The organism is Microbacterium ginsengiterrae, from assembly GCF_014205075.1.
In the GTDB taxonomy this organism is placed as follows: Bacteria; Actinomycetota; Actinomycetes; order Actinomycetales; family Microbacteriaceae; genus Microbacterium; species Microbacterium ginsengiterrae.
Genome location: NZ_JACHMU010000001.1, coordinates 1801559 through 2032244, shown reverse-complemented (window position 1 = coordinate 2032244; position 230686 = coordinate 1801559). Strand labels below are relative to the sequence as shown.

Genomic DNA, 230686 nt, shown 5'->3' with positions numbered 1-230686 from the left:
GAAGCATGCGGGCAGGGGTCCTCGTCCGCGCCCACGCCCCGGCGAACAGGCCACCGGCGATCACGATCTGGATGCCGAGCCCGACGAACCAGCTCGGCACGGTGCTCTCGATGACCTCGCGACCGGTCTGGGAATCGTCCTGCCCCGCGTAGGGGGCGCACTCATCCCACGAATAGTCCTCCGGCGGCATCTGCGCGCTGCGCAGGCCGTACTTGATCTGACCGAACAGATCCACCGGCCAGCCGTCGGCGTCGTACACGGTCGGAGTGGCGTCGGCCAGCACGACGAACGGGTTGGCCGCGAGGATCCACCACACCCGATCGAACCGCGGCGTCAGCTCGGTGTAGGTCTCCCACCGCTCGCAGATCACCTCGCCCTGGCTGTCATACGGGCGATAGCTGTGCGTCGTCTCGGTGCGCAGCGCCGCTCCCCCGAGGCCGAACCCGATCAGCGTGCCGATCGTCAGCGCTGCGACGACGAGGTAGGTCGCCGCGACGGAGAACAGCGGCCTGGCGACCAGCCCGCTCAGCCCGACTCCGATGGCGGCGACCACGATGATCTCGGCGGCGAGGACCACCAGCGACACCGCGAACGTGCCCGGTCGCACCCCTCCGCCCAGAAGAGAGAGGGCGAGGAACGGGACGGCCACGAGCAGGAAGGCGCCGCCGGTGGCGACGGCGGCGACGAGCTTGCCGACCATGATGTCGCCGGTGGATGCCGCCGTCACCTGCACCGCCGCGAGAGTGGCCGCGTCCCTGTCGCCGTTGATCGCGTTGCCGCTGAGGGTCGGTGAGACGAGGACGACGAGCAGCAGCACGACGTTGACCACCAGCGAGTAGACACCGGCTCCGGCCTGGTCCGCGAACGAATAGACGCTGAACGACAGTCCTGTGATCCCGAGCAGGAGCACGGCGAACACTCCCAGGAGGACGAACCAGCCGACACTCCGAAGGCGCTGCGTCAGTTCGAGACGGGCGATCGTGCCGATGTGGGCGATGCTCATGCGTCGGGCTCCGTCCGCGGGAGGTGGAGGAAGGCATGCTCCAGTGCGCTCTGCGCCGGCGCGAACTCGCCGACATCCAGCCCCGCCTCGATCATCCGTCGAAGGCCGGCCGCGGCATCCCACTCGGAATCGAAGCGGGCGATCGCCGCGGCGCGGTCGACCCCGACCGTGCCAGGGGCGACGCCGAGTGCGACGGCGATCCGGTCCGCGACCGCCGACGGCTGCTCGCCGTCCGCGCCGACCAGCCGGATCCGCCACGCACGCGCCGCGTCCTGCGCCGGAGCCGCGTCAACGACGGCCCCGGCCACGAGGAACACCGTGTCGTCGACGACCTCTTCGAGCTCGGAGAGCACGTGGCTGGAGATCAGTACCGTCCGTCCATCGGCGGCGAGGCGCCGGAGCAGGCCGCGCAACTGCACTCGGGCCTCAGGGTCCAGCCCCGACGCCGGCTCGTCGAGCAGCAGCACCCTCGGGTCGTGTACGAGCGCTCGGGCGAGGCCGAGCTTCTGCTTCTGCCCGCGCGAGAGGACCTTGGCCTGGGTGTCGGTGAACTCGCTGAGCCCGACGAGGGCCAAAAGCTCATCGGCTCTCGCCTTCGCAGCGGCCTTGTCGATGTCGTACAGCCTGGCCGTGGTGGCGATCGTCTCGCGCGCGGTGAGGGAGGGCCAGGCGCCGAGGGCATCCGGCATCCACCCGAGCAGTCGGCGAGCACCGCGCGGGTCGTCCATCGGATCGATGCCGTCGAGACGGATCGTCCCGGTGTCGGGGGCGAGGAGCGAGGCGAGCATGAGCAGCAGCGTCGTCTTCCCCGCGCCGTTGGGGCCGACCAGACCCGTCACGCTCCCCTGCTCCGCCCGGAAGGTGACGTCTGCGACGGCGCGGACCGCGCCGAACGATCTGCTGACGCCGTCCACGACGATTCCGTTCATGCGGACAGTCTGTCAGTGCATCACCCGCGGAAGAACGACACGCCCAGATCGGGGTGATCCACGAAGACGCCGTCGACGCCGCTGCGGGCGATCACGGTCCACTCCGATTCGTAGTCGCCGAACTCCTGCCGGCCGCCCCTGCCACGGAACTCCGCGGCGAGGAACGCGTTCTCGGGTCGCGCCGTCCACGTGAACACGCGCAGTCCTCGCGCATGCGCGTCCTCGACGATCGTGTTCCCCGGCACCAGCAGCATCCGCTTGTCGACGCTGATCCCGTCGACCTCGCCGGCCAGGGCGTCCAGCCCTCGTGGCAGGACGGTGGCCTTGTACGTGGCGGCGTGCCGTCCGAGGGCTGTGACCTGATCGAACGGCCGGCCGGACGCCTCGATCAGGTAGATGTACGAGGCGGCGATCCCCTGTGCTCGCAGCTGCCCGAGCACGGTCTTCTCGAACGACTCGATGATCAGGGGCGATTCGCCGTCCGCCCATCCCGTCGCTCGGAGATCGCGCACGATGAGACGGGCGAGATCGAGGCCGACGCTCGCGAAGTACGTGGCGTGCTTCACCTCGAGCACGACGCCGATCTCGCGGCCGTGCTCGATGGAGCCGGCGCGGACGAGATCGAGGAGATCGATCAGCCGCAGGATGGGCTGCGCGCCGTCGAACGAGGCGCTGGATGCGCGCACCTGCGGGAGGCGCTCCCTCGTGCGCAGCGTGGCGAGCTCGTCCCAGGTGAAGTCCTCGGTGAACCACCCTGTGAGGGGATGCCCGTCGATCCGCTTGGTCGTCCTGCGGTCCGCGAACTCCGGATGCTCCGCCACATCGGTCGTGCCGGAGATCTCGTTCTCGTGTCGGATGACGAGGACGCCGTCCCTGGTGGCGACGACGTCCGGCTCCACAGCATCCACGCCCATCGCGAAGGCGAGTTCGTAGGAGGACCTGCTGTGCTCGGGGCGATAGCCCGGCGCGCCCCGATGCCCGATGACGAGCGGCGGCTTCCTGGGCATGGTTTCAGGGTAGAACACCCCATGCATAGAGTTCCGCCGGTATCGTGGAGGAAAGCGACCTTCAAACCTCTCGGAGTGAGGCCCACCATGAGCAATTTCGCCTTCAACAACCCGGCGTTCCAGAAGCAGGATCCGCGCAATGTCGCGACCTACCCCGGCGCCCCCGGACCGCAGCCCGGTGTTCAGGGCGCGCAGGCGGCGTCCTTCCAGCACGGCGCCGTGGATGCCGCGACCAATGCCCGGCTCGAGGGCATGTACGCCGCGCCTCCCGCCGGCGCCATCGAGACCGACCGGATGAGTGTCGAGGACACCGTCTGGAAGACCGCGGGACTGTTCGCCATCCTCGTCGTCACCGCGGCCGTCGGCTGGGTGTGGACCCTCGGCGGCACGAACTTCGACCCGCGCGGCGGCGTCTCGCTGCTGCCGATGATCGTCGGCGCGCTGGGTGGTTTCGTCCTCGCGATGGTCATCACCTTCACGTCGCGCAAGAAGGTGCGCCCCGCGCTCATCTTCGGGTACGCCGCGCTCGAGGGTCTGTTCGTCGGTGGAATCTCGGCGTTCTTCGAGGTCCTCTACCCCGGGATCGTCCTGCAGGCGACGCTCGCGACCCTCGCCGTGGTCGGTGTGACCCTCGCCCTCTTCGCCAGCGGCAAGATCCGCGCCTCGAAGAAGATGACCAAGGTCTTCATGATCGCCATGATCGGCTACCTGGTCTTCTCGCTGCTGAACCTCGTCCTGATGTGGACCGGAATCAACCAGAACGCGTTCGGCCTTCGCAGCGTCGAGGTCATGGGCATTCCGCTCGGCATCATCATCGGTGTCCTCGTCGTCTTCATGGCCGCGTACTCGCTGGTGCTCGACTTCGACCAGATCCAGCAGGGCGTCCGCAACGGCGCACCGCGCGTGTACGGCTGGGTCGGCGGTTTCGGCATCATGGTGACGGTCGTCTGGCTGTACGTCGAGATCCTGCGCATCATCGCGATCGCGCGCAGCAACTGACATCACTCGCGCGAAAGGCCCCATCTCCTCGGAGGTGGGGCCTTTTGCCGTATCCCCGACTCACCGTCAACGGGTTGCCGGTTTTCTCCGCACGGGTGGATCATGACTGCATCGTCACCAACGACGCAAAGGAGCACATCATGGGATTCCTCGGATTTCTTCTTCTCGGTCTCATCGCCGGCGCGATCGCGAAACTGATCCTGCCGGGCAAGCAGGGCGGCGGCTGGTTCGTCACGCTGCTGCTCGGTGTCGTCGGCGCTCTCCTGGGCGGCTGGATCGGCGGCCTGCTGTTCGGGCGAGGGCTCGAGGAGTTCTTCGACCTCGGCACCTGGGCTCTCGCGATCGGTGGTTCGCTCATCGTGCTGCTGATCTACGGGCTGATCGTCGGCCGCAAGGCGCGCGACTGACACCGCCGCCCTCGCCGAAGGGGCCCGCTCCGTCAGGGGCGGGCCCCTTCGTGTGCGCACGCTTCGCGCAGAACAGCATCCTTGACGCAGGAATTCGCGGATTTCCTGCGAGATTCGTGCAGTTCTGCGAGATGGATGCCGGGGTCAGCGCCGCGGCGACGCGGCGAGGACACGGCGGACCGCGTCGGCGAGGGCGGACAGCGCGTGCTCCTCATCCCAGGCGGATGCCTCGACGGGGGCCTCGGACGACAGCCGCGCGCGCAGGCCGTCGTCGGTGAGGATGCGTCGGATCGCGTCGGCCATCCCGCTCTCGTCCGCGTCAGGGACGAGGATGCCGCCGCCGGAGCCGAGCAGGTCGGACGGGCCGTATCGGACGTCGTATGCGACGACGGGCACACCGTGCTGGAGCGCCTCGAGGATCGACATCCCCTGCCCCTCGAACGCGGTGGCCGTGACGACGAGCGAGGCCCGTTGCAGCACCCGGTCCGGGGCGTCCGTGTGTCCGGCGAGCATGATGCGCGATCCGGCGCCGAGGGAATCGATGAGTGTCTGCAGGCGCTCGCGCTCCGCTCCTCCGCCCCAGATCTCCATCCGGGTCCCCGGCACATCCGCGCGGACGAACGCACGGACGGCGTGGTCGACGCGTTTGCCGGGCGCCAGGCGTCCGAGGACGACGACGAGGCCGGGTTCCCGTGCGAGTGTCCGCTCCCCCGGCGCGGGGACGACGTTGGGGACGACGACGTGCAGCGCCCCGTCACCGAACCGCGACACGACGTCGTCGCGCTGTGACGCGGTCGGCCAGGCGACGGCGTCGAAGCGATCCGCGACCGTGAACCATCGCGTCCAGAGCGCGTTCAGGTCGGCATCCTGCGTGTACGGCGCCTCGAGATGCATGGTGTGGATCGTGTGGATGATGCGGACCCGCTCATCGGACCAGTCGGCGATGAGCTCGCCGATCTGTCGCGACTCGCAGATGATGACGATCGGACGATCGCCCACCGCTGCCGCGACGTGGGCCAGCCAGGCGAGGTAGAGCCCGCGGAATCCGGCCACGCCCCCCACGACGCGCGCCGTCTCGTCGTACACGAGCACCGGCTCGTCGGTGAGATGCCAGTCCGGGTCGCCGGGGAGGACGGGCAGTGCGGCGAACGGCCGCTCCTCGGCGTCGCGGAGGACCCGGTACTCGCGGCCGTCATGCGGCGTGTCCATCGAGACGGATGCCGCTGCGCGCAGCCATGATGCCGCGCCACCGCCGGGGGCGACGGCCTCGTCGAAGAGGTTCCGCAGGACGGCGGGCTCGGCGATCGCCCCGCGTCGGGCGAAGGTCTCGCGGTGCCCGGCGTGCGCCGCGGGGCCTCCCGGGTCGAACGTCAGCAGCTGTGGCGCAGCGCCGGCCGCGGCCAGCGCGCGAGCGCGCGCAAGCGTCGCGATCGTGTAGCCGCCGTCGAGATCGGGGATGAGACGGCTGGAGAGGACGAGGTAGGCGGCGTCCGGAAGGACGGCATCATCATGCGCACCGGTCACGGATCGCTCCCCTCTTCCCCTCACCGGCGGAGGGCTCGCTCCGCCTTCCCGCGTCCGCGTGCGCGGTCGCGGGGCAGGCTCCGCTCTGTGCCGAGCGGAGCCCGATGGGTCACTCCCACTCGATGGTCCCCGGGGGCTTGGAGGTCACGTCGAGGACGACGCGGTTGACGTCGCGGACGCTGTTGGTGATCCGGTTGGAGATCTTCGACAGCACGTCGTAGGGCAACCGGGTCCAGTCCGCCGTCATGGCGTCCTCGCTGGAGACGGGGCGCAGCACGATGGGGTGTCCGTAGGTGCGGCCGTCACCCTGCACGCCCACCGAGCGGACGTCGGCGAGGAGGACGACGGGGCACTGCCAGATCTCACTGTCGAGGCCGGCCTTGGTCAGCTCCTCGCGGGCGATGGCGTCGGCCTCACGCAGGATCTCGAGACGGTCAGCGGTGACCTCGCCCACGATGCGGATTCCGAGGCCGGGCCCCGGAAACGGCTGGCGTCCGACGATGGCCTCCGGGAGACCCAGTTCGCGACCGATCGCCCGCACCTCGTCCTTGAACAGGGTGCGCAGCGGCTCGATGAGTTCGAAGTCGAGATCCTCGGGGAGCCCGCCGACGTTGTGGTGCGACTTGATGTTCGCGGTGCCGGTTCCGCCGCCGGACTCGACGACGTCAGGGTAGAGGGTGCCCTGCACGAGGAACTTGATCGGCTCACCTTCGGCCTTGGCCTCTTCGACGAGGTCGCGCTGGACCTTCTCGAAGGCGCGGATGAACTCGCGACCGATGATCTTGCGCTTCTGCTCCGGGTCGCTGACGCCCTTGAGGTGGCCGAGGAAGGTGTCTGCGGCATCCACGGTGATGAGTCGCACACCGGTGGAGGCGACGTAATCCTTCTCGACCTGCTCGCGCTCACCCTTGCGCAGCAGACCGTGATCGACGAACACCGCGGTGAGCTGGTCGCCGATGGCCTTGTGCACGAGAGCCGTGGAGACGGCGGAGTCGACGCCGCCGGAGAGTGCGGAGATCACACGGGCGGATCCGACCTGCTCGCGGATACGGGCCACCTGCTCCTCGATGACGTTTCCGCTGTTCCAGTCGGACGCGAGCCCGGCGGCCTTGTGCAGGAAGTTCTCCAGGACGGTCTGTCCGTGGTCGGAGTGCTTCACCTCGGGGTGCCACTGCACACCGTAGAAGCCCTTGTCGTCACTGCCGAATGCGGCCACCGGGGTGTCGGGAGTGGAGGCCAGTACCTCGAAGCCCTCGGGGGCCCGGGAGACCTGGTCGCCGTGGCTCATCCACACGTTCTGCGTGCTCGGCTGCCCGCCGAGGAGGACGCCGCCGTCGTTCGCGATCACCGCGTCGGTCGCGCCGTACTCGCGCAGCCCCGTGTTGGCGACCTCGCCGCCGAGCGCGCGCGCCATCACCTGGAATCCGTAGCAGATGCCGAGGGTGGGGACCTCGAGGTCGAAGATGCCGCCGTCCAGGGACGGGGCGCCCTCTTCGTAGACCGAGGACGGTCCGCCGGAGAGGATGAGCGCGACGGGGTTCTTCGCCGAGATCTCTTCGGCCGTCGCCGTGTGCGGGACGATTTCGCTGTAGACGCCGGCCTCACGGACGCGGCGGGCGATCAGCTGCGCGTACTGGGCGCCGAAGTCGACGACGAGAACGGGGCGCTGGGCGGTGTCTGCGCTCATCGCGCTGCCTCCTGAATCGATGTGTCTGCGGCCATCGCGGCCTCACGGGATGCGAGGTACGCCGTGACCTCGCGGGAGACCCGCACCTCCATGAAGAACGACAGCGCGGGGATGACGCCGCCGAGGGCGAGCAGGATGAACCGGCCGAAGCGCCAGCGCATCAGGCTCCACAGCCGGAAGATCGCGAACAGGTACAGGACGTAGAACCACCCGTGTCCGACGAGGATCAGCAACGAGATGTTCGTGCCGTCCCCCAGCGAGGTGAGTTCGCACCCCATGCCACCGGGGAAGAACAGCGAGTACCACTCGCATCCGTCCCCGACGAGGACGCCGGCGAACCAGAGAGGCCCGCCCGATCCTCCGGCGAACAGTTCGATGTGGCTGGGGCTGTACTTCAGGATCATCTCGGTCAGCAGCAGGAGCAACATGACGCCGGTGATGATCGAGGCGATCTGGTAGAACTTCAGCGCACCGCGGATCTTCGGAAACGAGGCGGCTTTCGGTTCGGGCATGCTCTCAAGTCTACCCGCGCGCAGGGACGGGCCCGCCGCGGCGATCACACCCCGGCCGGGGACCGTCAGCACGACGGAGGCCGCCGGGATGTCCCGACGGCCTCCGTGTCATGCGGCTCAGAACCAGCCGGTGATGAGATCCCACAGCCAGTCGATGATCACCTTGACGACCCCGCCCGCTCCGCGGTTGACGGTGACCATGTCGGTCGCTTGGTCACCGTCGGCCTGGGCGACGATGACCGTGTAGCGGCCGGCATCGGTGTTCTTCGGAACCGTGAGGGAGGCCGAGAAGGTGCCGTCCGCGTCGACCACGACCGTGCCGAGCTCGATGGTGGCGCCCTTCTTCGACTCGAGCGTGACGGTGAGGGTCTCCCCGGCGTCGAACGCGGTGCCGGAGAGGCTGAGCTTCTTGCCCGCGCTGACGGTGTTGCCCTGCACGTCGATGACGCCGGCGAACTCGCCGCCGCCCTGCTCGGCGAACGTGATCGGCACCTGGACGCTCGTGCCGGAGTCCGCGACGGCCACGGTGAGCTGCTGCTCGCCGGAGACGCCATCCGGAACCGTGAACGTCAGGCTCGCGCGCCCGGCCTCGTCGGTGGTGTCGACGATGGTCGGGTCGACGGGGCCGCTGGCCAGGACGACGTCGCCGAGCGACACGGTCACCTCGCCGGGTGCTGGGTCTGCGCCGCTGAAGGCGAGCGAGGAGAGGTCGATGGTGACCTCGTCGCCCGCGCTGTACCCGTCGCCGTCCGGGGCGCTGAGCGTCACACCGACCGCGCGCTGCGCGAGGTCAGGCGTCGCCGTCCCGTTGGCGTCGAACCAGTCGACCATGGACTGCAGGTCGATCTTGCCCGTGTCGGCCTTGTCCATGCCCTCGGCGAGAGTGAAGAAGTTGTCTCCACCCGCGGCGAGGAACGAGTTCGCGGCGATGACGTACGTCGCCTCCTGGTCGATCGGCGTGCCGTCGAGCGTGATCGAGGTGATCCGCTCGCCCACCGCACCGGACGGGTCGTAGGTGTACTGCAGGCCCTCCGACACGCCGAGCTTCAGGAAGGGGCGACTGGCACCCTCGGGCTGCCACTGCTCCTCCAGCACGTCCTTCAGCTGTGCGCCGGTGAGGTTCAGCGTCACCAGAGTGTTGGCGAACGGCTGCACCGTGGCGGCCTCGCGGAAGGTCACGTTCCCGTCGGGATCGGACGCTCCGGAGGAGGCGTACGTGAGGTTCGCACGGATCCCGCCGGGGTTCATCAGTGCGATGTCGGCACCCGTCGCCCACTTCTGGACGTCGGCGACGAAGTTGCCGATGGTCGACTCCCCGCCACGGTTCTCCGAGCCGTCGCTCTGTCGTGCCCTCGTGAAGTCGCCGGTGATGTCGCCGACGGGCTCCGCGCCGAGGATGTCGGCCTGAGCCTTCGCGGCGTCGACGATCTCCTGGACGGCTCCGACGGGCTCGTACAGGGCCACGCCGTCAGCGGTGAGGGGCTTGATCTCGTTGGTGATCGAGAGCAGTTCCTTCGTCGCGGGGTCGACCTGCAGGTTCATCAGGCCGAAGTTCTCGCCGTACTGCCCCGCCGACACGACGGGTCGACCGTCGATGACGTGGTTGTACGCGAGGTGGGTGTGCGCCGAGACGATCGCGCTCACCCGCTCGTCGACGCCGTCGACGATCTCGCCGAGCGGCGAATCAGGGGTGATGCTGGTGACATCCGTCGACGCCGCGCCCTCATGGACGAGCAGGATGAGGACGTCCGCCTCACCGTTGGCCGCGTCACCGTCGGTGAGGTCGTCGGCCACCGCGTTGACGGAGTCGACGATGCTGCGCACCTCGAGATCGGCGATCCCCTCCGGAGAGACGAGCGAGTCGAGCTCTTCGGTGACGGCACCGATGAATCCGACGCGCACGCCGTCCATCTCCTTCACCCATGCCGGGGCGAGTGCCGGCTCGCCGGTCTCGGTGAGGAAGACGTTGGAGGAGATGTACTCCCAGTCCGCGCGATCCTGTACGCGGCCCTCGAGATCCTCCCAACCCTGGTCGAACTCGTGGTTGCCCGCCGCGCTCACCTCGAGGCCGGCGGCGTTGAGTGCGTCGATCGTCGGGTTGTCGCTGTCGATGAACGACGTGAAGGTCGACGCGCCGATGAGGTCACCCGCCGCCGCGAACACGGTGTTCGGGTTCGCATCCCGCACCGACTGCACTGCGCCGGCGAGGACGGCTGCGCCTGCCGCGGCGCCGTCCGCCTCGATGCGACCGTGGAAGTCGTTGATCGTCACGATGTCGATGTCGACCGGCGGGACATCGCTGGAGATGCCGACGATGATCGGGTCGTGATCGCTCGAGCGGAACGGCGTGCCCGGCTCAGCGGCCGCGAACGCGTAGCCGCGGTCGCTCCACTCCGGCGAGTTGATCGTCCACACGCCGGTCCCGGTGACCGAGTCCGTCAGACCGGGCGAGGCGATCGCGTGGTCGAGCGAGCCCAGCTCCCCGTCGAACGAGTACGTGTACTGCCCCGGCGCGAGCGTCGGGACGAGATCGGTCCACCCCGCTTCCGCGAACACGTGGATCGGGTCCTCCTGGCCGTAGGCGTTGAAGTCGCCGAGCAGCAGGATGTCGTCGCTGCCGCTGGCCTCCTCGATCTCTCCGGTGAACTCCAGCAGCGACTGCGCCTGAGCGGTGCGGTCGGCGTTGAAGTGCCCCTGCCCGTCGGCCGGCTCCGTGCCGGTGCCGGACTTCGACTTGAAGTGGTTGGCGACGACGGAGACCGTCCGCCCGTCCATGTCGAACGCCTGCGCGATCGGCTCACGCGCGTTGCCCCACACCGACTCGTCGATCTTGGCCATGCTGTCGCCGACGGGGGTGACCGCATCGCTCCGGTAGATGATGGCGCTGGTGATGACGTCGGTGTCCGTGGAGAGCAGTTCCTCGGGCATGGGGACGAAGTCCCAGACCTCCGAGCCCGCCGCGTCGTTGAGACCGTCGACGAGGTCGGCGAGGGCGACGTCGGGGGTGCCGTCTCCGAAGTGGATCGAGTTCTCGATCTCCATCAGGGCGACGACCTCGGCATCGAGGCCGCTGATGGCGCTGACGATCTTCGACCGCTGCACCTCGAAGAACTCCTCGTTCTTCGCGCCGCGGGCGGTGGAGTCGTCATCGCTCATCGTCGTGAAGTAGTTGAAGACGTTGAAGGCCGCGACCTGCACGTCGCCGCCCACCTCGGGCGCCGACTCGGGACGCGGGTCGTCGACCGTGAAGGTCGCCTTCTCGGCCGCGGGGGTCGCGTCATCGATCGGCGTGACCGGCTGCAGGCGCCAGTCGTCGAAGCCGTACTGGAGCACGTAGCCCGCCTCGGCGAAGTCGACGATGTCGCCGTTGCGTACCACGGTGTCCGCCGTGAAGTACGGTTGCTCGCCGGGGTGCGCACTGTTGCTGGTCTGGATGTTGTATCCGTCGTCGAGCAGGATGCGCGCGGCGCGGTTCGCCGCAGCGATCTGTGCGGCGTCGTCGCCGGGGCGCGTGGTCTCGGTGCTCTTGACGTTGAGCTCCCCCGGGTTCAGCCACAGCGTCCCGTAGTTGTAGAGCTGGTGGCTGGATGCCACCCGGTACGTGCCGGACGGCGCGACGAGCATGTTCTCGTACGCCTCACGATCCGCTCCGACGACCGAGTCGGGCAGGGGCGTGACGTCGGGGACACCGACGCCCGCCGTGACGAGCGCGACGCCGTCCGCGGATGCGGGAGCGATCTGGGTCTGACCGAAGTACTCGGAGACGACTCCGGTGACGGAGACGAGATCGCCGATCTCGCCGGGGACGGTCTTGCCGTCGAGGTGGATGAAGATGCCGTCGGAGGCGCCGGGGGTCGCGTCCTCTGCACCGCCGGAGCCCTCGGTCTGGATGACGATGCCCGCGTAACCGCCGGTGCGGTGGTCCGCGGTGATCACACCCTCCACGGTGACCGTGCGGCCGTTCATCGCCGCGACGTCCTCGGTGCCCTGCACCTCGGCGATCGTGGCGATCGTCGGCTCCTCCGGGTCACCGGGGTCACCGGGGTCGCCGGGCTCTTCCGCGCCGGAGCCCTGCGGGGTGATGCTGGTCGAAAGGCTGAAGTCGACGGAGTTGTCGTCGGTGTCCACCCCGTCGGTGCGCTGGAGCGACCGGACGTCCTGGTTGTTCGCCGGCGCCGACGCCACCGCCCCTTCGAAGGTGTTCGAGCTGCCGTAGCCGAGGACGTCGACGACACCGTCGGCGCCGGCGACGGAGCCGGGGGTGAGGTTCACCGCGGAGGTGCCCTGCACGAGCGCGAGCGTTCCCGTCGTCCCACTCGGATTGAGGTTTCCGCTCGCGTCCGCCTCGGGCAGCGTCGCGCCGGCAGCTCCGTTGCTGCCGCCCTGCACGAGGAAGTATCCACCGGCGGGGATCGTGCCGCTCAGGGCGACGACTCCGGTGAAGTTGCCGGTGCCGGTGGCCGACCGGTACTGCAACGAGAGGCCGTCCAGCTCGATGTCGGCGTCTGTGGGGTTGTACAGCTCGACGAACTTGTTCTTGAAGGCCGCGCCGGCACTGCCTCCGGAGAGGTAGGCCTCGTTGATGACGACACCGGAGCCGTCAGGGGCGGCGAAGGCCGGCGACACGACGAGCGTGCCGAAGCCCATCGCGCACGCGGTGGTGAGGGCGAGGGCGCCGATGCGCACCCGCCTGCGAACGGATGACGCTCCCGCGCTCAGCGCGGCACCGTCGGAAGTGGACATCATGCGGTTGGTCTCCTCGACGTCGGGGATTCCCGCGCGCCGGGGTCGGGCACGCGAGGCGGCGCCTGCAGTCATACCTCGTCGGATGCTGCGGTCACCCGGAGCGAGCTTATGAGCGCCCTGAGACATTCCCGAGCGAGTTCGTACATCGCTAACCGGAAGTTCACCCGGGGGACGGCGGCCTACGACCTTCCTCGGAGAGACGTCGTCCGATGCTGGCGGAAAGACGAATCGCGACGACGACCTTCGTCGATCAGGGTGCGGGTGTTCCCGACCGCTCCTCGAACTCCTCGACCTCGAGCTGCCATCTGTCCTTGGCGAGGCGATACCAGATGTAGAACGCGAACCCGGCGAACACCGCCCACTCGATGGCGTAGAAGATGTTCAACCAGTTGACCGTCCCCAGCTCGTCCGGCGCCGGGGAGACGATGTCCACCAGCCCGGTCGGTGCTTCCACCGAAGCGAGGTACGGACGGTAGACGGACAGCTGCTCGGTGTCGTGCCACTGGCCCAGAAGCATCGCGGGCGACATCCGGTCCATCCCGAACGGGTCGTCCCTCCGAGGCAGGGACGTGCCCTCGTCCGAGATGATGCGCCCGGTGATCGTCGCCTCTGCACCGGCGGCGTCGCGCTCCAGGGCGTCAGCAGCGGCATCCGCACTGTCCCGATCCGGTGCCCAACCGAGCGCCACGGCGATCGACGTCTGCTCGGCGACGCGCAGCTGACCGGTCACCCAGAAGCCTTCCGCGTCGTCGTTGAAGCGGGACGAGACGATGAGGAAGTCTCCGGGGATCCACTCCCCTGCGACCTCGACTCGTTGTCCGACGAGGGGCTCCGGCAGGTACTCGCCCGGCTCGAGGACATCGGCGAGCGGGCGGACCTCCTCGGTGATGCCGGCGGGTGGTGGATCGGTGTCGATCGCGCGCTCCAACTGCCACTGGCCGAGGAAGGCGAAGACACCGGCCACGACGAGGCACGCGCACAGCACGGCGATCCAACGCCCGCGCAGCATGACCTCGCGCAGGGTCGGAGGGAACTCCTGGGGCGTCACGGGTACAGGACCGCCGTCATGACTGCTGGTAAGGCGCGAGCACGACCTCGACGCGCTGGAACTCCTTCAGGTCGGAGTATCCGGTGGTGGCCATCGACTTGCGCAGCGCCCCGATGAGGTTCGCGGTGCCGTCGGCCACGGGAGCCGGCCCGTAGAGGATCTGCTCGAGCGTCGCGATTCCCGGCGTCTCGACGCGGCGCCCGCGGGGAAGATGCGGGTGGTGCGCTTCGGGCCCCCAGTGGAAGCCGCGACCTGGGGCGTCCGTCGCCCGCGCGAGGGCGACGCCGAGCATCACGGCATCCGCACCCATGGCGATCGCCTTGACGATGTCGCCCGACGTGCCGACCCCGCCGTCGGCGATGACGTGCACGTAGCGCCCGCCGGACTCGTCGAGGTAGTCGCGGCGCGCGGCGGCGACATCGGAGACGGCGGTCGCCATCGGCGCGTGGACGCCGAGGGTGGCGCGCGTCGTCGATGCCGCTCCCCCGCCGAACCCGACGAGGACACCCGCTGCGCCGGTACGCATGAGGTGCAGGGCGGTGGTGTACGTCGCTGCGCCGCCGACGATGACGGGCACGTCGAGGTCGTAGATGAACTTCTTGAGGTTCAGCGGCTCGGCGACGCTGGAGACGTGCTCGGCGGACACCGTGGTGCCGCGGATGACGAACAGGTCGACACCGGCAGCCGCGACGGTGTCGTAGAGCTCCTGGGTGCGCTGCGGGGTGAGGGAGCCGGCGACGGTGACGCCGCCCTCGCGGATCTCCGCCAGGCGCGAGGCGATGAGCTCCGGTTTGATCGGCTCGGAGTACAGCTCCTGCATCCGCACGGTGGCCTTCTCGGCCGGCAGCGCGGCGATCTCCGCGAGCAGAGCCTCCGGATCCTCGTACCGCGTCCACAGACCTTCGAGGTCGAGGACGCCGAGGCCACCGAGCCTGCCGAGCATGATCGCCGTCTGCGGACTCACGACGGAGTCCATCGGCGCACCGATGACGGGGGTGTCGAAGGAGAACGCGTCGATCGTCCATGCGGTCGAGACGTCTTCGGGGTTGCGGGTCCGTCGCGACGGCACCACGGCGATGTCGTCGAACGTGTATGCGCGACGCGCACGCTTGGCTCGGCCGAGTTCGATGTCCATGCTCACCCCTTCAGCCTACCCGGCGCACTCCCGCCACCGCTCCCGCCAGTGCGGACCGGCGATCTCAGGACGCGGCCCGGGCGGCGCGTTTCTGCTCCTGGAACGCGCGGAGCGCCTCGTACCGGTCGGCTGAGCGGGCGCGATTCTTCGCCGCCTCCTCCTCGCGGTTCTTCGGCGGGGTCGACGCGACGAGGTCGTTCAGCAGATGCTGTGTGGCGTGTGCGATCTCCGCGACGGCGCGATCGAACGCCTCCCGGTTGGCCTTGGACGGCTTCGTCGTCCCGGCGATCTTGCGCACGTACTGGAGGGCGGCGGCATGCACCTCATCGGACGTCGCGGCCGGTTCGAAGTTGTGCAGGGTGTGGATGTTGCGGCACATCCCAGCACGCTACGCCGCGCCGACGGCAGAAGGAAGGGGGCGGATGCCGCAGCATCCGCCCCCTTCCCGAGAGAAGACTTACTTCTTGTAGTTGGGCGCCTCGACGACGATCTGCACGTCGTGCGGGTGCGATTCCTTGAGACCGGCGGAGGTGATGCGCACGAACTTGCCGCGCGTCTTGAGCTCCTCGATCGTGCGGGCGCCGACGTAGAACATCGACTGCCGCAGGCCGCCGACCAGCTGGTACGCCACGGCCGACACCGGGCCGCGGTACGGCACCTGACCCTCGATGCCCTCGGGGATGAGCTTGTCGTCGCTGGGGACGTCGGCTTGGAAGTAGCGGTCCTTCGAGTACGACGTCTGCTTGCCACGGGTCTGCATCGCACCGAGCGAGCCCATGCCGCGGTACTGCTTGAACTGCTTGCCCGACTGGAAGACGATCTCGCCCGGCGACTCGTCGGTGCCGGCGAGCAGGGAGCCGAGCATGACGGCATCCGCACCGGCGACGAGCGCCTTGGCGATGTCGCCGGAGTACTGCAGACCGCCGTCCGCGATCACGGGGACGCCGGCGGGGCGCGCGGCGAGGGAGGCCTCGTAGACCGCGGTGACCTGCGGCACGCCGACACCGGCGACGACGCGGGTGGTGCAGATGGAGCCGGGGCCGACGCCGACCTTGACCGCGTCGACGCCCGCGTCGATGAGGGCCTGTGCCCCCTCGCGCGTGGCGACGTTGCCGCCGATGACGTCGATGTGCGCGAACGACTCGTCGGCCTTCAGCCGCTTCACGAGGTCGATGACGCCCTGGGACTGGCCGTTGGCCGTGTCGACGACGAGGACGTCCACCCCGGCGTCACGCAGCGCCTCCGCGCGCTCCCACGCGTCGCCGAAGAAGCCGATGGCCGCACCGACGCGCAGACGACCCTGGTCGTCCTTGGTGGCGAGCGGGTACTTCTCGCTCTTGTCGAAGTCCTTGATGGTGATGAGGCCGGCGAGCTTGCCGTTGTCGTCGATCAGCGGCAGCTTCTCGACGCGGTGCTTGGCGAACAGCGAGATGACCTCGCCCGCGGCGACGCCGACCGGTGCGGTCACGAGGCCGGTGGAGGTCATGACGTCCTTGACGAACGTCGTCGGGCGCTCGAAGTTCGACACGAAGCGCATGTCACGGTTGGTGATGATGCCGACGAGGCGGCCCTCGCCGTCGACGACGGGGAGACCGGAGATGCGGTACTTGGCGCACAGCTTGTCGACCTCTTCGACCGTCGCGTCCGGCGACGTCGTGATCGGGTCGGTGATCATGCCGGACTCGCTGCGCTTGACGCGGTCGACGTGAGCGGCCTGGTCGGCGATGGAGAGATTGCGGTGCAGGATGCCGATGCCGCCCTCTCGGGCCATGGCGATGGCCATGCGCGACTCGGTGACGGTGTCCATGGCGCTCGACAGCAGCGGCGTGGCGACCGAGATGCGACGCGTGATCCGCGATGACGTGTCGGCCTCGCTGGGGATCACATCCGTGTGCCCCGGAAGAAGAAGGACGTCGTCGTAGGTGAGTCCGACGAAACCGAAGGGGTCGTGCTGTTCCATGAAATCTCCTCCTGCGGGCGCCTGCGGTGTACCAATTCTAAGTGCGCCGCACCTCGGAAAATTCCCGATTCGTCACGGCACCGTTTGATAACGACACGCCTGACACTGGCACGAAACAAAAGCGACACATTACGCTCATACCGTCGTTCACCAATGCCGATGCGACCCGAGCCTCGGCGCCCCTGTGACGACGAGGGAGGTTTCGTGGAACTGACGACTGGCCACAAGCGTCGGGCGGTGCCGCTGATAGTCATGCTGTTGAGTGCTCTGCTCGCAGCGGCGATGCTGTTCATCGCTGCTCCGGCCGCACATGCCGAGAGCGATGACAGCAGCACGAGCACGAGCGCAGACAGCGATGAGGGCGCCGACGAGCAGGAGGTCACCGACTTCTTCTTCGCCGGCGTCATCCGTTTCGAGGACGACCCGGTCCCCGACGTGACCGTCTCGATCGAGGGCAACGGCTTCGAGGCCGAGACCGAGACGGACGAGACCGGCCGGTGGACGCTGTACGTCCCCGAACGCGACACCTACACTCTGACGGTCGACGAGTCGACCCTCCCCGACGGCGTGATCGTCGAAGGCGACTCCGCCTCGCAGGAGGTGGAGTTCGGACTCGGCAACCGCGTCATCATCAACCTCTTCCTCGGCGAGGGGGTGCGCGAGACGACGACCTTCCTCGACCAGTTCGTCGAGCGCCTCATCAACGGCCTGAACTTCGGGCTGCTGCTCGCCCTCGCCGCGATCGGCGTCTCGCTGATCTTCGGCACGATGAACCTGACGAACTTCGCGCACGCCGAGATGGTCACCTTCGGCGCGGTGATGGCGGTCGTGTTCGGGGTGAGCCTGGCACTGCCGATGTGGCTGACGATCCCCCTCGTGGTCGTCTGCGGTGGGATCTTCGGACTCCTCATGGACGTGGGCCTGTGGAAACCGCTGCGAAAACGTGGGATGGGCATCATCCCGCTCATGATCGTCAGCATCGGCTTCTCGTTCGCGCTGCGCTACGTGTTCCTGTTCTTCTTCGGCGGCGGCACGGTGCAGCTGCCGAACGCCGGTGCACCGAAGATCCAGATCTGGGGCCCCATCCGCCTCAGCGTGATCGACATGATGTCGATGGGGCTCAGCATCGTCGTCCTCGTCGCCGTCGCCTTCTGGCTGCTGCGCACTCGGACCGGTAAGGCGACGCGAGCGATCTCCGACAATCCCACGCTCGCGGCGGCATCCGGCATCAACGTCGACCGGGTCATCCGCATCGTGTGGATCCTCGCGGCAGCGCTGGCCGCACTCGGCGGCATCCTGTGGGCGTACTTCCGCCCCGGCGTCCGCTGGGACATGGGCGTGCACATCCTGCTGCTGATCTTCGCCGCCGTCACGCTCGGCGGCCTCGGCACCGCGTTCGGTGCGCTCATCGGCGCGATCGTCGTCGGGGTGCTCGTCGAGCTCTCGACACTCTGGCTGCCCTCCGACCTGAAGTACGTCGGGGCGCTGGCCGTCCTCATTCTGGTGCTGCTGTTCCGACCACAGGGCATCCTCGGTCGAAAAGAGAGGATCGGTTGACCATGGACTGGGGAGCGATTTTCAGTAACACGGCAGCATGGATGCTGAGCCCGACGACGATCGCCTACGCGATCGCGGCGACGGGTCTCGCGGTGCACTTCGGCTACGCCGGACTGCTCAACTTCGGTATGGCGGGGTTCATGGCGATCGGCGCGTACAGCTACGCGATCTCGATCCTCTCGTTCGGACTCCCGTGGTGGGTCGGAATCCTCGTCGGCATGGTCATGTCGACGCTCTTCGCCCTCATCCTCGGCATCCCGACCCTGCGGCTGCGGGCCGACTACCTTGCCATCGCGACCATCGCGGCGGCCGAGATCGTCCGCCTGCTGTTCACGTCTACGGCGTTCGAGGAGTTCACCAACGCGGCCGACGGCCTCGGCGGCTACCACGCGGGATTCCGGGCGGCGAACCCCTTCCCCGAGGGCACGTACGGCTTCGGACCCTGGACCTACAACGCCAACCAGCTGTGGGTGCGAGTGTTCGGCCTGCTCGTGCTCGCGGTGTGCATCTATCTGGTGTGGGCACTCATGCGCAGCCCGTGGGGCCGCGTGCTCAAGGGCATCCGCGAGGATGAGGACGCCGTCCGGTCGCTCGGCAAGAACGTCTTCTCGTACAAGATGCAGGCGCTCGTCATCGGTGGTGTCATGGGCGGACTCGGAGGCGCGGTCTTCGCCCTCCCCTCCGCGGTGGTGCCGGCCAGTTACACGACGTCGCTGACGTTCTTCATCTGGACGATCCTGCTGCTCGGTGGTGCGGCGACCGTGTTCGGTCCCGCGCTGGGCGCGCTGATCTTCTGGGTCATCATGGCGTTCCTCGAGGGCGTGCTCCCGAGCCTCGCCTCGGAGGGCATCCTGCCCATGTCGTCGATCCAGGCGGCCACCCTCCGGTTCGTCATCGTCGGAATCGCCCTCATGCTGCTGGTCATCTTCCGGCCGCAGGGACTCCTCGGAAACAAGAGGGAGCTGACCTTTGTCAAATAACAACATCCCCGCGGACCCCGCGGCTCCGCGCACCGGACGGATCAAGACCGTCGGGCTGCACAAGGGCGAGGCCGTCCCCGGGTGCGAGAAGAACGATCCGATCCTCGTCGCCGACCACGTGACACGCCGCTTCGGCGGACTGACCGCGGTCGACGTCGACCATCTGGAGATCCCGCGCAACGCGATCACGGCGCTGATCGGCCCGAACGGTGCCGGAAAGACGACCCTGTTCAACCTCCTGTGCGGGTTCGACAAGCCGAACACCGGCAAGTGGAGCTTCGACGGGCATCAGCTCTCCGGAATCCCCTCGTTCAAGGTCGCCCGCATGGGCCAGGTGCGCACGTTCCAACTCACCAAGGCCCTGTCGCTGCTCACGGTCCTCGAGAACATGAAGCTCGGTGCGCCGGACCAGAAGGGCGAGAGCTTCTTCCGAAGCCTCATCCCCGCCATCTGGCGCACGCAGGACACGGAGCTCGAGGCCAAGGCGATGGACCTGCTCGCCCGGTTCAAGCTCGACAACAAGGCGCAGGACTACGCGGCGAGCCTGTCCGGCGGGCAGCGCAAGCTCCTCGAGATGGCCAGGGCGCTCATGCGCGATCCCAACCTCGTGATGCTCGACGAGCCGATGGCCGGCGTCAACCCGGCGCTGACGCAGTCGCTCCTGGACCACATCCTCGACCTCAAGGAGCTCGGGATGACGGTGCTGTTCGTCGAGCACGACATGAACATGGTCCGGCATATCGCCGACTGGGTGGTGGTGATGGCCGAGGGTCGTGTCGTGGCAGAGGGGCCGCCGGAGTCGGTCATGCAGGACCAGGCCGTGATCGACGCCTACCTCGGCAGCCACCAGGATGTCGATCTCGGAGTCGTCACCGGTCGGTACTCGGGCGAGCTCGACGAGTCCGCGTCCGAGATGCTGGCGGAGATCCGCGAGGAGCACGAAGCCGCCGTGCAGGCGGCCGAAGAGGAGAACTCATGAGCACGCCGGCCACCGCATCATCCGAGGCGCACGTCCCGAGCTCGGGCGAGATCGTCGTCGAGGTCAAGGGCCTCACCGCGGGATATCTGCCAGGGGTGAACATCCTCACCGACACCAACCTCACGGCCGCCAAGGGCGAGCTCATCGGCATCATCGGCCCCAACGGTGCCGGCAAGTCGACGCTGCTCAAGGCGATCTTCGGCCAGGTGAAGGTCCGAGGGGGCGACATCCTCGTCAACGGCGAGAGCATCGTCGGTCTGAAGGCGAACGAACTCGTCCAGCGCGGTGTCGGCTTCGTCCCGCAGACCAACAACGTGTTCCCCTCGCTGACCATCGAGGAGAACCTGCAGATGGGGATCATCCAGCGGCCGAAGGCGTACCGGGAGCGGTTGGAGTTCGTCACCGGCATCTTCTCCGAGCTGAGCGCTCGTCTGAAGCAGCGCGCCGGGTCGCTCTCCGGCGGCGAGCGGCAGATGGTCGCGATGTCACGGGCGCTGATGATGGATCCGTCCGTCCTGCTGTTGGACGAGCCGTCCGCCGGGCTCTCCCCCGTGCGCCAGGACGACGCCTTCATCCGAGTCTCCGACATCAACAAGGCCGGCGTCACGACGATCATGGTCGAGCAGAACGCGCGGCGTTGCCTGCAGATCTGCGATCGCGGGTACGTCCTCGACCAGGGCCACGACGCGTACACCGGCACGGGACGCGAGCTGCTGAACGATCCGAAGGTGATCGGACTGTATCTGGGCACGCTCGGGGAGGAATGACCCGCAGTCATGCGCACGGGCCATAGGCTCGTGCGCATGACGAGCATCCTTTATCTGGGCGGAACAGGCACGATCAGCGCGGCATGCGTCCGCCGCTCGGTCGAGCGCGGACACGACGTCACGGTCGTCAACCGGGGGAACGCGCGGCGCGACCTGCCGGACGGGGTCACCGCCGTGTCGGCGGACGTGCGCGACGCGGCAGCCCTCCAGGAGGCGCTGGGCGGGCGGGAGTTCGACGCGGTCGCCGACTTCCTCTCCTTCACCCCCGCCCACGTCTCCACCGGCCTCGACGTGTTCGGCGAGCGCACGGGACAGTACGTGTTCATCAGCTCGGCGTCCGCGTACCAGAAGCCGCCTGCCCGGGTGCCGGTCACCGAGCGGACACCGCTGGAGAACCCGTTCTGGAAGTACTCGCGCGACAAGATCGCGTGCGAGGACATGCTGACGGCCGCCGCGGACGAGCGGGGCCTGCCGCTGACGATCATCCGCCCGTCGCACACCTACGACGAGCAGCTGTTCCCCACGCTCGGCGGGTGGACCGACATCGTGCGCATGCGTACGGGCCGGCCTGTCGTCGTGCACGGCGATGGCACGAGCCTGTGGACCATCACCCATTCCGACGACTTCGCGGTGGCCTTCACCGGCCTCATCGGGCACCCCGGAGCGATCGGTGAGGACTTCACGATCACGGGCTCGCATGCCCCGACCTGGAACCAGATCTACGAGTGGCTCGCCCAGGCCGCAGGCGCGGAGGCGGATCTCGTCCACGTCGCCTCAGAGACGATCGCCCTCGTCGCCCCCGACCTGGGCCCTGGGCTGGTGGGCGACAAGGCGCACTCCATGCTGTTCGACAACGCGAAGGTCCAGGCGCTCGTGCCGGAGTTCGCCACCACGATCACCTTCGACGAGGGTGCCAGGCGGATCCTCGCCTACTACGACGCCCACGCCGAGGCGCAGGTCGTGGACCAGCAGCTCGACGCGCAGTTCGACCGCTTGGTCGCGCACGCCCGCTCGGTCGCCTAGCTCCGCGCACACGCGAAGAACGCCGGATGCCATCGGCACCCGGCGTTCTTCTCAGGCGTATCAGTTGATGCGCTCGTGGGTGTTGTCCGCGCCGTACTGGAAGACACCGATGGTGGCCTCGGTCGGGTCGCCGTTGTCGTCGAACGTGATGGCGCCGGAGTAGCCGTCGTAGTCGGCCGTGCCGCCGTCGAGGATGATCTGGGCGCACGCCTCGAACGAGTCGCACTTCTCGCCGTCGCCGGAGCCACCGGAGACCTCCTGCAGCGCGCCGGCGATGTCGGCGCCCTCCGTGGAGTTCGCCACCAGGGAGGCAAGAGCGAGCAGGACGACCGCGTCGTAGGACTCAGCGGCGTAGTTGAAGTCCTCGAGCTCTTCGCCCGACTGCTCCTGCCACTGGTCGATCAGACGCTGCTGGAAGTCGTCGGCGAGCACGGGACCCGGCTGGGTGCCCTTGCTGCCCTCGATCGAGACCGGCATGTTCTCGCCCCACTGCTGCGTGTTGCCGTCGACGAAGTAGAACTTGCTGCCGTCGAAGCCGTTGGAGATGAAGGCCGGGACGATCGTCGAGGTCTCCTCGAAGCCGATCACCGCGATGGCGTCGGGGTTCTGCGCGAGGATCGTCGAGACCTGGGCGTCGAACGAGGTGTCGTTGGCGTTGTACGCCTCGGATGCGACGACCGTGCCGCCACCCGCTTCGAAGTTCTCCGTCAGCGAGGCCTCGAGGCCGGAGCCGTACGCGTCGTTGAGGTAGATGATGCCGAGGTTGGCGTAGCCGTCGAGACCGATCTCGCTGGCGAGGACCTCACCCTGGAGCAGGTCGCTCGGAGCGGTGCGCCAGTAGAGGTTCTCATCGGGCCAGTCGGTGAAGTCCGGCGACGTGTTCGCCGGCGAGAAGGTGATGACACCGGCGCTGACCGCCTCGTCGAGGAACAGCTTCGTCACGCCGGAGGATGCCGCACCGATGAGGGCGGACACCCCGGAGTCGATCAGACGCGGGACCGTGGTCTCGAAGGCCTTGTTGTCGGGGTCGCCCGAGTCGCCGTACTCGACCTCGACGGTGATGCCCATGTCGGCGGCGTTGATCTCGGCGACGGCGAGACCGACACCGGCCTCCTCGGGCGGGCCGAGGTAGGCGAGCTGACCGGTCTGCGGCAGGACGGTTCCGATGCTGAGCGTGAGGTCCTCACGGTCAGTGGGTGCCGACGGCTCGGACCCCTCGTCGGTCGTTCCGCCGCTGCAACCCGCCAGGATCATCGCGCTCGCGCTGACCACGGCGATGCCGCCGAGGACCTTTCGCGCGCGCTTGCTTGTGAAGACGCTCATGGTGCTCCCTTGCTATTTCATGATTCCCGAACGACTCGGGCGCCGTCCGTGACACCAAGCTATACGCGAAAGGTACCCCGGAATGTTGCGATGCGTTAACGGTGTGAAACAGGAACATCTCGGATCGATAACGTCTGCTACGCGCTCGCTCCGCAAGGTGCTCAGGTGATCGGAGCGGGCCGGATGCGGCGACCGCGGCGTGCGGCGATGACGAGGTCGACGATGAACACGGCCACGGCGATCCACACGATGGCGAATCCGATCCATCGCTCGGTGGGCATCGGCTCGTGCAGGATGAGCACACCGGTGAGGAACTGCATGATCGGCGTCATGAACTGGATCATGCCGATCACGGTGAGGTCGATGCGCCGGGTGCCTGCTGCGAACATCAGCAGCGGAACCGCGGTGACCACACCGGCGAAGACCATCAGAAGGGTGTGCCACGGGCTGACCGTACCCAGCGTGATGCCGGTGGTCTGCCCGACGATGACGAGCTGGACGATGGCGACGGGGAGCAGCCACAGGGACTCGAGGGTGAGTCCGCTGAGTGCGTCGACGGAGGGGCCGATCTTCTTCTTGACGAGCCCGTAGATGCCGAACGAGGCGGTCAGCGACAGCGCGATCCAGGGGAACGCGCCGTAGGCGACGATGATGACGACCACGGCGACCATCGCGATGGCGATCGCCACCCACTGGAGCCGGCGGATGCGCTCGTGCAGCACGAAGACGCCGAGCAGGACGGTGGCGATCGGGTTGATGAAGTAGCCGAGCGACGTCTCCACGACGTGGCCGGTGAGCGTACCGATGACGAACACCTGCCAGTTGACGTAGATGAGCGCTCCGGCAAGAGCCGTCCAACCGAGCAGACGCGGCTGACGCATGATCGCGATGATGCGCCGCCATCCACGGGTCACCGTGAGGAGCGCGATGCAGAACGCGAAGGAGAACAGCACCCGGGCGGCCACGATCTCCCACGGGCCGGCCGGCACGAGGAGCAGGAAGTACAGCGGCAGAACGCCCCAGAGCAGATAGGCGCCGCCGGCGTAGGCGACTCCGGTCGCGCGGGTTCGCGGGGTGGAAACGATGCTCACCGATACACCTTAGAGCCCTTCGAACATGCTCCGGAGTGAGCGGTCCGAGCGCGGTCGCAAGATTTCTCCGTCGAATCGATTATCTCTCTGGCGTTCCCCTCGAAAGAGGCCTATAGTGAGCACACCTAAGCAGTGAAGCTCTACCCGGTCCTCCGACTGCGCCCCCAGTCCTGGATCTCATGATGACGTGAGAGACGTTCCTTTCGCTCTCGCCATCGATGTCGGCAGCAGCCGTGTCACAGCGGCCGTCGTCCACATCGCGCGCGAGGCATACGACGATCCGACACTGTTCTCGCTAGGCGCTAGTGGGCACAGCGCTCCTTCGGCTGCGTTCGTCGACGAGCAGGGCGGACTCCTCTTCGGCGTGGACGCCGAGCAGCGCGGAATCCTCGAACCTCACCGTCTGACTCGCGAGTTCGCGCATGACGTCGGAACCGACACCCCCGTCGTCGTCGGGGCTCGTGCCGTCTCCCCTGACGACCTCGTCGCTCGGATGTGCGCCTGGATCGCGGACGAGGTCACCACGGCGATGGGTGATCGACCCGACCGCGTCGCCGTCACACACCCGGCGTCGTGGGGCGGCCACCGCATCGAACGGCTGGGCGCCGCGCTGAGCCGAGCGGGCATCGGTGAGGCGATCCTCGTGAGCGAACCCGCGGCGGCGGCCGCGCAGCTCGAAGCATCGCACCCGGTCGACGCGGGGCGGCTGGTCGCCATGTACGACCTCGGGGGCACGCGATTCGACGCGCGCGTGCTGCGACGCCGCCGTTCCAGCGGCCGGTACCAGCCCGTCGGCGAACTCGTGCGCATCGACCAGCTCGGCGGCGCGAACTTCGATGATGCGCTGCTGCGGCATGTGCTCGGCACCGGGCCGATGGTCGTCGACGACGCCACACGCAAAGCACTCGCGCGCGCCCGTCACGACGTCGTCGCCGCGAAGGAGCTGCTCTCCTCGGCCGGCGATGCCACCGTCCACCTCACGATGCCGACGGGCGAGGCGAGTGTGCGCATCACGCGCTCGGAGTTCGAGGCCATGATCGACGCCGACCTGGAGCGCACCGTCGAGGCACTCGACCTCGCGATCGAATCGGCGACCGGCGGCGTCGACCACGTCGAGGCGATCATGCTCACCGGCGGATCGTCTCGCATCCCGCTCGTGGCGCAGCGTCTGTCGCAGCGCTTCGATCTGCCGATCGTCGCCGAGGCGGACCCGCAGTCCACCGTGGCGCTCGGTGCGGCGCGGATCGTCGGGGAGCAGATGCGCGAGGACGCCTCCGCTGCCCCCAGCACTGCCCTGGCGACGATCGCAGCCACCGAGAAGGCCCCCGCTCCTCGGCCGCAGGCCGAGCCGGAGCGAGGCCGTGTCCTCGCGTTCCTGCGCCCGGTCCTCGCCGGCAAGTCGCGGTCGACCTCCCCTGTGCTGCTGGCAGGGGCCGCCGCGTTCATCGCGATCACCATCGTCTTCAGCAGCACCACCGCCGCCGGCACCCGCTGGCCCGATTATGTGCAGGAGGCCGCGGCCGCTCTGCTCCACCTGCCGATGGCGAGCAGCACCAGCGGCCCGTCGGCGCAGTCGGGGCCCGCCGATGGGCCCCCGCAGGCCGTCCCCGTCTCCGAGCAGCAGCCGCAGAGCCGAACCGACCGCACCACCGCGAAGTCGGAAACGCGCTCGACCGCCGCGCCGGCGCGCAAGTCCAACCGGCCGCAGGCGGACTCGTCGTCGACGTCGTCGACGTCGTCGAAGCCGTCGAAGAGCTCCGGCCTCAAGTCCTCCCCGGGCGCGCCGTCGTCCGGGTCCAAGCCCACCCCCGGCTCGCCGAACGACGGCGGATCGTCCGGGACGACGAATCCGCCCGCCTCCGGCAACCCGCCCGCCGATCCAGGGACACAGGAGGGGACGCCGGGCGGATCCACCCCGGACACGCCACCGGTGACGACCGATCCAGGGCCGTCGCAGCCGGAGACACCGGCCGACCCCGAACCGACGCCGGTCGACCCGCCGCCGGCCGATCCGACGCCGGTGGATCCGACGCCCGTCGATCCGGCGCCGGAGCAGCCGGCGGAGGACCCGGCCCCGTACGTCGAGACGCCACCGACCCCGGAAGCGACGCCCGGCCCCGCGCCGGAAGCCGTCTGACCCGCCAGGCAGATGACGCTCCTCACCGACGCTCCGCACGCGCCCGCCACGGCGACGAGGGAAGACGCACGCCCCGCGCCGCACCACAGACCGGGTGCGGCCGTGTGGGAGCGCATGATCGCCCCGGCCGTGGACGCCGTACGCGAGGCTACACCGCGGGCCGTGATCGTCGGCAATGCCGGGTCCGGGAAGACCGTCACGCTGCACCATCTGCGAGACCTCCTCGACGACCGTTCTCGGGACACCCTCCTCGTCGGCCCGCGCAGTCCTGACATCGGCGGCAACCCGCCGTCGCGATCGCTGATCGTCGACGACCTGCACCTCGCCGACGACGCGCAGCTCACGCGTCTCCTCGAGCGCGCCGCCGACCCTGATGCGGGGCTCATCGTTGCCCTGCGCCCCTCCGCGTGGAACGAACGGCTCGTCGAGGTCACGCGGCTGCTCGAACGAGGAGGGCCGACGATCGTGCTCGGGCACGTCTCCGCGGTCGATGCTGCGGACTTCGCGCGAACGCTCGGCGTCGCGATGCCCGATTCGTGCCTGCGTGACATCCTCGAGTTCACCGGCGGCGTGGCGTGGCTCGTCGCCGACGTGATCCGGCTGCACGACGATCTTGGCTGCGGCGGCGATGGTCGGCATCGCGGCGTGCGTGAACTCATCGAGGAGCGCATCGCCCACCGGCTCAGCATGCTGGCCCCGCCGCTGCGTGCACACGTCGAACAGGCCTGCCTCGGAACGCTCGGGAGTGGCGGTACGGCCGAGACTTCGGACCTCGGCATCCAGGCATACGCGGAGGGCCTGCTGCTGCGCAGCGGCCAGCCTGTGCCGCTCGTGCGGACAGCCGTGCAGGCAGACACCCCGACGGAGCGCCTCGTGGACCTGGGACGTGCGACCGGTACCGACCCCGCCGATGCGCTGGTGCGACATGCGGATACTCTGCTGGCGTCGCATCCCACGCGCGCGGCGGAACTGTACGAGAGCGCCGCGCAGCTCGGTGTCCCCATCGCCTCGCTCGCCGGGCGCCGGGCCGCGGCCGCGTGGTCGGTGGGTGACCTCGATGCGGCGAGCGCGCTCATCGACGAGGTCGGCGCTCCGGGCACTCGTCCACCGGCATCGGACGGGGATGCCGCGGACCGTGACCGCCTCGTCGACACGGCAGCCGCGATCTGGTCGGCGCGCGGCATGATGCATCAGGCCGTCACGGTGTACCGATCGGCACCGCCGGCGGATCCCATCTCGGCGGTGCGCGCGCGGATGGCCGGGTTCGCCGTCGGAAGCATCGAGACGGATGCGGCAACCGAGACCGTGGCGCCGTCCACCCTCGGCGTCGCGATGAGCATGATGCGTCGGGGACTCGACGCCTCGCTCGCCCCCGATCAGGCGGAGGCGGCACTGGCTGATCTCGTACGCGCTTCCGAGATGTTCACCGCCTCGCACTCCCCCGATGGCATTCCGGAGCTCCCGGCAGTGATCGCGGCGAACGTCGCGCTGAACCTCGGTGGTCTCGCCACGGCGCGCTCGATCATCGACGACGCGATCGCCGGCGAACAGGGCGGCCGCTGGGCGCGGTCGAGACTGCTGCTGTGGCGCGCGTGGATCGCCGTGCAGATGGCGCGACCCGCAGAGGCCAAGAGCGCTCTCGCCGACGCGGTCCCGATCCGATGCCCGAGGGACGAACTGCTCGCGCACGCCGTCCACGTCGCCATCGCGCGGCGCTACGAGGACGCCGCCGGACTTGAGAGCGCCTGGCGCCAGGCGAGGGCGGTGCTGCTGCGCGTCGACGTCGACCTCTTCCTGCTGCATCCCCTCGCCGAGCTCGTCAGTTCGGCATCGCGCGTGGGTGACACCGACCGCATCCGTCCGCAGTTCCGTCGTGCGCTGGACATCATCGCGCGGATCGACGAACCGGCCCTGTGGTCGGCGCATCTGCACTGGGCCGGCATCCAGAACGGCATCCTCCTCAACAGGCCCGAGTCGCTGCGGCCGCACGCGAAGGCACTCGTGGCGGCTTCCTCGAACAGCCGCGTCGCAGCGACGATGGCGAAGGCGGGGCGGGTGTGGACGGCGGTCCTCGGCGGGACGGTCGACGCCGATGCGGTCGAGAAGGGCGCACACGGTCTCGCCTCGATCGGTCTGGTGTGGGATGCCGCCCGGTTGGCGGGGCACGGCGCCGCTCGTTCGCAGGATCGGAAGGTCTCGTCGCGCCTGCTCGCCTGTGCACGCGAACTGCACCCGCTGGACGGCTCGCGGCGCGCGATGGCGGCGGGCGCCACCGGGGCGTCAGCGTCCGCGGAGGCTGCGCCGAATCAGATCCTCAGTGAGCGGGAACTCGAGGTCGCCCGTCTCGTCGTGGAGGGTAAGACCTACGCCGAGATCGGCGAGGCGATCTTCATCTCGCCGCGGACCGCGGAGCACCACATCGCGCACATCCGGCGCCGGCTGGGCGCGAACTCGCGGTCGGAGGTCATCGCGAAACTGCGCCAGCTGCTCGGGCCGGAGGCCTCCTCTCCGAGCGCCAACGGTCCGCACCCCGGGGACAGAGCAGGACCCCCCTGAGCACCCCCCCTATCTATCGGGGCCACCCCCGATGCCCGCCCGCACACGAGCCAATACGCTCGTCAACAGCTCCCCACGTGATTCGATACTCGGTACAGACGAAGAGGTCACCTCATGAGTTCACCTGTCGCGGTCATCGCAGACGCGCTGATCGCCTTCATCCTCAGCCTCCTGCGCGACCCGGATGCGGTCGAGGAGTTCGAAGCCGATCCGGAGGGGGCGATGTTCCGCGGCGGAGTGCAGGACGCCTGCGCCGCCGACGTGCGCGCGGTCGCGCCCGTCATCGTCGATCACCCTTCCGTCACTCCGAAGCCTCCTGGGCCTCCGAACCCGCCGAACCCGCCGGAGCCGCCGGACCCCGTCGTCAAGGAGATCATCCGCCTGGTGAGTTCGTTCACGTCCATCGACGCCCGCTCGACGATCGTCGACCAGTCGGTGAATCAGAACATCTGGACCAACGGCGGAGACGTCACGCAGATCTTCGACCAGGAGGCCGTCGTCGCCTCCGGCGATGACTCCGTCGCCGCCGGCAACAACGCGACGGTCACCCACTCCGACACCGACATCACCACCGGTGACATCTCCATCGGCAACGACGAGTTCAACGACTCCTTCAACCAGGACAACTCCGACAACTCGACCATCGACGACTCCTTCCAGGACAACTCGACCGACGACGCCTCGAACAACGCCACGGTCGACGATTCCTTCCAGGACAACTCCACGGACGTCGGCGTCGCCGCCACCGACAGCAATGTCGCCGACAGCAACGTCGTGGTCGCGCCGCAGCCGGTCGCGGTCGTCATGATGGACGAGCCCGCCGATGTGCTCGAGTCGGACATGACCGCGGCTCCCGAGGAGTCGTACGAGGCGGATGCCACCGCCGCGGTCGTCGACGACACCGTCTACGAGGACGCACCGGCAGAGCAGTGACCATCCAGTCGAACCCGGCTCCCGGCAACGGGAGCCCGCCACGACGGGAGGCCCCGGGGCGGCCTCCCGTCCGTGGCGTCAACGCCGCACCGGTGCTCGTCAAAGTCCCGCCGCCGTTCTCCGTACGGTTCAGTCAGTTCTTCTGGATCATCAGCTTCACCGTCGGCGCGTTCACCCTGGTGTACTTCTTCGTCATCCGGGAGGACCTGCTGCCGCTCATCGCCGAACGGGCGGAGAAGGTCACCGCCGGTCGCGGTGAGGCGACGTATGAATCAGCGGCCGACATCATCTTCTGGGTGGTGTTCGCCCTGATGATCGGGGTGCTTCTCGTCCAGATCACCCTCATGGTGTCGTTCATGAGCAGGCGTCCGCATGTGCGGTGGTGGCAACTGGCGACGCTGTGCCTGCAGGTGCTCCTGGTCCTGTTGTCACCGGAATGGGTGGCGCTGGGTGAGCGCGGCGAGTCGATCCCACCCCTTCTTGCGGCGCAGGCCGCGCTGGTGCTGCTCGCCCTGTTCAGCAGCATCATGCCCCGCGCCATCCGCTGGACCGCCCGCAAGCACGACGTCCGACGCGGACCCGAGAGCCCGGCCGGCGCCGACTTCTGAGGCGATCGCCTCCAGGCTGCGGAGGATCACCTGGCACACGCCGACGGTCGCTCGCTCCGCGAGCGGAGACGCTGCGAGGTGACGCCAGTGGTCGATCTCCTCGGTGACACGCGCACGCAGGGTGTCGCCGTCGGCGTCCTCCGGAAGACCCAGCCGGGTGGCCGCGCCGATGCCGTCGACACCGGCGATGCGCTCGGCCGCGTCGACCTCGCCCTCCGGCAGCGGGAGGCCGTCCGAGCGCGCCATCGCCAGCAGATCCAACTCGCGCAGGGTGTGCGCGCCGAGGGTGATGCGCTCGATCCCGGCGTGCACCTCGTCGAGCCCGTCCCGCGGGTGCTCGCCGAGCACCCGCTGCAGCTCGAGGAGCACACCGCGCGTCTTCAACGTCGCCGCCCTGGCGTGGAACTGCGCCGCGACGAAGTCCTGCAGCTCGATCAGACCGCTCTGCTGCACCATCTGCTCGGACAGCTCGGAGGAGGAGCGCACGCCGCCGCGGATGAGCGCGGTCGCCAGACGCACTCCGAAGATGCCGAACCGCGCGAGCAGGTCCTCGCGGACGGCGGTGCTCAGTGCCGTGGCAGACGTCGGCCGGGTGAACCGGTCCGCGGAGACGAGCAGCCTGTCCCTGGCACCTCGCTCGAGCCCGGCGAGCTCGCGCAGCGCGATGTATTCGCTCTCGCGCAGCGTGCGGGCTCCCTCGGCGAGGAGGCCCGCCACCGGCACGACGCGCAGCACCAGCGAGGCGAGATCGCCGTCGCGCTCATAGCGCTGGGCGACCTTGCCCGCCGACAGCAGAGAGTCGATGCGCCCCGACCCGATCTCGTCGGCGCGCGAGAGCACACCGACGGCGCAGACGCTGCGCGCGCTGCCCGCGGCCGTGTCGCGGAACGCCTCGAGGAAGTGCACGTCGGCGCCGTGCAGATGCCGCATGAGGTACACCACGGCATCCGCGGTGGACGGGGATTCGTCGGGGGTGAGGAACCGCCGGGTGCGGGCGGAGGTGTCCTCAGACAGCGAGGCGATCCCCGGGGTGTCGATGAGGATCACGTCCTTCAGCCCGTCCAGCGGCCAGCCGATGTCGATCCATTCGACCTCTTCGGCCGTGAGATCGCCGAGGCTCAGCACCAGCCGGCCGCCCTCGCGGCGGATCGGCATGCGGCGCGGCACACCACGGCGGGGATGCAGGGTGATGGAGGGTGTCGCGCTGTAGCGGTACCAGGTCACCACGCGCGTGCACTCCCCGGTGTCCGTCGGGGCGATCTGCTCGCCGAGGATCGCGTTCAGCAGCGTCGACTTGCCGGCCTTGACCATCCCGGCGATCGCGAGTCGGAGTGGCTCATGGAGCCGGTTACGCAGCGCCGTGATCTCCGCGAGCGCGGCGGAGTCCCGGTGATAGATGTCTGCGGCGGCGGCCAGCACCGAGTCCGTGTCGGCGATGACGTCGGCCGTCATCCGACGATCTCCGCGTCGACGGGAGTGTCGGCATCCTTCCGGCTGGGCGGGGCAGGCAGACTCTGCATGACCGGCGGCGGGAGGACGGGGATGAGATCACGGATGCGATCGAGGCGGGCGATCTTGTCCTGCAGCGCCTCGACACGATCGTCGCGCGTCGCCGTGTAGGTCCCCGCTGCGGCCTTCGCCGAGGTGAGCGCGTCGGACAACGACCGATGCAGCTCCTCCGCCATCGAGCCGAAGTGGTCACGGGCCGTCCGCTGCACGAGGCGCAACCGATCCTTGAGCTGCTTGCCGACCTGGAAGATCACCTCGTCGATGTAGCGGCGGACGAGTTGCTTCGCCTCCTGCTGTCGTCGGTTCAGGCGTGCGCTCATGTCCTCGCGATAGGCACGGCGCCCGACCAGGACACCGGCAAGGAGCGAGAGCGGGTTGATCAGTGCCATACCGATCAGGCCGGTTGCGAGTCCGACCATGAGCACCCCGCCGTACGATCCGCGCACGCCGATGAAGATCTTCTCGCCCGCACTCAGAGTTCCGGCATCCAACCCGGAGATCGGGTCGACCGGGTCGAGCACGCCGTCGGTGCCGCCGACGTCGATCGCCGGGATCGCGGATTCGCCCTGACTGAACAGATCGGCGACCTCCTCGGAGATCCACCGTGAGCGCTCGTCCGTCCACACGAAGGTCTCGGTGATCGCGGCTGTCGTGCGCTGGTCGAGCCACTCGGTGATCTGATCCCAGATCGGCCCGGGGTCGCCCTCGTCGATGGCCTGCTCCGCCTCCCGCTGCACGGTCCGGAGCCGGTCGCGCAGGTCGTGCTCCATGTCGGCGATGAGATCCGTGATCCCGTCGGTGAGGGTCACCTGCCAGCGCGCTGAGCGACCGCGGAACTCGTCCGCCTTGGCCTTGGCGTCCTCCAACTCCGCGATCATGCGCGGGGTGTCCTGCGGGTTCTGCAGGGCGTGGAGCTCCGCGCGCAGAGAGACCGAGAGCTGCTCGACGACCGAGTGCAGGTCGTGCACGGCGCTGCGTTCATGGATGACCTCGGCACGGCCGAGGACCTCGCGACGCAGGTGTGCGACGAGCGCGGGGAAGCCGGACTCCTCGTTGAGTTCGCGGTCCTGCGTCTGCGCCGCGAGCAGCCGCAGGTCGCTCGAGACGGAGAACATCGGCACGTCGCCGACCTGCTCGAGGTGTCCTCGATCGATCTGCTCGACCTGCCGCCACTGCGGATACAGGTCGGTCTTGGCCAGCACGGCGGCGACGTTCGGCGAGATGCGCATGGCGTGCTTGAGGAACTGCACCTCGGGTTCGGTGTACTCCTGCGAGGCGTCGGAGACGACGAGGACGGCATGCGCGGTGGAGAGCGCCGACAGGGTCGCCAGCGCATTGGACGAGTCGAGCCCGCCGACCCCTGGTGAGTCGACGAGTTTGAGGCCGCCCTTGAGGATCTCGCGCGGCAGCATCACCTCGGCGGAGAGGAGGTTGCGCTCGTTCGACGGGTTGCCGTGCTCGGAGACGAACTGCGGCAGGTCCTCGAGCGCGATCTCCTGCCGTTCGACGGCAGGGGTGACCGAGAGTGGAGCGGAGCGCGGCGCCGTCGGATCCGACTGCATGAGCACCCATGCCGACGGCACCTCCGCATAGCCGACCGTCATCGGCACGCTCGTGGCCACGTCGTCGTCGACAGGGCATGCCGGCGCGTTCACCAAGGCGTTGATGAGCTTGCTCTTGCCCTGCTTGAACTCACCGACGACGATCACCCGCACACCGGGGTCGCGCAGACGGGCCCTGGTCTGGTCGAGGCGCTCTGCGAGGTCGGCGCGCCCGCTCGACGCGGCGAGATCGCCGACATCGCGGACGACATCGACGATCGCGGCGCTGTGTTCTTCTTCTCTGTCCGGCACGTGAACCCCCATGTCCCGCTGCCTCTTCCCGTCAGCCGGGGAAGTCCGTCTCGAACGTCCCGCCATCGTCATCGATGACGGTGTCCACCCCCGTATCGCCCCACAGGGAATCGCTGTCGACGTCCCAGTCGGACGCGTCGACGTTCTCGATCTCCTGGGTGAAGGCGTTCAGCCCCGACGGGTCGGCGAACGGGTCAGCCGGCCCCTCCCACGGCTCGTCGTCGAAGCCGGATGAACCGGTCCCGCCGAGCTCGTCGCTGGACATCGCGTCACGCTTTCATCAAGGTGCTTCGGAGTGTACTGGTATGCCCGGCCCTCCGAAAGGGAGGGCCGGGCAGGTCGTGCAGAGGTCGACTCAGAAGTCGATCTCGTTCGCGTCGCCGAACGGGCTGTCGATGTTGGAGTTGTCGACATCGAGATCCATGTTCATCGAGTTGTCCTGGAACGAGTCCTCCACGTTCCAGTTGTCCGAGAAGTCGTTCATCGAGTTGTCCTGGAACGAGTCGTTGATCGACCAGTTGTCCGAGAAGTCGTCGTTGAACGAGTTGTCGTAGTACTCGTTTCCGATGTTGATGTCGCCGATCTCCACGCGGATGTCGGTGTTCGTGATGACGGCGTCGTTGCCGGCCGCCACAGAGCCGTCGCCGGAGGCGGAGACACTGCTCTGACCGAAGTACTGCGACACGTTGCCGCCGTACGCACCGCCACCGACCGCACCGGCGCCGCCGGCGTCGCCGCCGTTGGCGTTGCCTCCGTCAGCGAGCGAACCCGCTGCCCCGGAGCCCCCACCGGCAGCCCCAGCGCCGCCCGTCCCCGCGCCGCCGGCGCCGCCGGATCCCAGACCTCCCGTGCCGCCGTCGCCGCCGGTGCCAGCGCCGCCGGACCCGCCTGCGCCGCCGTCGCCGCTACCCGCTCCGGAGAGTCCGGGTCCGCCCCAGCCTCCCGAGGAGTCACCGCCGACGGCGAGAGCCGCGCCACCCGACCCGGAAGAGGTCGTGATGTTCTGGTTCACGGACTGGTCGTTGAGGTGCGTGCGTGCATCGATGCTGACGTTGCCGCCGCCCAGTGCACCTCCGCCACCGGCGCCGGCCAGGTTCAGGTTCAGTTCGTTGATCCCCGTGTCGTACTGGCGGATGCCGGCGTTGACCGAGAAGTCGTTCGCGGAGTCACGGACGGAGTTGTCCTGGAACGAGTCGTTGACCTGGAACGAGTCGTTGATGGACTCGTCGTCGTTGAACGAGTCGTTCGCGTGGTTCGAGTGATCGTCGTTGAACGAGTCGTTCGCGTGATTGGAGTGGTCGTCGTTGAACGAGTCGTCCGCGTTGTTCGAGTGATCGTCATCGATGTCGAAGTCCACGTCGGTGTCGGTGTTTCCCGAGTCCTCAACCCAGACGTTGTCCTCGACGTTCGAGTTGCCTACTGCATTCCCGCTGTCCTGGACGCCCAGATTCCACTGGAGACCCATAACATTCAGGTTGTCTTCCACAGCCATGATGATTTCCTCTGTTCGTGAGAGTGCCGGAGTGGCGTCGTGTTATGAGTCTGGGACTCGGGCTCTCTCACGGCATCGGGGGGCACCCCGAGGCTTAGGGGACTCCCCCGGGGGATCATCGGGGGTCCGATGGGGGCGGGGTGGGGTGCCGCCGCATCCGGGAACGACGAAGGCCCGGATGCCGAAGCATCCGGGCCTTCGCGACGTTGGTCGCTGAGCGGATCAGCGAACGACGACGGCGAGGACGTCGCGCGCGGAGAGCACGAGGTACTCGTCTGCGCCGAACTTCACCTCGGTGCCGCCGTACTTGCTGTAGAGAACGCGGTCGCCGACGGCGACGTCGAGCGGAACGCGGTTGCCGTTGTCGTCGATGCGGCCGGGGCCGACTGCCACGACCTCGCCCTCCTGGGGCTTCTCCTTGGCGGTGTCAGGAATGACCAGGCCACTCGCGGTGGTCTGCTCTGCCTCGACCTGCTGGATGACGATGCGGTCTTCGAGCGGCTTGATGGAAACCGACACGGTCTACCTCTTCTTTCTTGACGCTGACACGAAAGACTCGTTCGCACTCTCAACCCGAGAGTGCTAATCACAAGTGTAGGCGGTCCGCTGGCACTCATGCAATGCGAGTGCCAACTCGTGGCATCCGCGTAGTCTGAATCCGTGGAGATGACCGAGCTGACCGCGCTGCTGACCCCGGAGGGGCTTCGGCTTCTCGACCAGGTCGGCACCGTGTCGTCGACCGCAGATGTGGCGCAGACCGTGTCGCAGCTGCGCGCGGCCGGCCACTCCCCCGAACTCGTGTCCGGGGTCGTCGGCCAGGCGCACCTGCGCGCGAAGGGTGCCGCGAAGTTCGGCGGCTTCGCGGAGCGGATGCTGTTCACGAGGGCCGGCCTCGAGCAGGCGACGCGCCTCGGTGTCGCCGCACGGCACGCCGGGCGCATGCGCCGCGCAGGGATCGAGACGGTCGCGGATCTCGGGTGCGGGATCGGCGGCGATTCGCTCGCCTTCGCCGGTGCGGGCCTTCGCGTCCGCGCAGTGGATGCCGACGACGTCACCGCCGCGATCGCCGCATACAACCTTGCCCCGTTCGGTGCCCCCGGGTCGCCGAGCGAGCGGGATGACCCCCGCGGGTCCTTCAGCGATCGGGACGACTCCCGAGGGTCGTTGAGCGAGCGGAGCGAGACGAAACGCGCTGAGCGACCGCAGGGAATCGAAGCGTCCGTCACCGTGCAGCACGGCACCGCCGAGGACTTCGACGTCACCGGCGTCGACGCGGTGTGGCTCGATCCGGCACGTCGGACGGCCGGTCACAGCGAGACGCGACGGGTCACGGCATCCGACTACTCCCCTTCGCTGGACTGGGCGTTCGCCCTCGCCGAGCGCGTGCCGACCGGCATCAAGCTCGGCCCCGCGCACGACCGGGAGGCGCTCCCCGCAGATGCCGAGGCGCAGTGGGTGAGCGCCGACGGCAGCGTCGTCGAGCTCGTCGTGTGGTCGGGCGTCCTGGCCCGCGACGGCGTGCGCCGGTCGGCGCTGGTGATCCGCGGCGATCAGTCGCATGAGCTCACCGCCGGAGCGGATGCCGAGGATGCCGAGGTCCGTGAGCTCGGGGCATTCGTGCACGAACCGGATGGCGCGGTGATCCGCGCACGCCTGATCGGCGATGTCGCCCGGAGTCTGGACGCCGGGATGCTGGACGAGAAGATCGCCTATCTCACCGGGGATGCCGCGCTGACGAGTCCGTTCGTGCAGTCGTTCCGCGTGCGGGAGGTCACGGCGGCCAACCCCAAAGCGATCAACGCGGTGCTGCGCCGTGCGGACGTCGGGACGCTGGAGATCAAGAAGCGCGGCATGGACATCGACCCGGCCGCCTTCCGGAAGAAGCTGAATCTGCAGGGCGCGGCGTCGGCGACGCTGATCCTCACGCGCGTCGGGGATCGGCGGATCGCGATCCTCGCCGATCGGGTCTGATCACCCGGAGAACTCCCCGGTCGTGTCGTCGACGAAGAAGTCGTCGAACATCGGGTCGTCGTCGGCGCCAACCGAGTACTCGGTGTCGACATCCTTGAAGACCGTCAGTTGCGGACCGCGCATGGACGATGACTGCACCACGTAGCGTGTGGGCAGTCCGTCCACGATGATCTGCATCGACAGCCCCGCCTCCGGGTCCTCTCCACAGGCTTCGACGACTCCGTCGTCAGCCAGCGCGATGAGGCAGAACCCGCCGGCCGTCCACTGGCTCCACACCGCGCGCCGGCCGTCGTATCCGAGCAGTTCCAGCGACTGCGGGTCGTACCCGGCGGCCTCGATCTCGCGCAGCTGCGTGAGCTCGTCCTCGCTGTACCGCGATTGCCAGTCGGGCTCCATGGTCTGCACCCACACCTGTGTGTAGGCGTTCAGCTCGCCGTCCGGCATGCGCACCAATGCAGCCATCATCATGTCGCCGGCGTTCTCCTCGCCATCGGGGACCATGATCGTCGCGTTCACCCATCCGGTGGTGTCGAACTCCTCGTGGGTCATGCAGCCATAAGCGGTCCGCTCCGGCGCTGTGGCGATCACGCACAGCTCCGTGCCGTCTGATCGCTCCGCACGCCAGATGACGACGCCCCGCTCCTCGGCGAGCGGGACGACCGTCCCCGGGTCGTAGAGCATCTGTGCTTCGATCTCCGCGAGGGTGTCGCTGTGCGCGGCGGCGAGGGCGGATGCACGGCCGTCCCAGCCCCACATCCCCCACCCGATGCCGACGCCGATCGCAAGGGTCGCCAATGCGGACACTGCCAGGCGCGGCCAGCGGCGGCCGTTCGGGCTCGGGGCCCCGGTTTCCACTCGCTCGGCTCGCTCAACCCGTTTCGACTCGCCTTCGGCTCGCTCACCCGGTTTCGACTCGCCTTCGGCTCGCTCAACGCTCCGCGACACGAGTTCATCGGCGACGGAGGCCTCCCCTCTCGCCTCCTCCTGCGAGGGACCCCGGTCAGGGAGCTCCTCCTGTTGCGGGTCGTTGAGCGGAGGCTGCGGAGCAGCCGCCTTTTGCGGGTCGTTGAGCGGAGGCTGCGGAGCAGCCGCAGACGAAACGGGCTGAGCGACCGAAGGGAGTCGAAGCCGCCCCTCGAGCGCGCGCAGACGCTCGAGCTCCTGCGCCGACAACCCACCGCCGGGCCCATAGGCTTTGGCCCGCAGCATCCGCAGTTCGTCGGCATCCGACATCCTGCTATCCCATCTGTTCGAACTGCATCGCAGCCCAGATCAACCAGCCGAGACTGAAGACCGTGGCGGCCAGGCCGAGCACGAGTGCCCACGTCGCGATCGAGCGGCTCTCGACCGGGCGGCGCAGCGACATGATCGCCGCGACGACGGCGATGATCGCGAGCGGGATGCCCCATCCGACGAACCACGATGCGATGAGCGCCACGATCGCGGCCACCAGCGCCCACGGTGCGAGGCGACCGGAGTCGTCGACGGACTCGTCCGCCGGTGCCCACTGCACCGCCGGGGACCCCGCGGTGTCGGCGGGGCCGCTGGCGACCAGGGGCATCACGTCGAGGGGCCCGGTCGGCATCCGCGTGTATCCCGCCTGTCTGGCGCCCGGCACCTGCGCCGAGTCCGCCGGGTGTTCGACGTCAGGGCTCGGAGCCTCGACGCGCGGCTGCGATCCGTCGCGTCGACGCCGCCGCTGCGACGGATCGGTCATGCGACGCGTCCCTGGTCGGCATCCGCATCCGTGCGCTCCGCGACCTGGATCTCGGTGACGGGGAGCGTCGAGTCCGCACCGAACGCGAGCGTCGACGGGCGCCGGCCCGAGGCGATGAGGTCGGCCGCGAGGGCGGCGATCATGGCGCCGTTGTCGGTGCACAGACTCAGCGGCGGGATGCGGACGGTCACCCCGGCGGCCGCGGCGCGCTCGATCGCGACCTCGCGCAGTCGACGATTCGCGATGACGCCGCCCCCGAGCAGGAGGCGCGGGACGCCGCGGTCCTCGCAGGCCGCGAGCGCCTTCGTCACGAGTACGTCGACGACGGCCTCGCGGAAGCTCGCTGCGACATCGGCGACGGGGAGTTCGCCGCCCTCCTCCTCCTGGCGCTCGACCCACCGCGCGACGGCCGTCTTGAGCCCGGAGAACGAGAAGTCGTAGCGGTGCCGCGCCATGTCCTGCGGCTTGGAGAGCCCGCGGGGGAACCGGATCGCCTTCGGGTCACCGCCGACGGCCGCCCGGTCGATCTCCGGACCGCCGGGGTACGGCAGCGACAGGAGACGGGCGACCTTGTCGAACGCCTCACCAGCGGCGTCGTCGATCGTCTCGCCGAGCAGTTCGACATCGGTGGTGAGATCACGGACGTGCAGAAGAGAGGTGTGCCCGCCGGAGACGAGCAGCGCGATCGTCGGATACTCCAGCGGATCGGAGTCCGGCGTGACGATGTCGGCGGCGATGTGACCGACGAGGTGATTCACCGCGTACAGCGGCTTGCCGAGCGACACCGCGAGCCCCTTGGCGGCGCCGACGCCCACCATGAGCGCACCGGCGAGCCCCGGCCCGCTCGTCACGGCGATGGCGTCGAGGTCGTCGAGGTCGACCTGTGCCTCGGCGAGCGCGGCCTGGATCGCCGGCTGCAGGGCCTCGAGGTGCGCACGCGCGGCGACCTCGGGGACGACGCCGCCATAGCGTGCGTGCTCGTCCATGCTGGAGGCGATCGTGTTGGACAGCAGCGTGCGGCCGCGGACGATGCCGATCCCGGTCTCGTCGCAGCTCGTCTCGATCCCCAGGACGAGAGGTCCGGTCATCGCAGTTCCTCCTGTGCATCCGTCGCGGTGTCCGTGTGGACGCGGGCCTGCCAAGCGCGCAGATCCACCTTCATCACGATGGCATCCACTCCGTCCGGTTGGTAGTACCCGGGGCGTCTGCCGATCTCCTCGAACCCCTCGGAGACGTACAGCCCCTCGGCGGAGGGGTTGTCGGCGCGCACCTCGAGGAAGACCTCGCGTGCGCCCCGGTCGACGGCCTCGGCGAGCAGAGTGCGCAGCATCGCTCGGCCGCGCCCCTCCCCCCGGCGCGCATCGGTGAGGGCGATCGTCTGGATGTCGGCATCCGCGCTGCCGCGGATCGCGCGCAGGCCCGCGTATCCGATGACCGACCCGCCGTCCTCATCGACGATGTAGTGGCTGTAGTCGGTGGTGAGCTCGGCGGCCATCGACTCGCTGCTCCACGCGTCGGTGGGGAAGGAGGCGTTCTCGATCGCCATGATCGCGTCGAGGTCGGCCGGGATCGCACGGCGGATGGTCATCAGCTCACCCGCTTCGGCGCACCGGGGACCGTGACGTCCGGCGGACGCAGGTAGAGCGGCTCGGCATCCGCCAGCGTGCGACCGGCGGGCACGGCGCGGAGGGCGACCCGGCCGAGAGCGGCCGCGTCGAGCGTGGCGACCTCGATGGCGTTGATGCCGCGCAGCCGCTCGTCCGATTCGGCGCGGGGAACGAGGAAGGTGGGTTCGACCAGCTGCGGGATGCCGTCGGCATCCACACCGTCGAACAGGCTGATCGCGACCTCGCGGCGGCGGGCATCGGTGACGATCGCGAAGGGGGTGTCCGGAGCCTCGGCCTCGATCACGGCGAGCGCGGCGGCGAAGTGGCTCGGAACAGGGACGACGGGGATGCCGCGACCCAGCGCGAACGCACGTGCGGTGGCGATGCCGATGCGAAGGCCGGTGAAGGGACCGGGGCCCATGCCGGCGACGACGTGGGTGACTTCGTGCGGCCCGGCCTCGGCCAAGGCGCGCTCGAGCAGTGTGCCGATGACTTCGGCATGACCGAGCGGATCGGGGCTGGAGGCGTCGGCGAGGAGACGTCCGTCATCACCGATGAGGGCGACGGCTGAACCCAGCGAGGTGTCGACGGCGAGAATCACCTCTCCAGGGTAGTCGGGGTTGCCGCGAGACGGCTGTTGCCGCCTGCCCGGCGGGTGCCTGCCCGGCCCGGTGCCCGGGACGGGCGGTGCGGGCCGTGCCGGGGTGGCCATAACTCCGGAGGTTTTGCGCAGATCCGCACGGTTGCGGCCACCCACTCCCGCCGCAACGCAGTTTCTCCGGAGTTATGCCCGGGACGGGGCGGATAGGACGGGGCGCGTGCCGCGGCGGAGGCACGCCGACGACCGGCGCCGAACTGCGCGCGCTGGGCGGCCATCTGCCGCCGAAGCCTGGGCATAACTCCGGAGGTTTTGCGCAGATCCGCACCACTGCGACCACTCGCCCCCGCCGCAACACAGTTTCTCCGGAGTTATGCCCGGGACGGGGCGGATAGGGCGGCGCGGATGCCACGGCCGAGGCACGCCGACACAGGCGCCGAGCTGCGCGCACTGGGCGGCCGTCTGCCGCCGAAGCCTGGGCACAACTCCGGAGATTCTTCGCAGATCCGCACCACTGCGGCCGCGCACCCCTGCCGCAACGCAGTTTCTCCGGAGTTATGCCCGGGATGGGGCCGATGCGACGGACCAGACCCGGGCTAGGTGTTCTTCCCTGGCAGGTTGTGAACGCGGGAGGCGGGCACTGAGCCGCCGATTCCGGTGTGGGGTCGGTGGTGATTGTAGTGATGCAGCCAGGCTGGGTAGGCGGCGACTCGATCATCTTCCGAGGTATAGGTGTCGGCGTAGGCCCATTCGGTTGCGAGGGTGCGGTTGAAGCGCTCGACCTTCCCGTTCGTCTGCGGCCGGTAGGGCCTTGTCCGACGGTGTTTGACGTGGCTGCCGAGGGCGTCCGCGAAGGCGCGGGATCGGTAGCAGGAGCCGTTGTCGGTCATGACCGCGGTGACCTCGATTCCGTGCTCGATGAAGAACGATCGAGCTCGGATCCAGAAGTCGGCAGCGGTCTCTTTGCGTTCGTCGTCGAGGACCTCGGAGTAGGCCAACCGTGAGTGGTCATCGACGGCGTGATGCAGGAACGCGTAACCGAGGCCTCGCCGTCCGTTGTTGCGGCGACCGACGGTGAAGCCGAGTTTGCGCCAGCCGCCGCCGTTGGGGATGCGGCCGAGCTTCTTGATATCGACGTGGACCAGTTCGCCCGGGGAGGCGGCCTCGTAACGGTTCGCGGACGGCTTGCGCACTCGAAGGCCGGTGCTCTGATCGACGTGCGCGAGCAACGGCATCCTGTAGCGGACGATGACTCGACCGACGCTCGATCGCGGAACACCCAGGTGATAGCTGATGCGGTGAGGGCCCCAACGGCGGGTGAACCGCAGCGCGATGATGCGTCGCTCCAACCGCTGTGGCAGCCGCGACGGGGACCTCAGGGGCCGCGAGCTGCGGTCCGTCATCGGCTGCCCGGCGCGATAGCGACGAGCCCACCGCGACGCTGTCGCCGGTGAACACTGGAACCGTTCAGCAGCCCGCCGCACCGGCCAACCCTCATCAACGATCAACCTGGCGAGACGAGTTCTGCCCTCAGGGGTGAAGGGCGCATTAGCGTGAGTCACGAAGACCTCCGGTGATCGATATGAGTGTCGTTACCCACATCGTCCCGGAGGTCTTCGCTACCTCAAACGTTCACAACCTCCCGAGGAACAACAGCTAGGCGCCGATGCGCTGGATCGTGACGACGCGGGGAGCGTCGGCGTCGAGGTCCTCGTCGGCGATGCCCTCCGCGCCGCCGACGGGTCGCTCGAGCTCGATGTCCCACCACGTGTCCGCGATCGCCGGGGCCATGTCGCGACCCCATTCGATGACGACGACAGAGCGGGCGAAGTCGATGTCGAGGTCGTCGAGCTCGACCGCGGAGCCGAGCCGGTAGGCGTCGACGTGTACGAGCGGGGCCCTCCCGACGAGCGAGGGGTGGGTCCTGGCGATCACGAACGTCGGGCTCTGCACGGGTCCGCGCACGCCGAGCCCTTCCGCGAGTCCGCGCGTGAAGGTCGTCTTGCCCGCGCCGAGCGGCCCGGTGAGCACGATGAGGTCACCCGCGACCAGCTGCTCGCCGATGACGTGCCCGAGGTGCTCCATCTCGTCCGACGTGGCGATGTCGCGGCGTCCGAGGAAGGCAGGGTCGACGCTCACGCGTTACTCCGCGGAACCCGGCGGCCGATGCGCGTGACGATGTCGTAGTTGATGGTGCCCGCGGCATCCGCCCATTCCGTCGCGGCGGGCTGACCGAGCGTCGGGTCTCCGAAGAGGACCGCCTCGTCGCCGACGGCGACCGGGGCGTCTCCCACGTCGACGACGAACTGGTCCATCGCGACGCGTCCGGCGACGGTGAACCGGCGCCCGTTGATGGCGACGGGACCGCGGCCGGATGCCTGACGGGGAATGCCGTCCGCGTAGCCGAGTGGCACGAGCGCGAGCGTCGTCTCCCGGTCGGTGCGGTGCTCATAGCCGTACGAGACGCCGGCGCCGGCCGGGACGCGCCGGACCGCGGCGACGGCGGCACGCAGCGTCATGGCCGGGCGCAGCCCGAGGTCGGCGGAGGACCGGTCGTCGAAGGGAGACAGACCGTACAGGCCGATGCCGATCCGCACGGCGTCGAGGCGCGCCTCCGGCAGATCGATCGCCGCAGCGGTGGCGGCGATGTGCCGGATCTCCGGGCGGAGTCCTGCGGATGCCGCGGCCGCGACGCCCTCCTCGAAGCGGGCGAGAGCTGCGCGGTCGTCGTCCAGTGACGTGTTGGAGAGGTGGCTGAAGATCCCGACCACGCGGATGCGGCCGATGCGCTCGAGGCGGGCGGCCTCGGCGAAGACGCGACCCCAGTCGCTCGGCGCGATGCCGTTGCGCGACAGGCCCGTCTCGAGTTTCAGGTGCACGGCGAGGTTCCCGCCCGGCACGGATCCGGCGGCCTCGAGCTGCGGGAACGAGGAGATGCCGACCTCGATCCCCTCGGCGGCAGCGGATTCGAACCGCTCGTCCGGCGCGTGCAGCCAGGCGACGATCGGCGCGGTGATGCCCTGACGGCGCAGTTCGGATGCCTCGTCGAGATCGGCGACGCCGAGTCGCGTCGCCCCTCCGGACAGCGCGGCGACGGCGGCGGCCGCGGCACCGTGGCCGTAGGCACCGGCCTTCACGACGGCGATGACGTCGACGCCGGTGAGACGGCGGAGGTGCCGGGTGTTGTCGGCGATCGCGTCCATGTCGATGGTCGCCTCGCGGAACGGCACGGTCATGCGTCCTGCTCGATCCGTTCGGCGATCACGAACGCGGTGGCAAGACCGGCGTCGTGCGACATCGTCAGGTGCAGGTGCGTGATGCCGCGCTCCTCGACAGCGGCGGCTGTGGACCCGGCGAGGCGGAAGTACGGCTTGCCGGATTCCTCCGAACCGATCTCGATCTCGATCCAGTGCACGCCGTCCGAGCCGCCGAGCGCCTTGATGAGGGCTTCCTTCGCGGCGTAGCGGGCGGCGAGCGACGGCAGTCGCAGCTCCCGCTCGGTGGGAGCGAACAGCCGCTCCATCAGCCGCGGCGTCCGGGACATGGTGTTCTCGAACCGCGGGATGTCGACGAGGTCGATACCTGTCCCGATGATCACCTCACAAGACTACTCGGGCCCCCGCATCACGCGGATGCGGGGGCCCGGAGTCACAGCGACGAACTCACTCCACGGTGACGGACTTCGCGAGGTTGCGCGGCTGGTCGACGTCGAGGCCCTTGGCCGTGGCGAGCGCCATGGCGAAGATCTGCAGCGGGACGACGGCGAGGACGGGCTCGAACATGGCGCCCGCCAGCGGGATGCGGATGACCTCGTCCGCGAAGGGCAGGACCGCGGCATCCCCTTCCTCGGCGACGACGATCACGCGAGCGCCGCGGGCGCGGATCTCCTGGATGTTCGAGACGACCTTGGAGTGGATGAGCGCCGAGTGCCGGGGCGACGGGACGATCACGAAGACGGGCTGGCCCGGCTCGATGAGCGCGATGGGACCGTGCTTGAGCTCGCCGGCGGCGAAGCCCTCGGCATGGATGTAGGAGATCTCCTTGAGCTTGAGCGCACCCTCCAGCGCGATCGGGTAGCCGACATGGCGCCCGAGGAACAGCACGGAGCGGGTGTCGGCCATCCAGCCGGCGAGCTGCGAGACGTGCTCGTTCTCCTCCGCCAGCACCTGCGCGATCTTCTCGGGGAGCGTGCTGAGCTCTTCGACGGCCGTGGTGTCGGTCAGTGTGGAGCGCACGCGGCCCATGTGCAGGCCGAGCAGCAACAGCGCGGTGATCTGCGCCGAGAACGCCTTGGTGGATGCCACGGCGACCTCCGGTCCGGCGTGGGTGTAGACGACGGCATCCGATTCGCGAGGGATGGTGGCGCCCTGCGTGTTGCAGATGGACAGCGTCCGCGCTCCGCGCTCGCGGGCGTACTTGACGGCCATGAGGGTGTCCATGGTCTCGCCGGACTGGCTGATCGAGATGACGAGCGTGTCGTCGCCGATCACGGGGTCGCGATAGCGGAACTCGTGCGCGAGCTCGACGTCCGTCGCGACGCGCGCCCACTGCTCGATGGCGTACTTGCCGACGAGGGCGGCGTAGGACGCCGTGCCGCAGGCGGTGATGATCACACGGTTGATGCCGATGAAGAGCTCATCGAGGCCGTCGAGTTCGGGGATGACGACGGCACCGTCGCGCACGCGGCCGCGGATGGTGTTCGCGACGGCCTCCGGCTGCTCGGCGACCTCCTTGGCCATGAACGACGACCAGCCGCCCTTCTCGGCGGCGGCGGCGTCCCAGGAGACCTCGAACGGCTCCGCCTGGACGGGGTTGCCCTCGAAGTCGGTGACGGTGACGTCGGACGGGGTGATCGAGACGATCTGGTCCTGTCCGATCGCGAGCGCCTTGCGCGTGTGCTCCACGAAGGCGGCGACGTCGGATCCGAGGAAGTTCTCCCCCTCGCCGAGGCCGATCACCAGCGGCGAGTTGCGGCGCGCGCCGACGACGAGACCGGGGTGGTCCTGATGCATGGCGAGGAGCGTGAACGCCCCCTCCAGCCGGTTCACGACGCGCTGGAACGCGTCCTGGAGGTTGCCGCTCGTGGCGTACTCGCGGCCGAGCAGGGCCGCGGCGACCTCGGTGTCCGTCTCGCTGAGGAACTCCACACCGTCGGCGAGGAGCTCTTCGCGGAGGGCGGCGAAGTTCTCGATGATGCCGTTGTGGATGACGGCGAGCTTGCCACCGTCTGCGAGGTGCGGGTGCGCGTTGACGTCGGTCGGCCCGCCGTGCGTCGCCCAGCGGGTGTGACCGATGCCGGTCGTGCCGTCGCCGAGCGGCGCGTCCGCGAGCGAGTCGCGCAGCGCGTTGAGCTTCCCGGCCTTCTTGCGCATGCCGAGGTGTCCTTCGCCGTCGATGACAGCGATGCCCGCGGAGTCATACCCGCGGTACTCGAGGCGGGCGAGCCCAGCGATAAGGATGTCCTGGCTGGGGCGCGGGCCCACGTATCCGACGATTCCACACATGCGGTCAAGGATAAGCGCGGATTTTTGCGAGGATCCCGAACGAAATTGGATGCCGCGGATCAGAGGTTTCGACTCGCTTCGCTCGCTCAACCTTGACAAGCCGCCGCATCAACGCGCTGCGCGCATTGCTCCGGCGCTTGTCAAAGCTTGCGCAGCAGCACGCTCTCGACGTTGTGGTCGATGCCCTTGTTGAGCACGAGGGTCGCCCTGTGCCTGGTCGGCATGACGTTCTCGAGGAGGTTGGGCATGTTGATGTCGCGCCAGTATCCGCGTGCGGTCGTACGGGCCTCGTCGTCGGTGAGCTGCGCGAACACGTTGAAGTAGGACGACGGATTGGCGAACGCGCCCTGCCGCAGGGCGAGGAAGCGGTCGATGTACCACTTCTCGATGTGGTCGGGGTCGGCGTCGACGTACAGGGAGAAGTCGAACAGGTCGCTCACGGCGACGTCGTTGGGCGCCGGCGGCGGCTGCAGCACGTTGAGCCCCTCGACGATCACGACGTCGGGGCGGCGAACGACGACCGTGGCGTCGGGGACGATGTCGTACCGCATGTGCGAATAGAACGGTGCGCGCACCTCCTCCGCGCCGGACTTCACTTCGGTGAGGAACTCCAGCAGTGCCCGCCGGTCGTACGACTCGGGGAAGCCCTTGCGGTCCATGAGGCCGCGGCGCTCGAGCTCGGCGTTCGGGTAGAGGAAGCCGTCCGTTGTCACCAGTTCGACACGGGGCGTCCCCGGCCACCGGCTCATCAGCTCGCGCAGCAGACGAGCGATCGTGGACTTGCCGACCGCGACGGATCCGGCGACGCCGACGACGAACGGCGTGGTGACGTCCTCCTCTTCGAGGAAGGTGCTCGTCGCCGCGCCGAGCTGCTTGGTGGCGGTGGCGTACAGACTCAGCAGCCGGCTCAGCGGCAGGTACACCTCACGCACCTCGGTGAGGTCGAGGCGGTCGCCGATGCCGCGCAGCTCGACGACCTCCGTCTCGCTGAGGGGCTGGTCGAGCCCTGCGGCCAGTCGCGCCCATTCCGCGCGTCCGATCTCACGGTACGGCGACAGCGGCGTGGTCTGGTCGGCGGTGGTCACGGCACCATCGTATCCGCGCGTCCGCCCCACCGGTCCGCGCCTTCGCGCGGTCGCCGCGAGTAGTCTCATCCCGTGCGCTTGGGAATCCTCGACATCGGGTCGAACACCGTCCACCTGCTCGCCGCCGATGCCCGCCCCGGCGGCAGACCGCACGCCACGACCAGTGACCGCAGCGTCGTGCGCCTCATGCGGTTCCTCACCCCGGAAGGCGCGATCAGCGAAGAGGGAGTGCAGGCCCTCGTGGATGCCGTCGCCCGTGCCCGCCGCATCGCCGAGGACGAGCGGGTCGACACCCTGCTCGCGACCGCGACGAGCGCGGTGCGCGAGGCGCTCAACGGCGAAGAGGTCATGGCGCGCATAGAGCGCGCGCTCGGCTCGCCCCTGCAGGTCCTCACCGGTGAGGAGGAGGCCGAGCTCACCTTCCTCGCGGTGCGTCGGTGGTTCGGGTGGGATGCCGGTCGCATCCTGCTCCTCGACATCGGAGGCGGCTCGTTCGAGTTCGCCGCGGGTGGCGACGAGCTGCCGGAGGTGGCGGCATCCGTTCCCCTCGGCGCCGGACGCATGACGGTGCAGTTCCTGCCGGAGGACCCGCCGGGTGAGGATGCCGTCGAGCGGCTGCGGGTGCACGCCAGAGAGGTGCTCGCGCCCGTCGCCGACCGTCTGAACGCCTTGCCTGCGCCCGACCACCTGGTGGGATCGTCGAAGGCGATCCGGTCGCTGGCGAACCTCGCCGGCCGTGAGGTCTCCGGGCTCGGGTTCGACCGCACGGTCATGTCGCGGTCGTCGTTGAAGTCGTGGATTCCGCGGCTGGCCAGGATCCCGGCATCCGCTCGTCAGGAGCTACCCGGGATCACGCCCGACCGGACGTTCCAGATCGTCGCGGCGGCCGTGTGCCTGCACACCGCGATGAAGATGCTCGACATCGACGAGATCGAGGTCTCGCCGTGGGCGCTGCGCGAGGGCGTCCTGCTCCGCTACACCGAGTCGATGACCTGGGGCGGAGCCGGGATCTGACGGAAGTGGGGACCACCGACGGTCGGTCGGTGATCCCCACTGGGCACTGCAGCTGTCGAACTAGCTGCGGCGCGTCCGGCTCGCGAGGAACGTGCCTCCGATGAGAAGCGCGAGGACCGCCCCGCCGAGCAGCAGCGGCAGCTCGGTGCCCGTGGTCGCAAGGCCACCCGTGTTGTCAGCGGGGTTGGTCGGCTGCGGGTCCGGGGTCGGCTCCGGGTCCGGCGTCGGCGTGGGCTCCGGCGTCGGCGGGATCACCGGGTTGTCGACGGTCACCACGTCGGTGCGGCTCAGGTCGCCCTGGGTCGCCGTCAGCGTCAGCTCGCCGTCCGCGGTGCCCTCCGGGACCTCCCAGGTCACGATGATCGTCCCGTCCGGGGCGACCTCCGCTTCGACGGGCTCGCCCACAGGATCACCGTCTGCGTCGGTGAACACGAGCACGACCGGGCCGCCGGCGGGGTTCCATCCGGTGCCCTCGATCGTCACCGTGCCGCCGGCCTTCGTCTCGGGCTCGACGATGTCCACTGCGGGGTCCGCTACCGCGCGCACCGTGGAGATCGCCAGGCCGATGTGCGCCTGGCTCGAGCCGCTGAAGGTCGGCATCATCGTCACGCCGAGTGCCTGCACCGAGAAGGAGTCGCCGGCTGCACGCGCGGAGAGGGAGTCGCCACCGAGGTCACCCGTCGACTGCTCGTTGATCACGACGCGGGCGAGCGCGGGCATCAGACCCTTGAAGGCCTTCGTGATGCGCTGGTAGACGCCGGCGATGGCGGTGTCGAGCTGGGCGATGACGGCATCCTCCGCCTCCTCCAGTCCGGCCAGGAGGGGGCCGGCGAGCGCAGCGATGGCTTCCGGAGCGAGGGTGGGCACGCCGGCGTTGATCGCGAGGATCGCGCCGCCGACGACGGTCGCGGTCGGTGCCGGGCAGAATCCGAGCACAAGCGCACGCGCGCAGGCCGGAAGGCCCGGCGCCTGCACGAACGATGACGTGAAGACGCTGTCGCCGTTCGCGAAGTCGTCGAGGCTGCCCGAGCCGCTGAGCGTTCCGGTGGCGACGGTGAGGTCGTTGAGGTTCGGCGTGACGGAGTTCGGTGCCATGACGAAGCTGGCGTCGAGGCTCATGCCCAGGGGCGTGGCGTGGAGGGCGCTGACGACACCGCCGGCGAAGAGGGGCGTCGTCTTGCTGAGCGCGTTGGCGACAGCGTTCGAGATCGCTCCCATGTTGTCGGTGGTGAAGACGTCGGTGTTCGCGGGGAGACCGTCGACGCTGCCGCCGAACAGCGGCGCGAGGTCGATGGAGATCTCTCCCGTGTTCAGGTCGACGGTGGCGACGCCGTCATCGCTGACGACCACCACTCCGTCGGCCATGACCTCGCTCACGACGTCGTCAAAGTCCGGTGCGTTCACCGTGAGCGTCGCGCCGTCGACCACGAGTGTGCCGACTCCGACCGGCACGTCGGGGATCGTCCCCGCCGGCAGCGAGAGCTGGCCCCCGGGGAGCGCCGCGGCGAGGGCCTCGCGAATGACGAACGTCGCCGCGTTCAGGGTGCCGTCGATCAGACTCGGCAGTTCCGTCAGCAGTGGGCTCGTCAGCTGCAGGCGCAGTCCGTCGAGGCGGTAGTCGCCGCTCGCACCGCTGTAGGCATCGGCGACCGCACGGCTCGCGACCGTGCCGACCTGGAGGTCGATCTGGCTGAGGACGTGGCGGGTCAGCGGCTCGACGCGGAGTGCGTCGAAGGCGGCGTCGAGGTTGACGACCGATCCCCCGCTCGAGCTGTCGGTGAAGTCGCCGGTCGTCGGATCGACTGCGCCGTTCGCTGCGATCGAGGTGATGAGGTTCGGGCTCGTCGAGAAGCCGACGATGTCGTTCTGGTTCACGGCGAGGAGCCCGGCGGATCCGTCGTGGACGAGCGGCACGCGCCCGTGGCCGCCCTGCAGCAGCGCGACCCGGTCGCCCAGGGCGTCGAACACGGACGAGTCGAAGATCGAGGTCGCCGTCGCGGGCCCACCCGGAGCAGCGGAATACGTGTTCGCGAACTCGGGGGCGCTCAGATCGACGCCGCTCACCGTGACGAACCGGGAATCGGCCTCGGACAGTTCGTCCGCGTCGGCCGCAGCCGGGACGATCGATCCGAAGATCATGAGTGCGCTCACACCGAGTGCGGATGCTCCGACGGTGACGCCGCGGGCGCTTCGGCCCGGCGGTCTGCGCGAAAAGGGTACGGCCATGGTCATTCCTCCGAAAGGCAGGCGAGAACAGCGGTGATGGCGAAGCACGTGTCGTGTCGGGTCGATGCGTGGTCGTCAGCAGTTCCGCTCGTGGCATCATCGCCGTGAGACCGTTCGCACCGCACTGTGCGTTCCCCACGCGTGACATTACTCAGAGGTCTGCGCCTACTACAACTTCCGCCCATCACCCGCGTTCGACACCCTCGAATCACCCGCGGGTCAGTCCGAGCAGCACCCGCTCTCCCGCGCCACGACAGGGATCGCGCGAGGAGGGGGACTGCCGAGTCGCGCACCGCACGGATGCAGGGCCGAAGCACGCATGCAGGACAACACACCGACAGATGCCCCTGCAACCGTGCTTGCTCCCTGCATCTGTGCGGCTCGCGTCGGCGACAGATCACGGCGAGACAACGGTTTTGATCCTGATCGTGCGGGATGAGGAGACACCTCCTCATCCCGCACGGTTCCGAATCTATGAATTCTCTGGAAACGCGGTATACATGAGGCATCTCGTGGGGGCGAGCGGGACTTCTCGGCATCCTTCACGGATTCCGCGGCGAACACGTCGGCGGACGGAATGGAGAGGGGTTTCCAATGTCAGTACATGCAGTCTCTGCCCGCAGGCGCCGCAAGGCGCTGGCCATCATCGCCGGCGGAACCGCGGTCGGCGTCGCCGGCCTCGTCACGCTCGCCGCGTGGAACGACAACGAATGGGTCTTCGGTGGCGCCGGCCCTGATGGCGAGAGCGGCGTGGGCACCAGCCAGTTCAATGTGGTGCAGAACGCCTGGGAAGGCACCAGCGCACCTACCACCGCCGACTTCGCTGACTACGAAACGGAACCGGGGGACGCACTAACCTTCAACGTTGACCCCGCAGGACTCACGCCCGGCGACACTATCTACGCGCCGGTCGCGCTGAAGACCGATAGCGATTCAATCGGCGGCACCTTGACACTTCAGCCGGCAGTACCTTTCGAGGATGCGACCCACGTCGTGGTCGATGCGGGTGACGCCCTGTGGGACGCGCTGACATACTCGGTCCGCGTCACGACGACCGCAGCGACTGCCGAGAACTGCTCCGCGACTGGGTTTGCTTCCGCTGGCTCGCCGATCGTCGATGGAGCGGGTCTCGATGATGTTCTCGACGGCACTTCCGGCTTCGTCTCGCAGACGTTGCAGGCTGATGGACAAGACGTGCAGTACTACTGCTTCGCGATCACCCTGCCGAACGACCCCGCCAACCAGAATCTCCAGGGACGCACAGTCTTCCCGGCGTGGCGCTTCGCCGCCAGCTCGGTCACCGGAAACTGATTCCTCGTTTCAGCGGGATGCTGCCTCGCAGCACCCGCTGAAACGGTGAGCCCGTCACCATGACCGCTCAACCGCGTCACGCGCGAAAGGGACGACGCCCTGGCCTGGCCAAGGACATCGTCCTGGTCGTCGCTGCCCTCCTCGGGCTCGCGACGGTGGGATGGACCGTGTACGCCCAGGTCACCGGCGCGACCATCATCGTGCTGAAGACCGGGTCCATGAGCCCTGGCATGCCGCAGGGTTCGGGCGCACTGTCGATGCCGGCGGATGCCGCGGAGCTCGAGATCGGCGATGTCGTTTCGGCCAAGCTGGACGACTCCTCGCCGTGGGTGACGCACCGCATTGTGGGAATCGACTCAGTGCCCGGCGACCCGCAGAAGCGCGAACTCGTACTCCGCGGTGATGCCAACGCCACAGACGATCTGTTCCCGTACACGGTCGAGAAGGTGTTGCGGGTGCAGTTCCCGATTCCGTTCGCCGGACCGGTGCTGGCGGTGGTCACCGCCCCGCTGTTCCTCGGCGGACTGGTGCTGGTGATCGGGCTGCTGGTGGTGTGGGCCTTCTGGCCCGCACCCGTGGAAGAGATCGAAGAAGAACTGGCGCTTCGCCACGGCAGGACAGAGAGGAGTGCGTGATGGCACGCGACGGCTGGAACCGACGCCGCGCCCTCGGCGCGGTGATCACCGCTGCCATGCTCTCCCTCGGGTTGGCATCCGTGTCCGTCCAGTCGTTCGCGGCGATGACGGAAGCGTCGGATGCCGTCGCCGGTGACCTCGTGGTGACGGCCGAGCCGCAGCCGACGGAGTTCTTCGACATGAGCCCGGGCGACCGGCGGCACTGGTCGATCGAGGCGAACCTGCTGGGCGCGGAGCGCGGCTCTCTCGCCCTGCGGGTCTACGGCGCCGGTTCGTTGATCGCTCACCCGCACTATCCGCTGACCATCCAGGTCGACGGGTGTGAAGGGACACTCGTCGGCGATGACCCGCGGGTGCAGCCGAGTTGTGATGGCGGCGAATTCACGCCCATCATCGCGGAGCAGCCCCTTGCGGGGATCAGCTCCGAGCCGCACCTCGATACGGCAGAGGACGTGTGGGCGCTGCCGGACATCCTCCGCGACCGCACTCGTTCATTCGTCGTGACCCTCGCGGTCCCCTCGGGCGGTGCGGACGACAAGACACTTCAAGGACTGCGCGGCGAGATCGGCGTCGGCCTCTACTCTGCGGGCGGGGGCTCCCCGCAGAAGCCTGTCACCCAGGAACCCGAAAACCTGGCGAAGACGGGTGGGCTGATGCCGATCTCGCTGGCGCTGATCGCCGCCGGCACGATCGGCCTCGGAATGGTGCTGTCCCGTGTGCACTCCGCGCGACGCACCCCGACGTCGGGGAGGCAGCCGTGAGGACCAGGGCGACCTTCCGCGCGAAAGCGGCGAGTCGGCGACTCGCTCGACGCGCCTCGACGTTCTCGATCCTCAGCGTCGCTGCGGCGCTGGTCGTGACGAACCTCACCCCTGTCGTGGCGACGGAGGCGTCGTGGAACGATGAGGAGTGGGATCACGCCGCCATCGGAACGCTCTCCTGCGCCGACGACGGCATCTTCAAGACGCGCGGCTCAGGGCAGTTGCTCAGCGGAGGCCTCCTGCCCCTCGACCTCGATCAGGTCGCAGGTGTCAGCCCGATGACGGTCACCCACGATGGCGACCAAGCTCACCCCCGGCCCGCGACGGCGACGGCGAACCAAGCTGGCGACTCATACACGAATCCGATCGACGTTGGGCTCCTCAGTGCGATCAATCTGCCCCTGACGGGTGGTAGCCTCGACGACTTGCTCTCGCTCCCTCTGGCGACCGAAGTCGGCGCGGTGAACCAGTACGCGCTCGCCGACGGCTCCGGTGTCTCACAGGGCGCGAGCGGCGTGGTCAACGATTCTGGCGTCGTACAGACTGACAACGACGACAACGGGAACCTCCCCACCCTGGGCACCCTTGAATTATCGACCCTCGTCGAGAGCCTGACCGGAGAGGCTGTCTCGGGTCTCGTGGCGAGCATCGCCGACCTGGACCTCGAGATCGGTGCCGTCGCAAGCCGCGCCACCCTGGACGCTTGTGATGCCGCATGGTCGAATGACGTCGATTCCTCCCTCGACCGCGAGTACGCGATCGCAGGGCTGGCCGCCGCTGTCGATGCACCCCTGCTTGTGGGTGAATTGGCGAAGGATCTCCGCGACATCTTGATGCCAGCAGTGTCCAATCTGCAGAGTCAGCTCAACACCATTGCCGGGCAGGGAGGGGTGCTCACCGGCATCACAGGCGGACTCGGCGACCTGCTCGGCGGGGTGCTCGGCGGACTCGGGCTCGGGAATGTAGGGCTCGACGACATCTCCATAACAGTGGACCTGATTTCGGTCGTGGAACCATTGCTCCACGCAACGATCGAAGATCAAGCCGGCATTGTCGCGATCGACTTGCAAGCCGGAAGCATAAGGGTGGATCTTGGCGCCTTGCTCGGAGAGGCGTATAGCGGGGATCGCTTCGATGGCGCTCCCGGCTCGGGACTCAACGGCCTCGCCCCCAATACCGAACTCGTGGTCAACGCTCAGGTCACGTCAGCGTTGATCACGGCACTCACTAACGCGATCGATGACTGGGTTGCGACGATCTCCTCGAGCCTCACGGATGCCATCTTGGAAGCAGACGTCCACGCATCGATCTCTCTCGAACTTCGCGCGCTCATCAAGCTCGCCGGGGTTTCGGTCAAGGTCGACGGAACGCTGGATGAGCTGTTGCACGGCGATGCTGTGGTCGTTCCGAAGGTCGACATCATCGTCGGATGCCCGCTCAACCTGCTCAGTTGCCTTATCGAGGGCGTCGTCTCAAGCCTCGTCGGCGGCGTCGGGGAACTCGTCGGTGACACCTTGCGGCTGGTGATTCTGGATGAGAATACGGGCCTCGTCCCGAACCTCGTGTCGACCTTGATCGGGACCGCTCGGGCCGCGCTCATCCCGGCGATCGAGGCACTTGAGACGGTTCTCGTCGGCTTCCTCGGTGTGAACGGTCTCGTCTCGCTTCGCGCGAACGTTCAGAACGACCCCGGCGCGGGTCGCCACCCGGATCCCGACCCTGCACTGACATATCCGGACTGGGAGGACGGCTCGATCCCCGACGGTCAGTATGACGTTGCGGCATTGAGCGTCGGCGTACTCAATGTGCTTGGGACGACCGCCAACATAAACCTCGAGCTTGCGCGCTCATCGGTCGGTGTGAGCTGCGCCGTCGACGGCGTCTTGGATCGCGAAGGCCGCTGCGCGAACTACTGATTCGCGGGTGCGGTCGCAGCGACCACCTACGCACGGCCTGAAGTCCATCAGGACTGCTGCTCGTCACCGTACGAGAACGCGAGCGTCGGAAAGTCCGGTCGCACCACCCCGACACCCCGACTCCCCCAACCCAAAAAAGGCTCGACCCCGGCGCGAGGGGGATGCGCCGGGGTCGAGCTGTCTGTGTCGGCTGCGGGTCAGGCAGCCTCGCGCTCGCGTCGCCAGAAGGCGAACATGACGCCTCCGAACCCGAGCAGCAGGGCGATGAGCCCGAGCGCCCAGGGCGTCGCCTGCAGTCCGGTGATCGCGAGCGGGGTCAGTACGGGGTGCTCGGTCACGCTCTCTGCGGGCGTGATGGTGTCGCCCCCTGGCGGCATGGCCGTGGCGACCGCGACGCTCCGCAGCGTCTCCCCCGCAGCCGATGCAGAGCGTGTAGGTCACGACGCTGCCCGCGGCGATCTTCGAACCAGACGCCGGGTCGGCGGTCTTCGCGAAGGTGAAGCCGGGCATGCCGACCGGATGCTCGGTCGAGACCGGCGGCGGGGTGAGTTCGACGCCACCCGGCGGCACGGAGCTGGTCCGCCGCGGGCGCGGCGAGATAACCCCTGGCGCAGACACGACGAAGAGGGCGGTTCAGTGATCGGGCATCAGGAACCGCCGGCCGCGCGCAGCCTCTTCAAGTCTCGTCTCGTTGCGCGGAGCCGCCCGACACACGATCAGGAGGTGACGCCCGTGCGAGCCGTGATCGTCAGGAGTTTCCTCCTGGCGCGGAGCGCAGCGGCTCTTGCGCGTGGACGGGCAGTTCGGCGGTGAGCCGGACGCCGCCCCACGGCGAAGGGCTCAGCCGCTGGTTGCCACCGAGGCGCCGGAGCCGCTCATCGGACAGCGCCAGTCCGCGGTGCCTGCCGCTTTCCGCCGATATGCCCGTCCCGTCGTCGTCGACGATGAGAATCACGCGGGGGTCATCGCCCTCAGTGACGAGAAGTCGCACACCGATGCGACTCGCGGCACCGTGCAGCAGTGCGTTGCTGATCGCCTCTTCCGCCGCACGCAGCAGGGCGACCCGCCAGATGACGATGCCATCGCTCGGCGTGTTCCCGTCGAGTTCCTCGTCGAAGGCGTCATCGATGTGCATCTCGACCTCGATCTGCGGCGGGATGCGGCGTACCAGCTGGGTCAGCGCATAGGCGAGGCCGGTGTCGACGCCGGCCGGGTAGAGCAGATGGCTGGCCTGACGGACCTCGCGCTCACGCAGCGTCTCGAGTTCTCCGCGCACGTGCTCCAGCGCGTGACGGTCGGACTCGTCCACCTCACCGGCACGCCAGCGCTCGATGACACGATCGAGCTGGACCCCCACCATCACCATCCGCCCCTGCAGCCCGCCGTGCAGGTTCTCGGCGACGGATCGCCGGACCCGCAGCTCCTCCTCCGCGAGTGCGGCGAGCGCGGATGCAGCCCGGAGGCGCTGCTCCACGGCAGCGCGCTCCTGCGCACGGAGGTTCGCCTGCGACCGCATGATCATCAGCCCGAGGACGAGGGAGAGGAAAACCACGACGACTGTCGACACCAGTTCGATGGCGGACACCTGTGGCGTCGGACGCAGGTACACCCCCGTGACGATCTGCAGACCGTGCCGGAGGACGGCCACCACCACGGCGACAGTGACGATGACGAGCAGTTGCCGCGAGAGCGGCAGTCGGGGAAGACGCGCCCAGATGCACGATCCGAGCGCCGCCGCGCCCGCGGCGAGGTTCACGACTGTTCGAAGCGCCATGGACGGCAACCCGTCGAGGGCGGGATCGAAGCCGAGGGGCACGTGATAGACGAACGCGGACTGCGCGGCGGCGCCGATGCTGAAGACGCTGAGAACCACGCCGGCGGTGAACAGCAGCCGGCGCATGTCGTCGGCGGCGTCCTGCGCGGAGACGGTCCTCGAGTCCGTCACGTCATCTCCCCCGTCGGGGCCCCGTGTCGGATCATCATGAGAGCCGCGGAGACCCGGCTGTTCGCGTCCGTGTCGCCGCGCACCCCGAGGATGCCGTAGACGGTGTTGAGCAGGTTGTCCACCGAGTGCGGGGTGATGTCCATCTCGCGAGCGATGGCGCTGTTCGAACGGCCGGCCGCGAGGAGCCGAAGAGCATCGAACTGCCGTGGCGTCAGCTTCGCTAGCGGCGAGCCCGCCCTCGGCGAGAGCTCACGCAGCAGATCCGGGTCGAGCACACTGCCGCCGTTGGCGGTGATCCGCACGACACCGAGGAGCAGCTCAGCGGAGGCCGCGGAGTTCTTGGAGAGGTAGCTCCACCCCGTGCGCTCCTTCGCCGGCAGCTCCAGCAGGAGATCCATGACGTCATGCGCGGAGAGGAGCAGGACGCCGAGATCCGGCAGCTGCGTGCGCATCGAACGGGCAAGGCCGAACCCGTTGCCGTCGGGAAGACCGATGTCCATGATGACGACATCAGGCGACTCGGCGAGCAGTTGCTGTCGCGCCTCCTGCACGCTTCCGCAGGAGACCACGACCGTGCAGTCGTCGGAACCGCGGACCAGCGCCTCGACGAGGGAACGGAACAGCGGCTGATCCTCGACGATCGCCACGCGTATCCGACTTTGTGCTTCCCCCACACTCGCGATCGTACACATGGAAGGACCCCCGCACCGCCGTCGAGCGGATGCGAGGGTCCTTCGTAGTCATGTGCTGTCTGTCACGGGGTCGCGCAGCGGCTCCGCGACAGCGGCTCAACCCCCGGAGGGGTTCTCGAGCGGGCGACCCTCGTCGTCGGTCGTCTCCTCCTCGAGAAGTTCATCGGGGTTGTCCGGGGTGCCACCGGATGCCGTGTCGGCCTCCTCGTCGGCGCCGGGGGTCCCCTGCGTGTTCTGCGGATCGCTCATCGACTCTCCTCTCGTTCAGTGCTTCGACGCTATGCCCCGTGCGCGCGGCGAAAGAGGGGATTGACCTGACGCGTCCGGCGCGCCACACTGCCCCCGTACACTCGAGGGCATGCCCCGCCCGTCCGCCTTCGCGATCGCGGCGCGCACGCTCCTGGTTCCCTACGGGATCGCACTGGCACTGATCGTGTGGTTGCCCGCCGCCGCCGCATCCCGGGTGACCGGCATCGTCTTCCGCCTCGCGCGCTTCGTCTCCGAGCGCCTGGACATCTCGCTGTCGGCGACGTACACCGTGTTCGAGTTCGGCGCCAACATCGCTCTGTTCATCCCGTTCGGCCTCCTCGTGGCCGCCGGCTGGCCGCGGACGAACGCCTGGTGGGTCATCCTCCTCGGATTCTCGGCGAGCGCGGCGATCGAACTCGTGCAGACGATGATCCCCGGCCGCGTCACGACCCTGTCGGATGTGGTCGCCAACACGCTCGGAATGATCGTCGGATGCTGCGTGGTGCGGATGCTCGCCCCTCGGCGGCGCAGCCCCGTGCCGGTGGCCTGAGCCGCCGGCACGTCGACCGTCTCGAACGCTGGCGACGCGCGGATAGAATCGGATACATGCTGAAGAAGCCGCGAGCGACGTCGTCGCCCGCGCTCCGGTACTTCGGCGACAGCCGCTCCCGTTCGATCTGGCAGTGGCAGCTCATGATCGGGATCACGGTCCTTGCGATCGGCCTCGGCGTCGCCCTCCTGACCCCTGCGCGGTTCGGGGACTGGCGCTTCAGCGTCGGCGTCTTCGCCATCCTCGCGCTCACGATCATCGCCCTGGCAGTCCCGTGGCATCGGTTCGGCAACGGCGGCGTGTTCGTCCTGCCATTACTGGACACTCTCGCGATCGCACTCATCGCACTCGGCGACACGGCCGCCGCGACGTTCCTGTGGGTGTTCCCCGTCGCCTGGGTGGCCTCCTATTACTCCGTGGGCATACTGGTCGGCCTGATGTCGCTGATCGCGATCCTGCGGATCACCAACCTCTTCCTTCTCGGACTCACCGTCGAGACGACGATCAACATGGTGATCCTGCTGATCACTCTGAGCTTCGTCGGCGTCAGCACGTCGGTCGGCGCCGAGCGGAACCGCTCATCGCGTCGCCTGCTGCGCGGGCAGTCCGACCGTCTCGCGCACGCGTTGCAGCGAGTCAACGAGCAGAAGGCCAGGACGCGGCGGTTGCTGGATTCGCTCGACATCGGAATCGCCCGTGTGGGCGCCGGTGGCGTGCTCGAGGTGTCCAACAGGGCATTCCACGCGATCTTCGACATCGAGCTCGGTGCGCACTCTCATCCCACCCGAGCCGTCGAGTACCGCACGCGTCGCGGCGAGCCGGTGCCGAACAATGAGACCTCGATCGCCCGCGCGTCACGCGGGGAGCTGTTCGCCGACGAGATCGTCTGGCTGTTCGGCATCGACGGACAGTGGCGGGCGATCAAGACGTCGACGAAGCAGATCGATCACGGCACAGTGACCGACGACGGGCTCCTGCTCATCGTCGAGGACGTCACCGCGTCGATCGATCCGCAGGCCGGCCAGGAGGCCACCCGCCGCAGCATCTCGCACGAGCTGCGCAACCCCCTCACCGCGATCCTCGGCCACATCGACCTGCTCCTCGAACGCGATGACCTCCTCCCCTCCGTGCGGGACCAGTTGGACGTCGTCGAGCATGCGGGCACACGCATGCAGACACTGATCGATCAAGCCCTCGCCACACCGGGCAAGCGTGAGGAGGCAGGAGTCGAGTTCGATCTCGCGGACGTCGCACGCGCGTCGGTAGAGGCGTTCTCGCCCGCGGCCGACACCGCCGGAGTGACCGTGGACGTGCGTCTCGATGAACCGCTGTGCGTGTGCGGTGACGCGTTCCGTCTCCGTCAGGTCGTCGACAACCTCGTGGGCAACGCCATCAAGTACGCCCAGCGCGGTGGCCGCGTCTCGGTACAGGGCCTGCGCCCGACCGATCACGAGGTCGGCCTGCGCATCTCCGACACGGGGATCGGGATCGCTGCGGAGGACCTCCCCCGGATCTTCGAGCGGGAGTTCCGCACCCAGGCCGCCCGTGACAGCGGAATTCCCGGCACAGGACTGGGGCTGCACATCTCTCACAACATCGTCATCGCTCAAGGTGGTCGGATGGAGGTGGTGAGCGAGCCCGGTCAGGGCACCGAGCTCACTGTCATCCTCCCCGCGCTGCAGCGAAACCCATCAGAAGAGCACGTCCCGTTCGAAGGAGAGCGCGCATGATCACCACCACCCTGATCATGCCGGTCATCGCCGTCTCGACAGCGGCGACCATCATCTTCATCGGGCTCGGGTTCCTCCCTCGCCCCTCGCGAGCGACGCTCTACTGGTCAGCCGCCTTCAGCATCGCCATGGTCGGCGCGTACGTGTGGCTGGCGCAGGACTTCGTCGCCCCCGTTCAGATGCGCGCTCTCGGTTCGGCTCTCACCATCGCTCCCATGCCACTGCTGTGGTCGGGACTCCGCTCCTACCGCGGTCTCGCGAGGGGATACGCCTGGATCTCGATCGCGTGGGCGGTCGTCGCGCCGACGACGTTGCTCGCGACGACGTACCTCGGCGGGTACGACGTCGCATTCCGCGTCGTGTTCTGCACTGCCGGGGTGTTCGCTGTGCTGATCTCCATCGACCTCGTGCAATTGGGACCGCGTCAGCGCGACGAGGCCCTGCCCCTCCTGGCCGTATCGGCGGGGTTCATCGTGCTCGCCGTCGTCACCGTGGTCAACGGCTTCTTCGCGATGCGCGGCGTCGTTCCGGAACCGGACAGCCTGGAGTTCCTCCGATCCCTCAACCTCATCGGGATGACTGTCTATGTCATCTGCGCGCTCGTCACCACGCTTCTTCTCACCTATACCGGCGAGGATGCCCCTCGGGCGTCGCGCCGTTCCTTCGAGGAGACGGCACGTGGACGCCTCGACCGGGCGCGGGCGCAGGGCGATCAGTCCTGGTCGCTGCTCGACATCCGCCTCGACGACCCGGACGACATCCGCCTCGCCTCCAGCACCGCGGCCTACAACACCGTCACGCACAAGTTCGCCCGCGACCTCGACAGTGTGCTTCCCGCGGATGTCGACATCGAACGGATCAGGCCGGACTGCTTCCTCGTCCTCGTGCCGCGCGCACAGGGCAGCGTGCGGGAGCTGGCCACGGAACTGCTCGAGCGGATCTCCGCCCCGGGGAGCAGCGATGCGTTCCCCATCCGCGTGTCGGCGAGCATCGGCTGGGCCCCCGTGACCGCTGTCGGCTACGACTTCGACGTTCTGGCCGCGAGCGCTTCGGAGGCAGCGGAGCGAGCCCATGACCGCGGCGGCGACCGGTGGGAGCGCGTCCGTGACGAGGCGGAATAGGCGTCGACGGGTCTGGGTCGTCCTCCTCGGCGTCGCTGCCGTCGCGGTCATCGTCGGAGTCGTCTTCGCCGTCTCGGCCGCACAGCGCTGGTTCCACACCGTGACCGCTCAGCCCCCGGGGATCGGGACGACGCTGCTCGCTCCCGCGCAGTCCAAGGCGCAGCAGGCGCTGGACGGCGGACGAGTGGATGCCGCCTCGGAGGAGGCCACCCGGTTCCTCGCCGCACAGCCGACGGCGTACTGGCTCACGCCAGAGCAGAACCCGCCCGGTACGGCAGGGGGCACCGTGTCCGACCTCCTCGCGCAGGCCCGCAGTCAGGACGCGGTCCTGTCCATCGTCGTGTACGGCCTGCCGGAGCGGGACTGCGGCAATCACTCCGCCGGCGGCCTCTCCCCCGACGCGTACCGCAGCTGGCTCTCGGAGATCGGCGGAGCGCTGAAGACCGCACCCGACATGGACAAGGTCGTCATCCTCGAGCCAGACAGCCTGGCCCTCGCCGGCGAATGCGGCAACCTCGACGAACGCGTCGTCCAGCTGCGCGAGGCCGTGCACGCGCTGGAGGGGCCGGGGACGTGGATCTACCTCGACGGCGGCCACAGCGGATGGCTCTCCCCGGCGGAGATGGCATCGCTCATCTCCGCTGTGAGTGTGGACGACAGCATCCGGGGGTTCGCGACGAACGTCTCCAACTACCGGTCGACGGCCGACGAATTCGACTACGCCCATGCCGTCTCGGAGCGCCTCGGCGGGCTCCACGCGGTCATCGACACGTCCCGCAACGGCAGGGCGAACGCCGGCGAGGAGTGGTGCAACCCACCAGGTCAACGCGTCGGCGACCCCGGCGGAACCTACGGCGACGACGTCGTCGACACCAACCTGTGGATCAAGCCGCCCGGCGAGAGCGACGGGCCGTGCCACGGCGGGCCAGCGGCCGGCGTCTGGTGGCCGGAAGCCGCCGTCAACCTGACAGACGGCCTCAGGGAGTGACTATAGACTTTCGTCTAGTACGCGCCGTGCGTGCTGGCCAAAAGTCTATGTATGCGCACTCTTGTGATTGCGTCAGGCCCACCATACGATCGGCTGTGCGGGATCATGCCTCTCGCCGAACACGCAGGGAAAGAAACCGTCGCGAATGCACGATGCTCAACCGCTGAAGACTGCGGTCATCGTCGAAGACGATCCTGATGTGCGCCACCTCCTCGCCGGGGTGCTCGAATCCGCAGGGTTCTCGACGGTCTCCGTGGGCAACGGCATCGACGGCGTCCGCGCGGTCCTGCAGTATCAGCCACTGATCACGACGCTCGATGTGAACATGCCCGGAATTGACGGGTTCGAGGCCGCACGCCGCATCCGCGCGCAGAGCGATACGTACATCATCATGCTCACCGCGCTGGACGAGGAAGCCGACGTCGTGCTCGGTCTCAGCGCCGGCGCTGACGAGTACCTGAACAAGCCGTTCCGCCCCCGCGAGCTGCGCGCCCGCATCGACGCGCTGCTGCGGCGCCCGCGCACTGCTGCGGCGGCGGCCCCTGTGCGCCGGCAGGAGCAGTCCGGCCCGTCCTTCCCCGGTGCGGCGACAGTGACGCCATCCGCCCCTGCGCCGGCTGATAACCAGACCTTCGTCGTCTCGCCGTCGACTCCACCGTCCGACAGCGCGTCGCGCATGACGTCGGACGTGATCATGCCGACCCAGGTCGTCCTCCCCCCGGAGGGCGGCGTCGTCGCCCAGCGCACGGACGGCACCTGGCTCACCCACCGCGACCTGCGGCTGAACCCCGAGACGCGCATCGTCCTGCTCGGCGATCACGAGGTGGACCTCACCCGCACCGAGTTCGATCTGCTCTCCGCGCTGATGGAGTCCAAGCGCCGCGTGCGCAGCAAGGCCGATCTCACCCTGGTGCTGCGCGGCGAGTCGTACGTGACGAGCTACTTCGTCGGCGAGGCCGACAAGCGCGCGATCGAGGCGCACATGACGAACCTGCGTCGCAAGCTCGGTGATTCGGCGGCACAGCCGCGGTACATCGAGACGGTTCGCGGAGTCGGCTACCGCCTGACGTCCGAACTCACCGCCTGATCCCTCCACGCGGACGCGGATGAGACACCATGCGTTCGGTGAGACACCACGCCGTACGTGATGTCTCGCGCTGCGCGTGATGTTTCACGCATCTATAACGATCGCCCCGCTCGTCTTCCGTCGTCCCCTGGCGTCGGGCGAGCGGGGCGACTCTGGCGTCCCCAGCCGTTCTGTGAAGTTGTTGTCAGACCTTGAATCCCTGGTGCCGGCGCAGCAGCTTGAAGAGCATGAGCACGGTCTGCACCACGGTGACCACGCCGACGACCGGCCAGCCGATCCAGAGGATCGCGGACTGGGTGATCGGCGGAAGCAGCGCCCAGGCGACGCCGAGGGCGACGATGACGATGACGAGGAGGATCAGCGGCATCCAGTGCCCGCCGCCGCTGCCACTTTCGGCCTTGGCCTGCATGGCCCAGTTGTCGACCTTCTTGCGCGAGAGGAACCGGAACCAGGAGCGGAGGAAGTGGCTGAGCCTGATCCACATGAACACCTCGGCCGGGACGACGAGCGCCGCGAAGAGGATGTCGCTGCGTTGACGGTCCTGCATGGACATCGCGATGCGGAGGTTCAGCAGGACGGCAGCGGCCGACGGCACGAGCCACCACGGCGAGAAGACGAACGCGTTGATCGAGAGGGATCCGGCCAGCAGCGTGATGAAGGCGATGCGAACGAAGAGGTTGGTGAGCATGCTCAAGTTCTCGAACCAGCGCAGTCGCAGGTTCGGGTGGAACGGCTGCCCCTTCGTGTCGCCGCGTTGGCCCGGCCACATGAGCTCGATGGCGCCGTACGTCCACTTGACCTGCTGGGCGTCGTAGGCGCGCAGCGTGGTCATGCCGCCGACGTCGGCCCGCGCGTAGGGGCTGATCTTCGTCAGGTACCCGGCGCTCTTGATCTGCAGCGACAGGAGGGAGTCCTCGACCTCGCTGTCCTTCACCCAGGGGGTGCGCTGGTGGTTGGCCTTCATCACGTCGCGCAGGGCGTTGGTGGAGAAGATCGAGAACTGTCCGCCGAGGACGGCCATGTTGCGTCCGCGGAGCAGGTTCTGCAGGTTGAAGGCGGCGAATTGCGTGCGCTGACCAGCGATGAGGAACTTCGCGATCGTGCCCTTGATGGGGGCGGTGTCGATCGAGTAGATCGCGCTGATGCCGCCGATGCGGGAGTCGGAGATCGCCTCGGTCTCGAGCATCTCCACCGCGCGGGGGTCGCCGATGGTGTCGCCGTCGACGCCGAGCAGGTAGTCGTAGCCCTCGACGAGCGAGTAGCCGTAGTTGAGCGCGCCGACCTTCTTGTCGGGGTTCTTGCCGATGTCGTGGACGAACACCTCGGTGAACTGCTCGCCGAGCTCGGTGACGATCTCGTGCGGGCCGGCGAACTCGGATGCCACGCGTACGGTGCCGTCGGTGGTGTTGTTGACGACGATGTGGATGACATCGGGCACACGCGTCTGCGCCAGCAGGGAGCGGATGACGCCGGCGATCGACGCCTCCTCGTTGTACGCCGGAATGACGCAGCCGATGGTGGAGCGGTGCCCGGAGGTGCTCTCCAGCACCGCGGCGAAGTCATCGGCGAAACCGGGGACGTGTTCGATCTCCGTGCGCGAGACGCCGAAGTCGGCGTGCGGAACGGCGATCTCGTACCTGCCGGTGGATGGCGTGGTCATGCGTGTCCTTGTCCTGAGGCGGTGCGCTCGGTGTGCGCTCCGACACCTCGATCCTCGCCGACCCACTTCGAGGCGAGCGCAGGAGAACCTGCAGTGTGCCGCAAGATCGGCGAAAGGATCACTCGGTGGGTGCGTGGATCGCGATCGGCAGCGTCTGGTACACCGTCTGCTGCTCGAAGGACGCGTCGTCGTCGGCGTTGCGCTCGACGGCCACGTTGATCGCGAACTGCAGCGTGATGCCGTAGGTGTCGTCCGGAACCTGGTGGATCGTGGTCTGCGGGACGAGCAGGCCACCCTGGTAGCTGTTCAGCAGCAGACCGCGGTCGGAACGGAGCGTGTCGGTGGGGACGAGCGTGCGCGGGTCGGCGGTGTACTGGAACGGGCTCGAGGTCTGCATCGAGGTCTGCGAGGTCTGCGACGTGATGGCGATCTGCGAGATGTAGACCCGGCGTTTCTCGGTGAGCACGGCCTTCTCGTCGACGCGGTGGTCGTAGACGTTGACGGCGAAGCCGAAGGTCTTCTCGCCGGCGGGGGTCCACTCCATGGTGCGCTTGGGCTCGTACGCCCAGACGTCCAGCCGCACCTCGAGGTCGTCGGCGACGTCGGTGGAGAGCGAGACGGATCCGTCGCGGGTGAACTGCGAGTCGAACTCCGGGCCCTCCTCTGCCTCATCCGTGGTCTGCGCGGGGACGACGGGAGTGACGTCCTGGGTGCGCTGCATGCCGTTGAACGCGTCGACGACCTGGGCGCAGCCGGTGGTGGCGAGCACCGCGGCGACGGTCGCGATGGCGATGGAGGCGCGCAGAGCACCGGGGAGGCGTCGGGGAGTCATGAGGACCGGCTTCTGAAGATGCGGGATGATGAGCACCGGTCACGTTACCCGCGCATTCTCGCGGTTTTCGGCGTTATGCCGTGGGCTTGCGCTGATCTTGCGCTGATCTTGCGCTGCCGTCGATCACTCCGCGTCGGCGGGCTGCGCGATCGCGACGGTGAGAGTGTCCGTCGCCGTCTGCTTTGCGTATTCGCTGGAGGTCGGCGTCGTCTGCACGAGGAAGTCGTAGGTGAACTGGATCGTCACGTGCGTCGCCGCGGGGTCGACCGGCCCGACGTTGAAGGTCTGCGAATAGCTGTACGGCGAGAGCACGAGGTAGCCGGGGGCGACGCTGGCGGCATCGACCTGCGCCTCGAGCGGAGCGAAGGTCTCCGTCGCGTTCGCGGGGACGGCGAGCATCGACGCCTTCTGCAGGTATACCTTCTGCCCGTCGTCAGGGGTGACGGTGGTGACCAGCGAGATGCTCACCGGCTTGACGGCATCCGCCGTCCACCGATCCATCGAGAGCGTCGACCAGTAGTCGACCTGGGCGGTGACGGCTCCTGCGGTGAGCTCGCGCTCTGTCGCACCCCCGGAGAGGTCGTTGGGAGCGGGCGGCGCGACAGTGGGCGACGGCGACTTCGACGCCTCGGGTCCGTCACTCCAGGGAGCGGGGCCGCAGCCGACGATGGCGATGGATGCGGCGACCGCCGCGGTGGCCGCGATGGCACGCCGAACGAGTGTCGTACGCATGATCCCCTCTCGGAGCCGCGGGGCGACTCAGTGCCATCTTATGGGAGCGGATCCGGTGGACTGCTCGGGGCTTCCGGCCTCTTATTGTGGAGACATGAGCTCCTCCCTGCCCTCCGGTATGACCCGACGCGAACTGCGCGAGCGGGCAGAGGCATTGCGGGCGCGCGCGGGCGACGAACCGGTGAGGATCCTCACGGTGTGCACGGGGAACATCTGCCGCTCCCCCATGGCCGAGGCGCTGCTGCGGGCCGAGTTGGAGGGCACGCCGGTGCGCGTGCACAGTGCGGGTACCAGGGCGCTCATCGACAAGCCCATGACGGCCGACGCGCAGGACCTCGCCGTGCAGTACGGCGCATCGGAGGACGTCGTCGCGGCGCATCGCGCCCGCTGGCTTCTCGAGCCGATCGCCGAGGATGCCGACCTCGTGCTCACCATGGCCCGCGAGCACCGCACCGGCGCGGTCGAGCTCGCTCCTCGGCTGCTGCGGCAGACGTTCACGATCCGCGAGTTCGCACGGCTCTCCGGTGACCTGAGCGATGGTGCGATCGCGGCCGCAGCGGACGCCGCCGGCACCGCGCCGCGTGCTCGCCTGGCCGCCGTCACTGCACTCGTCACGCAGCAGCGTGGCGCGGTGCCTCCGGTACCGCCGCAGGACGACGATGTCATCGACCCGTACCGGCGCTCACGCGAGACGTACGAGGAGTCGGCGGCGCAGCTCGTGCCCGCTGTCCGCGAGGTCGCACGGGTGCTGCGCGCGACCCTGGCGTGACCACGGGCCGGCGGTTTCGCATCCGGCGCGGTGCGAGCCGGAACGGACGGCGCCGTTCTACCGTGGGGCTATGACAGCCGAGTCGCCCTCCCCCGCCGCCCGCAGGACCGGGGTGCCGCTGCTCGTCGTCATGGCGCTGCTCGTCGTCGCTCCGATGATCGCGCTGAGCGCCTCTCCTCTGCATGCCAACGGCAGCCTCTGGTACCTGGGGATGCTCCCCGCCCTCATGGGCCTGTTCACCCACCGGCGCCTCGCCCTCGCCGCATCCGTCCTCACCCCGTCGCTGATGGGCATCGCTCTCCTGTTGCGCGACATCCCCCTCCTCGGTGCGATCTTCATGGCGGCGGTCGCCGTCGGAACGGGACTCGCGGCAGCGAGGGGGTGGCACCTCATGGCCGCTTTCGCCGGTCCGCTGGTGGCGTACGCGCTGATCGGGAACCTCTTCGTCACGCTGCCGAGCGGCACCGTCGCCGCTGACGCCTCGATCGTCTCCGGTCTCACGGCGATGGCGTACGTCGCCGGCGGCGGACTGTGGACGTCACTGGTTGGGGCGTTCGTCGTCCGCACCGTGGGGGTGAAGCCGCCGCGCGCGGTTGCCGGCCACACCGCGCGGCACTTCGCCGCCGCTCTCGGCATCCTCATCGGCATCACGGCGTTCATCTGCATGCAGTGGCTTGACCCGGCATCCTGGTGGATCATCCTCACGTTCTTCGTCGTCGTCCAGCCGTACTACGCCGACTCCACACGGCGGGTGCTGGAGCGGGTGGGCGGCACACTGGCCGGCGCACTCATCGCCGTGATCATCGTCGGGCTGCTGCACGGGTTCCCCACGGTGATCACCGTGATCGCGTTCGTCCTCACCATCGGCGCCGCGTACGCCAACCTCAAGCTGCCCTACTGGGTCTTCGCGATGCTCCTCACGCCCGCCGTCGTCCTGCAGACCTCGGGGAGCACGCGCGACCTGCTGTTCTCCGTCGGCGAGCGCACCCTCTACACGCTCATCGGCGCGGCGGCGGCGGTCGCCGTGATGTGGGCGGGGCACCGGTACCTCAGCCGGCGGGCCGCGCGGAGCACGGGCGCCGTCGCGGACTCCCGCTGACGGCGGACAGCAGAGACGCCCGACCCCATTGCTGAGGGGTGCGCCGGGATCGAGCGCCCAGCACTCGCATCGTATGGCGTGCGCACCCGCGGCGGTACGGGGGCGATCCCCCTCGTTCCGCCGCGGGTGACGGGGGCGGAACCCCGGGTCAGGATGCCGCGTGCACCGTCAGCTCCGCCGAGACCGGCAACTCGTCCGCGCTCGGGCCGGCCGCGAGCACATAGGTCCCCGGCTGGACGCGCAACGCTCCCTCGTGCAGCCAGTCCTGTGGCGCCTCGTCCACCCGGAGCGCGTCGTCCCAGACCGCGAGCCGCGCCACGTCGAACGACAGGGCGACGTCTCGGCGCTCGCCGGGTTCGAGCCGCACCCGCCGGTAGGCGACGAGCAGTCGGCGCGGAGCGGGAAGGGGCAGCGTCGACGGCGCGAGGGCGTACACCTGCACGAGTTCCTCGGCCGGGCGGTCGCCGTCGTTGGCGACGGTGACGGCAACCTGCACGTCACCCGGCTCTCCGAGGGCGGCGTGCCGGTGGGTGGGTTCCGGCGCAGAGACGGCCGCGGTCGCGGTGATCGACGCGTACGCCACCGACGAGTAGGTCAGGCCGTGTCCGAACGCGAACGCGTAGGGGTCCGGCTGGTGACGGTAGGTCGCCTGCTGGCGCAGCGTGTCGTAGTCGAACAGGTCGCCGGCCTGCGCGGGGTCAGCGGGCCAGGACTGCGCGAGGCGCCCCGTGGGTTCGCGGTCTCCACTGAGGACGTCCGCGATGCCGTTGCCGAGTTCCTGTCCGCCGTGGCTCGACCAGACGACCGACGCCGCGGCATCCGCCTCGCCAAGCACATACGGGTAACTGGACACGATTGTCAGCAGAGTGTTCGTGTTCGCCTGCTGCGCCGTGCGCCAGATGCCGACGAACGCCTCGGGAAGGAAGAGGTGCGGCCGGTCGGCGGTCTCGCGCCCTGCGAGGTGCGGATCGTTGCCGACCGCGACGACGACGACGTCGGCGGATGCCGCGGCCGCCGCCACCGCGTCGCTCCCCGAGCGCACGGTCTCGACGTCGAAGCGCGCCGCGTCGTCGAGGGTGACGCCCTCGGCGAGAAGGAGGCCGACGTCGCGCGAGACGCGCACCCAGCGTCCGGAGCCGAGGTGCAGCAGCGACCAGGTGCCGTCGGCGTGCTCGTGCCTGCAGAAGCTCTCCTGCACGACCCAGCCGCCGACCCGCTCGGCGTCGGCCTTCATCGGCCACGCGCCACCGGTGAGCAGTCGGCCGCTGGCGTGCGATCGGAGGGTGAGCAGACCGTCACCCCAGTCGGTGACGTCGAACAGCGCCTCCTCCCCCGATGACGCTGCGCCGATCGCCGCGACCTCTGCGCCGTCGGCCGAGGCGACGACATCGTGCCCGTCCGCCGCCCGGAGCCTGATCGTGTCGGCGCCGGTCTCCACCGTCACCGCAGCGTCGGGGTATCGCGCCCGCAGGCCGGAGGCGATGCCGACCGCGTACGGCGGCGTGCCGGAGTACCAGTCGGTGAGCACGGCGTCCGCGAGCGGACCGACCACGGCGATGCGCTGCGGCTCGGCGAGCGGGAGGAGTCCGGCATCGTTGCGGAGCACGACGACCGATCGTCCTGCCGCTTCACGGGCGAGGGCGCGTGCGTCCGGCGCATCGATGGCGTCGGCGCCGATCCCCGCGTGAGGGTCGTCGGCGTCGAACTCGCCGGTGCGGATGCGCATCTCGAGGATGCGTGCCGCCGCCCGATCGATGTCCTCGCGGCTGAGCAGCCCCTGCTCGAGCGCGGCGGTGAGGTGGGCGATCGTGGGGCCGGCGTCGGCGTCGTTGTCGGTGAAGGAGTCCATGCCGCTGCGGACGAGGGCGGCCGCGGCGTGCACGCCGTCGGGCTGCGCGCCCTGGATCGTGACCATGAACGTCGGCGCACCGGCATCCGACACGATCGCGAGCGACCCGTCGGTCCAGCTGCGGGCCTCGGCGACGAGTTCCGGCTGGGTGTGCGCGGGGGTGCCGTTGACCCGGTTGTAGGCGAGCATCATGGACCCGGCGGTCTGCTGCTCGATCGCCGGGCGGAACGCGGGGAGCTCCTCCTCGTGGAGCGTGCGGAGCGACATCTCGCTCGAGGTCGCCGACCGGTCCGTCTCGTTGCTGTAGGCGAGGAAGTGCTTGAGCGCCGGTACCGTCTTCCACACCCGCTCGTGCCGTCCGCGGAGGCCCTGGGCGTACGCGCATCCGAGCTGACCGGTGAGGTGCGGGTCCTCGGAGTAGCCCTCCTCGTTGCGGCCCCACTGCGGGTGGCGCAGGGTGTTGACCACCGGCGCCCAGGCATTGAGGCTCACGAGCGGGTTCTCGGCGCGCTTGGCTCGCAGCTCGGTCGCCGCCACCTCGCCGATCGCCTCGACGAGCTCGGGATCCCAGGTCGCCGCCATGCCGACCGGCTGCGGGAACACCGTGGCGGTGCCGAGCCAGGCGACACCGTGCAGCGCTTCGGCGCCGGTGCGGGACTCCGCGACCCCCAACCGCTCGATCGCCGGCATCGCCTGGTGCAGCATGGCGAGCCGCTCGTCCGGCGTCAGTTGCGTGAGAAGGTCCGCGGCGCGCTCGCGCACGGACAGGTCGGTGCGTCGGAAGTTCATCGGGTGCCCTCCAGCGTGATCGAGATCTCGCCCGCTCCGTCGGCGGATGCGACGGCGTCGCCGACCTGCACAGACCAGGATGCCGTGGCATCCGTGCTCGACGCCGTCACGGTGTCACCGGCGCGCCGGACACGGAACGACGTCGAGCCGCCGGAGAGCCCTGGGACCACCGTCACCTCGTCGTACCCGTCGGGGAGCGCGAAGCAGCGGAGCGTCACGCCGTCGGCCCACTCGTAGTCGGGGCGCGCATCGTCCGCACCCCACGGGAGCACGGTGCCGGGGCGCACGCGCAGCGGGACGGAGAGGTAGTCGTGCGTCTCGTCGACCCAGCGGCTGCCCTGAGCGACCGAGCCGTCCAGCAGCGAGGTCCACTCCCCCTCGGGCAGGTAGTACGACACATCGCCCTCGGCGGTGAACACCGGCGCGACGAGGAGGGAGTCGCCGAGCATGTACTGCGTGTCGGCGTCGTGACCGGAGCGGTCCTCGGGGAACTCGAGCACCATGGCACGCATCATCGGGATACCGTCGGCATGGGCCTCTTCGGCGACCTGTGCGAGGTACGGCATGAGCCGCATCTTCAGGTTCGTGAAGGCGCGGGTGACCTCGACGGCCTCGTCGTCGAAGATCCACGGCACCCGGAAGCTGCTGGAGCCGTGCAGCCGAGAGTGCGAGGAGAGCAGGCCGAAGGCGAGCCAGCGCTTGAAGAGTCCGGCATCCGGCATCCCCTCAAATCCGCCGATGTCGTGGCTCCAGTATCCGAAGCCGCTCATCGCCAGCGACAGGCCGCCGCGCAGGGACTCGGCCATCGACGAGAACGTCGAGTCGGAGTCGCCGCCCCAGTGCACGGGGAACTGCTGTCCACCGGCGGTCGCCGAGCGGGCGAACAGCACGGCCTCTCCGGTTCCGCGCTGCTTCTCGAGGGCGCGGAAGACGACCTCGTTGTAGAGCTGCGGGTAGTAGTTGTGCATGCGGGCGGGGTCGGAGCCGTCGAACCACTCCACACCCTCGTGCGGGATCCGCTCGCCGAAGTCGGTCTTGAACGTGTCGACGCCCTGCTGCATGAGGCGCTCGAGGTGGCCGACGTACCAGGCGGCGGCGTCGGGGTTCGTGAAGTCGACGATGCCCATGCCCGCCTGCCACAGGTCCCACTGCCAGATGCTGCCGTCGGTGCGGCGGAGCAGGTAGCCGTTGGCTGCGGCTTCGGCGAACAGTGCAGAGCGCTGGGCGATGTACGGGTTGATCCAGGCCGAGACCTTGAGGCCGCGCTCGTGCAGCCGCGCGAGCTGCCCCTCGGGGTCGGGGAAGGTCCGCGGGTCCCATTCGAAGTCGGTCCACTGGTACTCGCGCATCCAGAAGCAGTCGAAGTGGAAGACGCTCAGCGGGAGGCCCCGCTCCTCGAACCCGTCGATGAACTCGTTGACGGTCGCCTCGTCGTACTCGGCGGTGAACGAGGTGGTGAGCCACAGGCCGAACGACCATGCCGGCACGCGTGCCGGGCGGCCGGTGAGTGCCGTGTACCGGCTGAGCACGGCCTTGGGCGTGCCGCCGCCGATGAGGTAGTAGTCGAGCGTCTCGCCCTCGACCGAGAACTGCACGCGGGAGTTGACCTCGCTGCCGACCTCGAAGGACACCGCCCCCGGGTCGTCGACGAGCACGCCGTAGCCGCGGGCCGAGAGGTAGAACGGCACGGACTTGTAAGCCTGTTCGCTGGATGTGCCGCCGTCGGCGTTCCAGCTCTCGATGACCTGACCGTTCTTCGCGAAGGCGCCGAAGCGCTCGCCGAATCCGTAGACCCGCTCGCCGGGGGCGAGGGCGAGCTGCTGGTGCACCCAGGTGCGCGGGGCGGCGTGGTCGCGCGACGCCGTCTCGGTGTAGTGGGCGATCGATCGGGGCTCGGAGCGGGTGAGCACCCGGCCGTCCTCTTCGAAGGTGACGTTCCAGCCGTCGCCGCGGGCCACGCGGACGGTGAGGTCACCGGTGCGCAGCACGCCCTCGGTGTCGCTGACGGAGACCGACGGGGTGAAGCCGTCCTCGGCGGTGATCGCGAAGTCCGGTCCGCGGTGCACGGCGCCGGCGTGCCGCTGCACGCGCACCTTGACGACGCCCGGTGCCGGCGACGAGTAGGTCACCGTGATCATGGGGCGGTTCAGCGTGTCGCCGCGGTGGCGGATGTGGGTCGTCGGAGCGTAGACGGTGAGGGTCCCCGCCGTCTCGTCGATGCGGATGTCGTCGACCTCGACCGCGAACAGCGGGGTGAGCCCCGGTCGGGTCAGCCAGTAGCCATCGGTGAACTTCACCTGTCGTGCCTTTCGCTCAGTGCTCGGACATCACCCGGCGCGATGCCGACGACGTCTTCGGTCTCTTCTCCGGTGAGCAGGTCGATCAGACCCGGTCTCACCGGCACATCGATGGGGTGGTGCGTGTGGTTCAGGAGGAACAGCACGTCGCCGCGCCGGACGGCTTCGAGGCCGTCGGGGAGGACCTCGACTCCGGGGATGGGGCCGGTGACGTGCGCGGCGGCCAGGGCGCCGGCGAGGACGGCATCGAGCGTGCCGTCCGATACGACGGTGCCGAGGTACCACGTGCCGGTGCTCCGGACGATGGCGGGGATGCCGTCGAGTTCGCCGCCGTCGTGGGTCGCGATGACCTCTCCGCCTTCGACGCGCAGGCGCTCGGCGAGGATGCTCGCCGTCGGTTGCGGGTCGTCGGCCGCTGCGAGGTCGCCCGCCAGGCGAAGGGAGCCGGGGAGGATGCCGGACCACTCCTCGCCGCTGGCGCCGATGAGGGTGCGCAGCTGCACGGGCGATCGTCCCTGCAGGATGCCCGCGTTGTCATCGGCGACACCGCTGAATGGGCCGACGACGACCTGTGCTCCTCGTTCGACGGCCGCGGCGAGCGCGGCGGCGGCCGCATCGCTGAGGATGTACGCGTGCGGCACGAGGATGACCCGGTAGCCGTCGAGGTCGGCGTCGGGGTGCAGGACGTCGACGGGGATGCCGCGGCGCCACAGCGACCGGTACCAGCGGTTCATCTGCTCCATGGTCGACAGCCGGTGCGTGGGGCGGGCCGGCTCCTCCCCCGCCCACCAGCTCGACCAGTCGAACAGCATCGCGACGTCGGTGCGCACGGTGCTGCCCGCGACGGCGGCGAGGCGGCGGAGGTCGGCCCCCTGGCGGCAGGCACCGCGGAACACGTCGCTGTCGGCACCGGCGTGCGGGAGCATCGACGAGTGGAAGCGCTCGGCGCCCGAGCGCGCCTGGCGCCACTGGAAGAAGCAGATCGCGTCTGCTCCTCGCGCGACGGCCTGCAGCGAGTCGCGTCGCGCGCGCCGCGGCGACTTCGGCAGGTTGTGCTCGCGCCACGAGACCGCGCTGATGGACTGCTCCATGAGCATCCAGCTGCGTCCTCGGCCGAGTGAGCGCATGAGGTCCTGCACGAGGGCGATGTCGCTGGGCGCGTGCGGATCGGCGGGGTCGGGGTACTGGTCGTCGGAGATGACGTCGACGTCGCCCGCCCACGAGTGGTAGTCGACGTGTGCGAAGAAGCCCATGAAGTTCGTCGTGATGGGCTGCTGCGCTCCCGCGGCGCGGATCGCATCGCGCAGCTCGCGGTAGCAGGCGCGCAGCTGGTCGGAGCTGTACCGGCGGAAGTCGAGCGACTGCGCGGGGTTGACGAGGTACGGCATGCGGCGCGGCGGCAGGATCTCGTCGAACGAGTCGTACCGCTGCGACCAGAACGCGGTGTTCCAGGCGGCGTTGAGCGTGTCGATGTCGCCGTGGCGCTCGCGCAGCCAGTGGCGGAACTCGCGGGCGGCCTCGTCGCCGTGGTCGATCTGCCCGTATTCGTTGCCGACGTGCCACATCCGGACGGCCGGGTGGCCGGCGTAGCGCGCGGCGAGGTCACGGGTGATGGCGAGTGCATGCTCACGGTAGACGCGGGATGCCGGGGAGAACTGGTTGCGGGATCCGGCGATCAGCCGCACGCCGTCGGCGTCGACGGGCAGCACCTCTGGATGCTGGAGGCCCAGCCATGGCGGCGGCGAGGCGACGGGCGTGGCGAGGTCGACGGCGATGCCGTTGTCGTGGAGGAGTTCGAGGATCTCGTCGAGCCAGCCCCACTCCCTGGCGCCGGGGCGGGGTTCGATCATCGCCCAGCTGAACACGCCGACGGTGACGAAGTTCACCCCGGCCTCGCGCATGAGCCGCACGTCCTCGAGCCAGGTCTCGCGCGGCCACTGCTCGGGGTTGTAGTCACCACCGAAGGCCAGCCCGCGCTCGCTGATGAGCGCGTCGAAGGCGGCTCGCGCCGTGGTCGTCGATGACATTTTCAGAGTTCTCCGTCGAATTGTCGAAGCGTTTCAACAACGAGAACATATACTAACCACATGCCGATGTCCACGCGGGGCGATGATGCCCTGCACGTCCTGCGATACCGACGTCCGTCGACCGTCTGGACGGACGCCCTTCCCGTCGGAAACGGGCACCGCGCCGCGATGTGCGAGGGGCGCCCCGCGGGTGAGCGTCTGCATCTGAACGAGGGCACGGCGTGGTCGGGGCCCGCCCCCGACGAGCCGCGATCGGACGCGACCGCAGGGGCCGAAGCCCTCGCCGCCGTGCGGTCCGCCATCACCGCCGGCGACCTCGATCTCGCCGATCGGCTGGTGCGGCAGCAGCAGACGCCGTGGGTACAGGCCTTCCTGCCGTTCGGCACGCTCGACGTCGCCCTCCTCGACCACGACGAGGCGAGCGCGTCGCTTCTGGAACGGTCGCTCGACCTGCGCACGGGCGTCGCCGCGCACGCGTACATCGTGCAGGGCGTCGGGACGGTGCGTCATGAGACGTGGGCGGATGCCGTCACCGGGGCGATCGTCCATCGGGTACTGGCCGACAAGCCGGTGCGGCTCGAGGTCCGCGTCACCGGCCCCTTCCCCGTCCTCGACAGCGCGCACGTCGCCGACGCACCGCTCGCCCTCGTCACCCACTGGCATCTGCCCGTCGACGTCCCGCCAGGGCATGCCGAGCCGCCGGCCGACATCCGGTACGACGTCGATCACGGGCGACGGGGCGCGGTCGTGGTCGCCGCGGGCTCCGCCGCCGAGGTCGCAGACGGCACGCTGCGCACCGCAGCCCGCCGCGAGCACCTGATCACGATCGGCACCGCCACCGCCGATCACGACGGGGATGCCGTCTCGTCGGCTGCCGCCGTCGCCATGCCGTCGGGTGCCGTGCACGCCGACGGCGCGGATGCCGGGGCGCTGCGTACCGCGCACATCACCGCGCACCGGGAGCTCTACGACCGTTGCGCCCTCGACCTGCCCGTCGCCGCCGAGGTCGCGGCGCTCGACACGGATGAGCGCATCCTCCGCGCGCAGCACGACGACGACCCTGGCCTGGTGGCGCTGTCGTTCCACTACGGCCGTTACCTGCTGATGTCGGCGTCGCGGCCCGGCGGGCTGCCGGCGAATCTGCAGGGCATCTGGAACGCCGAGCTGCCCGGCCCGTGGTCGAGCGGGTACACGACGAACATCAACCTCGAGATGGCGTACTGGCCGGCGGAGACGACGAATCTCGCCGAGTGTCACGAGCCACTGCTCGAGTTCGTGGATCGCGTGTCGTCGGGGCCGGGCGCCGTGGCCGCGCGGGAGCTGTACGGCACCGACGGCTGGGTGCTGCACCACAACACCGACCCCTGGGGGTTCTCGGGGGCGGTCGTCGGCGAACCGAGTTGGTCGACGTGGCCGATGGGCGGTGTCTGGCTGAGCTTGCACCTGTGGGAGCACTGGCTGTTCAGTGGCGACCGGGAATGGTTACGGGATACCGCGTGGCCGGTGCTCGTGCGCACGGCGCGCTTCGCGCTCGACTGGATCCAGAGCGACGGCGAGCGCGCGTGGACGAGTCCGTCGACCTCGCCCGAGCACCGCTGGCTCGATGCCGAGGGCACCCCGCGGGCGATCGGGCTCATGGCGACGATGGATGCCGAACTGCTGCGTGAGCTGTCGGCGGCCTACAACGAGGGCGCTCGCGTGCTCGGCCTCGACGAGCCCTGGGTGACCGCGCTCGCCGACCTCACCGCTCTCCTACCCCCGGTCGCTGTCGACGGCCGAGGACGCATCGCCGAATGGAGCGCGGACGTCGAGGACGCAGAGCCCGACCACCGGCATCTGTCGCACCTCGTCGGCCTGTTCCCGCTCGGACTCATCACCCCGGATGCCACCCCCGACCTCGCCGTCGCCGCGGGTGAGTCGATCCTCGGCCGTGGCCCGGAGTCGACCGGTTGGGCGCTGGCCTGGCGGGCGTTGATGTGGGCGCGTCTGCGGGACGGCGAGCGCGTGCACGCCCAGCTGCGGATGCTGCTGCGCAGCGCCGACCAGACCGGCGAGGGCGATGGTTCCGCGCACCGGGGCGGGGTGTACCGCAACCTGTTCAGCGCGCATCCGCCGTTCCAGATCGACGGCAACCTCGGGTTCACGGCGGCGGTCGCCGAGGCGCTCGTGCAGTCGCACGGCGAGGTGATCGAGCTGCTTCCCGCGCTTCCGGCCGCCTGGCCGGAGGGCGCGGTGCGCGGCATCCGGGCACGCGGCGGAGTGACCGTCGACGTGACGTGGTCGGCGGGGCGGGTGGCGCAGGTGACGCTGTACAGCACACGCGCGCAGTCGGTGCGGCTGCGCGGCGCGGGACTGGACGAACGAATCGTCGAGCTGGTGCCGAACAGGGCCACGACGATTGAGACAATGACGGAAGACGCACGTCCCCGTGCGATGAAGGAGCACTCATGGTGACGATCGCCGATGTGGCAGCAGCAGCCGGCGTCTCGATCTCGACGGTGTCCTATGTGATGAGCGGCAAGCGCACCATCTCGCAGGACACCAGGGAGCGGGTCGAGTCCGCGATCGCGAAGCTCGAGTACAGCCCACATGCCAGTGCGCGTTCGCTCGCGTCGCGGTCGACGAACGTGATCGGGCTGCAGGCGCCGCTCCGCGCCGGGGTCGACGTGCACGTCATCATGGAGATCGTCGCGGGCGTCGTGAAGGAGGCGCGGGACAACCACTACGACATCCTGCTGCTGACCAGTGACGATGCCGACGGCCTGGTGAACGCCGCGCGGGGGTCGCGCGTCGATGCGCTCATGGTCATGGACATCGAGTCGGAGGACCCCCGTATCGCGACGCTGCGGGAGCTCTCGACGCCGACGGTGCTCATCGGGCTGCCGTCGGGGGCCGGCGATCTCATCTGCGTCGACTTCGACTTCGAGGCCGCGGGGCGATTGGCCGCCGAGCGCCTCGCTGCTCTCGGCCACACGAGGGTCGCGCTGTTCGGGGCGCCGGCCGAGGTCCTCGAGCGACACACCTCGTATGCGGTGCGGTTGAACCGCGGGTTCCTCGCGGCGTGCGAGGAGCTGGGGATCACCGGCTCCGTGCATGCCTGCCCGAGTTCCGCGGATGCGGTGGATGCCGTGGATGCCGTGCTCGACGAGGATGCGGCGATCACCGGCATCCTGTTCCACAACGAGGCCGCGCTCCCCCACGTCGCCGCGCACGTGCGCAACGACGCGACGAAGCGCGACGTCATCGCGCTGAGCCCGCTGCAGCTCGTTCATGGCGTCGCGGGCCTCGTCGACACGATCGAGGTGCCGGCGACCGAGATCGGCGCGGCGGCCGCGCGGGCGATCCTCGGTGCGCTCGAGGGCGAGACGACCGAGCGGGTCCGGCTGCTGCAGCCGCGCTTCTCCGGGGCTTCGGCGGTCTGAGTGCGCATCGGCATCGACCCGGAGGGGCGTACGGCGCAGGGCGTGACCGGCTTCCTCGGCTTCGTCGCGCTCAATCTCCTCTATCTCGCGCTGTGTCTGCCGATCGTGACGATCCCTGCGGCGACGGCGGCGCTGTACGAGGTGACGATCCGCTATTCGGACGATGAGAGCGGGCGTCCGCTGAAGGACTTCATGCCGGCGTTCGGGCGCAACGCCAAGAAGGCGTCGCTGCTCGGGCTCGTGCTGCTGCCCGCCGTGATCGTGCTCGCGTTCAGCGCACTGTTCTGGTCGGGCTCCCCCACGATCGTCGGCGGCATCGCGATGGTCGTGTCGATCCTCGCGGCCGTGCACGTCTTCGCCGCGTTCCTCTACGCCATGGCGCTGACGGCGGTGTACGACAACCCCGTGCGGGCGACGCTGAAGAACGCGCTGCTTCTCCCGACGGCAGAGCCGATCCGCACGATGGGGCTTCTTCTCGTTCCGGCCACTCTCGTGTGCGTGACGATCCTGTTCCCCATGTTCGGCGTCATCCTCGCCACGGTCGGCTTCTCCGTCGGCGCGTACGGCACGGCGTTCCTGTTCCGGAGCATCTTCGCCCGCCACACCCCCGGCGCCTGACCCCTATATATAAGGAAGGCCCGGAGCGCGTCGCGCCCCGGGCCTTCTGCACAGCATCCGTTATTCGGCGAATTCCTCCACCACGGCCTTGCGCTGCTTGTCCTGCTCCTTCGCGGTTGCAAGGTCGACCTCGAGCACCTTGTCGTATCCGAGGCCCGACGCGGTCTCCTGCAGGTCCGTCCAGATCTTGTCGAACTGCGCCTCGTTCTCGGCGAAGACCGCCTGCCACGACGACTGCACGATGACGGCCTTCACCTGGTTGCGCAGCGTCTCGATCTCGGAGCTGTCCGTCGGGACGGTGAAGCTCGCACCGGGGGCGACGAGGACCTGGTCGTTCTCGACGAGGTAGTCCATCGTGGTGGCGGCACCGCCCATGTGGGCTGCCCAGTCCTCGGTGAGGAGGTTGGCCGTGAACTCCTGGTACGAGTCCCAGAGCTTGTAGTTGTACGGGTAGCCGGTGTCGGGGTCGATGTCGATCGGCAGCACGACGCTGACGTTCAGCGCGGAGACGCCGTCGAGGTAGTTGCCGCCGCCCCATTCGGCGGGGACCGCAGCGTCACCGCCGAGGAAGACCTCCTTGCCGAAGTCGGTGAGCTCGGGCTCGCCGGCGTCGTTCATGTCCCACGTGAGGCCCTGGGGGCCTGCGGCGCCCATGGTCTGGCTGCTGTTGGTCAGCGAGCCCTCGGCCGAGTACAGCCAGTCGATGAACGCGGCGACCCGCTCGGGGTCGTCGGCGTTCTTGCCGATCGCGAGGATCGGCTTGCCGCCGTAGGCCTCGGCACCGTAGGAGAAGATCTTCTGGTCCTGCATCGGGGCGATCATGAAGCCCTTGCCGGCGGCCATGTTCTCGTCGGTGTTGTAGGCGGACTGTCCGAGCCACGGCCACCAGGTGAACAGCACCTGCCCGTTCTGCATCTTCGACCACAGGGTGTCGTAGTTCTGCGTCGTCGACTCCGGGTCGACCAGGCCCATCTCGTTGGCCTTGTTGAAGAAGCGGAGCACCCGCTCGTACATGCCGTCGTCGTCGAGGATGCCCTGGTAGTCGGAGCCGTCGGCCATGGCGAGCGCGAACTGCACTTCGTCATAGCCGTAGTAGGTGATCGGCTGCTTGGCGTTGTTCATGAAGTTGCCGTCCCAGTCCTTGAACAGCGACAGGGCGTACACCTTCTGTCCGTTCGGGGCGGTCGGCTCGAGCTCCTGCATGTCCTGCAGGATCGGCAGCAGGTCTTCGAGCGTGCCGATCTCGGGGTAGCCGAGTTCGGCGTAGAGGTCCCAGCGGAGGAACGGCCCGAAGGTCGGGTCGATGCCCTCGGAGGGTTCGGTCGGCGGGATGCTGGAGACCGAGGTCGGGAAGGCGTAGACGCCGTCGACGTTCTCGTTGAGCTTCTCGAGGGCCATGTCGAAGCGGTCGACGTGCTCCATGGCGGGGAGGTAGGGGGTGGCGTCGGCGACGAGTCCGCCCTGGATGAGCTCGTCGAGCTGCTCGCCCTTGTTGACGATGATGAGGTCGCCGAGGTCACCCGCCGAGACGCGCGTGTTGTAGAGGGTGTCGCCACCGCCGGCGACGTTCGGGGCGATGACGTTCAACTTCATGTTGAACTTGTCCTTCACGATCTTCCCGAACCAGCCCTCCTGCACGCCCATGTAGTTGGCGAGGCCGTCGAAGACGTCGATCGTGATCTCCTCGTCCCACTGGCTCGGGAACGAGTCGACCTGCTCCACGGCCTTGTCGGAGTTTCCTCCGGTGCAGGACGTGAGCAGACCGATCGCGAGAAGTGCGGCGATCCCCGCCGCCGCTTTCCGCTTCAGCTTCATTGCTTTTCCTTTCTGATGGTGCGAAGACGCGTCAGCCCTTGACGGCGCCCAGCATGATGCCCTTCACGAAGAAGCGCTGGAACAGGGGGTAGATGAAGATGATGGGCAGCACGACGATCACCGACACCGTCATGCGGATGGATGTGGGCGTCTGCGATGTGGCCGCTCCGGCGATCGCGCTGAGGTCGCCGCCGGCGTTCTGCGCGGCCTGCGCGAGGCTCGATGCCTGGTTGATGAACATGTAGAGCAGGTACTGCAGCGTGTACAGGCTCTGGTCGGTGATGTAGATCAGGGTGTCCTGGAAGCTGTTCCACTGTGCGACGGCGGCGAAGATCGCGACGGTCGCGAGGATCGGCGTCATGTTCGGCAGGTACACCTTGAAGAAGATCTGCACGATGTTGGCACCGTCGAGTTCGGCGGCCTCCTGCAGAGACTCCGGCATCGATTCGACGTAGGTCTTCACGAGGATGATGAAGAACGGCTGCACGATGAACGGCAGCACGTAGACCCAGAAGTTGTTGGTGAGGCCGAGGTTCTTCATGATGATGAAGATCGGGATGAGGCCGGCGCTGAAGTACATCGTGACGATGACGAAGCGGTACCAGAACTGGCGGGCCCACATCTTGCTCTGGGTGAACATGAACCCGAGGAAGGCGGATGCGAGCACCGTCGCGACCGTGCCGATGACGGTGCGGGCGACGCTGACGACGGCGGCCATGGACAACCCGTTCAGTGCGAACACCTGCTGGTAGTTCTCGAGGTGGAATCCGCTCGGCAGCAGGCGCACCTCGCCGAGCGCGGAGAGGTCGTTGGCGCTGACCGAGTTGATGATCAGGTAGTAGAAGGGGTAGGCGCAGATCACGACGAGCAGTCCGAAGACCGTGTAGTTCACGATCGCGAAGAGCATGTCGCCGCCGGAGCGCCGTTCGGGCGTGCGGTGGGCGGATGGGCGCGTGGGGCGCGTTTTCAGCGCGGTGTCGAGCGCGGTCATTGTCCGGCCTCTCTCAGACGATCGCTTCGCCGCGCACACGCTTGGCGATGCCGTTGACGGTGAACAGGAGGATGACCGAGATGATGCTCTTGAGCATTCCGATCGCGGTGGCCATCGACAGGCTGTTGCCCGTCATGCCGATGTTGTAGACGTACAAGTCGAGCACCTGGATCCACTGCATGTTGAAGGCGTTCTGGAACACGAAGTACTGCTCCATGCCGTTGTTGAGCAGGTTCGCCACCGACAGCAGCAGGAGGACGAGGTAGGTCGGCATGAGGGCGGGGACGGTGATGTACCACATGGTCTGGAAGCGCCCGGCGCCGTCGATCTTGGCCGACTCGTACATGGAGGGGTCGATGCCACTGATGGCGGCGAGGTAGATGATCGCGCCCCAGCCGAGGCCCTTCCACACGCTCCACAGCGTCATGACGAGCCAGATGTTCTCGCTCGTGTCGAGGAACTTGATCGGGGCGGTGATGAGCCCGAAGTCCGCCAGCACGTTGTTGACGAGGCCGGAGCTGGAGAACAACGAGAAGGCGATCATGTAGACGAGCACCCACGAGATGAAGTTCGGCAGCGTCGTCAGGGTCTGCACGGCGTTGCGGAACCACTTGGCGCGGACCTCGTTGAGGAAGATCGCGAAGGCGAGCGGGAGGATCGAGGTGAGGATGCCGAGGAAGCTGATCGCCAGCGTGTTCAGCAGCACCTGCCCGATCTGCGCCATCTGCGTGGGAGAGCTGACGAGCAACTGAAACCACTGGAGCCCGACGAACTCGCTGCCCTCGAGGCCGAGCGCGGGTTTGTAGTCGTAGAGGGAGTAGATCCACCCGTAGAGCGGGAAGTAGCTGAACAGGAACACCAGCACGAGGAACGGCACGATGACCAGGAACATGCCGAAGGACTTGCGGCCGCCGGCACGCTTCTCCTGGCGCTTGCGTGCGCGGGGCGAGCGTTCGCCCTTCTCGTCGAGCTGCTCGGCCAACGTCCTGGTGACGGTGGTGGGCGTGGTGATCGTCATCGTGAACCGCCTCGTAGTACGCGGTTCGATCGTCGTCGATTTGTCGAACCGCTTCGACTCGAAGACTAGACGCTCGACGCGCTCCGCGCAACAGCCAAAGCGAAGCGCTTCGAAACATGCGTGACATGCGGTACTTTGACCGGGTGCCGCTGACTGACATGCCCCTGGAAGACCTCCGCTCCTACCGCCCCGACGTGGCTGCTCCCGCCGACTTCGACGACTTCTGGGCGTCGACGATCGCGGAGTCCCGCGCTGCGGCGACCGACCCGGTGCTCGCGCCGGCGGAGACGCCGATCACGCAGCTGATCGTCGAGGACCTCACGTTCTCGGGGTTCAGAGGCGAGCCGATCCGGGCGTGGGTGACGCGTCCGCGCACCCACGCCGCGCTCCCAGCGATCGTGGAGTACATCGGTTACGGCGGAGGCCGCGGGATCGCCGGCGAACGCCTGCAGTGGGCGAGCGCCGGTTACGTTCACGTCCTCATGGACACGCGCGGTCAGGGGTCGAACTGGGGTTCCGGCGGCGACACTCCGGATCCGCATGGTTCGGACGGCGCGACGACGGGCTTCATGACGCGGGGCATCCTCGATCCCGCGCAGTACTACTATCGGCGCCTGTTCACGGATGCCGTGATGGCGGTGGATGCGGTGCGATCCCTCCCCTTCGTCGACGCCGCTCGGGTCAGCGTGACCGGTGCGAGCCAGGGCGGCGGCATCACGCTGGCTGCGGCGGCGCTGCACGGCGAGGTGTTCGCGGCGATGCCCGACGTGCCGTTCCTGTGCCACTTCCGTCGGTCGGTCGAGCTGACTCCCGACAACCCGTACCGGGAGATCGAGCGCTACCTGGCCGTCCATCGCGACCGCGTCGAGCAAGCGTTCCAGACTCTCTCCTATTTCGACGGGGTGAACTTCGCGCAACGCCTGACCCAGCCCGCACTGTTCTCGGTGGCGCTGATGGACGGGATCGTGCTGCCGTCAAGCGTCTTCGCAGCGTTCAATCATGTCGCGTCGCAGGATGCCGAGATCGAGGTCTATTCGTTCAACGGGCACGAGGGCGGTCAGCACGCGCACTGGGTGCGTCAGGCCGGGTGGCTCGCTTCTCGGCTCGAGGCTTAGGCGAGCATCGTTCCGGCGACAGTGAGCAGAACGCCACTGCCGTTGTAGACGACATGGACGAGGACGGCGGGCCAGATACGGCCTGTGGTCACGACGAGTGTGCCGCAGACAAGCCCGTGAACGCTCTACCGATCGGTGCGCTGAACCTCGTCGCACCGATCGCGGTCCCGGCGGGTCATCATCGTGATTGACGCACACAGCGGACGCGAGGTCGGCACAGTGCGGCCTATCCTGTCCGGGCATATCCGATAGCCTCAGTGGCATGAGCCGCGACGAACTACGGATTCACCGCCAGGCCCGGTCCAGGGCCGAGCGGAAAAGAGCTGAGGCGGTCGCGCGACACGAGCCGCGCCGGCGCGTTCGTCGCCGCACGGCATCCATCACCCTGCCAGTGACTGCCGCCGCCTCTACCCCCGCGCACCTGCCGTAATGCCTTCCATCGACCCGCTCCTGTTTCTCGGTCTCGCCGCAGTGGGCGGGATATGGCTAGTTGTTTACATCGCGTTCTCAACCCGACGGACCTTTAACGGATACCGTATGCTTTCGGTCGTGCTCGGTGGCGCCGTCGCGCTCGGATGCTTCGCTACGACGGGTACGCGTCTGGGTATCTCCGAAGCAACACTGAGTGCGCTGAGCTTTGCGACCGCTGCTGTGTTCGTCGCCATAGGCATAGCGACCTTCGTCGCCCGCCGCCCCGATGGCTCACCCGGCCAAGGACTGTTGCTGATCACGCTCCTGATTGCCGTCACCGGCTGGGTATCCCTTGCCCTGAACGGGTACTCCATTCTGACCTACCTAAACCCCGCGGTGTCGCTCGGCATACTGCCGGCGCTTGTGGTGATCACGCAGCGGAGCGGCGCGACACGCGAACAGATTCAGGCTCTAGTCTTTCGGTGCGCGGCAGGGGTCGTATATGTGAGCCTCGCCCTTGCGGTGGTCGCCCCGAGCATCGCGTTCGGAACCACCAATCAGGACGCTCGGCGACTTTCTCTTGGACCACTTACTCACCGACTCAGCGGCGTCGCCGGTCATCCCAATTTCTTGGCGTTCGTCGCGCTGGTTGTACTGGTCATCTCCCTGACAACCGAGGTCAGGCGCAGGGCGATCCATATCGCCTCGGCTCTTGCCACTCTCGCTCTCACCGAAGCGCGGAACGCATTCCTAAGCCTCGCCATTCTTCTGCTCGTTCTCTTCATAATGAACGGGCGTCGGCGTCTCCTCCGGGCCACACTGGTCGCGCCGGTGGCCGCGGTCGTCCTGATCTTGGGTCAAGAATGGTTGCAAGACGACACGTCCACGTTGACATCTGATGTAGCCACCAATGGGCGGTTCCGAGTTTGGGACCTCGTGTTTACTTACTTCCCGGAACGACCAATCTACGGATGGGGGCCAGTCGCTTTCCGCGAATCATCCGACTCCCCGCTGCTGCAAGCTAACCTCGCCCATGCCCATAACCAACTGCTAGAGGCGCTCGCAGAAGGTGGCCTCGTCGGACTTGCACTGATGCTCGCGCTGACGATCTGCCTCGCAAAGATCGCGTTCCGTCACCGCTCCCACCCGTTATACACCGGTACGCTCGTGATATTGCTAGCGAGTTACACCACCCAGATATTCTTGAGCCCGCACATGTGGGGCGCCAACATCGGGATGGTTCCTGCGCTACTGGTCCTACCTATCTTCCTGAGCGCCGGCCGCGACCACACCTCACCGGACCAATCTGGTCGACCTTCCGACGGGGCCCACATCTTGGCCGGCTCCCCCACGGGCTAGTCGCTCCCGCCCCTAGGAGATGCGAAGCCTCGGTCGTGTTGTCGCAGCCACCAGATGGTCATCCCAGAAGCGTTCCCGCGACCGCAAGCAGGACGCCACTTGCGTTATAGATCGCGTGCACGAGCACAGCGGGCAAGATACGGCCCGTCGTGACAACGAGCGCGCCGCAGACAAGGCCAACCAATGTAAGGCCGATCAGGTCAGACGTGTGTTGCGCCGCCGTGAGCGCGTGCGTGAGCACGAATACGGCGGTCGACGCAATTACCCCGACGACGGCTCCCAGTCCGATGGCTGCACGGTGTGCGCCAGCGAGTCGTCGGACAAGGGTGAAGATGACAATAAGGAGGAACCCGCGAAAGAAGAATTCTTCGATAACCGGCGCAACCATCGCGCCGCCGAGCAGATCTTCCAGCCACCAGCCAGCGGGAAGCATTCCGTCCAGTGACGGATAGGAAGGAAGCGCACCTGATCCACCGAAGGCGTTGGCGAGCAGCCCCTGCGCCAGCCGCAAGATGGTCCCGAGCACGACCCCGTAGATCAAGTCGACGGCCCGGAAGACCAGCAGCCCGCGTGGGATTCCTCTCCGGTACGCGAGCACGATCGGGACGAGGAGGGCCACCCACAACACCACTGTTCCAAGCAGGCCACCAAGCAGGGCACCGCCGAGCAATCCGGCCCCCAGCGCCACGAGCGCCCAGCCGAGCATGTCGATGCTCCAGCGACGGACGGACGAGCCGCCGCGCCACCATGGGCGGCGCCGGCTGCCCATACGAGCGGCTCTGGTCGATGAGGCTGCAGCGGAGTAGGACATCCCGAACAGCGTATCGGCGAAACGAAAGCACCGAACAGCTGTGCGACAATGAACCGCGCACCGAGAACCGACGAGAGGCACCATGGAGCTCAGCGATTACATCCGCACCCTTCGGAAGAACTGGCTGGTGATCCTGGCGACGACGCTGATCGGGCTTGCCGCGGCGGCCGGATACTCACTTACCCGCACGCCGATGTACGAGTCGCAGGCCGTCGTCTTCGTCCAATCACAGGGGGGCGGAACCGCCGCTGAACTGCAGCAGGGTTCGAACTTTGCCCAGGCGCGCATCACTACCTACGTAAGCCTCGTGCGGGAACCCGTAGTGATGAATCCAGTGATCACGGAGCTGAACCTAAACTCGTCTGCTAGCGAGCTGGCTGCGAGAGTGAAGTCTTCGAGCCCTCTCAACAGCACCCTGATCGAGATCACGGTGCAGGATGGCGATCCCGTTCAGGCAGCGGAAATCGCAAATGCTCTAGGAGACAGCCTCGCCGCAGCCGTCGAACGAATCGATACGCCGGCTGGGCAGGAGGCACCGATCAAGCTCACCCGCGTCCGCGATGCCCTCGCTTCATTCGAACCGGTAAGCCCCAACGTTGCGCTCAACGTCGCGCTCGGCGTGCTCATCGGACTAGCACTTGGAGTCGGCGTCGCGATTCTTCGGACCGTGCTCGACAATCGTGTCCGTTCGCCGCGTGACATCGAGTCACTCACCAATCGACCGCTTATCGGGGCTATCCCGCACGACCCTAAGACGAAGGAACGGCCCATCATCCTACAGGCCGATCCGCAAAACCCTCGCTCGGAGGCCTTCCGTGCGCTGCGCACCAACCTACAGTTCCTCGAGATGGACGGCGGTCACACCTTCGTCGTCACCTCGAGCATCCCGACCGAAGGCAAGTCGACCACGACGATCAACCTTGCGATCGCCCTCGCCGATAGCGGCAAACGCGTTGCCCTACTCGACACCGATCTGCGAAAGCCGAAGGTTGCGGAGTACCTCGGAATCGAAGGCGGCACCGGACTCACCGATGTACTGATTGGTCGCGCACGGGTGGCCGATGTTTTGTTGCCGTGGGGCGGCCGCTCTCTGTATGTGCTACCTGCAGGCAAGATCCCGCCGAATCCGAGCGAACTGTTGGGCTCAGAGAGGATGCAAAAGCTGCTCGAAGCTTTGGGGCAGGAGTTCGATGTCGTACTGTGCGACGCGCCCCCGCTGCTTCCTGTCACAGACGCCGCTGTCCTCTCGCGTGCGACGTCAGGAGCCATAATGGTCGTCGCCGTCGGCAAGACCACGACCCATCAGCTCGACGGCGCCTTCGAAGCACTCGAGACCGTGGGTTCGAAGGTGGCCGGCGTTGTCATGACCATGGTGCCGACGAAGGGCGCAGACGCCTACACCTACGGGTACGGGTACGGCTACGGAGGGTACGGCGTATACAACGCGGAGCCCAAGAAAACGGTCAAACCCAAGCGCACGGAGTCTAGGAGCGGCAAGACTAAATCACGCGGTCGTGAGACCCAGCCACCCGACGACCCGTCGGCTACCTTCGACGAGCTGCTCAACCCCCGCTGAGCCGCATCTACCTCTACAACGAGTGGAAAAACGATGCCAGTCAGGCCTCGAACATGGCTGTACGGTTCTCTGGTGGCAGCTATCGGAATAGCGGCAATTGCTCTGACGGTTCTCGCGTTTTACCACGTGCGCACGCTACCGGAGATCCTGAAGCCCGCACCGACCACCAAGCCGTCGGCATCCGCCCCAGCGACTCCCTCTCCGACGCCGAGCGCCACAGCCCCAGAGACGCCCATATACGATCGCGCGACGGAACGGTTCCTAACCTCAACCGGGGATGTACTCTGGCGAGGTATCGCGGGTCGTTGCGGGTCCGCGGAGCCTTTGCTGGAGCGGTCCATCGACGGGGGTTTTACGTGGGCCGACGTCACGCCAAACTATCTGGCCATCAAGCAGCTCCTCGCGGTGGCCCCCTTCGCAGACGGCGAGGCCGAGATCATCGCCCTAGTGGGCGAAAGCTGTGAGGTGCAGCTGCTGCGCACCTTCACACAGGGACAATTCTGGGAGTCATATCCCGACGCTCTGCGCGACGCCGAGTATGTTAACCCCGAAGATCCAGACATCTTCGTGTCGCCTCAAGGATCAGTGAGTGCGCCATGCCGGGGAAGCCACGGTATGCGCACCAACGAAGACCTAACCGCTGTCATGTGCGGCGACGCAGCACATTTGCTAGTTAGAGGCGGCGATTGGGCCCGAATCTTCCCTAGCGAGGCTCTAGCTGTCGACGTCGTCGGGGAGGATGCCGTAGTGGCACACCGCTCCCGGTCTTGTGACGGGATTACAATCACCCGTGTCTCTCGTGGCGTCGTGATCCCGGAGACACCGTCGAGCTGCGTCACGCTCGCCAGCCCGACGGGCCCGATCGCGATCGAGGTGACGAGCGATCAAGCTCTGGTTTGGTCCGGCGACGAGTGGGCCACGGCGGGTCTTGACGACGGATGATTTCACCACTGCCTCAGTCTGATAACCTCCCGACAGAGGGACATGCACGAGAACTTTGTTAAGGACTAAGGTGACGTCGACGAATCGAACCGACGCGACAAAATCGCAGCAAAGAGTTTCGATGGCGAGTTCAAGCATGAAGGGCGCGGGTTCGAAACCCAACTACGCACACCGCGCCTCTCCTTGGTTCGACTGGAGGCGGAGGCTTGCTCGGAGTTTGGCAGTTACCGACCTACTGGCGCTCATCTGGGTCGTCTACGGTACGCAGATCGCTTGGCTCGGAGTGGGGAGCGCGTCCGTACCAACTGACAACTTCTTCGGCTTGCCCAATATCTCGTACTGGCTATTTTCGGCGCTCTTGATAGTCGTTTGGATGTGGGCACTGCATCTGTTCGACTCCCGCAGCCACCGCATCATTGGGACGGGAGCAGCGGAGTACGCACGCGTTATTAGAGCGAGCTTCGCGGTTTTCGGCTCGGTCGCCATCATCGCTTTCCTTACGCGGGCAGAGGTCGCCCGCGGATACTTGCTGATCAGCCTTCCAGTCGGCATAGCACTTCTCATCACCGTGAGATGGCTCTGGCGGCAGTGGCTGATCTCTAACCGCCGTCGCGGAGCGTACTGCGCGAATGTTCTCCTGGTTGGCTCCCACGCGTCCGTGATCAGCGTCCTCACAGAGTTGCAGCGTTCCCCTGACTCTGGCTACCGAGTCGTCGGAGCGTGCGTACCTTCTGGCGAGGTGGGAGGGACCATCCCGGGAACATCGATTCCGATAATGGGCTCGGTCGACGCGATCGAACAGGCCCTCTCCGTGACCGGAGCGGACACAGTGGCCGTCACAAGCACCGACGATCTGCCCTCGGACAAAGTTAAGCAGATATCGTGGGCGCTTCAAGCGGGAAGGCAGCACCTAGTGCTCGCGCCTAGCATCACGGACATCGCGGGGCCGAGAATTCATACGCGTCCGGTTGCGGGACTTCCTCTGATCCACGTTGAGACCCCACGATTCACCTCCGGACAGCGTCTCACCAAGAGAATGATGGACATCCTTGGTGGGTTCGTATTGATCGTACTGGCATCGCCAGTTCTCGCGGCCGTTGCGATTGCGGTCAAAGCCACCAGCGCTGGACCCGTACTTTTCAAACAAGAGCGAATCGGCCTCAATGGAGCCCCTTTCAATATGCTCAAGTTCCGTTCCATGCACGCCGGGGCCGATAAAAAGCTGAAGCAACTGCTAGAGGCCCAGGGGACCAGCGAGCAACCGTTATTCAAGGTGAAAGATGACCCTCGTATAACGCCAGTTGGAAGGTTCATCCGAAAGTATTCTCTGGACGAGTTGCCCCAGCTGTTTAACGTTCTGCAAGGGTCAATGAGCCTGGTTGGTCCCCGCCCACAGATTGCGGCCGAGGTAGCTCTATACTCCGATGCCGCCCGAAGACGACTCCTCGCCCGCCCTGGAGTCACAGGCCTGTGGCAGGTGAGCGGTCGATCGGAGACAACATGGGAAGAGGCTGTACGCCTAGACCTCTACTACGTGGAGAACTGGTCGGTCTTGGGCGACATCAACATTCTTGCTCGCACGGCGAAAGCAGTTATTTCTCCCGGGGAGTCTGCGCACTGAGGATGCCCGTGCGCACGTGGCCTCGTCAGGTGTGACAGACCTGAAGTGCTTGCGGCCTCGGGGGTGAAAGATTGCACGCTATTCACGAACGCGCATCTCGCTTGCGCCAGCGACCTCTTGTAGCGCCCCAATCGCCTGCTTGTTTTTCTACGGACCGTTCCCATTTGAGCACCTAAGCCCGTTCTTGTTCGATGCGCTAAGACCCGAGCGCACACGGGCCCTCACGCGAGAATGCGCTTGTGAGCGATTCTCCCGTTGGATGCCTGTCCAAGGCGTGAGTGCTGGTGCATAGGCTCTCGCCGACCCCCGCGCCCGGGAATCTCACCGCCGAGGAGGAACCTGTGTCGATCGTCGTGCGCTCGCCCTGAATGATGCGGTGTGCAGCTGTGCACGTCGCCACGCGCATCGCCGGGCACCTTGGCACGTGACCTTCAGGACAAGAAGACAGAGAGCGGAAGGTATCGAAATAGCTCCGAGTGGAATACGAAAAGCGTCCCCGCGCCACGATCGGCGCCCGAAGTTCGCTAACCGGCCTCCGGGTGGCGCGGAGCACAGGAGAACGGACGACGTAGTCCAACTCGGGTTCCGCGTGACTGACGCCCCCGAGGCCCGTGGGCGCGGCATCAATATACGGCACATCATGGGTGCGAGCGCCGTCAGCTGCCTTGAATACGAAACCAACCACCACTAGATCAAGCCGTACTTCCGGGCAAGCGCGATCGGAGGAAGCCTCTCGCGAACAAGGAAGGCGATTGCGCCGAGACCCGCAACTCCGAAGCCGTAAAGGATGGCGATCCAAGCTGGCGCGTGTAGGACAACTACTAGCACGCCGCCGGCCACCACTGCAGCCACACAGACTGCTCCAAGAGCGACCCCCCAGTACCCCCGAGACAGGACCCTGGCGTCGGCATACCCGAGCCTGCAAGCGGCCGTCAGGTTGATAGTGTGCCTCATAACGGTGGCCGCGATCATCCCCCAGATCACTAGTTGAATTTCGCCAGTAATGAGCATGGCGATACATCCCGTCGTTACTATGAGGATCTGCACTACCTGGCTCGCATATGTGACCTTGAACTTGCCCGCCACCTCAAGCGCGGAACTGAGGATCGAAGTCATTGCCGTGAGGCCAGCAAGAATAGCCATCGCGACAGCGAGCTGAATTGCCGGCTGCCATTCGGGTCCCAGGAATAATGGAAGAAGCGGCGGGACCAACACAGCGACCAGCGCCGCCGGAAGGACCGTAACCCAAGAGACGACGATCAGAAGATCCGAGAACTTCGCGGCGTTCCCTGTGTTTTCGCTTCTCGTCACATTGCGCAACTCGGGATAGATCGTTTGTGCGAGCGCCTTCTGAAGCATCTGAAATGGCGAAAGCACAGCGCTCTCGGCCCTATTCCACACCCCCAGTTCAGGCGCCCCGAAGGAACGCGTAATGAAAAACTTCGGCAGGTTCATTCCTAGGTAGGAAAGGATTCCACCCACTGTCACCCTCCAGGTGAATTGGAGATGACTTATTACAGCCCTTTGAAGCGCTCGCGGGCGGCGCAAAGCCTTAGTTCGGGCTTGCAATACCACCAGAGTTAGGAACATGGTCAGAGCCGGCGCGATGACCAACGAAATCGGATCGCGCATGACAACTGCAAGCCCGGCGGAGATCCCCAGAGACACGACTGACACGGATGCGGACACGAGAGCCAGGAGCCGGAACCCGCCGAGCCTGCGTACCAGCCCTTGCGCAAGCAGAGAAATCGGTGACAACAACAGAATCGGTGCACTCGCGATGAGCAGCCGGCTTGCCGAGGGAACACCCCAAATCGTTCCCCACAGCTCCGCCGTGGCGACGGTGAACGCCGCACCACCGGCGCCCAAGAGTAGGGCAATCGAGGTCAGCGAAGAACTATCTCGGTCTGACAATCTATCAGCGCGCATGGCTGCTTGGGCGATGCCGCCGTTCGTGAGCAAGCCAACAAGCGCCGTGACGGAAGCTGCTACGGCGTACGCCCCGAAACCTGCGGCGGAGATCAGCCGCGATGTGACCGCAACATAGACCAATTGAGATAAGAAGGTGATCGCCTGGCTACCGAGCATCCATGCCGATCCGCGAGCAAGACTTTTCCCGCGTCCACTCATCCCTTTACTTCCCCACTCGTCCGTTGCAAATAACTGGTCAGCGCCCGCTTGTCCGGCTCCAGCCAGTCCGCGATCGAGGTCGCATTTATCGTTGCGCGAGCCCCTCAAGAACTTCTTCGTAACTCGCAGCAACCGAGTCGCTACCAAAGCGAGCGCGTGCGGACGCGCGGCCCGCCGCCGCCAGCACCGCTCGACGGTCGTGATCCGAGAGCAGATCGACAAGCGCGGCCCCGAATGACCCAACGTCCTCGACGTCAACAAGCTCTCCGGCTGCACCGTGATCCAAGACCCACGGCACGGCCCCGCTGTCTCGACCGCCAACCACAGCGGTCCCCGCTGCCATAGCTTCAACGAGCGTGTTTCCGAAGGTCTCTTCTCTGGAGGCGTGAGCATGGACCCACGCGCGCGAATACTCGGCCCGGATCCTATCCCGCTCAAGCGGCCCGCGGAAGACCACGCCGTTCGCAACTCCATGCTGCGCGGCCCACTCCGCAATCTCCGAGGACGCATCCAATCCGCGACCTACCAATCGAAGCTCCGCGTCCGGAATGACCGAACGAACCTGCCGGAAAGCAAGGATGAGCTTCCGGACATTCTTGCGCGTCCCGGAGTCGGAAACCTCAAGAATCGTAGGCCGAGTTGCGAGCGATTCACGAGCCGTCATGTCCAACGGAACGATATTCGGAATTATGTCGATCTCTCGGCGATCGAACATTTGGTGGCGCCAAGCATCCCTCAGGTATGGAGACACAACTGACAGGCGACTTTTGCCTGATCTGAGTCGAAAATCGTAAGCAATCGTCGCGCGAATGACCCGCATAGGTGACCGATACGACTTCACGACAGTCAGCGGCGCATCGCGGATCGTAGCCAGGTGAGGCACGCCTGACCGCGCCGCCGCGAGCGCGGCCTCATAGGGCCACTGACTGTGGACTACATCTGCACCAGCGTCGCGAATCGCTGATTCGACCTCCCCGATCTCAGCCGACCAGCGACCGAGGGCACGTTGCCACATAGGACGCGAAAAATCGATCCGTCGGACTCGGAGGTTGGGCCCGGTGAACTCTGCCTCTGCTTCTCCTTGCCTGTAGGTGACCACGGTAACTCGGTGACCACGCTTCAGGTACTCCCGGACTATCAACCCTGGAGCTGTCCCGTTCCCAGTTGATTCTTGAAGCGCCCGATCACCATCAGATGGACTGAGGAAGTCTGCGAGCTGAGGCAGGTTGAGCGGCCCAGCAACGACGATGTGCATTACGACAATCCCTCAGTTTCACTCCGGAGCGAGCGCAGGGTTTTTGCGGGCACTCCCGCGGCAACAACGCCAGCCGGAATCGACGCGCTAACGATGCTCCCGGCCCCGATCACGGATCCGGCGCCGATAGTCACCCCGGGAAGGACAACGACTCTTGCACCGAGAAACACGTCGTCCTCGATGACGATATGGTCGCTCGGACTGGATCGCGGTGGTTGGAGGTAACGCCGCGGGATGGCATCAATAGGGTGGGCAGGGTTGTCGGAGATGATCACCCCTGCGCCCAAAAGAACCCGCGAACCAATGATGATTTTGCTCCGACAAATGATTGACGCACTTGTCATCCCCACATCGTCACCGACCCGTAACTCCGCGCCAGGACTCTTCGTTCTGAGGACACAAGGCCCAGAAGCGCTAAGGACGGATAGTGCCGCGGTGGAAACCAACCGCACGCGCGAACCTATCTGAATGATCGACCCAGGCTCTCGTTCGAGAAATGGCAGCCCACGGAACGCAGCATCGGAGCCAACCTTGATGCCTCTCAGACGTGAAGCATATACATATATCGGCGTGTATACGCGGCTCAATATAGCGTGGAGTGATCGTCGAAACTGGAACACGTCATCACTTTCCAATTAGAATTTTTAGAAGGTATAAGGCGTGAACCGAAACTAGTTGGACCGGCCACATCGGGGTTCCGTGAGACTTCAAGTATTGGAGCTTTTCCCGGAACGGGTAGCCCTTTGGTCCGAACAGTAGTGCGATGCGCTGGCGACGGGGGAGGCTCGAGTCTTGAAACGTCCCCTTCACGGTATTGCGATCAGTTTGGCCCACGTAATTGGGGGCCAACAACACGGGTGTCCCACTCTCGGTTGCACGTAGCCCGAGGTCGAAATCGCCATAATGGTGCGTATAGTGAACACTCATTCCCCCGAGTCGCCGATATACTGCAACCGGAAACAGAACAAGATTTCCGTTGAACGAAGAAACCGGGAGTGCAGTTCCAGTCGGATCGACCTGCCGCAACCGCATGAACCCCCATTTGTCGTTACGAACGACGCCCGAGTACGTGGTATCGCCAGAACCGTGCGTCGACTGGAAAGCGCCAACCGCGATCGCATCACCGTTGGCCGCTTCTATCACCCGCAGAAGGTCATCAATCGCCGACTCAAACAACTGGGCGTCATCATTGATCCATAGCAGGTAGTCCGGGTCTTTCGAGAGTGCAGCGGCCTCCGCCCGCCTCATTGCAGCTCCCCAGTAAAGTGATCCGTCGCCCTGGATGACCTCGATCCATGGAAATTCTGATCGCAACATCTCTGGGGTTCCATCGGTTGATCCGTCGTCGACGACGGTGGCGGAGAGAGAGTATGACGAACCGCAGCGCCGGTCGGCGAGATACTGCAGCGCCTGCCGTGTCGTGTCTCGACGATTCCGCACGGCGGCTATCGCGTGGATTCTGATTGTCTGCCGGGTCATTGGGGCGCCTTCACTGTCTGACGATCTCAGCGGTTCTTTATGAATCGATGCGCCACATTGAGCGTGGGTGGTATCCACGCTCAATCGCGCACTCGGAATTTGCATCGCGAGCGCCGGAGGCACCCAGTCAGTCAGCGTACCAGCGGCCTAGATCCGCACCGTCCTCGATGTCTCTGCCTCATGGCGCACGCGCTGTCCGACCGATCGGGTGCTGAGAATCCTTTTATCATCAGCTAGAGACCCGCGTCAGATGCATAGTCAAGTTCCGCTGCAGAGTCGGCCCCGATGACGGGGTTGAGTCCGGCACAATCGTCTGTGAGTACGGCAGCCGACGCGCGGCCGTGGCCGGAATGTGTTCGTTAGCCGATGTACTCTTGGCGCAGCCCGGTCGACAACGGCCAATGCGTATTAGAAATGAGGAACCGTGCTAGTCAGCGTCGTGATTCCGACGACCGGTCGGTCGTCGCTGGATCGGGCGATCGAGTCGGTCAATGGCCAGACCTTCCCTCGTCAAGACATTGAGATTGTCATCGTTATTGACGCGCCAGAGCCGACTCCGGCTACGACCCCGGTGCGCAATCCACTTCTCACGCCTCAGGACCAGGTCGTCTACACAGGCGGCGTCCGCAACGGCGGGTACGCACGCCAACTCGGCACTGCGAAGGCCAGGGGCGAATGGATCGCTTACCTCGACGACGACGATCAGTGGGAGTCTCAGAAGCTCGAGCTTCAACTGGCCGCGGTACCCGTCGACTCGCCCCCGGTTCTTGTCACTGGCAAGGTGGTCGAGGTTTCAAATTCCGGATCTGTGACCGACGCGATCCCAGCACAGGCGTATGCATCAGGCCCAGTAGAAGACTATCTGTTTCGCCGTCGAGGTCCCGTTGCTGGGCGCGCATCGATATTCACCTCCACAATCCTCCTACCGCGCGATCTCGCGGAAGAGGTCGGATGGCAGACGGACCTCCCTCGACATCAGGACTGGGATTTCCTCGTACGCGCCCAACGTGCCGGCGCGAAGGTGATCCAGGTCGAAGCTTCAGTCGCGCGAATCGCGGTTGGAAGCCCGGGATCAATATCCGCGGGCGCAAGATGGCGGGAATCGCTGAAATGGGTGCAAGACGTCAGTGCAGATTGGTCCGCAACCACGGCGGTCGATTTTGTCGCTGGCCAAACGCTGCGGTACGCGCTGCAAGCTCGTTCTCTCTCGGGTATCCGCGCGTGCGTGGTATTCGCGCTCCGTCGACGGAGATGGCCCTCAGTCCAGAGCCTGAGCCTGGGCTTGGCCGGCGCGATCCCCCGCTCGATCCTCGAACGCGGATTCTTCATCCTGTCGAGGAGAAGAGAAGCAACCCACTGACGTAGGAGCGGCCGAGTAGGTAGAGCAGGCTCTGCTTCGAGGACGGTGAGCCCACTGGCACCGCACCGCTTTCTCCACAGGAGCCACCTCGAGGACCTCTCCGTTGCGTGCGAGCCTTGAACGCGCATACCTGCGGATTGCGTGTTTCCGATCGTCCCTTGAACTGACGCCGAGGCATCCGTTTTCCGAGTTCTCCGCCCGGCCGAAGGTGCTTGCCCGCTGGCGCCGAAGCATCTTGAACTCTCTACTAAGCTGACCTGCGAGGCGTCTATACCGCGTCTGACAATCCTGTCCACCAAAAGGGGAGACTCCGTGGCTAAGCGCGCACTCATTACCGGCATCACGGGCCAAGACGGCTCGTATCTCGCTGAACTGTTGCTGGCCAAGGGGTACGAAGTCCACGGCTTGATCCGCCGCGCATCCACGTTCAACACTGCTCGTATCGACCACCTGTACGTCGACCCTCATGACCCGAATGCAAAGCTGTTTTTGCACTACGGCGACCTCAGCGACGGTGCGCGCCTCGTAACGCTGATGGCTGAGATCAATCCCGATGAGGTCTACAACCTCGCGGCGCAATCGCACGTGCGGGTTTCCTTCGACGAGCCAGAGCACACGGCCGACACGACAGGCACTGGAACGATCCGACTCCTTGAAGCCGTGCGGCTGTCTGGGATCGACACGCGTTTCTATCAGGCGTCGTCATCCGAGCTCTACGGAGCGACCCCTCCCCCGCAGAGCGAGACAACCCCGTTCTATCCGCGGTCGCCATACGCCGCAGCCAAGCTTTACAGCTACTGGATCACCAAGAACTACCGTGAGGCTTACGACATGTTCGCGGTGAATGGCATCCTGTTCAACCACGAGTCACCTCGTCGAGGCGAAACTTTCGTCACCCGCAAAATTACTCGCGCCGTGGCGCGCATCAAGGCCGGGGTTCAGAAGGACCTGTACCTCGGTAACCTCGAGTCGGTTCGCGACTGGGGTTATGCCGCCGAATATGTCGAAGGCATGTGGCGCATGCTGCAGGTCGATCAGCCGGACGACTACGTGTTGGCGACCGGGGTCGGGATGACCATCAAGGACTTCTTGACCACGTCGTTCGAGCACGTCGGTCTGGATTGGCAGGAGTTCGTCAAGTTCGATGAACGGTATCTGCGTCCGACCGAAGTGGACGCCCTTATCGGCGACTCCTCGCGTGCGCAGGAGAAGCTGGGCTGGACGCCGACGGTCGACGGCTTCGCTCTCGCGAAGCTGATGGTCGATGCAGACGTTGCCGCCCTCGAGCACGAGGGACGACATTGGATCGACACCGTTTCGCTCGAATCCTGGAGCAAGAAGTGACGAAAGCCAGCGACGGCGTCGATTACACGCCCCAGGAGCTCGACCGTGACGCCACCTTCTACGTTGCGGGTCACCGCGGACTCGTCGGGTCCGCGATCGTTCGCAAGCTCGAGTCGTCCGGCTTCACGAACATCGTCGGCAAGACATCCGCGCAGCTGGACCTGAAGAACCGGGATGACGTCTTCGACTACTTGGGTGAGATCAAGCCCAAGTACATCGTGCTCGCTGCAGCCAAGGTTGGAGGGATCCTGGCGAACAGCACTTATCCGGTCGATTTCCTGAGCGACAACCTGCGCATCCAGTCGAACGTCCTCGACGCAGCACTCGCCAACGACGTCGAACGCGTTGCGTTCCTTGGTTCGTCCTGCATCTACCCCAAGTTCGCCGAACAGCCGATCCGTGAAGATTCACTGCTGACGGGTCACCTCGAGCCCACTAACGACGCGTACGCGATTGCCAAGATCGCGGGGATCATGAACGTTCAGGCCGTCCGTCGTCAGTACGGGCTTCCGTGGATTTCTGCGATGCCCACGAACCTGTACGGGCCAAACGACAACTTCTCGCCGAAGGGCTCGCATGTACTCCCGGCGCTGATCCGTCGGTATGACGAGGCAGCTCGCTCGGGCAGTACGTCTGTGACGAATTGGGGGACCGGAACCCCTCGCCGTGAGTTCCTACACTCCGACGACATGGCAGACGCGGTATTGCACCTCATGGAGCATTACGACGGACCCGAACAGGTCAATGTTGGTACTGGCACCGACGTGACGATCCGTGAGATCGCCGACACGATTGCTGACGTCGTCGGGTATCAGGGCGAGACCGAATGGGACACCTCTAAGCCAGACGGCACCCCGCAGAAGCTTCTCGACGTGTCGAAGCTCGCGGAAGCCGGTTGGACTTCGAAGATCGACCTTGCCGAGGGGCTGAACCGCACTGTCGCCTGGTACCGCGATCACGCCGCGAACCTTCGCAGCTGACCTCAGCTGAGTGATGAGGAAAGCATCCGACCGAGCAAGTCCTCACATCCCGGCCATAGCGGCTCTGGCAGAGCGTCCAGGCTGAAGAACTCAAAATCGAGCGCTTCGTTGCGCGGCGTGGGGTCGCCCATCAATGACGTCACGAAGGATAGCCCAATGGCATGCTTCCGCGGGTCGGTACCGAACGCCCAATCGACGACCGGTGCGACCTCCGGAGGAAACCACTGATACACCCACGCAGGTTGAGGGTCCTCAGGGATGTCAACGCGGATAGAGAGAGTATCCAGGGCGTGCCGTTGGATCGCTTGCGCGATGGTCTCGCCGTGACGGATGCGTCCGCCGAGATGACACCACACCTGACCGAACGGCGAATCTCTCAAAATGAGGCCGACCTCGGCGCTTCCGGCTCGCGACTCACGCACCGGCACGAAATCAACGCAGGCAAGCGGGACGGAACGCTCGAGAGTGGCATACAACTCAGGTGGCAAGAAAGACATGAATCGAGTCTGCACGACCTTGGTCGTAACAACACTCTGATATGCATGATGGGTCCAACAGAAGGAGCGCAGTGAAACTTTCAGTCATCGGTTGTGGTTACCTCGGTGCGGTGCACGCCGCCGCGATGGCATCCATCGGGCACGAGGTCGTCGGAATCGACGTCGACGAGCGCAAGGTCGCTTCGCTGTCTAAGGGCGAAGCACCATTCTTTGAGCCCGGTCTCCCCGAGATCCTCACTGAGGGAATCTCCTCGGGCGACCTGCGGTTCACGACCGACATGGCTGCGGCCAAGGGCGCCAAGGTGCACTTCATCGGAGTCGGAACTCCACAGAAGAAGGACGGGTACGCCGCCGACCTCACGTATGTCAACGCTGCGGTCGACGCCCTCCTCCCTCACCTGAGCCCAGGCGACATCGTTGCCGGCAAGTCGACCGTTCCCGTCGGGACAGCTGCCGAACTCGCCCCGCGCATCGAGGCCACCGGCGCGACCCTCGTGTGGAACCCCGAGTTTCTTCGTGAGGGTTGGGCCGTGCAGGACACGATCGACCCCGACCGCCTGGTCGTCGGCGTGGCGGACGCGCCGGCGGACGGCCTCGAGGCGAGCGCTGCGGCGCAGGTACTGCGCGAGGTGTATCACACGGCAGTCGCCAAGCAGACGCCGTTCATCGTGATGGACCTCCCGACTGCCGAGCTCGTCAAGGTGTCGGCCAATGCCTTCCTCGCCACGAAGATCTCGTTCATCAACGCCATGGCCGAGATCGCCGAGACGGTCGGCGCGGATGTCACGCAGCTCGCCGATGCAATCGGTCACGATGCTCGAATCGGTCGGAAATTCCTCGGGGCTGGCATCGGCTTCGGCGGCGGTTGCCTGCCCAAAGACATCCGTGCCTTCTCCGCCCGCGCCGAAGAACTCGGCCGCGGTGAGTCCGTGTCGTTTTTGCGCGAGATCGATGCGATCAACCTGCGTCGCCGCGAGCGCGCCGTACACCTCGTCGTCAACGCTTTCGACGGCGACGTCGTAGGCAAGAAGGTGACCGTGCTCGGCGCGGCCTTCAAGCCGCACAGCGACGACATCCGCGACTCCCCCGCCCTCGACGTCGCCGTACGCCTGCGCGGCTTGGGCGCCGACGTCACCGTCACCGACCCAGAGGCGCTCGACAACGCCCGGCGCCAGCATCCGCAGCTCACGTATGTCGAGGACCGTGACGAGGCCCTCCGCGGAGCCGATGCGGTCGTCGTCGTCACCGAGTGGGACGAATACCGCCGCCAGCTCTCACCCGAGCACGCCGCCTCGCTCACCGCCGGAACCATCGTCATCGACGGCCGCAACTGCCTGGATGCCGCCGCCTGGCGCGCCGCCGGCTGGACGTACTACGGAATGGGTCGACCGTAGGGGGCGCGCTCAGCGCCGAATAGCGCTACGCTCACCGAATAGTCCGTATAGGGGAACGGAAGATTCGTGAAGGGCATCATTCTTGCCGGCGGGTCCGGCACGCGACTGCATCCGATAACACTGGGGATTTCGAAGCAGTTGATCCCGGTGTACGACAAACCGATGATCTACTACCCGCTGTCCACACTCATGCTCGCGGGCATCCGAGACATCCTGGTGATCACGACGCCGCATGACGCGGCGCAGTTCGAACGGCTCCTCGGCGACGGGTCGCAGTTCGGGATCACCCTGACGTTCGCGCAGCAGCCGTCTCCGGACGGGTTGGCGCAGGCGTTCACGATCGGCGCGGACTTCATCGGTGATGACTCCGTCGCGCTCGTCCTCGGCGACAACCTGCTCTACGGTCCGGGGCTGGGCAGCCGTCTGTCGCGGTTCAAGGACATCGACGGTGGTGCGATCTTCGCGTACTGGGTCGCCGAGCCGCAGGCGTACGGCGTTGTGGAGTTCGATGACGACGGTCGCGCGGTGTCTCTGGAGGAGAAGCCGGCGAATCCGAGGAGCAACTACGCGGTGCCGGGGCTGTACTTCTACGACAACGACGTGGTCGAGATCGCGCGAAACCTCACGCCGTCGGCGCGAGGAGAGTACGAGATCACCGACGTGAACCGCGCGTATCTCGAGCGCGGGAGCCTGCACGTCGAGGTCCTCCCCCGCGGAACCGCGTGGTTGGACACCGGGACGTTCGACCAGATGACCGACGCCGCCGACTACGTCCGCACGATGGAACGACGCACGGGCATGAAGATCGGGATGCCGGAAGAGGTCGCCTGGCGACTGGGACATCTCAGCGACGACGATCTCCACGATCGCGCGCAGAAGATACTGAAATCCGGGTACGGGTCGTACCTGCTCGACCTTCTTCAGCGACCGAACCGATGATGCGTCTGCTCGTGACCGGTGGTGCCGGGTTCATCGGCTCCAACTTCGTCCACCACGTCATCGACCACACCGACCACCAGGTGACGGTCCTCGACGCCCTCACCTATGCCGGGAACCGGCAGTCCTTGGACGGGCTCCCCGCCGACCGGGTCACCTTCGTGCACGGGGACATCACCGACGCCGCCCTGGTCGACGAGCTGTTCGCCGACGTCGACGCCGTGGTCCATTACGCGGCGGAGTCGCACAACGACAACTCGCTGAACGATCCTCGCCCCTTCCTCGACACGAACATCGTGGGCACGTACACGCTGCTCGAAGCCGCACGCGTGCACAGGACGCGGTTCCACCACATCTCCACCGACGAGGTCTACGGCGATCTCGAACTGGACGACCCGGAGCGGTTCACCGAGAACACCCCGTACAACCCGTCCTCCCCGTACTCGTCGACCAAGGCCGGCAGTGACCTGCTCGTGCGAGCATGGGTGCGCTCCTTCGGGGTGCAGGCGACGATCTCGAACTGCTCGAACAACTACGGCCCGTACCAGCACGTGGAGAAGTTCATTCCCCGTCAGATCACCAACGTCCTCCGCGGCATCCGCCCGAAGCTCTACGGCGTCGGCGAGAACGTGCGCGACTGGATCCACGCCGACGACCACTCCTCCGCCGTCCTCACGATCCTCGAGCGGGGGCGTATCGGGGAGACCTACCTCATCGGTGCCGACGGCGAACGCAGCAACAAGGACGTCGTCGAGCTGATCCTCGAGACGATGGGTCAGCCCCGCGACGCGTACGATCACGTCACCGACCGGGCCGGCCACGATCTGCGCTACGCGATCGACTCCCGCAAGCTGCGCGAGGAGCTCGGCTGGGCGCCGCAGTTCTCCGACTTCGAGTCGGGCCTTGCCGCCACGATCGCCTGGTACCGCGAGAACGAGGCCTGGTGGGCGCCGGCGAAGGACGCCACCGAAGCCTTCTACGCCTCGAAGGGACAGTAGGCGCGTGGGCGAGATCGAGTTCAGCAAACCCCTCGCAGCGACGCCGACACCCATCCCAGGCCTGGTGGTGTTCGACCTGCCCGTCCACGGCGATTCCCGCGGGTGGTTCAAGGAGAACTGGCAGCGCGAGAAGATGACCGCCCTCGGGCTCCCCGACTTCGGGCCGGTGCAGAACAACATCTCCTTCAACGACGCGATCGGCACCACCCGCGGCATCCACGCCGAACCGTGGGACAAATGGGTGTCCGTCGCGACCGGCCGTATCTTCGGCGCCTGGGTCGACCTCCGCGAGGGGCCAACTTTCGGTGCCGTGTTCACGGCCGAGATCGACCCCTCCACGGCGATCTTCGTCCCACGAGGGGTCGGCAACTCGTACCAGACCCTCGAGGCCGACACCGCGTACACGTACCTCGCCAACGACCACTGGTCCCCCGACGCCGAATACGCCTTCCTCAACCTCGCCGACGAGACCGCCGCGATCGACTGGCCCATCCCGCTCACCGAGGTGGAGATCTCTGCCAAGGACAAAGCTCATCCGGGGCTCGCCGACGTCACTCCGGTGGCCCCGCGCAAGACCCTCGTCCTCGGAGCCGGCGGCCAGCTCGGCCGCGCCCTGCACGCCACCCTCGGCGACGCGGCACACATCGAATACGCCACCAGGGCCGACCTCGACGTCACCACGGGCGACCTCGCCACCGCCCGCCGGTGGCGCGACTATGGCACCATCATCAACGCCGCCGCATACACCGCCGTCGACACCGCAGAGACCCCCGAGGGCCGCGCAGCCGCATGGCAGGCCAACGCCGCATCCGTCGCCACCCTCGCACGCATCGCAGACGAGCACGGCATCACCCTCGTACACATCTCCAGCGACTACGTCTTCGACGGCACCGCCGACGGCGCCTACACCGAAGACGCCGCATTCAGCCCGCTCGGCGTGTACGGCCAGACCAAAGCCGCCGGCGACATCGCCGCCGCCACCGCCGCACGCCACTACATCACCCGCACCTCCTGGGTGATCGGCGAGGGGAACAACTTCGTCCGCACCATGGCCTCCCTCGCAGAGCGCGGCATCGACCCGAAAGTCGTCTCTGACCAGATCGGACGACTGACCTTCACCGACGACATCGCCGCCGCCATCACCCACCTCCTCACGGCCCGCGCCCCCTACGGCACCTACAACGTCACCAGCTCCGGCAGGGCACGATCCTGGGCCGACATCGCCCGCGATGTGTTCCGCCTCGCCGGCCACGACCCGGCACGTGTGAGTGACGTCACGACGGTCGAGTACTTCGCCGGGGCGACGACACCGGTGGCACCGCGACCCCTCAACAGCGTCCTCGACCTCACCAAGATCACCGCGACAGGCTTCGTCCCCGGCGACGTCGACGCAGGGCTGGCTGCGTATCTCGCCGGTTCCGGCGAACGCTCAGGAGCAGAGTGACCGGTGACGGCGCGCGGTCGCCACGCCAGCTATCGTGGCAGGGTGAGTTCTGAGAGCCTGTCCGCACAGCGGCGACGACGTGCCGGACGGGTCACCGCGTGGATCCTCGGCGGCATCCTGCTCCTGGCCGTTCTCGGAACGTTCTGGATCGGCATCCGGGGCTTCCTCGCCTACCAGCACCTGAACGATGCGCGAGCGACGGCGGCAGACGCGGCATCCGCTCTCGCCGCCCCTGCGACCGCCTCCGAACTCATCCGCGAGGTGTCCGCCGACACCTCCACCGCGCACGAGCTGACGAGCGACGTCGTCTGGAAGGCGGGCGAGCTGCTCCCCTGGATCGGCCCGCAGCTCGCGGCCGTCTCCACTGTTGCGAGCGCGCTCGACGACGTGGCCTCGCAGTCGCTGACGCCGCTGGCGTCTGTCGCCGGGTCGTTCTCACTCGACAGCATCCGCCCGCAGAACGGGGCGATCGACCTCACCGTGTTCGACGCGCTCGACGGCGCGGCATCCGAGGGCGCAGCCGGACTGGGCGCCGCCGCCTCGGTCATCGACGGTATCGACCAGCGGCCTCTCGTCCGCCCGGTTCGTGAGGCCGTCGACGAGGTCGGGGCGCTGCTCTCGCAGGCGTACGGAGCGGCGGACGCGCTCAACCGCGCCACGACGCTCATGCCCGCCATGCTCGGGGCTGACGGGCCGCGCAACTACCTGCTCATCTTCCAGAACAACGCCGAGTGGCGCTCGCTCGGCGGCATCGTCGGCGCCATGGTGCTCGTGCACACCGAGAACGGCAAGATCTCGCTCGAAAGTCAGGCATCGTCGTCGGACTTCACGCGCTACGACGAACCGGTCGTGCCGATGACGGACGATGAGATCCGCCTCTTCAGCGAGCGGCCGGCGTCGTACGTGCAGAACGTCACGCTCATGCCCGACTTCACCCGCGACGCGCCGATCATCGAGGCGATGTGGGAACGCGAGACGGGCATCGCGATCGACGGCGTGCTCTCGCTCGACCCCGTCGCGCTGTCGTACCTGCTCGACGCCACCGGGCCCATCGCGCTGCCGACCGGCGATGAGCTCACGAGCGACAACGCCGTGCAGCTGCTGCTCAACGAGGTGTACCTGCGGTACGAGGACCCCGCCGAGCAGGATGCGTTCTTCGCGGTCGCCGCGGCATCCGTCTTCGATGCGCTGACCGACGGAGGGGTCGACCCCGCCACGCTCGTCGCCGCGCTGAGTCGCGCCGGCGAAGAGGACCGCCTCATGGTCTGGAACGCCGTCCCGGAGGAGCAGGCCATCCTCGACGGCACGACCCTGCAGGGTGTTCGGGCGCCCCTGGATGCCGGCACCACCGACTTCGGCGTGTATCTCAACGACGGCACCGGCTCGAAGATGGACTACTACATGCAGGCGGATGCCGGTGCCGAGTGGTGCACCCCCGGCGAGGCCACGCTGCGTGTCACACTTCGCAACAACGCCCCGGCGGATGCGGCGAACCTCCCGAGCTACATCACCGGTGGCGGGAACTTCGGAGTGCCGCCCGGCGAGGTGCAGACCGTCTCGTACATCTACCTGCCCGCCGGGGCCGAGCTCGTCTCGGCGACCCTTGCGGGCAGCGAGGAATCCGCGCCCCTGGGCGGCGGGATGGACGACGGCCGGCAGGTGCTCACCTGGACCACACAGCTGGCACCAGGCGCCGAGTTGAGCCTCGATGTGACGGTGACCGCTCCGCCGACCACGGAGATCGTTACACGGTTGACACCAACAATTAACGCGAATGAGGGCATCTCCGTTTGCGGAAACCTATGAACTTCCCTAGATTCGAGAGGCATGATGTCGACGCCGAAAGGTTTCGATACGACCGGGGGAAAACGGGTACGCGTCTTGCGGGCCTTCACAAAAATTTGAATGACTAGTCCGAGGGGGACTATATGAAGCGCTCTATCACCAAGGCTGCAGCCATCGCGGCAATCGTCGCCGGCGCCATGTTCGCCGTTCCGACCGCAGCTTCTGCCTACACGCCTTCGCCCACGGGTGAGGTTTCCAGCACGACCGTTGCACCGGGCGGAACGTTCACGTTCTTCACCACCGCCAGCCCGTTCGACGGCCTCGAGCCCGTCAGCTTCACGCTCACCGGCGAGAACGCGTCGGGCGCCTCGCTGGCGTTCGTCAAGTTCGCCGTCGAGACGAACAACCTCGGCACGGTCGAGGCCGACGCCGACGGCAACGTCTCCGCGCAGATCCAGCTGCCCTCGAACGCGTCGGGCACCTACACGGTCGTCGCCACGTCGCCGAGCAACCCTGTCGGCGTCTCGGCCACGGTCAGCGTCGGTTCTGACGCCGGCGCCGGCTCGGGCGACGGCAGCCTGCCCGCCACGGGTGCGAACAGCGACGCACTGCTGACCCTCTGGGTCGGCGGCGGCGCCCTGCTGCTCGTCGGTGGTGGCATCGCTGTTGCGAGCACCGTGCGTCGCAACAAGAACGCAGCCTGACCGAAGTACTTCAGCGGCCGCAACTCCTTCGGGGGTTGCGGCCGCTTTGGTTTGGTCTCGGGTGTTCGGTGGTTTCTCGGGGCTTGCGGTCTGGGGGGGGTCTCGGTCTCGGGGGGGTCTTGGTGTGTGCGGCATCCGTCTCTTTCAGGGTCTTGGTGCGTGCGGCATCCGTTCTCATCTGCGGTCTTGCGATCTCTGTGGCCGGCCTCGCGCGCAGGAGTATCGTGAGCGCATGACAGGCGCCCTGGGCGAGTGGAGCGACTTCAACGTCGCGATGGCCGGGGCGAGCGCGGCCCTCGCCGGACTCGTCATCGTCGCGGCGAGTGTGAACATCGACAAGATCATCCGCGCGGGCACTCTCACCGCTCGGTTGGGCGCAGCCATCGCCGCGCTCGTGCTGGCGCTCGTCGCATCCGCCCTCGGTCTCGTGCCGCGGTTGGACCTCACCTGGTACGGCATCATCCTGCTCGTCTGCGCGGTCGCCGCCGGGATGTTCGCGGTGCATGCGATGCGGGTTCTCATTCGCGACAACGATCCAGAGCAGCGTGCGCGCGGCGCGAAAGCCGTTCTCGGATTCCTGCCGGTCGCCGGATATCTCGCCGCCGGCGTCGCGCTCATCGCCGGGAGCCCTGTCGGACTCGTCCTGACCGCGGTGGGATGCCTGCTCGCCGTCGTCGCCGCGATCGTCATGTCGTGGGTGGTGCTGGTCGAGGTGCTTCGGTAGCTCGCACTTCTGTTCGAATGTCAGTGGCCCCTGCCACTATGAAGTATGGCCATTTTCAGCGAATTACGCGAAGTCCTTCTCGGGCTCGAATCGCGCATGGGCGACGTCGAGATCGACGCGCTGCTGACGGTCATGCGCGGGCTCGACGACGAAGCGATCGTCGATGCCATGGCGGATGCGGCGAAGATCGCGCACTGCGCAGAGCGGATGCTGACGGTCGGCGCCGGCGTGGTCGCCGAGCGGTCGCGGCGCGAAGACGGGCACTCCGGGTTGGCCGCCTCGCGCGGGCAGCGGAACGCGGTCGCGCTCGTGCAGTCGATCGTCGGTGGAACGCGGGCGGATGCTGCGCGTGCCGTGCGGTTGGGCGAGAGCCTGTCGGAGGGGGCGGATGCGGCGGCGGGTGGTGCGTTCGTTGGGGGCGGTGGGGGCGATCGCGTCGGTGGTCAGCCTGGCGATGCTGTCGGTGGGGGTCTCGCGGGTGATGCGGGCGACTCGGGCGATGCGGGCGGGCTGTTCGGTGCGGGTGCGGGGTCGGGCGGTTCGGGGCGGGCGGCGGACGTGCGGATGCCGTGGCACGAACCGCTGCGCCGGGCACTGTTCGAGGGCAGGGTCACGACGGCGCAGCATGATGCGATCTTCCGGGGGCTGGGGCAGCCTCCGGTGCGCGGCGAGGACGAGGTTCCGAGTGAGTCGACGACCGAGGTGTGGTCTCTCGCCGCGGCCCAGCTCGTCGGCGAAGCGGGCGAGATGTCGGTGGAAGATCTGGTGCGGCGGGCGAGGCAGGTGCGCGACACGCTCGACCCCGAGGGGGTGCAGGAGCGGTTCGAGCAGTCGTACGCTCAGCGGTCCTGGCGGTCGTGGCGCAACGCCGACGGCGCGCATCACACGCACATCGTCTCCGACGATGAGACGGCGGCGTGGCTCGATTCGATTCGCGATGCGGCTCTGCGTCCGCGTCGCGGCGGGCCGCGGTTCATGACCGAAGACGAACGTGCTGCGGCGAGCGCGCTCGTGGACGATGCCCGCACGAACGATCAGATCGCCTACGACTTGTTCATGGACATTCTCCGCGCCGGGGCACTGGCGAGTGCGTCCGATGTGTTCGGTGCGCGGCAGCCGGGGATCCGGATCGTCACGATCGACGGAGCCACCGGGGCGCACGACGCCTTCGGTCGGATGCTCGCCACCGCGCACCTCGAAGACGGCGGCGACGCGCTCCCGGGCACGGTGGTCGACCGGAACCTCTGCACCGTCGGCAGTCGCAGTGTGCGCGTCGACGGCAACGGCAACCCTCTCGACGTCGGTCGGGAGCAGCGGCTCTACACGTCACGTCAGCGGGTGGCGCTGGCGGTGCGTGACGGAGGGTGCATGTTCCCGGAGTGCCGGGTTCCCGCTTCCTATTGCGAAGCGCACCACTGTGACCACTGGCTCGACGACGACGGTCGCACCGACCTCGACCGGGGCATCCTGCTGTGCCGGCATCACCACATGCTGCTTCACAACAACGGATGGAAGATCACCCGAGACGACCTCGGCCCGTTCATGCTCCATCCGCCCGGGCGGAGAGGGAGCGGTGAGGGTGGCGGTGGCCAGAGTCACGGCGCAACCGAACCTGCCACCTCGGAGCCGATCGCTCTCACGAGCCGGTCGCCGCTGCGCTGGGCATGGGATCCGCCACCCGAGTGGCCGCATTGGAGAAGTATGCCCGCCACCGCTCCGACTCGAGCTCGCGACCGCGCCGGGGAGCTGCAGCCCGCCTGACGAACGGCCTGCAGGCGTCCGAACGGCGGGCGAGCAGGTCACCCCGCCGGAACGGCGAGCCCAATCAGCTGTCCGGTTATCCGACGATCCCAGCCATCCCAGCCATTTCGCCTGGCCCATCGCCCAACCATCTCGGCCACCCCGGCCGCTCAGCCACTCGAGGCACTCGAGGCACTCGAGGCACTCGAAGCGCTCAGCCACCACGCCACGTCGTTCAGTCACTACTCCCGCGGCGATCACCATCCGCCTGCCCACGCGCCAGCCGATCACCATCCGCCTGCCCACGCGCCAGCCGATCACCATCCGCCTGCCCACGCGCCAGCCGATCACCATCCGCCTGCCCACGCGCCAGCCGATCACCACCCGACCGGTCGGCGTCGCCAGCGCCGCCAGCGGCACCAGCGTCACCAGCGTCACCAGCGTCACCAGCGTCACCAGCGTCATGAGCGTCACGAGAAACACCACCCGCAGGCCGCGACCTCCGCCCGCCGAGCACGACCAACGCCGCACCGAGCAGCCCAGCACCACCGCACGTCACCGCCCACCACGGGAAACCAGGAACATCCGGACGCTCACCGGCAGCCGCCACATCTTCGATCGGCGTCGGCGTCACCCGCTCCCCCGTCACCAGATACCGATGCGAATTGATCCCCAGCGGCGTGCACGTCACCAGAGTCATCAGATCCTCACCCGCCACCGCCCGCAGAGTGTCGGAATCATCCGGATCCACCACCCGCGTCTCGATCACCTCATACGTGAGAACCTCACCGAACACCTCGACCGTGAACCGATCACCGATCCCCACCTTGTCGAGATCGTTGAACAACGCCGCCTCCGGCAGACCGCGATGCGCCGTCAGCACCGAATGCTGCGACACACCACCCACCGGAAGCGACGTCCCCTCCAGATGCCCCACGCCCTTCGCGAGAGTCGAATCCGACGTCCCGTGATAGATCGGCAGATCCACATCGATAACCGGAATCCGCAACCGCCCCATCACCCCCGCCGGCGTCGCCCGCAACAGATCCGAGTATGCGAACTCGTCCACCCGCGCCGAATCCCCCGTCGGCTTGTTCGCATTCGCCGCCAACAGAGCCCCGCTCTCCAGCAGATCGTTGTAGGCATGCGCCCGCAGAATCTCTGACACCAGATCCGCGCCCGACTCCTGCCCCACCTCACCGGACACATCCTCGATCAGCTGCGACTGGTAGTACTGCGACAACCACGCAGCCACCACCGGATACTGCAGCAGCCCCACCCCCGCCAACATCACCACGACCACGACGAACATGCCCCACGGCATCCGCCACCCGCGGGCGTCCGCGCCGAGAGCCCCCGACGCATCCCCACCGGCATCCTGACCCGACGCATCCCGGCCACCGGGCGCATCCGCCACCGTGCCGGAGAACTCATCCACTCGCGACATCCGTCATCTCCCCCTCCGACGGCCGCCGAAGACGGAAGACGGGGAAGCTCACGCCTCCCCGCCCTCCGCATCCGACGATCTGACTCAGATCACTCGTGCGAGCGAGCCCGACGCACGAGCAGCAGACCGCCACCGGCCATCGCGATCAGCGCGATGCCGCCGACCGTGAACCACAGCGTCCCGTTCGCACCCGTCATCGGCAGCGACGGACCGGGAACCGGCGTGTTCGCCACATCGATATGCGCGGTCGTCGTCGCCGTCGCCTCCGGCTTCACCGTGATCATCCGCGGCGTCGTGTCCTTCACGTACCCCACCGGCTCCTGCGTCTCCACGACGCAGTACACCCGAGAGGCCACCGTGTTGTCGTTGCCGACCCACAGACCCGCGATCGCCACGACACCGTTCGCACCGGACTCGAACTCCGTCTGACCGTTCACGGTCAGCGCAGCACCGAGCGGACCCGTGCAGTCCGTGCCATTCGGCGAGTCGAACACCGAGAACTTCGCACCCGCGAGCGTCTTCTTCTTGTCGCCCTTCTGGTGCTTCAGGATCTCCGCCGGCCCCCACTGCGTCGACGCCTCACCGAGGGTCACCGGATCCCCACCCGAATTCTGGAAACCCTCGTTCTTGATGTCACCGACACCCGTCACGACCGTGCTGAACGAGAACGTGAAGAACGTCCCGGCCGGCCGCTCGTTGAGCCAATCCATGTCGGTCACCGCTGCCGTCAGCGTCCCCCCGGCACCCGTGGGCTCCGTGAGCGAGAAGCTCGGCACCGCCACCGGCGAACCACCCGGCTCCGTGTACGTCAGCGTCGCCGCCGGCGTCGCGGTGTAGGTGAGCTTCGCGTCGAGGTTGTCATGCAGCGAGAACGACGTCAGCCGCTGCCCGTCGTTGAACGAACCGATCGGCTTCGACTGGATCGTCCACGGAACCGTCGAACCCAGACCGTGCGCGGACGGGTCGGCGACGGTCTTGTCGCCGTCACCCTCGAGCGTGTTCTTCGGATACGTGTGCACCGTGTACAGCCAGTCGGTGCTCTTCCCCTGCTCGCTCGCGTACGGAAGCGTCACATAGAACTCCACCGACGGAACGACACCCGCCGGAGCAGCCGTCTCATCGACGTGGTAGAGCCCCAGCGGCAGACCGGAGAACGACGCCGTCCCCGTGGCGTCGGTCACCTGCGTGACGGAGTCCGCCGTCGCGAGACAGTACGGCGATGCCGGCGGCATCGAGCCGACCGCGACCTGCGCATCCGCCCACCCGGCGGCCGTGCCCAGATCGAGCGCGACGCACCCGCTGCCGGAATCCTTCCCGACCGGCGTGACCTCGAACGTGACGCCCCCCAGAGGCGGACGATCGACGGTCTGCTCCGTACCGTTGTCACTCTGCTCAGTCGCACTTCCGGCGTACTTGTACACGACCAGAGTGCCCTCATCAGGCGCCCCGGGCTGACCCGGACCCGCCGTCGTCGCACTCGCCATGCTCGCCCCACCGATGACCCCCGCGAGAGCGAGTGCGAGCACTCCCACCCCGGATGCCAGGCGACGGATCGGCCTTCTTTCGTTCATTTCTTGTCTCCCCAATTGACGTGATGGATGAAAGGTGAAGCGGTACTGCCGGATCGTCATCGGGTTCCCACCTCGGCGACCTGCCTGCGCACCCACAGCCGCCGGATGGCCAGCAGCAGAAGGGCGAGCACGAGGACACCGAGCCCGAAGAACGTGTAGAAATCGCTGCCCAGTCCGCCCGTGAGCGGAAGGGCCGGCGCCACGCCGAGTGTGTTGATGAACGCCCCCAGAGCTATCACCGAACCAGCTGACGTGGCGCCGACGGAGAAGGGATGCGGCGTCGAATCGAGCACGTATCCAAGAGGTGCTGCCGTCTCGACGAGCGAGTAGTCGCCCCAGTCGAGATCCTTCAGCAGGAAGGCACCGGCCGCAGGATCCTGATCGGCCATGCCCGCGCACGCGGCGACATTCGCGCCGACGCAGTCGTCGACGACAGTGGTCCTACCGCCGGGGCCGGTGAGCGTCCACTCGGAGCCGGCGAGCTTCGTCGTGCCGTCGGTCTTGGTCCAGGACACCTGCCCTGGCAGATCCTCGTTGACGAAGGTGCAGGTCACATGAGCGCCCGCCGCGACCTCGACGCGGGATCCGGTGAGCGTCCCCCCGGTGCACGACAGCCCACGCTGTCCGTACCCGTCGCGCTCGGCCTCGCTCAGCGCGTACGACCCGGCGGCGACGTACTGCGTCTCGCCCGAATCGAACGCGAGCTGCGGCTGATCGTCGCGCTGCGCGAACAGCCCGCCGTTCCAATCATCGGACGTCCCGTCGCCCCCGAAGCGGTTGTCGACGTCCTTGACGATCGTCAGCCGCTGACACTGCACGGAGTTCGTCACCGTGTAGGTGCTCGATGCGCTCGCCAGCGTCACCGCGTGGCCGTCGGCGGGCAGAGCGGCGCCTCCCGTGATGCCGGGCCCGGCGATCGTGCTCCCGGTCAGGATGCAACCGGGTAAGAGCGTCGGATCGATCGACGTCGTCTCGGCGATGGTGACGCTGTCACCCACGAGGAACCCGGTGCGCGTCTGCCCCCACTTCGGCGTGCCGGTCTGTCCTGCCGGGGTCAGCGCCAGTGCCGCATCCATGCCGCCCGGCTGGTCGCCGTGCGCGAACGTCTCACCGTCGATCTTCCAGACCTTGTTCACCGTGACGGATGCCGGCGTCGACTGCTTGTTCGTGAACACGCACGACAGCGCTCCGGCGCTCGGGTGCAGACCGTTCACGACGATCGACGCGCCGTCTCCCCCGACCGTCGTGGTGATCGGCACGGCATCCAGGGTGCAGGCGACCGACTGCAGCGCCCACCCGGACTTCTGCGTCTCGCTGAGCTTCAGCACCGCGGTCTGACCGCCCGGCTGCGTGAACCGGATCGTCCAGCGCGCCTTGCCGGCGACACCGGCGGTCGTCGTCTGCCCCGCCGTGCCCGACAGGGTGACTCCCGAAGTCGTCCCCGGTTGCAGCGCCGCGGCGAACTGCCAGTTCGCGGCCGTCGTCGTCGTCGAGCCGTCGGCGTTCACCTGCGTCTTCGACACCTCGACGGGCACCTGGCAGGTCGCGGCCGTCACGATGTCGGACAGGATCTGCTTCAACGCATCCCAGTCGCCCTGCAGGTAGTCCGAGCCGAACGTCTCCCCCGACACCGCGCGAAGGTTCTTGGCGACCTTCGTGCCCGACGCCCCCGCACCGACGCCGACCGTGACGAGTCGGGTACCGGCGGCCTTGATCGCGTTCGCGGCGTACATCGGCGCCTCGAGCGAACGGAGCGCGACCTCGGTGCTGCTGGGCTGCGAGCCGTTGAGGATGTAGTTCGGCGCACCGTCGGTGACGAACAGAACCATGTCGTAGCGGTGTGACGGATTGGCCGACTGGATCGTGCTCAGCGCCGCATCCCAGTTGGTCGCGTTGCTGGAACCACCGGGACGCGACGACGGGATCAGATTCTGCAGCGTGGTGTTGTTCGCCGGCAGAGCCGTGGGCCCCGTCGAGCCGTAGTGCCAACCGTTCGGGCTCACGACGCTCGACCCGAAGCCCAGGATCGACACGGCCGCATTCGCATCGCGCAGCTGTCGCAGCACGGAGTTCGGGCCGTCGACGAGCGCGTTGCGGAACGTCGTCCACTGACTGGCCGTGATGGATGCCGACTGGTCGATGACGATGCCGATCCGCAGCGGGGTCGCCTCGCACTTCGCGGCGATCACCGGGTTCTTGCGCGACCCGACGACCGCGCCGAAGGATCCCGCCTCGCCGACGGTCGCCGACGTGTTCGGCAGGTCGGCCGAGGCGATGTTCGTGTAACCGGAACCGGAGGAGACGCCGGTGGTCATCGGCATGTACGTGGTCTGGTTCGCGCCCAGCGCCTTGGTGAGACCGACGAGGCTGCGCACATCCTGCGGACCGGTGTAGTCGCCGACATACAGCTCGCTGTTGATGTACGTGTTCAGCGCCGCCGGGCTGCCGGGGACCGGCGCCTGCTCGACGACCCAGAAGCGCTTGCCGCTGTTCGCGCCGCCGCTGTTCACGGCGTCGACCGTGATCGTGCACTCGCCGCCGGTCGTGATCGTGCACGTGTATGCCGTCGCCGCGCCCACCGTGTTGCTCCCGGTGTTCGCGAAGAGGCGGAACACCGTGCCGACGGTGTCGGAGTGGTCGGTGCCGATGTTCACGGACGGCGCCGCCGTCACCTGCGTCGGCTCGGCGGTGACGCGCTTGCGGATCACGATGTCGGCGTGCGAGCTGTCCGCCCGCGCCGCGATCTCGGCCGTCGGTGCGACCTCACGCGCCGCGGCGCGCGGCGGCGCCGGCTCATCGGCGGCGGGCACGGTCGGATCCGTCGGATCGACCGGCTCACCCGGCTCGCCCGGCTCCGTCGGCGTCTCGGCAGGGGGCTCCGGCGTCGCCGGCGCCTCTCCTGACATGACGCGCTGCTCCGGCGCGGAGGGGAGCGCCGGAGCAGGCGCCGCTTGCGGGGACGAGTCGTCGGCGGCAGGAGCCTCGACCGGAGCCGACGATGCGGCATCCGGGAAGCTGACGCTCGTCGTCGTGATCGCCTGAGGCGTTGATGCTGTGTCGCCCGCAGATGCCCCATCCTCCGCCGAAGCGAGAGTGGCACCGCTGACGATCAGCGCTGTGGCCAGTAGGCCGACGATGGCGACGCGCGAAGAGCGCACGAAACCGACTTCTCTGTTCCCCAAGGGGTCCCCCAACCCTCATCTGGCACGCCGCATACAACCGATCCCATTCGGTCGTGGCGTCCCAGCCCCAGTCGCTGCGAACGGTGTAGATCCCCAGATCTCGTTCGAAGCAAGCTCAACGTAACGTCGCCGGCCGTCCGCGCCAGCCTGCCGTCGCGATTCGTTATCTGTCCGTTATAAACGGGGTTTCAGAAGTTTCCTCTTCCGCTCGACGGAATCGTGGGCTACTGTGACCCACATCCGAATTGCCGGACAGTGCAGGCCAGGGGAAAGACGGCACGCACAGCGTGATGTGGGATCACGTCGTCCGGCAACACCGCATCAGCGGTGACGGATGACCCGGACGCGTGGGGCGGACGGGATTTTCTGGGATGAATCTGGGGAAGCAATGTCGCATTGGGGTATGCGTGCATGCATTGCTTGGGGTGCGCGGACATGTCGTCCGTCGAAGACGCCCTGAGCATCATTCGCGAGAAGTCGACCGCCGTACCGGCGTCGGTTTCGCGCGTCCGGGTCGAGACGACCACGGCTCCCATGCCGCGCGTCTCGGCGACGCTGGAGCACCGTCTGCACTGGGAACGGGCGCACCGCGCTCGCCTGGCGTCGACGGACGCAGCCGTCATCGTGCTCGCCGTCGGCGTCACGGTCGGTATCCAGCTCCAACTCGGTGAACCGCCGGCTGACGTCGCGTTGCGCGGCGCGCTCCTGGCGACGGCGTGGCTCGTCACGCTGCTCGTCATGCGCACCCGTGACGCGGCGTTGTTCCGTTCGAGTGCAGAAGAGTACCGCAGCATCGCGCATGCCTCCGGCATCGCCATCGGGATGATGGCCCTTGTCGCCGTGGTGCTCGACTGGGACTCGACGCGGCTCACCGTCCTCATCGGCGTCCCCTCAGGCTTGCTCGGCCTGCTGATGAGTCGGTGGTCGTGGCGGCGCTGGTTGAGCATCCAGCGCCGTCATGGCCGCTTCACCTCGCGCACCCTCGTGGTGGGCAATCGGGCAGAGGTCGAATATGCCATCCGCACCCTGCAGCCGATCGGCGCCGCCGGGTATCAGGTCATCGGCGCGACGCTCCTCGACGGCAACGCCCGAGAGCTCGAGATCGGGACGACGACCGTCCCCGTCCTCGGCAACCTCACCACCGTCGCGGAGGTGGCCCGCTCGCTCAGCGCCGACACGATCGTCGTCGCCGGCCACCCGGAGAGCGACCCCGACTTCATCAAGCGACTCGGCTGGCAGCTGGAGGGCACCGCCGCCGAACTCGTCCTCTCGAACCGGCTGGCCGACGTCGCCGGCCCTCGACTCTCGTTCGCTCCGATCGACGGCCTGCCGCTGATCCGCGTGCAGATCCCGACCTACGAAGGCGCCAGACACACGCTCAAGCGCGCCCTCGACATCATCGTGTCCGCCGTGGCGCTCGTGCCGATCATCCTCGTGACGCCGCTGTTGGCCCTGCTCATCAGACTCGATTCTCCCGGCCCCGTGTTCTTCTTCCAGGAGCGCGTGGGCCGGGATGGGCGCCTGTTCCAGATCGTGAAGTTCCGCACCATGCGCGCCGACGCCGAGCATCACCTCGCCGCGCTGCAGACGAACCACGACGGCGCGGGGCTCCTGTTCAAACTCAAGGACGACCCGCGGGTCACCCGCGTCGGCAGAGTGCTGCGCCGGCTCTCACTCGACGAGCTGCCGCAGTTCTGGAACGTGCTCGTCGGCGACATGAGCGTCGTCGGCCCGCGACCCCCGCTGCCCAGCGAGGTGCGCGCATACGACGGCACCGTCTCGCGACGGCTGTACATCAAACCCGGGATCACCGGGCTCTGGCAGGTCTCGGGTCGCAGTGACCTGAGCTGGGACGAGAGCGTTCGCCTCGACCTGCGCTACGTGGAGAACTGGTCGGTCATCACCGACCTGCAGATCATGTGGCGCACGGCACGAGTGATGTTCGCTCCGAAAGGTGCGTACTGATGACGCTCATCGACCGCGCGAGCGGATTCCTGCCGGGATCGCTGGTCTCCGGCATCCCGACCATCGACATCGACGGCACGCCCGTGCACGTCATCGACGACGAGGACGCCCGCGGCATCATCGCGGACGCCGCCGAGCACGTGAGCACGAAGCCGCTGGCCGTCGTCTCCGTGAACCTCGACCACGTGCACCACTTCGGCCGGTCGCAACTCGCGGCGCGGCACATCGACCCCGATCCGGTCGGCGAGGAACTGGAGTGGCTCAACCTCGTCGACGGCGCCCCGATCGCCAAGCAGGTGCGCCGGGTCAGCGGGGTGCCGTGCCCGAAGCTCTCCGGCAGCGACCTCATCGTTCCCGTACTCGGCGACGCCGACCAGCACCGGCTCTCCGTCGCGGTGATCGGCGGCATGCCGGAGGTCACCGCGACGCTGGCCGGACGGTTCGAATCCGACTGGCCGCACCTCCGGTTCGCCGGGCACTGGACACCGGGTCGCGACGAGCTCGCCTCCCCCGCGGCATCCGCCCGGATCGCCGCGGAGATGCGCGAGGCCGGCGTCGACATCGTGCTCGTGTGCCTGGGGAAGCCGCGCCAGGAGAAGTGGATCGCCGAGTACGGCGCCGCCACGGGGGCCGGGGTCCTCCTCGCCTTCGGCGCCGTCGTCGACTTCCTCGCCGGCCGGGTCTCCCGTGCCCCGTCGTGGGTGTCTGATGCCGGGATGGAATGGGCCTGGCGCCTCATGCTCGAGCCGAAGAGGCTCGCCCGCCGCTACCTCATCGAGGGCCCGCCCGCGTATCTCGCGGTGCGCCGGTCCGCCGCCTGACCCGCGTCCCACACCGACCGAGCGAGACTCTCATGAACACTTCAGACCCCGCCCGGTTCGTGTCGCCGGACGCGCCTGCCGACGTCGCCGTCATCGTCGTCACCTACAACAGCGCGGGCGACATCGCCGGGCTGATCGATTCCGTCCGTCCGGATGCCGCGCAGCTGCGCCTCCGCTTCATCGTCGCCGACAACGACTCCGCCGACGACACCGTCGGCATCGTCGCAGCGCAGGACGACGTCATCCTCGTCCGTACCGGCGGCAACCGCGGCTACGCGGGCGGCATCAACGCCGCCATGCGCGCCGCCGGTGACGCGGCAGCCGTCCTCATCCTCAACCCGGACCTCCGGGTGGGGACGGGGACGATCCGCCGGATGCTGTCGCGTCTCCGCTCCGACGCGTCCACGGGGATCGTCGTGCCGCGCATCCTCGACGAGGACGGCAGCACCTCCTGGTCGCTCCGAAGAGAACCGGGGCTGCTGCGCGCGGCATCCGACGCCCTCTTCGGGCGGATGTGGCAGGCGAGGCCCGCCGCACTGACGGAGTACATCCGCGACCCCGCCCGCTACGACAGCGCACGCGTCGTCGACTGGGCGACGGGGGCGGCGATGCTCATCCGCCGTGAGACGGCCGACCGGGTCGGCCCGTGGGACGAACGGTTCTTCCTCTATTCGGAGGAGACCGATTACTTCCGCCGCAGCAGAGCGGCGGGGTGGCGAGCGGTCTACGAACCGGACGCGACCGTCATGCATCGCGGCGGCGGCTCCGGCGTCTCGCGAGACCTCGTCGCCCTGTCGGTCGTGAACCGTGTGCGCTACGCCGAGAAGCACCACCCCGGCACGGCCGGGCTGTACCGCGCACTCGTCATCCTCGGCGAGCAGCTGCGCCGCGGAGACCCGACGCACGACCGTGCGCGCTGGGCGCTGTGGAGCAGAGACCGGTGGGCCGCACTTCCTGGACCGTCGTGGGGAGAGGTCGCCGGGGACTTCCCCCGCTGCGCCGTCATCATCCCCGCCCACAACGAGGAGGCGGTCATCGGCCGCACGCTCGAGCCCCTCGCCCCGCTCATCGAGACGGGCGAGATCGAGGTCGTCGTCGCCTGCAACGGCTGCACGGACGGCACGGCCGCGGCCGCCGCAGCCGTGCCCGGTGTCGAGGTCGTGGACGTGCCGGAGGCGTCGAAGACCGCGGCGCTGAACGCGGGAGACCGCGCCGCGCATCTGTGGCCGCGGGTGTACCTCGACGCCGACATCGTGCTCAGCCCCCGCGCACTCGCCGATGTCGTCGCGCACCTCGAGTGCGACGAAGCCAGGGCCGCGCGGCCGATCGCCGTCGTCGACACCAGTCGCTCCGACGGTGCGGTGCGGCGTTACTACCGGGCCCGCGATCGCATGCCGTCGATGTCGGCGCACCTGTGGGGCGCCGGTGTCTACGCGCTCTCGGAAGCCGGCCACGACCGGTTCGGCGCCTTCCCGGAGGTCATCGCCGACGACTTCTACGTCGACACCGTCTTCGCACCGGAGGAGAAGTCCATCGTCGACACCCAGCCGGTCGCCGTACAGGCCCCGCGTGACGCCCGCGCCCTGCTCGCCGTGTTCACCCGCGCGAGACGAGGGCCTGCCCAGCAGTCCGCCGACACCGGCGCCTCGACCCTGCGCGAACTCGCGCGGTCGGTCCGGGGACCGGTGACCGCAGGGGATGCCGCGACCTACGCGTGGTTCGCCCTGCGCGCACGCATCGCCGCACGGAAGGCCCCGGCGCAGACAGACACGTGGGAGCGCGACGAGACGAGCCGTGCGGATGCCGCGGCCACCCATCGCGAAGACACCGCTGTCGATCACGTCATCCTCACGCGCTTCAACCTGCCCACACCCGGCGTGGAGAGCCTGGTGCGGGCTCGGGAGGGATGGCTCCGCGAGCGGATCGACCTGTTCGAGCGGTACACGGTCCCGTCGATCGCGCGGCAGACCGTGCAGGATTTCCGCTGGATCATCTACCTCGACCCGCAGAGTCCGGACTGGCTCGTCGAGCGGCTGCAGCCGCACATCGACCGAGGACTGTTCACCCCGCTGTTCCGCGAGGCGGTCACCTGGCAGGACGTCGCCGCCGACGCACGCACCGTCACCGGCGCACACGGATCGCTGCTGCTGACGACGAACCTCGACAACGACGACGCCGTCGCGGCCGACTTCGTCGAGCGGCTGCAGCACCTCGCCCGCGTGCACCGGCGGGCGGCGCTGTACCTCACACGCGGACTCATCAGCTCAGGAGAAGAGGTGTACCTGCGCCGCGACGGGGCCAACGCGTTCTGCAGCGTCGTCGAGAGCTGGACGGATCCGCAGACCGCGTGGCGGGACTGGCACACGCTGCTGCACACGCACTTCCCGGTGATCACCGACGACGGCCGGCCCGCGTGGCTGCAGGTCGTGCACGGCGGCAACGTCAGCAACCGGGTCCGCGGGGTCCGGGTCTCGCCCGAGCCGCACCGCGACGGATTCGGAGACGCCCTGGCGGGGATCCCTGCGCCGCGGATCACCGCGCTCGCCGCGGACCGGATCGTGCGCACTCCGCTGCGGACGACGAAGGAGGGGGTCCGTCGCGTGACGAAGGACGCACTGCTGATGGTCGTCGGCAAGGACGGCCTCGACAGGATCAAGTCGAGGATGGTGACTCAGTGAACAGTCGCGCGCGCATCAGCACGGCGCTTCCGCAGCAGGTCGACGCCGAACGCCGCTCCAGCCGTGACGCCCGCCCCGAGCAGCGCGATCCCGCCGAGCATCCGCAGCCGGTTCGGCCCGACGTACGACACTTCAGGGGTCGCGGGCGTCGCATCCCACGTCACCCGCTGATCCTCCGCGACGCCGAACTCGTCCTGGCGCTCGTCGACGGCGTCGGCCACCTCTTCCGTCAGCGCCTCGACGCGCGACTCGACGTACTCGGGCGTCGGCCCGACGACGTCGATGTAGAGGAACGGGCGATTGAAGTTCGGCGCCCACTGTCCCCCCGCGTTGGGCACGTAGACGAGCTCGCCCTGTCGGACGCCCGCGCCGTAGAGCGGCGTGTCCGGCGCGGCGAACAGCTGACCGTCCTGACTGTCGTTGACGGTCTGTTCGATGAGCTTGGCGAAGCCGACCATGGTCGCCGCGCTGTCGGTCAGGGTGTTCCCGCCGATGGCCCAGCCGGGCGGCGGCAGCAGCGTGATCGTCGTCCGGGCCGTGAACACGCCGGTCATCTGGACGGCGGCCACAGCGCCGGCGACGGTGAGCGCCGTGCCGACCACGAGAACCAGCCACTGCCGGGCCAGCATGCGGAGAATTCGAGCCAGAGTCATCCTGAACCGTCGTTCGTGGTCGGGGGCTCAACTCTACCCCGGGCGCTCGCCGAACGAGCGCAGGGTGCATTGAGAGGAGGGGAGCATGTATTTCAGTGATCTGATCCGCGGTCTGCTCCGCCGCTGGTACGTGCTGCTGCTCGGCTTCGCGCTGGCGGGGACCGGCGCGTACTTCATGTACGACGCGATCCCCGTGCGGTACGAGGCGAACGCCTCGATGCTGCTGCTTCCGCCCGCCGAGAGCGTCGACCTGCAGGACGGCTCCAACCCGTATCTGCTCCTCGGCGGACTCGGGCAGGCGCTGGCCGTGCTCGCCGAGCGGCTGAACTCGCAGGCGATCCATGAGGAGCTCGTCACCGACGACACCGAGTACGGCGTCTCGGGGGACACCACCTCGGGGGCGGCCTTCCTGCACATCACCACGCAGGCCGACGAGGAACGGGATGCCTTGGATCTCCTCAGCGCCGTGGGAGATGAGGCGGTGGCGCAGCTGGCCGCGATGCAGGAGGAGCTCGAGATCACGGGCACGGCGAGCATCCAGTCGATGCCCGTGGTCGCCGACGTCGAGGCCACCGAGCTGTCGTCGACGAGGCTGCAGCTCACGCTCGCGGTCGGTGCGGTCGGCGTCGTCCTCACCGTCATCATCGCCGCAGCGGTGGAGGGGATCGCGGCCACCCGGGCTCGCGCTCGCGCCGCGCGGAACGCGCCGCCGCCGCGCGAGCGGGGGACCCTCGAGCCGTTGCTCGCCAGTGACCTGACCCGGCCCGTCGAGAGCACGCGCCCCATCATCAAGAGCCCGAAGCGGCCGCACCGCACGCGGACGAGCGACGAATCGGTGGCGGAAGTCGATGAGTCTCACAGATAGGCGGCTGCGGACGGCGCCGGGGCCACGGCGGTCGGTCGAGCACCGCCGCCGCACCTTCGACGTCGTCGAGGTCGCGGAGGACGGCACGCCGCGCACGGGTTTCGATGCCGTGAGCGCGCTGACCGTCTACCTCGCCCTGCTGCTGCTCGTCCCCTCCGACCGGGTGCTCCCCGGGCTCGGGAACCTCGGTGCACCAGCGGTGATGTGGGGTTTCGCCTGCTTCCTGTGGTGGATCTGGCACGTCCTCAGTCGGCCCCGCGAGGAGAGGCTCCTCCTCTCCCCCGTCTCGGTCGCCGCGTGGATCTTCATCGGCACGATGCTGCTCAGTTACGTCTTCGCGATGATGCGTCCGATCCCGGTGGCCGAGGTGCTCCCCGCCGACCGGGCTCTGCTGCGCATGCTGTCGTTCCTCGGCGTCGTGCTCGTCGCATCGACCGGCATCCGGTCCTTCGCACGACTGCAGACCCTGCTGCGCAGACTCGTCCTGCTCACGGCGGTCGTCGCGACGATCGGCATCGTGGAGTTCTTCCTCCGCCGACCGCTCGCCCCGATGATCCCGACCCCCGGCCTCGTCAGCGGCGGCGGCGGTGGCGAGGACATGCGTGGGGACTTCCTCCGCTCGACGGCGACGGCCATCCATCCGCTCGAGTACGCGACCGCCCTGTCGATCGCGTTCCCCGTCGCGCTGATGCTCGCGCTGCGGACGAGCAACCGCACGCGGGTGATCATGATCTCCTGCGCCGGGCTCATCGGCGTCTCCCTCGTCCTGGCGGGGTCCCGCTCGGCCATCGTCGGCCTCCTCGTCGGTGCGATCCCCCTCCTGCTCGTGCTCGGTGCGAGGGAGCGCGTCGCCGCCGCCATCGGCGGCATCGCCGCGATCGCCCTCGTGTACGTCGCGGTGCCGGGCATGATCGGGACGCTGCGCAACCTCTTCCTCACGGCGGGGTCGGACACCAGCGTGCTCTCGCGCACCGCGAGCCTGCAACTGGTGGATGTGCTCCTCCCCCTGAGCCCATGGGTGGGCAGAGGGCATGGCACCTTCCTGCCCGCGTACCAGATCTTCGACAATCAGATCATCCTGCTGCTCATCGAGGTGGGGATCGTCGGGACGCTCGCATTCGTCGCCGTCCACGTGGCCGCGATCGTGTGCGTCGCCCGGTGCCGGACGGCGCCGCCGGCCATCTCGGGGATCGCGGCCGCGCTCGCGGCGGGGTGCCTCGTCGCCGTCAGCCTGTCGATCTTCTTCGACTCGTTCTCGTTCCCCAAGGCCTTCGGGCTCCTCGCGCTCGCGCCGGGGCTCTGCGCCGGGGCATGGCGGGTCAGTCAGAATCTCCCGCTGCAGTTCGCGACTTCGGCGGATGCGCATGCCTGAGGACCGTGCTGCCCGCCCCGCGGAGAGACGGTCGACCAGACCGGTCTGGGCCGTCGCGACCGTCGTCGTGCTCGTCGGAGTCGGCATCATCGTCATCGCCCTCACGCGCGACGCCCCGCAGGCCGCGGAGGGACGCCCGCCGGCCCCGACCACCACATCATCGCCGACGGCATCGCCGACAGCGGAGATCGAGGTCGAGCTGGAGCTGGAGCGCATCCCGTGGGAGGGCGGGCCGCAGTACTGGGCCTCGTTCGCCCAGGCATCGGAGTGGACGGACCCGTCGTTCTTCCCCATCGGCATCTGGCACTCGGGGATCAGCTCGGCGGAGGAGGTCGCCTGGGACACCGAGCACGGCATCAACACCTATCTGGGCCTGTGGGAGGGCACCGACTTCTCGCTGTTCGAGGAGGGCGGGGTTTACTGGATCGGCGGCGCCCTGAACGACACGTTCGATCCCGCGTCACCGCACTGGCCCGGTGTCGTGCTCGACGACGAGGTCGACGGGCGCTTCAGCCCCGAGGAGGGGCTCGCCCATCTCGAGGAACTCAGTGCGGATGCCGCGGGCTCCGGCCGGTTCCGCTACGCGAACTTCACCCAGCTGGTGATCGGCGACGACCTCGACGTCGACGTGCAGGAGAAGTACGTGAACGCGTTCACGGATGCGGTCTCCGTCGACATGTACTGGTACACGATCCCGTTCTGCGACTGGCGTCCGTACCGCGGCGAGGCGTACGCCGCTCCGGTGCCGCAGGAGGTCTGCCGCACGGCGTCGAGCTACGGGCGGACGATGGACGCCCTCACGCTCCGCGATGCCGAGGACGGACTGCTCCAGCCGCGTTGGCAGTTCATCGAGAACCTCAACGGGCTCTCCGGTCACGAGCACCTCGGCTACATCTCGCCCGAGCAGCTGCGCGGCGCGGCGATGTCGTCGATCATCAACGAGGCACGAGGGCTGGTGTGGTTCAACCAGTCCTTCACCGGTCCGTGTCAGTCGACGAACGTCATCCGTACGGCGCAGATCGAAGGCGACGCGTGGTGCGGCGCGCCCCAGGTGGCCGCGATGGGAGAGGTGAACCGGCTGATCCGCGACCTCGCACCGGTGTTGAACACGCAGTCCTATGCGTGGGACTTCGGTGACGGCCTCGACACCATGCTGAAGATCCACGACGGTCACGCGTACGTCTTCGCGATGACCGACGGCACCACCGGCGAGCGCCGTTTCACCCTGCCGCCGGAGATCCAGGGGACCACGGCCGAGGCGATCGGAGGGACGGGTGATCGTCCCATCGAGGACGGCGCGTTCACCGATGTGTTCGCGAACGAGCGCGACTACCGCATCTACCGGATCGCGCTGTGATGACGGGCGAGGAGGGACGCGCATGACGAGCTCACCGAAGCGGAGCATCCTCGCGAGGCTCCGCCGCCGCAGCCCCTCCTACCTGCTGCGCTACGCCGCGCTCCGTCTGTACGAGAAGACCGGCGCCGCGCAGTTGCTGTTCCCCGTTCTCGACCGCGACCTCGCCGATTCGTCCCGGCTCCGGCCGTTCCGCACCCGTGCCGTCACGCCGGGGTCGCGGCCGTCCGTCGCGTGGGTGATCCACCCTCCGACGCCGGGCTCCGGGGGCCACACGACCCTGTTCCGGATGGTGAGAGCCGCGGCCGACGCGGGCTTCGCCTGCACGCTCCTGCTGTACGACCTGCACCACGGCGACCACCGGTACTACCACGACGTCATCCGTCACGCTTGGCCGTCGCTCTCCGACGTCGGCATCGCCATGGTGGGCGAGCGCATCAGCGGATACGACGCGGTGGTGGCCTCGAGCTGGTCGACCGCGCATGTCATCGCATCGCGGGCGGTGGAGGGGAAGCGGCTCTACTTCATCCAGGACTACGAACCCTTCTTCACCCCGCGGGGGTCCGAGTACGCGTACGCCGAGGACTCCTACCGGCTCGGCTTCCGCCACCTGGCCCTCGGCGAGATGGTGCAGGGGCTGCTCCGTGACGAGCTGGGCGTGGCGAGCGACCTCATCCCGTTCGGCCTCGACACGCGCACGTACCGCCTGCTCCCGTCGACCACCGAGCGCCGCGGGGTGTGCTGGTACGCGAAGACGGGCAGCGACCGGCGCGGCTATCGGCACGCCGTCCGCGCACTGCAGCTGTTCCACGAGGAGCACCCGGACGAGCCGATCCACGTGTACGGCGACGCCGTCTCCGGGCTGCCGTTCCCCGTCACCCACCACGGGGTGCTGTCGGCGGCACGGCTGAACGAGCTGTACAACACGGTGGTCGCCGGCCTCGCACTGTCGTTCACGAACGTGTCGCTCGTGCCGGAGGAGCTGCTCGCCGCCGGGGCCATCCCCGTCGTCAACGAGGATCCGCACGCGCGGATGGTCCTGCGCGCCCCCGGCGTGGTCTGGGCCGCCGCCACCCCCGCCGCCCTCGCGGATGCGCTCGGCTCCGTCCTGGCGCACAGCGACAGGCGTGCACGGGCCGCCGCGGCGGCGCGGAGCGTCAGCGGGCGCAGTTGGGACCCCGCGGAGGAGGCGGTCGTCGAGGTGCTGCGAGAGGAACTGGGGATCGCATGACAGCCGCGTCCGTGATGGCCTCCATGGCGGCGACGCTGTGGGGCGCGGCCGCCTGGGCCACCGACATGCTGCCGCCGCGGGCGCGCTACGGATACGTGCACCGCGCCACCGCCGCCGTGCTGCACCGGCCACTCCTCCGCCTCGTCGGCGATTGGCACACGGATGCCGCGGGCGCGGGGACGATGGACGGCGCGGATGCCGTCGATCGCACGCGATCCGGCGATGCGGATGACGTCGATCGGGAGCGACCCGACGAGGCGGATGCCGTCGATCGGGAGCGACCCGGCGGTGCGGGTGACGCGGTATCAGCACGACCTGGCGATGCGGATGCCGCCACCTCCGGCCGCCCCGCGCGCGTGGATGTCGTCGCCGCGGCCCGCGCACCGGGCCCGGCTCCCGGCACCGAGCCGGTGCGCTGCGTGCTCCTCACCGACGCCCTCGACGTCGGCGGCATCGGCACCGTCGTGGAGCTCCTCGCGGACGGGCTCGCGGCGCGCGGCGTGCAGCCGGTGGTCCTCTCCCCCGCGGACGGCGACAGGTCACGCCGGCTGCGCGATCGCGGCATCCGCGCCCTCGTCGCCGCCGACGAACGCACCGCGACCGCACTGCTGCGAGAACTGGACCCCGACGTGCTGCAGCTGCACGGCGCACCGGAGTACCTCGAGCGCGCGGCCATCGCCTCCGGCGTCCCGATGGTCCCCGTGCTGCACAACACCGAGATCCATTTCTCCACCGCCCGCTGGGTGCGGTTCGCCGCCCTTCTGGAGCGATCGGCGACGGCGATCGCCGTGAGTGACACCGTGCGCGCCTTCCACGTGCGGCACTGTCCCCCGGCGCTGGCCGACCGTTTCACCACCGTCGCGAACGGCGCAGCGCCGCCCGCGGAGCACCGGGCGCGGAGGGACGCCGCCCGTCGCCTCCTCGGCGCGATGCTCGGCGCAGACCTCGATGACGACGTACTGTTCGTCGCGCTCGGTCGATACGACGCGCAGAAGAACGTCGCCGGGACCGTGGCGTCTTTCCTTCGCGCCCTCGACGCGGCACCATCGGACGCCGGGCCGGCGCCCCGGCTCGTGTTCGCCGGCGCGGCATCCGACTGGGTCGAGTACCGCAGGGCCCGCGCGCTGCGCGACGCTTCGCCCCACCGCGACCGCGTGCATCTGCTCGGTCCGTCCGACGCGGACCTCCTGCTCGCCGCCGCGGACGCGTTCCTGCTGAACTCGTTCTTCGAGGGGTGGCCGGTCGCCGCGTCGGAGGCCGCGGCCCGCGGGCTGCCGCTGCTGCTCGCCGAGTTCGGCGGCGCGGCGGAACTCGTCGCGGACGACCCTGCCCGCTCGATCCTCATCCCCAACGCCGTCGGCACACCCGAGGCGGTGAGCGACGCGGCGGTGCGCACCGCGCGTCGCCACTCTCGCCACCAGGACAACGCCGAGGCTCTTGCCGCTGCCGTCCGCCGCATGGTCGCGAACCGCCCGGCCGAGACACCGGCGGACGACACCGCCGTTCGAGCGGCGGCAGCGCGGCTGTCGGAGATGCTCGATCAGCACGCCACCATCCTCGCCGCGGCGGCCCGGGCGCGCGTGCACTGAGCAGTCAGGCGGCAGAGCGGTCAGGCGGCGGAGCGGTCAGATGCCGTAGCGGCGCCACATGCGCCAGCGCACTCTGGCGGCGAGGTCACGCTGCAGGTGCCCGGCCGCGATCCACCCGTCGGCGCGCTCCCCCACCCGGCGCTGCCGCTCGAGGAGCTTCCAGTTGAGAGTCCGGACGATGTCAGGGTCGAGTTCCTGCGCCTCATCCACGAGCGTCTGCGGATCGCGCCCCGCCTCCAGCTCCTGGAAGGCCGCTCGCACGGCATCCCGCGCGAGCGCCGTCCGCGCGATCTCCCGCAGCCGCGCCGCGTCCGGCAGCGCGGCCCCCTCCTCGGCGAGGAACAGCTCGATCGCGTCGCGCCGCGCCTGCAGGTCGCGCAGGAGACCGGCGTGCATCGTGGCCTGCATGTTCGCGCCGTGCACGCGGTACAGTCCCTGCACCGCGCCGTTGATCCTGGCGACATCGCCGACCGCCGCCATGCGCAGCCACAGGTGGAAGTCGCTCGACGCCGGCACCTCGCCGCGGTGACCGCCGACCTGCTCCAGGGCCGCGCGGCGCATCATGATCTCGGGCTGCGACAGCGGATTGCGCGGTCGCCGCATGCGCCCCTCGATCCACTGCCCGCCCTCCTGGATGCGCCACGAGCGCACCCGGTCGGACAGTCCGCTCGGCGCGTCTCCGGCGAAATGCTCCACCTCACCGGAGACGAGGACGACGCCGGGGTGCGCCTCGAGGAGATCCGCCGACCGGCGCAGCGACCCGGCGGTGAGCAGGTCGTCGGCGTCGAGCTTCACCACGTACGGGGCCGTCGCGCGGGCGAGCGCCTCGTTGAACGTCCGGATGTGGCCCCGGTTGCGCCGGTGTGCGACGACGGAGACCCGGCCATCCCGCGCCGCCCATGCCTCCGCCCTCGCCACTGAGTCGTCCGTGGAGGCGTCGTCGACGATCGTCACGTCGACGTCGACGCCCTGCTGGTCGAGGGCGGATGAGACCGCATCGTCGAGGAACCGACCGTAGTCGTGACAGGGGATCACCACCGACACCCGCGGCTGCGCCGTCATGCCGCCTCCTCCACACCGACGACGTTCGCCAGCGTCTCGGCGACCTCGGCCTGCTGCGCGCGGGTGAGATGCGGCGACATCGGCAGGGACAACATGTCCTCCGCCGCGGCCTCGGCGACGGGGAACCGCCCGCGGCGGTACCCGAGGTGCGCATAGGCGGGGGTGAACGGCACGAGTGTCGGATAGTGGATGCCGGTACCGATCCCCGCACTCTGCAGTGCGGCGGCGACGCGGTCGCGCTCGGCGAGGCGGATCACGTACAGGTGCCAGACGTCGATGTTCCCCGGGCGCGAGACGGGCCGACGCACCCCCGCCACCCCCGCGAGGAGCTCGCCGTAGTACGCGGCAGCCGCACGGCGCTGCGTGTTCCACGCCTCCAACCGGCGAAGCTTCGCACGCAGCACGACGGCCTGCACGGCATCCAGCCGTGAATTCACCCCCACCATCTCGTGGACGTACTTCACGGTGCTGCCGTGTGCGGCCATGGTCCGCACGGTGCGGGCGACACGGTCGTCGTCGGTGAGCACGGCGCCGGCGTCACCCGCCGCCCCGAGGTTCTTCCCAGGGTAGAAACTCGTGGCCGCCACCGCGCCGAGCGCCCCGGCCTGCCCGGCGTCGGATGCCGCGCCCTGCGCCTGCGCAGCATCCTCGATGACGGTGAGCCCGTGCCGCTCCGCCACGGCGCGGATCGCGACCATGTCGGCGGTCTGCCCGAACAGGTGGACGGGCACGACCGCTTTCGTCCGCGCCGTCACGGCGGCGGCGAGCGCGCCGGGGTCCATCAACAGGTGCTCGTCGTCGACGTCGACGAACACCGGGACGGCGCCGATGCGGGAGGCCGCCTCTGCGGTGGCGATGAACGTGTTGGCCGGCATGATGACCTCGTCCCCCGGCGAGATCCCCGTCGCCCGGTACGCGAGTTCCAGCGCATCAGTGCCGTTGCCGACGCCGATGCAGTGCCGCACGCCGATGTGGTCGGCGTACTCGCGCTCGAACGCGTCGACCTCTGCGCCGCCGACGAATGCGGCGGAGAGCAGCTGATCGCGCCACGCTGCCAGCACCTCGGCGGACACCTCTGCCTGCTGTGCGGCGAGATCGAGGAACGGAACCGTCATGTCGTGCTCCTTGCGGGTCGGAATCGAGAGGTGAGCGCACGGGACAGGCCCCGCAGCTCGATCCAGACGTTCGGGACGAAGATGCGTGAGGCCGGCAGGTAGATCGCCAGGAGCGCCGCCGCGCTCAGCGCCAGTGACAGCAGGGGCGCGAGTTCCTGCGTCCACCAGGCCACGGCGAGCCCGCCGGCGGCGGCGCAGGCTGCGGGGATGAGGACACGCGTCAACGGCGCGGCGACCTGCCACCACCGCGCGTCGAGCATGCGGGCGACCATCACCCAGCGTGCGGCGGTGGCCGCCGACGCCACGCACAGGAAGCCGATCGCGTACGCGACGAGACCGTACGGCACCACGAGCCAGGCGACGAGGATGGTCGCGAGATCGACGACGAGCACGTAGAGGAACCATCTCCCCGGTCTGCCGAGCCCGAGGTACAGGCCCTTGTCGATCCCGCTCATCGTCACGATGCCCGCGAGGGCGAGGATCTGACCGGGCACGATGCTCGGACCCCACTGGTCGCCGAACAGCACGGGGTAGAGGACGGGTCCGCCGACGGCGATCAGCAGCATCACCGGGACGATGAGCGCATGCGCGGTGAACTGGGCCCGGAGGTACCCGGAGCGCAGGCGTTCGCGGACGCCGCGGATCTGCGCGAACACGACGGTCGACACCGGCGAGAGCGCATTCGTCGTCAGCTCGTGCGCGATCTGCACGAGCCGCTGGGCGATCGCGAAGTACCCCAGCCCCGTCGTCCCCAGCACCGCGACGATGAGGGCGTTCTCGAGCATGACGCGCACGGCCGAGACGGCGTCGCTGGCGACGACCTTGACGCCGAACCGCATCATCTCCCCCAGCCGTGCACGCGAGAACCGCATCGACGGCAGCCAGCGGGCGAAGACCCAGGCGAGGACGGTGATGCAGGCCTGGTAGACGAGGAGCTGCCACACCAGGGCCCACACCCCGGCACCGGTGAGCGCGAGCACGATCGCGACGACCTGGCCGAGCGCGCCGGCGACGACGGACTGCACGGCGATCGCCCGGAACCGCATCGCACGCCGGAGGATCACCAGCGGCACCATGCCCATGAGTGTGAGGGGCGCGATGAGCGCGAGGACCCGTACGACCGGCACGACCGCCGGTGCGCCCAGGAGGTCACCGATCGCCGGCGCGCACAGCACGAGGACGCCACCGAGCACGACGGCGGTGACGACCGAGTACCAGAACGCCGTGTCGTAGGTGCGCTTCTCCGGACGGTCCGCCTGCACGAGGTAGGTCGAGATCCCCATGTCGGCCGCCAGCTGCACGAACGGGATGAGCGCCATCGCGACGGCGACGATGCCGAACGCCTCCGGTCCGAGGATCCGCGTGAGCACGAGCACGGTGACGAAACCGGTGACCCGCAGCACCCACTGCTGCGACATCATCCACGCCACGCCCGCGGCAGTGCGGCCGGTCAGCCCACCGTGCGGGCCTGGGTCCCCGGCCGTCGCCGGGGCGGTGTCATCGATGGATCGGGTCATGATGGTGCGGCATCCAGATCGAGGACCACGCTGTTGTGGCTCACCCGCCGGTCGCGCCGCGCGCGGTACCAGCGCACCGCGCGGCGGCCGACCGCCTCGAGCCGTCCTTCCTTGGGCGCATCGGCCCGCCATCCGGCCCAGGCCGTGCGGTCGAGCCACTGCATCCACTGCGACGCCATCGGATGCTCCGTGCCGTGGTTCCACGGCTTGTCGAGGCCGGTGAAATGCACGACGCCGGGCGCCGCCACCGCGCTTTCGACCTCCGCACGCCACAGCGCCCAATCCGGGCTGTCGCCGGTCAGCACCGGAGTCTGCAGGTTCCATCGCCGGTGCAGCTCCACCCAGTCACCCTCGAGCACCGCGTTGAGCGCGTCCTGGTCGCCCCACCGGGGCGTGTAGTCCCGGAGCAGGTCGATGCTGCGCGTACCGACTTCGCGCGCCCGCCACCGCCGCAGGTCGATGAGCAGCACGCCGGAGTTGAAGTACGGGCTCGCAGGGTCGATCCCCCACCGACGCCACGGCGACCCCATCATGCTCGCCGCCCATGGGGTGTTCGCGTCGCGGACCGCCCCCAGCGTCCTGCCCTGTAGGTCCTGCGCGATGAGCGCGGCCGGCGACGCCGACACGAGGATGTCCGCATCCAGATAGAGCACACGCTCGACGTCCGGCGGCAGGAGTTCGCCGAGCAGCAGCCGGAACAGCGAGCCCCGTGAGAGGAACCACGAGTACGACGCGCCCGCCACCTCGTCGCCCTCGATCGCGATCCACGCCACCCGGAGGTTGCTCAGCTTCGACGCGATCCGCTCCCGCGCCGTGCGCGAGAAGCCAGGATGCACGATGTGCACCGTCACGTCCGTTCCGGCGCTCGCACCGTCCAGGCTCGCCAGCGACACCGCCAGCGGCAGTGCGTATCCCTCGTCGACGCACATCGCCACGTGCAGGCGTTCGCCGCTCATGATCGTCCCTCCCTCGGTGCCGGCACCAGCAACCGCTCGGCCCCCTCCACCGGCAGGCGCAGCGTCCTGGCGACCTTCTGCACCGCCCGCACGAGTGTGATCCGCGCGGACAGCCAGGCCCGCTCGCGGTCGTCGAATCCCGGCAGGTAGCCGATCATCGTCCACAACAGGGGGACGCGCTGCTCGATCGCGAGCAGGCCGCGGTGGTAGTGGGCGAGCTCCTCGTCGTAGAGGGGCGCCGCCGACTCGCCGAGCATCCGCCCGTCGCGCACCCGCTCGTCGAGCACCTCGTACAGGTCGCGCACGTTCCGCGCCCACTCGTCGGAGGGCACCATCAACTCGTAGGAGCGACGCGCACGCTCGCCCCCGGCTCTGCGCTCCTCCGGACCGCTGACGAGATCCCCCAGCCGCGCGAGGAACCCGTCGAGATCGGCGGGCCGATCGCTGTCGTCCGCGACGAAGTCCGCGATGCCGAAGGCCCGTCGCAGACCGTGATGCGCGTCGAGGGTGAGGACCGGCAGCGAGAGCGACGAGGCTTCCAGCAGCGAGGTGAGGGAGGAGAACGGGAAGGTGTCGATGTACACGTCCGCGCTGCGCAGGTACGGCATCGGATCACTCACCGGGCCGACCGCCTGCACCCGCGCGGGATAGCGGCGCTGCAGCTCGGGCCACGGCGCCTCCTCCGGTCGCGGCCCGACGGCGCGGACGACGATGTTCGGATGCCGCTCGAGCGCCTCGGCGACGATGCCGGCGAACGTCGGGGCAAGGGCCGTGTCCTGGAACTTCACCGGCCGGGCGACCGTGACCGCGACGACCTGACCGTCGTCGGAGGCACCGGACGCCTGCGTGCCGTTGCCGTCGTCGGGCACGAGGAGAGGAAGCATGAAGCACGCCTGGGGCAGATAACCTCTGGCACGGATGCTGAGCGCCTGGCCCACCGGACGGAAGTCGACGATCGTCGTCGCCCGTGTCGGTGCGAGGAGGAACAGGTGATCCGCATGATTGAACACCGCGACGGGCGGACCACCGTACCCTGCCCCGAATGCGAGCGCGGGGATGGGATCGTCCGGCTGCAGGTGGCAGACGATCGTGTCGAACTCGGCGCTGAGTCCTCGAAGACGCCCGGCACTGCGCACCGGATCGCCGCTCCCGAGTGCGTGCACCTCGCCGCCCGACCGCCGGACGGCAGCCTCCAGCGAGGCGGTGACGTGGGTCTGCCGGGTGACGGCGACGGAGGAGACGCTGGTCTCCTCGTGCGTGATCCACCGTGCGGCGAGCCGCGTCAGTCCACCGATCTCCGCCGCTTCGCTCAGCACATGCAGCACGCGGCGCCGGTCGCCCAATGGCCGACGCGGCGGGGAGACCGGAAGGGCGCGGGCGGCGATCAGGTCGATCGTCACCTCGAGCCGCGTGCTGCGCAGCTGGCCGGACGCGTTCGTCATCGCGTAGTTCGCGGCCGTCCGCGCCCACTGCGCCGCGGAGGAGAAGCGGCGGGCGCGGGCGCGCGACACCGCGACGTCGATCAGGCGATCGACGATCGCACCGCTGCGCCGGATGGCGGCGTCGGCGGTCTGGACGACCGGTGTCATGAGGCCACGGGCTCCCGGCTCTGCTCGGCGCGGCGCTGCGCGCCGAAGGTCATGAGGGTGTCGTCCCGTGCTGCGAGACTCTCCCGTGCGGCCTCGAGCACGGAAAGCACTCGCAGTCCCGCGTGGCCGTCGGTACGCGGCCGGCTCCCGGTGCGGATCGCCTGGGCGAAGTCCTCGACCATGGCGTCGAGCGCCTCCCGCTCCTGCAACGCCGGGGCCCAGGTGTCCCCCAGCCGGTAGGAGATCAGGGTCGAGTTCCGCTCGACGTGATCGAGTGCCTGCGTGGCGAGATCCACCCCCCGGTCGTAGACGCTCACCCGCTGCTGGGGGTTGAGGTCGTCCCACACGACGGTGCGCTTCGACCCGCCGATCACCATCTGCCGGATCTTGGTCGGGCTCAGCCAGTTCACGTGGGCGTGGCCGATGGCGCCGTTCGGCAGCGTCATCGAGAGGTGACCGACGCAGGACTTCCCCGTGCCGAGAGGATCGGCACCGACCGCGGTGACGGAGAGCGGCTGCAGACCGCCCGGCAGCAGGAAGTCCATGATCGACAGGTCGTGGGGCGCGAGATCCCAGAAGACGTCGACATCGGGCTGGACGATGCCGAGGTTGATCCGCACGGAGTCGATGTAGAGGATGTCGCCGAGGTCACCCGCCTCGATGAGTTCGCGCATTTTCAGGACCGCCGGGGTGTAGCAGTACGTGTGGTCGGTCATCAGCACCACCCCGGCGTCGCGCGCCGCGGCGACCATGGCCTGCGCGCGTTCGCTGCTGTCGGCGAGAGGCTTTTCCACCACGACATGTTTCCCCGCCGCGATCGCCGCCATCGCGATGGCCCAGTGCGTCCTGGCCGGTGTGGCGATGGCGATGGCGTCGATCGACGGGTCCGCGAGGACCTCGTCGAGCGACGGCGTCACCGCCGTCCCGCCCAGGCGCGCCGCGAGGGCGGATGCCCGCTCGATGTCCAGATCGCAGATCGTCTCCAGCCGCCAGTGCCTGCTGTATTGGAAGTTCCTGGCCAGATTCGGCCCCCAGTACCCGGCGCCGACGACGGCGACCCCCAGTGTGTTCGTCATCCGTCCCCCTGTTTCCGTGGACCGTCGTCACCCTGCGGTGACCGTGGCCCTGACGATCGTCGCGACGGGTGCGTCCGTGCCCCCGTCGCCTCCCCCGACGATGATTGCCAGCCGCGGCGCGGAGATCGACTGCGCCACCGTCGCCACACCGCTCCAGGATGCGCCGCCGTCGACCGAGTACGACCCGGTGACCCCGCCGTCCTCGCGGTGGAGCATGAGCAGCACCGATGTCGCGTCGGTCGCCGCCGTCCCTGGCACGGCGACCGCTCCGCCGCTCTCGGTCACCATGACCACACCGTTCTCGCCACTGCCCTGGTCGATGGTCCGCGTGATCTGCACGTACTCGTCATCGTTCTGGTACAGCGCGATCCCGGCCTGCTGGTTCCCCGCGGTCGGCGCGAAATCGACGGCGACCTGCACGGTCACCCAGTCCTCGGGGAGGTCGCGGAACACGCTGTTGCGCGTCCCATCGGCCCCTCCGAGGAGATCTCCCGTCGACACGGGGATGATCAGCCCCGACGGCGTGTATGCGACACCATCCGGCGCGGCCTGCTCGGTGTCGCGCGGCTGTCCGTCCGCGCTGCGCGCGACGAAGTCCCATCCGTCGCCGAGCATCGCGTCGCGGGATCCGTACCCGAACGAGTAGGTCGACGTGACGGGCACGGGTTCCGGCTCCGGAGCCGGTTCGGGTGCCGGGTCGGGCTCCTGCTCCGGCGTGGGCTCGGGTGCCGGAGCGGGCTCGGGTTCCGGCGCGCGCTCCTGCTCCTGCTCGGACGCGGGCTCCTGCTCGGGCGTAGGCTCCTGCTCGGGCTCAGGTGCACGCTCCGGTTCCGGTGCCTCGCCCGCGTCCGACTCCGGTGCCGCGGTCCGCTCGAGGATCGGCGGCGCCGCCGCGTCGATCCGCGCCTCGCGGATGACCGCCTCCGGGGCCGTCCCCCCGGACTCGTTGGCACCGACGATGATGCCGAACTGCGGCGCGGACACGGTCTGCACCGCAGAGCCGACGAGCACCCAGGTCACCCCGCCGTCGGCCGAGAAGGACCCCTCGATCCGGTCTCCGTCCCGGACGAGTCGCAGCACGAGCTCGGTGGCGCTCACCGTGACCGCCCTCGCGGTCGCGACCCCGCCGATCTCCGACACGAAGGCGACCGAGTGCCCGCCGCTGCCGGAGTTGTGGTTCCTCGTCACCTGGACGTAGTCGTCGTCACTGCCGTACACGACCAGACCGGCCTGCTGGTAATCGCCCCACGGCGCGAAGTCCAGGGACAGTTCCGTCGTCCGCCAATCGGAAGGAAGCGGGCGGAACAGACTGTTGCGAGTGTTGTTCAGCCCGGCCCAGAGGTCGCCGGTCCCCGCGGCCACGCGGGTTCCCGACTCGCTGTACGTGATGCCGCTCGACTGTGCGGTGTCACGGACCTCGCCGCCCGCCGTCCGTGCCGCGAAGCTCCAGCCGTCGGACTCGAGCTCCGCGCGCGAGCCGTAGTCGAACGCGTAGACCCCGCCTGCCATCGCCGGGGGCTCGGGCGGATCGGTCGGGTCGACCGGCGGCTCGGGCGGATCGGTCGGGTCCGTCGGGTCGACAGGCGGGTCGCTCGGCTCCACCGGCGGATCTTCCGGCACCGATCCTGCGGTCACCACGGCGTCGGTGATCCGTGCGACCGGCGCCGTCCCCGAGCTGTCGTTGGCCCCGACGATGATCCCCAGCCGCGGAGCAGTGATGCTCTGCGTCGTCGATCCGGACTGCCGCCATGTCGCCCCGGCATCCGTGGAGAACCATGCGGTGGTCACCCCCGCCTCGCGTTCCAGGCGCAGCCGGAGGGCGGTCGCGGAGAGGACATCCGATCGCTCCGTGGTGACGCGCTGGGATTCGCTGACGAAGGCGACGGAGTTGCCGCCCAACCAGGAGTTGAAGTTGCGGGTGACCTGGACGTAGTTGTCATCGTCACCGTAGACGACGAGCCCGGCCTGCTGGTGGTTGCCCCACGGGGCGAACTGCACGCCCAGCTCCACCCTCGACCAGTCCGCCGGCAGGTCACGGAACACGCTGTTGCGGGTGTTGTTCAACGACTCCCAGAGGTCCCCGACATCCGCGGGGATCGTCATCCCGGTCGGCGAATACCCCACCGTCAGACCACTCGTGCGCTCCGTGTTCCGCGGCTGCCCGGACGGCGTCCTCGCGATGAAGTCCCACCCATCCGCCAGCAGCTCCGACCGCGACGCATAGTCGAAGGCGAAGGCACCGGTCGCCGGCGGATCACCCGGCTCGGGGTCGGGCGGCGTCTGGCCTCTCGTCACGACGGCATCCGTGATCGTCGCGGGCGGGGCGACGCCCCCGGAGTCGTTGGCGCCGACGATGATGCCGAGCCGCGGCGCGGCGATGGTCTGCGTCGTCGACCCGGCGTCGACCCAGGACACTCCCCCGTCCGCCGAGAACGACGCCAGCGTCGTGTCCCCATCGCGCTCGAGTCTCAGCCGCAGGCTGGTCGACGCCGTCGCCGTCGTCCGGTCCGTGGTGACGCGCTGGGATTCGCTGACGAAGGCGACCGAGTTGCCGCCCAACCAGGAGTTGAAGTTGCGGGTGACCTGGACGTAGTTGTCATCGTCACCGTAGACGACGAGCCCGGCCTGCTGGTGGTTGCCCCACGGGGCGAACTGCACGCCCAGCTCCACCCTCGACCAGTCCGCCGGCAGGTCACGGAACACGCTGTTGCGGGTGTTGTTCAACGACTCCCACAGGTCCCCGACATCCGCGGGGATCGTCATCCCGGTCGGCGAGTACCCCACCGTCAGGCCACTCGTGCGCTCTGTGTTGCGGGGCTGCCCCGCCGGGGTCCTCGCGATGAAGTCCCACCCATCCGCCAGCAGCTCCGACCGCGACGCGTAATCGAACGGATACTGCTGCGCCCCCTGCGGCAGCACGGTGAGCGTCACCGCGATCGACTTCGGCGAGCCGACCGCCCCCGGCGCGGTGACGGTGATGGTCCCGGTGTGCGTCCCGACGGCGAGCCCGGTGGCGGTGTAGCCCACCTCGACGGTTCCCCCGTTCACCCCCGAGGAGGGCGAGAGGGTCAGCCACGGTGTGCTCGTGGTGGCGCTCCACTGCAGCGTCCCCCGCCCGCTGTTGGTGACGGTGAACGAGGAGGCCGGCACCACCGCTCCCGCCACCGCACTCGCGCTGAGGTGCGTGGTGGACAGCGTCAGCGCCGGTGGCGTGGAGTCCGACAACTGCACCCGCGTGTGCTGCGTCTGCGTCGAGACGGGGGCGGAGTACGTGAGAAATTCGACCCCCGCCGACTGCGACGTGGAGAACGGCACCTCTGTCCCGCCGACGGAGACGGCGAGCGCGTGCCGCCCGCTCGGCAGCGCCACCTGCATCGTGATGGTGTCGGCTGCGGTGAACGTCGGCTCGAAGTCCCGGCCGCGAGAGGCCGTGAGTGCCAGGCGCCGCACATCGAAGTCGAGCGCGTCGGCCGATTCGGAGTATCCGCTGACGATGGTCCGGTCGCGCTGGTGAATGTACTTGACGACATCCCCGATGGGCGCCGACCAGACGTCCTTGGTCGCGGCGTACGCGATCGCACCGTCGTCGTTGAGGAAGTCGTGGAGGACGAGGTTCGCCCACTTCCCGCTCGACTGGGCGCCGTCGACGATCGTCTTCAGATCCGCGGGAGGGAACGGGGTGTGCTCGTGGGAGTTGTAGCTCTTCAGATTCATGAAGTTCGCCGGCGTCGCGTCCTCGAGGGCGTTGATGTTGTACCCGCGCGTCGACATGAAGTATTCGCTGGCGATCGCCTGCGCCTTGAGCGTGGTGAAGCCGCACGGCCAGACCATGCTGACCACCCGCTCGGCGGACCCCGTCACATCGGCGACGCCGGCGATGTTCGCCTCCATCTCGTACCGCCACGTCTCGTCGTCGACGTCGCTGCAGTAGTGCGAGACGAGGTGCGACCCGAGCTCCATCCCCGCCGACAACAGGCCGGGGTAGGTGGGCGGGGCCGTCGTGCCGTTCATCACGAATGTGCCGGCCATCCCGTGCGCCGCCAGCTCCGCCCCACCGGAGTCGCGACCGTCGTCGACCGAGACGCTGAACGCGCCGCGGTGTCCGTCACGCCAGGTGGCCACCCGGACGGGAGACGACTCGTTCACGATCGCCGTCACCGCCACCGTGGTGACGGTCGCACCGCCGGCATCCTGGACGAGGAGCGTCGTGTCGTGCACCCCGACGGGGAGCGTCGCGCACGCGGCCGAGAGGGACACCGTCGCCGGCGTCGTGCTCCCGCTCGCGCTCGCCCTCAACCACGCGGCGTCCTCGACGGCGCGCCAGCCCGTCTCGGCGGAGGTGCCCGTCGTGACGCCGACGGTCTGCACTGCGGGGCACTCTTCGCCCTGCACGGCGTTGAAGACGATCTGCGCCGGTGTCGCGACGATCGAGGTGTCGCCCGCGGCCAGGGCCGCCATGCCCCCGCCGGTCTGTGCGGATGCGAGCGCCGGTGTGAGCGCCCGTGCGGATGCCTCCGTGGTGAGCGCCGGTGCGGATGCGAGTGCGGATGCCGCCACGAGCGGGGAAGCCGATGACGTCGACGCGGACGTCGCGGGTGCCGCCGCGCGCGTCGGGAGGGCCTGCGCGCCCGTCGGCACCGACAGCGTCGCTGCGAGCAGCACAGCGACCGCCCCTGCCATTCGCCCCGCCCGCCCGTACGGCGTGCGACGGGTACGCGAGATCGAACTCATGACCACCCCCAGTTTTTCGCGCTTTCGCGCGATCACCCTGCTGACGATTCATGCCCCAGCGCGAATCCAAGGTGTCGCTCCGCAGTCCCCGGCGAAGTGACACCGACAAGGTGTCCCGCGTGCAGTATACCGCTGGAGCGGCATTGTGCCAGAGGGTCTTCACCATCGATCATGAGAGGACTCAGCGCCACCGATCCGAGGAGCGTGCGCATGTCAGAGCCGACCGTGCTCATCCAGGAATCCGCCGACGTGGCCCCCTCCGCTCGCATCGGGGACGGGACGCGCATCTGGCATCTCACCCAGGTGCGCGAGGACGCGGTGATCGGTCGCGACTGCACGATCGGCCGCAGCGCGTACATCGGGCCCGGCATAGTGCTCGGTGACGCGTGCAAGGTGCAGAACCACGCCCTCGTGTACGAGCCGGCGCAGCTCGGCGCCGGGGTGTTCATCGGTCCGGCGGTCGTGCTGACCAACGACGAGTTCCCCAGGGCGGTGAACCCGGACGGTTCGCCCAAGAGCGGCGACGACTGGACGCTGGTCGGGGTGACGATCGATGAGGGCGCATCGATCGGAGCCAGAGCGGTGTGCATCGCACCGGTGACGATCGGCGCATGGGCTCTCGTCGCCGCAGGAGCGGTCGTCACGAAGGACGTCCCCGCGCACGCGCTCATGGTGGGAGTCCCGGCCCGGCGGATCGGTTGGGTGGGCAGAGCGGGTCGCCCCCTGGAACGGGACGGGGAGGACTGGGTGTGCCCCGCTTCCGGCGAGCGCTATGTCGAACACGACGGCGCGCTGCACCGGCGCTGAGCCTCGTCTTTCAGGGCGCCACGGACACGAGCAGGCGCAGAAGCGCGGATGCCGCGACCGTCGCCCCGTGCTCGTTGAGGTGTCCACCGTCGCGGGTGAACTCATCGCAGATCCGGTAGTAGACGGCACCCTCGGCGGTCTCCCCGCGCGCGGGCGTTCCGTCCGCACAGGTCGACACGACGGCGGCGAGATCGTAGAGCCGCCCCGTGTCGGCGTACCGATCGCGCATCAGCGCGTTGAACGCCTCAATGGCGGCGTTGTTCTCCGGATCCCACGCGGTCACGGACACCGTCGCGTGCAGGAACACGACCTCCGGATAGTCCGACTCCAACGCGTCCATCATCGCCCGGTACTCGTCGAACAGCCGCTGCACGTCGGTGTCGGCGAGGATGTCGACGTACCCGAGCTTCATGAAGGCGACATCCGCCCTCTCCCCGACGCCGTCCTCCCGTACCCAGCGATCGAAGTCCGCGAGCTTCGTGGCGGGATCGTCCGTCTGATCCAGCCAGTGGTCACCGAAGCCGTCCGGCGGCGGCTGCGCCCCCGCGGCCGCGTACACGGCGGGCACACCCATCTCCATGACGTCCGCGCCGACGGAGCGGTGAGCGAAGAACACGTGCATCCCGGCGAGCGCATCGAGGTCCGCGGCATCCGGTGTCGACGTGTCCGGAACGGGTGGCGATGACGCCTCCGCGGAGGGCGATGGCACCTCCGGTGCCGGAGGAATTCCGACCGGCCCCGCGCAGGAGGCGACGGCGAACGCGGCGAGCAGGAGCAGGACCGCTGCCGATCGCCGCCGCATCCTGCGCATCGGCATCCGCCTCCTCCGTCGAACGGCTCAGTGCACGACGGCGCCGAGCATGAGCCGGTTGTCGTAGTCCTGTGTGACGACGCGGCCGGGGACTCCCGCGACGAGCGCGTGCGGCGGCACGTCCCGCGAGAGGACGGTGCCGGCCGAGATCGTCGCGCCGTCGCCGATGCTGATCGCCCCGGCGATGATCGCGCCGGGTCCGATCCATACGTTGTCGCCGATCCGCGGAAGCCCGTGCGCACCGCCGGCCACACGCTGACCGATCGTGACGTTCTGGTGGATCACGGCGTTCTTCCCGATCGTCGCCGGTCCGATGATCACCCCGGTCCGATGCATGAGAAGCAACCCGGGACCGATCTCGGCGTGTGACGAGATGTCGCAGTGGTGCAGGTGCGTCACCCACCTGTTCCACAGCCGATGGGCGACCGTGAACAGGAGCCCGGCGAAGCGTGAACGCCTGCGCACCCGCGCGGCGAAACGACCGAATCGGTAGCAGGCGACACTGTGCACCTCGGAGTTCGACAGCACCAGCAGCGCCTTGCGCGCCGGTGTCTCCTCACCCGCCATGAACGTCGCGCACATCCTCGAGAGGTCGGCGGCGAACGGGCGCTGCCCGCGCGCCGCCGTCATCGCGCGCATCGCCTCAATCGGTCTTGGACGCGACGAACCGGACGAGGTTGTCGATCGAGTCCAGGTTCTCCGGAACGGACTCGGTCTCCTCGACGCGCAGGCCGAACTCGGCCTCGAGGAACTCGATGAGCTCGAGCACCCCGGTCGAATCGATCACCCCCGACTGCAGGAGCGATTCCGAACGCGACGGCATCCTCGCCGCGTCTCCGAACAGAAAGCTGCTCAGGATGAAGTCCTCGATGCGAACATCGAGGCGCGTGTCGATCTGAACCATGGCATGTCCCCTTACCCCAGTGCGGGATGCGGATCAGTGATGGATCCGCTCTGTTGCCCCCAGCCCCGCGTGCCCTAATGTGCGTATCACAGATGTCTCCGGTGCCGCACAGCCAGAAGGATACTCCATGAGCGAGAGCGATTGGTCTCGGTTCGGTGACGAGATCGCCCAGCTGCCTCGCACCGGCGATGACGCACTCGACGCGCTCGTCGCCGCGATCCACGTGGAGGATGCGACGGGCATCACCCTCCCCGAGCACCTCCTCCAGGGCGACGGGCTGCGATCCGCCGACGTCCTCCGGCACCTGCTCACCGGGCACTGACGTGTGCGGCATCTGCGGTGTCCTCGATCGGACGGAACCCCCATCCTCCGATCTCGTGCTCCGCATGATGGGCGCACTCCGCCATCGCGGCCCCGACGGCAGCGGCTGGTATCTCGACGACGAGGTCGCGCTGGGGCATACGCGCCTGTCGATCATCGACGTCCGTGGCGGCACGCAGCCCATGGCCGGGGAGGACGAGCACGTCTGGGTCACGTTCAACGGTGAGATCTTCAACTACGTCGAGCTGCGCGACGAGCTGCGCGCACGCGGGCACCGCTTCCGTACCGCGAGCGACACGGAGGTCATCGTGCACGCCTGGGAGGAGTGGGACACCGGCTGCTTCGCGCGCTTCAACGGGCAGTGGGCCATCGCGCTCTGGGACCGGCGGACCCGCCGGCTCGTGCTCTCTCGCGACCGCTTCGGGATCCACCCGCTGCACTACGCGCAGATCGGGCGCCGCGTCGTGTTCGCGTCCGAGGTCAAGGCGCTGTTCTGCGACCCCGCCGTTCCCCGTGAGCTCGACCCGGACGGCGTCGACGAGCTGCTCACCTTCTGGTCCCCCGCGGCCCCGCAGACACTGTTCACCGGCGTCAGGCAGGTCGTCCCCGGTACCTGCCTGATCTTCGACGAGGCCGGCGTGCACACGCACGAGTACTGGCATCCGACGTTCCCCGACCGCGGCGCGGAGGAGAGTCAGGACCTGCGTGAGAACGCCGAGCGGCTCAGGGACGCCGTCGCGGAGGCGACGAGGCTGCGCTTCCGGCGCAGCGACGTGCCGGTCGGGGCCTACCTGTCGGGAGGTATCGATTCCGCCGTGACCGCGGCGACCATCGCCGCGACCGCCGAGACGGACGTGCACACGTTCTCGCTCCGCTTCGCGGATGCCGAGTTCGACGAGGGCCCGCACCAGCAGCTGATGCACGAGCGACTCGGCACCACCCACCGGGAGCTCGTCGTGTCGGGACGCGACATCGCCGACGGGCTCCCGCAGGCCGTGTGGCAGGCCGAGACCGCCTTCCTGCGCTCGGCTCCCGTGCCGATGATGCTCCTGTCGCAGCTCGTGCGGGCCGAGGGGTACAAGGTCGTCGTGACGGGTGAGGGCGCCGATGAGGTGCTCGCCGGATACGACATCTTCCGCGAGGCCAAGGTGCGGGCCTTCATCGCGCGGGATCCGGATTCGCCGATGCGGCGACGCGCGATCGAGCTCCTGTACCCGTGGATGCGGCGCTCGCCCACCCAGGTCCCCGCCTTCGCGCAGAGCTTCTTCGGCAGCGACGTCGACGAGGCGGACCCCGCGGTGTCCCACCGGCCGCGCTGGCGGTCCACGGCCGGCATCAAACCGATGCTGCATCCGTCCCGTCGCACGGAGCGAGAGCAGGCGGCGGCATCCCGCCTGCTGGACACGATGCCCGCCGGCGCCTCGCGATGGGATCCGCTCTCGCGTGCGCAGTGGCTGGAGATGCGCACGCTGCTCTCCGGCTACCTGCTGTCGACTCAGGGCGATCGGATGCTGATGGCGAACTCCGTCGAAGGCCGCTTCCCGTTCCTCGACCACCACGTCTTCGCTCTCGCCGCGCAGTTCCCCGCACGGCAGAAGATCCTCGGTCTCGACGAGAAGCATCTGCTGAAGCGGGCGTTCTCCGATCTCGTTCCGCGCGAGATCGTGCAGCGGCCCAAGCAGCCGTACCGCGTACCGGACGCGTCGAGTTTCTTCGGCGACCGCCCTCCGGAGTGGATGACGGAGGACGTCTCGCCCCGCGCCGTCGAGGACGCCGGCATCTGGAACCCGCGCGCCGTCGAACTGCTCATCGAGAAGTGCCGCAGAGTGCAGGGTCACGGCATGGGCAACACCGACAGCATGCGTCTCATGGCCGTGCTGACATCGCAGCTGCTGCACCGGATGTTCATCCGGGAATGGCGGGCACCGGCGCCCGATCCGCCGGGCCCGGTGACGTGCTTCGACCGGAGGTCGGCCGAGCGGACAGCGGGAATCGAGAAGGGGACGCATCATGAGTGAATTCGGACCGGACAGCCTCGCCATCGACGAGGCGGCCGAGGTGGACAGGATCAGCGAACGCATCCGCGCCTATCTCGCCGCATCCAGACGCAAGGGCATCGTCGTCGCCGTCTCCGGCGGCATCGATTCGAGCGTCGTCGCCGCTCTCAGCGTTCGGGCGCTCGGCCCTGAGCGGGTGCTCGCGCTGCACCTTCCGGAGCAGGAGTCCTCGGACGACACACTGTCCTACAGCACGGAGCTCACCGACTGGCTGGGGGTCGAATCCGTCACCGAGAACATCACCCCGATCCTCACCGCCGCAGGATGCTACCGCCGACGCGACGACGCCATCCGGTGCGTCGTCCCGGACTTCGGGCCGGGGTGGAAATCGAAGATCGTCCTGCCGAGCGTCGTCGACTCGGACGCCTTCCGGCTCTTCTCCGTCGTCGCGGAATCCCCCACCGGGGAGCAGGTCACCGAGAGGTTGACGGCCGCGGCGTACCTCGAGATCATCGCCGCGTCGAACTTCAAGCAGCGCACCCGCAAGATGCTCGAGTACTACCACGCGGACCGGCTCAACCACGCGGTCGCCGGGACCCCGAACCGGCTGGAGTACGACCAGGGCTTCTTCGTGAAGCTCGGCGACGGAGCGGCCGACATCAAGCCGATCGCCCACCTGTACAAGACGCAGGTCTACGCACTGGCCGCGTTCCTCGGCGTCCCGGAGTCGATCCGCTCCCGTCAGCCGACCACCGACACCTACTCGATGCCGCAGTCGCAGGAGGAGTTCTACTTCTCACTCCCGTACTCGCTGATGGATCTGTGCCTGTACGGCCTCAACCACGGGGTCGACGCCGCCACCGTCGCGGAGGCGGCCGGCCTGCGCGCGGAGCAGATCGAGCGCGTGTTCCGCGACATCGAGCAGAAGCGCCGCAGCACCGCCTACCTGCACGAGCCGCCCGTCCTCGTCTCCCCGGTCGCCGAGCTGTCGCATCTCGACCTCGCCTGATCCGGCGCCGACAGTCGCGTGCGCGATCGCGGCGGCCACGTCTGCGGTGATCGTCGAGACCGCCGTCACGCCGCGCACCCCGCCTTCCGCCGCGCGCTCGGCGACCGCGCCGGTGAGGAGCACGTCCCACCCGCGGGCGGCGCCGTGCACGCAGATGTCCCGCCACGGCACCGCGTCCTCTCGCCGGCCGACGCCGAGCGCCTTCCACACGGCCTCCTTGACGGCGAACCGCTCGGCGAGCCCGTGCGCCGCGCCTCCGGTCTCCGCGCGCTCCCGAGCGGAGAACCAGCGATCCGTGAAGGCGGCGCCGTGCCGCTCGACGATCCGCGCGAAGCGCGCGAGATCGACGAGGTCGATCCCGACCCCGCGCAGGTACGGCTCAGGAGCGGAGGCCGGCAACAATCCGGATCATCTCTGCGGCGACGACCCGACCACCCCGCTGATCGAGGTGCCCGGCATCCGCGCTCAACGCCGAATTCAGCACGTGGTACTCCTCGCCGTCCAGCGTCCGCACGGCGGGGTCGGTGGACATCGTCGACTCGACGGCCGCGATGTCGAACAGCCGCCCGCTGTCGGCGTACTGCGCGCGGATCAGGGCGTTGTACTGCGCACGGACGCGGTTGTCGGCCGGTCCCATCCGGTCGTCAGAACCGAACAGGGCCTTGATGTTCGCCCCGAGGCTGCGGTCGGTGGTGAGCGGCACGGTGGCGTACAGGAAGGTGATGTCCGGATGCCGCGCCTCCAGGTCCGCCATCAGCGCCCGATACTCCTCGAACACGCGCACGGGGTCGGTGTCGGACGTGATGTCGGTGTAGCAGAGCTTGACGATCGCGACGGAGGCCGCGTCCCCCGCCGGGCCGTCGACGAGTGCCCGGAACGCCGCGAACTTGCCCAGCGGGTCGCCGTTGACACCGACGAATGCGTGGACGATCGATGCCCCGTCCGCGGCCCCGACGCCGTTCGTCGCGTCGGCGACCACGGGCGCCGCACGTCCGGCATCCGCGTAGACGCCGGCGATGCCGTCGAGGATGTTCGCCCCCACGGACTGGTGGCCGAACAGCACGGTCGTGCCGGCGAACGCGTCGAGCTCGGCCGGGGTCACCTCCGGCACCGCGACCTCGGTCGTCGTCGCCCTGGGCATCATCATCCACACTCCGATCGCGATGAGCACGGCGACCGCTGCCGCCGATGTCGTCCAGATACGCCCGCGCGTCGTCATCGTGCTCCTGCCGGCACGCTGGACTCGACGGTCTCCGGATGGAACCACGCGCGCACCTCGCGTTTGACGACCTTGCCGCTGCTGTTGAGCGGCAACCGGTCGACGAACGCGACGCGCTCCGGCACCATGTGCTTGGGAAGGCGCGCGCGGCAGTGCGCCGTCAATCGCGCGGCATCCGCATCGGCATCCGGGCGCATGACCACGGCGACGGCCACCGATTCCCCCGCCACGGCATCGGGCACGCCGACGGCGGCGACGGAGATCACCTCCGGCAGCTCCATCACTGCCGTCTCGACGTCCTGGCTGGCGATCCGGTGCCCCCAGGACTTGATGAAGTCCTCGGCACGATCCACCACGTAGATGTACCCGTCCGCATCCCTTGTCGCGAGGTCTCCGGTGTGCAGCACACCACCGGGCATCTTCTCCGCCGTCCGCCGCGCATCGAACAGGTAGCCGGGCGAGACGTTGTCACCGGAGGCCCAGATCTCGCCGATCTCGCCGGGCGCGACGTCCCGGCCCTCCCGGTCGACGACCCGCAGCGTCACGCCGGGCAGACCCCTGCCGATGGAACCGGGGCGGCGATCGAGGTCCTCCGGCGGCAGGTAGGACAGCCGCGCCGTCGCCTCGGTCTGCCCGTACATGACGAACAGCCTCGCTCGCGGGTGCGCGGTGCGGATCTCGTCGATGATCGTCGGGGACATCCGGCCCCCGGCCTGCTGGATGAGGCGCAGATCGGGGAGGTCGCGTGAGCGGAACGAGCTGTTGCGCATGAGGGCGTGGAAGTTCGACGGCACCCCGGCGATGCCCGTGCAGCGCTGCCCGGCGAGCCGGTTCACGACGGCTTCGAGGTACACGCAGGAGGGCTGATTGACCAGGCAGGCCCCTGCGCGCAGGTGCGTATGGAGCAGAGATGCGCCGAAGACGTAGGAGAAGGGCAGGACGACGAGCATCCGGTCCTCCTCGGTGAGCCCGACGTACCCGAGGATCGAGTCGGTGTTCGCCTGGATGTTGCGATGCGTGATCCGGACGACGCGCGGGGCGGCCGTCGTCCCGGAGGTGAACAGGTAGGCCGCGTCGCCGTCGGGATCCACGTCACGGATCTCGAAGGGCACGGAGGCCTGTTGCTCGAGCAGCTCGTCGCCGAGCACGGCGATCTCGGGCGCGAGGGTGTGGCGCCGGCGCTCCGGCCCGGAGAACATCACCGCCCGGCATCCGACCCATTGCAGGCGGGAGCGGAACTCCTCGGGGGTCAGCGCCGCCGGCATCGGCACGCAGACGAGTCCCGCCGCCATGATCGCGAGGTAGGCGGCGACCCAGAAGAAGCTGTTCGGACCGGCGAGCGCGACCGGGAAGCCCGGCGGCAGACGCAGATCCTCCAACCGCGACCCGAGCGTGGCCACTGCGCTTCGGAGCTCGCGGTACGTGTACGTGGTGTCGTCGTCGACGAATGCCGGCGCCGTGTCCTGCCCTGTCCCCAACAGATAACGCGCTGTGTTCATGACTCCCCCAAAGAGTCCCGGCCTCCCCAGTTCAGCCGGTCACGACCAGATCATACGCTCGCACGGCGACGTCCGTAAGCCCGCCTCTGCAGTGGGCGGTCCGCGGATTCAGAGTCGTCGGCCGGAGGTGACTCGATCGCGGGGACGATGCCTGTCCGCGTCTCTCCGTCTCATCCTCCTCGACCGCTGGTGCTGACCCTCCGTTTCGACCAGCATCCGGCCAGCAGCCGATCGCCGCGACGCGCGCTCCGCGCACGAAACCGACGACTCATGAACTCCCCTCGGGCCCTTCGACCCCGTTTCTGGATCACCGCAATCGACCTCCCCCAGTGAAGGTCACGGTCATCCAGCCCCAGCTCCTCCCGTCCGCTCGGATTACGAGCGGGAGGAGACGTCGTAAAATTACGCCTGGTCTGCCGGAGTTCAAATACGGTCGAATGGAGTTGTTACCGTTCCGTTACCAAACGGACGTGCCGGAGCAGCGATGACGGCAGGAGCTCAGCGTTCTCAGGAGAGAGCGAGCCGGTCCTTCACGACGGCGGCGAGACGCTCCGCGTACGCCTGCGCGGATTCCGCATCCGCCGCCTCGACCATGACGCGGACGAGCGGCTCGGTCCCCGACTTGCGCAGCAGCACGCGGCCGGTGTCGCCGAGTTCCGCCTCGACTGCCGCGACGGCGGCCTGGACGCCCTCGTCGTCGGAGCAGCGGTCCTTGTCGACACCGCGGACGTTGATGAGGACCTGCGGGTACACCGTCATGACGGACGCGAGCTCAGCCAGCGACTTCTTCTTGTGCGCCATCTCGGCGACGAGGTGAAGACCCGTGAGGACACCGTCGCCCGTCGTCGCGAACTCGCTCATGATGACATGCCCGGACTGCTCGCCGCCGAGCGCGTAGCCACCGGCGTTCATGTCCTCGAGCACGTAGCGGTCGCCGACACCGGTCTGCCGGACGGTGATGCCGTGTTCGCGCATCGCCATGTGCAGACCGAGGTTGCTCATGACCGTGGCGACGAGCGTGTCGTCGGTGAGGTGGCCTCGCTCCTTCATCGCGACGGCGAGGATCGCCATGATCTGGTCGCCGTCGACGATGTTGCCCTGCGCGTCGACGGCGAGGCAGCGGTCTGCGTCACCGTCGTGGGCGATGCCGACATCGGCGCCGAGCCGCACGACGGCCTCGGCGAGATTGTCGAGGTGCGTCGAGCCGACGCCGTCGTTGATGTTGATGCCGTCCGGCTCGGCGCCGATGACCGTGACGGTCGCTCCGGCGTCCTTGAACGTCTCCGGCGAGACACCGGATGCCGCGCCGTGCGCGCAGTCGAGCACGACATGTATGCCGTCGAGGGAATGCGGCATGGAACCGAGCAGATGGAGCTTGTAGCGGTCCTCCGCGTCGGAGAAGCGCTGGATGCGCCCGACGCCGGAACCGGTGGGGAGGAGCTTCTCCCCCGCCATCGCGGCCTCGATGCGCTGCTCCACGACGTCGGGGAGCTTCACACCACCACGGGCGAAGATCTTGATCCCGTTGTCCGGCGCGGGGTTGTGCGACGCGGAGACCATCACGCCGAAGTCGGCGTCGTGATCGCCGACGAGGAACGCCAGGGCCGGAGTGGGGATGACACCCGCGTCGAACACGTCGACGCCGGATGCGGCGAGGCCTGCCGAGACGGCGGCCACGAGGAATTCACCGGAGACGCGCGGGTCGCGGGCGACGACGGCGGAGAGCCGTTTGCCTTCTGCCCTGCGCGCCTCTGCGGTGCGGCCCTGGCCCAGGACGACAGCAGTCGCCTGGGCCAGGGAGAGCGCCAGATCGGCGGTGAGGATGCCATTGGCGAGTCCTCGCACACCGTCGGTGCCGAAAAGCGGCATCGGAGTGGTGATCCTTAGCGCTTCGAGTACTGAGGCGCCTTGCGGGCCTTCTTGAGTCCAGCCTTCTTGCGCTCCTTGATGCGCGCGTCGCGCGACAGGAAGCCGGCCTTCTTCAGAGCCGGACGGTTGTTCTCGACGTCGATGCCGTTGAGGGCACGGGCGATGCCGAGACGCAGGGCGCCGGCCTGACCCGAGTCGCCGCCACCGGAGATGCGCGCGATGACGTCGTACGCACCCTCGAGGTTCAGCGTCTTGAACGGGTCGTTGATGAGCTGCTGGTGCAGCTTGTTCGGGAAGTAGTCCTCGAGCGTACGGCCGTTGACCGTGATGGTGCCAGAGCCGGGGACCACGCGCACGCGGGCGATGGCCTGCTTGCGGCGACCCACGGCGGCGCCGGAGACGTTGAGAACCGGACGGGGAGCCGCCTCGGTCGAAACGCTCTCCGGGCTGGAGGTCGAGTAGCTCTGCGGGGTTTCGGTGGTGTCGATGTCAGCCACGAGTATGTCCTTAGTCGTTGCGGCGCTTACTGGGCGACCTGGTCGAGGGTGTACGGCTGCGGCTGCTGAGCGGCGTGCGGGTGCTCGGCACCCACGTACACCTTGAGCTTCGACAGCTGCTGACGGCCCAGGCTGTTCTTGGGGAGCATGCCGCGGACGGCCTTCTCGACAGCGCGGACGGGGTTCTTCTCGAGGAGCTCCTCGTAGGAGACCGACTTCAGGCCACCCGGGTAACCGGAGTGACGGTAGGCCATCTTCTTCTGGAGCTTCTGGCCGGTGAGGGCGACCTTGTCGGCGTTGATGATGACGACGAAGTCGCCGGTGTCGACGTGGTTCGCGAAGGTCGGCTTGTGCTTGCCGCGCAGGAGCGCTGCAGCGTGGGAGGCCAGGCGTCCGAGGACGACGTCGGCTGCGTCGATGACGACCCAGTCGCGCTGGACCTGCCCGGTCTTCGGGGTGTAAGTGCGCGTCACAATAGTGCTGCTTTCTTGATCGAACGGAGAGGTTCGTGAATCCCGCTCCGGGGTGGTTCCTTCCTGAAGGAGGGGAACACGCCAGTGGAGGGCTCACGTTCGCGGTGCTCGGCAGACGAGTACCAAAGAGTTAGCTTACGGCATCCGACCGGCCCGGCCAAATGCACCCGTCAGCGGTCGTATCCCCAGGTGAAGGCGATCGTGCCGGGGCCGAAGCCGTGACGGGCTGCGTGCACCGAGCCCGCCGACACCCGCGCCGGCCATGTGTCGTACTCTTCGACGCCGGCAGCCTGCTCGTGCTCCTCGCACCACGACGGTACGGCATCGGGGTGGAAACGCGCCCACAGGAGGAGCTCTTTGACCGTGTTGCTCGTCCCTCTGCGCGACCGACATGTCCGACACCGCCCCGGGGACGGTCTCCTCCTCGATCTCCAGCAACAGCGTTCCGCCGGCACGGAGCGGCTCGTCGAGCTCAACGAGGTAGCCGAACACGAGCCGACTGGGGTGCAGGTGCGTGCTCCCCAGCCGTCCTCCGGCGTGGATGGTTATCTGCGGGATCGCGCTGATCGGATCCGGTGCGCTCCCGTAGAAGGGCAGATGTGTGAGTCCGTCGACGGTGGACTGCACGAGCGATCGCGTCACCCGGCGGGCGAGGAGACCGTCCGCCCCGATGTACGCCTGCACCTGGCAGGAGATGCCGCGCGTGCTGGAGATCGGCGGGGCGGACAGGGCCGCTTCGGTCTGCGCGTACGCGTCCTCGATGTCCGGGACCACTGGGACGACCTGCTCCGAGACACGGCCGAGCCTCGGCGACGGCCCGATCCTCGATCCGAGGTGACCGCGCGGCAGGCCGAGGATGCGCTCGATCTCCTCGACGGCGGCCAGGGACGACACGCCCTCCGGGGTGCGTGCCCCTGATCGCCAGTAGCTCAGCGTGGCCGTCGACACCGGATTGCCGCTGTCGACCAGCCGGCTGCGCAACCATGCGAGGGTCACGCCGTGGTCGCGGATCGCGGCGTGCAGCGCCTCGGAGAACGTCGCAGGCGTCTCGGCCGATGCGTTCATCACAGTTCCCTCGATCGTCTGTGAAGGCGGCTGTCCTAGATTCAGCTTACGGTTCGGCCCCGTGGCCCCCGCCATACGAGGCAGAACCGTCTGGGGACGAGGCCTGGGGTCGCCTCTCCGGAATCCGGGCCCGCGCCTCTGGGGTGGCGGCGGGCCCGGAAGCCGGACCCGCCGCGCCGGCTACTCCGGGAAGGGAATCCGCGGCGCGCGCCCTGATGGTGCCTGCGCGAACTGCTTCTCGGCACGGACGCGGTCCCTCTCGATCGTCGCGAGGGCGTCCTTCACGCAATCGGCGAACACCTCTCCCCCGGCGTCGCCCGGGTGGATGCCGTCGCCGGCGAGCAGGTCCTCATGCGGGGCGATGGCCCCGTTCCAGTCCGCGACCCACACTCGGCGGTGGCGATCGGCGAAGCTCTCGAGGTCGGCGTTCACGCCGGGTATCCAGTCGCGCGGCGCGTGCGCGTTGACGAGGATGAGGTTGCGCTCCGGGCCGACGATCCGCGACATCTCTCCGAGCACCCCGCTGTCGACCGGCCCGTTCGTCCCGAGTGCGACGACGACGTTCTCGCGCAGCTCTCCGCTCGCGGCCAGCCGGTCGAGGATCTCCGGCCCCGTCCAGATCGAGCGGGACACCTCCGCGTCGACGGCGATGCCGGGGAACTCGTCCAGGAGCGAGGGAGCAGAGGCCAGCATCACCGAGTCGCCGACGGCCGTGATCTCGGTGCCGTCGGGGATCACGTCGGCGTGCTCTTCCTCCGCAGCATCGGCCGGCGCCGGAGTCTCGGCGGCATCCTCGAGCGCGTCCTGCCCGCGGTCGATGGCCACCGCGGCCGTGGTGGTGTGCGGCGCGTCGAGGATCGCCGCCGTCGTCCCGCCGAGGGCCACGGCGACGACCGCCAGCGCGGCGATCGCCGCGAACCGGCTCAGCGGTCTCCCGGCCATCCGTCGCCCGACGGCGCGCAGGGAGCGCCGGAAGCCGCGTCGGCGGAAGGGCATCTCGACGAACCGGTACGACGCGGCGGCCGCGGCGACAGAGATCAGCAGTGCGAGCGCACCGGCCCACGGCGGGACGCCGCCCTCCGGCCCGAACCCCTGGACCCCCACGAGCACGAGGACGAGGACGGGCCAGTGCCAGAGGTAGAGGCCGTAGGAACGGTCCCCGATCCACTTCAGGGGGCGCGCATCCACCGCGCGTCCGAACCAGGACCCGGGCCAGACCCCCGCGAACACCGCGAGGGCCGCTCCACCGGTCGCCAGCAGCAGGGTGCCGGGGAATGTCGCGGCGTCGGAGGTCTCTGGGATGAGCGCGGCGACGACGATCGCGGTGACACCGACCAGTCCGGCGCTCAGCGACGCGCTCCGTGCCGCGGCCGAACGCATCCACGGCCGCTCCGGCACGTTCTCGACGGCGAGCGCGAGCGCGATGCCGAGCAGCAGGCCGAACGAGTGGGCGTCGGTGCCGAAGTACGCACGGGTCACGGCGCCGGCTGCGGCCAACTGTCCCATCCACCACGCCGAACCGGCCGCAGCGGCGACGACGAGAGCCACCCGCGCCCCGCGCGCAGGAATGAGGAGCACCAGCGGGAGCAGGAGCGGCCACACGATGTAGAACTGCTCCTCGACCGCGAGTGACCAGAAGTTGCGGAACAGCTCGGGGGCGGTGTCGGCGAAGTAGTCGGCGCCGTCGGCGACGGCCAGCCAGTTGTAGCTGAAGGTCGCAGCCCCCAGCACTTGCCGCCCCATGCCGACGAGGAGGTCTCCGCCCAGCAGCCATGCGGCGGTCGCGCACACCGTCACGACGATGGCGAGCGCCGGCAGCAGTCGGCGCGCTCGACGCCGCCAGAAATCGAGCAGGCGGCGCGGCGCTCCGCGCCATCCCTCGCGCGACGGACGCAGCAGCAGCGAGGTGATGAGGAAGCCGCTGATGACGAAGAACACGTCGACCCCGACGAACCCGCCGCGCAGCGGCGACTGTGGGAAGAGGTGGTAGACGATCACGAGGGTGACCGCGATCGCTCGCAGACCGTCGAGGCCCGCGAACCGCGAGGACGTCGTGTGATTCGGCATGGGGAGAGGCGCGTCGGCACCGCCGACGGAAGGATGAGATCCAGTCTAGGCACGCGTTCGGACAGAGCCTGCGCGCACCCTGCGCACGAGGCGGAGGCAGCTCGGCCCGATTAGGCTGGACCGGTGAGAATCCGCCTCGACATCGCCTACGACGGCACGCACTTCCGTGGGTGGGCGAAGCAGCCGGGGCTGCGCACGGTGCAGCGCACGCTCGAGGCGGCGCTCGCGCGGATCGTCGGGTCGGACGTCCACTTCGTCGTCGCCGGACGAACGGATGCCGGGGTCCACGCCTCCGGTCAGGTCGCGCACGTCGACCTGAACGATGCGCAGTGGGCGCGCGTCGAGGCACGGCACGGGCGAGCCGCCTCCGATCCTGCCGGCTCGATCGCCGCGAGGATGCGCGGTGTGCTCGGCGCGTACCCTGATGTCGTGGTGCGCCGCTCCTCCCTCGCCCCTGCGGGCTTCGATGCACGCTTCTCGGCGGTCTGGCGCCGGTATCGGTACCGCCTCGCCGACGACGCGGCCGGCTACGACCCGGCCCGCCGACACGACACCACGAGCATCCGTGGCACGCTCGACGTCGAGGCGATGGATGCCGCGGCCCGCTCACTCATCGGCCTGCACGACTTCGCCGCATACTGCAAGGCCCGCGACGACGCGACGACGATCCGCACGCTGCTGGACTACGGCTGGAGCCGGGACGACGACGGCGTGCTCATCGCCGAGGTGAAGGCGGACGCGTTCTGCCACAGCATGGTGCGGGCACTCGTGGGCGCGTGCGCGGCGGTCGGCGAGCAGCGGCTCGACGTCGGCGACCTCGTCGTCCTGCGCGACGCGCTGCGCCGCACCAGCGAGTTCAAGGTGCTTGCGGCACGCGGACTCACCCTGACCGAGGTGGGGTATCCCGCGGACGAGCTGCTGGCGACGCGTGCGGAGCAGACGAGGGCGCGACGCGACGCGGAATAGGCGCACGCCACGGTCCGCATCGACACCTCTGACTCAGGTGAGGGCAGTAGCGTTGCGATGATGAAGGTCATCTCGTACAACCTGCGCAAGCATCGTGCCGCCCGGGAGCTCGAAGAACTCGTCGAGATCCACGAGCCCGATGTGCTGTGCCTGCAGGAGTGCGACGTGTCCGCGCTTCCGGACGAGATCAGCGGGCTCACCCTGGCCGACGCCACCCAGGGCAACCGACTCGGACTCGCGATGTATTACCGGACCAACCTCTTCCGCGTGCAGGACATCCGCACGATCGGCCTGAAGAAGTCCCTGCACGACCGGATGCTCAAGCCTGCCCACGAGCGGGTCCTCGGCGTACGGATGCACGACATCGACAGCGGTCGCGACCTCATCGTCGCGTCCTTCCACGCGGCGCCGCTGACGGCACTGAACTCCCTGCGGCGCAACCAGATCCGTGCGGCGCTCACCGAGCTGGAGTCGATGGGCCCCGGCCTCCCTGTTCTCATGGTCGGCGACTACAACTATCCGGTCTTCAAGGAGAACCTCGGCCAGACGGTGCGCGATCACGGATACACCCTCACGCTCAGCGATGACCGCACGTACACGCGCTACCGCGTCTTCAAGGGTCACTACGACTTCGCGACGTCGGACGGGTTCCGGATCGACAGCATCACGACCCTGCCCCAGCGGTCCAGCGATCACCGTCCCATCCTCGTCACCGCTGCCGTCGACTGACCCAGGGGATACCCCTCGGGGGTATATTGGTCGTGGGGCGACGCTCCGGAGCACCACGACGAAGGGACCAGACATGAACACCACCGAGTACACGGTCACCGGCATGACCTGCGGCCACTGTGAGATGTCCGTGCGCGAAGAGGTCGCTCAAATCGCCGGCGTCGACGCCATCGAGGTCAGCGCACAGAGCGGCACGCTCGTCGTGACGGCATCCGCCCCCGTCTCCGACGCCGACGTCCTCGCGGCCGTCGACGAGGCCGGATACTCCGCCGTCCGCGTCTGAGCGACACCATGGGCAGCGTCGAACTCGAGATCGGCGGCATGACGTGCGCGTCCTGCGCCACCCGCATCGAGCGCAAGCTCAACAAGCTCGACGGCGTCGAGGCGACCGTCAACTACGCCACGGAGAAGGCGAAGGTGGCCGTACCGGCCGGGCTCGATGCGATGGCGCTCATCGCCGAGATCGAGAAGGCCGGCTATTCGGCGCAGCTGCCCGCCCGCACGGAGCCGGATGCCGAGCACCGGGATCCGGAGCTCGACGGCCTCCGACAGCGATTGATCGTCTCCGCGATCCTCACGGTCCCCGTCGTCCTGCTGGCGATGATCCCCGCCCTGCAGTTCACGTACTGGCAGTGGGCCTCGCTCACTCTCGCCGCACCCGTCATCGTGTGGGGCGGCTGGCCGTTCCACCGTGCAGCCTGGACGAACCTGCGCCATGGGGCGGCGACGATGGACACCCTCGTCTCGCTCGGCACGATCGCGGCATTCGGCTGGTCGCTGTACGCCCTGTTCCTCGGAACGGCAGGGATGCCGGGGATGCGGCACGTGTTCGAGTTCACCCTCGCGCGCTCCGACGGCGCCTCGAACATCTACCTCGAGGTCGGCGCCGGCGTGACGACGTTCATCCTCGCCGGCCGCTACGTGGAGAAGCGGGCCAAGCGCCGGGCCGGCGCCGCCCTGCGGGCCCTGCTCGAGCTCGGAGCGAAGGACGTGTCGGTGCTCAGGGACGGCGTCGAGACGACGATCCCGATCGATGACCTCCGCGTCGGCGACGAGTTCGTCGTGCGCCCCGGCGAGAAGATCGCGACGGACGGTGTGGTCGTGTCGGGGCGTTCCGCCGTGGACGCGTCGATGCTCACGGGCGAATCGGTGCCCGTCGAGGTCGACGAACAGGATCCGGTGGTGGGCGCGACCGTCAACACGAGCGGACGACTGGTCGTACGAGCGACCAGGGTCGGGTCGGACACCCGGCTGGCGCAGATGGCCGCTCTCGTCGAAGAGGCGCAGACCGGCAAGGCGGAGGTGCAGCGGCTCGCCGATCGGATCTCCGGCGTCTTCGTCCCCATCGTGCTGGTGATAGCCGTCGCGGCGCTGGCCGGCTGGCTGCTGGCAGGTTTCCCTGCGACCACCGCGTTCACCGCCGCGGTCGCCGTGGTCGTGATCGCATGCCCCTGCGCGCTCGGTCTCGCCACGCCCACCGCCCTGCTCGTCGGCACAGGCCGCGGGGCGCAGCTCGGCATCCTCATCACGGGCCCCGAGGTGCTCGAATCCACCCGCCGGGTCGACACCGTCGTGCTCGACAAGACCGGCACCGTGACCGAGGGGCGCATGGCGCTCGTCGATGTCGTCGTCGAGGATCAGGGGGATGCCGAGGAACTGCTGCGCCTCGCCGGTGCACTCGAGCACGCGTCGGAGCATCCGATCGGCCGGGCGGTCGCGCAGGCGGCGCCCGCTCCCCTGCTACCCGTCGACGGGTTCTCGAACATCGCCGGTCGCGGCGTGGAGGGCATCGTCGACGGTCGCCGCGTGATCGTGGGGCGCGAGTCGCTGCTCGCCGAGCGCTCGATGCCCCTCTCGGAGTCCACTGCGGCCGCCAAGGCGCAGGCCGAGGGCGAAGGGAAGACCGTCGTCGCCGTCGGCTGGGACGGGACGGCCCGGGGCATCCTCGTCGTCGCCGACACGGTGCGGGCGACGAGCGCTCAGGCCATCACGGAGTTGCGCGCACTCGGGTTGACACCGATCCTGCTCACCGGTGACAACGAGGCGGCCGCACGATCCATCGGCGCGCAGGTCGGCGTCGATGAGGTCATCGCCGAGATGCTTCCGGAGGACAAGGTCGCCACCGTCGCCCGACTGCAGTCGGAAGGCCGCGTCGTGGCGATGGTGGGCGACGGCGTCAACGATGCCCCGGCCCTTGTGCAGGCCGACCTCGGGATCGCGATGGGCACCGGTACGGACGTCGCCCTCGAGGCGGCCGACATCGCACTCGTGCGCGACGACCTCCGCAGCGCGGCGGACGCGATCCGGTTGTCGCGCCGCACGCTGGGGACCATTCGGTCGAATCTGTTCTGGGCGTTCGCGTACAACGTCGCGGCGATCCCGATCGCCGCGTTCGGGATGCTGAACCCCATGCTCGCCGGCGCGGCGATGGCGCTGTCGAGCGTCTTCGTCGTGGGAAACAGTCTTCGGCTGCGCGCCTTCCGCTGACGCCGGCCGTCCTCCGCATGCAGGCCGGGACGCCGTTGTCAAGGCCGGGGACGCGTGCGGTGTGACCTCTTAGAGTCGCCAGAGTCACGGCACCCGAGCCGGCTGACCTGGAGCGAAGATGAATGCGACCGACGAACGCCCGACAGAGGCACTGCTGGACGGCAGATACCGCATCGGCGAGTGCATCGGACGAGGCGGCACGGCGGCCGTCTACCGCGCGGAGGACACCCTTCTCGGGCGCACCGTGGCGGTCAAGGTTCTCCGGCAGTCCGAGGACATGCCCTCGGCCGGCGAGCGCGTGCACGACGAGACCGCGGTGCTGGCATCCCTGAACCACCCCTCCCTCGTGACGCTCTACGACGCGCGGCTCGATCCGCAGCAGCCGCAGTTCCTCGTCATGGAACTCATCGATGGGCCGACGCTTGCGACGACGCTGCGCCGCGCGCCGCTCACGGGGCTGCAGGCCGCCTCGCTGGCGCTCGATCTCGCGGAAGCATTGGAGTTCGTGCACGATGCGGGGATCATCCACCGGGACGTGAAGCCCTCCAACGTCCTGCTGGCCCCGTCGTCGCGCCGGGAGGCCGGATGGACGGCGAAGCTCACCGACTTCGGCATCGCGTTCAGTCTCGGCGACGCCCGCCGCACCTCGCCCGGCATCGCCATCGGCACCGCCGCCTACATGGCGCCGGAACAGGTCACCACCGCGGAGCTCACCCCTGCGGTCGACATCTACTCCCTCGGGCTCCTGCTCATCGAGGCGTTGACCGGGGAACCCGCGTTCCCCGTCTCCGGTGGTGTGCAGACGGCACTGCTGCGACTGAGCGAGCCACCGACCATCCCGGACGATCTCGGGCCCGACTGGGTCTGCCTGCTCACCCGCATGACGCGCATCGCGCCGGAGGAGCGCCCCTCGGCCGAAGAAGTCGCCCAGGCTGCGTCGCACCTGCGTGATGAGCTCTCCGCCAAGGACGCAGTCGGCGGCCCACTGCGCGCACCGTCGGCGCTCGCACCGCTGGCGGCGACCGCGCACCTCACCGGTCCGACGAGGGAGATCACCAGCGCGCTCCCCACCCCGGCGCGGCGGACGCGCAGGAGGCGGGCGCCGTGGGCGGCGATCGTGGGTGCCGCTGCGGCCGCCGCGGTGATCGTCGGCGGGATCTGGGTGCTGGCCCCGTCCGGGTCGCTCGGGCGCGAGGCCGCTCCGGCATCATTCGACGGAGTGACCGACGGCGCTCCGTCCAGTACGGTTCCTGCGGATGAGGCCGAGGACGTCGCCGCAGAGGATCCCGCCGTGCAGGAACCGGTGGTGCAGGAGCCCGCGCCGCAGCCGGTCGAGCAACCCGCCCCGTCCACTCCGCAGGAGCCGGGCCCCGCTCCCGTGGCTCCGCCCGCTCCGCCCGCCGGTGGACCGGCGGAGGGCGATGGCGGCCCGGCCGGGGACGAACCGGCCCCGAACGAGGGCCCCGGCGGCGCTCCGAACCCGAACAAGGGCCCGGGGAACAACTCCGGAAACCAGGGCCCCTCGGGACCCGACCGCACCGAGAGCTGACCCCGGCGGTCGACGGTCAGAGCATCGCCGTGAGCACTCCACCGTCCGCTCGGAGGGCAGCGCCGTTCGTGGCGGAGGACAGCGGGCTGGCCAGGTAGGCGACGAGGTGGGCGATCTCCTCGGGCTCGATGAACCGCTCGAGCAACGTCGTGCGGTTCTGCCCGATGATCGCGTCTCGGACGACCTCAGGAGGCAGCGACTGGGCGTCGGCGACCGCGCGCACAGTGCGTGCGACGCCGTCGGAGAGTGTCGGACCGCCGAGGACCGTGTTGACGGTCACGGAGGTGCCGCGGGTCAGTTTGGCGAGACCGTTGCTCACAGCGAGCATGGCCGCCTTCGTCGCCCCGTAGTGGATCATGTCCGCGGGGACGTTCACGCCGGATTCGCTCCCGATGAAGACGATCCGGCCCCACCCGCGCTCTCGCATCCCGCCGAGCAGCCGCCGCGACAGCCGGACGCCGCTCATGACGTTCACCTCGAAGTACCGCATCCACGCCTCGTCGTCGATGGCGTCGAACTCCGCGAGATCGAAGAGCCCGACGTTGTTGATGAGGATGTCCACGGCGCCGAGTTCGTCCAGCAGTGCTTCGACCTGCTCGGAGTCCGCGAAGTCCGCGACGATGCCGGACGGGTCCGACCCTGGATGTGCGGAGCGAATCCGATCTACCGCCACCGCCAGACGAACCGGGTCCCGCCCGTTCAGGATCACCTGGGCACCCTCGGCCGCCAGAGCCGAGGCGACGGCGTAGCCGATGCCCTCACTGGAGCCGCTGATGAATGCTCTTCTCCCCCGCAGATCCAGATCCATGTGCACTTCCATTCCCGACGGAGGTCTCGTCGTTTTACTTGCTCAGGAAAGTCAACCTACCTCCCAATTACTTGCTTGAGCAAGTTGGATAGGGCCAGATCGACCGCCCCGTGCCGTACGCTGGGGGCATGCCAGAGACCCCGCAGAGCGCCCCCCTGAGCGCAGACGAACTCGAGATCTGGGCCTCGGTCGCCACACTTCTCGAGCGCCTCCCTGCTGCTTTGGACGCCCAGCTGCAGCGAGACAGTGATGTCACGCACTTCGAGTTCGGCATCCTCTATGCGCTCGATGACGCCCCGGAGCGTTCACTGCGCCTCAGCACGCTCGCGGACTACGCGAGCTGCTCACTCTCGCGCCTCTCTCGCGCAGTCACGCGCCTGCAGGCCAAGGGGTGGGTCCGACGCGCCGTCGACGAGTCTGATGGCCGCTTCACGCTCGCGATCCTCACGGATGAGGGGCACGCGCATGTCGAGCGCTCCACGCCCGCTCATCAGGCGCTCGTCCGGCGGGTCGTCTTCGACGCGCTCACCTCCGCTCAGGCGAGGCAGCTCGGCGCGATCGCCCGCCGGATCTCTGACGCAGTCGGGCACGGAACGACATGGAGGCCGACCGCGTGATTCCCATGACGCCGGGCGAAGCGCAGCTCAGCCGCGCGCGGGCCGCATCAGCGCACCGAGCAGCGCGACGGCCGCGGCGATCCAGAACGCCGCTGCCACGCTTCCGCTGAGGTCGGAGGCGATTCCGAGCAGGGGTGCCGCGCCCGCCTGCCCCAGGGCGAGGACGAGGAACACCACGCCGACGCCCCTGGCAGGGTCGGAGGCGAACACCCGCGTGCTCCACACGAGAAGGAGTCCGGTGAGGGCGATGTAGACCGCGCCGAAGACCGCGGATGCCGCGATCGCGACGATCGCGCTCTGCGACGCCGCGGCGAGCGCGGCCAGGCTGCCACCGAGGGCGATCATCAGGAGGACCCAGGAGCGGCCGAGCCCGAGCCGCTCCGCCATGTCACCCGCCGCAGCACCGAGCAGCCCGCATGCGCCGAGGACGATCCAGGCGATCGTCGCGAACGGCGACGTGTGCCCACCCTCTGTCGTCAGCAGGTCCTGCCCGAAGGTCCAACCGGCCGCACTGGCGACCCCCATCGTGGCGGAGGCCGCGGCGAGCCTCAGCAGACCGCGCGGCAGTCGGCGGTGGCGCGTCCGCTCGGCGCCCGGCGAACTCTCACCGGCGGCGTCCCTCGCCGCAGGGACGGCGATGGCGCTCCAGAGCGTGACGACGGCCGCCACCCCGGCGAACGCGAACCAGGCGACGCGCCACTGGTCCTGCGCGAGGAGGGCGATCGGTCCGGAGACCATGACCCCCAGGCCTGTCCCCGCGTTGACGATCGTCTGGGTCCGGTCGCGCACCTCTGGTGAGACGCGGCGCGCGATCGCGTGCACGAGCGGCGGGGATGCGACGCCGGTGCTCGAACCGGCGATGATCACGCCGACCGCCAGCATGACGACATCCGGCGCCATGGCGATCACCGACGTCCCCACCGTGGCGAGCAGACCGGCGGCGAGCGCGACCACCCGCGCACCGGCCCGCGGGGTGACGGCCGTGGCGAGCAGGACGCCGACGCAGTATGCGACGTAGCTGCCCGACGCGATCGCCCCGGCCGCGGTGGCATCGAGGTCGAAGGTGTTGCGGAAGGCGGGGACGAACAACCCATAGGCGAAACGTGCGAGGCCGTAGCAGACGGCGATGAGCGAGATCCCGGCTGCGGCGAGGTGGATCGCCTTCGCCGGAGCGAGGATCCCGGTGGTTGCGCCGCCCGCGCGTCCGCCCATCTCTCAGCCTCCCTTACTTCACGCCACTCACGCCACTTCACGCCACTTCACCGATCTGTGAAGAATGCCCCACACTAGTACACTGATCGGCGAAGTCAACCGGGGGTGACATGACGAGGACCGATGATGCAGCGTTGACGCCGGCCGCACGGCGCATCCTCGACACCGCCTCCGCGCTCTTCTACGCCCACGGGATCACAGCAGTCGGCGTCGACATGATCGCCACGGAATCCGGGATCACCAAGCGCACCCTCTATGACCGATTCGGGTCGAAGGACGCTCTCGTCGTCGCATACCTCCGTGACCGCGATGTGCGCTGGTGGGGCCGCTGGGAGGAGAGGCTCGCACAGGCCACTGCGCCGCGAGCGCTGACCGTGTTCGATTCGTACGCCGATGACGTGCGCCCCTCGGGCCGTGGCTGCGCGTTCATCAATGCTGCCGCCGAACTGGCGGAGTCGCACCCTGGCCGAGTCGTGATCCGGAAGCACAAGCTCCGCGTGCGCACAAGGCTCGAGGAGCTCATCCGTGAGGACGGCGTGGACGATCCGGTCGCCGTCGCCGAGCACGTCTTCCTCCTCCTCGAGGGAGCGATCGCGCATCAGGGCATCGATGGGAACACGACTCGCCTGCGAGGCGCTCGGCGCATCGCTGAAGCTCTCCTCGAGGCGTGAGACGCCGAATCGTCGCTCTTTACATGAGCGCAGTGGGTTCGTGCAACCCCCTCTTGTGCGTCGTCCAGGGCGCGTAGCGTCATCGTCAGCGGGGCCGGAGATCGTGCGGGCCCCCCGTTTCACAGTCCGTCCGCCGTTCATCAGACTCCCCCAGGTCGGAGCGGCGGGCGGGCTGGCATCCCACTCCCCGCACATTTGCAGAACCCCACCCCAGATACACGAGAACCCCCGGAGTCCCCCGGGGGTTCTCCTGCGTCTGGAGGGGCGCGATGCGAATGTCGGCGATTCGCGTAACAGAACGCCGCCGGCGCCGTCTTCTCAAGTAGCGGAGCCCCGAAGCCCGCGTTCATGCCGCGGCTCGCCCCAGGGCGTCCGTCAGCGCGGTGAGGATGGCCCCTCGTCGTCCTCACCGCGCGCTCTTCCGGCTGCGCCGGGGCGGGGCCCTCAGCCGATGAGGTAGACCATTCCGCGACCGTTCGCGGTCAGGGTCTCGACGAATGCCTGCGCACGGTGGAGGAAGGTCGCGATGCCCACGGACGCGTGGGGTTCCATGCCCCATGCGTCGGCAAGCGGATCGCTGGAGACGATGCTGCGCGGATCGTGGACCGCCTGCTGAGCGAGGTCGGCGTCGAATGCGTATGCGTAGTAGCGGATTCCCATGCGGTCATCGTCGCGGCGCCAGCACCACTTTGGTCCTGGCCTTCCGCGCATTGCGGAGAACAGGCTCGGACGCCCCATCGTGGAGAACGATCCCACCCGGAGCGGGCCACCGGCACCTGCTGCGCGACGGAACCTCACGCGGGTACGCAAAAACCCCCGGACGAACCGGGGGTTTTGATCTGTAGCAGGAGCGGGGCTTGAACCCGCGACCTCACGATTATGAGTCGTGCGCTCTCACCAACTGAGCTACCCTGCCGCACGGCATCCGGCTGTGAAATTTCGAATGCTGCGAGCCCCGAGTCAGGATTGAACTGACGACCCCTTCCTTACCATGGAAGTGCTCTGCCACTGAGCTATCGGGGCGTTGTCACCCGTGAAGGCAACCACACGAGAATACCATCACTTCGGCGTTCTCACGAAACCGGGGCGACACCGTCGTACCGCCCGGCGTTCTCGGTGAACCACGCCATCGGATCGATGGTGGATCCGCCGACGATGAGTTCGAAGTGCATGTGCGCACCGTACGAGCGACCGGTGTTCCCGACCTTGCCGACGATGTCGCCGACCTTGACCGTGTCGCCGGATTCGACCTGCAACGATCCGTACTGCATGTGCGAGTAGTGGCTCGTCACGAGCTCGCCGTCGATCATGTGGTCGATGTACACCGTGACGCCGTAGTTGCCGCCGGACTCGGTCGCGATGCGGACCTTGCCGTCCGCGATCGCCTGCACCGGAGCGCCCTCGCCGGGGAGCAGATCGAGACCCTCGTGCAGCCGGCCGTCGCGCATGCCGAAGCCGTAGCTCATGGCGACGCCGACGATGAAGGGCCACTGGATCGCCGCGTCGGGGTCGTTCGTGTAGACGGTGTTCGAGTAGTTGATGCCCTGCTGCGTGGCCAGGTCGATCAGGGAGGCCGTGGAGAAGCCCTCAGCACGCTGGATCACGTTCTCGGGAAGGTCCGACGACGCGACGAACGCCTGGATCTCGGCATCCGAATCGCTCCCCCCGGATTCCTTCGCCCCCGCGACGAGAGACATGCCAGCGGTCGTCTGCCCGCCCTGCCAGGCCGCGACGGCCTCGGCGGGCAATGTCATCGAGACGGCGAGCATGCCCGCGATCCCCATGATTCCGACGGTCGCGCCGGCAGCGGCGAACTTGCGCCGTGCGCCGCGGCGCCGGGCAGGAACGTGGACGGCTGCCGTCGGCAGGGATGCGCGCTGCTCATCCGGCCCCGTGACCGTGACAGGTGCGGTGACGGGCGCCTCGGAGAAGCAGAGGGCTCGGGATGCCGCGGCGAACGCGTCGGCGTCCTCGCAGTCCGTCGTCGCCTGAGCGGTCGCATCGGCCTGCGCGGTGACCGCGGCGGCGTCGACGGCCGTGGATGCGACGTGCGTGGAATCGGCGGGCGACGGTGCGGGGCGAGACGACCGGCGCATGCGACGCGGGGACGCGGCAGGCTCGGCGACGGCCTCGACGATGACCTCGGTGGCCGCGACGACCGTCGCCGCCACCTCTGCGATCAGCGACTCGGCAGCGGTATCGGCCTCGGGTTCCGGCGAACGCTCGGCGGGCTCGACCGCAACGCTCCGGCTCGCACGAAGGGCACGTCGCGACAGCGGCGCGGCGGGGACGTCGGCCGGGGCGACGACGGGAGATGTCTCGATGTCCGCTGAGAGCGCGGAATCCGCGGTCTGTCGACGGCTGGAGCGGCGCGTGGGCGCGTGCTCAGCCATGGGGGAATCGAGGGGCAAAACGGTCTCTCGGCTAACTGGTGACGATTTCGGGGCGACCGGCGTCGATCAGTGCGGGGGGACGACGGCGACGAACAGAAAAACCCTACCCTGACGGTCCTGGGAATGCCATGACGGCACCCTCTAGACCTCCTTGTGGAGAAGGTCTGAAAGCCGTTCGTGCAGGGCAGGTCCGGCAGCGACCACCATCGGCCTGCTCGACGTGGTGTCGAACCGGCTCAGGCGTCCGCCGGCCTCGGTGACCAGAAGAGCGCCCGCCGCGAAGTCCCACGGGTTCAGGCCACGCTCGAAGTATCCGTCGAGTCGGCCGGCGGCCACGTACGCGAGGTCGATCGCGGCCGAACCGCCACGTCGAAGGTCTCGCGCAAGGGGCATCACTCTGCGCACGGTGGCGAGGTCGCCGTCGTGCGTAGACGGGTCGTATCCGAAGCCCGTCGCCAGCAGAGCGCCGGCCGGGGTCTCCGTCGTGACGGCGAGCCTCCGGTCGCCGAGCCAGGCCCCGCCGCCGTGCGACGCGGTGAACAGCTCCCCGATCGCGGGGGCACACACCGCGGCGGCGAGCGGCTGCCAGGTGTCAGGGTCCGACCCGCCCTCCACAGCGGCGATGCTGACGCTGTACATCGGGATGCCGTAGGCGTAGTTCACGGTCCCGTCGATCGGATCGACGACCCACGTCACGCCGGTCGTGCTCTGCGCCGCGCCGGACTCCTCACCGAGGAAACCATCGCCCGGGCGCTCGGCAGTCAGGCGTGCACGGATGAGGTCCTCGACCTCGCGGTCGGCCTCGGTGACGATGTCGGCGAGGGTCGACTTCGTCGCGGCGAGCGCGACCCCGGCCGCCCTGCGCTCGCGGGCGAGGGCCCCGGCCTCACGGGCGATGTCCGCGGCGAGCTCCTGGAGCAGGACCTCCACGGGCTGGTCGCCGATCATCGGCGCGGCGCCGGTGGAGGCGGCGGGAAGGCCCCCGGTGCCGGGGGCGCCGTCGGCAGCTCGTCCGGTCGAGGTGGCACCGGCGGCTGCGCGCCCTCGTCGGGCGCAGCGGGCGCCTGGGGTCCCGGCGTCGCAGGCGCAGGCGGCACGGGTGCGGGCGGGACCGGCGCCTCACCCTCCGGCGCCACGACAGGCGGCGCCGGCACGTGCGGGGCTTCCGGCGACGGGGCGAACGGGTCGACGGCAGCATGCCCACCGCTCTGCGCGCCCTCAGGGGTCTGTGCGGGTGCCTCCTCAGCGGCCGTCGGGTTCCAGTCGCCCGCGATGCCGTCGGGTGCGGCGGGCGCACCGGCGGGCGGAACAGGGAGGCCGTCTGCACCGATCGGCGCATCCGGCGAGGACACCAGCGGCGCCTGCGGGGCGGCCGGTGTGGCGAAGTGCTCCTGCGGCGGAAGAGCGGGGAAGGACTGCTGCTGCGGGTAGCTCTGGGCCGGCATGCTCGGCCGGCCCGTGTAGTACGCGTTCCAGTCCGGTGATCCGTCCGGCATCACGGGGAGCGGGGTCGCGCCGTCCGCATACGTCGGCCACGGCGCTGCGGCGGCGGGAGCGCCACCTGGCGCGAAAGCCGCCGGCTGCTTCTTCGGCGCGAACAGGGCGTTCAGCAGCGGGATCAGGGTGGTGCCGACCGCGGTGAGGATCGCCAGCGCCACGACGAAGCGCCAGTAGAGGTCGCCGTACCTGAAGGTGTCGGGAAGGGTGAGGTAGATGACGAGCATGGCGACGAGCAACACGAGCATCGCGAGCGTCACATAGTAGATGACCCTGGTGAACGTGGTCACGTACCGCTGCGCGGCAGGGACGAACAGTCGCACGTGCAGCAGGGCGAGCTGCAGGACACCGATGATGACCAACAGCATGAAGAAGCGTCCGACACCGCCGGTGTACTCCTCCGGTTCCTCCGGCAGCCAGATCTTGATGGCGCCCGCGATCAGGGCGACAATCCAGGTGATCATGCTCGCCAGAGCCAGCCAGTCGGGTCGTCGCGTGGCGAGTCCCGCCTCGAGGATCGCGATGCCGGCGAAGCCCGCGAGCAGCAAGATCGTCAGGAAAGCGCGGCCGATGATGCCGTTCTGGTCACCGATGAGCACCCACACGACGCAGACGAGTGCTGCGGCGATGAGCGCGCCGATCGCGATCCAGATCGCTCCGCGGATCAGCAGCGATGCCTGCGGCTTCGCATTCGTCCCGTTGACCTCAGACATGGTGGCCCCCTCCTGAGCTGATGATGCCCTCATCCTTGCACGCGCGGATCGTATCGCGCGGGGCATCACGGCATGTGTGAGTAATCAGCGCGGCTTCTTCGTGGATGCCGCGGCGAACGCCGCCACCCTGGCCTTGGCGTCCTCCGTGTCGAACGACGCACCGATCGACCGTGCCTCCTCCGCCAACTGCTCGGCGAACGTGCGGCCGGGCTGCGACCGCACCAGTCGTTTGGCCTCGCCGTACGCCCCAGCGGCTCCGGCCAGCCAGAACCGCGCGACCTCCTCGGCGCGGGCGCGCACGAGATCGGCCTCGGCTGCGGCATCCGCGCCCGTCACCACCTCCGCGACGAGGCCCCACTCGAGCGCCTCCTCGGCGGTGAGCAGACGGTCCTGCAGGACGAGCTGCAGCGCGCGGCGGCGACCGACGGCATCCGCCAACTGCGCCGACACCGACAGGTCAGGGGTGAGTCCGATGTTCGCGTAGAGGCTGCCGATCCGCGAGCTCGCACCGATGACCGCGTAGTCCGTGCTCAGCAGGATCCCGAGCCCTCCGCCCGCCGTCGTCCCGTGCGCGGCGGCGACCACGGGCACGGCGGACTCGGTCAGCGCGCGGATCCCGGTGTTGATCACGCCGGCCAGCTCCGTCAGTGGAGAGCCGTCGTGCATCGTCGAGGCCATCTCGATGACGTCGCCGCCCGCGCAGAATGCGGGGCCGGCGGCGTCGAGGAGGATCGCCTTCACGTCATCGCGAGTCGTCGCCTCGGTCGTGGCATCCCGCCACGCGTGCGCGAGATCGGCATTGAACGAGTTGAGCCGGGCTGGACGGTTCAGCGTCAGGCGGGCGAGGCCCTCATCGACAGAGAACAGGATGGCGTCGGTCATGGGCATCTCCTTCGAAGCGCGGGCCCCGCCAGCCTAGTCAGGGCGCCGTGTCAGTCCGTGTCCTCTTGTACGCGAGCGACAAAGCGCTCCATGCGGCGGCGGGTGCCGTCCAGTCGCATGTCCACCTGTCCGGCGGCGCGGACCTCGTTGGGAGCGAGTGGATGCGCGAGGCGCACGTTCTCGTGGCAGGACAGGTCGGCGCAGATGTACGTGCCGACGCTGTCGCCGCGGTGACCGGCAGGGCCGGCCTTGCGCGCCGAATACAGGGCGACCTGGTTACCGGGCTGCATGGTCTGGCAGATGTTGCACATGCCGGACCGCGAGCGCCCGGGATCACTCGCCCGAAGGACGATGCCGACGGGCCCCTCCCCCGCGTCGATGACGATGCACCCGCGCTTGCTGGATGCCGGATCACGCCAGGCGAGGAAGTCGTGGAAGTCCCAGTCGACGAGGAGGAAGTCATGCGGCATCTCGATCATCCGCAGCTCGTCGTCGGTGGCGTTGATGAACGACGCCCGGACGTCGGACTCGGTGAGCGCTCGCATCGCTCCAGTCTATGAACTCGTCGCGGTGGCGGGCGCGTTCGCCCCCGCTTCGTGAGCTCGGGACGAGTGGCTCACGGCAATGCATCCGGAGAAAGAAGAAGACCCCCGCTTCCCGGAGGTCTTCTGTCGTTTGGTTGGTGGCGAGTGAGGGATTCGAACCCCCGAATGCAATGCAGTCTGATTTACAGTCAGATCCCTTTGGCCGCTTGGGTAACTCGCCAGGTGCACACCCGTCCAGCTTGTACAGCCAACCGGGGGCGCGAGTATCAAGCATACCTGTCCGGCGCAGGTGTAAGAAATCGAAACGTCAGCTGCCCCGCACGCCGCGATCGCCCTGCTCGAGCGACTCGGGAGTGCGCAGGAGACCGCCCTCTGCCCGGCACGTCGCCGCGGCGACGGCCATGGCACGGTCGAGCAGACGCTGCCACTCCTCCCCCGCCTCGGGGAGGCCGGCGGCCAGCCCCTCCGCCACGGCCGCGAGTGTCGCATCGCCCGCCCCGACGGTGTCGACGATCGGCCCGGGGAGCTCGGTGATGCCGGCGCGGAAGACCCCGTCATCCGTCTCGAGGATCGCGCCGTCCTTGCCCGCCGTCGCCAGCACCGCGCGCGCTCCACGCTCTCGCAGACGCGCGCGCAGCGCGTCGAGGTCTCCGTCGTACAGCAGCGCGGCGTCGTCCGCGCCGACCTTGGCGATCACGGCATCCGCGGCCATGCGCTCGAATCCGCGGACGAACTCCGCGCGGTCGCTGAGCATGCCGGCGCGCGGGTTCGGATCGATCGCGACGCGCGCATCGGCGAGGGCGTCCGCGAGGGCGTCGACCTCATCGACGCGGTCGAACGGGAAGCAGCTGATCACCGCGAGGTCGGCCGCCGCGATCGCCTGTCGTGCCTCGTCGCCGTAGCGGATCGTCCGCTGCTGCGCCGCATCGTTGAAGGCGTACGACGGCTCGCCGTGCGCGTCGCGCTGGACGATCGCACGTGAGGAGCCGAACGGCGCCGCGCCCGCGACGAGCGACACGTCGTGGTCGCCGAGATACTCGCGGATGTGGGTGCCGGCCTCGTCGTCTCCGACCATCGCGATGAGCGTTGTCGGGATGCCGAGCCGCCGAAGCCCGACCGCGACGTTCAACGCGGCGCCGCCGACGAGCTCGCGGACTCCGCCGGCGTCGTGGATCTCATCGATGAGGGCGTCGCCGATGACGACGGTACGAGGGGTGTGGGGCATGACTTCATTCTCGCGCACCGTGAGGTCGCTCCGTCGCACCGTGAGGTCGCTCCGTCGCACCGGGAAGGACGCCCCGCTGACCACGGCGCGTGGGTCACCCTCGAGGATGACGCACGTCATTCCGCAGGCCGACGCGTGGGCGGAGGCGCCGAAGAAGGATGGAGAGCATGAAGAAGACCTCCGTTCGCCTCCTCGCCGCCGGCCTCAGCCTCATCGCCGTCGGACTCGCCACCGGCTGCTCCGCCGTCGACCGCATCGCCTATCAGCGCGAGACGCTGCACTTCGACGACCGGAGCGGCTTCGTCGCCGGCTTCGACGCGGCGGCCGCCTGGCTCCCCTCGGACGGGCAGGACATCTCCGTCGTCCGCTCCACCCAGGCGAGCGACGCGCTCGTGTCCGTGCAGAGCGACGCGACCCTCGACCCCGACCTGTGCACCTCGGTCCCCCGCCAGTCCGCCCCGGACTACTCCTTCGAGGGGATGCCGGACGTCTATAAGCGCGACACCGTCTTCGCGTGCGGCGAATGGAGTGTGATCGCCTCGGACACCGGGTGGATCGGGTGGACCCCGAACCACCCGGACGAGCAGGCCGCGAGTCCGCGCTGACCGCACACCGGACTCCACCGCCCGGACCCGACGCCCGGACATGACGAAGGCCCCGCCCCTCCGAAGAGGTGCGGGGCCTTCGTCGATCGGCTCTCGCCTCGATCAGTTGTACGTGCCCGGAGTCACGTCATCCGTCGAGAACGCGTCGAAGTCGACGTATCCGAAGTCGCCCTCGGCGTACGCGCCGTCGGATGCGAAGATCCGGTTCGGGTAGCGCTCGCTCTTGGCTTCCTCGGTGGCCTCGACCGTGACGTTGCGGTACTTGGACAGACCGGTTCCGGCGGGGATGAGCTTACCGATGATGACGTTCTCCTTGAGACCGACCAGCGGGTCGCGCTTGCCCTGCATCGCAGCCTCGGTGAGCACGCGGGTCGTCTCCTGGAACGAGGCGGCGGACAGCCACGACTCGGTCGCCAGCGACGCCTTGGTGATACCCATCAGCTCCGAACGGCCGGACGCGGGACGCTTGCCCTCTGCCACGGTCTCGCGGTTGATCTGCTGGTAGCGCTTGAGGTCGACCATCTCACCCGGGAGCAGGGTCGTGTCGGCGTGATCGACGACGGTGACCTTGCGGAGCATCTGACGGACGATGACCTCGATGTGCTTGTCGTGGATCGGCACACCCTGCGAGCGGTACACGCCCTGGACGCCACCGACGAGGTACTTCTGCACCTCGCGGGCACCCATGACACGCATGACCTCCTTGGGGTCGAGCGTGCCGACCTGCAGGGGCTGACCGACCGTGACGTGCTGGCCGTCCTCGACGAGGAGCGTCGCACGCTTCAGGACCGGGTAGACCACTTCCTCGTCACCGTTGTCGGGCGTGAGGATGACCTTCTTGGCCTTGTCGGTCTCGTCGATCGTGATGCGGCCATCGGCCTCGGCGATCGGCGACGCACCCTTGGGCGTACGAGCCTCGAAGAGCTCCTGCACACGGGGCAGACCCTGGGTGATGTCGTCCGCCGATGCGGAACCACCGGTGTGGAAGGTACGCATCGTCAGCTGGGTTCCGGGCTCACCGATCGACTGCGCGGCGATGATGCCGACGGCCTCACCGATGTCGACGGTCTTGCCGGTCGCGAGCGAACGGCCGTAGCACTGCGCGCAGACACCGACGGCAGAGTCGCACGTGAGGACCGAGCGCACCTTGATGCTCTCGACACCGAGCTCGACCAGCTTGTCGATCAGCACGTCGCCCACGTCGTCGCCGGCCGCGGCGAGGACCTCGCCGGACTCGCTGACGACGTCGGAGGCCAGCGTACGGGCGAACACCGAGTTCTCGACGTTCGCATCGCGCACGAGCTCACCCTGCGAGTTCGGAGCGGCGATCGGGAGCTCGAGGCCCTTCGACGTGCCGCAGTCCTCTTCGCGGATGATGACGTCCTGCGAGACATCCACCAGACGACGGGTCAGGTAACCCGAGTCGGCGGTACGCAGAGCGGTGTCGGCCAGACCCTTACGGGTACCGTGCGTCGCGATGAAGTACTCCGCCACCGACAGACCCTCGCGGTACGAGGAGATGATCGGACGCGGGATGATCTCACCCTTGGGGTTGTTCACCAGACCACGCATACCCGCGATGTTGCGGATCTGCAGCCAGTTACCACGAGCACCCGACGACACCATGCGGTTGATGGTGTTGTCCTCGGGGAAGTTGGCGCGCATCGCGGCCTGGACCTCGTCGGTCGCCTCGGTCCAGATCTTGATGAGCTCCTGGCGACGCTCGGCGTCGGTCGTGAGACCCTTCTCGTACTGCGACTGGACCTTCGCGGCCTGCTTCTCGTAGCCGGCGACGATCTCCTTCTTGTTCGGAGGAGTGAGGATGTCGCTGAGGGCGACGGTCACACCGGAGCGCGTGGCCCAGTAGAAACCGGCATCCTTGATGCGGTCCAGCGTCGCCGCCGTCTCGACCTTGGGGTACTCCTCGGCCAGCTTGTTGACGATCTGCGACAGCTTGCCCTTGTCGGCGGGCTCGCGGACGAAGGGGTAGCCCTTCGGCAGCGTGGCGTTGAAGATCGCCTGACCCAGCGACGCGTCGACGAGGCCGTGCTTCTCGTAGCCCTCCGGAGCCTCCCCCTCGAGGAAGTTGAGGCCGGGGATGCGGATGCGGATCTTCGCCTGCAGGTCGAGGGTGCCCTCGTCCTTGGCGAGGATCGCCTCGGAGACCGAGCCGAACGCGCGTCCCTCACCGGCTGCGCCGTCCTTGACCGTGGTCAGGTGGTGCAGACCGATGATCATGTCCTGCGAAGGCAGGGTGACCGGACGGCCGTCCGACGGCTTCAGGATGTTGTTCGACGCGAGCATGAGCACGCGGGCCTCGGCCTGAGCCTCGACCGACAGGGGCAGGTGGACAGCCATCTGGTCACCGTCGAAGTCGGCGTTGAACGCCGCGCAGACGAGCGGGTGCAGCTGGATGGCCTTGCCCTCGACGAGCTGAGGCTCGAAGGCCTGGATGCCGAGGCGGTGCAGGGTGGGTGCACGGTTGAGCAGGACGGGGCGCTCGCGGATGATCTCCTCGAGCACGTCCCAGACCTCGGGACGGGTGCGCTCGACGGCACGCTTGGCGGCCTTGATGTTCTGCGAGTGACCGAGGTCGATCAGGCGCTTGATGACGAACGGCTTGAACAGCTCGAGCGCCATCTGCTTGGGCAGACCGCACTGGTGCAGCTGGAGCTGCGGGCCGACGACGATGACCGAACGGCCCGAGTAGTCGACGCGCTTTCCGAGCAGGTTCTGGCGGAAACGACCCTGCTTTCCCTTGAGCATGTCGCTCAGGGACTTCAGGGCGCGGTTGCCGGTGCCGGTGACGGGGCGACCGCGGCGGCCGTTGTCGAACAGTGCGTCGACGGCCTCCTGCAGCATGCGCTTCTCGTTGTTGACGATGATCTCGGGGGCACCGAGGTCGATCAGACGACGAAGACGGTTGTTGCGGTTGATCACACGACGGTAGAGGTCGTTCAGGTCGCTGGTGGCGAAGCGGCCACCGTCGAGCTGCACCATCGGGCGCAGCTCCGGCGGGATGACCGGCACGACGTCCAGAACCATGGATGCCGGCGACATGCCGGTCTCCAGGAAGGAGTTGACGACCTTCAGACGCTTGATCGCACGGATCTTGCGCTGGCCCTTACCCTCGGAGATCTGCAGGTGAAGGCTCTCGGCCTCCGCCTTCAGGTCGAAGGCAGCAAGGCGACGCTGGATCGACTCCGCACCCATGTGGGCCTCGAAGTACTGTCCGAAACGGTCCTGCAGCTCGTGGAAGACGTCGTCCTCGGGACGCAGGGCGCCCACCTCGAGGGTGCGGAAGTCCTCCCAAACGCGCTCGAGCTTGGCGATGGCGTCGTCGGCGCCCTTGCGCACCTGCGACATCTCCTTCTCGGCGGCGTCCTTGACCTTCTTCTTCGCGTCGGCCTTGGCGCCCTCGGCCTCGAGAGCCGCGAGCTCCTCCTCCAGCTTGGAGAGGCGCTCGGCGATCTTCGCGTCGCGACGATCGGCGAGCGTCTTCAGCTCGAGACGGATGTTGTTCTCCTGGGTGGCCAGGTCGCGGTGACGAGCTTCCTCATCGACCGAGATGACCATGTAGGCGGCGAAGTAGATGACCTTCTCGAGGTCCTTCGGCGCCATGTCCAGCAGGTACCCGAGGCGCGAAGGCACGCCCTTGAAGTACCAGATGTGGGTGACGGGTGCGGCGAGCTCGATGTGGCCCATGCGCTCACGACGGACGGAGCTCTTGGTGACCTCCACGCCGCAACGCTCGCAGACGATGCCCTTGAAGCGGACACGCTTGTACTTGCCGCAGGCACACTCCCAGTCACGGGACGGACCGAAGATCTGCTCACCGAACAGACCGTCCTTCTCGGGCTTGAGGGTGCGGTAGTTGATGGTTTCGGGCTTCTTCACCTCACCGTAGGACCATCCGCGGATGTCGTCTGCGGTGGCCAGGCCGATGCGAAGCTCATCGAAGGTGTTTGACTCGAGCACTAGTTCTCCTGTGTCTCAATAAAATTCTGCGAAATCGTGAACGCTGTACGCGTCAGATCTCGTCGATCGAGGCGGACTCGAATCGGCTGGAGATGTTGATACCGAGCTCCTCGGCGGCACGGAATGCCTCGTCGTCGGTGTCGCGGAGGTTGACCGCCGTGCCGTCTGCCGAGAGGACCTCGACGTTCAGGCAGAGCGACTGCATCTCCTTCATGAGCACCTTGAAGGACTCGGGGATGCCGGGCTCCTGGATGTTCTCGCCCTTGACGATCGCCTCGTACACCTTGACGCGGCCGAGGATGTCGTCGGACTTGATCGTGAGGAGCTCCTGGAGCGCGTATGCGGCGCCGTAGGCCTCGAGGGCCCACACCTCCATCTCACCGAAGCGCTGTCCACCGAACTGTGCCTTACCACCGAGCGGCTGCTGGGTGATCATCGAGTACGGACCGGTCGAACGGGCGTGGATCTTGTCGTCGACCAGGTGGTGGAGCTTCAGGATGTACATGTAGCCGACGGAGATCGGTGCCGGGAACGGCTCTCCGGAGCGGCCGTCGAACAGCTGGGTCTTGCCCGAGCGGTCGATGAGGCGGACGCCGTCGCGCGTCGGCAGCGTCGAGTCGAGGAGACCGGCGATCTCCTGCTCCTCCGCGCCGTCGAACACCGGGGTGGCGACCTTCGTGCCAGGAGCAGCCTCGAAGGCGACCTCCGGCAGCGTCGACGCCCACTCGGGGTTGCCCTCGACCTTCCAGCCCTGCTTCGCGATCCACCCGAGGTGGGTCTCGAGGACCTGACCGAAGTTCATTCGACCGGGGATGCCGAGCGGGTTCAGGACGATGTCGACCGGGGTTCCGTCGGCGAGGAACGGCATGTCCTCGACCGGCAGGATCTTGGCGATGACACCCTTGTTGCCGTGACGGCCGGCGAGCTTGTCACCCTCGGTGATCTTGCGCTTCTGGGCGATGTAGACCACGACGCGGCGGTTCACGCCGGAGCCGAGCTCGTCGTCGCCGTCCTCGGCGTTGAACTCCTTGACGGCGATGATCGTGCCCTGCTCACCGTGGGGAACCTTCAGAGAGGTGTCACGGACCTCGCGGCTCTTCTCGTTGAAGATCGCGCGGAGCAGGCGCTCCTCGGCCGACAGCTCGGTCTCACCCTTCGGCGTGACCTTGCCGACGAGGATGTCGCCGGGGCGGACCTCTGCACCGATGCGGATGATGCCGCGCTCGTCGAGGTCCTTCAGCAGCTCAGGGCTGACGTTGGGGAGGTCACGGGTGATCTCCTCCTTGCCGAGCTTGGTGTCGCGGGCGTCGACCTCGTACTCCTCGATGTGGATCGAGGAGAGGGTGTCGTCCTTCACCAGGTCCTGGCTGAGGATGATCGCATCCTCGAAGTTGTAGCCCTCCCACGTCATGAACGCGACGAGCAGGTTCTTGCCGAGCGCGAGCTCACCGTTCTCGGTGGCGGGGCCATCGGCGATGACCTCGTTCACCTCGACGCGCTCACCCTCGGAGACGACGACCTTCTGGTTGTACGACGTGCCCTGGTTGGAGCGATCGAACTTGCGGAGGTAGTACTCCTTGGTGCCGCCCTCATCGAGCTGGAGCACGACGCGGTCTGCGGAGACCTCGGTGACGACACCGGCCTTGTCGGCGGTGATGACGTCGCCGGCGTCGATGGCCGCGTAGCCCTCCATACCGGTTCCGACCAGCGGCGAGTCGCTGCGCAGCAGCGGCACAGCCTGACGCTGCATGTTGGCACCCATGAGGGCGCGCTGTGCGTCGTCGTGCTCGAGGAAGGGCACGAGCGAGGTCGCGACCGACACCATCTGGCGCGGCGAGACGTCCATGTAGCCGATATCGGCGGGGTCGAACATGTCGACCTCACCGCTTCCGCCCTTCGGGCGGGCGAGGACCTGGCTGTCGACGAAGCGCTTCTTGTCGTCGAGCACCGCGTTGGCCTGAGCGATGTTGAAGTCGTTCTCCTCGGCGGCGGTGAGGTAGTCGATGTCGTCGGTGACCACGCCGTCGACGACGCGACGGTACGGGGTCTCGATGAAACCGAAGGAGTTGATGCGCGCGAACGTCGCGAGCGAGCCGATCAGACCGATGTTCGGGCCTTCAGGGGTCTCGATCGGGCACATGCGGCCGTAGTGCGACGGGTGGACGTCACGGACCTCGACGCCGGCGCGGTCACGGGAGAGACCACCGGGGCCGAGGGCCGACAGGCGGCGCTTGTGGGTCAGACCCGCGAGCGGGTTGTTCTGGTCCATGAACTGCGACAGCTGCGAGGTTCCGAAGAACTCCTTGATCGCGGCGACGACGGGGCGCACGTTGATCAGGGTCTGCGGCGTGATCGCCTCGATGTCCTGCGTGGTCATGCGCTCGCGGACGACGCGCTCCATGCGGGAAAGACCGGTGCGGACCTGGTTCTGGATGAGCTCGCCGACGGCGCGGATACGACGGTTGCCGAAGTTGTCGATGTCGTCGGTCGCGATGCGGATCTCGGCCTTCTTGCCGTTGCGCAGACCCTCGAAGGTCTCGTCGCCGCGGTGCAGGCGCACCATGTACTTGATCGTGGCCACGATGTCCTCGACGGTGAGCACCGACGAGTCCAGCGGCTGGTTCAGACCGAGCTTCTGGTTGATCTTGTAGCGGCCGACCTTCGCGAGGTCGTAGCGCTTGGCGTTGAAGTAGAAGTTGTCCAGCAGCGCGCGGGCGGCCTCAGCGGCGACCTGCTCGCCCGGACGGAGCTTGCGGTAGATGTCGCGAAGCGCGTCTTCCTTGGTGAGGATGGTGTCCTTGGCGAGGGTCTCCTCGATGGAGGGGAACCCGGCGAACTCGGCGAGGATCTCCTCGCTGGTCATTCCGAGGGCCTTGAGGAACACGGTGACGGACTGCTTGCGCTTGCGGTCGATGCGGACGCCGACCTGGTCGCGCTTGTCGACCTCGAACTCCAGCCATGCACCACGGCTGGGGATGACGCGCGCCGAGACGATGTCCTTGTCGGAGGTCTTGTCGGGCGTCTTGTCGAAGTAGACACCGGGCGAACGCACGAGCTGGGAGACGACGACACGCTCGGTGCCGTTGATGATGAACGTTCCCTTGCTGGTCTGCAGCGGGAAGTCGCCCATGAAGACGGTCTGCGTCTTGATCTCACCGGTCTGGTGGTTCATGAACTCGGCCTCGACGTACAGCGGGGCGGCGTAGGTCTTGCCGCGCTCCTTGCACTCGTCGATCGAGTACTTCTCGGGCTCGAGGTACGGGTTCGTGAAGCTCAGCTGCATCGTCTCGCTGAGGTCTTCGATCGGAGAGATCTCCTCGAAGATCTCCTCGAGACCGCTGAACTCGTTGAGGTCCTTGCGGCCGGCCTTCTTACCCTCGGCGACGCGCGCCTTCCAGGTGTCGTTGCCGACGAGCCAGTCGAAGGACTCGGTCTGCAGCGCGAGAAGGTCGGGGACCGTCAGCGTGTCGGAGATCTTGGCGAACGAGAGACGCGATGCGCCGCGCCCGTTCTTGTTGGTGGTGGATGTGGATGCGTTGGGAGCAGCAGCCAAGGGAATAACCTCCGTGAGCCCCGCAGGGCTTCTCGATTCCTTTGTCGTCAGGTGGAGTGCGCGCTCGATGCTCAGCATCTGCCGACCACCATATGAGGGCAGGGAGAAAGGAGGCGCAAGGAATAACTATACGGCGGATTTCACGACATGGCAAGCAGAATCCTTGACCAATTCCGGATGCTGCGGTAAAAGCACCCGGACGGGCTGGCGGAGGCCGACGCCGGTCAGGCGATGTTGAGCTCGTTGCCGGGGATGGATGCGAGAAGGCGACGCGTGTACGGATCGCGCGGGTTCGTGAAGATCTCCTCCGAGGATGCCGCCTCCACGAGCGCGCCGTCCTTCATGACGCAGACGTAGTCGCTGATCAACCGCACGACGGCGAGGTCGTGCGAGATGAACAGGTAGCTGAGCCCGTACTCGCGCTGCAGGTCGCCCAGCAGCGTGAGGATCTGATCCTGCACGAGCACATCCAGCGCCGACACCGGCTCATCGCAGACGATGAGGTCGGGAGACAGCGCCAGGGCGCGGGCGATCGCGACGCGCTGCCGCTGACCGCCGGAGAGCTCGGACGGGTACCGGCGCAGCATCGACTGCGGCAGAGCCACATCGTCGAGCAGCTGGCGGACGCGTTTGCGGCGGTCGGCACTGCTGCCCCGCTTGTAGAAGTCGAGCGGCTCCCCGATCAGGCGCTCGATCGTGAACATCGGGTTCAGGCTCGAGTACGGATCCTGGAAGATCGGCTGGACCTGCTGGCGGAACTCCTTCGACTCCGCACGACTGAGCGAGGAGATGTCCTTGCCCTCGTAGCGGATCACACCGGACGTCGGCTCGATGAGCTTCAGCAGCATCCGCGCCGTCGTCGTCTTGCCGGACCCGGACTCCCCCACGATGGCGACGGTCTCGCCGCGCGGGATGGCGAGGGAGACGTCGTTCACGGCGACGAAGTCGTCGCTGCGCCCGCGCACGGGGTAGACCTTGGTGAGGTTCTCGATCTCGACGATGTTGTCGGCCCGCGGTGGCGTCGACTCAGCGACGTCGGCCCGCTCGCCCCGGTTCTGCTCGCTCGGCACCCCGGAGGGAGCGTCTGCTGTTGTCGCGGTGGTGAAGGCCTCCGGTCGCAGGCGCGCGGCCGCGACGGACGGCGCCGCCGCGACGAGCGACTGGGTGTACGGATGCTGCGGAGCTTCGAGGATCTGCTGAGCGGGGCCCTGCTCGACCACACGCCCCCGGTGCATGACGACGACGCGCTCCGCGCGCTCGGCGGCGAGCCCGAGGTCGTGCGTGATGAGCAGCACGGCGGTGCCGAGGTCCCTCGTCATCGCACCGATCTGATCGAGGATCGTCTGCTGCACGGTCACATCGAGCGCGCTCGTCGGCTCGTCGGCGATGAGCAGACGCGGCTTGCAGGCGAGTCCGATCGCGATGAGGGCACGCTGACGCATGCCGCCGGAGAACTCGTGCGGGTACTGCTTCGCACGCTTGGGCGCGTCGGGGAGACCGGCGGCCTCGAGCGCCTCGACGACCTTCTCCGCCACGTTCTGACGGTTCGCCAGGCCGTGCGCGAGGAGGGTCTCGGCGACCTGCGTGCCGACCTTCGCGACCGGATTGAGGTTCGACATCGGGTCCTGCGGGACGAGGCCGATGTCGCGGCCTCGGATGCTGCGCATCTCGTTCTCTGACGCCTTCGAGATCTCCCGCCCGTCGAGGCGGATGCTGCCGGAGGCGATCCGGCCGCCGCCTGCGAGGAGTCCGATGATGGCCATCGCCGTGGTCGACTTGCCCGAGCCGGACTCGCCGACGATCGCGACGGTCTCACCGGCGGAGATCTCGAGATCAACGCCCTCGACGGCATGGACGATGCCGTCCGTCGTGCGGAAGTCGACGGCGAGGTCCTTGACGGAGAGCATGGGCGCTCCGGTGCTATGTGCGTCGTTCGTCATGATCAGCGTGCCCTCGTCCTCGGGTCCATGGATTCGCGCAGCGCCTCACCGAACAGCGTGAAGCCGAGCGCGGTGACGGCGATGCAGATGCCGGGGAAGAACGCCAGCCACGGCGCGATCGACAGCTCGCTCTGCGCGTATGTGAGCATGCGTCCCCACTCCGCCGTCTCGGGGCGTCCGCCACCGAGGCCGAGGAAGGACAGCGCCGCAGCGTCGATCACCGCGGTGGCCAGGGTCAGCGTGCCCTGCACGATGACCGGACCGATCGCGTTGGGAAGAACGTGCGACATCGTGATGCGTCCGCGACCGAGTCCGAGGGACTGGGCCGACAGGACGTAGTCGCTCGAGCGCTGCTGCAGCATGGATGCTCGCAGCAGACGCGCGAAGATCGGCACCTGCGATGCACCGATCGCGATCATGATCGCGTACGGCGTCTGGCCGAGGATCGCGGCGATCGAGACGGCCAGCAGCAGGTTCGGCACCGACAGGATGATGTCGACGATGCGCATGATGAGCGTGTCGACCCAGCCGCCGAAGGTGCCGGCGACGAGGCCGAGCAGCATGCCGCCGACGAGGCCCATCGCGGTGGAGACGACACCGATCAGCAGCGAGGCCTGCGCGCCCCAGATGAGTTTGGAGAGCACGTCACCGCCGAAGCGGTCGAGACCGAGCGGGAACTCGGGGAGCTCCCCCGGACCCGGGATGTGCGTCGGGGTGATGAAGCGTGCACCGGGAAGGGCGGTCTCCGGGTACGGCGCGAGCAGCGGCGCGAGCACCGCGACGAGCAGGAACAGCAGCACGATGATCGCGCCGGCCCACGCGGTGGGGCTGCGGCGCAGACGGCGGAACACGTCCTGCCAGAAGCCGCCGGAGCTGTCCTTGAGGTCGGCGTGCGCGACGGCGACGGTGTCGATGACCTCGCCGCCCTGTGCGGGGGGAAGCGGAACGCTCATTGGACCCTCACTCTCGGGTCGATCAGGCTGTAGGAGACATCCACCGCGAGGTTGATGAGCGCGTACGCGATCGCGATGAAGATGATGAAGCCCTGCAGCACGGGGAAGTCTCTGGTGAAGATCGCCCTGGCGAGGAACGATCCGACACCCGGGAAGGCGAACACCGTCTCGGTGAGCACCGCCCCGGAGATGAGCAGACCGGTCTGCAGACCGATCGTCGTCACGACGGGGAGGAGGGCGTTGCGGAGGATGAAGCGCCCGCGCAGCGTCGAGTTCGACACGCCCTTGGCCCGGCCGGTGCGGACATAGTCGGCGTTCTGGACCTCGAGCACGCTGGCCCTGGTGATGCGCACGATGATGGCGAGCGGAATGGTCCCGAGCGCGAGAGCGGGGAGGATCAGGTGGAGGATCGCGTCCCACGCGGCGTCGAACTCACCGGTGATGATGCCGTCCCACACGTAGAACCCCGTCGGATGCGTCGCATCGATGCGCGGGTTCTGCCTGCCGTCGGCCGGCAGCCATCCGAGCTGCACGGCGAAGATGTACTTCAGGATGAAGGCGAGGAAGAACACCGGGATCGTGATGCCGACGAGGCTCATGACGACCGAGGCGTGGTCGCTGAACTTGCCGTGCCGGCGTGCCGCCCAGTAGCCCAGCGGGACGCCGATGCCGATCGCGAAGATCAGCGCCGCGATCGACAGCTCGATGGTCGCGGGGAAGCGCCGGAAGAACTCTTCCAGCACTGGTCTGTTGGTCTGGATCGAGGTGCCGAAGTCTCCCTGGAGGAGCCGGCCGATCCAGACGAAGTACTGCTCGATGAGCGGCTTGTCGAAGCCGTAGAGCGCGTTGACCCGCTCGATGGCCTCCGGTGTCGCGCGCTCACCGAGGAGGGCGACGGCGGGTCCGCCGGGGAGGGCCCTGACCCAGGCGAACAGCAGGATGCTCAGGCCGAACAGGGTGGGGATGAGGAAAAGCAGTCGCCTGCCGATGGTGCGCAGCAAAGAAGGACTCCGTTTGCGTAGACGATAACGATCCGCCCCGCACCCCCGACCGGAAGGGCGGAAGCGCGGGGCGGATCGTTATCGCGTCACTTCGTGAGGACGATCTCGTTGAAGACCTCGTCGTTCACCGGGCTCGCCGGGAAGCTCTCGACGCGGGGGTCGAAGGCCAGCGTGGGAGCCGGGTGCGCCAGCGGCACACCGGGGATGAACGTCGCGACCATCTCGTTGATGTCCTCGTACAGCGCGGTCTGCTCCTCGAGGTCCGGCACGCCGCGTGCGTCCGACAGGGCCGTGAAGAGCTCCGGGTTGTCGAAGCCCCACTCCGAGCTCTGCGCGCCGAAGAAGACGCCGACGAAGTTGTCGGTGTCGTTGTAGTCACCGGTCCAGCCGAGCAGGTGGATGCCGTGGTCGGCCGTGCCGGAGGTGCGGTCGAGGTACTCGACCCACTCGTCCGAGACCGGGGTGGTCTCGACGCCCGCCTCGGCGAGCTGCGAGGACAGCACGGTGAAGATCTGCTCGGGGTCCGGCATGTAGGGGCGCGAGACGTTGACCGGGTAGTTGAAGGTCAGCGACAGCGGGTTGGACTCGTCGTAGCCGGCTTCTGCGAGCAGGGCCTTGGCCTTGTCGACGTCGTAGTCGTACGTCGTGATGTCCTCGTTGTAGCCGTTGACCACCGGCGGAATGAACTGCGTGGCCTTCTGCGTGCCCTCGGGCAGCACCTGGCTGATCAGTGCGTCCTTGTCGATCGCGTACGACAGCGCCTCGCGGACCTTCGGGTCCTGCAGCTCGGGGATCGCCTGGTTGAACGCGAGGTACAGGATGGTGAACGGCGGACGCGAGACCATCGTGAAGCCGTCCTCCTCGAGGGCGGCGGTGTCGGCGGGGCCGACGAGGTCGTAGCCGTCGATGTCGCCGGCTTCCAGCGACTGGCGACGGGCCGTCGGGTCATCGATGGTGCGGAAGATGATCTGCTCGATCTGCCCCTTCTCGCCCCAGTAGTCCTCGTTGAAGCTCAGCGTGAGCTGCTCGCCCGGGGCCCAGTCGTCGAACTTGAACGGTCCGGTTCCGGTGGGGTGACCCATCGCGTACTCGGACAGCTGCGGCGCCTCGGCCGATCCGCTGACCTCGTCCGCACCGAACTCGGCCATCGCGGCGGGGCTCTGCATGCTGAACGCCGGCAGGGACAGCGCGGGGATGAATCCGGCGAACGGCTTGTTCAGCTCGACGGTGACGGAGTAGTCACCGTCGGGGGTGCAGGACTTGTAGACGGCGTTCTCGGGGTTCTCCGCGTAGCCGTGGAACAGCTTGCTGTAGTAGTAGGCGAGCGCCTCGGACGCGGCGAGGCCCGTCCAGTTGTACCAGCGGTCGAAGTTCGCGCAGACGGCCTCGGCGTTGAACGGGGTGCCGTCGTGGAAGGTCACGTCCTCCTTGAGCTGGAAGGTGTGCGACATGCCGTCCTCTGCGGACTCCCACGACTCGGCCAGCAGCGGGGCGGGGTCGGCGGTGCCGGGCACGGTGCCGACGAGTCCTTCGAAGATCTGACGCGACACACGGAAGGTCTCGCCATCCTGTGCGAATGCGGGGTCGAGGCTGGCCGGGTCGGACGATGCGGCGAACACGAAGGTGCTGTCGACCTCGCTGCCGCCCTCTCCTGCGTCATCTCCTCGTTCGCTCGCGACGCAGCCCGCGAGCAGCATCGCTGCGATCGCGGTGCCCGTGACAGCGATGAGCCCTCGCCGTCGGCGCATGGATGTGGTGTGCATGCTGTGTACCTTCCCTGTGGGCGCTACCTTGCGCGTTCCGGGAGCATCGTCGCACCCGTCACACGTGATGCATTTGACGCTACCCAGCCCGCACCTGGAATCCAAACGCATCCATGTTGCGATCCGGTATCAGCTCGATAACGCTCTCGCGTCAGGATCCGAGAAGCAGAGCGCGCGCCGCCTCGGCACCTGCACGGCTCGCGGCGGTGACATCCACGACGGGAAGCGGGAGCGGTCGCTGCGCCGCGAGCCCCACGTTCACCACGACGGCGTCCGGCCGGTGCTGCGCGGCGAGCTCGACGAGTTCGCGCTGCGGCGCATCGACGTCGGGCCGGTCGATGAGCAGCACGAGGCGCCCTCCGGCGTCGATCGCGCGCTGCAGCGCGGCATCCCGCTCCTCCGGAGTCGCCCGCTGGACGTCGAGGCGGACACGGAAACCGTCGTCGCCGGCGATGGCCTCGGCGACGTATGACGCGGCGCTGTCGACCGCGAGGGTCGCTCGCCGGCGCGCATCGACGACCGAGAGCGCCGAGGCGTCGGCGTCCGCGACGCCGGCGCCGGTGACGCGGAGAGTCCTGCGCACGATCGCGCCTCCGTCGAAGGCCGGTGTCTGCGCCGGAGCGGCCGCACGCAGACGCGCCGCCAGGGCACGCACGCGATCACGCGCCTGCTCGACGCGTTCACGCGGGAGTTCACCGGTGCGCAGCGCGGCGACGATCGCCTCGCGGGCGGACAGATAGTCGCGCTCGTCCTGGTCGCTGGATGCCGCGTCCCCTGGATTGGTGGGATTGCCGATGCACAGCAGGTCGGCGCCTGCGGCCAGCGCCTGCACGGCGCCGCCACCGATCCCGACCGACTCGCGCACCGCGGCCATGTCGAGAGCGTCGGTGATGATGACGCCCTCGAACCCCATCCCGCGCAGTCGCGCGAGCACGTCGGGGTTCAACGTCGCAGGACGCTCGCCCCACGCCGGCACGACGATGTGGGCGGTCATGATGGTCTCGACGCCCGCGGCGATCGCGGCGCGGAAGGGTTCGAGGTGCACGCGCTCGATCTCCGCGGGGTCCAGTTCGATGACCGGAAGGGCGTGGTGGGAGTCGAGGTGGGTGTCCCCATGACCGGGGAAGTGCTTGACGCACGCCGCAACTCCCCCGTCCTGCATCCCCTGCACCTCGGCGGCGACATGTCGCGAGACGAGGTCGGCGTCGGCGCCGAAGGCGCGCACACCGATCACGGGGTTGCGCGGGTCGGTGTTGACGTCGGCCACCGGCCCCAGGACGACATCCACACCCACCGCGCGCGCACGCCGTGCGAGCTCGGCACCCGTGGACCTCGTCGCCTCGACGTCGTCGAGCACGCCGAGCTGGGCGGCACCGGGAAGGGTCGAGCCCGTCGCCACCTCGAGGCGCGTGACGCTGCCGCCCTCCTCGTCGATGCCGATGAGCGCGTCGGGGTTGGCCTCGTGGATCTGCGCGCTCAGCTGCGCCAGATCCTCCGTGATGTTCTGGCCGAAGTAGACGAGACCCGCCAGGTCGTTCTCGAGCGCATCGCGCAGCCAGGTCGGCGCGCCGTCGCCGTCGAGACGGGTTCCGAAGAAGCCCGGCCACAGCACGCTGTTGGCCAGGCGGGTGAGTTCGTCGGTCATCCCTTCACCGCTCCGGCGGTCATCCCGCTCGCGAGACGGCGCTGCACGATGACGAAGAAGACCATGACGGGGATGGTGATGATGGTCGAGGCGGCCATGATGCTGCCCCAGTCGTTCGAGTGCAGACCGAAGAACGACTTCAGACCGATCGCGACCGTGTACTGGTCGGTCGCTCCACCGAGCATCGTCATGGCGAAGATGAACTCGTTCCACGCGGTGATGAAGCTGAAGATGCTCGTGGCGACGAGCCCCGGCATGACCAGGGGCAGCAGCACGGAGCGGAACATCCGCCACCAGCTCGCGCCGTCGATGTACGCGGCCTCCTCAAGCTCGACGGGGACCGCGGCCACGAAGCCGCGCAGCATCCAGATGCCGAAGGCGAGCGAGAGCGCCACGTAGACGATCATCAGACCGATGATGCTGTTGAGCAGACCGAGGCTCTTGACCTGGAGGAACAGCGGGATCACGAGCGCCTCGAGCGGGACCATCTGCACGACGAGGATGAGCATGAGGATCGTGGTGCGGAACTTGAACCGGAACCGCGCGACGGCCACGGCGGCGAGCAGGCACACGAGGGCGCTGACGAGCACCGTCACGATCGCGACGATCGCGGAGTTGCGCAGGTAGGTGCCGAACCCGCCCTCGGTGAGGACGTAGGTGAAGTGGTCGAGCGTGAACTCTTCCGGGATGAACGAGCGGCCACCGCTGGAGGCGTTCTTGTCGAAGGCGCTCGAGATCATCCAGTACGCGGGGAAAAGCGTGAACGCGAGGACGACGGCGACGGCGACGCCGGTGCCGAACCGCGAGAGGACGGACTTCTTCGGGTTCACAGTTCGTCCTCCTTCATGAGCGACCGGATGTACACGATCGTGATGCCGATCAGCACGAGGGTGAGCAGCACGGCCAGGGCCGCACCGAACCCGTAGCGGTTTTGGCCGAACGACTCGACGTACGACCAGACGCCGAGGTTGAGCACGGATCGGTTGGAGCCGGATCCGCCCGGCATGAGGTAGACCTGCGCGAACACCTTGAAGTCCCAGATGGTCGACAGGATGATCACGACGGAGAAGACGGGGCGCAGGGTCGGGAAGACGATCTTCCAGAACCGGCGCCAGGCGCCGGCGCCGTCCATGGCCGCGGCCTCCAGCATCTCCTTCGAGACGCCGAGGAGTCCGGCGAGGACCGTGATGGCGACGAACGGGAAGCCGTGGTGGACGACGTTGAGGAGCACGATCGCGTAGAACGACCACTGGTTCGTGAACCAGTTGACCGGGCCGTCGATGAGCCCGAGGTCGATCAGCGTGCGGTTGAAGATGCCGCGGTCGGCATCGAAGATGAACGTCCAGACGTAGGTGCCGGTGACCGCGGGCATGGCCCAGGCGATCATGATGCAGCTGGAGACGATGACGCGCCACGTCGTCCCGAGACGCTGCAGCAGCAGCGCGACGAGGGTGCCGACGGCGACGGTGGTGAGCACCGCGACGGCGGCGAAGCCGACCGTGTTCGGGAGCACGATCGTCCACAGGGTGGAGTCGGTGAGGGCCTCGATGTAGTTGCCGAAGCCGATCCAGTTGCTCTCGCCGGTGTTGATCTCGCGCAGACCATAGTCCTGCAGCGAGTACAGGAAGACCTGCACCAGCGGCCACAGCATGAGCACGGCCAGGATGAGAAGTCCTGGCGCGAGGAGCAGCCACGGGCGTGACTTGGCGAGCCGCGTGAAGCGGTTGGATCGGCGGCCACCGGCCACGGAGGCGGGGGTGGACCCCGCCTCCGTGGGTGTCGGCAGCGGTGCGTGCACCGTCGACATCAAGGGATACTGCCTAACTTGTCGTTATTGAGGGTGTGCCGTATTACTGGTTGAGCAGCTCGGTCATCTCGGCGGCGGCGTCCTTCGTCGCGGTGGCGACGTCCTTCTGCCCGCTGAGGATCGACTGCATCATGGCGTTGGTGGTCTTCTTCGCCTGGACGGCGCCGAAGTTCGGGGTCACCGGCACGGATGCGCCCCCGTCGACCATCTGCTCGGCGAACGGTGCGACGAGCGGGTCGGTCGAGGCGAGAGCCTCTTCCATGGCCGATGCGACACCGGGGAAGTAGCCGGTCTGCTCGGCCCACTTCTCGGCGTACTCACCGGTGGTCATGAACTCCACGAACTCCCACGCGAGGTCGGCGTTGTCGGTGGTGTTGAAGACCGACAGGTGCGATCCGCCGAGGACGGACGGAGCGATGCCGCCGTCCTTGCCGGGGATGACGGCTGCGCCGATCTTGCCCTCGAGGTCGGGGTTCGCCTCGACGAGGGAAGCCGGGGTCCACGAGCCCGAGAGCATCATGGCGACGTTGCCCTGGGTGAACGCGTCACGCAGGTCCGTCTCCTTCCACGTCGTGGCTCCTGCGGAGGAGAAGCCGTACTCCGTGGCGAGGTCCGTGTAGAACTGGATGCCCTCCTGCGAGGCTGCGCTGTCCAGCTCGCTGGTCCACTCGCCGCCCTCCTCGGTGGCGACCTCGCCGCCGGCGCCCCAGACCCAGGGGTAGACCTGGAACTCGGCGTCACCCGGCACGGGGAAGGCCATCATCTCGGGATGCGCGGCCTGGATGGCCTCACCCGCGGAGATGATCTCGTCCCAGGAGGTCGGAGCCTCGAGCCCGAGCTCCTCGAAGATGTCGGCGCGGTACACGAGCGAACGGACGCCCGCGTACCACGGCATGCCGTAGAGCTCTTCGTCGTAGGTACCGGCGACGGCGAGACCCTCGACGAGGTCGTCGCGCAGGCCGTCCTCGGCGTCGACGTACTCGTCGAGAGCGAGAAGTGCACCGGCGTCGGCGAACTCCGCCGTCCAGGTGGTGCCGGTCTCGGCGATGTCGGGGGTGGTGCCACCGGCGATGGCGGTCACGAAGCGGTCGTGCGCGTCGGCCCACTGCACCTCTTCGAACTCGACGGTCGCGCCGGTCTCGGCGTTGAACGCCTCGGCGACCTCGTCGAGGAACGCGGTGGAGTCGGGGTTGGTGCCCTGCATGATCCAGACGCTGAGCGTCTGGCCTTCGCCGTCCGCACTGCCGTTGTCGCTGCCGCCCGCGCAGCCGGCAAGGCCGAGCGACGCCGTGACGCCGAGCGCCACGATCGGAAGAATGCGCTTCTTCATCAGGTGAATCTCCTCATTGAAAACTGCCTTCGGCTACAGGGGTTGCATGCCGATCCTCGAAAAAGTATTCATCACTAACAAAATCCCCGCAAATCCTGCCGACGATCGTCACAGACCTGTAACACGGGCGAAAGCGCGGACCTCCGGTGCACACCGCCAACGCGGCGAAGTAGGCTCAGCGGGTGGGCAGAACCCGATCCAAGGACGAGGCGCATCCCGAGGCCCGCCTCGATCACGGCGGCATCGCGACGATCTCGCCGTCCTCCTTCACCTCCGGCTTCGAACTCGTCGTCGACGGCACGCCGCAGTCGCACGTCGACCTCGAGGACCCCACCCACCTGCATTTCGAGTACGTGGTCCGCATGGGCGCCGTGATCGATCAGCTGCGCGCCGGCCCGTTGACGGCTGTGCACCTGGGCGCGGGGGCACTGACGATCCCGCGTTACATCGAGGCCACTCGCCCCGGTTCGCACCAGCAGGTCATCGAATGGGAAGCGCCGCTCGCCGCGCTCGTCCGCGAACACCTCCCCCTCCCCCGCGGTGCGGCGATCAGGATGCGGATCGCGGATGCGCGCGCCGGCGTGCAGAAGCTGCCGCCTGCCCTCGTCGGCGCGTGCGACCTGGTCGTGTCGGACGTGTACTCCGGCGCCCAGACGCCCGCCCATCTCACCAGCGTCGAGTTCTACCGCGAGGTCACGGGCCTGCTGGCCCCGACCGGCGTGCTGCTGGTCAACGTCGCCGACGGCCCCGGCCTCGCCTTCGCGCGTCGGCAGGTCGCGACGATCGCGCATGTCCTGCCGGAGGTCGCCCTCCTCGCTGACACGCAGGTGCTCAAGGGCCGCCGATTCGGCAACCTCGTCATCGCCGCATCCCCTTCTCCCCTGCCCACCGAGTGGCTGCCCCGGATGCTGGCCGCCGGCCCACACCCGGCCAAGATCGCGCAGGGGGCCGAGGTCGTCGCGTTCGCGCAGGGTGCGCGGATCGTCACGGACGCGGATGCGGTGGCGTCTCCGAAGCCGGACGCGTCGATCTTCCTCCGCTGAAATCGTCATGCGGGGCGCGCCGACCGCCCGACTGTTGCCGCCCGAGGCAGACTGGGTGTGCGGCGGAAGGAGAGCGCATGGGTTACATCAAGGGTTACGACTCAGAGACTCTTCGCGAGCAGGTCGATCAGAGCGAGTGCGCCGAAAGACTGGCGGAGATCGAGGGGCAGCGCAGTCTGCCCGCCCTGCTCGAGCGGGTGTGGCTGCTGAAGGTGCTCGACCGCCTGGACGAGGCGCTGACCGTCGCCGACGAGTCCGTGCGGGTGGCCCGCATGGCCGGAACGCGCAAGGACGTCCTGCGGTCACGCGTGCTGCATGCGACGATCCTGCAGTACCGCGGCGCCTACGCGGCCGCCGACCAGGAGCTGGCGACCTGCACGACCGAGGCCGAGGGCCAGGGCTGGGCCGGTATCGCGGCGTTCGCGCACCATCACCGTGGACGAAACGCCTACGAGGGCGGTGACTTCGAGATCGCCCGCGAGAGCTTCAAACAGTCTCTGTTCCTGCGCCGAGAGACCGGCGCGTCCGACTCGGAGCTGGAGAGCGTCCTCCTGGCCATCGAGGCCGTCGAGAAGCGGCGCACGTCCAACCTCGTCGCCGGCTGAGCACGCAGGCTCACCCGTCGCGATGTCGGCGGAGTGTTCTACGCTGAACGAATGGCGGAACTCGATCGTGTACGCGTCTGGGCAGAGGCGCTGATCCGCCTGCACCTCGACGAGACGTGGTCGTTCGGCTTCGACAACGCCAAGCGCCGCGCAGGACAATGCGACTTCCGCACGCAGCGGATCACGGTGTCGCGCTATCTGGCCGCGCGCTTCGAGGATGACGAGATCCATCAGGTGCTGCTCCACGAGGTCGCGCACGCGATGGCGGGCCATCGCGCAGCGCACGGACCGGCCTGGCGCCGGATCGCCCGCGAGATCGGGTACGTCGGCGGCACGACCCATCACGGCGAGACCGCAGAGGAGCTCGCGCCGTGGGTCGGGACGTGTCCGGTCGGCCACGTGACCTATCGGCATCGTCGGCCCTCCCGCGCGACCTCGTGCGCGAAGTGCTCGAAGACGTACGATCCGCGGTACGAGTTCCGGTGGGTGCGGCGCGAGATCAGCGCGAGCACTCGACTCGCCGCTCAGACACCCCGCTAGGCATCCGCTGCGCGTCAGACGAACGGGACGAACGCGGCACCCTCGAGGATCGGCACCGCATCGGTGGCATCCACCTCTGCCGCGGCGGCCGGGGCGGTCGGCACGAGCCCCGTGGCCTCGATCTGCGCGGTCGCGTCGACTCCGGCGGCGATCTCCTTGCCCGATCCGGATGCCGTGAGCAGATGCCGCATCGCCCGCCGCAGGCCGCGCGCCGATTCGCAGGCGGCGGCGGCCTCCGGCGAGGTGTGATCGGCACCGAGGTCGCTGAGCGCGGCGATGATCGTGCCGGCGCCGAGGAGGTCCTCCACGGCGAACCGGAGGTCGCCGTCGTCGGTGAGCTCCCCCGCCGCGATCACCGCGACCGAGGTGCGTGCCTGCCGTCGGTTCTGGATCTCCAGGACGGCCCGTGCGACGGCGGCCGCGTTGCGCAGCGACCCGACGAGCACGGTCGCATCCCCGGACGCGGCGGCTGCGGCGACGGCCGCCCCGTTGCGCGACCAGGTGCGGGCGTCCGCCAGGGCCACCGCGCGGCCGGTGGCCGCGGCATCCGTGACGGTGGAGGAGAACCGGAGCACATCGACGACCACGACGATGTCCGCCGGTGCGAGACGGGCGAGTCCCGCCGTGCCCCACTCGAGACGGACCTGGTACGTGGACTGATCGAACGGCTGCGGCATGCTTTCAGCCTACGGCCGACGCGCGGGGTCACGATCGAACGTTTCCCCGCGCGACAGCCGTTCACCGCCGCGGCGTCGACGGTCAGTCGACCGCGAGCGCCTCGACCGGAGCGACTCTCGTCGCCAGCCGCGTCGGTGCCGCAGCGGCGACGACGGTGAGGACGGCGGTCGCGGCGACGATGACGATGATCGGCACCAGCGGGACGGCGGGGGCGACGAGGCCGGCGGTCTCCTCGAAGTACGGCGGCATGCGCACCGAGCCCAGCAGGGACTGCGCGGCGATCCAGCCGTAGAGGACCCCGAGCACGAGACCCGTGGCGGTCGCCGTCACCGTGATGTGCAGCGCCTCGAGCAGGATCATCCGGCGCACCTGCCGGTTCGACAAGCCGACGGCGCGCAGCAGTCCGAGCTCGCGCCGGCGCTGCACGACCCCGATCGTCAGCAGGTTCACGAGGCCGACCGCGGCGATGACGGCCGAGATGCCGACGAGCACCATCATGACGGCGGCGAAGCTGTCCATGACGAGCGCGAAGTCCTGATCGACCTCGCCACCGGCGGCCTTCGTCAGCAGCACCTTGACGGACTCCAGCGCGACGGCGAACATCGTCACGAGTGTGACGCCCATCACGACGCCGATCGCCATGCGGCTGGAGCGCTCCGGGTATCGCAGCGCGTTCTCCGCCGCGAGTCGGGCGGTCGCGGAGCGGCCGAACAGGCCTCCGACCAGCCGCAGCAGTGGCGGCATCACACGCACGGCGGCGAGCGAGATGCCGGTGAAGGACAGCAGCCCGCCGACGAACGCGATGATGACGCCGAGCGGAGTGACGAGTCCGACGAGCACGCCGAATCCCAGCAGCGCCGTGCCGAGGATGATCAGCAGCAGCGCACCGACGTGACGGGCGGGCCGCGCGGCGGCATCCTCATGAGACCGCTCGACGGAGCCGCCGATGGCCTGCAGCGGCGTCACGGTCAGCACCCTGCGGGAGCCGCTCCACGCAGCCGCCCACGTGGTGAGCGCCACGCCCACGACCGGCGCGAGGATCCCCGGTTGCACGAGGGTGACGTCCGGCACGACGCCGATCAGGCGCTCGGCGACGGCGATCCCCGCGGCGGAGACGAGCAGCCCGCCGACGAGACCGATCACCGCTCCGATCGCGCCGACGACGAACCCGTGGCCTGCGACTTCAGAGCGCTGCGAGCGCGCGGTCGCACCGATCAGCCGCATGAGCGCGATGCGGCGCTTGCGCCCGGCGACGATGGTCGCGAACGTGTTCGCGGTGACGATGGCGGCGACGTAGAGGGCGACGCCGATGAGGAGCACCGAGAGGATCGCGACGACGACCGCGAGCGTCTCGCTGTCGCCGATGTACGGGTCGGACTGCAGCATCCGACCGATGTAGGCGGTCGCCTCGACGAGGACGACGCCGAACGCCGACGAGAGCACGGCGACGAGGATGCTCGCCCCCATGCCGCGGTCGCGCAACCAGCCGAACCGGGGACCGGTGGCCGTGGTGTCGGGGACGACGGTGGTGACCGCACTCATGCCGTCACCTCTGCGGCGAGCATGTAGGCCGCGATCTGTTCGGCGCTCTGCTTGGGGTGGTCGGCGACGATGCGCCCGTCGCCGAGATAGAGCACCCGGTCGGCGTGGCTGGCGGCAACCGCGTCGTGGGTGACCATCGCGATCGACTGCCCGTGCTCGCGGCTCGCGGTCGCGAGAAGCTGCAGAACCTCTCGGCCGCTGCGGGAGTCGAGGTTCCCCGTGGGCTCATCCGCGAAGACGAGGTCGGGGGCGGTGGCCAGGGCCCTCGCGATGGCCACGCGCTGCTGCTGGCCTCCGGAGAGCTCGTGCGGACGGTGGTGCAGGCGGGTCGCGAGCCCGAGGCGATCGACGAGACCGTCGATGCGGGCCTTCTCGATCGCGCTGGGGCGCCGGCCGTCGAGCTCGAACGGCAACAGGATGTTGCCGATCGCATCGAGGGTCGGTACGAGATTGAAGGCCTGGAAGACGAAGCCGACGCGGCGGCGGCGCAGCAACGTGAGGTCGAGATCGCCGAGCCCGGTGATCTCGGTGTCGCCGATCCACGCCCGCCCCTCGGTCGGACTGTCGAGCCCGGCCATGATGTGCATGAGTGTGGACTTGCCGGAGCCGGAGGGCCCCATGATCGCGGTGAACTGTCCGCGGCGGATGCCGACGCTGATGCCGTCGAGCGCGTTCACGGATCCTTCACCGGATCCGTAGGTCTTGGTCAGGTGCTGGACGCGGGCGGCGAGCCCCAGGTCGCTGGTCGTGATCTCCATACCCTCACGCTATGAATCGGGGATGCCGCCCCACATCGCCCTGGAGCACGATCCCCGTACATCGGAAGGATGATCCCCGCCCGGGGCGGGACTACGCCAGGCCGTGCTCGAACGCGAACACGACCAGCTGCACGCGGTCGCGGAGGGCGAGCTTGGTGAGGATGCGGCTGATGTGCGTCTTCACGGTCGCTTCGCTGAGATATTCACGCCCGGCGATCTCCGCGTTGGACAGACCACGAGCGGCGAGCGCGAAGATCTCCTGCTCGCGGTCGGTGAGGGCGGAGTACTGCGGCGGCACGGGGCGCGTCTGAGGTGTGAAGTGCGCGAACAGTTCGCGGGTGGCTGATGCCGCGATCACGCTGGATCCGGAGTGCACGGTGCGGATCGCGGCGAGCAGGAACTCGGGCTCGGCGTCCTTCAGCAGGAAGCCGCTCGCCCCCTGGCGGATGGCACGCGCGGCCGCTTCGTCGAGGTCGAAGGTGGTGAGCATCACGACCTTCGGGGCGTCGGGGCGCGCGAGCAGCTCCGCCGTCGCGGTGAGGCCGTCCATGACCGGCATCCTGATGTCCATGAGGACGACGTCCGGGCGATGCGCGGCGACCGCGGCGAGCGCCTCCTGCCCGTTGCCCGCCTCGCCGACGATCTCCATGTCGGGCTGCGACGAGACCAGCATGCGGATGCCGGCTCGGAACAGCGCCTGGTCGTCGACCAGCAGCACCCGGATCATTCTTCTCCTCCTGTTGCGCCCTCTGCCGGGCTCCCGATGGGCAGTCTGCCACGCACGACGAAGTCCACGCCCTCGCGCTCGGCGCACAGCGTCCCCCCGATGAGCTGGGCCCGCTCACGCATGCCGACGATGCCGTGCCCTCCCCCGCCGGACGGGCGCGCGTCAGCGTCGGTGACCGCGTTGCGCACCTCGATCTCGACGCGATCGGCCAACCAGGACAGCCGCACGTCGACGACCCCGCCCGCGCCGTGGCGGATGGCGTTCGTGAGGGCCTCCTGCATGATGCGGTAGACCGCCAGCTGCACCGCCGCCGGCGGCTCCCCCGGGGGTGTGGGATCGACCGTGACGCGGGGTTCGAGGCCGGCCTGCTGCACCTGCTGGAACAGCTGATCGAGGTCGGCGATGGTCGGCTGCGGCCCGTCGCCCTGCCGGTGACGCAGTTGCGTGAGCAGCATCCGCACGTCCGACAGCGCGGCACGCGCCGTCTGCGACACCGTCCCGAGGGCTTCCGTCGCGATCGCCGGGTCGGATGCCGCCGCATACCGCGCGCCGTCGGACTGCGCGATGATCACGGCGAGCGAATGCGCGACGATGTCGTGCATGTCGCGGGCGATGCGCACGCGCTCCTGCTCCTCCGCCGTGGCCGCCTCGGCGAGGGTCTGCGCCTCCCGTGTCGCACGCCACCGCAGCACCATGCGCCATCCGAAGCCGCCGAGCCACGGCGCCCCCAGTGCCAGGATGCTCATCACCGCGACGAGCGTGATCGTCGCGATGGAGCTGACGATGCTTCCCGCCGGCGCCAGTCCGTTCACGAAGAAGATCTGCACCGACGCGAGGACGCCGCCGACGAAGGCCGATCCGAGTCCGGCCCAGAACACCTTCGTCGATCCCCACGCTGCCGTCGCGTACAGCACACCGAGGATCGCGAGGTTGATGGGCAGAGGACCGAGCCCGGCAGCCATCTGCGCGATCGCCCCTGCCCAGGCCACCACGAGGGAGATGCCGGGCGCGAGCCGACCGACAGCCACCGCGCCGCACTGCAGCGTACCGGCGAGGAACAGGATGCCGATTCCCACGGCGTCCGAGACGATGGGGCTGAGGTTCCCCGGGGCGTAGAAGGCCAACGACACCGGCACGGTGAGCGCGAAGAGGACGAACGCGCCGACGATGTCGAGGACGAGCGCGGTGCGCGAGAGCGGGCGGATCACTCTCTCACGCTACGCGAGCGCACATGGCGCGGCATCCGTCGGGAGATGTATCCTTGCGCGCCGCCTCGATCAGGCGCGCGCGATGATCTCCCCGTGCGGCACCAGGAACCAGCCGTCCTCGGCATCCGCCCACCGCCGCCAGCCCTCGCTGATGCGGCGCAGGTCGGCCGGCTCTGCCATCCCCGCGTCGACGAGCTGACGGGCGAGGGCAGATCCCACGATGCGGTCCGCCCACACCCCGCCCCACCACGCGCGCTCCTCGGGCGTCGCGTAGCACCAGGTGGATGCCGTCGCCGTGACATCCTCGAAGCCCGCGGCCTTCGCCCACGACAGCAACCGCCGTCCGGCGTCGGGCTCTCCACCGTTCGCACGGGCCGCATCCCGGTAGAGCCGCACCCAGTCGTCGAGCTCCGGAAGCAGGGGGAACCAGATGAACCCGGCGTAGTCCGCATCGCGCGCGGCCACGACGCCACCGGGCCGTGTGACCCGGCGCATCTCGCGCAACGCCTGGACGGGGTCTGCCACGTGCTGCAGCACCTGGTGCGCATGGACGACGTCGAAGGCGCCATCGGGGAAGCTCAGCCCGTGCACGTCCTCGATGGAGAAATCGATGTTCTTCGTGCCCGCTTCCTCCGCTCGAGTGCGGGAGAGGGCGAGTTCGGCATCGCCGATCTCGGTCGCTGTGACGTGTGCGACGACCTCGGCGAATTCGACGGTGATGGTCCCCGGCCCCGCCCCGACGTCGAGGAGTCGCGTGTCGGGCGAGAGGAACGGTCGGAGATACGCGGCCGAGTTGTCGATGCCGCGGTTGCTGTGCGACCGGAGGACCGATTCGTGGTGTCCGTGGGTGTAGACGGTCATGGTCGCCTCTCGGTTCGTGGCGCGGCGGTCAGCGCAGGACGGAGGCGATGCGGCGGATCGCCTCCCGATCGGGTTTTCCGGACGGCAGGGTCGCGAGCTCGTCGACGAGGATGAGGCGAGCCGGTCTGGCGTGCTTGCCGATCTCGGCGGCGACGGCGGCTCTCGCCTGTTCGAGCTGTTCCGTCTCGCTGCGGCGGAGTGCCCGCCCTCGGGCGGCGACGATCACGGAGGACTCGCCCCATCGCTCGTCCTCAACCGCGACGACGACGGCGCCGGTGAGTCCGGGGATGCCGCGGACGATGCGTTCCACCCGATCGAGGGAGATGTTGATACCGCCGGAGACGATGACGTTGTCCGCGCGGCCCTGCACCTGGACCCTGCCGTCCTCGACGATGCCGAGGTCCCCCGTGCGATACCAGCGGATGCCGTGCTCGTCGCGGATGAACGTGCGATCGGTGAGCGCGGGATCGCCGAGGTAGCCGTCGGCGAGCATGGGCCCGGCGATCTGCAGTTCGCCGTCGACGGTGCGGACGGCCGCCGTCTCGAGCGGGCGGCCGTCGTACACGCAGCCTCCGCTCGTCTCGGTGGAGCCGTAGGTGCGGACGAGCCGGGCTCCGAGATCGGCCGCGCGGTCGCGAAGCGGCTGCGGGAGCGCCTGCCCTCCGACGAGGATCGCGTCGTACGCGCGGAGGGCGGCGAGGACGTCCGGATCGTCGGAGGCGTCGATCAGGGTCGCGATCTGCGCAGGAACGAGCGCGGTGAAGCGCGCGGACGAGGGCAGGGCGTGCGTCGCCTGCGCGAAGGACTCGGGGGAGAACCGTCCGCCGAGAACCACCGGATCCGTTTCGGCGAAGATCGAGCGCACGATGACCTGGAGGCCGGCGACGTAACCCGCCGGGAGTGCGAGCAGCCAGGAGCCGGTGCCGATCCGCCGCGCGGTCGCATCGGCGCCCGCGCGCAGGGCCTCCGCGCTGAGCACCACGCGCTTGGGCACTCCCGTCGACCCGGATGTGCCGATCACGACGGCCGTGCCGTCGGCGACCTCTTCCGGCTGATCGCCGAGCATGCCGAGGCCGAGCGCCGGACCCCCCTCGAAGGCACGGAGGAGATCACGCTGCAGCTGAACGGCGTCATCCGCCGTGACCGACATCAACCTCGTCATGTGCTCATGCCTCTCAACTCAAGCGCATTTCGACTCGCTGCGCTCGCTCAATGTTGACCCGGCTCGCATCAACGCTTCGCATTGACGCCTCCTACCCCCAGCGCATTTCGACTCGCTGCGCTCGCTCAATGTTGACCCGGCTCGCATCAACGCTTCGCATTGATCCGAGCCGCGTCAATAGTGCCAGGGGAAGGAGGACCAGTCGGGGTCGCGCTTCTCGAGGAAGGAGTCGCGCCCCTCGACCGCTTCGTCGGTCCCGTAGGCGAGGCGGGTGGCCTCACCGGCGAACACCTGTTGCCCGACCATTCCGTCGTCGACGGCGTTGAACGCGAACTTCAGCATGCGGATCGCCGTGGGCGACTTGGTGAGCACGGTGCGCGCCATCTTCAACGCCTCGCGCTCGAGCTCGGCGTGCGGCACGACCCGGTTGACAGACCCCATCTCATACGCACGCTGCGCCGAGTACTCCTCAGCGAGGAAGAACACCTCACGGGCGATCTTCTGCCCGGTCTGGCGCGCCATGTACGCCGAGCCGTAGCCGGCGTCGAAACTGCCGACGTCGGCGTCGGTCTGCTTGAACCTGCCGTGCTCGGCGGAGGAGATCGACAGGTCGCAGACGATGTGCAGCGAGTGCCCGCCACCTGCCGCCCAGCCGGGGATCACGGCGATGACGACCTTCGGCATGAAGCGGATCAGTCGCTGCACCTCGAGGATGTGCAGTCGCCCAGCCCGCGCGGGGTCGCCGACGGAGTCCGCGGAGTCGGAGTACTTGTACCCGTCGCGCCCGCGGATCCGCTGGTCGCCGCCGGAGCAGAACGCCCACCCGCCGTCCTTCGCGCTCGGACCGTTCCCGGTGAGGAGGACGGCACCGATCCTGGGATCCTGGCGGGCGATGTCCAGCGCGCGGTACAGCTCGTCGACCGTGTGCGGCCGGAACGCGTTGCGCACCTCCGGTCGGTCGAACGCGATGCGCGCGACTCCGCCGTCGTGCGAGACATGCGCGGTGATGTCGGTGTAGGCATCGGCGCCGGGCGCGAGCACCCATTCCGCCGGATCGAACAGCTCGGAGACCATGGCCCCAGCCTATGCCGCGCGGTCGGCGCGACGCGTCTTGAGCCAGCCGTCCACGACGTCCCACACGGCGATGCCGATGATGAAGGCTCCGGTGATCACGGCGAGGATGCGGAAGGTCCCGCCCTGCATCGCCGACTGCGCGTCTCCGGCGGCGAACCCCTCTCCTCCGGCCGCGCTCACGACGGCGAGGAACTCAGGGTTGACGAGCTGACCGGTCGCCAGCAGCACCACCGCCGGCACCGCGACCAGGACGGCGAGCACCGTGTTGACCGCAGCGGCCGTGCGGGTCCAACGCCCTCGCCCGTAGACGTAGACGGCGAGCACCGCTTCCGCGCCCATGAGCGCGAACAGCCCGGTGATCCACCACGGCCACAGATCGGGATGCAGGACCGGGATCGGCTCACCGCCGGTCGGGAAGAATCCGCGGAAGTGGTCCCAGAGCACGGCACCCGCACCGAGCAACAGGAAGACGACCGTTCCGATGAGCTCCGACCGACCGACTCCGCGCTCGGAGGGCTCGGGGAGCATGTCGACGTTCCACTGCGTGATGGTCGTGTCGCTCCCGGTCCGTTCGAGGATGAAGAACACCAGCGTGACCCAGAACGCGACGTGGACGATGGCGCCGACGCCCGCGACGGCCGCCGCGCCGATGACCTCCCCGATGTCTCCACCGGCGATCACCTGCCCGATCGCGACCCCGACCATCGCCACCACCGGCACCATGATCCCCAGCAGCTTCAAAAGACGCCACCAGGCGAGGTAGTAGCGCGGCCCGATGAGATGCAGAGGACGGTCGGCGTACCCTGCGGCGAGCGCGGCGGGGTCGCCGAGATCGGTGAGCACGGCGCGCTCCGCCTCCGCCCTGTCCTCCCCCTGCTCGACGCGCGTCTCGACGGCGTCCTCGACCGAGGCCTGCAGTTCGGTGCGGACGTCGGCCTGGAGAGCCGGCGGGAGAGACGCGACGGTGGCGCTGATGTAGCGCTCGGTGAATGTTGCAGCCATGATCAGTGCTCCTGTTCAGACGTGTCGGTGGTGAGGGTCGCGATCGCCGCGGTGAGCGATGCCCACTCAGTGGTGAGGGTGTCGGCGAGTCGGATGCCGACCGAGGACGTGCGGTAGAACTTGCGGGGCCGCGCCTCGTCGGTGTTCCACTCGCTCGTGAGATGCCCCTGCTTCTCGAGCCGCCGCAGCAGCGGGTAGAGCGTGTTCGCATCCGTGGCGAAGCCGCGACGCTCCAGCTCCTCGAGCAGCCCGTAGCCGTAGCCCGGGGTGCGGAGCAACTGCAGGCAGGCAAGCACGACCGTGCCGCGCCTCAGCTCCTGAAGGTGTGTCTCGAGCATCTCGTCCATGTCCGGAACATTACCGTGCGTCACACACCATTGTCAATGACACGTTGCTGGAACACAGCACCGGAGTACGGTGGCTGAATGCTCGAACTCACACTGGTCGACGCGTACGACGACGAGGCGGTCGATCGCTGGTGGGACATCTACGCCGCCGCCGAACGCGCCGATCGTGGCGCGGACACCGCGGTGTGGACGAGGAACGAATCGCGCCACGAGCTCCGGCAACGCAGTCGGACCGTCGAACGCCGCGCCTACCTCGCTCTCAGCGACGGGGTGGTCGTCGGCAGCGGCCGGCTCGCCCTTCCGCTCCGCGACAATCTGCGCACCGCCTCCCTCGGCGTGCATGTGGCGCCGGACATGCGCCGTCGCGGTACCGGCTCGGAGGTGCTCGCCGCACTCGAGTCCGCGGCCGGCGCCGCCGGGCGCGACATCCTCACCTCGACGGCCTCCTGGCCGTACGACGCCGGTCTCGACGGAACGGGAGTCCCCGGCCGGGAGTTCGCGCGGCGACACGGCTACGCGCTGGCGCTCGGTGACGTGCAGAGCCGCCTGCGACTGCCCGTCGACGACGACCTGCTGGGCGCTCTCGCGGCCGATGCCGCGGCCCATTCGACCGGATATGCGCTGCGCTCCTGGATCGGGAGCGTCCCGCAGCCGCTCGTCCACGGATGGGCCGAACTCGACGCCGCCGTGGAGACCGAGGCGCCCGTCGGCGATCTCGACCTCGAACCCGGCACGGTCGATGTCGACGCGGTCCGAGCCGACGAGGCCCTGCTCGCTCGGCAGAACCGTCGGAGCTTCGGGACGGCCGCCGTCGATGCGTCGGGCCGCGTGGTCGCCTACACGCAGTTGGTCGTGTCGGGCGACGACGGGAACGCGTACCAGTGGGGGACGCTCGTGCGACGGGAGGCGCGCGGACACCGCCTCGGCATGGCCGTGAAGGTCGCGAACCTCCGGATGCTGCAGGAGCAGGCATCGTGCGTGCGCTCGGTGTACACGTACAACGCCGGGGTGAACGAGCACATGCTCCGCATCAATCGTCGGCTCGGCTTCGTGCCGTCCGAGCACATGGGCGAGTTCCAGAAGAAGATCTGACCTGCCCGGTTCGACGAGGCGCGCATGGGTTTCGCGGCCCGCGGATGCAGAATGAGGGCATGACGCCGGATCTGAAGGACCTCCTGTCGACGGCCAGAGTGGTCGCGCTGCCGATGACCACGAGATTCCGCGGCGTCGATATGCGCGAAGCGCTGCTCCTGGAGGGCCCGGAGGGCTGGGCCGAGTTCTCGCCGTTCGTGGAGTACGGGGATGCCGAGGCCTCTGCCTGGCTGCGCGCCGCCGTGGACTACGCCTGGACCCCGCAGCCGGCGGCGCGGCGGGACAGCATCCGTGTGAATGCGACGATCCCGTCCGTCACGGCGACCAGGGTGCCGGAGATCCTCGCCCGATTCCCCGGATGCCGCACCGCCAAGGTGAAGGTCGCAGAGCCAGGCCAGCACCTCGCGGACGACGTCGCGCGCGTTCGCGCGGCACGTGAGGCCCTGGGGCCGGAGGGACGGATCCGCATCGATGCCAACGCCGCGTGGAACGTGGACGAGGCCGAACGCGCCCTTCATGCCCTGGCCGAGTTCGACCTCGAGTACGCGGAGCAGCCGTGTGCGACCGTCGATGAGCTGGCGGAGCTGCGCGGGCGCGTGAAGTACATGGACATTCCGATCGCGGCGGACGAGAGCGTCCGCAAGGCGGAGGACCCCATCGCTGTGGCGAGGGCCGGCGCCGCCGACCTCGTGATCATCAAGGCGCAGCCCCTCGGCGGCATCCGGCGCGCGCTGGACATCGTCGCCGAGGCAGGGCTACCCGCCGTCGTGTCCAGTGCCCTCGACACCGCCGTCGGACTCAGCCAGGGTGCGGCTCTCGCCGCAGCCCTCCCGGAGCTCGACCACGACTGCGGCCTCGGCACCGGTGCGCTGTTCGTCGAGGATGTCGCCGAACTCTCCCCCGTCGACGGCGCGATTCCCGTGGGGCGCGTCACGCCCGATCCCGCACGCCTGGCGCGGCACGCCGCGACCGCCGACCGCACGCAGTGGTGGCTGGACAGGCTCGCCCGTTGCCACGCGCTGCTCGCGGCATCCGAGCACTGACCCCGGGCAGCGACCTCAGGAGCCGGCGGGGGCGATGATCAGCCCCACGAGCTGTCCGAGGGACTCGGCGCCGGCGCGGTGCAGTTCCTCGCCGTCGTAGCCGGAGAGCGCGGCACGGACCATGCACCCCTCCCACTGCACCATGAGCATCTGCGCGGCGACGGGGACGTCGACTCGCAGCGCGAACAGGCCGGAATCGACGATGTCCTGGATGATCGCCTCGATGCTGGCGATCATCGCCCTGTCCTGCGCGCGCAGCGCCTTCCCGAACGCCTGGTCCCGCAGGGCATGGATGCGGATCTCGCTCATCATCAGGACGTCGAGGCGGTCGTCGAGCCCGGAGTCCAGCACGCGCTGCACGAGCGCGACAGGGTCGGCGGCGGCCATCTGCCCATCCGCGACGACCTCCCCGATACGGCCGCGCACCGACGCGAGGCGCTCCTCCGCGACCGTGGAGGCGAGCTCGAGGAACAGTTCGTCCTTCGACTCGAAGTTGGAGTAGAACGCTCCGCGCGTGAAGCCGGCCCGCTCGCAGATCGCCTCGACGCTGGCCCCGTCCAGGCCGACCTCGGCGAACACCTGGGCCGCCGCGTCCAGTAGTCGGGCGCGCGTGTTCTCACGCCGCCTCGTCACGGGAATCGTCATCGCGTCCTCCTCCTCCCAGCTTCACATCCGGTGCACAGTTTCGCACCGACATCTCGACGTACGATACATGGGTGTATCGGATACATCTCTGTATCCATTCTCCCATCCGGCTTCCTCGGAGGATCCTGTGTCCACACTCCTGTCGTCCCTCGGGCGTTGGTCGTTCCGTCACCCGTGGCGCGTTCTCGCTGCCTGGCTGCTCATCCTCGCCGTCGCCGGCGGCGGCGCTCTCGTGCTGCAGAAGGGCACGGACAACTCGTTCACCATTCCCGGCACCGAGGCCCAGGAGGGCATCGAGCAGCTCTCGCGCTCGTTCCCGCAGGTGAGCGGGACGAACGCCCAGTTCATCGTCGTGGCCGCCGAGGGCGACAAGATCACCGACGAGGACTACCGCGGACCGATCGAGGATGCCGTGGACGACCTCGCCGACCTCGACGACGTGCTCGCCGCCACCTCCCCCTACGACGAGATGGTCGAGGGCATGGTCAATGACGAGGGCACGGCAGCCATCGTGCAGCTGCAGTTCGACGGCCAGTCCACCGACATCTCGGATGAGACCAAGGACGAGCTGAGAGGAATGGTCGACGTCCTGCGCGGTGAGCTGCCCGACGGCACCGACCTGAAGCTCGGGGGCGATCTGTTCGCCATCTCCATCCCCGGCGTCTCGATCACCGAGGCCGTGGGACTCGTCATCGCCCTGCTCGTCCTCGTCGTCACCTTCCGGTCGTTCGTCGTGGCCGGGCTCCCGCTCCTCACGGCCGTCCTCGGCGTCGGCATCTCGATGGCCGGCATCTTCGCCGCGACGGCCTTCGCATCGGTGTCCTCGACGACCCCGTTGCTCGCGCTCATGCTCGGCCTCGCCGTCGGCATCGACTATGCGCTGTTCATCATGGCAAGGCACCAGGATCAGGTGCGCGCCGGCGTCGATCCGGAGGAATCGGCCGCACGGGCCGTCGGCACGGCCGGATCGGCCGTGGTCTTCGCCGGCATCACGGTGCTCATCGCCCTGATCGGCCTCGGCTTCGCCGGCATCCCGTTCCTGACGACCATGGGCATCGCCGCGTCCGTCGCCGTGGCGGTGGCCGTGGCCATCGCCGTCACCCTCACCCCCGCCGTTCTCGGTTTCGTGAAGGGGCGCATCGTCGGGCGTCCGAAGAAGCAGAAGGCACCCAAGAAGGGCGATCGCCCCCACCGCGGGTTCAGCGAGCGCTGGGTGGGCGGTGTGACCAAGCACCCCGTCATCACCTCGGTCGCCGTCCTGCTCGGACTCGGGATCGTGGCCGTGCCGGCGCTCAGCCTCGACCTCGCGCTCCCGAACGCCGGCGTGCTCGCCCCCGAAGACGAGGCCCGCCAGGGCTACGACCTCACGGCCGAGGAGTTCGGCCCCGGCTTCAACGGACCTCTCGTGCTCACCGGCACCATCGTCACATCGACCGACCCGCTCACCCTCATGGAGGACCTCGGGGATGCCGTGGCCGCCGTCGACGGCGTGAAGGAGGTCGCCCTCGCCGTCCCCAACGAGACCGCCGACACCGGCATCGTGCAGGTGATCCCGGAGACCGCGCCCGACGACCCCGCCACCAGCGACCTCGTCAGGGAACTGCGCTCGCACCATGACGAATGGCTCGACGAGTTCGGCATCGACGTCAAGGTCACCGGATTCACGGCCGTCGCGATCGACATCTCCGACCAGCTCGGCGGCGCGCTCCTCCCGTTCGGCATCTTCGTCATCGGTCTGTCACTGATCCTGCTGACGATCGTGTTCCGCTCCCTCTGGGTGCCGATCACCGCGGCCCTGGGGTACCTGCTCTCGATCGTCGCCGCGTTCGGTGTCGTCGCCGCCGTCTTCGAATGGGGCTGGCTCGCCGACGTCCTGCACGTCGCGAAGGTCGGCCCGATCATCAGCTTCATGCCGATCATCCTCATGGGCGTGCTGTTCGGGCTCGCCATGGACTATCAGGTCTTCCTCGTCTCCCGGATGCGCGAGGACTTCGTGCACGACGCCGACGCGAAGTCGCCGGAGCCCAGCCGACGGCGTGCGGCAGCACTGCGCGCCGTGCGCAGCGGCTTCACCGGGTCGGCGAAGGTCGTCACCGCGGCCGGGCTGATCATGTTCGCGGTGTTCGTCGCGTTCGTCCCGGAGGGCGACTCGTCGCTCAAGCCCATCGCGCTCGGCCTCGCCGCCGGTATCGCGATCGACGCCTTCCTCGTCCGCATGACGCTGATCCCCGCGCTCATGGCGATCCTCGGCGAGCGCGCCTGGCGGATCCCCGCATGGCTGGAGCGGATCCTCCCCTCCGTCGATATCGAGGGCGAGGCCGTGGAGCGCGAACGGCACCTCGCCGCGTGGCCGGGAGACGACTCGATCGTCGCGGCGGACGACCTCGTCCTCAGCGCGGATGCGCCGATCGTGGGCGGCGTGTCGCTGCGTGTCGCTCCTGGCGGTGCGCTCATCGCCACCGGAGGCGACAGCCGCGTGCGACGCATGATCGCCCTTGCGGTCACCGGTCGGCTCACCGCGGACGGCGGACGGCTGCGAGTGGTCGGGCACCTCCTGCCCGGTCGCGCCGCCTGGGTCCGCGGTCACGTGGGCTACGTACCGGTGGACGACACCGATGCCGCCCTCGTCGACCTCCGTGAGGCCCTACGCGGACGCTCGAGCCTCGTCGTCATCGACGGCATCGATCGGTTCACCGGAGGCCAGCGGGACCAGGCGACGACGATGCTGCAGCGCGCCGCAGCATCCCGCCCGCTCGCCGTGTTCGCCACGGCATCCGATCCGGACACCGCACGCATCATCCTGGCGGAGGCCGCATGGCCGGCCGCCGACATCATCGACGTCGCGCAGACGTCGGCACGAAACGACCTCGAGGTGAACGCATGAACCTCCCCATCGAGCGGGCACGCTCCCGCAAGCCCGTCACCGTCCTGACGATCATCGGCGTGCTGCTGCTGCCGGCGATCATCGGCGGCATCCTCGTCTCGGCGCTGCAGAACCCGACTGAACGACTCGAGACGATGACCGCGGCGATCGTCAACCTCGACGAGCCCGTGACGATCGACGACCAGTACACCCCGCTCGGGCGTCAGCTCGCCGCCGGTCTCGTGGAGGGCTCGGACGAGCTGGACTCCAACCTCACCTGGGTCATCTCGAACGAGTCGGATGCCGCTGACGGACTCGCTGACGGCACGTACCAGGCGGTCATCACGATCCCCGAGGAGTTCTCGGCGGCCGCGACATCGGCCGGGCAGACGATCGCCGACGGCAGCGGCACACCACAGAAGGCGACGATCGAGGTGACGACCCCCGACGACGGGCTCATCGCCGACGACCTCATCACCTCCCAGATCGCGGCTGTCGCCGCGAACAGCCTCGGCACCATGCTGAGCGAGGCCACGACGGAGAACATCCTCGTCGGGTTCACGACCATCGGCGATCAGATCGGCGAAGCCGCCTCCGGCGCATCCGAGCTGGCGCGCGGTGCCCGCTCCGCCGCCGACGGCGCCGCCGAGATCCCTGACGGCGCGTCCCAGCTCGCGGACGGCGCCGCACAGCTCGGCTCCGGCGCGTCCGACCTCGCCTCCGGGCTCGGAACAATCGCCTCGGGAACGTGGGACGCCGCGGACGGTGCGGACGCGCTGGGATACGGACTCACCAGCGGCGCTGCCGCGCTCGAGGCGTCGGGTCTCGTGCCCGATCAGCTCTTCACCGCGGCGAACGGCGCCCAGCAGGCGACCGCCGGGCTCCAGGGCGGCATCGACGACCTCGCCGGCGGCATGAACGCACTGCTGGCCGCGTGCGTCGGCCGCGAGGACACCGATCCGGTGTGCATCGGGCTCGCCGAGATGGCAGCGGGGATGCCACAGTTGCAGGCTGCAGCCAGCGGTGCCTCTCAGGCCGCGGCCGGCACGGCCACCGGTCTCGGCGCGCTCAACACGGAGGCGACGCGGACCATCGCCGGGCAGCTGCGTGAAGCGGGCAGTGGCGCGACCACGCTCGCCGGTGGTCTCGCCCAGCTCGCGGACGGCGTCGACCAGTCCGCGGAGGGCGCATCGGCGCTGAGCTCCGGTGCCGGATCCCTCAGCGAGGGTGCCACCGCACTCGCGGACGGAGCAGGCGAGCTCGCGACGGGGCTCGACACCCTGGCCACCGGAACCGGCGACCTCGCCGGCGGGCTGCGCACGGCATCCGAGCAGCTCCCCTCGTTCAGCGACCAGGAGTCGACCTCGCTCGCATCCGTGATCGCGGACCCGGTGACCTCGAACGCCGAGACGAGCTCGATCTTCGGCCCGACGGCGATCCCGCTGCTGGCCGCGGTGGTGCTGTGGTTCGGCGGGCTCGCCTCGTTCCTCGTGATGCGGGCGCACACCGCGCGTACCCTCACCTCGCGCCGCTCGTCGGCGGGGCTTGCACTGCGGGCGTTCTGGCCCGCGGCGGCGATCGGTGCGGGCCAGGGCGTGCTCGTCTCCCTGATCGTGCAGATCGCGGCGTCCTACGACGCGGCCACCTGGTGGGCGTTCGCGGGGACCGCCGTGGTCGCCGGCATCGCCTTCGCCGCGGTGAACCAGGCGCTGGTCGCCGTGTTCGGCGGCGTCGGCCGCTGGATCAGCGCGCTCGTCGGTGTCGTCGCCGTCGCGACGGGGCTCATCTCGACCGTGCCCGGCTGGCTCGCATCCATCGGTTCGTCGCTGCCGACCGCTCCGGCGTTCACCGGGCTCATCGCCGCGAACGGCGGCGCCGTCGCCGCGCTCGTCGTGTGGGGGGTGCTGTCCCTGATCGTGACGACCGTGGCCGTCGCGCTGCGACGCACGACCTCGCCCAAGGCGGTGCTCGCCACGGCGTGACCTGCGGGGCGGCCGCCGCCCTCGAAACGCAGAAGATCCCGGCTCCGTTCTCGGATGCCGGGATCTTCTGCGGCCATGGCGGCCGCGACGCGATCAGGCCCTGTTCAGTGCGGCCTGCTTGAGCTTGTCGAACTCCTCCGACGTGATCGCTCCCGCATCCAGCAACTGCTTGGCGTGCGCGATCTCGGCGGCGGGTCCCTGTGCCGATCCGGAGACCGAGCGGATGTAGTCCTCGGTGGCCGCCTGCGCTGCCACAGCCTGCTTGTTGGCGCGCTCAGCCATGCCGCCTCCGCGGGCGATGAGGTACACGATCGCGGTGAGGAAGGGCAGGAAGATGAGGAAGACGAACCACAGCGCCTTGGCCCAGCCGCTGAGCTTGTGGTCGCGGAACAGGTCCGCGATGATCGAGAAGAGCGCGATCAGATAGGCGACGAAGATGAAGATCGTCAGGAACCACCAGATGACGTCCCAGATAGCAGTCCAGTAGGACATGTTTCTCCCAGTTTTCAGGTGCGACGGTCGGGTCGCCTCGCACTTTCCCACAGCATATCGATCGGCGACGGTCGGCACGTGCGCCGTCCGTTCCTGACCGATCCGTCTCAGCTCGCCTCGGTCGAGGGGCAGCAGTACCTGCTGCTCCGGCCGGCCGGCCCGGTCTCGGCGTCGTATCGTGCGATGCAGGCCGAGCTGCTGGGCGTCGCTCCGGACGGCGTGACGCATCCGCACACCGAACACATCACCCTGCGGGCGTTCTCCGAGCCTCGGCGGCGAGAAGAGGTCACCGACCTTGTACGCGGGTGGGCCGCACGACAGCATCCGATCGACATCGTCGCCGATGCCGTCGATGCCTTCCCGGCACCGTGGCAGATCGTCATCCTGCGTCTGGCGCGTACGCCGTCACTCGTGGCGGCGTACGCGACGCTCACCTCTGCGCTCGACTGCTCCGGTCTCCGGCGTCTGGACGAGCTCGCGCTCGACGACTGGGTGTTCCATCTGTCGCTCGTCTATGGGAAGACGCTCGACGCCGCCACATGGGCCGAACTCGACAGTGCCGCACGTCGCGAACTCGCCGACCGCCCCCACTGCACCGCCACCGAGGCGGAGTTCGTCTGGTACGAGGACGGACAGGAGAACGTCGAGGTCATCCCGCTCGGGTGAGCGCGATCGCCTCGTGACCGATCAGCTCAGACCGCTGTACGCGTGGAGCCCCTTGAAGAACACGTTCACGATCGTGAAGTTGAACAGCACGGCGGAGAACCCGATGATCGACAGCCACGCCGACGGGTTGCCTCGCCACCCACGGGTGGCGCGGGCGTGGATGTAGCCGGCGTAGAGCACCCAGATGATGAAGGTCCAGGTCTCCTTGACGTCGAAGCCCCAGTAGCGGCCCCACGCGTCCTGCGCCCAGATGGAACCCGCGATAAGCGTGAAGGTCCAGAGGATGAAGCCGACGATCGCGAAGCGGAACGCCGTGCCCTCGAGCTTGTCGGCGTCGGGAAGGGTCGCGAGGAAGCGCGGACCAGTCTTCTCCGCACCCTCCTCGATGCGGCGAGCGCGATGCGACTGCATCAGCTGCAGCACCGAGAGCCCGCAGGCCAGCGCGAAGAATGCGGTCGCGACGGTCGCGACGAACACGTGGATGACGAGCCAGACGCTCTTGAGCGGGTCCATCAGCGGCACAACACCGACGTAGAAGCTCACCGCTGCGGCGCCCATGAGCACGACGACGAGCCCGGTGATGAAGGTTCCGAGGAAGCGCAGGTCGATGCGGGTGAGCACGAGGAGGTACACGAGGACGATGAGGAGCGTGCCCATCATGGCGAACTCGTAGAGGTTCGCCCACGGCACGCGCTCGGCGGCGATGCCGCGCAGGATCGTCGCGGCCAGCTGGAAGACGAATCCGAGACCGGTCAGCGCCGTGCCGATGCGCGCCATCACGTATCGCGGCTTCGCCGGCGGCTCGGATGCCTCGACGGCGCCGGAGGTGCTGCCCGCCCCTGCTCCGACCAACGCAGCCTCGCGGGAGCGGACGAGACGTGCGTCCGCATTCACCTCGGAACGACGCGCCAGATCGAACGCGTACGCCACGAAAGCCGCCGCATAGATCGCGATCGCCGTCCAGATGAGGAGGATCGACAGGGAATCGAGGTCGGACATGGTGCCAGTCTACTTTCGAGGGGTTGCGGATGAGGGGGTGGCATCGAGCAGTCGGGCGTGACCTGCGACGAGGTCGTCGACGGCAGCGCCGAGGGTCGGATCCTCGCCGCGGGCGAGGCCCGCGTACTCGAGGTGCAGTTCGCCGTCCACGGTGGACGCCTTCACCCACATGCGTCGACGCGGCACGAACAGGGCGAGCATGAGTCCGACGAGCACGAGCACGGCGAACACGAGCACCCAGACGGCCGAGGCGTCGTGATGCACCTGCAGGGACGCGAACCGCTTGACCGACTCGGTGAAGTCGGTCGCGCCTGCAGGCGACTCGTCCTCGAAGGTGACGGTGCCACGGTCACCGGGGAGCTCGGCCGTCTGGCCCGGCTGCAGCTCGATCGAGTCAACGCCGCTGCCGTCGCCGGCGATGGGGGTGAGCTCGTCGGTGTCGAGCACGTACACCGAGCGCGGAGTCCCGTCGTCGATGCCGAGGTCGCCCTCGTAGACGCGGAGGGTGAGCAGGGGTGCGAGCAGGTCGCCGTGCGCTGAGGCGTACGCGCCGTTCTCGAGGGCGACGGCGCTGGGATAGAAGAACGCCGCCATGCCGAGCTGCTGCGGCATGCCATCGGTGACCTTGATCACCCCGAGCGAGGTGAGCGCGGTGTCCTGCGGCAGGAACGGCACCGAGTTGCTGTAGACCACATCGCCGTCGGCGTTGCGCACCGTGATCGTCGGCGCATAGCCGTTGCCGAGCAGGTAGATCTTGTCGCCCGCGATGTCGAGCGGGTGGTTGACCCGCACGGCGTCCTCGCGGGTCTCCCCGTTCTCACGCACGGTCACGTTGGCCGAGAAGTCACCGGCCTGACCGGATGCCGCCGACCCGTACTCCTGGTAGGTGACGTCGAAGGAGTCCAGGGTCATCGAGTAGGGCGAGAGCGCGTCGTCTCCGACGAAGCGCCCGCGGTTCATGGACTCGTAGTCGAGCAGCGTGTTGACGAACGTCTGACCTTCGACGACGACGCGCTGACCCGTGTACGCGAAGCTCCCGCCGACGCCGACGACGATGAGCACGCCGACCAATGCCAGGTGGAACAGGAGGTTTCCGGTCTCGCGCCAATAGCCGCGCTCCGCCGACACCGAGAAGGTTGCGCCGGAGTCGTACCGCTCGACCCGGTAGCCGAGCGCCTTGAGCTGCTTCTGCGCGACCTCGATCGCCCGCGAGGCCTCGGCGTCGGCATCCTGCGCGCCGTCGGCGAGGGGGCGGACGACCTCACGATGATCGCTGAGGCGGCGCAGTCGTGCGGGCGTCCGAGGAGGCCGTGCCTGCAGGGCCTTGATGTGGTGCTTGATGCGCGGGATGACGCAGCCGACGAGGGAGACGAACAGCAGCAGGTAAATCGCGGAGAACCACGGCGAGAGGTAGACGTCGAACATGCTCATCGCGTCGAGCACGGGGAACAGGTCAGGGTTGTCGGTCTGCCAGGCCGTCACGCCGTTGGGGTCGGCCATCCGCTGCGGGAAGATCGAGCCGGGGATCGCGGCGATCGCCAGCACCAGCAGCAGGATGATCGCGGTGCGCATCGACGTCAGCTGGCGCCATCCCCAGCGCAGCCAGCCGACGAAGCCGAGGCGGGGCTGAGTGATCGCGGAGTCGTCGCCGTCGATGTGGTCGGACGGGCGGAGCGGATCGGAAGACGTCACGGCATCCTTCTCGTGGGAATCAGAGCGGGAGGATGACACTGCCCATCACCGCCGTCAGTCTGGACATGATGTCGGTCCACAGGCCGGTGACCATCAGGACGCCGAGCGCGATGAGCAGCGCGCCGCCGATGATGTTCACCACGCGGATGTGGCGACGGAGGAACCCGATCGCCTTGGTCGCCCATCCGAAGCCGAGAGCGACGAGCAGGAACGGGATGCCGAGGCCGAGGCTGTACGCCAGGCCGAGCAGGCCCGCACGCCACGGATCGCCGAGCGTCCAGGAGACCGCGGTGATCGCCGCGAGGGTCGGGCCGATGCACGGCGCCCAGCCGATGCCGAGGGCGAAGCCGAGAAGCGGAGCGCCGATGAGCCCGGTCTTGGAATTCAGGTGCATGCGCCACTCGCGCTGCGCGAAGCCGAACAGCCCGAGGAAGACGAGGCCCATCGCGATGATCACGACACCGAGGATGCGTGTGATCACCTCACCCCACTGCAGGAAGAACACCGACGCGGTGCCACCGATCACGGTGAACGCGATGAAGACGATGCTGAAGCCGAGGATGAACAGCAGCACCCCGAGCGCGAGGCGGCCGCGCGCCGGCGAGCCGGCAGCGGCAGAGGATGCGCCGCGAGGGGCGACCGCACCACCGATGAACCCGAGGTAACCGGGCACGAGCGGGAGCACGCACGGGGAGAGGAAGGAGATGAGACCGGCGAGCATCGCGACGGGGATCGCGAGCCAGAGTGCGCCGGAACCGATCAGCTCGTTGGTGTTCACGCGCTCTCCGCGAGCGCGTCCTTGACGAGCGTCGAGAGGATGCTGGGTCCGTCGAGCTGGCCGATGATCCGAGCCGCGACGCGCCCCTGCTTGTCGAGGACGAGGGTCGTCGGCGTCGCCTGGATCGGGGTGGCGTTGGCGAAAGCGAGCTTGGCCGCACCGCTGTCGACGTCGATGATGCTCGGGTAGGTCACGCCGTAGCTCTTCGCGAACGACAGGGCCGTGTCCGGCTGGTCGTAGATGTTGATGCCGACGAACGACACGTCGTCATCGTTGTACTCCTGCCAGACCTTCTCGAGGTCGCCGGCCTCGACCCGACACGGCGCGCACCCGGCGTACCAGAAGTTCACGACCGTCACGTCGCCGGCGATGTCGGCGCTGTCGAACTCTTCGCCGTGCTCGGTCATGCCGCTGAAGATGACGGGTTCACCCCGCTCTTCGACGGGGATCTCCTCGACCGCACCGTCCGCCGAGATGTAGCCCTTGCCGTCGCCGTCCAGGTACTGCTGGGCGACGGGATCTGATCCGCAGGCGCTCAGGGAGACGGCGAGCACCGCGGCGAGCGCGGCTCCGAGCATCCTTCTGGAGCGAGGATGGCGGGAGGAGCGGCCGTCGCGAATCGGTCGAATCGTCGAGGCGAAAGGCACATTCCCAGTCTACGCAGGGCTTTCTATGGGTGATCTGGAAGATGAGCGGCGGCGGTCAGACCGCGCCGAGGTCGATCCCGGCGCCGGCGGGCTCGGCGTATCCGACCTCCCGCCATACGTCGCCGACGCGCTCGAATGAGGTGACGCTGGACAGCGCGCACCGACGGGTGCGCGGGTCATGACGCAGCCGCAGACCGGCGACGTGCAGATGGGTGATCCAGATCGGTGCCTGGTGCGAGACGATCACGGCGTCTCCGGACGGCGCCTCGTTCCACGCACTGTTCATCGCCTCCTCCATCCGGTCGGCGATCAGCAGATACGGTTCCCCCCAGCTCGGCGTCGAGGGGTTACGCAGATGCCACCAGTTGCGGGGGTCCCGAAGAGACCGGCTCATCCGCGTCCCCTCGAACACGTTCGTCGGTTCGATGACCCGTTCGTCGAGTACGGGCTCCAGCCCGAAGATCTCGGTGAAGGGCTCAGCCGACTCCTGCGTCCTCTGCAGAGGAGAGCAGTGCAAGGATGCGACTGGCCGCCCGAGACCCTCGATGTACTCGGCGGCCGCGCGTGCCATCCGCCGGCCGTCCTCGCTCAGCTGATAGTGCGGCAGTCGCCCGTACAGGACCCGGCGAGGGTTGTGCACTTCACCGTGGCGGACCAGATGCAGACGTTCGGCGGGCATTCAGACCTTCCGGTAGGTGGCCGATCCGAAGCCGATGATGAGGTGGCCGATGAACGGGAACAACCAGAGCAGGAAGAACGAGAACACCCCGCCCTTTCCGAAGTTCCTGCCCTCCTTGATGGCCACGACGATCGCGAAGATGACGTTCACGAACGGGATCAGGTACAGCAGCGCGAACCAGCCGGACATCCCAGCGATCTTGACGAGGAAGACCCAGTTGACGATCGGGATCAGAGCGAGGATGCCGGGGTAGCCCGCCTTCACGAAGACCTTCCACATCGTGATCGCGTAGATCACGTAGAAGATGATGCTCACCCACATCGTGTTCGTCGAGACCATCTGCTCGCTGATCAGATTCCAGTCCACGGCGTTCTCCCCTTGCTCCCCCGACCGCCCTTCGCGGTCCGTGTGGCCAGAGTCTATCGATCAGGCGGACCCCGCCGTGGGACGCGGGGGGATCCCCCCGTAGAATGAGCGGGTTCCCTTTTCTGAACTGGAGGAATCTCCGTGCTTCGCACTCACACGACCGGCTCCCTGCGAGCCGAGAACATCGGTCAGACCGTCACCCTCACGGGGTGGGTCGATCGTCGTCGTGACCACGGAGGAGTCGCTTTCATCGATCTGCGCGATGCCTCGGGCATCGCGCAGGTGGTCATCCGCGACGAAGAGGTGGCGCATCCGCTGCGCAGCGAGTTCGTCCTGAAGGTCACCGGCGAGGTGTCGCAGCGCCCTGAGGGCAACGCGAACCCGAACCTGCCCACCGGCGACATCGAGGTCATCGCGACCGAGGTGGAGGTGCTCAACGAGTCCGCCCCGCTGCCGTTCCAGGTCTCCACCGGCCTCGGCGAGAGTGAGAGCGTCGGCGAGGACGTGCGTTTCGCGTATCGCTATCTCGACATGCGCCGCCCGTCCGCGGCATCCGCTCTTCGCCTCCGCTCGAAGGTGTACAAGGCGATCCGCGACGAGCTCGACGCTCGGGAGTTCGTCGAGGTCGAGACCCCGACCCTCACCCGCTCCACGCCGGAGGGCGCCCGCGACTTCGTCGTGCCTGCGCGCCTGCACCCCGGCAGCTGGTACGCCCTGCCGCAGAGCCCGCAGCTGTTCAAGCAGCTACTCATGGTCGGTGGCGTCGAGAAGTACTACCAGATCGCCCGCTGCTACCGCGATGAGGACTTCCGCGCCGACCGCCAGCCGGAGTTCACGCAGCTCGACATCGAGATGAGCTTCGTCGACCAGGAGGACGTCATCGAGATGATGGAGTCCCTCATCGTCGCGATGTGGGCCACCATCGACGTCACGGTGCAGACCCCGATCCCGCGCATCACCTACGCCGACGCGATGGCGAAGTACGGCTCGGACAAGCCGGACCTACGCTTCGGTCTCGAGCTCGTCGAGGCGACCGACTACTTCTCCGAGACGACGTTCCGCGTCTTCCAGGCGGAGTACGTCGGCGCGGTCCGCATGCCCGGCGGTGCGTCACAGCCCCGCAAGCAGCTGGACGCCTGGCAGGACTGGGCCAAGCAGCGCGGAGCCCGCGGCCTCGCCTACGTGCTGTTCAACGAGGATGGCTCGCTCGGCGGCCCCGTGGCGAAGAACCTGTCCGAGAAGGAGCAGGCCGGGCTCGCCGCCCTCACGGGCGCGGAGCCCGGTGACTGCGTGTTCTTCGCCGCAGGTTCGGCGAAGGACTCCCGTGCACTGCTCGGCGCCGCGCGCGTCGAGATCGGTCGCCGTCTCGGACTGCTCGACCCCGACACGTTCGCGTTCACCTGGGTCGTCGACGCTCCGATGTTCGAGCCGGCAGCGGATGCCGTCGCATCCGGTGACGTCGCCGTCGGCGCTGGCGCGTGGACGGCCGTCCACCACGCCTTCACGGGGCCGAAGCCCGAGTTCGCCGACACGTTCGACACGGACCCCGGTTCGGCACTGGCCTACGCGTACGACATCGTCTGCAACGGCTCCGAGCTCGGCGGCGGGTCGATCCGTATCCACCGCGAGGACGTTCAGAAGCGCGTGTTCGAGGTCATGGGCATCAGCGACGAGGTCGCGAACGAGCAGTTCGGCTTCCTCCTCGACGCGTTCAAGTTCGGCGCTCCCCCGCACGGCGGGATCGCCCTCGGCATGGACCGGGTGATGCAGCACCTCACCAAGACGGAGTCGATCCGCGAGGTCATCGCGTTCCCGAAGACGGGCAACGGGTTCGACCCGCTGACCTCCGCACCCGCGCCGATCACGCCCGAGCAGCGCGCCGAGGCCGGCGTCGACTTCGTTCCCGAGGACGACGAGTCCTGATCCAGGTCTGATCAGAGAGGACCCCGTGCCGCATCGGCCGGGGCCCTCTTTGCGTCACCGTCGCTTTCTCTTCGGGTCGTTGAGCGAAGGCGGCGGAGCCGCCGCAGACGAAACGGGCCCGAGTCGTCACCCCGCGGGTCGTCGAGCGGAGGCGGCGGAGCCGCCGCAGACGAAACGCCCCCGAGTCGTCACCCCGCGGGACGTTGAGCGGAGGCGGCGCAGCCGCCGAAGACGAAACGGGCTGAGCAAGCGAAGCGCGTCGAAGCCACCAACCTCTGGAACAGGCTTCGACTCCGTCGCTCCGCGACTGCGCTCACCCCGTTTCGTCTCGCTCCGCTCGCTCAACGACCCGCACCACCACGCGGGACGTTGAGCGAAGACGGCGCAGCCGTCGAAGACGAAACGGGCTGAGCAAGCGAAGCGCGTCGAAGCCACCAACCTCTGGACCAGGCTTCGACTCCGCCGCTTCGCGACTGCGCTCAGCCCGTTTCGACTCGCTCCGCTCGCTCAACGACCCGCAACACTCCACCCCGCGGGACGTTGAGCGGAGACGACGGAGCCGTCGAAGACGAAACGGGCGTCCCCACCGGAACAGGCTTCGACTCCGCCGCTTCGCGACTGCGCTCAGCCCGTTTCGACTCGCTCCGCTCGCTCAACGACCCGCAACACTCCACCCCGCGGGACGTTGAGCGGAGGCGGCGTAGCCGCCGAAGACGAAACGGGCTGAGCAAGCGAAGCGCGTCGAAGCCAACCCCCACCAGACCCGGCTTCGACTCCGCCGCTCCGCTCGCTCAACGACCCGCACCCCCGGACCCCGCGGACCTCAGCGGAGCAGGGCGAGACCGGGGATGATGTTCTCGTTCCACACGTCGACACCGAGCTTCCCGATCAGCGCGACCACGACGATGAGGAACACCACGCGGATGAACTTCGTGCCGCGGGAGATGGCCATCCGCGACCCCAGGTAGCTTCCGGCGACGTTCGCGACGGCGAGGATCCCTCCGAGCAGCCACAGCACCGAGCCGTGCGGGATGAACAGCAGCAACGCACCGGCGTTCGTGGCGAGGTTGACGATCTTCGCCTTGGCGCTGGCCTGGAGGAAGTCGTATCCCATGAGCGCGACGAGCGTGATGACGAGGAACGTCCCGGTACCAGGACCGATCATGCCGTCGTAGAAGCCGATCACGAGACCCGCCGCGCCTGCCATGATGTGATGTCTGCGGCCGGAGAACCGCAAGCGTGTGGCCGCCCCCATCTGGGGTCTGAACACCGTGAACAGCGCCACGGCGAGAAGTGCGACGACGATGATCGGTTTGAAGGCGGCGGGTGGCAGCACCGTGGCCACGGCGGCTCCGCCGAATGAACCCGCCAGGGCGATCGCCGCCATCGGCAGCGCCGTGCGAATGTCGGGCTTCGCTCGACGGTAGTAGGTGACGCTGCTGGTGGCGGTGCCGAACACCGACGCGAGCTTGTTGGTCGCGAGCGCCTGCACGGGGGCGATGCCCGGGATCAGCAGCAGCGCCGGCAGTTGCAGCAGCCCTCCACCGCCGACGACGGCGTCGATCCAGCCGGCCCCGAAGGCGGCGATGACGACGAAGACGAGCATGCCCCATGTGAGCTGCTCGAGCCCGAGCAGCTCACCGATTTCCACTGCACCATTATCTCCCTGCCCCCGGGGCGGCGAGGACGCTCACCCCGGGGCAGAGAAGGCTAGAGGACGCGGGAGAGGAAGTCCTGCGTCCGCGGATGCTGCGGGTTGGCGAGGACCTCGCGAGGGTTGCCCTGCTCGACGATGACGCCGCCGTCCATGAAGATCAGGCGACTGCCGACCTCACGGGCGAAGCCCATCTCGTGCGTGACGACGAGCATCGTCATCCCCTCGTCCGCAAGGGACCGCATCACCTGCAGCACCTCACCGACGAGCTCGGGGTCGAGGGCCGAGGTGGGCTCGTCGAACAGCATCATGTCGGGGTTCATGCACAGCGCGCGGGCGATCGCCACGCGCTGCTGTTGACCGCCGGACAGGTGACCGGGGAACGCCGCAGCCTTCTCGCGCAGGCCGACGCGATCGAGCATGGCGTGCGCGACCTTCTCGGACTCCACCTTCGAACGCTTCAGCACCCGTCGCTGGGCGAGGGTGAGGTTGTCGAGCACGTTGAGGTGCGGGAAGAGGTTGAAGCTCTGGAACACCATGCCGATGCGGGTGCGCACCCGGTCGATGTCCGTGTCCTCATCGGTGATGTCGATTCCCTCGACGAGGATCTCTCCGCCGGTCGGCGCTTCGAGCAGGTTGATCGAGCGCAGGAGCGTCGACTTCCCCGAGCCGGACGGCCCGATCACGCAGACGACCTCGCCCGCGGTGACGGTCAAGTCGATGCTCTTGAGCACCTCGTTGTCGCCGAAGGTCTTGACCAGCCCGCGCACCTCGATGGCGGGGGCGTGGATGTCGATCAGATCGGTGCTCATCGCTGCCTCGCCATTCGTCGCTCGAGCCACGCGCTGAAACGCGTGAGGGGAATCGTCACGACCAGGTAGAGCAGGGCCGCCATGATCAGAGGGGTCGCGTTACCGTTCTGGGTGGTCGCGTCACGGGCGAAGGTGGTGAGCTCCTTCGACCAGATGAAGCTTCCCGCGATGAACAGCAGCGACGTGTCCTTGAGCAGCAGCACGAACTCGTTGGTCAGCGGCGGGATGATGATCCGGAACCCCTGCGGGATGACGATCCAGAAGGTGGTCTTCATCGGGGACATGCCGAGTGAACGCGACGCCTCCGTCTGCCCCTTCGGCACGGCCTGGAGGCCCGCCCTGATGGTCTCCGCCATGTACGCCGAGGCGACGAGGATGAGACCGACCAGGCCGAGGACCACCGGGCCGCCGAGATCCTGATTGCGCACCCCGACGGCGATCGGAAGGATGTAGGCGATGGCGAAGATCGTCAACAGCGCGGGAAGCCCGCGGAAGAGCTCGATCCACACCGTCGCGATCCACCGGAACGGCGCGATGATCGACATCTTCATGAGCGCCAGCACGATCCCCAGCAGGAGACCGCCGAGGAACGCCACCGCGGTGAACCACAGCGTGTTCACCAGGCCGGTCGTGATGATGCCCGGGAGCATCTTGAGCGCGACCTCGGGGTTGAAGAACAGCGGCCCGAGCCGCGCCCAATCCGCTGTCACCAGTCCCCACACGAGCAGGGCGGCCAGCACCACGTAAACGGTGTAGCGGTAGAGCTTCTGTTTCTGCGTGCGCCTCAACGCCATCGCCAAGGTCCTTCCGACCCGTCGTTCGGGGTCAGTTCGCGGTGAAGTACGTGTCGTAGATCGTGTCGTACTCGCCGCTGTCGCGCAGCTCCTGCAGGGCCGAGTTGACGGCCTCGAGCAGCGCCTGCTTCTCGCCCTTGGCGAAAGCGAAGCCGTACTGCTCGTCGGTGTTGTACTCCTCGACGATCTTGTAGGTCGAGTCGGCCTTCTCGTGCTCGAGGTTCACCGGCTGGTCCTGCAGGATCGCATCGATCGTGCCGGCCTGGATCGCCGGCCACAGCTCGCCGTCGGACGGCAGCTGCAGCAGCTCAGCGCCGGGGGCCTTCTCGGCGGCGTAGGACTCGCCGGTCGTGCCCTGCTGGACGCCGACGATCTTGCCGTCGAGGTCATCGATGGACTCGATGCCGGAGTCGGTGCGCACCAGCAGCGACTGCAGCGAGTCGTAGTACGGGTCGGAGAAGTCGAGGTTCGCCTTGCGCTCGTCCGTGATCGTCATGGCGGATGCGCCGAGGTCGCACGTGCCGGACGCGAGGGTGGTGCCGGACTGCAGAGCGTCGAATCCGACGTCCTGGACGGCGAGCTTCAGGTCGAGCTTCTTGGCGATCGCGTCGAGCAGGTCGATGTCGAAACCGGTGTAGCCGGTGCCGTTGTCGCCGCCCTCGAACTCGAAGGGAGCGTAGGGGATGTCGGAGCAGATCGTCAGCGACCCCGCCTCGACCAGGCCGTACTCGTCTCCGCTGGACGCAGGAGCGTCGTCGCCCGCGTCGTTTCCGCCGCCGGCGCAACCGGCGAGGGTGAGGGAGGCCGTCGCCGCGAGGGCGATGCCGAGGAAGATGTGACGGCGTCGAGTCATGACCGCTCCTGAGTGATGGGACCTGATGGCCCGCGTTCGGGTACGCAGACATCCTGACACGGACTCGGACGGAAAACCCATTTCCGCGGGTTACGGTTCCGTTTCAGCCCGTGTGCTATGAGATCGATTCCGCCGCGGCGCCGAGGGGTGCGAGGAACGTTCGCCGGACGTCGCTGAGATCCGTGTCCACCCTGCTCGGATGCACGCGGTTGGTGAGCAGGACGCCGAGACCGCCGGTCGACGGTCGGACCGCGAAGCAGGTTCCGGTGAACCCGGTGTGCCCCACGGCATCCACGTCGCCCATCCATCCGGCGTCCCGTACGCGCAGCCCGACGGCCTGCCCGTACCCGGCGTCGGCGCGGGCGATCGGCGTCGTCATGAGCCGGACGCTCTCGGTGGAAAGAACGCGCGCGCGCCCTCCCTCCCCTTCGTCACGGATCATCCGCGCGAGCGCGGCGACGTCGTCGACCGTGCCGAAGAGCCCGGCGTGACCGGCGGGCCGCCCGAGGGCGTGCGCGAGCTCGTCGTGCACCTCCCCGCGGACGAGCCCGCGATGGGGCTGCCACTCCGTCGCGACGGCGAACGCGGGATCCGGGCGCCAGGTGAGATCGTCCGCACCGAGCGCGTCGGCTGCCTCGGCGACCAGTGCGTCCAGAGCCCGGCCGGAGGCGCGCTCCAGCAGCTCTCCGACGGCGATGAACCCGATGTCCGAGTACAGGTGCATCTCGCCGGGCGCAGCCTGCAGCCCACTGCGCAGCGCCGCCGCCCGCAGATCGTCACCGAAGAGACCGTCCCGCCAGCCACCGCACTCCGCCGGCAGCCCCGCCGTGTGGGTGAGCAGATGCCGCAGAGTGATCGTCCCGGCATCCGCCCCCTCTCCGACCGTCAGGACGTCGGAGACCGGCGCGTCGAGATCGACGACGCCCGCCTCCACCAGGCGCAGGACCGCGACCGTGGTGAACACCTTCGTCAGTGAGGCGAGGTCGAACACGTGCCGCGGCTCCAGCGGCGTCGCGTCGTCGGACGCCGGGGTGCCGACGACCTGACGTTCCTCCGCGGCGTCAGTGCTGACGACCCTGATCGACGCCCATGCGGACCCCGGGGCGCCGTTCACCATCGCGGATCTCCCCCCATCACTTGCTCATGCCCGACGTGAGGCCGCTGATGATCTGCTTGGTGGCGAGCAGGAACAGCACCACCAGAGGGATCGTCGCGATCGTCAGACCGGCGAAGAGCTGCGGCCAGTCCGTCGAGTACTCACCGAAGAACCGGGTGAGCCCGACCGGCAGCGTGTACGAGTTGCGGTCGCGCAGCAGGATCAGCGGGTAGAAGAAGTCGTTCCACACCGGCACGAACCGGAAGACGATGACGGTGGCGAGCGCGGGTCGCACCAGCGGCAGCAGGATCATCACGAAGGTGCGGAGGGGACCTGCGCCGTCGATGCGGGCCGCCTCCTCCAGCTCGATCGGGAGTGCGCGGAAGAACACCGTCAGCACGAACGTGGTGAAGGGGATGCCGAGCGCGCCGTACACGAGGATGAGGCTGAAGACGTTGCTGGTCATCTTCAGGGAGTCCAGCAGGTAAAACAGCGGCAGGATCGCGAGGTGCACCGGCAGCATGAGCCCGGAGAGGAACACCGCCTCGATGCCGCGGAAGAACTTCGCCCGCGCCCGTGCGAACGCGTAGGCGGCGAGCATCGACACCACGGTGGTGACGATCACCGACCCGACGGTGACCGTGATCGAGTTGATGAAGTAGGTGTCGAAGGATGCCGTGACCCAGGCCTTCTGGAAGCTCGTGAAGGTTGCAGGGAACGGCAGTCCGAGCGGCTCGGAGGCGATCTGCTGCTGGCTGCGCAGCGAGTTGTTCACCATCAGCAGCAGCGGCCCGATCGCGATCAGGGCGTAGCCCCACAGGAACACGTTCGCCAGGACGCGCCCGATGAGAGGAGTGTCCGACGTGCGCCGGCGCCGCCGCGCAGGGGCGGGTCTGCCGGCGACGACGGCCTCGGTGGTCGGCTCTTCGCGTGTGGTCAGCAGAGTGCTCATCAGAACAGCTTTCGTTCGGCTCGGCGCATCGAGGAGGTGATCACGACCGAGATCACCATGATGAAGATGAACAGGACGGTGGCGAGGGCGGACGAGACGCCGATCGAGTTCGGGTTACCGGATTCGAAGGCCGTCCGGTAGAACAGCAGCATCATGACGTCCGTCGATCCTGCGGGCGCCCCGTTGGATCCGGCGAGCGCGAACGGGATCGCCATCGACTCCATGCTCCCGATGAAGGTGAGCACCGTGATGATGCCGATCGTCGGGGTGAGCATGGGAAGGGTGATGTAGCGGAACCGCTTGCCTGCGGTGGCGCCGTCGAGGGACGCCGCCTCCTCGATCTCCTCGGGGATGCCGCCCAGCGCTGCCCCGTACAGGAGGATCGGGAACCCGATCCACTGCCATGCGCTGACGAACACGATCACCCAGATCGCGAGATTCGGGTCGCCGAGCCACGGCAGGGCGAGACTCTCGAGCCCGACGCCGCGCAGGATCGCATTGACCGGACCGAAAAGTGGGGAGAGCATCAGCGACCACAGGTAGCCGATCACCATGGGGCTGACGAGGTACGGCAGGGCGAAGATCGTCTGGAAGAAGCGCTTGCTGCGCCCCCTGCGGTGCAGCAGCGTGGCGATGCCGAGGCCCAATGAGTTCTGGAACACGATCGCGCCGGCGAACAGCAGCAGGTTGTGGCCGAACGCGTTCCAGAGCTCGGACGCGTACGGCTCCTTGGTCAGCAGGGTGATGTAGTTGCCGACGCCGGCGAAACCGCCCTGCTTGGTCCCCTGCCAGTCGAAGAACGAGTAGCTCAGGGCGGCGAGCATCGGATACAGGATCAGCACGGCGAACAGCGCCGCCGCCGGAAGGACGAACATCAACGCGGTCGGAGTCGTCAGGGCGATTCCCGTTCGGGACCGTCCTGCCTTCTCACGCCGGCGCAGCGGGATTGTCAGAGCCATGGCTTCTCTTTCGCTCCGCGGTGGGGATGCCGCAGCATCCCCACCACGAATGGATCAGGATGCGGGGGTGAACCAGGTCGCGATGCCCGACTGGAGGTCGGCACCGAGCTGCTCCGGCGTCTTGTCACCGAGGAACATCGCCTGGACGTCCGGGCCGAGCACGGCCGTTCCGGTCGGGTCGCCGTAGCGGAAGTCCACCAGCAGAAGGTACGGGGCGGGGTTGGCGGTGTACGCCTCGTTCATCTCCTGCATCAGCGGGTCGGAGTACTCGACGCCGGGGAGCGCGGAGAACTGGTCGACCTCGTCGGCGACGAGCTGGCCGAACTCCACGGTCGTCATCCAGTTGAGCAGTTCGGTCGCGGCCTCCTGCTTGTCGCTGGACGCGTTGATGCCGAAGCTGCCGTCGGCGTAGCCGGGGGTCACCGCGTGGTCGAGGATGCTGTCCGGAGCCGGGGGCACCTCGTAGACGCCCCACTCCGTGTCCGGAGCGGAGTCCTGGAAGGTGGGCAGATCGAACGAACCGCCCGGCCACTGCGCGGCCTGGCCAGAGGTGAACTGCAGCACGGCATCCGCCACGGCGATGGCGTTGACGTTCTTGTCGAGGTACTTCTGCATGTCCTTGACGATCTGCAGCGAGGCGACATAGTCCGCGTCGGTGAAGTCGGTCTCACCTGCGAGCACCTTCTCCTCGAACTCGGCACCGCCGTAGCGCGACGCTCCGACGATGTCGTGGAACATCGGCAGGACCCAGTCCTCACGGGCCCCGAGTGCCATCGGGGTCATGCCCTCGTCGAGGAGGGACTCCTGCAGGTCGATGAACTCATCCCACGTGGTCGGCTCTTCAAGGCCCATCTCGTCGAACATCGTCTTGTTGTAGAACATCTGCATCGTCTGGTAGGCGAAGGGCACGCCGTATGTGGCACCGTCCTCGCGTCCCTGCGCGGCGCGCAGGACGATCGGATCGAACTGGTCGAGCCCGTCGACGATGTCATCGATCGGCACGATCTGCTCGGACTGGATGGCGGACTGGATGCCGCCGTAGGCGCGGAGCATGGCGATGTCAGGGCCGTCGCTGCCCTCGAGCCCGGTGGCGAGGATCTGGTTGTACTCGGTGGGCTGGAAGCCCTCGAACTCGATGGTCACACCGGGGTGCGACTCCTCGTAGACGTCGAAGACCGCCTCCCACTTCGGCGAGGAGGAGGCCTGCCACGACCAGATCGTGAGAGTGACGTCATCCTCACCTGCATCGGATGCCGGCGCGCAGCCGGCGACGGCGAGACCTGTGACGACGAGGCCTGCGGTGAACGCAAGGCGGATCGAACGATGACGCATGAGGTTCCTCTCGGTGTGAAGCACCGCCGCGAGATCGGCGGCGACAACGGTGTCGTGCATGCCCAACCCTGGGCAAGAGATTCCAAACTAGCAAGCATTTTCGGAAATTAGTTACACGGCGGAAACAATTTCTGTCAGGATGGGCGCGTGCCCACCAGCGCCACGACCGCCATCCACCAGCGGCGGTCCACACTGACGCCGACAGAGCAGCGCATCGCCGCGCACGTCCTGTCGGATCCCAGTCGTGCCGTGGAGCACTCGATCACTCAGCTGGCCGTCGCCAGCGGTACCTCGGTGGCGAGCATCGCGCGCTTCACGCAGAGCGTCGGGTTCTCGGGATACCCGGATTTCCGCCTCGCGCTGGCGAAGGAATTGGACCGCGACGAATCCGCCCGGCAGCGGTTCCAGGTGTCTGCGGGTGACGTCGACCGCGACGACGATGCGGTCACGACCGTCCGCAAGATCGCGTTCGCGGAGGCATCCGCCATCGAGCTCACCGCCCGTCAGATCGACGTCGCCGAGCTCGAGCGTTGCGCGCAGGCGATCAGGGCGGCGCGGCGCATCGACATCTACGGGTCCGCGTCCACCGGCCTGGCCGCGCACGACTTCGAGCAGAAGCTGCACCGGGCGGGACTGATCGCGCAGGCCCGCACCGACCAGCACCTCGCTCTCACCGGCGCGGCGCTCCTGTGCGCGCGGGATGTCGCGATCGCGATCTCCCACTCCGGGCGGACACTCGGGATCGTCCAGTCCGCGCAGGTCGCGGCCGGGGCCGGCGCGACGACGATCGCCCTCACGAACAACCCCGAGTCCCCGCTCGCACGCGCCTGCGATCTCGTGCTGGTCACCGCCGTGTCCGAGTCGACCTTCCGCTCCGGAGCGATGTCCAGCCGCATCGCCCAGCTCGCCGTGCTCGACTTCCTCTTCGCCCGCATCGCGCAGGCGGACTACGACACCATCGCCGACAATCTGCAGCGCACCTACGACGCTGTCACCACCCACAGAATCGACTGATCATGCTTCTCGGAATCGACCGGCTCGTCCGGCGCGACATCAGCCCCGACCTCCTCGCTCGACTCTCGAGCAGCACGCTGGGAATGCTCACGAACGATCTCGCTCTGACGTCGGACCTCGTCCGCGGCCGCGAGCCGCTCGCGGCATCCGGATGGGACGTCTCGGTCTTCTTCGGCCCGGAGCACGGCCTGAGCGGACGCGCCAGGGAAGGCGAGCATGTCGGCGACGACGCCGACCCCGTCACCGGCGTTCCGGTGCGAAGCCTCTATGGCGCGCACGTCCGCCCGACCACAGCCGACCTCGCCGGGCTGGACGCCGTCCTCGTCGACCTGCCGGATGTGGGCGCCCGGTTCTACACCTACATCTGGACGATGAGCCACCTGCTGGAGGCCTGCGCCGACGCCGACGTCGCCGTGATCGTCCTCGACCGGCCCAACCCGCTCGGCGGAGATCTCGGCCACGCGGAGGGACCGATGCTCGACGAGGATGCGCGGTCTCTCGTCGGACGATGGGCGATGCCGATCCGGCACGGGCTGACGATCGGTGAGCTTGCCCGTCACTGGGTGCGCACCCGGCACCTCGATGTCGAGCTCGAGGTCGTGGAGGTGGCCGGTTGGCACCGGCACCGCACCGCGCTCGGCCGAGCGGAGCTCACCTGGATGCCGCCGTCGCCGAACCTCCCGTCGGCTGCGACCGCGCTGCTCTACCCCGGCACGTGTCTCGCCGAGGGCGTGAACGTGTCGGAGGGACGCAGCACCGCGGTGCCGTTCCGCGTCATCGCGGCTCCCTTCATCGACGGCGAGCGGTACGCGGCGGCGATCGCGGATGCGGGACTTCCCGGCGTCGTGGCCGTGCCGTACGGGTTCACCCCGCTCGTCCGCGACCACTCAGGAGAGTCGTGCGAAGGGGTGATCCTGCACGTCACCGATCCGGATGCGTTGCGCCCCGTCCACACCGGTGTGCGACTGCTCTCCCTGCTCGAGCAGGTGCACCCCGGCGCGCTCGAGGAGCGGACGCTGATGCCGATGCCCGGCGAATCCGATTGGACGCCGCTGGAGAAGCTCTTCGGAGTCAAGGGCGCATTCACCCAGATCGTCGACGGGGAGTGGGACGACGCCGATCGGCTCGCCGTCCCCGAGTGGCGCGAACAGGTCGCCGAGGACCTGCTCTACCGATGAACCGGCGGCACCGGCCGGATCAGACCGTGAAGTCGACGGCGACGCGAGAAGCGACGACCGAGCGGATGTAGGCGGCGACCTCTTCGTGCGCCGGATGCACCTGGTACTGCTCGAGACTCTCGACGGAATCGAAGTCCGCGACGAGAGTGACGTCCCAGTTCGCGTCCGGGTAGAGGGAGTTCGCACCGGCCGAGATCGCACGCAACTGCGGCACGACGCCGTCGAGGGCGTTCAGTCGACGGGCGACTTCTTCGGCCTGTCGACCACGCTCGGCCGTGTCCTCGCTCGCGAGCTTCCAGGTGACGACGTGACGGATCACTTGCTCTCCAGTCTCTCTCGCAGGCGGTCGGGTGAGACCCGCCACTGCGCATGGAACTCCCCGTCGATCAGGACGACGGGGATCTTCTCCCACCACAATTCGTGCAGTGCCGGGTCGTCCTCGATCGAGAGCTCCTCGATCTCGATGTCGTCACCGATCTCGTCGGGCAGCTCGGCGACGACCTGCTCGACGATGCCGAGTGCCGTCGGGCACAGGTGGCAGCCCTGCTTCCCGATGACGGTGACTGTCGTCACGCCGACGGCTTCTCGACGGGATTCCCGAGGGCGATCCACTCGCCGGTGCCGCCTTCGACGTTGGTCGCGTCGTATCCGCGCTCCTCCAGAGCCTGGACGACGCGCGCCGAACGACCGCCGGCCTGGCAGATGACGTCGAACGCCTCCGCGGGGAGTTCGTCGAGGCGGTTGCCGATCTCCGACATCGGGATGTTCACGGCGCCCGGAACGTGGCCTGCCGCGTACTCGTCCTTCTCACGCACGTCGATGAGCGGCGTGCCCTCTCGCGCGGTGAGTTCGGCGATCGTGATCGACTTCATGGCATCTCCTGATCGGTGCGGAGGCGCGGGCAGAGACACGAAGCGCCCCTATGACGAGCTCGAAAGCCGGCCTGGGGCGCTCGGTGTCTGGCCGCTTACTTCTTGTTGCGGCGCTGGTGGCGAGTCTTGCGAAGCAGCTTGCGGTGCTTCTTCTTCGCCATGCGCTTACGGCGCTTCTTGATGACTGAACCCACGGAAACCTCACTAAGTCAGGGGCTGGGCGTCGTTCAAAAGTCGGACACCCGGGTACGGGCACGGAAAAAATGCCTCGGAACAGTTTAGCAAACGCGAAGCCGCGCGAAGTGCACGCGACGAAACGTCTGCCGTGACGCGTCAGCCGACGTCGGAGACGGGCCGCTGCAGAGCATCGGCCACCGCTGTCTCGGGCACTCGGTAGCTGCGTCCGAACCGGATCGCCGGCAGGTCACCGGAGTGCACGAGCCGGTAGACGGTCATCTTGGACACGCGCATGAGTTCTGCGACCTCAGCGACCGTCAGGAATCGGACTTCAGGAACATCGGGCATCCCACGTACCCCTTTCTGTGATGCCCAACTCTATGGGGAACACGGGACGCCTGTA

General features: G+C 68.3%; 193 protein-coding genes, 3 tRNA genes and 2 pseudogenes (1 of these 198 only partly in view). 73 read left to right on the top strand and 125 right to left on the bottom strand.

What is annotated here, in order from left to right; all coding sequences use genetic code 11:
- The 3 genes in view from HD600_RS09945 to HD600_RS09935 are tightly spaced (at most 20 nt apart) and all read right to left on the bottom strand, a layout consistent with a single transcriptional unit that may run on beyond the window.
- On the bottom strand, positions 1-1003 hold the 5' portion of the coding sequence (locus HD600_RS09945) for an ABC transporter permease (protein ID WP_184283376.1). Its footprint begins 23 nt before the window's first position; the window shows 1003 of its 1026 coding nt (coding positions 1-1003); it begins with the start codon at positions 1001-1003; the stop codon falls past the left edge of the window.
- Positions 1000-1932, bottom strand: a complete 933-nt coding sequence (locus tag HD600_RS09940; RefSeq protein ID WP_184283374.1) for an ABC transporter ATP-binding protein — start codon at positions 1930-1932, stop codon at positions 1000-1002. Before HD600_RS09940 ends, HD600_RS09945 begins: the two co-directional genes overlap by 4 nt.
- 20 nt (positions 1933-1952) lie before the next feature.
- Positions 1953-2939 (bottom strand): glycerophosphodiester phosphodiesterase family protein, encoded by a 987-nt coding sequence (locus HD600_RS09935; protein WP_184283372.1) that lies wholly within the window; start codon positions 2937-2939, stop codon positions 1953-1955.
- A gap of 87 nt (positions 2940-3026) precedes the next feature.
- On the opposite strand from HD600_RS09935, the gene HD600_RS09930 reads away from it, so the two are divergent.
- Together HD600_RS09930 and HD600_RS09925 are read left to right on the top strand one after the other, a co-directional pair.
- Positions 3027-3938 (top strand): Bax inhibitor-1/YccA family protein, encoded by a 912-nt coding sequence (locus HD600_RS09930; protein ID WP_144795885.1) that lies wholly within the window; start codon positions 3027-3029, stop codon positions 3936-3938.
- A 140-nt stretch (positions 3939-4078) separates the two neighbouring features.
- Complete coding sequence (locus HD600_RS09925; RefSeq protein ID WP_144795886.1) at positions 4079-4345, top strand: GlsB/YeaQ/YmgE family stress response membrane protein; 267 nt, start codon at positions 4079-4081, stop codon at positions 4343-4345.
- 144 nt (positions 4346-4489) lie between these two features.
- Here HD600_RS09925 and HD600_RS15210 read toward each other — a convergent pair whose 3' ends face one another.
- From HD600_RS15210 to guaB, 8 genes are all read right to left on the bottom strand, one after another.
- Positions 4490-5869 (bottom strand): glycosyltransferase, encoded by a 1380-nt coding sequence (locus HD600_RS15210; RefSeq protein WP_184283370.1) that lies wholly within the window; start codon positions 5867-5869, stop codon positions 4490-4492.
- 109 nt (positions 5870-5978) lie between these two features.
- Complete coding sequence (guaA, locus tag HD600_RS09915; protein ID WP_184283368.1) at positions 5979-7556, bottom strand: glutamine-hydrolyzing GMP synthase; 1578 nt, start codon at positions 7554-7556, stop codon at positions 5979-5981.
- Positions 7553-8068, bottom strand: a complete 516-nt coding sequence (locus HD600_RS09910; RefSeq protein WP_144795889.1) for a DUF3817 domain-containing protein — start codon at positions 8066-8068, stop codon at positions 7553-7555. The genes guaA and HD600_RS09910 overlap by 4 nt, the downstream gene beginning before the upstream one ends.
- Positions 8069-8185: 117 nt before the next feature.
- Positions 8186-12814, bottom strand: a complete 4629-nt coding sequence (locus HD600_RS09905; RefSeq protein ID WP_184283366.1) for an ExeM/NucH family extracellular endonuclease — start codon at positions 12812-12814, stop codon at positions 8186-8188.
- Between the two features lie 250 nt (positions 12815-13064).
- Positions 13065-13823, bottom strand: coding sequence for an SURF1 family protein (locus HD600_RS09900; RefSeq protein ID WP_184284814.1), 759 nt, complete (start codon positions 13821-13823; stop codon positions 13065-13067).
- A gap of 55 nt (positions 13824-13878) precedes the next feature.
- On the bottom strand, positions 13879-14997 hold the full coding sequence (locus tag HD600_RS09895) for a GuaB3 family IMP dehydrogenase-related protein (RefSeq protein ID WP_184284813.1): 1119 nt from the start codon (positions 14995-14997) through the stop codon (positions 13879-13881).
- Between the two features lie 64 nt (positions 14998-15061).
- A complete protein-coding gene (locus tag HD600_RS09890) occupies positions 15062-15376 on the bottom strand; it encodes a DUF2277 domain-containing protein (RefSeq protein WP_184283364.1) in 315 nt (104 codons plus the stop codon).
- Between the two features lie 78 nt (positions 15377-15454).
- Positions 15455-16957: an IMP dehydrogenase gene (gene guaB, locus HD600_RS09885; protein ID WP_184283361.1), complete on the bottom strand. Its 1503-nt coding sequence runs from the start codon at positions 16955-16957 to the stop codon at positions 15455-15457.
- A gap of 252 nt (positions 16958-17209) precedes the next feature.
- Between guaB and HD600_RS09880 the strand changes: the two genes are divergently transcribed.
- The 5 genes from HD600_RS09880 to HD600_RS09860 are packed head-to-tail and all read left to right on the top strand — an operon-like array spanning position 17210 to position 22263.
- A complete protein-coding gene (locus tag HD600_RS09880) occupies positions 17210-18514 on the top strand; it encodes an ABC transporter permease subunit (RefSeq protein WP_144796062.1) in 1305 nt (434 codons plus the stop codon).
- 2 nt (positions 18515-18516) lie between these two features.
- A complete protein-coding gene (locus tag HD600_RS09875; protein ID WP_144795894.1) occupies positions 18517-19494 on the top strand; it encodes a branched-chain amino acid ABC transporter permease in 978 nt (325 codons plus the stop codon).
- 4 nt (positions 19495-19498) lie between these two features.
- A complete protein-coding gene (locus HD600_RS09870) occupies positions 19499-20473 on the top strand; it encodes an ABC transporter ATP-binding protein (RefSeq protein WP_422120172.1) in 975 nt (324 codons plus the stop codon).
- Positions 20470-21240, top strand: a complete 771-nt coding sequence (locus HD600_RS09865; protein WP_184283358.1) for an ABC transporter ATP-binding protein — start codon at positions 20470-20472, stop codon at positions 21238-21240. The genes HD600_RS09870 and HD600_RS09865 overlap by 4 nt, the downstream gene beginning before the upstream one ends.
- A 36-nt stretch (positions 21241-21276) precedes the next feature.
- A complete protein-coding gene (locus tag HD600_RS09860; RefSeq protein ID WP_184283356.1) occupies positions 21277-22263 on the top strand; it encodes an NAD-dependent epimerase/dehydratase family protein in 987 nt (328 codons plus the stop codon).
- Between the two features lie 60 nt (positions 22264-22323).
- Here the strand turns inward: HD600_RS09860 and HD600_RS09855 are convergent, their stop codons facing one another.
- Positions 22324-23586, bottom strand: coding sequence for an ABC transporter substrate-binding protein (locus tag HD600_RS09855; RefSeq protein WP_144795897.1), 1263 nt, complete (start codon positions 23584-23586; stop codon positions 22324-22326).
- Between the two features lie 161 nt (positions 23587-23747).
- Entirely contained in the window at positions 23748-24677 is a 930-nt protein-coding gene (gene rarD / locus HD600_RS09850; RefSeq protein WP_184283354.1) for an EamA family transporter RarD, read from the bottom strand.
- 187 nt (positions 24678-24864) lie between these two features.
- Between rarD and HD600_RS09845 the strand changes: the two genes are divergently transcribed.
- The 3 genes from HD600_RS09845 (at position 24865) to HD600_RS09835 (ending at position 30303) form a co-directional block, all read left to right on the top strand.
- A complete protein-coding gene (locus HD600_RS09845; RefSeq protein WP_184283352.1) occupies positions 24865-26814 on the top strand; it encodes an Hsp70 family protein in 1950 nt (649 codons plus the stop codon).
- Positions 26815-26826: 12 nt separating this feature from the next.
- Positions 26827-29370 (top strand): helix-turn-helix domain-containing protein, encoded by a 2544-nt coding sequence (locus HD600_RS09840; protein ID WP_184283350.1) that lies wholly within the window; start codon positions 26827-26829, stop codon positions 29368-29370.
- Positions 29371-29484: 114 nt separating this feature from the next.
- The gene (locus HD600_RS09835) at positions 29485-30303 is read left to right on the top strand and encodes an IniB N-terminal domain-containing protein (RefSeq protein WP_144795901.1); all 819 of its coding nucleotides are present in this window, start codon (positions 29485-29487) and stop codon (positions 30301-30303) included.
- 428 nt (positions 30304-30731) lie between these two features.
- Here HD600_RS09835 and HD600_RS09830 read toward each other — a convergent pair whose 3' ends face one another.
- The 5 genes from HD600_RS09830 to groES form a co-directional block, all read right to left on the bottom strand.
- On the bottom strand, positions 30732-32363 hold the full coding sequence (locus HD600_RS09830) for a dynamin family protein (RefSeq protein WP_184283348.1): 1632 nt from the start codon (positions 32361-32363) through the stop codon (positions 30732-30734).
- Positions 32360-34273 carry a dynamin family protein gene (locus tag HD600_RS09825; protein ID WP_338402214.1) on the bottom strand — a complete coding sequence of 638 codons (1914 nt, stop codon included), beginning with the start codon at positions 34271-34273 and terminating at the stop codon, positions 32360-32362. The genes HD600_RS09830 and HD600_RS09825 overlap by 4 nt, the downstream gene beginning before the upstream one ends.
- Before the next feature lie 31 nt (positions 34274-34304).
- Positions 34305-34538 carry a hypothetical protein gene (locus HD600_RS09820; RefSeq protein ID WP_184283344.1) on the bottom strand — a complete coding sequence of 78 codons (234 nt, stop codon included), beginning with the start codon at positions 34536-34538 and terminating at the stop codon, positions 34305-34307.
- A 90-nt stretch (positions 34539-34628) separates the two neighbouring features.
- Complete coding sequence (locus HD600_RS15060; protein ID WP_184283342.1) at positions 34629-35765, bottom strand: hypothetical protein; 1137 nt, start codon at positions 35763-35765, stop codon at positions 34629-34631.
- 222 nt (positions 35766-35987) lie between these two features.
- Positions 35988-36284: a co-chaperone GroES gene (groES, locus tag HD600_RS09810; protein ID WP_067242196.1), complete on the bottom strand. Its 297-nt coding sequence runs from the start codon at positions 36282-36284 to the stop codon at positions 35988-35990.
- Between the two features lie 141 nt (positions 36285-36425).
- On the opposite strand from groES, the gene HD600_RS14950 reads away from it, so the two are divergent.
- Positions 36426-37736: a class I SAM-dependent methyltransferase gene (locus tag HD600_RS14950; protein WP_338402213.1), complete on the top strand. Its 1311-nt coding sequence runs from the start codon at positions 36426-36428 to the stop codon at positions 37734-37736.
- Here HD600_RS14950 and HD600_RS09800 read toward each other — a convergent pair whose 3' ends face one another.
- The 11 genes from HD600_RS09800 to coaA form a co-directional block, all read right to left on the bottom strand.
- The gene (locus HD600_RS09800) at positions 37737-38591 is read right to left on the bottom strand and encodes a hypothetical protein (protein ID WP_184283340.1); all 855 of its coding nucleotides are present in this window, start codon (positions 38589-38591) and stop codon (positions 37737-37739) included.
- A 382-nt stretch (positions 38592-38973) separates the two neighbouring features.
- Positions 38974-39453, bottom strand: a complete 480-nt coding sequence (locus HD600_RS09795) for a hypothetical protein (RefSeq protein ID WP_144795906.1) — start codon at positions 39451-39453, stop codon at positions 38974-38976.
- Positions 39450-40541, bottom strand: a complete 1092-nt coding sequence (tsaD, locus tag HD600_RS09790; RefSeq protein WP_144795907.1) for a tRNA (adenosine(37)-N6)-threonylcarbamoyltransferase complex transferase subunit TsaD — start codon at positions 40539-40541, stop codon at positions 39450-39452. Before tsaD ends, HD600_RS09795 begins: the two co-directional genes overlap by 4 nt.
- On the bottom strand, positions 40538-41041 hold the full coding sequence (gene rimI / locus HD600_RS09785; RefSeq protein ID WP_184283338.1) for a ribosomal protein S18-alanine N-acetyltransferase: 504 nt from the start codon (positions 41039-41041) through the stop codon (positions 40538-40540). Before rimI ends, tsaD begins: the two co-directional genes overlap by 4 nt.
- The gene (gene tsaB, locus HD600_RS09780) at positions 41041-41661 is read right to left on the bottom strand and encodes a tRNA (adenosine(37)-N6)-threonylcarbamoyltransferase complex dimerization subunit type 1 TsaB (RefSeq protein ID WP_184283336.1); all 621 of its coding nucleotides are present in this window, start codon (positions 41659-41661) and stop codon (positions 41041-41043) included. The genes rimI and tsaB overlap by 1 nt, the downstream gene beginning before the upstream one ends.
- Positions 41662-42254: 593 nt before the next feature.
- Entirely contained in the window at positions 42255-43220 is a 966-nt protein-coding gene (locus HD600_RS09775) for an IS481 family transposase (RefSeq protein WP_184283334.1), read from the bottom strand.
- A gap of 94 nt (positions 43221-43314) precedes the next feature.
- Positions 43315-43797: a tRNA (adenosine(37)-N6)-threonylcarbamoyltransferase complex ATPase subunit type 1 TsaE gene (gene tsaE / locus HD600_RS09770; RefSeq protein WP_396652261.1), complete on the bottom strand. Its 483-nt coding sequence runs from the start codon at positions 43795-43797 to the stop codon at positions 43315-43317.
- The gene (alr, locus tag HD600_RS09765; protein ID WP_184283332.1) at positions 43794-44894 is read right to left on the bottom strand and encodes an alanine racemase; all 1101 of its coding nucleotides are present in this window, start codon (positions 44892-44894) and stop codon (positions 43794-43796) included. Before alr ends, tsaE begins: the two co-directional genes overlap by 4 nt.
- On the bottom strand, positions 44891-45256 hold the full coding sequence (locus tag HD600_RS09760; protein WP_184283330.1) for a holo-ACP synthase: 366 nt from the start codon (positions 45254-45256) through the stop codon (positions 44891-44893). The genes alr and HD600_RS09760 overlap by 4 nt, the downstream gene beginning before the upstream one ends.
- 64 nt (positions 45257-45320) lie before the next feature.
- On the bottom strand, positions 45321-47162 hold the full coding sequence (gene glmS / locus HD600_RS09755; protein ID WP_184283328.1) for a glutamine--fructose-6-phosphate transaminase (isomerizing): 1842 nt from the start codon (positions 47160-47162) through the stop codon (positions 45321-45323).
- 140 nt (positions 47163-47302) lie between these two features.
- Entirely contained in the window at positions 47303-48247 is a 945-nt protein-coding gene (gene coaA, locus HD600_RS09750; RefSeq protein WP_144795914.1) for a type I pantothenate kinase, read from the bottom strand.
- A gap of 72 nt (positions 48248-48319) precedes the next feature.
- Between coaA and HD600_RS09745 the strand changes: the two genes are divergently transcribed.
- Positions 48320-49261: a Ppx/GppA phosphatase family protein gene (locus HD600_RS09745; protein WP_184283326.1), complete on the top strand. Its 942-nt coding sequence runs from the start codon at positions 48320-48322 to the stop codon at positions 49259-49261.
- Between the two features lie 60 nt (positions 49262-49321).
- On the opposite strand, the gene HD600_RS09740 is transcribed toward HD600_RS09745, so the two are convergent.
- Positions 49322-51487: a choice-of-anchor G family protein gene (locus HD600_RS09740; protein WP_184283324.1), complete on the bottom strand. Its 2166-nt coding sequence runs from the start codon at positions 51485-51487 to the stop codon at positions 49322-49324.
- Between the two features lie 594 nt (positions 51488-52081).
- Here HD600_RS09740 and HD600_RS09735 point away from each other — a divergent pair.
- From HD600_RS09735 to HD600_RS09720, 4 genes are all read left to right on the top strand, one after another.
- Positions 52082-52798 (top strand): SipW-dependent-type signal peptide-containing protein, encoded by a 717-nt coding sequence (locus HD600_RS09735; protein WP_184283322.1) that lies wholly within the window; start codon positions 52082-52084, stop codon positions 52796-52798.
- 59 nt (positions 52799-52857) lie between these two features.
- Entirely contained in the window at positions 52858-53433 is a 576-nt protein-coding gene (locus HD600_RS09730; RefSeq protein ID WP_184283320.1) for a signal peptidase I, read from the top strand.
- Positions 53433-54194 (top strand): hypothetical protein, encoded by a 762-nt coding sequence (locus tag HD600_RS09725; RefSeq protein ID WP_184283318.1) that lies wholly within the window; start codon positions 53433-53435, stop codon positions 54192-54194. Before HD600_RS09730 ends, HD600_RS09725 begins: the two co-directional genes overlap by 1 nt.
- 95 nt (positions 54195-54289) lie before the next feature.
- Positions 54290-56110 carry a choice-of-anchor G family protein gene (locus tag HD600_RS09720; protein WP_184283316.1) on the top strand — a complete coding sequence of 607 codons (1821 nt, stop codon included), beginning with the start codon at positions 54290-54292 and terminating at the stop codon, positions 56108-56110.
- Positions 56111-56307: 197 nt separating this feature from the next.
- Here the strand turns inward: HD600_RS09720 and HD600_RS09715 are convergent, their stop codons facing one another.
- The 4 genes from HD600_RS09715 to HD600_RS09700 form a co-directional block, all read right to left on the bottom strand.
- Positions 56308-56448 carry a hypothetical protein gene (locus tag HD600_RS09715; protein ID WP_184283314.1) on the bottom strand — a complete coding sequence of 47 codons (141 nt, stop codon included), beginning with the start codon at positions 56446-56448 and terminating at the stop codon, positions 56308-56310.
- A 410-nt stretch (positions 56449-56858) separates the two neighbouring features.
- Entirely contained in the window at positions 56859-58055 is a 1197-nt protein-coding gene (locus HD600_RS09710) for a sensor histidine kinase (RefSeq protein WP_184283312.1), read from the bottom strand.
- Positions 58052-58702: a response regulator gene (locus HD600_RS09705; protein ID WP_338402211.1), complete on the bottom strand. Its 651-nt coding sequence runs from the start codon at positions 58700-58702 to the stop codon at positions 58052-58054. The genes HD600_RS09710 and HD600_RS09705 overlap by 4 nt, the downstream gene beginning before the upstream one ends.
- 141 nt (positions 58703-58843) lie before the next feature.
- Entirely contained in the window at positions 58844-58996 is a 153-nt protein-coding gene (locus tag HD600_RS09700) for a hypothetical protein (protein ID WP_184283308.1), read from the bottom strand.
- Between the two features lie 109 nt (positions 58997-59105).
- Here HD600_RS09700 and HD600_RS09695 point away from each other — a divergent pair, with 109 nt between their 5' ends.
- The 5 genes from HD600_RS09695 (at position 59106) to HD600_RS09675 (ending at position 64472) form a co-directional block, all read left to right on the top strand.
- Positions 59106-59546: a VanZ family protein gene (locus tag HD600_RS09695; RefSeq protein ID WP_184283306.1), complete on the top strand. Its 441-nt coding sequence runs from the start codon at positions 59106-59108 to the stop codon at positions 59544-59546.
- Positions 59547-59602: 56 nt separating this feature from the next.
- Entirely contained in the window at positions 59603-61276 is a 1674-nt protein-coding gene (locus HD600_RS09690) for a sensor histidine kinase (protein WP_184283304.1), read from the top strand.
- A complete protein-coding gene (locus HD600_RS09685) occupies positions 61273-62397 on the top strand; it encodes a GGDEF domain-containing protein (protein ID WP_144795920.1) in 1125 nt (374 codons plus the stop codon). Before HD600_RS09690 ends, HD600_RS09685 begins: the two co-directional genes overlap by 4 nt.
- Positions 62381-63385: a glycoside hydrolase family 6 protein gene (locus HD600_RS09680; RefSeq protein ID WP_338402210.1), complete on the top strand. Its 1005-nt coding sequence runs from the start codon at positions 62381-62383 to the stop codon at positions 63383-63385. The genes HD600_RS09685 and HD600_RS09680 overlap by 17 nt, the downstream gene beginning before the upstream one ends.
- Positions 63386-63530: 145 nt before the next feature.
- Complete coding sequence (locus tag HD600_RS09675) at positions 63531-64472, top strand: response regulator transcription factor (protein WP_184283300.1); 942 nt, start codon at positions 63531-63533, stop codon at positions 64470-64472.
- Positions 64473-64656: 184 nt separating this feature from the next.
- Here HD600_RS09675 and HD600_RS09670 read toward each other — a convergent pair whose 3' ends face one another.
- The 3 genes from HD600_RS09670 to HD600_RS09660 all read right to left on the bottom strand — a co-directional run bounded on the left by HD600_RS09670 (position 64657) and on the right by HD600_RS09660 (position 67696).
- The gene (locus HD600_RS09670; RefSeq protein ID WP_184283298.1) at positions 64657-66132 is read right to left on the bottom strand and encodes a glycosyltransferase family 2 protein; all 1476 of its coding nucleotides are present in this window, start codon (positions 66130-66132) and stop codon (positions 64657-64659) included.
- A 118-nt stretch (positions 66133-66250) separates the two neighbouring features.
- Entirely contained in the window at positions 66251-66964 is a 714-nt protein-coding gene (locus tag HD600_RS09665) for a fructose 1,6-bisphosphatase (RefSeq protein ID WP_184283296.1), read from the bottom strand.
- A 123-nt stretch (positions 66965-67087) separates the two neighbouring features.
- Positions 67088-67696, bottom strand: coding sequence for a hypothetical protein (locus HD600_RS09660; protein WP_184283294.1), 609 nt, complete (start codon positions 67694-67696; stop codon positions 67088-67090).
- 94 nt (positions 67697-67790) lie between these two features.
- Here HD600_RS09660 and HD600_RS09655 point away from each other — a divergent pair, with 94 nt between their 5' ends.
- Complete coding sequence (locus HD600_RS09655) at positions 67791-68465, top strand: arsenate reductase/protein-tyrosine-phosphatase family protein (RefSeq protein ID WP_241731656.1); 675 nt, start codon at positions 67791-67793, stop codon at positions 68463-68465.
- 70 nt (positions 68466-68535) lie between these two features.
- Positions 68536-69564 carry an FUSC family protein gene (locus tag HD600_RS09650; RefSeq protein WP_184283292.1) on the top strand — a complete coding sequence of 343 codons (1029 nt, stop codon included), beginning with the start codon at positions 68536-68538 and terminating at the stop codon, positions 69562-69564.
- A gap of 148 nt (positions 69565-69712) precedes the next feature.
- Here the strand turns inward: HD600_RS09650 and HD600_RS09645 are convergent, their stop codons facing one another.
- The 3 genes from HD600_RS09645 to HD600_RS09635 are packed head-to-tail and all read right to left on the bottom strand — an operon-like array spanning position 69713 to position 76526.
- Complete coding sequence (locus HD600_RS09645) at positions 69713-72202, bottom strand: glycoside hydrolase family 3 C-terminal domain-containing protein (protein ID WP_184283290.1); 2490 nt, start codon at positions 72200-72202, stop codon at positions 69713-69715.
- Positions 72199-74499, bottom strand: a complete 2301-nt coding sequence (gene yicI, locus HD600_RS09640; protein ID WP_184283288.1) for an alpha-xylosidase — start codon at positions 74497-74499, stop codon at positions 72199-72201. The genes HD600_RS09645 and yicI overlap by 4 nt, the downstream gene beginning before the upstream one ends.
- Positions 74496-76526, bottom strand: a complete 2031-nt coding sequence (locus tag HD600_RS09635; RefSeq protein WP_184283286.1) for a beta-galactosidase — start codon at positions 76524-76526, stop codon at positions 74496-74498. Before HD600_RS09635 ends, yicI begins: the two co-directional genes overlap by 4 nt.
- Positions 76527-76586: 60 nt before the next feature.
- Here HD600_RS09635 and HD600_RS09630 point away from each other — a divergent pair, with 60 nt between their 5' ends.
- Genes HD600_RS09630 through HD600_RS09620 form a run of 3 tightly spaced genes read left to right on the top strand, consistent with a single transcriptional unit; the run spans position 76587 to position 80566 of the window.
- Entirely contained in the window at positions 76587-78980 is a 2394-nt protein-coding gene (locus tag HD600_RS09630) for a glycosyl hydrolase family 95 catalytic domain-containing protein (RefSeq protein WP_241731655.1), read from the top strand.
- Complete coding sequence (locus HD600_RS09625) at positions 78974-79948, top strand: LacI family DNA-binding transcriptional regulator (RefSeq protein WP_184283284.1); 975 nt, start codon at positions 78974-78976, stop codon at positions 79946-79948. The genes HD600_RS09630 and HD600_RS09625 overlap by 7 nt, the downstream gene beginning before the upstream one ends.
- Complete coding sequence (locus HD600_RS09620) at positions 79949-80566, top strand: YesL family protein (protein ID WP_338402209.1); 618 nt, start codon at positions 79949-79951, stop codon at positions 80564-80566.
- A 60-nt stretch (positions 80567-80626) separates the two neighbouring features.
- Here the strand turns inward: HD600_RS09620 and HD600_RS09615 are convergent, their stop codons facing one another.
- From HD600_RS09615 to HD600_RS09605, 3 genes are read right to left on the bottom strand one after another with little or no spacing between them, the layout of a single operon-like run.
- The gene (locus HD600_RS09615) at positions 80627-82381 is read right to left on the bottom strand and encodes a type 2 periplasmic-binding domain-containing protein (RefSeq protein ID WP_184283282.1); all 1755 of its coding nucleotides are present in this window, start codon (positions 82379-82381) and stop codon (positions 80627-80629) included.
- Positions 82382-82412: 31 nt separating this feature from the next.
- Positions 82413-83372, bottom strand: a complete 960-nt coding sequence (locus HD600_RS09610; protein ID WP_144795943.1) for a carbohydrate ABC transporter permease — start codon at positions 83370-83372, stop codon at positions 82413-82415.
- 13 nt (positions 83373-83385) lie between these two features.
- A complete protein-coding gene (locus HD600_RS09605) occupies positions 83386-84390 on the bottom strand; it encodes an ABC transporter permease (protein ID WP_144795944.1) in 1005 nt (334 codons plus the stop codon).
- Between the two features lie 143 nt (positions 84391-84533).
- Here HD600_RS09605 and HD600_RS09600 point away from each other — a divergent pair, with 143 nt between their 5' ends.
- A complete protein-coding gene (locus HD600_RS09600) occupies positions 84534-85505 on the top strand; it encodes an acetylxylan esterase (protein WP_184283280.1) in 972 nt (323 codons plus the stop codon).
- Here HD600_RS09600 and HD600_RS15205 read toward each other — a convergent pair.
- Positions 85502-85615 (bottom strand): annotated as a pseudogene (locus HD600_RS15205) (CPBP family intramembrane glutamic endopeptidase); the annotation flags it as partial. The gene HD600_RS09600 and the pseudogene HD600_RS15205 overlap by 4 nt on opposite strands.
- Positions 85616-85934: 319 nt before the next feature.
- On the opposite strand from HD600_RS15205, the gene HD600_RS09595 reads away from it, so the two are divergent.
- Positions 85935-87275 (top strand): O-antigen ligase family protein, encoded by a 1341-nt coding sequence (locus tag HD600_RS09595; RefSeq protein ID WP_184283278.1) that lies wholly within the window; start codon positions 85935-85937, stop codon positions 87273-87275.
- Between the two features lie 58 nt (positions 87276-87333).
- Here HD600_RS09595 and HD600_RS09590 read toward each other — a convergent pair whose 3' ends face one another.
- On the bottom strand, positions 87334-88086 hold the full coding sequence (locus tag HD600_RS09590; protein WP_184283276.1) for a CPBP family intramembrane glutamic endopeptidase: 753 nt from the start codon (positions 88084-88086) through the stop codon (positions 87334-87336).
- Between the two features lie 82 nt (positions 88087-88168).
- Between HD600_RS09590 and HD600_RS09585 the strand changes: the two genes are divergently transcribed.
- The 3 genes from HD600_RS09585 (at position 88169) to HD600_RS09575 (ending at position 92225) form a co-directional block, all read left to right on the top strand.
- Entirely contained in the window at positions 88169-89662 is a 1494-nt protein-coding gene (locus tag HD600_RS09585) for a tyrosine-protein kinase domain-containing protein (protein WP_184283274.1), read from the top strand.
- Positions 89663-89734: 72 nt separating this feature from the next.
- Positions 89735-90604, top strand: a complete 870-nt coding sequence (locus HD600_RS09580; protein WP_184283272.1) for a hypothetical protein — start codon at positions 89735-89737, stop codon at positions 90602-90604.
- 121 nt (positions 90605-90725) lie between these two features.
- Positions 90726-92225 (top strand): sugar transferase, encoded by a 1500-nt coding sequence (locus HD600_RS09575; protein WP_184283270.1) that lies wholly within the window; start codon positions 90726-90728, stop codon positions 92223-92225.
- Positions 92226-92912: 687 nt separating this feature from the next.
- Here HD600_RS09575 and HD600_RS09570 read toward each other — a convergent pair.
- The 4 genes from HD600_RS09570 to HD600_RS09555 all read right to left on the bottom strand — a co-directional run bounded on the left by HD600_RS09570 (position 92913) and on the right by HD600_RS09555 (position 97089).
- Entirely contained in the window at positions 92913-94355 is a 1443-nt protein-coding gene (locus tag HD600_RS09570) for an oligosaccharide flippase family protein (RefSeq protein WP_277816229.1), read from the bottom strand.
- A gap of 85 nt (positions 94356-94440) precedes the next feature.
- Positions 94441-95610 carry a glycosyltransferase family 4 protein gene (locus tag HD600_RS15260; RefSeq protein ID WP_184283266.1) on the bottom strand — a complete coding sequence of 390 codons (1170 nt, stop codon included), beginning with the start codon at positions 95608-95610 and terminating at the stop codon, positions 94441-94443.
- Entirely contained in the window at positions 95610-95954 is a 345-nt protein-coding gene (locus HD600_RS09560; protein WP_184283264.1) for a DapH/DapD/GlmU-related protein, read from the bottom strand. The genes HD600_RS15260 and HD600_RS09560 overlap by 1 nt, the downstream gene beginning before the upstream one ends.
- Positions 95955-96234: 280 nt before the next feature.
- Positions 96235-97089 (bottom strand): glycosyltransferase family 2 protein, encoded by an 855-nt coding sequence (locus tag HD600_RS09555; protein ID WP_184283262.1) that lies wholly within the window; start codon positions 97087-97089, stop codon positions 96235-96237.
- Positions 97090-97513: 424 nt separating this feature from the next.
- On the opposite strand from HD600_RS09555, the gene HD600_RS09550 reads away from it, so the two are divergent.
- The 3 genes from HD600_RS09550 (at position 97514) to HD600_RS09540 (ending at position 100773) form a co-directional block, all read left to right on the top strand.
- Positions 97514-98449: a glycosyltransferase gene (locus HD600_RS09550; RefSeq protein ID WP_184283260.1), complete on the top strand. Its 936-nt coding sequence runs from the start codon at positions 97514-97516 to the stop codon at positions 98447-98449.
- A 312-nt stretch (positions 98450-98761) separates the two neighbouring features.
- Positions 98762-99793: a GDP-mannose 4,6-dehydratase gene (gene gmd / locus HD600_RS09545; RefSeq protein ID WP_184283258.1), complete on the top strand. Its 1032-nt coding sequence runs from the start codon at positions 98762-98764 to the stop codon at positions 99791-99793.
- Positions 99790-100773, top strand: coding sequence for a GDP-L-fucose synthase family protein (locus HD600_RS09540; protein WP_338402206.1), 984 nt, complete (start codon positions 99790-99792; stop codon positions 100771-100773). The genes gmd and HD600_RS09540 overlap by 4 nt, the downstream gene beginning before the upstream one ends.
- Before the next feature lie 2 nt (positions 100774-100775).
- On the opposite strand, the gene HD600_RS09535 is transcribed toward HD600_RS09540, so the two are convergent.
- Positions 100776-101270 (bottom strand): DUF4916 domain-containing protein, encoded by a 495-nt coding sequence (locus HD600_RS09535; RefSeq protein WP_184283256.1) that lies wholly within the window; start codon positions 101268-101270, stop codon positions 100776-100778.
- Between the two features lie 71 nt (positions 101271-101341).
- Between HD600_RS09535 and HD600_RS09530 the strand changes: the two genes are divergently transcribed.
- The 8 genes from HD600_RS09530 (at position 101342) to HD600_RS09495 (ending at position 111016) form a co-directional block, all read left to right on the top strand.
- Positions 101342-102664: a nucleotide sugar dehydrogenase gene (locus HD600_RS09530; protein WP_184283254.1), complete on the top strand. Its 1323-nt coding sequence runs from the start codon at positions 101342-101344 to the stop codon at positions 102662-102664.
- Positions 102665-102730: 66 nt separating this feature from the next.
- Complete coding sequence (gene rfbA, locus HD600_RS09525) at positions 102731-103603, top strand: glucose-1-phosphate thymidylyltransferase RfbA (RefSeq protein WP_184283252.1); 873 nt, start codon at positions 102731-102733, stop codon at positions 103601-103603.
- The gene (gene rfbB, locus HD600_RS09520) at positions 103600-104598 is read left to right on the top strand and encodes a dTDP-glucose 4,6-dehydratase (protein WP_184283250.1); all 999 of its coding nucleotides are present in this window, start codon (positions 103600-103602) and stop codon (positions 104596-104598) included. The genes rfbA and rfbB overlap by 4 nt, the downstream gene beginning before the upstream one ends.
- Before the next feature lie 4 nt (positions 104599-104602).
- Positions 104603-106042: a sugar nucleotide-binding protein gene (locus tag HD600_RS09515; RefSeq protein WP_184283248.1), complete on the top strand. Its 1440-nt coding sequence runs from the start codon at positions 104603-104605 to the stop codon at positions 106040-106042.
- A 42-nt stretch (positions 106043-106084) separates the two neighbouring features.
- Positions 106085-107848, top strand: a complete 1764-nt coding sequence (locus HD600_RS15200; protein WP_184283246.1) for a DUF4012 domain-containing protein — start codon at positions 106085-106087, stop codon at positions 107846-107848.
- Between the two features lie 122 nt (positions 107849-107970).
- Entirely contained in the window at positions 107971-108531 is a 561-nt protein-coding gene (locus tag HD600_RS09505; protein ID WP_184283244.1) for a hypothetical protein, read from the top strand.
- A gap of 232 nt (positions 108532-108763) precedes the next feature.
- Positions 108764-109255: a hypothetical protein gene (locus HD600_RS09500; protein WP_184283242.1), complete on the top strand. Its 492-nt coding sequence runs from the start codon at positions 108764-108766 to the stop codon at positions 109253-109255.
- Positions 109256-109351: 96 nt separating this feature from the next.
- On the top strand, positions 109352-111016 hold the full coding sequence (locus HD600_RS09495; protein ID WP_184283240.1) for an HNH endonuclease signature motif containing protein: 1665 nt from the start codon (positions 109352-109354) through the stop codon (positions 111014-111016).
- A 214-nt stretch (positions 111017-111230) separates the two neighbouring features.
- Here HD600_RS09495 and HD600_RS09490 read toward each other — a convergent pair whose 3' ends face one another.
- From HD600_RS09490 to HD600_RS09480, 3 genes are all read right to left on the bottom strand, one after another.
- The gene (locus HD600_RS09490; protein ID WP_338402205.1) at positions 111231-112433 is read right to left on the bottom strand and encodes a class C sortase; all 1203 of its coding nucleotides are present in this window, start codon (positions 112431-112433) and stop codon (positions 111231-111233) included.
- 98 nt (positions 112434-112531) lie between these two features.
- Positions 112532-114013: a SpaH/EbpB family LPXTG-anchored major pilin gene (locus HD600_RS09485; protein ID WP_184283238.1), complete on the bottom strand. Its 1482-nt coding sequence runs from the start codon at positions 114011-114013 to the stop codon at positions 112532-112534.
- Between the two features lie 56 nt (positions 114014-114069).
- A complete protein-coding gene (locus HD600_RS09480) occupies positions 114070-117171 on the bottom strand; it encodes a SpaA isopeptide-forming pilin-related protein (protein WP_184283236.1) in 3102 nt (1033 codons plus the stop codon).
- 459 nt (positions 117172-117630) lie between these two features.
- On the opposite strand from HD600_RS09480, the gene HD600_RS09475 reads away from it, so the two are divergent.
- From HD600_RS09475 to HD600_RS09465, 3 genes are read left to right on the top strand one after another with little or no spacing between them, the layout of a single operon-like run.
- Complete coding sequence (locus tag HD600_RS09475) at positions 117631-119160, top strand: sugar transferase (protein ID WP_184283234.1); 1530 nt, start codon at positions 117631-117633, stop codon at positions 119158-119160.
- Positions 119160-119981: a WecB/TagA/CpsF family glycosyltransferase gene (locus HD600_RS09470; protein ID WP_184283232.1), complete on the top strand. Its 822-nt coding sequence runs from the start codon at positions 119160-119162 to the stop codon at positions 119979-119981. Before HD600_RS09475 ends, HD600_RS09470 begins: the two co-directional genes overlap by 1 nt.
- Positions 119982-120013: 32 nt before the next feature.
- Complete coding sequence (locus HD600_RS09465; RefSeq protein WP_184283230.1) at positions 120014-122659, top strand: glycosyltransferase; 2646 nt, start codon at positions 120014-120016, stop codon at positions 122657-122659.
- Here HD600_RS09465 and HD600_RS09460 read toward each other — a convergent pair.
- A complete protein-coding gene (locus tag HD600_RS09460) occupies positions 122653-123288 on the bottom strand; it encodes a hypothetical protein (RefSeq protein WP_184283228.1) in 636 nt (211 codons plus the stop codon). The genes HD600_RS09465 and HD600_RS09460 overlap by 7 nt on opposite strands.
- A gap of 109 nt (positions 123289-123397) precedes the next feature.
- Between HD600_RS09460 and HD600_RS09455 the strand changes: the two genes are divergently transcribed.
- The 5 genes from HD600_RS09455 to HD600_RS09435 are packed head-to-tail and all read left to right on the top strand — an operon-like array spanning position 123398 to position 129723.
- Positions 123398-124177: a YveK family protein gene (locus HD600_RS09455; RefSeq protein WP_184283226.1), complete on the top strand. Its 780-nt coding sequence runs from the start codon at positions 123398-123400 to the stop codon at positions 124175-124177.
- Positions 124161-125549 (top strand): O-antigen ligase family protein, encoded by a 1389-nt coding sequence (locus tag HD600_RS09450; protein ID WP_184283224.1) that lies wholly within the window; start codon positions 124161-124163, stop codon positions 125547-125549. Before HD600_RS09455 ends, HD600_RS09450 begins: the two co-directional genes overlap by 17 nt.
- On the top strand, positions 125542-126906 hold the full coding sequence (locus tag HD600_RS09445) for a hypothetical protein (protein WP_184283222.1): 1365 nt from the start codon (positions 125542-125544) through the stop codon (positions 126904-126906). The genes HD600_RS09450 and HD600_RS09445 overlap by 8 nt, the downstream gene beginning before the upstream one ends.
- Positions 126907-126928: 22 nt before the next feature.
- Complete coding sequence (locus HD600_RS09440; RefSeq protein WP_184283220.1) at positions 126929-128134, top strand: rhamnosyltransferase WsaF family glycosyltransferase; 1206 nt, start codon at positions 126929-126931, stop codon at positions 128132-128134.
- The gene (locus HD600_RS09435) at positions 128131-129723 is read left to right on the top strand and encodes a glycosyltransferase family 4 protein (protein WP_184283218.1); all 1593 of its coding nucleotides are present in this window, start codon (positions 128131-128133) and stop codon (positions 129721-129723) included. The genes HD600_RS09440 and HD600_RS09435 overlap by 4 nt, the downstream gene beginning before the upstream one ends.
- 36 nt (positions 129724-129759) lie before the next feature.
- On the opposite strand, the gene HD600_RS09430 is transcribed toward HD600_RS09435, so the two are convergent.
- The 7 genes from HD600_RS09430 to HD600_RS09400 are packed head-to-tail and all read right to left on the bottom strand — an operon-like array spanning position 129760 to position 141769.
- Positions 129760-130785 (bottom strand): glycosyltransferase family 2 protein, encoded by a 1026-nt coding sequence (locus HD600_RS09430; protein WP_184283216.1) that lies wholly within the window; start codon positions 130783-130785, stop codon positions 129760-129762.
- Positions 130782-131900 (bottom strand): DegT/DnrJ/EryC1/StrS family aminotransferase, encoded by a 1119-nt coding sequence (locus tag HD600_RS09425; RefSeq protein ID WP_184283214.1) that lies wholly within the window; start codon positions 131898-131900, stop codon positions 130782-130784. Before HD600_RS09425 ends, HD600_RS09430 begins: the two co-directional genes overlap by 4 nt.
- Positions 131897-133417 (bottom strand): lipopolysaccharide biosynthesis protein, encoded by a 1521-nt coding sequence (locus HD600_RS09420; RefSeq protein ID WP_184283212.1) that lies wholly within the window; start codon positions 133415-133417, stop codon positions 131897-131899. Before HD600_RS09420 ends, HD600_RS09425 begins: the two co-directional genes overlap by 4 nt.
- Positions 133414-134373: a glycosyltransferase family 8 protein gene (locus HD600_RS09415; protein WP_184283210.1), complete on the bottom strand. Its 960-nt coding sequence runs from the start codon at positions 134371-134373 to the stop codon at positions 133414-133416. Before HD600_RS09415 ends, HD600_RS09420 begins: the two co-directional genes overlap by 4 nt.
- On the bottom strand, positions 134370-135962 hold the full coding sequence (locus HD600_RS09410; protein ID WP_184283208.1) for a glycosyltransferase: 1593 nt from the start codon (positions 135960-135962) through the stop codon (positions 134370-134372). The genes HD600_RS09415 and HD600_RS09410 overlap by 4 nt, the downstream gene beginning before the upstream one ends.
- Positions 135959-137038: a Gfo/Idh/MocA family protein gene (locus HD600_RS09405; protein ID WP_184283206.1), complete on the bottom strand. Its 1080-nt coding sequence runs from the start codon at positions 137036-137038 to the stop codon at positions 135959-135961. The genes HD600_RS09410 and HD600_RS09405 overlap by 4 nt, the downstream gene beginning before the upstream one ends.
- A gap of 27 nt (positions 137039-137065) precedes the next feature.
- Complete coding sequence (locus HD600_RS09400) at positions 137066-141769, bottom strand: beta-xylosidase family glycoside hydrolase (RefSeq protein WP_184283204.1); 4704 nt, start codon at positions 141767-141769, stop codon at positions 137066-137068.
- 210 nt (positions 141770-141979) lie between these two features.
- On the opposite strand from HD600_RS09400, the gene HD600_RS09395 reads away from it, so the two are divergent.
- On the top strand, positions 141980-142576 hold the full coding sequence (locus HD600_RS09395) for an acyltransferase (protein WP_184283202.1): 597 nt from the start codon (positions 141980-141982) through the stop codon (positions 142574-142576).
- Positions 142577-142586: 10 nt separating this feature from the next.
- Here the strand turns inward: HD600_RS09395 and HD600_RS09390 are convergent, their stop codons facing one another.
- From HD600_RS09390 to HD600_RS09380, 3 genes are read right to left on the bottom strand one after another with little or no spacing between them, the layout of a single operon-like run.
- Positions 142587-143393, bottom strand: a complete 807-nt coding sequence (locus HD600_RS09390; RefSeq protein ID WP_184283200.1) for an SGNH/GDSL hydrolase family protein — start codon at positions 143391-143393, stop codon at positions 142587-142589.
- Between the two features lie 21 nt (positions 143394-143414).
- On the bottom strand, positions 143415-144017 hold the full coding sequence (locus tag HD600_RS09385; RefSeq protein ID WP_206705716.1) for a serine O-acetyltransferase: 603 nt from the start codon (positions 144015-144017) through the stop codon (positions 143415-143417).
- Positions 144018-144030: 13 nt separating this feature from the next.
- Positions 144031-144291 (bottom strand): acyl carrier protein, encoded by a 261-nt coding sequence (locus HD600_RS09380; protein ID WP_144795983.1) that lies wholly within the window; start codon positions 144289-144291, stop codon positions 144031-144033.
- A 127-nt stretch (positions 144292-144418) separates the two neighbouring features.
- Between HD600_RS09380 and HD600_RS09375 the strand changes: the two genes are divergently transcribed.
- From HD600_RS09375 to nadE, 3 genes are read left to right on the top strand one after another with little or no spacing between them, the layout of a single operon-like run.
- The gene (locus HD600_RS09375; RefSeq protein WP_144795984.1) at positions 144419-144613 is read left to right on the top strand and encodes a hypothetical protein; all 195 of its coding nucleotides are present in this window, start codon (positions 144419-144421) and stop codon (positions 144611-144613) included.
- Positions 144522-146630: an asparagine synthase (glutamine-hydrolyzing) gene (gene asnB / locus HD600_RS09370; RefSeq protein ID WP_277816228.1), complete on the top strand. Its 2109-nt coding sequence runs from the start codon at positions 144522-144524 to the stop codon at positions 146628-146630. The genes HD600_RS09375 and asnB overlap by 92 nt, the downstream gene beginning before the upstream one ends.
- The gene (gene nadE, locus HD600_RS09365) at positions 146623-147618 is read left to right on the top strand and encodes an NAD(+) synthase (RefSeq protein ID WP_184283196.1); all 996 of its coding nucleotides are present in this window, start codon (positions 146623-146625) and stop codon (positions 147616-147618) included. The genes asnB and nadE overlap by 8 nt, the downstream gene beginning before the upstream one ends.
- A gap of 27 nt (positions 147619-147645) precedes the next feature.
- Here nadE and HD600_RS14935 read toward each other — a convergent pair.
- The 8 genes and pseudogenes from HD600_RS14935 to HD600_RS09330 all read right to left on the bottom strand — a co-directional run.
- Positions 147646-148017 (bottom strand): annotated as a pseudogene (locus tag HD600_RS14935) (holo-ACP synthase); the annotation flags it as partial.
- Complete coding sequence (locus HD600_RS09360) at positions 147998-148837, bottom strand: SGNH/GDSL hydrolase family protein (RefSeq protein ID WP_184283194.1); 840 nt, start codon at positions 148835-148837, stop codon at positions 147998-148000. The pseudogene HD600_RS14935 and the gene HD600_RS09360, both read right to left, overlap by 20 nt.
- On the bottom strand, positions 148834-150336 hold the full coding sequence (locus HD600_RS09355) for a class I adenylate-forming enzyme family protein (RefSeq protein WP_184283192.1): 1503 nt from the start codon (positions 150334-150336) through the stop codon (positions 148834-148836). Before HD600_RS09355 ends, HD600_RS09360 begins: the two co-directional genes overlap by 4 nt.
- 507 nt (positions 150337-150843) lie before the next feature.
- Positions 150844-152205 carry a phosphoglucosamine mutase gene (gene glmM / locus HD600_RS09350; protein WP_184283190.1) on the bottom strand — a complete coding sequence of 454 codons (1362 nt, stop codon included), beginning with the start codon at positions 152203-152205 and terminating at the stop codon, positions 150844-150846.
- 14 nt (positions 152206-152219) lie between these two features.
- The gene (rpsI, locus tag HD600_RS09345; RefSeq protein WP_144795991.1) at positions 152220-152702 is read right to left on the bottom strand and encodes a 30S ribosomal protein S9; all 483 of its coding nucleotides are present in this window, start codon (positions 152700-152702) and stop codon (positions 152220-152222) included.
- Positions 152703-152728: 26 nt separating this feature from the next.
- Positions 152729-153175, bottom strand: coding sequence for a 50S ribosomal protein L13 (rplM, locus tag HD600_RS09340; protein WP_144795992.1), 447 nt, complete (start codon positions 153173-153175; stop codon positions 152729-152731).
- A 135-nt stretch (positions 153176-153310) separates the two neighbouring features.
- Complete coding sequence (locus HD600_RS09335; protein WP_184283188.1) at positions 153311-154240, bottom strand: hypothetical protein; 930 nt, start codon at positions 154238-154240, stop codon at positions 153311-153313.
- 180 nt (positions 154241-154420) lie between these two features.
- The gene (locus HD600_RS09330; protein ID WP_184283186.1) at positions 154421-156307 is read right to left on the bottom strand and encodes an acyltransferase family protein; all 1887 of its coding nucleotides are present in this window, start codon (positions 156305-156307) and stop codon (positions 154421-154423) included.
- A 123-nt stretch (positions 156308-156430) separates the two neighbouring features.
- On the opposite strand from HD600_RS09330, the gene truA reads away from it, so the two are divergent.
- The 5 genes from truA to HD600_RS09305 all read left to right on the top strand — a co-directional run bounded on the left by truA (position 156431) and on the right by HD600_RS09305 (position 162038).
- Entirely contained in the window at positions 156431-157273 is an 843-nt protein-coding gene (gene truA, locus HD600_RS09325; RefSeq protein ID WP_184283184.1) for a tRNA pseudouridine(38-40) synthase TruA, read from the top strand.
- Between the two features lie 60 nt (positions 157274-157333).
- Positions 157334-158002 (top strand): endonuclease/exonuclease/phosphatase family protein, encoded by a 669-nt coding sequence (locus HD600_RS09320; protein ID WP_184284804.1) that lies wholly within the window; start codon positions 157334-157336, stop codon positions 158000-158002.
- A 73-nt stretch (positions 158003-158075) separates the two neighbouring features.
- Positions 158076-158285, top strand: a complete 210-nt coding sequence (locus HD600_RS09315; protein WP_144795997.1) for a heavy-metal-associated domain-containing protein — start codon at positions 158076-158078, stop codon at positions 158283-158285.
- 8 nt (positions 158286-158293) lie between these two features.
- On the top strand, positions 158294-160489 hold the full coding sequence (locus tag HD600_RS09310; protein ID WP_184283182.1) for a heavy metal translocating P-type ATPase: 2196 nt from the start codon (positions 158294-158296) through the stop codon (positions 160487-160489).
- Between the two features lie 118 nt (positions 160490-160607).
- Positions 160608-162038, top strand: a complete 1431-nt coding sequence (locus HD600_RS09305) for a serine/threonine-protein kinase (protein ID WP_184283180.1) — start codon at positions 160608-160610, stop codon at positions 162036-162038.
- A 16-nt stretch (positions 162039-162054) separates the two neighbouring features.
- Here the strand turns inward: HD600_RS09305 and HD600_RS09300 are convergent, their stop codons facing one another.
- Positions 162055-162846, bottom strand: a complete 792-nt coding sequence (locus HD600_RS09300; RefSeq protein ID WP_184283178.1) for an SDR family NAD(P)-dependent oxidoreductase — start codon at positions 162844-162846, stop codon at positions 162055-162057.
- Positions 162847-162974: 128 nt separating this feature from the next.
- On the opposite strand from HD600_RS09300, the gene HD600_RS09295 reads away from it, so the two are divergent.
- Complete coding sequence (locus tag HD600_RS09295) at positions 162975-163463, top strand: MarR family winged helix-turn-helix transcriptional regulator (protein WP_184283176.1); 489 nt, start codon at positions 162975-162977, stop codon at positions 163461-163463.
- A gap of 27 nt (positions 163464-163490) precedes the next feature.
- Here HD600_RS09295 and HD600_RS09290 read toward each other — a convergent pair whose 3' ends face one another.
- Entirely contained in the window at positions 163491-164675 is a 1185-nt protein-coding gene (locus HD600_RS09290) for a YbfB/YjiJ family MFS transporter (RefSeq protein ID WP_184283174.1), read from the bottom strand.
- Positions 164676-164785: 110 nt separating this feature from the next.
- Between HD600_RS09290 and HD600_RS09285 the strand changes: the two genes are divergently transcribed.
- On the top strand, positions 164786-165346 hold the full coding sequence (locus HD600_RS09285; protein WP_184283172.1) for a TetR/AcrR family transcriptional regulator: 561 nt from the start codon (positions 164786-164788) through the stop codon (positions 165344-165346).
- A gap of 444 nt (positions 165347-165790) precedes the next feature.
- Here the strand turns inward: HD600_RS09285 and HD600_RS09280 are convergent, their stop codons facing one another.
- From HD600_RS09280 to HD600_RS09235, 10 genes are all read right to left on the bottom strand, one after another.
- Positions 165791-166006, bottom strand: a complete 216-nt coding sequence (locus tag HD600_RS09280) for a hypothetical protein (RefSeq protein ID WP_184283170.1) — start codon at positions 166004-166006, stop codon at positions 165791-165793.
- A 182-nt stretch (positions 166007-166188) separates the two neighbouring features.
- A tRNA-Met gene (locus tag HD600_RS09275) sits at positions 166189-166262 on the bottom strand.
- Positions 166263-166297: 35 nt separating this feature from the next.
- Positions 166298-166369: transfer RNA gene (locus HD600_RS09270), tRNA-Thr, on the bottom strand.
- Positions 166370-166419: 50 nt separating this feature from the next.
- Positions 166420-167739, bottom strand: a complete 1320-nt coding sequence (locus HD600_RS09265; protein ID WP_241731653.1) for a M23 family metallopeptidase — start codon at positions 167737-167739, stop codon at positions 166420-166422.
- 141 nt (positions 167740-167880) lie between these two features.
- Positions 167881-168687, bottom strand: a complete 807-nt coding sequence (locus HD600_RS09260) for an inositol monophosphatase family protein (RefSeq protein ID WP_184283166.1) — start codon at positions 168685-168687, stop codon at positions 167881-167883.
- The gene (locus tag HD600_RS09255) at positions 168684-169949 is read right to left on the bottom strand and encodes a hypothetical protein (RefSeq protein WP_184283164.1); all 1266 of its coding nucleotides are present in this window, start codon (positions 169947-169949) and stop codon (positions 168684-168686) included. Before HD600_RS09255 ends, HD600_RS09260 begins: the two co-directional genes overlap by 4 nt.
- A gap of 84 nt (positions 169950-170033) precedes the next feature.
- Complete coding sequence (locus tag HD600_RS09250) at positions 170034-170831, bottom strand: enoyl-CoA hydratase/isomerase family protein (RefSeq protein WP_184283162.1); 798 nt, start codon at positions 170829-170831, stop codon at positions 170034-170036.
- Positions 170832-170881: 50 nt separating this feature from the next.
- The gene (locus tag HD600_RS09245) at positions 170882-171376 is read right to left on the bottom strand and encodes an FBP domain-containing protein (protein ID WP_184283160.1); all 495 of its coding nucleotides are present in this window, start codon (positions 171374-171376) and stop codon (positions 170882-170884) included.
- A 135-nt stretch (positions 171377-171511) separates the two neighbouring features.
- Positions 171512-171596: transfer RNA gene (locus HD600_RS09240), tRNA-Tyr, on the bottom strand.
- An 87-nt stretch (positions 171597-171683) separates the two neighbouring features.
- Entirely contained in the window at positions 171684-172601 is a 918-nt protein-coding gene (locus HD600_RS09235) for a carbohydrate kinase family protein (RefSeq protein WP_184283158.1), read from the bottom strand.
- A 167-nt stretch (positions 172602-172768) separates the two neighbouring features.
- On the opposite strand from HD600_RS09235, the gene HD600_RS09230 reads away from it, so the two are divergent.
- Positions 172769-173206, top strand: coding sequence for a hypothetical protein (locus HD600_RS09230; RefSeq protein ID WP_184283156.1), 438 nt, complete (start codon positions 172769-172771; stop codon positions 173204-173206).
- Between the two features lie 102 nt (positions 173207-173308).
- Here HD600_RS09230 and rpoC read toward each other — a convergent pair whose 3' ends face one another.
- The 10 genes from rpoC to HD600_RS09180 all read right to left on the bottom strand — a co-directional run bounded on the left by rpoC (position 173309) and on the right by HD600_RS09180 (position 191176).
- On the bottom strand, positions 173309-177184 hold the full coding sequence (gene rpoC / locus HD600_RS09225; RefSeq protein ID WP_144794927.1) for a DNA-directed RNA polymerase subunit beta': 3876 nt from the start codon (positions 177182-177184) through the stop codon (positions 173309-173311).
- Between the two features lie 52 nt (positions 177185-177236).
- Complete coding sequence (gene rpoB, locus HD600_RS09220; protein ID WP_184283154.1) at positions 177237-180737, bottom strand: DNA-directed RNA polymerase subunit beta; 3501 nt, start codon at positions 180735-180737, stop codon at positions 177237-177239.
- Positions 180738-180961: 224 nt separating this feature from the next.
- Positions 180962-182677: an ABC transporter ATP-binding protein gene (locus HD600_RS09215; RefSeq protein WP_184283152.1), complete on the bottom strand. Its 1716-nt coding sequence runs from the start codon at positions 182675-182677 to the stop codon at positions 180962-180964.
- A gap of 2 nt (positions 182678-182679) precedes the next feature.
- Positions 182680-183630 (bottom strand): ABC transporter permease, encoded by a 951-nt coding sequence (locus HD600_RS09210; RefSeq protein ID WP_144794922.1) that lies wholly within the window; start codon positions 183628-183630, stop codon positions 182680-182682.
- The gene (locus HD600_RS09205) at positions 183627-184631 is read right to left on the bottom strand and encodes an ABC transporter permease (protein WP_184283150.1); all 1005 of its coding nucleotides are present in this window, start codon (positions 184629-184631) and stop codon (positions 183627-183629) included. Before HD600_RS09205 ends, HD600_RS09210 begins: the two co-directional genes overlap by 4 nt.
- Before the next feature lie 86 nt (positions 184632-184717).
- Positions 184718-186394, bottom strand: coding sequence for an ABC transporter substrate-binding protein (locus HD600_RS09200; RefSeq protein WP_184283148.1), 1677 nt, complete (start codon positions 186392-186394; stop codon positions 184718-184720).
- A gap of 151 nt (positions 186395-186545) precedes the next feature.
- The gene (locus HD600_RS09195) at positions 186546-188039 is read right to left on the bottom strand and encodes a glycoside hydrolase family 3 protein (RefSeq protein ID WP_184283145.1); all 1494 of its coding nucleotides are present in this window, start codon (positions 188037-188039) and stop codon (positions 186546-186548) included.
- Positions 188036-188869, bottom strand: a complete 834-nt coding sequence (locus HD600_RS09190) for a carbohydrate ABC transporter permease (RefSeq protein ID WP_144794914.1) — start codon at positions 188867-188869, stop codon at positions 188036-188038. The genes HD600_RS09195 and HD600_RS09190 overlap by 4 nt, the downstream gene beginning before the upstream one ends.
- Positions 188866-189846 (bottom strand): carbohydrate ABC transporter permease, encoded by a 981-nt coding sequence (locus tag HD600_RS14930; protein ID WP_144794912.1) that lies wholly within the window; start codon positions 189844-189846, stop codon positions 188866-188868. The genes HD600_RS09190 and HD600_RS14930 overlap by 4 nt, the downstream gene beginning before the upstream one ends.
- A gap of 43 nt (positions 189847-189889) precedes the next feature.
- Positions 189890-191176 (bottom strand): sugar ABC transporter substrate-binding protein, encoded by a 1287-nt coding sequence (locus HD600_RS09180; RefSeq protein WP_144794911.1) that lies wholly within the window; start codon positions 191174-191176, stop codon positions 189890-189892.
- 182 nt (positions 191177-191358) lie between these two features.
- Here HD600_RS09180 and HD600_RS09175 point away from each other — a divergent pair, with 182 nt between their 5' ends.
- The 3 genes from HD600_RS09175 to HD600_RS09165 all read left to right on the top strand — a co-directional run bounded on the left by HD600_RS09175 (position 191359) and on the right by HD600_RS09165 (position 193364).
- A complete protein-coding gene (locus HD600_RS09175) occupies positions 191359-192219 on the top strand; it encodes a fused MFS/spermidine synthase (RefSeq protein WP_184283144.1) in 861 nt (286 codons plus the stop codon).
- 77 nt (positions 192220-192296) lie between these two features.
- Entirely contained in the window at positions 192297-192824 is a 528-nt protein-coding gene (locus tag HD600_RS09170; RefSeq protein WP_184283143.1) for a hypothetical protein, read from the top strand.
- Between the two features lie 51 nt (positions 192825-192875).
- Positions 192876-193364 carry a SprT-like domain-containing protein gene (locus HD600_RS09165; RefSeq protein ID WP_144794906.1) on the top strand — a complete coding sequence of 163 codons (489 nt, stop codon included), beginning with the start codon at positions 192876-192878 and terminating at the stop codon, positions 193362-193364.
- Positions 193365-193378: 14 nt separating this feature from the next.
- Here the strand turns inward: HD600_RS09165 and HD600_RS09160 are convergent, their stop codons facing one another.
- The 10 genes from HD600_RS09160 to HD600_RS09115 form a co-directional block, all read right to left on the bottom strand.
- Positions 193379-194041: a 2-phosphosulfolactate phosphatase gene (locus tag HD600_RS09160; RefSeq protein ID WP_184283142.1), complete on the bottom strand. Its 663-nt coding sequence runs from the start codon at positions 194039-194041 to the stop codon at positions 193379-193381.
- Positions 194042-194123: 82 nt separating this feature from the next.
- Positions 194124-195584, bottom strand: a complete 1461-nt coding sequence (locus tag HD600_RS09155; RefSeq protein ID WP_184283141.1) for an ABC transporter permease — start codon at positions 195582-195584, stop codon at positions 194124-194126.
- Entirely contained in the window at positions 195581-196342 is a 762-nt protein-coding gene (locus tag HD600_RS09150; protein WP_144794900.1) for an ABC transporter ATP-binding protein, read from the bottom strand. The genes HD600_RS09155 and HD600_RS09150 overlap by 4 nt, the downstream gene beginning before the upstream one ends.
- 91 nt (positions 196343-196433) lie before the next feature.
- The gene (locus tag HD600_RS09145) at positions 196434-197069 is read right to left on the bottom strand and encodes a response regulator (protein ID WP_144794898.1); all 636 of its coding nucleotides are present in this window, start codon (positions 197067-197069) and stop codon (positions 196434-196436) included.
- Positions 197066-198277 carry a histidine kinase gene (locus HD600_RS15195; protein ID WP_184283140.1) on the bottom strand — a complete coding sequence of 404 codons (1212 nt, stop codon included), beginning with the start codon at positions 198275-198277 and terminating at the stop codon, positions 197066-197068. Before HD600_RS15195 ends, HD600_RS09145 begins: the two co-directional genes overlap by 4 nt.
- 69 nt (positions 198278-198346) lie before the next feature.
- The gene (locus HD600_RS09135) at positions 198347-199138 is read right to left on the bottom strand and encodes a methyltransferase domain-containing protein (protein ID WP_184283139.1); all 792 of its coding nucleotides are present in this window, start codon (positions 199136-199138) and stop codon (positions 198347-198349) included.
- A gap of 28 nt (positions 199139-199166) precedes the next feature.
- Positions 199167-200300, bottom strand: coding sequence for an AMP-binding protein (locus tag HD600_RS09130; RefSeq protein ID WP_184283138.1), 1134 nt, complete (start codon positions 200298-200300; stop codon positions 199167-199169).
- Between the two features lie 174 nt (positions 200301-200474).
- Complete coding sequence (locus HD600_RS09125; RefSeq protein WP_184283136.1) at positions 200475-201374, bottom strand: 1,4-dihydroxy-2-naphthoyl-CoA synthase; 900 nt, start codon at positions 201372-201374, stop codon at positions 200475-200477.
- 9 nt (positions 201375-201383) lie between these two features.
- Positions 201384-202376, bottom strand: a complete 993-nt coding sequence (locus HD600_RS09120) for a permease prefix domain 1-containing protein (RefSeq protein WP_184283134.1) — start codon at positions 202374-202376, stop codon at positions 201384-201386.
- A 2-nt stretch (positions 202377-202378) separates the two neighbouring features.
- Positions 202379-202723 (bottom strand): PadR family transcriptional regulator, encoded by a 345-nt coding sequence (locus HD600_RS09115; protein ID WP_144795179.1) that lies wholly within the window; start codon positions 202721-202723, stop codon positions 202379-202381.
- A gap of 78 nt (positions 202724-202801) precedes the next feature.
- On the opposite strand from HD600_RS09115, the gene HD600_RS09110 reads away from it, so the two are divergent.
- Together HD600_RS09110 and HD600_RS09105 are read left to right on the top strand one after the other, a co-directional pair.
- Positions 202802-203815 carry a GNAT family N-acetyltransferase gene (locus tag HD600_RS09110; RefSeq protein ID WP_184283132.1) on the top strand — a complete coding sequence of 338 codons (1014 nt, stop codon included), beginning with the start codon at positions 202802-202804 and terminating at the stop codon, positions 203813-203815.
- A gap of 59 nt (positions 203816-203874) precedes the next feature.
- Positions 203875-204858, top strand: coding sequence for an o-succinylbenzoate synthase (locus HD600_RS09105; RefSeq protein WP_184283130.1), 984 nt, complete (start codon positions 203875-203877; stop codon positions 204856-204858).
- A gap of 15 nt (positions 204859-204873) precedes the next feature.
- On the opposite strand, the gene HD600_RS09100 is transcribed toward HD600_RS09105, so the two are convergent.
- Complete coding sequence (locus HD600_RS09100; RefSeq protein WP_184283128.1) at positions 204874-205503, bottom strand: TetR/AcrR family transcriptional regulator; 630 nt, start codon at positions 205501-205503, stop codon at positions 204874-204876.
- Positions 205504-205630: 127 nt separating this feature from the next.
- Between HD600_RS09100 and HD600_RS09095 the strand changes: the two genes are divergently transcribed.
- Positions 205631-208387, top strand: coding sequence for an efflux RND transporter permease subunit (locus tag HD600_RS09095; protein WP_184283126.1), 2757 nt, complete (start codon positions 205631-205633; stop codon positions 208385-208387).
- The gene (locus tag HD600_RS09090) at positions 208384-210348 is read left to right on the top strand and encodes a YhgE/Pip family protein (protein ID WP_184283125.1); all 1965 of its coding nucleotides are present in this window, start codon (positions 208384-208386) and stop codon (positions 210346-210348) included. The genes HD600_RS09095 and HD600_RS09090 overlap by 4 nt, the downstream gene beginning before the upstream one ends.
- A 93-nt stretch (positions 210349-210441) precedes the next feature.
- Here the strand turns inward: HD600_RS09090 and HD600_RS09085 are convergent, their stop codons facing one another.
- A complete protein-coding gene (locus HD600_RS09085) occupies positions 210442-210840 on the bottom strand; it encodes an SHOCT domain-containing protein (RefSeq protein ID WP_184283123.1) in 399 nt (132 codons plus the stop codon).
- 78 nt (positions 210841-210918) lie between these two features.
- On the opposite strand from HD600_RS09085, the gene HD600_RS09080 reads away from it, so the two are divergent.
- Positions 210919-211506 carry a 2'-5' RNA ligase family protein gene (locus HD600_RS09080; protein ID WP_338402199.1) on the top strand — a complete coding sequence of 196 codons (588 nt, stop codon included), beginning with the start codon at positions 210919-210921 and terminating at the stop codon, positions 211504-211506.
- A gap of 21 nt (positions 211507-211527) precedes the next feature.
- Here HD600_RS09080 and ccsB read toward each other — a convergent pair whose 3' ends face one another.
- From ccsB to HD600_RS09050, 6 genes are all read right to left on the bottom strand, one after another.
- Positions 211528-212505: a c-type cytochrome biogenesis protein CcsB gene (ccsB, locus tag HD600_RS09075; RefSeq protein WP_184283121.1), complete on the bottom strand. Its 978-nt coding sequence runs from the start codon at positions 212503-212505 to the stop codon at positions 211528-211530.
- Between the two features lie 9 nt (positions 212506-212514).
- Positions 212515-214236, bottom strand: a complete 1722-nt coding sequence (gene resB, locus HD600_RS09070) for a cytochrome c biogenesis protein ResB (RefSeq protein ID WP_184283119.1) — start codon at positions 214234-214236, stop codon at positions 212515-212517.
- A complete protein-coding gene (locus HD600_RS09065) occupies positions 214217-214975 on the bottom strand; it encodes a cytochrome c biogenesis protein CcdA (protein ID WP_184283117.1) in 759 nt (252 codons plus the stop codon). The genes resB and HD600_RS09065 overlap by 20 nt, the downstream gene beginning before the upstream one ends.
- Positions 214972-215553 (bottom strand): TlpA family protein disulfide reductase, encoded by a 582-nt coding sequence (locus tag HD600_RS09060; protein WP_184283115.1) that lies wholly within the window; start codon positions 215551-215553, stop codon positions 214972-214974. The genes HD600_RS09065 and HD600_RS09060 overlap by 4 nt, the downstream gene beginning before the upstream one ends.
- 124 nt (positions 215554-215677) lie before the next feature.
- Positions 215678-216301, bottom strand: a complete 624-nt coding sequence (locus HD600_RS09055; protein WP_144794873.1) for a histidine phosphatase family protein — start codon at positions 216299-216301, stop codon at positions 215678-215680.
- Positions 216302-216667 (bottom strand): DUF5684 domain-containing protein, encoded by a 366-nt coding sequence (locus tag HD600_RS09050; RefSeq protein ID WP_338402197.1) that lies wholly within the window; start codon positions 216665-216667, stop codon positions 216302-216304.
- A 141-nt stretch (positions 216668-216808) separates the two neighbouring features.
- Between HD600_RS09050 and aspS the strand changes: the two genes are divergently transcribed.
- Complete coding sequence (aspS, locus tag HD600_RS09045) at positions 216809-218590, top strand: aspartate--tRNA ligase (RefSeq protein WP_144794872.1); 1782 nt, start codon at positions 216809-216811, stop codon at positions 218588-218590.
- Between the two features lie 823 nt (positions 218591-219413).
- Here aspS and HD600_RS09040 read toward each other — a convergent pair.
- The 8 genes from HD600_RS09040 to HD600_RS09005 all read right to left on the bottom strand — a co-directional run bounded on the left by HD600_RS09040 (position 219414) and on the right by HD600_RS09005 (position 227102).
- Positions 219414-220196 carry a sulfite exporter TauE/SafE family protein gene (locus HD600_RS09040; protein ID WP_184284801.1) on the bottom strand — a complete coding sequence of 261 codons (783 nt, stop codon included), beginning with the start codon at positions 220194-220196 and terminating at the stop codon, positions 219414-219416.
- A gap of 104 nt (positions 220197-220300) precedes the next feature.
- Positions 220301-221056 carry an amino acid ABC transporter ATP-binding protein gene (locus tag HD600_RS09035; protein ID WP_184283113.1) on the bottom strand — a complete coding sequence of 252 codons (756 nt, stop codon included), beginning with the start codon at positions 221054-221056 and terminating at the stop codon, positions 220301-220303.
- Positions 221053-221850: an amino acid ABC transporter permease gene (locus HD600_RS09030; protein WP_184283111.1), complete on the bottom strand. Its 798-nt coding sequence runs from the start codon at positions 221848-221850 to the stop codon at positions 221053-221055. Before HD600_RS09030 ends, HD600_RS09035 begins: the two co-directional genes overlap by 4 nt.
- Positions 221851-221881: 31 nt before the next feature.
- Positions 221882-222703, bottom strand: a complete 822-nt coding sequence (locus HD600_RS09025; protein WP_144794866.1) for a transporter substrate-binding domain-containing protein — start codon at positions 222701-222703, stop codon at positions 221882-221884.
- A 115-nt stretch (positions 222704-222818) separates the two neighbouring features.
- Positions 222819-223820: a serine hydrolase domain-containing protein gene (locus tag HD600_RS09020; protein ID WP_184283109.1), complete on the bottom strand. Its 1002-nt coding sequence runs from the start codon at positions 223818-223820 to the stop codon at positions 222819-222821.
- A gap of 16 nt (positions 223821-223836) precedes the next feature.
- Positions 223837-224751, bottom strand: coding sequence for a carbohydrate ABC transporter permease (locus HD600_RS09015; protein ID WP_144794863.1), 915 nt, complete (start codon positions 224749-224751; stop codon positions 223837-223839).
- Positions 224751-225710 (bottom strand): carbohydrate ABC transporter permease, encoded by a 960-nt coding sequence (locus tag HD600_RS09010; protein WP_144794861.1) that lies wholly within the window; start codon positions 225708-225710, stop codon positions 224751-224753. Before HD600_RS09010 ends, HD600_RS09015 begins: the two co-directional genes overlap by 1 nt.
- 54 nt (positions 225711-225764) lie before the next feature.
- Positions 225765-227102: an ABC transporter substrate-binding protein gene (locus tag HD600_RS09005; protein ID WP_241731652.1), complete on the bottom strand. Its 1338-nt coding sequence runs from the start codon at positions 227100-227102 to the stop codon at positions 225765-225767.
- Between the two features lie 87 nt (positions 227103-227189).
- On the opposite strand from HD600_RS09005, the gene HD600_RS09000 reads away from it, so the two are divergent.
- Complete coding sequence (locus HD600_RS09000; RefSeq protein WP_184283107.1) at positions 227190-228056, top strand: SIS domain-containing protein; 867 nt, start codon at positions 227190-227192, stop codon at positions 228054-228056.
- 2 nt (positions 228057-228058) lie between these two features.
- Complete coding sequence (locus HD600_RS08995; RefSeq protein ID WP_184283105.1) at positions 228059-229234, top strand: exo-beta-N-acetylmuramidase NamZ family protein; 1176 nt, start codon at positions 228059-228061, stop codon at positions 229232-229234.
- 19 nt (positions 229235-229253) lie between these two features.
- On the opposite strand, the gene HD600_RS08990 is transcribed toward HD600_RS08995, so the two are convergent.
- The 5 genes from HD600_RS08990 to HD600_RS08970 all read right to left on the bottom strand — a co-directional run bounded on the left by HD600_RS08990 (position 229254) and on the right by HD600_RS08970 (position 230631).
- Positions 229254-229553, bottom strand: coding sequence for a Dabb family protein (locus HD600_RS08990; protein WP_184283103.1), 300 nt, complete (start codon positions 229551-229553; stop codon positions 229254-229256).
- On the bottom strand, positions 229550-229807 hold the full coding sequence (locus HD600_RS08985) for a glutaredoxin family protein (protein WP_184283101.1): 258 nt from the start codon (positions 229805-229807) through the stop codon (positions 229550-229552). The genes HD600_RS08990 and HD600_RS08985 overlap by 4 nt, the downstream gene beginning before the upstream one ends.
- Complete coding sequence (locus HD600_RS08980; RefSeq protein WP_184283099.1) at positions 229804-230106, bottom strand: rhodanese-like domain-containing protein; 303 nt, start codon at positions 230104-230106, stop codon at positions 229804-229806. Before HD600_RS08980 ends, HD600_RS08985 begins: the two co-directional genes overlap by 4 nt.
- Positions 230107-230201: 95 nt before the next feature.
- Complete coding sequence (locus HD600_RS08975) at positions 230202-230300, bottom strand: 30S ribosomal protein bS22 (protein WP_003792170.1); 99 nt, start codon at positions 230298-230300, stop codon at positions 230202-230204.
- Between the two features lie 139 nt (positions 230301-230439).
- On the bottom strand, positions 230440-230631 hold the full coding sequence (locus tag HD600_RS08970; protein WP_144794851.1) for a helix-turn-helix domain-containing protein: 192 nt from the start codon (positions 230629-230631) through the stop codon (positions 230440-230442).
- Positions 230632-230686: the final 55 nt, after the last annotated feature.

What these genes read in the sequence shown, in the direction of transcription:
- HD600_RS09150 (WP_144794900.1), bottom strand. Translation starts at nt 196,342, where the DNA reads ATGGAGATCACGACCAGCGACCTGGGGCTCGCCGCCCGCGTCCAGCAC.
- HD600_RS09290 (WP_184283174.1), bottom strand. Translation starts at nt 164,675, where the DNA reads ATGGGCGGACGCGCGGGCGGCGCAACCACCGGGATCCTCGCTCCGGCG.
- HD600_RS09905 (WP_184283366.1), bottom strand. Translation starts at nt 12,814, where the DNA reads ATGATGTCCACTTCCGACGGTGCCGCGCTGAGCGCGGGAGCGTCATCC.
- HD600_RS09835 (WP_144795901.1), top strand. Translation starts at nt 29,485, where the DNA reads ATGAGTTCACCTGTCGCGGTCATCGCAGACGCGCTGATCGCCTTCATC.
- HD600_RS09630 (WP_241731655.1), top strand. Translation starts at nt 76,587, where the DNA reads ATGCCGATGTCCACGCGGGGCGATGATGCCCTGCACGTCCTGCGATAC.
- HD600_RS09160 (WP_184283142.1), bottom strand. Translation starts at nt 194,041, where the DNA reads ATGCCGCAGCCGTTCGATCAGTCCACGTACCAGGTCCGTCTCGAGTGG.
- HD600_RS09310 (WP_184283182.1), top strand. Translation starts at nt 158,294, where the DNA reads ATGGGCAGCGTCGAACTCGAGATCGGCGGCATGACGTGCGCGTCCTGC.
- HD600_RS09450 (WP_184283224.1), top strand. Translation starts at nt 124,161, where the DNA reads ATGAGTCTCACAGATAGGCGGCTGCGGACGGCGCCGGGGCCACGGCGG.
- HD600_RS09390 (WP_184283200.1), bottom strand. Translation starts at nt 143,393, where the DNA reads ATGCCGATGCGCAGGATGCGGCGGCGATCGGCAGCGGTCCTGCTCCTG.
- HD600_RS08980 (WP_184283099.1), bottom strand. Translation starts at nt 230,106, where the DNA reads ATGAAGTCGATCACGATCGCCGAACTCACCGCGCGAGAGGGCACGCCG.
- HD600_RS09415 (WP_184283210.1), bottom strand. Translation starts at nt 134,373, where the DNA reads ATGAGCGGCGAACGCCTGCACGTGGCGATGTGCGTCGACGAGGGATAC.
- rimI (WP_184283338.1), bottom strand. Translation starts at nt 41,041, where the DNA reads ATGACCATCCGCCGTGCGATCCCGGCCGACCTCGACGCGATCATGGCG.
- HD600_RS09430 (WP_184283216.1), bottom strand. Translation starts at nt 130,785, where the DNA reads ATGACGGCGCAGCCGCGGGTGTCGGTGGTGATCCCCTGTCACGACTAC.
- HD600_RS09235 (WP_184283158.1), bottom strand. Translation starts at nt 172,601, where the DNA reads ATGCCCCACACCCCTCGTACCGTCGTCATCGGCGACGCCCTCATCGAT.
- tsaD (WP_144795907.1), bottom strand. Translation starts at nt 40,541, where the DNA reads ATGACCGGACCTCTCGTCCTGGGGATCGAGACGAGCTGCGACGAGACC.
- HD600_RS09245 (WP_184283160.1), bottom strand. Translation starts at nt 171,376, where the DNA reads ATGCGAGCGCTCACCGAGTCCGACGTCCGGGCGTCGTTCATCAACGCC.
- HD600_RS09405 (WP_184283206.1), bottom strand. Translation starts at nt 137,038, where the DNA reads ATGACGAACACACTGGGGGTCGCCGTCGTCGGCGCCGGGTACTGGGGG.
- HD600_RS09435 (WP_184283218.1), top strand. Translation starts at nt 128,131, where the DNA reads ATGACAGCCGCGTCCGTGATGGCCTCCATGGCGGCGACGCTGTGGGGC.
- HD600_RS09590 (WP_184283276.1), bottom strand. Translation starts at nt 88,086, where the DNA reads ATGTCCTACTCCGCTGCAGCCTCATCGACCAGAGCCGCTCGTATGGGC.
- HD600_RS09880 (WP_144796062.1), top strand. Translation starts at nt 17,210, where the DNA reads ATGCTGTTGAGTGCTCTGCTCGCAGCGGCGATGCTGTTCATCGCTGCT.
- HD600_RS09005 (WP_241731652.1), bottom strand. Translation starts at nt 227,102, where the DNA reads ATGCACGACACCGTTGTCGCCGCCGATCTCGCGGCGGTGCTTCACACC.
- HD600_RS09455 (WP_184283226.1), top strand. Translation starts at nt 123,398, where the DNA reads ATGTATTTCAGTGATCTGATCCGCGGTCTGCTCCGCCGCTGGTACGTG.
- HD600_RS09700 (WP_184283308.1), bottom strand. Translation starts at nt 58,996, where the DNA reads ATGAGCGATCCGCAGAACACGCAGGGGACCCCCGGCGCCGACGAGGAG.
- HD600_RS09130 (WP_184283138.1), bottom strand. Translation starts at nt 200,300, where the DNA reads ATGACGAGGTTGATGTCGGTCACGGCGGATGACGCCGTTCAGCTGCAG.
- HD600_RS09625 (WP_184283284.1), top strand. Translation starts at nt 78,974, where the DNA reads ATGGTGACGATCGCCGATGTGGCAGCAGCAGCCGGCGTCTCGATCTCG.
- alr (WP_184283332.1), bottom strand. Translation starts at nt 44,894, where the DNA reads ATGACCGTGCCGTTCCGCGAGGCGACCATCGACATGGACGCGATCGCC.
- HD600_RS09910 (WP_144795889.1), bottom strand. Translation starts at nt 8,068, where the DNA reads ATGCCCGAACCGAAAGCCGCCTCGTTTCCGAAGATCCGCGGTGCGCTG.
- HD600_RS09940 (WP_184283374.1), bottom strand. Translation starts at nt 1,932, where the DNA reads ATGAACGGAATCGTCGTGGACGGCGTCAGCAGATCGTTCGGCGCGGTC.
- HD600_RS09125 (WP_184283136.1), bottom strand. Translation starts at nt 201,374, where the DNA reads ATGGTCTCCGAGCTGTTCGATCCGGCGGAATGGGTGCTCGCGCCCGGC.
- HD600_RS09330 (WP_184283186.1), bottom strand. Translation starts at nt 156,307, where the DNA reads ATGCCGAATCACACGACGTCCTCGCGGTTCGCGGGCCTCGACGGTCTG.
- HD600_RS09895 (WP_184284813.1), bottom strand. Translation starts at nt 14,997, where the DNA reads ATGGACATCGAACTCGGCCGAGCCAAGCGTGCGCGTCGCGCATACACG.
- guaA (WP_184283368.1), bottom strand. Translation starts at nt 7,556, where the DNA reads ATGAGCGCAGACACCGCCCAGCGCCCCGTTCTCGTCGTCGACTTCGGC.
- asnB (WP_277816228.1), top strand. Translation starts at nt 144,522, where the DNA reads ATGCGACGGGCATCACCCTCCCCGAGCACCTCCTCCAGGGCGACGGGC.
- HD600_RS09595 (WP_184283278.1), top strand. Translation starts at nt 85,935, where the DNA reads ATGCCTTCCATCGACCCGCTCCTGTTTCTCGGTCTCGCCGCAGTGGGC.
- HD600_RS09875 (WP_144795894.1), top strand. Translation starts at nt 18,517, where the DNA reads ATGGACTGGGGAGCGATTTTCAGTAACACGGCAGCATGGATGCTGAGC.
- HD600_RS09730 (WP_184283320.1), top strand. Translation starts at nt 52,858, where the DNA reads ATGACCGCTCAACCGCGTCACGCGCGAAAGGGACGACGCCCTGGCCTG.
- HD600_RS09690 (WP_184283304.1), top strand. Translation starts at nt 59,603, where the DNA reads ATGCTGAAGAAGCCGCGAGCGACGTCGTCGCCCGCGCTCCGGTACTTC.
- HD600_RS09060 (WP_184283115.1), bottom strand. Translation starts at nt 215,553, where the DNA reads ATGCTCGGAGCCGCGCTCGCCGCGGTGCTCGCCGTCTCCCTGAGCGCC.
- HD600_RS09610 (WP_144795943.1), bottom strand. Translation starts at nt 83,372, where the DNA reads ATGACCGCGCTCGACACCGCGCTGAAAACGCGCCCCACGCGCCCATCC.
- HD600_RS09320 (WP_184284804.1), top strand. Translation starts at nt 157,334, where the DNA reads ATGAAGGTCATCTCGTACAACCTGCGCAAGCATCGTGCCGCCCGGGAG.
- HD600_RS09615 (WP_184283282.1), bottom strand. Translation starts at nt 82,381, where the DNA reads ATGAAGCTGAAGCGGAAAGCGGCGGCGGGGATCGCCGCACTTCTCGCG.
- HD600_RS09865 (WP_184283358.1), top strand. Translation starts at nt 20,470, where the DNA reads ATGAGCACGCCGGCCACCGCATCATCCGAGGCGCACGTCCCGAGCTCG.
- HD600_RS09460 (WP_184283228.1), bottom strand. Translation starts at nt 123,288, where the DNA reads ATGCTGGCCCGGCAGTGGCTGGTTCTCGTGGTCGGCACGGCGCTCACC.
- HD600_RS09470 (WP_184283232.1), top strand. Translation starts at nt 119,160, where the DNA reads ATGACGCTCATCGACCGCGCGAGCGGATTCCTGCCGGGATCGCTGGTC.
- HD600_RS09820 (WP_184283344.1), bottom strand. Translation starts at nt 34,538, where the DNA reads ATGTCCAGCGACGAGCTCGGCGGGACCGGTTCATCCGGCTTCGACGAC.
- HD600_RS09440 (WP_184283220.1), top strand. Translation starts at nt 126,929, where the DNA reads ATGACGAGCTCACCGAAGCGGAGCATCCTCGCGAGGCTCCGCCGCCGC.
- HD600_RS09685 (WP_144795920.1), top strand. Translation starts at nt 61,273, where the DNA reads ATGATCACCACCACCCTGATCATGCCGGTCATCGCCGTCTCGACAGCG.
- HD600_RS09280 (WP_184283170.1), bottom strand. Translation starts at nt 166,006, where the DNA reads ATGGGAATCCGCTACTACGCATACGCATTCGACGCCGACCTCGCTCAG.
- HD600_RS09840 (WP_184283350.1), top strand. Translation starts at nt 26,827, where the DNA reads ATGACGCTCCTCACCGACGCTCCGCACGCGCCCGCCACGGCGACGAGG.
- HD600_RS09505 (WP_184283244.1), top strand. Translation starts at nt 107,971, where the DNA reads ATGAAGCGCTCTATCACCAAGGCTGCAGCCATCGCGGCAATCGTCGCC.
- HD600_RS09410 (WP_184283208.1), bottom strand. Translation starts at nt 135,962, where the DNA reads ATGACACCGGTCGTCCAGACCGCCGACGCCGCCATCCGGCGCAGCGGT.
- HD600_RS09485 (WP_184283238.1), bottom strand. Translation starts at nt 114,013, where the DNA reads ATGAACGAAAGAAGGCCGATCCGTCGCCTGGCATCCGGGGTGGGAGTG.
- HD600_RS09255 (WP_184283164.1), bottom strand. Translation starts at nt 169,949, where the DNA reads ATGTCTGAGGTCAACGGGACGAATGCGAAGCCGCAGGCATCGCTGCTG.
- HD600_RS09635 (WP_184283286.1), bottom strand. Translation starts at nt 76,526, where the DNA reads ATGTCATCGACGACCACGGCGCGAGCCGCCTTCGACGCGCTCATCAGC.
- HD600_RS09570 (WP_277816229.1), bottom strand. Translation starts at nt 94,355, where the DNA reads ATGAGTGGACGCGGGAAAAGTCTTGCTCGCGGATCGGCATGGATGCTC.
- HD600_RS09145 (WP_144794898.1), bottom strand. Translation starts at nt 197,069, where the DNA reads ATGATCCGGGTGCTGCTGGTCGACGACCAGGCGCTGTTCCGAGCCGGC.
- HD600_RS09645 (WP_184283290.1), bottom strand. Translation starts at nt 72,202, where the DNA reads ATGAACTTCCGACGCACCGACCTGTCCGTGCGCGAGCGCGCCGCGGAC.
- HD600_RS09305 (WP_184283180.1), top strand. Translation starts at nt 160,608, where the DNA reads ATGAATGCGACCGACGAACGCCCGACAGAGGCACTGCTGGACGGCAGA.
- glmM (WP_184283190.1), bottom strand. Translation starts at nt 152,205, where the DNA reads ATGCCGCTTTTCGGCACCGACGGTGTGCGAGGACTCGCCAATGGCATC.
- HD600_RS09030 (WP_184283111.1), bottom strand. Translation starts at nt 221,850, where the DNA reads ATGGCGTTGAGGCGCACGCAGAAACAGAAGCTCTACCGCTACACCGTT.
- HD600_RS09650 (WP_184283292.1), top strand. Translation starts at nt 68,536, where the DNA reads ATGACAGCCGAGTCGCCCTCCCCCGCCGCCCGCAGGACCGGGGTGCCG.
- HD600_RS09360 (WP_184283194.1), bottom strand. Translation starts at nt 148,837, where the DNA reads ATGACGACGCGCGGGCGTATCTGGACGACATCGGCGGCAGCGGTCGCC.
- glmS (WP_184283328.1), bottom strand. Translation starts at nt 47,162, where the DNA reads ATGTGTGGAATCGTCGGATACGTGGGCCCGCGCCCCAGCCAGGACATC.
- HD600_RS09025 (WP_144794866.1), bottom strand. Translation starts at nt 222,703, where the DNA reads ATGACTCGACGCCGTCACATCTTCCTCGGCATCGCCCTCGCGGCGACG.
- HD600_RS09300 (WP_184283178.1), bottom strand. Translation starts at nt 162,846, where the DNA reads ATGGATCTGGATCTGCGGGGGAGAAGAGCATTCATCAGCGGCTCCAGT.
- HD600_RS09935 (WP_184283372.1), bottom strand. Translation starts at nt 2,939, where the DNA reads ATGCCCAGGAAGCCGCCGCTCGTCATCGGGCATCGGGGCGCGCCGGGC.
- HD600_RS14930 (WP_144794912.1), bottom strand. Translation starts at nt 189,846, where the DNA reads ATGTCGACGGTGCACGCACCGCTGCCGACACCCACGGAGGCGGGGTCC.
- HD600_RS09285 (WP_184283172.1), top strand. Translation starts at nt 164,786, where the DNA reads ATGACGAGGACCGATGATGCAGCGTTGACGCCGGCCGCACGGCGCATC.
- nadE (WP_184283196.1), top strand. Translation starts at nt 146,623, where the DNA reads ATGAGTGAATTCGGACCGGACAGCCTCGCCATCGACGAGGCGGCCGAG.
- HD600_RS09385 (WP_206705716.1), bottom strand. Translation starts at nt 144,017, where the DNA reads ATGACGGCGGCGCGCGGGCAGCGCCCGTTCGCCGCCGACCTCTCGAGG.
- HD600_RS15260 (WP_184283266.1), bottom strand. Translation starts at nt 95,610, where the DNA reads ATGCACATCGTCGTTGCTGGGCCGCTCAACCTGCCTCAGCTCGCAGAC.
- HD600_RS09135 (WP_184283139.1), bottom strand. Translation starts at nt 199,138, where the DNA reads ATGACCGTCTACACCCACGGACACCACGAATCGGTCCTCCGGTCGCAC.
- HD600_RS09120 (WP_184283134.1), bottom strand. Translation starts at nt 202,376, where the DNA reads ATGGCTGCAACATTCACCGAGCGCTACATCAGCGCCACCGTCGCGTCT.
- HD600_RS09170 (WP_184283143.1), top strand. Translation starts at nt 192,297, where the DNA reads ATGGGTTACATCAAGGGTTACGACTCAGAGACTCTTCGCGAGCAGGTC.
- HD600_RS09355 (WP_184283192.1), bottom strand. Translation starts at nt 150,336, where the DNA reads ATGAACACAGCGCGTTATCTGTTGGGGACAGGGCAGGACACGGCGCCG.
- ccsB (WP_184283121.1), bottom strand. Translation starts at nt 212,505, where the DNA reads ATGTCCGACCTCGATTCCCTGTCGATCCTCCTCATCTGGACGGCGATC.
- HD600_RS09265 (WP_241731653.1), bottom strand. Translation starts at nt 167,739, where the DNA reads ATGGCTGAGCACGCGCCCACGCGCCGCTCCAGCCGTCGACAGACCGCG.
- HD600_RS09085 (WP_184283123.1), bottom strand. Translation starts at nt 210,840, where the DNA reads ATGTCCTACTGGACTGCTATCTGGGACGTCATCTGGTGGTTCCTGACG.
- HD600_RS09165 (WP_144794906.1), top strand. Translation starts at nt 192,876, where the DNA reads ATGGCGGAACTCGATCGTGTACGCGTCTGGGCAGAGGCGCTGATCCGC.
- HD600_RS09015 (WP_144794863.1), bottom strand. Translation starts at nt 224,751, where the DNA reads ATGAGCACTCTGCTGACCACACGCGAAGAGCCGACCACCGAGGCCGTC.
- HD600_RS09605 (WP_144795944.1), bottom strand. Translation starts at nt 84,390, where the DNA reads ATGACGATCACCACGCCCACCACCGTCACCAGGACGTTGGCCGAGCAG.
- HD600_RS09575 (WP_184283270.1), top strand. Translation starts at nt 90,726, where the DNA reads ATGGCGAGTTCAAGCATGAAGGGCGCGGGTTCGAAACCCAACTACGCA.
- HD600_RS09250 (WP_184283162.1), bottom strand. Translation starts at nt 170,831, where the DNA reads ATGACCGACGCCATCCTGTTCTCTGTCGATGAGGGCCTCGCCCGCCTG.
- HD600_RS09315 (WP_144795997.1), top strand. Translation starts at nt 158,076, where the DNA reads ATGAACACCACCGAGTACACGGTCACCGGCATGACCTGCGGCCACTGT.
- HD600_RS09020 (WP_184283109.1), bottom strand. Translation starts at nt 223,820, where the DNA reads ATGGTGAACGGCGCCCCGGGGTCCGCATGGGCGTCGATCAGGGTCGTC.
- HD600_RS09890 (WP_184283364.1), bottom strand. Translation starts at nt 15,376, where the DNA reads ATGTGCCGCAACATCCACACCCTGCACAACTTCGAACCGGCCGCGACG.
- HD600_RS09400 (WP_184283204.1), bottom strand. Translation starts at nt 141,769, where the DNA reads ATGAGTTCGATCTCGCGTACCCGTCGCACGCCGTACGGGCGGGCGGGG.
- HD600_RS09215 (WP_184283152.1), bottom strand. Translation starts at nt 182,677, where the DNA reads ATGACGAACGACGCACATAGCACCGGAGCGCCCATGCTCTCCGTCAAG.
- HD600_RS09560 (WP_184283264.1), bottom strand. Translation starts at nt 95,954, where the DNA reads ATGACAAGTGCGTCAATCATTTGTCGGAGCAAAATCATCATTGGTTCG.
- HD600_RS09195 (WP_184283145.1), bottom strand. Translation starts at nt 188,039, where the DNA reads ATGACCGACGAACTCACCCGCCTGGCCAACAGCGTGCTGTGGCCGGGC.
- guaB (WP_184283361.1), bottom strand. Translation starts at nt 16,957, where the DNA reads ATGGAACAGCACGACCCCTTCGGTTTCGTCGGACTCACCTACGACGAC.
- HD600_RS09110 (WP_184283132.1), top strand. Translation starts at nt 202,802, where the DNA reads ATGCTCGAACTCACACTGGTCGACGCGTACGACGACGAGGCGGTCGAT.
- HD600_RS09055 (WP_144794873.1), bottom strand. Translation starts at nt 216,301, where the DNA reads ATGCCCGCCGAACGTCTGCATCTGGTCCGCCACGGTGAAGTGCACAAC.
- HD600_RS09260 (WP_184283166.1), bottom strand. Translation starts at nt 168,687, where the DNA reads ATGATCGGCGACCAGCCCGTGGAGGTCCTGCTCCAGGAGCTCGCCGCG.
- HD600_RS09930 (WP_144795885.1), top strand. Translation starts at nt 3,027, where the DNA reads ATGAGCAATTTCGCCTTCAACAACCCGGCGTTCCAGAAGCAGGATCCG.
- HD600_RS09585 (WP_184283274.1), top strand. Translation starts at nt 88,169, where the DNA reads ATGGAGCTCAGCGATTACATCCGCACCCTTCGGAAGAACTGGCTGGTG.
- HD600_RS09420 (WP_184283212.1), bottom strand. Translation starts at nt 133,417, where the DNA reads ATGACCCGATCCATCGATGACACCGCCCCGGCGACGGCCGGGGACCCA.
- HD600_RS09725 (WP_184283318.1), top strand. Translation starts at nt 53,433, where the DNA reads ATGGCACGCGACGGCTGGAACCGACGCCGCGCCCTCGGCGCGGTGATC.
- HD600_RS09465 (WP_184283230.1), top strand. Translation starts at nt 120,014, where the DNA reads ATGAACACTTCAGACCCCGCCCGGTTCGTGTCGCCGGACGCGCCTGCC.
- HD600_RS08995 (WP_184283105.1), top strand. Translation starts at nt 228,059, where the DNA reads ATGCTTCTCGGAATCGACCGGCTCGTCCGGCGCGACATCAGCCCCGAC.
- HD600_RS09660 (WP_184283294.1), bottom strand. Translation starts at nt 67,696, where the DNA reads ATGCGTACGACACTCGTTCGGCGTGCCATCGCGGCCACCGCGGCGGTC.
- HD600_RS09035 (WP_184283113.1), bottom strand. Translation starts at nt 221,056, where the DNA reads ATGAGCACCGATCTGATCGACATCCACGCCCCCGCCATCGAGGTGCGC.
- HD600_RS09500 (WP_184283242.1), top strand. Translation starts at nt 108,764, where the DNA reads ATGACAGGCGCCCTGGGCGAGTGGAGCGACTTCAACGTCGCGATGGCC.
- HD600_RS09295 (WP_184283176.1), top strand. Translation starts at nt 162,975, where the DNA reads ATGCCAGAGACCCCGCAGAGCGCCCCCCTGAGCGCAGACGAACTCGAG.
- HD600_RS09675 (WP_184283300.1), top strand. Translation starts at nt 63,531, where the DNA reads ATGCACGATGCTCAACCGCTGAAGACTGCGGTCATCGTCGAAGACGAT.
- HD600_RS09795 (WP_144795906.1), bottom strand. Translation starts at nt 39,453, where the DNA reads ATGACCGATCCGTCGCAGCGGCGGCGTCGACGCGACGGATCGCAGCCG.
- HD600_RS09655 (WP_241731656.1), top strand. Translation starts at nt 67,791, where the DNA reads ATGAGCTCCTCCCTGCCCTCCGGTATGACCCGACGCGAACTGCGCGAG.
- HD600_RS09475 (WP_184283234.1), top strand. Translation starts at nt 117,631, where the DNA reads ATGTCGTCCGTCGAAGACGCCCTGAGCATCATTCGCGAGAAGTCGACC.
- HD600_RS09155 (WP_184283141.1), bottom strand. Translation starts at nt 195,584, where the DNA reads ATGAGTGCGGTCACCACCGTCGTCCCCGACACCACGGCCACCGGTCCC.
- HD600_RS09375 (WP_144795984.1), top strand. Translation starts at nt 144,419, where the DNA reads ATGAGCGAGAGCGATTGGTCTCGGTTCGGTGACGAGATCGCCCAGCTG.
- HD600_RS09100 (WP_184283128.1), bottom strand. Translation starts at nt 205,503, where the DNA reads ATGACGATTCCCGTGACGAGGCGGCGTGAGAACACGCGCGCCCGACTA.
- HD600_RS09695 (WP_184283306.1), top strand. Translation starts at nt 59,106, where the DNA reads ATGCCCCGCCCGTCCGCCTTCGCGATCGCGGCGCGCACGCTCCTGGTT.
- HD600_RS09210 (WP_144794922.1), bottom strand. Translation starts at nt 183,630, where the DNA reads ATGAGCGTTCCGCTTCCCCCCGCACAGGGCGGCGAGGTCATCGACACC.
- HD600_RS09105 (WP_184283130.1), top strand. Translation starts at nt 203,875, where the DNA reads ATGACGCCGGATCTGAAGGACCTCCTGTCGACGGCCAGAGTGGTCGCG.
- HD600_RS09445 (WP_184283222.1), top strand. Translation starts at nt 125,542, where the DNA reads ATGCCTGAGGACCGTGCTGCCCGCCCCGCGGAGAGACGGTCGACCAGA.
- HD600_RS09230 (WP_184283156.1), top strand. Translation starts at nt 172,769, where the DNA reads ATGAAGAAGACCTCCGTTCGCCTCCTCGCCGCCGGCCTCAGCCTCATC.
- HD600_RS09495 (WP_184283240.1), top strand. Translation starts at nt 109,352, where the DNA reads ATGGGCGACGTCGAGATCGACGCGCTGCTGACGGTCATGCGCGGGCTC.
- HD600_RS09335 (WP_184283188.1), bottom strand. Translation starts at nt 154,240, where the DNA reads ATGAACGCATCGGCCGAGACGCCTGCGACGTTCTCCGAGGCGCTGCAC.
- HD600_RS09425 (WP_184283214.1), bottom strand. Translation starts at nt 131,900, where the DNA reads ATGACGGTTCCGTTCCTCGATCTCGCCGCACAGCAGGCAGAGGTGTCC.
- HD600_RS09855 (WP_144795897.1), bottom strand. Translation starts at nt 23,586, where the DNA reads ATGAGCGTCTTCACAAGCAAGCGCGCGCGAAAGGTCCTCGGCGGCATC.
- rfbB (WP_184283250.1), top strand. Translation starts at nt 103,600, where the DNA reads ATGATGCGTCTGCTCGTGACCGGTGGTGCCGGGTTCATCGGCTCCAAC.
- HD600_RS09860 (WP_184283356.1), top strand. Translation starts at nt 21,277, where the DNA reads ATGACGAGCATCCTTTATCTGGGCGGAACAGGCACGATCAGCGCGGCA.
- HD600_RS09115 (WP_144795179.1), bottom strand. Translation starts at nt 202,723, where the DNA reads ATGGACGAGATGCTCGAGACACACCTTCAGGAGCTGAGGCGCGGCACG.
- HD600_RS09925 (WP_144795886.1), top strand. Translation starts at nt 4,079, where the DNA reads ATGGGATTCCTCGGATTTCTTCTTCTCGGTCTCATCGCCGGCGCGATC.
- HD600_RS08970 (WP_144794851.1), bottom strand. Translation starts at nt 230,631, where the DNA reads ATGCCCGATGTTCCTGAAGTCCGATTCCTGACGGTCGCTGAGGTCGCA.
- HD600_RS09735 (WP_184283322.1), top strand. Translation starts at nt 52,082, where the DNA reads ATGTCAGTACATGCAGTCTCTGCCCGCAGGCGCCGCAAGGCGCTGGCC.
- HD600_RS09535 (WP_184283256.1), bottom strand. Translation starts at nt 101,270, where the DNA reads ATGTCTTTCTTGCCACCTGAGTTGTATGCCACTCTCGAGCGTTCCGTC.
- HD600_RS09180 (WP_144794911.1), bottom strand. Translation starts at nt 191,176, where the DNA reads ATGAAGAAGCGCATTCTTCCGATCGTGGCGCTCGGCGTCACGGCGTCG.
- HD600_RS09090 (WP_184283125.1), top strand. Translation starts at nt 208,384, where the DNA reads ATGAACCTCCCCATCGAGCGGGCACGCTCCCGCAAGCCCGTCACCGTC.
- HD600_RS09380 (WP_144795983.1), bottom strand. Translation starts at nt 144,291, where the DNA reads ATGGTTCAGATCGACACGCGCCTCGATGTTCGCATCGAGGACTTCATC.
- HD600_RS15060 (WP_184283342.1), bottom strand. Translation starts at nt 35,765, where the DNA reads ATGGCTGTGGAAGACAACCTGAATGTTATGGGTCTCCAGTGGAATCTG.
- HD600_RS09395 (WP_184283202.1), top strand. Translation starts at nt 141,980, where the DNA reads ATGTCAGAGCCGACCGTGCTCATCCAGGAATCCGCCGACGTGGCCCCC.
- HD600_RS09010 (WP_144794861.1), bottom strand. Translation starts at nt 225,710, where the DNA reads ATGGCTCTGACAATCCCGCTGCGCCGGCGTGAGAAGGCAGGACGGTCC.
- HD600_RS09200 (WP_184283148.1), bottom strand. Translation starts at nt 186,394, where the DNA reads ATGCACACCACATCCATGCGCCGACGGCGAGGGCTCATCGCTGTCACG.
- HD600_RS09900 (WP_184284814.1), bottom strand. Translation starts at nt 13,823, where the DNA reads ATGCTGCGCGGGCGTTGGATCGCCGTGCTGTGCGCGTGCCTCGTCGTG.
- HD600_RS09040 (WP_184284801.1), bottom strand. Translation starts at nt 220,196, where the DNA reads ATGCTCGTCTTCGTCGTCATCGCCGCCTTCGGGGCCGGCTGGATCGAC.
- HD600_RS09670 (WP_184283298.1), bottom strand. Translation starts at nt 66,132, where the DNA reads ATGACCACGCCATCCACCGGCAGGTACGAGATCGCCGTTCCGCACGCC.
- HD600_RS09740 (WP_184283324.1), bottom strand. Translation starts at nt 51,487, where the DNA reads ATGGCCGTACCCTTTTCGCGCAGACCGCCGGGCCGAAGCGCCCGCGGC.
- HD600_RS09555 (WP_184283262.1), bottom strand. Translation starts at nt 97,089, where the DNA reads ATGACCCGGCAGACAATCAGAATCCACGCGATAGCCGCCGTGCGGAAT.
- HD600_RS09830 (WP_184283348.1), bottom strand. Translation starts at nt 32,363, where the DNA reads ATGACGGCCGACGTCATCGCCGACACGGACTCGGTGCTGGCCGCCGCC.
- HD600_RS09665 (WP_184283296.1), bottom strand. Translation starts at nt 66,964, where the DNA reads ATGACTCCCCGACGCCTCCCCGGTGCTCTGCGCGCCTCCATCGCCATC.